Genomic DNA, 230,686 nt, shown 5'->3' with positions numbered 1-230,686 from the left:
GGCGATGGTGCGCCAGGTCTTGGCGTACTGCACCGGCAGCGGGCCGGCCACATACGGCAGGTCGTACTTGTCGCACACCGCGCGCACGCGCAGCGACGCCTCGGACAGTCGGTTGGACGGCATGTCCGGGTAGATGTGGTGCTCGATCTGGTACGAGAGGTTGCCGGACATGAAGTCCATGATCGGACCGCCGGTGATGTTCGCCGAGCCGAGCATCTGCCGCAGGTACCACTCGGCCTGCGTCTCCTCCTGCACGTTCTTCTTGGTGAACTTCTCCGCCCCGTCGGGGAAGTGCCCACAGAAGATCACCGCGTTGGTCCACACGTTGCGGATGCCGTTAGCGAGCAGGTTCGCGGTCGCGGTGGACTTCCACCCCTTACCCGACAGCGCCGGGTACAGGACGTAGTCCTTGAGCAGCTGGCCGGACGCCTTCTTGGCGAAGAGCTTGAGCTTGCGCTTGGTCTCCCCGCGGTCGTCACGTCCCATGGCGACCTTGCCCAGCTCGAGGTGCTGGATGCCCACACCCCACTGGAACAGCAGCGCCAGTGCCGCGTTGTAGGCGAGGTTGCCGTAGAAGAACGGGCTCCAGCGCTGGTCGCGGGTCACGCGCAGCAGGCCGAACCCCACGTCGTCGTCCATGCCCACGATGTTCGTGAACTTGTGGTGCAGGTAGTTGTGGGTCTGCTTCCAGTGCTCCGACGTGCCGACGATGTCCCACTCCCAGGTGGTGGAGTGGATCTCCGGGTCGTTCATCCAGTCCCACTGCCCGTGCATGATGTTGTGTCCGAGCTCCATGTTCTCGACGATCTTGGCGACGCCGAGCGCTCCCGCGCCGACCGCCCAGGCGGTACGGTTGCGCGAGCCCACGAGGAGCAACGCGCGCGCCGCGACCTCGAGGCCGCGCTGGAAGCGGATCGTGTTGTGGATGTAGGCGGCGTCCCGCTCGCCCAGGGAACCGATGATGTCCTGACGGATCTGCTCGAGCTCGGCGCCGAGTGCCTCGACGTCGTCCTCGGTGAGATGCGCGAACTCAGGGATGTCGGTGATTGCCATGGAAGCTACGGTACCGTAACTTACGGTCGCGTAGGTACGTTTGGTTGCGTCGGTCACAGAAGTGAGGTCGGTTGCACTGGTCTCGGTGACCCGTTATCTGCGGCGTCTCCGATCGCTTAGTGAGCCTCGGTAACGCCCCGGCCCGCGAGGGGAGACGACGATATCCCAGTTGATGTCACGGTTGTGTAACGTCGGTTGGGTTCGCGACGACATAGAAGTCGTCGCGTAGGGGTCACGGATACGACAGCGCCTACCGCGGTACGACCCAGTACGCACCAGCACGACAACCGAGGAGACACACCATGAGCAACGCCAACGACATCTTCCTGCGGGCCATCCAGCCGGTCGTCGACATCTTCTGGTCCCTGGTGTGGACCGCCACCGGCTCGACCGTCAGCGTGCCGCGTCCGACGGCTCCGGCGCCCGAAGCGGCCTGATTCGCCGGGCCGGGTGCTCTGCCCGGCCGCACACGAAGGCCCGCCCCTCCGGTCGAGGGGCGGGCCTTCGTGTGCTCTGGGATCGGTCGGGCTCAGAGTCCGAACTTTTCGCTGCCGCCCAGATCGACAGGGATCGAGGCGCCCGTGATGCCGGCGCCCATGTCGCTGCACAGGTAGAGGGCCATGGACGCGATCGCGGACGGCTCGACCCACGGCTGGGGCATCTGGGTCATGCTGCTGAAGGTCTCCGCGGTGTCTTCGAGCGTCGTGCCCTTGCCTCCCGACATCATCTCGATCATCGACGGGTTCTCGATCATCGGAGTACGGACGTTGCCCGGGTGGATGGAGTTGCAGCGGACGTTGGAGAAGCCCAGTTCCCCGGCGAGCACCTTGGCCAGGCCGCGAACGGCCCACTTCGAGGTCGCGTAGCTCCCGGTGAACGAGCCGCCGCGCAGACCCACCATCGAACTGATGAGCACCACCGAGCCGCCGCGGCCGGTGGCGAGGATGTGGGGGATCGCCACCTTGGTGGTGATCCAGGTGCCCTTGAGGTTGATGTCCATGGTGCTGTCCCACTCCTCCTCGGACCGCTCCCAGGTGGCGGTGGACTGCGGCGAGACGCCGGCGTTGGCCACCACGAAGTCGAGCCCGCCCAGCTCGGCGACCCCGGCGTCGACGGCCTCCTGCATCCCCGGTAGGTCGCGGACGTCGACGATGCCCGTCACGCAGCGCCTCCCCAGCGCCCGTACCGCCTCGGCTGTGGCCTCGAGGTCCGCCGGCTCGGCCATGGGGTAGGGGACCGTGTCGATGTCCCGGCACAGGTCCAGCGCGATGACGTCACAGCCCGCGGCGGCGAAGGCCTCGCAGTGGGCTCGTCCCTGGCCTCGTGCTGCGCCGGTCACCAGCACGACCCTTCCGGTCAGATCGGTTGAAGTGGTGGCGGGGTGCGACATGGTGAAGCTCCTGACGATGAACGGCGGCGGACCCTGCGGGGCCAGCCGACCTGCGGCATGCTTGAAGTCAACGTAAACAGACAGAACAGGTAGTGGTCATCATGCTTGAACGGACACTCGTCCTAGTGGATACGTCCTATCTACTGGCAAGTTTCTACAACTCCTGGGAGGAGGGTGCGCGAGGTCAGCTGGAGATATCACTCGCCACGGTCGTGCACCGTTTAGACCAGGTCGCCCATAGCCTCGTGGACCAGCCCGTACAGCGGCAGAACTGGTACGACGGCATCCCGGACTCCGGTCCGCACCGGTATCAACGCACCCTGCGCGTTATCGAAGGTGTCCAATTGCGCGCCGGTCAGCTGATCGAGTGGGGCGAACGCCGCACCCAGAAGGCCGTCGACACCCTGCTCGTCGCGGACATGATCCAGGCCGCGTACAAGGGGCATTGCTCGGACATGGTGCTGGTCACCGGCGACGCCGACATGATCCCGGGAGTCCGGGTGGCCGTGGACGCCGGCGTACGAATGCATCTGGTGGGGTTCGGCTGGGACTCCATCTCGTCGGCACTGCGTCACGCCTGCGACACGACGACGGTCCTCGACCCCCGCACCGACTTCCACGACGCCATGCAGATCCGTGTCCTCGAGGGGCCGATACCGCCCAAGGTGCGCACGCCGGCGGCCACGCCCGCCCATCCGGGCGAAGACGGGCATGACCCGGACACCCACGAGTCGGTGGACCTGATGGAGGTGGACCTGCGGGCCGACCGCGCCGCCGCGACCTCCGTCGCCGACGAGACCCGGTTGACGATCGCTGACGAGGAGTTCGCCGCCGACGCCGAGGAACTGGCCGCCGACGAGCAGGAATGCGCCGCCCGGATCGAGAGTGAAGACGACGGTCCGGAGGCGCAGGCCGGGCCGCCCGGGGAGGGGGCCGCGACGCCTGCCCCGCAGCCGGAGGAGTCGACCGTGGTCACGCCTGCGGACCTGGCCCCCAAGCCGGGCCCGACGCCGCAGACTTCGCCTTCGCCCGCCGATCACGCCGGGTCGGTCCAGAAGTCCTCGGCCGCGGGTGGGCCGGCGAACGGGTCCTCGAGGCCTAACCCGTCGATGATGGCCCCTCACCGTCGCCCGCTGCGGTCCAAGTTCGTGCCGCTGCCCGAGGAGGTGTGGACCTCCTCCGGTGAGCAGACCCCCTTCGACGTGGGTCAGCAGTACGCCACCTGGTGGTACGAGCAGGCCGCGACCGAGCAGCAGCGCGACGAGGCCCACCTGCTGTCCGGTGGGGTGCTCCCTCCGGCGATCGACCGTCCGCTGCTGCAGTTCGCCTGCCAGATGCTCAATGAGTTCACTCTGACCGAGGCGCAGCGCGTCCGCTTGCGCGACGGATTCCACGAGGGGATCCGCGCCGTTCTTCTCAAGCACCGCTGACGGCCGGCGCCGTCTAGAAGGGCGGTGGGTCGGTGTCGGTGGCGGGGTGGCCGGTTGTGGGTGGGGGTGTGGTGGTGTTGGCGGCGCGTTCGGCGGCCAGGCGTCGGGCGCGTCGGAGCCAGTGGGTGGCTTGTGGTCGAGGGTCGAGCCAGGGCCGGCGGGGTGGGGCGTCGTCCGTGGGGTCTGGGTCTGGGTCCGGGTTGAGGTCGCGTTGGCGCCAGCGGGCCAGGGGGCCGGTGGGGTGGGTGGTCAGGGTGTGGCCGGTGTCGGTGGTCACGGTCAGGGTGCCGTCGGGGGCGAGGTGGTAGTGCCAGCCGTGGAAGGTTTTGAACCGGTGGTGTTGGCGGCACATGCTGGCGAGGTTGGCTTCGATGGTCAGGCCGCCGCTGTCGGGGTCGGTGTGGTTGAAGGGGCGGATGTGGTCGACGTCGCAGTCCTGGGCGGGGACGGAGCAGCCGGGGTGGCGGCAGGTGCCGTCGCGTAGGCGGATGCGGTGGGCCAGTTCGGCGCTGATGCGGTAGCGGCGGGCCGCGTCCGGGGTATCGGCGGTGCCGGGTTCGGTGTGGGGCACGGTGATGGTGGCGCCGACGCAGCGGGCCAGTAGTTCGATGAGGGCCTCGATGGTGGCGGGGCCGCCGCGGGGGAGGTAGACCTCGGGTTCGCCGTCGGGGCCCGGGGGCGCGAGCACGGTGATGGTGGGGCGGACCTGGGTGGCCAAGGGGCGGGCCGCGGCCCGCTTCGGGTCCTGGGCGGCGTCGCCGCCTGTGCGGGTGGTGGCCGGGTCGTCTGGGTCGGTGGGGTCGAGGAAGGCGGCGACGAGGGCGTCGGCGCGCAGTTCGTCGATGCTGCGGATGTACTCGGCGTCGACGGTGTCGCCGCCTGCGCGGGCGGCCTGCAGGCGGGCCTTTTTGTCGCGGGTGGCCTGCTCGGTGGCGGCGCGGTGCAGGACCTCGTAGAGGGTGGAGGCTTCGGTGGCGGTGAGGTGGGCTGTCAGGTCGGCCATGCCGTCGGCGCCGCGGCGCAGGCGGATGTGGCGTTCGCGGGTGGCGGCGGCGCGGCGGGCGCGGACGCCGGCGGGGTCGTGGTCGGTGATGATGCGATCGAGGGTGCCCAGGATGGCGTCGCGGCCGGGGCGGGTGCCGGCGGCGATGGCGGCCATAAGCCAGTCGATGATCTCGCGCTGGACGGGGCCGCGGTGGGCGGAGTCCACGGTGCGCATGTGGCGGGCGAGCAGGTCGGCGGTGTCCTCGTCGAGGCGGCCGGTTTCCATGGCCTCGACCAGGGTGGGGAAGCGGGTGATCAGGGTGCGGGCCCGGGTGAGCAGGGTGCGGGCGCGGTTGTTGTGCACGCCGTAGGCGGCGACGATCTCGGCGCAGGCGATGTGGAAGGGGTCGATGACGGCGTGCTCGGGCCGCAGGTCGATCTCGGGGTCGTAGCCAGCGGCCAGGTCGCGCCGTTCCTGCTCGTCCTCGCACACGGTGTAAAGGTGGTAGCAGGCGCGCAGGCGGGCGGCGGCGGCGATGTTCTCGGCGTACAGGGCCTGCACGGCGGCGGCGCCGGCCGCGGCGATGGCGGGACAGTCGACGGAGCCGTCCGGGTGCGGCTGTGGTGCTCGCGTCATCGGTGACCGCCCCTTCGTGCGTGGGTGTGATCGCCGCCCGACCGGACGACTATCGCTCGTGTGTTCGATCAAGTGAACACTAGCAACCCACTACGACACGATGGGGTCCCAACTCGCCTGATCGCGGCGAGGGGCGACGGAGACGCGCGGACCGAGGCTAGCCGCCGAGAAGCGCCCGGTAGTGCGCGGCCAGGCCGGGGTGGTAGTCGGGGCTGAAGCTGAGCGCCTCAGGATCCCGGGCCGCCTCGGCCTCGACCACCCGGTCCATATAGAAATCCCACCCCGGGCCGATGTCGGACGCGGACCGGGCGTCTGCGATCTCCTGTTCCAGGGAGACGATGACCTCGTCGTCGTTGCCCTCGATCCGTACGGTGAGCACCCACCCGTCGGGGGAGGTGGTGACGACGACGAGGTGAGGCGCCTCGCACCGCACGATCCCCACCGGCACGACGGGCGCGCCGTCCTCGGCGATCATCGTCAGCTCCACGGTGCCCGTCGCCGGGTCGCCATACACGGCGCGGTGCGGGCCGGATCGGTGACCGCCGCCCACGCCTCCTCGACGGACAGCGGCAGCCGGCGAGGGAACACGACCGCCCCGGTGGGGGAGAGGTATCCGGAGGCCTTCGGCGTGGTGGGCATGGCGACTCCTCGCGGCGGTGGGGCGCCGCGGCGGTCAGCGCAGCGCCGGCATCAGCGTATCGCGCATCGGGGCCACGAAACGGCCGAAGTTGTCCCAGTTGTGCAGGCCGGTGGGCAGGTAGTCGATCCGCGCGTCGATGCCGAGCTCGTCGAGTCGCCGGTCCATCTCCACGGTGCACGCGTGGGTCGCCATCTCCAGGCCCGCGCCCTGGGTGAAGCGCAGGAGATCGCGGCCGTTGCGGTCCCACTCGGAGGCGTCGGGCATACCGGTGGCGGTGGCGAAGTACAGGGCCTTGCCCTCGAGCTCGTCGGCGTTGAGCAGGCCGTCGTTCTCGAGGTAGTCGGGGTCGGTGCGCGGGCCCCACATGTTGGCGATGTCGCCGCCGCGGGTCTCGGCGACGATCTTGGCGAGGATGAAGCCGAGGTCGTCGCGTGCGGTGTAGCAGCCGGCGATCGCGCCGACGGCCTCGTACAGGTCGGGTCGTCGCTCGGCGATGGTCACCGCGCTCGCCGCGCCCATCGACAGGCCGGCCATGCCGCGCTTGCCGGTGAAGGGTATGTCGCCCGCCTCGAGCAGCGGCGGCAGCTCCTCCGTGAGGAAGGTCTGCCACTTGTTGCGGCTGAGAACCGGGTCGTCCCGCTGCCAGTCGGCGTGGAGGGAACCGTCGGCGCGTGCGGGCATGACGAGCGTGACGTGCTCGCCTGCGAAGACCCGGTCGACGCCGCCCGGCAGGAGCCACCCGCTCGGCGAGGGCGAGTCCACGCCGTCGAGCAGATAGAGCATGGGTGCGGGCGCCTCCGAGGCCGGGCGCCAGATCTCCACCGGCAGCACGCGGTTCATGGACTCGGAGGCGACCCACCAGCGTTCGAATCGGGGGTCGCCGCCGGCGACCAGCGGGTCACCGATCACCACCCGCCGCACCTCAGAGACGGTGACGGGTTCGGACTCCATCCCGATGGGCGGGGTGGCCGACGTGTTCTGCGAGCCCGTGCCCAGCGGCGGGAGGGTGCCCGATCCCATGAGGGAGTCCGTGCCGGTGGAACCCGTGGAACCGACGGTCGCCGAGCCGGCGGCCGCGCTCGAGGGGTCGACACTGCCTCCGAGGGAGCCCATCACCGAGCCGATGTCCGGCGTCGAGCCGGCCGGCAGCGACTGCGCGGCGGCGGGCGCGACCGCGCCCCCGACGAGGATGGCGGCGAGGGCCGGGGCCAGGAACGGGAGGGCGTGGGAACGGCGGATTTTGCGCACCGATCAACGATAGATCGCCGATCCGGCCCGCGGGGCGTTACTCCCTGGTATCGCGGGGCAACGTCGGCCCCGAGAGGTCCTCGGGACCCGGCTGATCGGTGGCCTCGTCGGGGTTGCGCGGGGCCTCGGGGTCCGCCTGCTCGGCCGCCCCGGCCGGCTCGGCCTGGCTGGACTGCTCGGCCTGACCGGCCGAGGCGCCGGTCTGCCCGCCACCGTCCGTCAGCTGACGATCGGCGCCCGCATCGGACCCGGACGACAGGCCCATCGACGCGCGGATCTGCTCGAGCTTCGACTTGCCCTCCGACTCCCGGGTGAAGGCGGCGGCGTCGAGCTGGGCGGTGGACGGGGCGCCGGTGGCCTCGGCGAGCTCCTGCTTGCCGAGCGCGGTGGTGTAGCGGCCCTCGATCTTGGCGCGGATCTCGTCGAACGTCGGGGAGTTGCCGCCGCCGGCGCCCTGCAGTGAGGCCATGGACTCGGTGGAACGGTGCTGCATCTCGGCCTGGGTGGCCTGCAGCAGCAGCTGGTCCTCCTGCGCGAGCGTCTCGCGCAGCCGCTGCTCGGACTCCTTGACAGCCTGCTTGGCCTGCTCGGCGGCCTGTACCGCCTGGCCGTGGAGCTGACGGGTGTTCTCCAGGTCCTGCTCCAGCGCCACGAGGCGGCCGGCGAGCTGCTCGGCCTGGGCGTCGAACTGCTGGGCCCGGGCGGTGTCGCCCTCGGCGCGCGCCTGCTCGGCGACCTGCAGGGTCTGACGGACCTGGCCCTGCACCTCGTCGAGCTGGCGGGCCTTGGTGCCCATGGCGATCTCGAGCTGCTTGGCGTTGCCGATCACCGCGGCGGCCTGGTCGGCTACGGACTTGTGCTGCTGCCGGGCGTTGTTCATGGCCTGGTGGACGAGGACTTTGGGGTCCGCGTTGTCGTCGACCGACTTGTCCAGCGAGGCCTTGAGGTAGTTCCAGCCTTTGGAGAACGGGTTAGGCATGGCGGGGTCCTTTTGTCGGCGACGGCGAAGGTGCGTTTCTACCTCTTCACGGTACCGAGCAACGCGGCCACCGGCAGCGCGGTCCGCGGCAGGTACGGCTGGCGCCACAGCCCGCCGGACGCGGCGCCGGACGACTCGTGCTGCCACTGCACGTCGACCGTCGGCCGGCCCACGTTGAGGTCGTGGACCATGAGCGCGGCGAGCATCGCTGAGGAGGTGGCGGGGTCGAAGATCTCGATCCCGAACGCGCCGGCCCCCTTGTAGGTGTTGGCGAGGATCTTGTTCTTGGTCACCGAGTGGGTGTCGGTGGCGGGGGCGACATTGACGGAGACGGTGTGGCCGTCGGCGAACGCGGTGGTGGCGCGCCAGCGCTGGACGCGCTTGGCGAGCGTGTAGTTGGGGCCCTGCTGGGGGACCAGTGCGTCGTGGACCGCGGGGCCGGTGCCGGGCTCGTAGTTGCGGTGGAACACGCGGCCGCCGGTGAGGGTGCCGACGATCTTCTTGATGTCGATGGCCTTGCGGGCGGCCAGCGCGGCGTCGGAGGCCTCCCGGACGTCGGCGGGGACGACGAAGGTGTCCATCGGGGTGGCCAGGTAGGCCACCGCGTCGGCGGTGTTGTCGCCGAGGAGGTCGACGACGAGGGCGTCCGCCGCCGAGGACAGCTGCACGTGGGTCCCGCCGTCCGCGTAGAAGTAGCTGCCCACTGTGAGTGGGGCGGGGGCGGAGGCTCGGGCCCAGGCTGCGAGCTCGGGCAGCTCGGTGAGCAGGTTGATCCCGGCGCGGCCGTCGGCGTCGGTGGGGATGTGCAGGCGGCCGGCGAAGGTGGAGTCCTCGGCGCGGAAGCGGTCCCATGCGGGGCTCGAAGGCAGGTCGACGCCCAGCACGTCGGCGCCCCAGCGCAGGAGATTCCGCGCCGGCCCCATCTCGGATCCGAGGCCCAGGACGAGCATCGCGCGGCCGGGGAGCGAGAGCCACTCGGGGTTGTCCTGGACGAGTTTGAGGGCGTCGGCGCAGCTGGGCTCGATGACGCCGGCCGCGACCCAGGTGTCGAGGCGCGCGCGGAGGAGGTCGCCGGACAGTTCCTCGCCGCGGTAGGGGATGGAGAGTTCGTGGACGGGGGTCGCCGTGCCCTGGATCGTCTCGGTTCCGGGCGTCGGGGTGGGGGTGACGACGGCGAGGTAGTCCGTCATCGGGGTCTCCGCCAGTTGGCCGTCCTCCTCGTGGACGCCGACCATCCGGGACTGCAGTGAGTCGAGCGCCGCTCGGGCGACTCCGTCCCAGTTCGCCGGGTCGTCGACCCCGACCCGCACGAGCTCGGTGAAGGGTTCGATGTAGCCCTTGCGCCAGTCCTTGATGCGGTGGACGCGTTCGGCCGCGGCGGGGTCGACGGTGGCGAGTGCGTCGGCGACGACGTCCTTGGCCAGCCGTCCGGTGGAGCGGTTTCCGTCGGAATCGGTGGGGAAGAGGACTCCGGTCGTGCTCGGTGTCATGACGCTCCTGGTTCTCGGGGACAGCAATACGAGGTTAACCTCAACTTTGGACGTCGTGGGGCGCACGTGGCGGTTCCGAGTGACCGATCCGGCATTCAGGGGGTGAAGTAGTGAGGAAACTCACTGGGCGAGTTACACGTCAAATAAATAAGCGTCGTTTCACTCATTAGGTTAAGCGTAAGACGAGGTAGTCGGCCGATAACCGTTGTGCGACTTCGGGGACGCCGCCTACCTGCGTCCGCTGCCCCTTGCGTTACGTAGCCCCTCAAACTGTTCCAGCCAAGCATTCCCTGTAACACGACTTTGAAATGCCCCGATAGAGTGACGACACGATCCGAAGGCGGTGGCCAAGGCCACATGCCGGACCGGGTGGCGTGGGGGAGTCAATGCCCGTCGCCGGGTCGTCAACCACTAAGGAAGGCAATTCCTATGAAGAACCAGAAGCGGATGATCGCGGTCATCGCGGCCTCCGGGCTAGCGCTCGGCTCCATGCCGGGTGTTGCCAACGCGCAGAGCGTTGAGATCGGCATCGGTGTCAGCGCCGTAGTGGGCTCTGTCGCGCTCGGCGCTGCGCTCGGTTCGACCGGGGACGTGGACTCGTCCGGCGGTACCGGCTCCGATCAGTTGACGGGGTCGCTAGACAACATCGGTGGTTCGTCTGAGGGTGGTTCCAGCGAGGGCGGTTCGCTTGAGGGTGGTTCGCTTGGTGATCTGACCGGGTCGCTTGAGGGTGGTTCCAGCGAGGGCGGTTCGCTTGAGGGTGGTTCGCTTGGTGATCTGACCGGGTCGCTTGAGGGTGGTTCCAGCGAGGGCGGTTCGCTTGAGGGTGGTTCGCTTGGTGATCTGACCGGGTCGCTTGAGGGTGGTTCCAGCGAGGGCGGTTCGCTTGAGGGTGGTTCGCTTGGTGATCTGACCGGGTCGCTTGAGGGCGGCTCCGATGAGGGTGCTGGCTCGCTGGCCACGATTCTCGGCAGCCTGACCGGTTCGCTTGAGGGCGGTTCCGAGGGTGGCTCGCTCGACGACGTGACCGGGTCGCTTGAGGGCGGTTCCGAGGGTGGCTCGCTCGACGACGTGACCGGGTCGCTTGAGGGCGGTTCCGAGGGTGGCTCGCTCGACGACGTGACCGGTTCGCTTGAGGGCGGTTCGCTTGGTGATCTGACCGGGTCGCTTGAGGGCGGTTCCGAGGGTGGCTCGCTCGACGACGTGACCGGTTCGCTTGAGGGCGGTTCGCTTGGTGATCTGACCGGGTCGCTTGAGGGCGGCTCCGATGAGGGTGCTGGCTCGCTGGCCACGATTCTCGGCAGCCTGACCGGTTCGCTCGAGGGCGGTTCCGAGGGTGGCTCGCTCGACGACGTGACCGGCTCGCTTGAGGGCATCTTCGAATCGATCACCGCTGGTTCATCGAACCCCGGCTCGTCCGACAACACCATCGATCTCGGCTCCGTCACCGACATCGTTGGCTCCAGCGGTAGCAACTCGCTCGACGCCGGTGCCATCCTGGCCGTGGGCTCGCTCGCCGCGGGCAGCATCGGCCTCGGCCTGGCCATCTCCGGTGGCGTCAACCTGCCGCCGCTCCCGGCGATCAACGTCGGGGCGGTCTGCAACCTGCCGCAGGAGGCGATCGACTTCCTCAAGGACAACGGCTCCATGGAGCGGCACGAGTGCGAGCCCGAGCAGCAGCTGCCTTCCTGATTCGGGTTCGCATTTCGGTCTGACCGACCGATGAACTGATCCGACTCCACGCGATCCCCCGCTGACCATATGGTCCGCGGGGGATCGCCGCATCTCGGCGCCGCCGCCCGTGTCCTAGGGGGCCGATACCCTCTGGGCATGTCCATCCCCGACTTCGTGCTCGAACTCCGTAAACACGTCGGCACCGCCCCGCTGTGGCTCGCCGGGGCCACCGCCGTCATCCGCCATCCCGACCGTGAGCGGATCCTGCTCGTCCGACGCAGCGACAACGGATGGTGGACCCCCGTCACCGGCATCATCGACCCCGGTGAGCACCCGGCCCACACCGCAGTGCGCGAAGCGCGCGAAGAAGCTGCCGTGGACATCCGCGTCGACCGACTCGCCTCCCTCGGCGTCTCCCGAATGGTCACGTATGCCAACGGGGACCGGGCGCAGTACATCGACCACACCTTCGCCTGCACCTACCTCGGCGGCGAGCCGCACCCCGCGGACGGTGAGAACACCGACGCCCGCTGGTTCGCGATCGACGACCTGCCCGACATGAGCCCGCATATGCTCGCGCGCATAGAGGCGGGCCTTGCCGACGAGGAGCGCGCCCGCCTCGCGACCACCACCGAGGGCACGCGCGCAGAGGGCGCCGCCGTGGAGGACACCACCGCAGAAGGCGCAGCCGCCGGATAGGGGCCCTGTCGTAGGTCCAGCCTAGAATCGGGTCATGTCCGCCGACCGCTTGCGCGCCGAGGTCCCGCCCGTGGTGACCGCGGTCGTGGGAATCGTGGTCGCACTGGTCAGCGGCGTGTTCGGCATCAGCGCGCACGGGCTGGCCGCCGGTGCAGCGGCGGGTCCGCCCACTACGGGGCAGATCCTCATGGTCGCGGCCGCCAGCGCCGGTGTCGGCGTGGTCACCGCGGCCCTCGCCCGGCATCGGTCACCGATCCTCACCTCGGCGGCCGGACTCGTCGCCGGTCAGGGGGTCGTCCACCTGGTGCTGGCCTCCGGGCACTCGCACGGCGCGGCCGGCCCGCTCGGCCACCATGCGACGAACCCGGCGGCCGTTCGTGCCGCGATGGACGGCGTCAACCTGGACCCTGCGGCCTCGGCATCGGCGCTGTTCGCCCCGCCGATGCTGGGCGCCCACCTGGCCGCGATCGTCCTCACGCACGCGCTGGTGGCGATCCTGACAGGGACGCTGTCCTGGCTGGCGGCCCGGGTGTTGCCCACTCCCGTGACGGCTCACCTCGTCGTCGTCGCCCGACTCCTGGCCTCCTATGACGCCGACGCCCCGCGCGGACGGTACCTCCTGGCCCGCGGGGGAACCCGGGCGCCGCCCGTGACCGTGTGATCCCACCTGTTCACGCACCGGCGCGCAACCCGCGGCCGGACGATCACACATCACCAAGGACACACTCCCATGCGTACCCACACCCGTGCCGCCTTCGCGGCGGCCACCGCGCTCGCGCTCGCCCTCACCGCCGCCTGCGGCACCGACGACGCCGACACCGGTGACGCGGCCGCCGAGACCGGCGCCGCCACCACCCTGGTGACCTTCGACGACGGCTGGGCCAAAGCCACCGACACCGAGATGTCCGGCGTCTTCGGCACCATCCGCAATCCTGGTGACAGCGACCTGCACCTCACCGGCGTCGACGGCGACCTCGGCGGCAGCACCGAGCTCCACGAGACCGTCCCCGGAGCGAGCGGCATGATGATGAAGGAACGCGAGGACGGCTTCGTCATCCCCGCCGGCGGCGAGCTCGTCCTGGAGCCCGGCGGAAACCACATCATGCTCATGGACCTCGACGAGCCCATCACCACCGGCCAGGAGATCACGCTGACCCTCGAATTCGACGGCGCCGAACAGGACGTCACAGTCTTCGCGCGCGACTTCAAAGGCGGCGAGGAGGAGTATGTCGGCGGCTCGGGCCACGAGTCACACGGAGGCATGAATCACGATGGCTGACCAGGCCCGACGTGGTCTGATCGGGCGCGGTATGTCCCGCCGGTCCGTTCTCACCGGTGGCGTCGCCGCCGTCGTGGGCGGCGGCGTGGTCGGAGGCGCTGCGGGCTACGCGGGGCGGGGTGTCGTCGACGACGAGGCGATCGCCGACTGGAAGACGGTCGCCGACTCGCGGGTCGTGGGGACCACCACGGAACCGTTCCACGGCCCGCACCAGGCCGGCATCACCACGGCACCGCAATCACACGCGGCGTTCGTGGCGTTCGACATCGTCCCGGGAGCGACACGCACCGAGATCCAGGGCGTCCTGCGCGCCTGGTCCCAGGACGCCGCCCGCCTCACCCAGGGGCGGGGCGGCCTGGCCGATCTCGAGCCCGAGCTCGCCGAGGACCCGGCGCGTCTCACCGTGACGATCGGCCTCGGGCCGGGGTTCTTCGACGCCGCCGGGATACCGGAGAAACGGCCCTCGTGGCTCGCGCAACTGCCCGCGTTCCCGCAGATCGACCAGCTAGAGGACCGGTGGTCGGAGGGCGACCTGCTCCTGCAGATCTGCGCTGACGACCCGCTGATCGTCTCGCACGCCGCCCGGATCCTCGCATCAAGCGTGCGGGGCGTCGCGCGGCAGCGGTGGGCACAGCGGGGCTTTCGCAAGGCCGTCGGCACCGACCCCAGCGGGCGGACGCAACGCAATCTGTTCGGGCAGATCGACGGCACCGAGAACCCGCGGCCGGACGACGTGGACTTCGACCAGATCCTGTTCTCCGACGGCAGCGATCAACGCTGGATGCGGGGTGGATCGTCGCTGGTGCTGCGACGGATCCGGATGACGATGGACACCTGGGAGGAGATCGACCGCACCTCGCGCGAGCTGAGCGTGGGGCGGCGGCTCGACACCGGCGCTCCGCTGACCGGGACGGCCGAGCACGACCCGCCGGACTTCGACGCGATCGACGAGGTGGGCCTGCCCGTCATCCCCCCGGAATCGCACATCGCCCGGGCCCGGCAGCGGAACCGGGGCGAGGCCATGCTGCGGCGGCCGTACAACTACGACGACCCGCCGGAGGGTGGCGAGATCAGCAACTCCGGGCTGTTGTTCACTGCCTATCAGGCCGACCCGGTCCGCACCTTCGTGCCCGTCCAGCAGCGGCTCGCCGAACAGGACGCTCTCAACACGTGGACGATTCCCATCGGCTCCGCCGTGTTCGCGCTCCCGCCCGGCGCGCCCGAGGGAGGCTACGTGGGGCAGACGCTGTTCGAGGGCTGATGCCCGCGTTCTCTCCGCAGCCGCCGCTGCCGATGGCGTCTCGCCCGCCCCGCGGTGTGTGCGAGACGCCATCCCGAGGAGCGGCTGCGGTGCTGGCCGCGGCGGACCGGATCGGGGCAGACTGGATCAGAGCGCCGCGGCGATCGCGGCCGCCATCGCCTGCTGGCCGAGGGCGGTGGGGTGGAACGGCGCCGCATTGTTCTCGGAGCCATCGGCGAACACGACCCACCGCTCGTCCGCCGGAGCACAGCCACTGCGGTCCGTGTCATCGACGGGCAGCACCGAGACGTGGCCGTTGCGGCGGGCCGCCTCGTCGACCGCGTCGTTGATCTCCTGGGTGATCTCGCGGGCCCACTCCAGGTTCTCGTCCCCGACGAACTGGGTGAACGCACAGCCGTCCGCGTCATCGGCGGGCATCAGGGGCAGGTACTGGGTCGCGATCACCGTCGCATCGGGCGAGCGCTCGGCGATCTCGGCGTAGATGTCGGCGACCGCGCCGTCTTCGCCGTACACGTCAGCGATGAGACCGCTCACCGTAGTGCCCAGCTCACTCTCGCAGTCGCGGGGGGAGCCCGGCAGGCCACCGGTGATGCACTGGACGATCAAACCGAAACCCACGTCGTTACCGCCGATGGACAGCGTCACGAGATCGGTGTCCTCGTCGAGGGCTTCGAGCTGGGGGGCGACGCCTGGGTGCTGCGCCTCGAACAAGTCCTCGGTCACGGCCCCGCCGCAGGTGACATCGGTGAGCTCGCCGACAGCCGGGTTCGCATCGAGCAGGCCGGGGTAGTTGCTCGCACTCCTGCCGCAGGGCGCCGCCACGCCTGACTGATCGCCGAAGGCAGCATACGAGTCACCGAGTGCGACGTACTCGGGGTAGGCGGGCTCGGCGAGAGAGCCCAGAGACCCGGCGACGCTGCCCGGGATCTCGTTGGTCGCGCCCAGCGAGCTGACGGCGATCGCCCCGTCGGGCTGAGCTGTGGACTGGGCGGCAGCGGCGGGCGTCGCGACGAGAACGGCGGCAGCGGAGAGGGCGAGGGACGTGGTGAGAGGGCCGCGTCGGCGGCGATGAGGAGTCGACATGATCTCAGTGTCTCCTCATCACCACCGTTCCGATCGGCGATCGACGCAACTGGACAGTTGTCCTCAAGCGTGACCACTCGGCCCCTCAGCCGTCAGCGAGCGCCGCCAGCACGCGGTCGGCGACGTGGGCGTGGCCGGCCGAGGTCGGATGGACCGGGACCGCGCCGGTCTCGAGCCCGGTGAAGTCGACCCAGCGGGTGTCGGGCGAGGTGCACATCGAGTGACCGGGCTCATCCGGGATCACGACGGTGACGCCGTTGCGCTCGGCGGCGGCGCGGACCACGCGGTTGATGCTGTCCTGGAACCCGCGGACCTTGGCCCGCTCCTCGGCGCTGATCGCCATGAACGGCGCGCACGACGGCGACTGCTGGATGACCGCGTCATCCTCCGGGACGGCCGCGAGATACCCGATCGTCACGACGCGGGCCCGAGGCGCGCGCCGAGCGATCTCGGCGTACACGCCGTCCAAACGCTCATCGAGGTGCTCGAGCGCCTCGGCGGCCTGCCGGTCGATCACGTCCGAGCAGCCGGTGGTGGGGTCGAAGCCCTTCGACAGGTTCCCGGTCGCGCCGTCGACGAGCGGCAGAAGCTCGGGCGCGGTGTTGGGACGCAGTGCGCAGGCGACGATCACCGCACCGAATCCCACGTCGTTGCCGCCGATCGTCATCGACACCAGATCGGTGTCGGAGTCGAGCGCGTCGAACTGCGGCGGGGCACCGGTCCGTCCGGCGGTCCGGAAGTCGTCGACCACTGCGCCCCCGCAGGTGGCGTTGACGAACGTACCCACGCCGAGCGCGCGGGCCACCACGGTCGGGTACGCGTCGGAGGTGCGCACGCACGCGACCGGGCCTGCACCCCACGCGCCCGGCGCGATCCGGCCCACGGCGGCGTAGGAGTCCCCGAGCGCCACGTAGTTCGACGGGCCGGTGCCGGGGCCGGCGTGAACCGACGGGCCCATCCCGGCCCCGCTGACCTGCCCGGCGATGTTCGCGCCGAGGGTCTGCACCGAGCCGCTGGCCACCTCGAGCGGCGCCGTCTCCGGGGTGATCGGCGCCGGGATCGTGGGAGCGGGCGCGGCCCCGGCGGGAGCCGCGAGCAGCGGGGACAACAGGACGGCGGCAGCCGCTGCGGCACCGGACATCAGACGGCGCGCGGAGCGGCGGGGAAAGGACGTGTGCACGCCCTCAGCGTCCCATGAACACGTGTCTAGTTGGGCGCCCTCCCGGCCCGCCACGAGGCGTGTCGTGGGGCCGGGAGGGCGCGGGGTCAAGCGAGTCGGTGCGTCAGCTCGCGGGCGGCTTGGCCGGCAGCCGCAGGACCTGCCCCGCGTAGGACAGTCCCGCCCCGAAGCCGATGCACAGCGCGATCTGACCCGGCTCGGCCTCTCCCTCCCGCAGCATGGTCTCCATCGCCAGCGGGATCGAGGCGGCGGAGGTGTTGCCGGTCTGCTCGATGTCGTTGGCGATCGCCACCGAGTCCGGCAGCCCGAGGTGCTTGGCCATGGCCGAGTTGATGCGGCCGTTGGCCTGGTGGGGGATGAACGCCTGGATCTGCTCGGCCGTCACGCCCGCCGCCTCCAACGTCTGTGCACACACCTTGGACACCTGCACGGCGGCCCAGCGGAAAACCTTGGAACCGTCCATGACCAGGAAGGGCTGGAGCACGGCCTCCTCGCGCGCTGCGGCGGCGGAGGCGTCGACCTCGTCGACGTACTGCTTGAAATCCTTGGTCTGGCGGATGGCGCTGCCCTGCTCTCCGTCGGACCCCCACACGACCGGGCTGATGTCGTTGGTCTCCGACGGGCCCACCACCACGGCGCCGGCACCGTCACCGAAGATGAAGGCCGTGTTGCGGTCGGAGAAGTCGATGCCGTCAGTCATCTTCTCCACGCCCACGACCACCACGTAGCGGGCGCCGCCGCCGCGGATCATGTTGGTGGCTACGGCCAGGCCGTAGCCGAAGCCCGCGCAGCCGGCGGTGAGGTCGAACGCCGCGATGCCGTTGCGCCCGAGGGCGGTGGCGACCTGTGGGGCCGCGTGCGGCACCTGGGTCCAGTTGGTGGACGTGCACACGATCAGGGCATCGATCAGGTCGGCGTCGATGCCGGCCGAGGTGACGGCCGCGCGGGCCGCCTCGATCGACATGGAGACGATGCCCTCGTCCGGACCGGCGACGTGGCGGTTGAGGATGCCGGAGCGCTCGTAGATCCACTCGGAGGTGGAGTCGATCTTCTCGCAGATCTCCTCGTTGCTCACCACACGCTCGGGGCGGTACGCCCCGATGCCGAGGAGGGTCGTGCCTGTGGCGCCCTCGCCGGTCGCGATGGTCACGGTCTCGTTGGAATCCGCCATTGGCGATCTCGCTCCTCGTCGGTGGACGGCGCCTCCCGGCGCTCGTGTCGTACTCCCCGTCACCCTACTGCGGGCACAGGGTAGATCGGCTCACCGTACCGCCGTGTTTCCACCGTCACCCCCGGCCGACCCGAGCCGACCCGCCGACGCGCGTAACCGCAGGTCCACCGCTCGCGGATCAGTCCGCCAGCAGCCCTTCGAGCCATGCACGCCAGCGCGGTGCGTCCCAGGAGGGCGTGACGTCGACCGCCGCGGCACCCAGCGGGCGGCCGTCGCCGCCGGGCATGTCGACGTACTCGTAGACCCGCAACGCCAGGGCCGCCCGACCGGCCGCGTCCTCATGCGTCTCGCCCGCCGGGAAGGCGAACAGCTCGAGCATCCCGTCGACGGGGGCGGACAGGATGAGCGTGCGCGACGCCTCCGACTCGGTCGCGACGATGCCGCCGACCTCGCCCGAGCGCGCTACGACGCCGCTGTTCCCCGAGCCGCTCCCCGAGCCACCGGCCGGGTTGTGGCCGACCCCCGACGCAGGGGCGATCAGTCGCGACGTCACGCGGGCCCACAGTTCGGGCACCGTCTGCTGCACGGGGTCGGTGGCCGCGTCCACGGTCACCACCCCGCCGGCCGGGCGATGGGTCAGCCGGTGGGCAAGCACCGTCAGCGCCTGCGCCCACCCGTCGACACTGCCCGACACGGACTGTCCCGCCAGTTCCCCGCCGGAGCCGAACCCGGACCGCAGGGTGAGCACGCTGCCGCCCTCGTCGTCGTCGACCACCTCACACGACGTCTCCCACGGCGGCACGGGCACGCCCTCGCCCATCCAGTCACGTTCCACGTAGGCGAAGACGCCCGGCGCGTCGGCGGTGGGCGGCGAGTACTCGGTGATCTCCCCGACGGTCGCGGTGAGCATGGCCTCGGCCGCGGCCTCCGGGCCGGTCGTGGGGTCGGGCGCGCCCGGGTCGGCGAACTGCACGATCCGCCCGCCGATCCGCGGCTCCATCGCGCACGAGACGAACCACGACGCGATGCCCTCCGCCGTGGCGACCGCGTCCCACACGACCTCCGGCGCGACCGGCAGCGGCACGCTGCACACCACGCGGGTGCTGCCGTCGTCCGTCCGGACCTCCGCCGCCACGTCGTACATGTCCCGCTCCCGCCCGTCGGTCGACCGCTCCACGCGCACAACGCTACCGCCGCATCCCGGGCCGTACCCTGGCGGGCGTGACCTCGACGAGCGGGACCGGAACGGCCGGACACGCCGGCCCCACCGGCGACACGGCCCGTGCCCCCGGCGACACGGCCCGTGTCCGCGGCGTCCGGGGGCCCATCGCCGCGACCGCCCTGCTCTTCGCCGCCAACGGCGCGATCTTCGGCGCGATCGTGCCCCGCCTGCCCGACCTCAAGAGCGCCCTCGACCTGGGCGCGGGGGAGTTCGGGCTGGCGATGGCCTGCTACCCGGCCGGGGCGCTGGTCGGCGGGCTGCTCACGCCCGCCCTCATGAGGCATCGCTCAGACGGGGCCGTCGCCGTGGCCATGATGGTCGGCGCGTCCGTGACCGCCGCGCTCGTGGGGTTCTCGCCCGTCGTGGCCGTGTTCGCGGCGCTGCTGTTGGCGTTCGGCGTGTGCGACGCCATCACCGACGTGTCCATGAATGCCCACGGCATCCGCGTGCAGCTGCGCCACGGCCGGTCGCTGATCAACCGGTTCCACGCGCTGTGGTCTCTCGGGGCGGTGCTCGGCGCCGCGGGCGGGTCGGTGGCCGCCGGCGCGGGGGCGTCGGTCCGGGTCCAGATGATCGGGGCCGCCGTGGTGTGCGCGCTGGCCGCCGCGGCCGCGTACCCGATGCGGCTGGGCCCCGCCGCCGCCGAGGACGAGCGGGGCCGTGACCTCGACGCGGTGCCGGGAGAAGCAGTACCCGATGACACCGCCCCGGCCGCCCGCCGCCTCCCCGGCGGCCGCGCGCTCCTGCTGTTGATCGCGCTCGGCCTGTTCGCGTGCTGTGCCGAGCTCGTCGAGGACTTCGCCCAGACCTGGTCGGCGCTCTACCTGCGCGAGACCACCATCGCCGGGGCGGGACTCGCCGGGCTCGGCTTCATCGCCGTGCAGGGCGCGCAGCTGGCCGGCCGCGTCAGCGGCGACGCGCTGGTCGAACGGTTCGGCGCCGCCCGACTCGCCCGCGCGGGCGGATTGTTCGTGATGGTGGGCGCGAGCGCCGCGTTCGTCGCGTCGTTCACGCTCGACGGGTCGACCCTTCTGGTGGTCCTGCTCGCCGGGTTCGTGCTGGCGGGGTGGGGAATCGCGACCGTCATCCCGGGCGCGATGGTCGGCGCCGACTCCGTGCCCGGCCTGGCCCCCGGTGCCGGGCTCGCGGTGCTCAACTGGGTGATGCGCCTCGGTTTCCTCGCCTCGCCGCCGCTCGTCGGGTTCATCGCCGAGGTCGCGGGCCTGCGCTGGACCGTGACGCCGATGATCGTCGGCGGCGTCCTCATCGTCGCCCTGGCCGGGCCGCTGCTCGGCCGTGCCGATCGCACGCCCGCCGGCCGCGAGTCCGCCGACCCCGATCTCGCAGACCGAGCCCCCGCGCACGAGAAGGAGACCATGACGTGAGCGCCGATGTGTTCGTCAAACGCGGCTCGGACCACGGGCCCGACTTCTTCCGCCACGAGGCCGCCGGACTGGCGTGGCTCGCCGCGGCCCCCGGCGGGCCCCGCGTCGTGGAGGTGACGGGGGTCGACGACGACGAGATCACCCTGGAGAAGATCCCCGCGGGTCGCGCCACGGCGGACGCGGCTCTGCGGTTCGGGCGGTCGCTCGCGGCGATGCACGACGCGGGCGCGGCCGCCTGGGGCGCACCCGCCGACGGCTGGGCGGGCCGGTGCTTCATCGGCAACCGTCCCCAGGAGTGCAGGCCAACCGACTCGTGGGGCGAGTTCTACGCCGAGCAGCGGGTCCGGCCGTTCGTGCGCATCGCGGTGGACCTGGGTGTCCTCGACGGTGCCGACCTGGCCGCGGTCGAGCGGGCCTGCGACCGCGTGGCCGCCGGCGAGCTCGACCACCCCGGCGACACTCCCGCCCGTATTCACGGCGACCTGTGGACGGGAAACGTCCTGTGGACGGCCGGGGGCGGGGCCGGCGCGGCGGGCGACGGCGGCGTTGAGGCCGTGCTCATCGACCCCGCCGCGCACGGGGGCCACCGCGAGACCGACCTGGCGATGCTCGCCCTGTTCGGCGCGCCGCACCTCGATCACATCCTGCGTGGCTACGGCGAGGTCCGGCCGCTGCGGGAGGGCTGGCGGGAGCGGGTGCCGCTGCACCAGCTGCACCCGCTCGCCACCCACTCGGCCGGGCACGGCGCCGGCTACGCGGTCGCGTTGGCCGACGCCGCCCGGCGCGTGCTGGCGCTCTAGTCGCCCGGCGGCCGCCGTCAGGCTCCGGCGGGGCTGACCCGGAACACCGAGTCGCGACCGTCGCCGTCGGAGGTGGTCACCAGCAGTGAGCCGTCCGGCTCGGGGGCCAGGGACCGCAGCCGGCCGAACTCGCCCTCGAGCAGCACGGAGGCGTCGATCACCGAGCGGCCGTCGTCGCTCAGTCGGAGCAGCACCAGCTTCTGTGTCTTGAGGTTGGCCATCGCCAGCGCGCCGGCCCACTCGCCCCACTCGGGGCCGAGGAACTCGATGTCCGCGGGCGCCAGCGTCGGGGCGCCCGAGGACCAGACGGCCTCGATCGCGTCCGGGAACCTGGCGGTGTCGGTCATCGGCACGTTCTGGTCGTAGCGGCCGCCGACGTCGGGGTTCCAGCCGTAGTTCCCGCCGGGTTCGAGCAGGTTCACCTCGTCGTCGACGTCCGGGCCGTGCTCGGCGGAGTAGATCCGGCCGGTGTCGGGGTGGATCGCCAGACCCTGGATGTTGCGGTGGCCGATCGTGTGGACCACCGAGTCCCCCGTCGCGGGGTCGCCGTCCGGCGTGATGTGCAGGTTCTTGCCGGCCAGCGACTCGGGGTCCTGAGGGGCCGGGCCGGTGAAGGTGTCCCCGGTGCCGATGTAGATGGAACCGTCGGGGGCGGTGAGCAGGCGGCAGCCGCTGTGGAGGCCGGTCGCGCCGAGTGGGATCCCGGTGAGGGTGTCGCGGACCTTCGTCATGGCGGTCCAGTCCTCGTCGACGGCGAAGGTGGAGATCCGGTTGTCACGCTCGCCCCCGAGCGACCGCGACCAGCACACGTGGATCTCGCGGTTCTGAGCGAAGCCCGCGTCCACGGCCATGCCCATCAGACCGCTCTCGGACTGCCGGAACAGGCCCGGCAGGTCGATCCCGATCTCGCGCTGCTCCTCACCGGGGCGCTGCACGACCATCCGTCCGCCGCGCTCGCCGGTGAGGAGGGTCCCCTCCGGTGCGCGGACCACGTCCCACGGGATGGTCAGCCCGTCCATGACCGTCTCGGTCTCGACCGCCGGGCCCTCCACCACCGCGACGCCCTCGCCGGCGCCGATACCCGGGGTGGCGGGGAAGAGGCTGCCCGGCGGGATGAGGCTGGTGTCGATCGATCCGGACGAGCCGCCGGGCAGGCTGCTCTGCGCGCAGGCGGTGAGCGGTACGGCGACGGTGACCGCCGCCGCGGCGGCGAGCCCGGCGAGGGTGCGGGGGAAGGCGGGACTGGGCACGGCTGCTCCTGGGTCGGACGACTCGGGGAAGGGGTGAACCTCCGTCCGTCCGAACCTATTCGACCCCCGGCGCCGGCGGCACCGGAACGGCGGCGGGCCGGATTCGGAGCACCTCGTCACGGCCGCCGCCGTTCGAGGTGGTGGCCAGCAGCGTGCCGCCGGGCTCGGCGGTCAGGGAGCGGATGCGGCCGTGCTCGCCGGGGATGACGGCCCCGAGCTCGAGCACGCCGGTCCCGTCCTCGTCGAGCCTCATCAGCACGATCTGCTTGGTCTTGAGCATCGCGACCGCCAGCGCGCCGTCCCACTCGCCCCACGACGGATCGTCCAGGAACGCGATCCCGCTCGTCGCGAGCGTGGGATCGCCGGACGACCACGTCGCCTCGACCGCGTCGGGGAACTTCACCAGATCGGTCATGGGCGAGGCGTCGTCGTGGTCGCGCTCGTTGATCCCGGGCCGCAGCGGGTCCCACCCGTAGTTGCGGCCGGCCCGCAGCTGGTTGATCTCGTCGTCGCGGTGCGTGCCGTGCTCGGCCGAGAAGAGGCGTCCCGTCCCCGGCTGCAGGGCCAGGCCCTGGACGTTGCGGTGGCCGAAGGTGAAGATGCGTGGGTCCGCGTCCGGGATGCGGGCCGGGTCCTGGGTGGGGGAGCCGTCGCGGGTCACGTGCAGGACCTTGCCGCCGAGCGACCGCAGGTCCTGGGGGACCGCGCCGTGGAAGGTGTCACCGGTGCCGATGTAGAGCGTGCCGTCCGGGTGGGCGAGAATGCGGCACCCGGAGTGGTGGCCGATGTTCTGCCGGGCGATGCCGGGGACGATCACCTCGGGATCCTCGAGCGCCGACCAGTCGTCCGCCGCGCGCCAGGCGGTGACGCGGCTGTCACCGGGCGTGCCATCGGCGAAGTTCTCCGAGTGGCAGGTGTAGACCTCGCGGCTCTGGGCGAAGTCGGGCGCCAACGCCACACCCATCAGGCCGCTCTCGCCGCCGGTGAACAGGTCCCCGAAGTCGGCCGCGACGTCGGTGGTCGTCCCGTCGGGGTGGATCGCGACAACCCTGCCCGTCCCGCGCTCACCGGTCACCACCACGCCGTTCGGATCGCGGACCACGTCCCACGGGATGGTCAGGCCGCCGACCAGTGTCTCCACCTCGACCCCCGGCCCGGCGGGCAGGGGCTCGTCCGGATAGCGGTCCTCGGGTCGGGCGGCCGGCGCGCCCAACGAACCCGCGGACCCGGCGGACCCGACCGACCCGACCGACCCGGCTGAGCCCGACCCGGCCGAGCCCGACCCGGCCGAGCCCGATGAACCGGCGTCCAGCGACCCGGACAGTGAACCGGGCGCCGCACTCTGGGCGTTCGCGGTCAACGGAACCACCATCGCGGTGACGGCCGCGACCGTCACCGCACCGACGATCGATCCGGCATGCAGGCCGGCTCGAGCGCGGACGCGGGGACGCGAAGGGGACAAGCGGGACACGGGGCCTCCGGGGATAGGCAACGGGGTGACAGGAAACGGGTCACAGGAAACGGGTCGCGAGCAACGGGCCCCGGCGACGGATGTCACGAGGGCTCAGATGACGATATCCGACGCCTACGACACCCCCAGACGACAGGAGCGCCCCGCACGCCGCCTCTCGGGCGGTGCGTGCGGGACGCTCTCGTCGATGCGTGCGCCGCGGGGCCTAGAGTTCCTCGATCGTCGCCGTCGCGTGCACGGTCTCCAGCTTCTTGGGGTTGCGCACGGCCAGTGACCAGGCCGGGTCGCCGGCCCCTCCGCGCCGGGCGTAGATCCCCAGCTTGGCGGGCAGGATCACCGGCTTGCCGAACTCCACCGAGTAGCGGGCGCGCCGGGGGATCTCGCCCTCGACCACCCCGAGCAGCGTCGCGGCGGTCCACATGCCGTGGGCGATGACGTTCGGGAACCCGAACGCCTTGGCGCCCACGCCGGAGACGTGGATCGGGTTGCGGTCGCCGGACACGGCCGCGTACTCCGCGATCTGCGCCTCGGACACCGACTTCACCACTGTGGGGTCGCCGATCTCGGCCGCGGTGGGCGGCGCGGGCTTCGGCGGGCGCGGCGCGTCCTTCGGCGGGGTCAGGGAGGTCCTGCGCTTGGAGAGCAGGCCCGACCGCTGCACCCAGGCGGGCTCGTCGTCGTCGCCGGTCCTGATCTCGGTGACCACGTCCAACAGCAACCCCGCCGGATGCTCGCGCAGGTTCTCGGCGTGCGCGCGGATGTTGAGCTCGTCGCCGACCCGCAAGGGGCGACGCGATTCGATCTCGTTGGTCAGGTGTACCGAGCCCATGGCCGGCACCGGGTAGTCCGGGTCCAGCATGAGCTGCATGCTCAAGGGGAACGCCAGCGTGAACGGGTACGTCAGCGGCAGCTCGTCGGTCAGGCGCAGGCCGCACACGCGCGCGTAGGCGGCGAGGTTCGCCACGTCCACGCGCACGCCGGTGACCTCGACGCCCTTCGACGGCATCGACTTTCCGTCACGGGAGCCGCCGACGACAGGGAGGGCGCCGACCGCGGCCTTGCCGTACTGGCCGAGCAGGTTGGGGATGCCAGGGAGGCGGGTGTATTCCACGACCGATCACGCCCCCAGCAGCGACTGGCCGCACACGCGGATCACGTTGTTGGTGACCGAGGAGGAGGCGGGGTTGGCGAAGTAGGCGATCGTCTCGGCCACGTCGACCGGCAGGCCGCCCTGCTGCAGGGAGTTCATGCGGCGGCCGGCCTCGCGGGTGGCGAACGGGATGGCGGCGGTCATCTGGGTCTCGATGAAGCCCGGCGCCACGGCGTTGACGGTGATGCTCTTGGAGGCCAGCTCGGCGGACGCGCCGTTGACGAAGCCGATCACGCCGGCCTTCGAGGCGGCGTAGTTGGTCTGGCCGCGGTTGCCGGCGATGCCCGCGATGGAGGACACGCCCACCACGCGCGAGCCCTCGCCGAGGATGCCCTTCTCGGCGAGCTCGGCCGTGATCCGCTCGGGGGCGATGAGGTTGACGGCCATGACGGACTCCCAGCTCGCGGCGTCCATGCCGGCGAGGGTCTTGTCGCGGGTGATGCCGGCGTTGTGGACGAGGATGTCGAGGCGGCCGTCGTGACGCTCGGTGACGTGCTTGGCCAGCACCTCGGCGGCGTCGGCGGCGGTGACGTCGAGCGGCAGGGAGGTGCCGCCGACCTTGTTGGCGGTGGCCGAGAGCGACTCGCCCGCGGCGGGGATGTCACAGCAGATCACGTGTGCACCGTCGCGGGCGAGGACCGCCGCGATCTCCGCACCGATGCCGCGCGCGGCCCCGGTGACGACGGCGAGCTTGCCCTCGAGCGGTCGGTCCCACGACGACGGGGCGGTGGCGGAACCGGCGCCCACGCGGAACACCTGGGCGTCGACGTACGCCGACTTGGCCGACAGGACGAACCGCAGGGTCGACTCGAGCCCGGAGGCGCCCGCGTGGGCGTCGGGGGAGACGTACACGAGCTGGACGGTGGAGCCCCGCTTCATCTCCTTGCCGAGCGAGCGCGTGAAGCCCTCGAGCGCGCGCTGGGCGATGCGCTCCTCGACCGAGCCGGTCTCCTCGGGCGTCGTGCCCAGGACGACGATGCGGCCGCTGGCCATGACGCTGCGCACGACCGGGTTGAAGAACTCGTACAGCGCGACCAGGTCTTCGGGCCGCTTGAATGACGTGGCGTCAAAGACGAGGCCGGCGAACTTGTCCTCGGCGCCGGCGGCGGCCAGCTCGTAGTCCCCGGAGAGCATCTCGCGGACGGGCTCGACCAGGCGACCCTCCCCGCCGATGAGGACCGGACCGTGGAGGGCGGGCTGACCGGCCTCGTGACGGCGCAGCTGCTCCGGCTGCGGGAGGCCGACCTTGCCGGCGATGAATGACCCGGGGGCCGAGGTCACGAACTGCGAGTAGAGGTCGAGGTTGCCCTGCGCCATGGCGATCATCTCCTGGGAAAGGTGCGGTACTGCGGGTCGACAAGTAACTTACTGCTGAGTAACAATACTGCCAGGGCCGCGTTTCGGGCCACCGGACACCGAGAACAAACGGGAGTGACACACGTGACCACAAGCCCCCGCAAGGTCGCCATCGTCGGCGGCAACCGAATCCCCTTCGCCCGCTCGAACGGCAAGTACGCGGACGCCTCCAACCAGGACATGCTCACCGCGGCGATCGACGGGCTGGCCAGCCGCTACAACCTGCAGGGCGAGCGCCTCGGGTCCGTCGTCGCCGGCGCCGTGCTCAAGCACTCCCGCGACTTCAACCTCACCCGCGAGTCCGTCATCGGCTCCGTCCTCGACTCGTCGACCCCGGCCTACGACGTGCAGCAGGCCTGCGGTACCGGCCTGGCCGCCGCCATCCAGGTCGCCGACGCGATCGCGCTCGGCCGTATCGAGTCCGGCGTCGCCGGCGGCACCGACACCACCTCGGACGCCCCGTTGGCGGTCAACGACGACCTGCGCAAGACCCTCATCAAGCTCACCGCGGCCAAGAGCAACCTTGACCGACTCAAGCTGCTCGGCGAGATCCGCCCGCAGAGCCTCGTGCCCGAGCAGCCGCAGAACGCCGAGCCGCGCACCGGGCTGTCCATGGGCGAGCACGCCGCGATCACCGCCCGCGAGTTCGGCGTCTCGCGCGCCGACCAGGACGCCCTGGCCGCGGCCAGCCACCGCAACCTCGCCGCCTCCTACGAGTCGGGTTTCCAGGACGACCTGGTCACCCCGTACCTGGGCGTGGCCCGCGACGACAACATGCGGCCCGACTCCTCCGAGGAGAAGCTGGGCAAGCTCAAGCCCGTCTTCGGCAAGCGTGACGCCGAGGCCCACGGCACCGAGGCCACCATGACGGCCGGCAACTCCACCCCGCTCACCGACGGCGCCTCCGCGGTGCTGCTGGCCAGCGAGGAGTGGGCGGCCGAGCACAAGCTGCCCGTCCGCGCCTACCTCGTGGACTCCGAGACCGCCTCCGTGGACTTCATCCACGGCAAGGAAGGGCGCAACCCGGACGGCCTGCTCATGGCCCCCACCTACGCCGTGCCGCGGCTGCTGGCCCGCAACGGCCTCACCCTGCAGGACTTCGACTACTACGAGATCCACGAGGCGTTCGCCTCGCAGGTCCTGGCCACCCTGGCCGCGTGGGAGTCCGAGGAGTACTGCACCGAGCGGTTGGGGCTGGACAAGGCGCTGGGCTCGATCGACCGGTCCAAGCTCAACGTCAACGGCTCCTCGCTGGCGGCCGGCCACCCGTTCGCCGCGACCGGCGGCCGCATCCTGTCCGCCACCGCCAAGCTGCTCGAGCAGAACGGCGGAGGCCGCGCCCTCATCTCCATCTGCGCGGCCGGCGGCCAGGGCGTCACGGCGATCGTCGAGCGCTGACCCGGTCCCGGAACGCCTGACCTGCAGCCCCCGCGCCCGGCGCGGGGGCTGCACTCATCGCACCGGTCCGTCATAGTGGTGTGCACAGTGCTTAGTGCGGGAGTCTGACGACCGGCACCCTGCCGGGGACGCCGCCCCGCTTCGTGAGGAGACGTGACGAGTGGAGGAGTCCACCAGCACCGGCGGCGGCCCGGCCCGGCCCGTCGCCATCGAGGGGGCGGGGCCCCGGCCGACCGCGTCCGAGCGGCGCAGCTACCGCGTGCACTCGCGCTGGCTGCACACGGGCGTGGGCGTGTTCATGGCGCTCTCAGTGCTGTACGGATTCGACCTGGTCAACAGCATCGGGCGCGTACCGCGCGGCACCGAGGTCGCCGGGATCGAGGTCGGGGGGATGACCACGGCCGACGCCGAGCGGCGCCTGGTCGAGGAGTTGGGGCCACAGGTCGACGACGAGGTGGATCTCCGCGCCGGGGCCGTGTCCACGACGCTGGACCCGCAGGCGGTCGGACTGTCGGTGGACTGGCAGGGCACGCTCGACCGGGCCGGTGAGCAGCCCCTCAACCCGATCACCCGGCTGATCAGCCTGGTGTGGTCCACCGACGTCGGCATCGCCAGCGTCATCCCCGACGCCCGGCTCACCGACTTCCTCGAACGGCTCGCGCTGCAGGCCGACTTCGAACCCCGCGAGGGGGCCATCTGGTTCGACCGCGACCAGGTCCGGTCGGCCATCCCGCTCGACGGCCAGCGCCTGCAGATCGAGAACTCCCGCGACGCGGTGCTCGAGCACTGGCTCGACGACGACGGCGTGGACCTGCCCGTGGACTACACGCCCACTGAGACCGACGCCGAGCAGGTCCGCGCACTGATCCGGGACGTGGCCGAACCCGCCGCCACCCGCGACGTGACGCTGCTGGCCTCCCGGATCCGTGAGGACGGGACCGAGCCGCCGGTCACGACCATCACCACCCGGCTGCCGGCCCCACCGCCGCCCGCCGGCCGGGAGCGTCCCGAGTCCGCCGAGCGGGAGATCGAGATGATCGACCCGGACGACCCCGACGCCGTGCCCGTGGTCTTCCCCCGCGATCGGATCGGCGAGTACCTGACCTTCGTCCGCGAGGGCGACGTGCTCGAGCCGCGCTTCGACGCCGACGCCGCCAAGGGGATCCTCGAGCCGCTCCTGGAGCCGACCGAACAGGAGGGCAGGGACGCCGGCTTCGAGTTCAGCGGGACCACCGCCACGGTCGTGCCCGCGGTCCAGGGACGGACGGTCGAGTGGGGTCCGCTGCTCGGTGCTCTCCCCGGCCAGCTCACGGACACCGCGGGCCCGCGCGTGCTGCCGGTCAGCTACGTGGGCCGCGATCCCGAGCTCACCACCGAGGAGGCGGAACGGGCCGGCATCCGCGAGCCGGTCGGTCAGTTCACGGTGGCCGTCGGCGCGAACGGGCGGGCCCAGTCGATGATCGCCTCGCTCGCCGGGCACTTCATCCCCGCGGGGGAGAGCTTCTCGATGGCGGAGCTCGCCGGCACGGTCTCCGGGGACACCTCCGCCGACGCCGTGGCCACCGCACTGTTCAACGCCGCGTTCGAGGCCGGTGCCCAGGATCCGGTGCGCACGTCGCGTGGTGTCGACGGCGACGCGTTCCCCGCCGGACGGGATGCCACGGCCTCGGCCGACGTGGGGTTCCGCAACGCGCAGGACACCGGGCTCGTGATCGACGCCTCCGGCAGCGGGAACTCGGTGACGGTCCGACTGTGGGGCACTCGCGAATACATCGTCCGTATCTCCACGGCGCCCCGCACGGACGTCCGGCGGGCGCCGACCCGGGTGGTCACCACCGCCGGCTGTACCCCGAGCGCGGGACGGGACGGCTACACGGCACGGGTCACCCGGACCGTCCAGCGTGGCGACACCACCGTCAGCACCGACACCGTGTCGTCCACCTACCCCCCGCGGGAGCGGATCGAGTGCCGGGCCGAGCAGCCCGCCGCTGACGCCGACGCACCGCCACCTCCCCCGCCGCCGCCCGGCCCCGGCCCGATCCGCATCCCGGGCCTGCCGGAGATCCGCATCCCCGGCCTTCCCGGCAACTGACCGCCGCCCGCCGGCCCGCCCGCACGCACGGCGCCGCCCGCACGCACGGCGCCGCCCGGATGCACAAAATCCGCTACCCTCCGCCCGGATCCGCTACTCCTGTCGGGGTAGCGGATCCGGATTCCGGGTAGCGGATTTCGGTGGGGTGGCCCGGCCGGTGGGGGCCGGCCGGGCCGGTGCGCGGCTGTCAGCGCTCGACGACGACCCGCTCGTTGGGCACGCAGTGCGTCATCGTCAGGCCCTCCACGTCGCGGGGGCCGTTCTTGCCGAGATTGGCCATGCGCTCGCGCTCCTCGTCGGTCAGCTGCTGCTTGGGCAGCGGCTCGAGGTGGCGGACGTCGTCAGCCGAGATGCCCAGGCCGTCGCCGACCCGCTGGCCGAGCTCGTCCTCGCACATGAACAGGTGCCAGACCATGCGCTCCTGCACCTCGCGGGTGGCCTGCCCGATGTTGTCGATGAAGTTCTTCACCAGGTCGTCGCGCTCCCAGTCCTCCATGAGGCGGAAGCGTTGGCCCGCCTGCACGTAGTCGTTGGTGCGGTGGTACTCGCTGCGCGTGAGACGACCGCGCAGTTCGGGACCCACCTCCTCCTCGCCGGTCGGCTCGGACTCGCGCAGGCCGTTCATCGTGGACGGCTCGTAGTTCACGTGCGGGTTCTGCCCCTGCAGGTCCACGCCGTAGGACATCTGGCCGCCGCGCTGGTTCGTGGCGACCGTGGCGTTCTTGGCGCTGTTGACGGGCAGCTGCAGGTAGTTGGCGCCGACGCGGTAGCGCTGGGTGTCGCTGTAGGAGAACGTGCGACCGACCAGCATCTTGTCGTCGGAGAACTCCAGGCCGTCGACCAGGACGCCGGTACCGAACGAGATCTGCTCGTTCTCGTTGTGGTGGTCGGTGATGTTGCGGTTGAGCGTCATGGTGCCGACCAGCTTCGGCTCGAAGTCGTTCTCGGGCCATGTCTTGGTGTCGTCCAGCGGATCGAAGTCCAGCTCGGGATGGTCGTCGTCCGACATCATCTGCACGACCAGATCCCACTTGGGGTAGTCGCCGTTCTCGATGGCCTCGTACAGATCCTTGGAGGCGTGGCCCGTGTCATGGGCCTGGATGTTCGCCGCGTCCTCCTCGGTGAGGCTCTTGACGCCCTGGTGGGGCAGCCAGTGGTACTTCACCAGATGGCTCTCGCCCTCGGCGTTGACCCAGCGGTAGGTGTTCACGCCGAAGCCCTGCATGTGCCGGTAGTCGGCCGGGATGCCGCGGGGGCTGAAGAGGTTGACCAGCATGTGCATCGCCTCCGGCGACTGCGACATGAAGTCGTAGATCCGCGCGGGGTCCTGGCGGAACGTGATGGGGTCGGGCTTGAGGGAGTGGATGACGTCCGAGAACTTGATGGCGTCGCGGATGAAGAAGACGCCGAGGTTGTTGCCGACGAGGTCCCAGTTGCCGTCCTCCGTGTAGAACTTCACCGCGAAGCCGCGCGGGTCCCGCGCCACCTCGGAGGAGTCCCGGCCGCCGATCACGGTGGAGAAGCGGATGGCGACGTCGGTCTTCTTGCCCGCCTCCTGGAACAGCTTCGCCCGGGTGTACTTCGAGATGGGCTCGTCGCCCCACTTCCCGGTCGCCTCGAACTCGCCGTACGCGACGAAACCGCGCGCGTGCACGACCCGCTCCGGGATCCGCTCGCGGTCGAAGTGGCTGATCTTCTCCAGGAACTGGTAGTTCTCCAGCGTCGCCGGCCCGCGGGCCCCGACGGTGCGGGTGTTCTGGTTGTCGTGGACCGGGTGTCCCTGGCGGGTGGTCAGAATGGGGTCGTCGTGCCTGCGCTTTTCGGACAGCGATTCTCCTCGGGTAGAAGGCTTCGCCCGTCCGGTGGGGGCTGGTCGTGGCGCCGACCCTAGGACTCGGGCCTTCCCGATACCACCGTTCGCGCAAATACGAAATCCGCTACCCGGCCTCCGGATCCGCTACCCGTGGAGGGGGAGCGGATCCGGAGCCGGAGTAGCGGATTCGTCTAGCGGTCGGGGTGGGCCCGCCCGTCAGAGGTGCGTCAGAAGGCGGCCTCGTCCAGCTCCATGAGCTCGTTGCCGAGCCCCGAGACGATTCCCCGGGTGGCGGTGAGGAGGGGCAGTTCGTTCTTCGCGAACCACCGGGCGGCGGCGATCTTGCCGTTGTAGAAGGCCTTGTCGTCGTCAGACGCGCCGTCTACCTTGCCCAGGGCGACCTCGGCGCCGACGAGCAGACGCCAGCCCATCATGAGGTCACCGAACGCCATGAGCACGCGCACCGAGGCCAGCCCGATCGTGTACAGGCGCTTCGGCTCGTCCTGGGAGCCCATGAGGTGCTCGAAGCAGGTGCCGATCATGGCCTCGACGTCGGCCAGCGCGGTGGCCAGCAGCTCGCGCTCGGCGGCCAGCTTCCCGCCGCAGGCGTCGTTCTCCAAGAAGTGCTTGATCTGCGCCGAGATGTGGCCGACGGCGGTGCCGCGGTCCCGGGCGATCTTGCGGAAGAAGAAGTCCTGCGCCTGGATGGCCGTCGTGCCCTCGTAGAGGGAGTCGATCTTGGCGTCGCGGATGTACTGCTCGATCGGGTAGTCCTGCAGGAAGCCCGACCCGCCGAACGTCTGCAGCGACTCGGTCAGCAGCTCGTAGGCACGCTCGGAGCCCACGCCCTTGACGATCGGGAGCAGCAGGTCGTTGACGCGGTGGGCCAGCTCGGCGTCCGCGCCCGACGCGCGTACGGCCGTCTCGGGGTCCTGGTGGGCGGCGGTGTACATGTACACCGCGCGCAGGCCCTCGGCGAACGCCTTCTGGCGGATGAGGGCGCGACGCACGTCCGGGTGATGGGTGATCGTCACGCGGGGCGCGGTCTTGTCGGCCATCTCGGTCATGTCGCCGCCCTGGACGCGCTCCTTGGCGAACTCGAGGGCGTTGAGGTAACCGGTCGACAGGGTCGAGATGGCCTTGGTGCCGACCATCATGCGAGCGTGCTCGATGATGTCGAACATCTGACGGATGCCCTGGTTCAGCTCGTCGCCGCCGACCATCCAGCCCTTGGCGGGGACACCGTGGCCACCGAAGGTGAGCTCACAGGTGGTCGAGGCCTTGATGCCCATCTTGTGCTCGACGCCCGTGACGAACACGCCGTTGCGCTCACCCAGCTCGCCGGACTCGAAGTCGAAGTGGAACTTCGGCACGAAGAACAGGGACAGGCCCTTGGTGCCCGGCCCGGCGCCCTCGGGGCGCGCCAGGACCAGGTGGAAGATGTTCTCGAACATATCGTCCGAGTCGGCCGAGGTGATGAACCGCTTGACGCCCTCGATGTGCCAGGAGCCGTCGTCCTGCTTGACGGCCTTGGTCCGGCCGGCGCCGACGTCCGAACCGGCGTCGGGCTCGGTGAGCACCATGGTGGCACCCCAGCCGCGCTCGGCGCAGGTGGCGGCCCACTTCTTCTGTTCCTCGGTACCGTTCTCGTAGAGGACGGCGGCGAAGGCCGGGCCGGCCGAGTACATGAACGCGGGGGCGTTGGCACCGAGCATCATCTCGCCGACGGCCCACACCATGGCGCGGGGAGCCGGCATGCCGCCGATCTCGTCGGGCAGACCCATCGACCAGTAGCCGGCGTCGAACCACGCCTTGAACGACTTCTTGAAGTCCTCGGGGATGGAGACCGAGTGGGTCTCCGGGTCGAACACCGGCGGGTTGCGGTCGGCGGAGGCGAAAGACTCGGCGACCGGGCCCTCGGCCAGGGCGGAGACCTCGTCGAGGATGCCCTTGGCGGTCTCGGTGTCCATGTCGCCGAACTCGCCGGCGTCGAGTGCCTCGTTAATGCCAAGGACCTCGAACATGTTGAACTCGAGATCCCGGACGTTGCTCTTGTAGTGACCCATTACGGTCTTCTCCGATCGGAGTGCGTGTCATGGAATTGGTCGCGCCCGAAGAGTCGGTGCTGCTCGCCCACGGGGCCACTGGAACCTACTCGTCGGTAACAACGCCGATGCTAATGCGTTGTCCGCGAACAGTCCAAGGTGAGGGAAGGCTCTGATTCCGCAGGCCACGTCCCTCCGCGGGTTCCCGGGCGGGCTCTTCGGGGCGCCCACGGTGAGGGAGACGGTGGGGCAGAATCACCTCATGGCAGAGATCCAGCGGCGGGCGCCCTCCGCCGTCTCCGTGGTGGGGGCGGCGTTTCGTGTGGTCGAGTGGCAACTCGGGCTGGCCAGGGAGCTGATCCTCCTGCCCGCTCGGGTACTCGCGCTGCTCGACGACGTCGAGGTGGTGGTCGAGCGGATCCAGGACCTGCTCGACGAGGTGAACCGGACCGTGCGGGCGATCGACGGGATCGTCGCCTCCGCGACCAGCACTGTCGACGACGTCCGAACCGCCGTCGCCAGGGCCGACCGGATGATCGACCAGGTGGCCGGCACGGTGACCGACGCGGAGGGGGTGGTGCGTCGGGTGGACGGCACCATCGATTCGGCGGAGGGGGTGGTGCGTCGCGTGGACGTCACCATCGATTCGGCCGAGGGCGTGGTGCGTCGGGTCGATGCCACGATCGACTCCGCGGAGGGCGTGGTCGCGCGGGTCGGCGCGACCGTGGACACCGCGGACGAGCTGGTCCTCGACGCGGGCACGCTCATCGAGCGCGTCGTTCCGCTGCTCGACTTCGCGGACTCGGCGCTGGCCCCCGTCAAACCTGTCGTCGAGGCGCTGCTCGTCGACGCCGAGCTCGACCCCGAGGTCGCGCGCCGCGTCGCGACGCGCCTCACCGAGGTGCTCGTGTGGGCGGATAAGACCGTCTCGCTGCTGGAGCCGATCGCCGACGAGGTCCTCGAGTCGGTCGACCCGGAAGAGATCAAGGCGGTTGTGAAGTTCATCGACCACCTGCCCGCGCTGGGCGAGAGCCTGGAGACCGACATCATGCCGGTGCTCGCCTCGATGGACACGGTCGCGCCGGAGGTCCACCAGATCCTCGAGGTCGCCCAGCAGTGCCTCGAGGCCGTGGCCGGCATCCCGGGCTTCCAACTCCTGCGTCGCCGCGGGGGCGAGAACGGCAAGGCCTGATCGCGCGTCGTTCGAACTGCCTCGCTTGCGCCGCTGGGCCGGGGCCGGTGCAGGGGCCGGCGAAAGGTCACACCTGCTCACGTTATCCCAGGCCGGGCCGCGGAGACACCAGCGTTCGTGACCACTCGTCGAGGAGCAGGGTCTTCAAAGGCGGGGCGGCGGGCCTGGAAACGAACGATGCCCGGCGGTCATCGACGAGCGATGATCCGGGGCGCCCGGCCCGGGTGGGCCCGGAAACGACGAAGGCCCTCCCGGGTGGGAGGGCCTTGTCGGTGTGGAGCCGATGACGGGAATCGAACCCGCGCTGTCTGCTTGGGAAGCAGAAGTTCTACCATTGAACTACATCGGCGATGCCTGCTCGAGGCGGTGTTCAGACTAGCACGAGCCCTGCGTGGCGCAGGGCGCCCGGGTCACTTCTTCCGGGCGGCCTTCCGCTTCGCGCCGGGCGTCATGGGCCGCTTGGGCTGGGCGAGGGAGGCGCGGGGGACGAACCCGAACGCCACGCCGCCGATCACGGCCACCGCGATCGCGCCGATGATCCACGGGGTGACGGAGCCGCCGCTGGTGATCCCCATCAGCACGATGAGCACGCCCACGCCGACGCACACCCACGACCACTGGGTCCAGCGCCAGATGTACTTCGAGGGCTCTTCCCTGATCTCGTCCATGCGCCCATTTCACCACGTCAGCTGCGGTCGGCGCATATCCGCGACGGCTCGAGGGGGTCGTCGCGGTCGGGGTCGCCGCGCGATGTGGCAGGTCTCACGCCGATTCCGGGCGGATCCGGGAAGGAAGCGGCCCCGCCGGACGCTGAACTGGAGGATAGTCCGTTTTGTGCGGACGGTCGCCCGGCGGACGGGCACCGCTGACAGGAGGTGCGTGATGGACGACGTGACGGACCGACCCGTCGCGGAACGCGTGCGGACGGTGCTCGCGCGAGGCGCGTCGGGAACCGTGGGGACGGGGATGCTGCGGCGTCCACTTCGGTCGGCACGGGTCCGTGACGACGGCGTCGTGGTGCTCGTGGTCGACGTCGGCGGGGCGTCGCGCGAGACGGGGGACGCCGCCCGCGTCGCCGCCGCCGGCGCCTCCGCGACCGTCGAGATCGTCGACACCGTCTGTACGGGCCGGTGTCGTGGCTCCGCGCCGCGCCCCTCGTTCTCCGTCGACGGCCGTCCCGCGCCGTGTGGGGGACGTGGGCGGGGTTACGACGACGAGTGCGCGGTCGCCCGCGGCATCGTCACGCTCTCGGGAATCGTGACGGCCTCGTCGGCGGCACGACGGCGCAGGTTGGTCGCGGCGGACGGCGGCGGACCGGACGGGAACGGCGACGTCGGATCGCTCCGGTTGAGCGAGTTGCAGCCGCTGGAGATCAGCTACGTCACGGCGGACGGGGTGCACCTGGTGCCGCGGTCGGACCTCGCCGCGGCGAGCGTCGACCCGATCGCGGTCGACGAGCAGGCGTGGCTGCGCCGGTTGGCCGACGATACGGGTCTGGCCGCGCGCCTCGCGCTGCGCGCCGACCGGCAGATCGCCGGCACGCGACCGTGTCTCGACGGGCATCGACAGCTACGGGATCGACGTGAACATCGGGTCGGTGCACTCCGGCTTCCGCGAGTTCCTGCGGGTGCCGTTCCCGCAGGTCTGTGCCGATACGGACGACGTCCACCGGGCGCTCGCCGAGCTGGCACGGTGACCTGTCACACAAAAGTTTCCTGAAAACCCTTGCTTTTGAGGTAAGCCTTACCTAAGTTCATCGCTGCGGGTAGTCACGTCCCCGCACCCGCTTCCCGTTCCGGCGTCATTCCCTGAGGCGCCGGAACGGGAAACGGGAACCGCGACGACGAGAGGCGAGGGCATGCGATCACTGGTGGGACCCGTACCGGAGCCGGCCGAGCGGGCGAGTTCGGCGCTACGCCGGTGCCCGCGCGCCACCCTCACGTTCGGCTCCGCCACCCCGGCGGTCGCCCTCGTGCACCAGAGCCCCGGGACCGCCGACCTCAGCCTGGTGATCCCGATCGCCGACGCCGCGTCCATCGGGTTCGGTGGGGTCACCGCCCGACTCGAGGTACTCGACGAGATCATCGGGGGAGTGGCCCAGGGTCGCTGCCGCCGCATCGTCGTCGTCGAGGGACGCGTCGAACAGACGGGGACGCGCGCCCAACGGATCACCGCCGCCGACATCGCGCGCGACCTCCCCGACTCCGCCCTCCTGGGCGTCGGATCCGACTCCGCCCTCGTCCGGCTCCGTGCCGACAAGATCGTCCTCACCGACGACGACGGCGTCACCGACATCGCGCCCGACGACCTCGCCACCTCCGGCCCCGACCCGTTCACGGACCTCGAGGGCCACTGGCTCGACCACCTCAACGACCCCCGCTGCCAGGTCGTCCCGCGCATCGCGCTGCGCGTCTGCCGGTGCCTGCCCGCCGTGCGGCCCCTGCTCATCGGCATCGACCGCGCCGGCGTGGACATCGAGCTCGTCGACCGCGAGGGCCGGATCCGCCGCGAGCGACTGCCGTTCGCGGAGGCGTGCACGGGCGTCGCCGAGCTCGGCACCCAGCTCCGTCTGCTCGCGGGGGGCGCCCGGTACCCTCAGGACCGTGCTGCTCTCCGACCGTGACCTCCGCGCCGAGCTCGCCGACGGGCGACTGGGCATCGACCCCCTCGACCCCGCGCTGATCCAGCCGTCGAGCATCGATGTCCGTCTCGACCGGCTGTTCCGTGTCTTCAACAACTCGCGCTACACCCATATCGACCCGGCGCTGCAGCAGGACGAGCTGACCGAACTGGTCGAGGTCGCCGACGGCGATCCCTTCGTCCTGCACCCCGGCGAATTCGTCCTCGGCGCGACCCTCGAACGGCTCGCCCTGCCGGACGACCTCGCCGGCCGGCTCGAGGGCAAGTCCTCCCTCGGCCGCCTCGGCCTGCTCACCCATTCCACCGCCGGGTTCATCGATCCCGGCTTCGACGGGCACATCACCCTCGAGCTGTCGAACGTCGCGAACCTGCCCATCACCCTGTGGCCCGGGATGAAGATCGGCCAGCTGTGCCTGTTCCGGCTCTCCAGTCCCGCCGAGACCCCGTACGGAAGCGCGAGCGTGGGGTCCAAGTACCAGGGCCAGCGCGGACCGACCGCGTCGAAGGCGTACCTCAACTTCCGCTGAGCCGGGCTCTGCCGCGAGCCGTGCGGCGCGTACCACCCGGGGCGTGCGGCGCGCACTACTCCACCATCGTTCACCAGCGCGTTCCCACCGCGACGCGTTGACGCGGTAGAACGGCGCCATGCGTATGACCGTGTTCGGGACCGGATACCTCGGCGCCACCCACGCCGCCTGCATGGCCGAGCTGGGCCACGAGGTGCTGGGGGTGGACGTCGACGAGGCCAAGATCGAGCGGCTGCGCCGCGGTGAGGTGCCGTTCTACGAGCCGGGTCTGCCGGAAATCCTGCTGCGGCACGTCGAGTCGGGTCGGTTGCGGTTCACCACCGACTACGCCGAGGCCGCCGAGTTCGCGAACCTGCACTTCATCGGGGTGGGCACGCCCCAGCGCAAGGGCGAGTTCGCCGCCGACACCACCTATGTCGAGGACGTGGTGACCCGGCTGGTGCCGCTGCTCACCTCTGACGCGGTGCTGGTGGGCAAGTCGACGGTGCCGGTGGGTACGGCGGCGCGGTTGCAGGGGATCGCGGACTGGCACGCCCGGGACGGGGTGCGCGCGGAGGTGGTGTGGAACCCGGAGTTCCTGCGTGAGGGTTTCGCGGTGGCCGACACTCTGACACCGGACCGGATCGTGATCGGGTTGCCCGGCGGGCCGGACGAGCAGGGGTTCGCCCGTGAGCTGGTCGAGCAGGCCTACGCGCCGATCCTCGAGTCGGATCCGTGTCCGGTGATCGTGACGGACCTGGCGACCTCGGAACTGGTGAAGGTGAGCGCGAACGCGTTCCTGGCGACCAAGATCAGCTTCATCAACGCCGTGTCGGAGGTGTGTGAGGCCGCCGGCGCCGACGTGACGGTGCTGGCCGATGCGATCGGTATGGATCCGCGGATCGGGCGGCGGTTCCTCAACGCCGGGCTCGGGTTCGGCGGGGGCTGTCTGCCCAAGGACATCCGCGCGTTCATGGCGCGTGCCGGGGAGCTGGGCGCGGACGAGGCGATGACGTTCCTGCGGGAGGTCGACTCGATCAACATGCGGCGCCGGGAGCGGATGGTGGACCTGACCGTCGAGGCGTGCGGCGGCACGGTCATCGGCAAGACCGTCGCGGTGCTGGGTGCGGCGTTCAAGCCGAACTCCGACGACGTGCGTGATTCGCCGGCGTTGAATGTGGCGGGGATGCTGTCTCTGAAGGGCGCGAGCGCGGTGGTGTACGACCCGCAGGCGCTGGACAACGCCCGGGCCCTGTTCCCGACCCTGACTTACGCCGAGTCCGCCCTGGCGGCGTGCGAGGGCGCGGACGTGGTGTTGGTGGCCACCGAGTGGGCCGAGTTCGTGGAGCTGGACCCGGTCGCGGTCGCCGAGGTGGCGCGGGGCCGGATCCTGCTGGACGGGCGCAACTGCATGCCCGCCGAGCGTTGGCGCGAGGCCGGCTGGACCTACCGCGCACTGGGCCGCGGCGTCCCCACGGTCGTCGGTGCCGGATTCGGCGGGTCTGCGGGAGCCGCCGGGGCTGCGGGAGCCGGATATGCCGCTGGTGCGGGCCACGCTGCGGGCGCGGGTCCGGCCGGGGGCGCAGTCTCGCGCCCGGGAGGCACCGACGCCCTGCCGCCCGTCGGGCTCGCGGTCGACCCGGCCGCCGCACACCGCGCACCGACCGTCTGACCGACTGGCGGTGGTCCGGCGGTGAGGTCGCCCTGCGGGTTACTGGCGGTAGGACGCCAGGAAGTTGCCGATCCGCTCGATGGCCACGCCCAGATCCCGCGCCGCGGGCAGGGTGACCACCCGGAAGTGGTCCGGGTTCGGCCAGTTGAAGCCGGTGCCCTGCGTGACGAGGATCCGCTCCCGCTCGAGGAGGTCGAGGGCGAACAACCGGTCGTCGTGGATCTCGTGTACCTCGGGGTCCAGCCGCGGGAAGACGTAGAGCGCGCCCATCGGCCGGACGCAGCTCACACCGGGGATCGAGTTCAGCTTCTCCCACGCGATGCCGCGCTGCTCGTGCAGTCGCCCGCCGGGCTCGATCAGCTCGTTGATCGACTGGTAGCCGCCTAGCGCGACCTGAATGGCGTGCTGTGCGGGCACGTTCGGGCACAGTCGCGTCGAGGCCAGGAGTTCGAGACCCTCGAGGAACCCCGCGGCGTGGGCCTTGGGGCCGGTGATCGCGACCCAGCCGGCCCGGTACCCCGCCACGCGGTACGTCTTGGATAACCCGTTGAACGTGAGCACCAGCAGGTCGTGCGCCAGCGTCGCGATCGAGGTGTGCTGGGCCTCGTCGTAGACGATCCGGTCGTAGATCTCGTCGGCCAGGATGAGCAGGCTGTGCTCCCGCGCGAGGTCGACGATCCCCTGCAGGACCTCTCGCGAGTAGACCGCGCCGGTCGGGTTGTTGGGGTTGATCACCACGATGGCCTTGGTGCGGGGGGTGATCTTGGAGGCGATGTCCTCCAGCGACGGGTTCCAGTCGTTGTCCTCGTCCGCGAGGTAGTGGACCGGCTTGCCGCCCGCGAGCGAGGTCATCGCGGTCCACAGCGGGTAGTCCGGGGCCGGGATGAGGACCTCGTCGCCGTCGTCGAGAAGCGCCTGCATGGTCATCGTGATGAGCTCGGAGACCCCGTTGCCGAGGTAGATGTCCTCGACGTCCAGGTGGGGGAAGTCGGGGACGAGCTCGTAGCGCGTGAAGATCGCGCGGCGGGCCGAGAGGATGCCCTTGGACTCCGAGTAACCCTGCGCGTGCGGGAGTGCGGCGATCATGTCCCGCATGATCACGTCCGGCGCCTCGAACCCGAACGGCGCGGGGTTGCCGATGTTGAGCTTGAGGATGCGGTGCCCCTCCGCCTCGAGCTGGTTGGCCCGGGCGAGCACCGGCCCGCGGATCTCGTAGAGGACGTCCTTGAGCTTGGAAGACTGGTCGAGCGTGCGCGGCTGGCGGAGCGTGCGTCCCGTGGTCTCAGGAGTCATACCTGCTGATTGTGCCACCCGCCTCCTCGTGCCCGGCGCCACATGCCCTGTCGGAGGAGGAGTCGTCGGTCGTAGGCGGATCGCTGCGGTCAGATCCCGTACCGGAGGTCGATGATCGCCGGGATCTCGGAGTCCGGAAGAAGGTCGTCGGGATGTTCCACAGAGAGGAAGTCAACGCACTCGCGCTCGCGCGGACACAGTGAGTAAGGCTGCGAGTCGATCGACAGCCCGGTGAGTTGACGTAGCCGACGGACCTCGCCTCGTACCGTGGTGGTGGCGGTCGGATCCTCGTAGAGGGCTTCAGACAGCGCCCGCGCAGACCACGCCTCGCGGGAGGCCAACAGGGCCAAGAGTTCGGCCCGCCGGGGCGTGAGCGGAATCGAGGTCCCGTCCGCCCGGATCACGGCCGGTTTCCACCCGAGCAGCCGGATCGCGGTGACAGGGTTGGACCGGGCGGCCGGGTCGTGGCCGGGTTCGTGGGCGGCGTCGTCGTGCCCCGGGCCGGCGGCCGTGCCGGGGGACGACGGTAGCGCGGCGAGCAGAGACTCGGCGAGTCGCGCGCCGCAGCGCACCAGCGCGGCGGTCTCCATCGACGAGAACCGCAGTGGGTGGGACACGTCGAGGACCCCGATGATCCGTCCCCGCGGATCCCTGATCGGACTCGCGGTGCACGTCCAGCCGTGGTGGGCGCGGACGAAGTGCTCGCCCGCGGTGGCGTGGGTGAGGGCCCCGGATTCGAGAGCCAGCGAGATGCCGTTGGCGCCGATGCCCCTCTCGGACCAGTCCGCGCCCTCCGCGAACGCGATCGAGTCCGCGCGGCGCAACGTCTGTGCGCTGCCCGCGCGCCACAGCACGCGCCCCCGGGTGTCGGAGACGACGACGAGGTGGCGCCCGGCCGCCGAGGTGTCCGCCACCGATGCGACGACCTCCGCCGCGACCGGGTGCAGCGGCGTCATCTCGCGTGCGGTCGCGAGCTCGTCCTGCGACAGAAAGCTGCGGGGGGCCTGCTGGTCGGGGGAGATGCCCGCGTCCCCGCTGCGTTGCCAGGCGCGCAGCACGCGCGCGTCCAGGCCGGGCGGCTTTCCGCCGGACAGCGCGATCTCGTGGGCCTCGATCGACCGGGCCGCGAAGGTCTTCGGGTCGGAGAACCGCAACGTCGGGTGCAACGACATTGCCACCCCCTCGGGAACACAGTGTGATCTACGTCATGAAAAACGCTACAGCACACCGAAGGAGTGGTCATGACACAGACAGCGCAAGCACCCGCCCGAGCCGGCAGCGCCGATCGGGCCGTCGAGACGTGGCTGGCAAAGTTCGGCGAGGCGCTGCGTGCAGGCGACATCGAGCGTGCGGCCGACATGTTCGAGGCCGAGGGCTTCTGGCGTGACTTCGTGTCCTTCACCTGGAACCTGCGGACCCTCGAGGGGCGCGATGAGATCCGGGACATGCTCGAAACCCAACTGGCCGCCGTCGCGCCGGACGGATGGGCGCTGGCCGAGCCGGCGACCGAGGCCGACGGGGTGACCGAGGCGTGGATCACTTTCGAGACCGCGGCGGGCCGCGGCTGGGGTCATCTCCGGCTGCGCGACGGCCGCGCGTGGACCCTTCTCACCACGCTGCAGGAACTCAAGGGGCACGAAGAGAAGAAGGGCCGCGACCGTGACAAGGGCGTCGAGCACGTCATCCGCCGTGGACGCCGGACCTGGCTCGAGCAACAGACCGAGCGGAGGGAATCGCTCGGTTACACCGAGCAGCCCTACGCGGTGATCATCGGCGGCGGACAGGGCGGTATCGGCCTCGCGGCCCGGCTCAAGCGGCTCGGTGTGCCGACGATCGTGGTCGAGAAGAACGAGCGCGCCGGCGACTCGTGGCGCAAGCGCTACAAGTCGCTGCACCTGCACGACCCGGTCTGGTACGACCACCTGCCCTACATCCCGTTCCCGGACGACTGGCCGGTGTTCCCCGCCAAGGACAAGGTGGGCGACTGGCTGGAGCACTACACGGCGATCATGGACCTCGACTACTGGTCCGGTACGCAGTGCCTGGGCGCCGAGTTCGACGAGCAGGACGGGACCTGGCGCGTCCGGGTCGACCGGCGGGGCGAGGAGATCGAGCTCAGGCCGACCCAGCTGATCTTTGCGCTCGGGGTGTCCGGCTACCCCAACATCCCGCACTTCGCCGGCGCCGAGGAGTTCACCGGCGACCAGTGGCACTCGTCCGAGTTCACCGGCGAGGACGACGTCGAGGGCAAGCGGGCCGTGGTGATCGGCTCGAACAATTCCGCCCACGACATCTGCGCTGCCCTCTGGGATCACGGTGCGGACGTGACGATGGTCCAGCGCTCGTCCACCCACATCTCACGGAGCGAGTCCCTGATGTCGCTCGCGCTCGGGCCGCTCTACTCGGAGGAGGCGCTCGAGGCCGGCGTGACCACCGAGAAGGCGGACATGTTGTTCGCCTCCTGGCCCTACCGGCTGCTGCCGGACGCGCAGATCCCCGTCTACGACCAGATGGCGGAGAAGGACGCGGAGTTCTACGGCAAGCTCCGGGACATAGGGTTCGATCTCGACTTCGGCGAGGACGGGTCGGGCCTGTTCCTGAAGTACCTCCGGCGCGGCTCCGGGTACTACATCGACGTGGGTGCCAGCCAGCTCCTGATCGACGGGGAGGTGGCTCTCGAACGCGGGCAGGTGACGCGGATCCTTCCTGACGGCGTCGAGCTCGACGGCGAGCGCGTGCTGCCCGCCGACCTGATCGTCTACGCCACCGGGTACGGCTCGATGAACCAGTGGCTGGTGGACCTGGTGTCCCAGGAGGTCGCGGATCAGGTCGGAAAGGTGTGGGGCTACGGCTCCGACACCACGCGCGATCCGGGTCCGTGGGAGGGGGAGCTGCGCAACATGTGGAAGCCGACCAACGTGAAGCAGTTGTGGATCCATGGCGGGAATCTGCACCAGTCGCGCCACTACTCCAAGTACCTCGCGCTGCAGCTCAAGGCGCGGATGGAGGGCATCCCGACGCCGGTGTACCGGGTCCAGGAGACGCACCACACCTGCTGACCGGCAATTGGTCTCTTCCGCGCGAGGCGAAATAGACCGCGGCCCGTGATCAGCTCTGTGATCACGGGCCGCGAGGGCTTTCGGCGGGGGTCAGCCCAGGGACAGGCCGTAGCCGCCGGACTTCTTCGCCTTGGGGATGGCACCGCCCTTGGCGGGCGCCGACGCGTCGGCACCGGAATCGGTGCCCTGCCCCTCGGCCTTGTCGGTCGCCGACGGCTCGGTCGCGGACGCCTCAGTCGCCTCGGTGAGGGCGTCCTCGGCAGCCGTCTCCTCGGTGGCCGGCTTCTCGGCAGCGGGCTCCGCGTCAGTCGGTGCGGCGGCCGGGGCCTTCGCGGCGGCCTTCGGCGCGCCGGGCGCCTTGGGCGCACCCGGCGCCTTGGCGCCGCCCTTGAGCCCGAGGCCGACCGTCGGCTTGGCGGTAGCGGACGTCCCGGTTTCGGTCGGCGCGGACTCGGCGGGAGCGGCCTGCGCAGCCGCCGACTCGCCCGCGGACGGCTCAGCGGCCGCGGCCTTCGCACCACCGGGGGCCTTGGCCCCGCCCGGAGCCTTGGCGCCGCCGGGGGCCTTCGCCTTGCCTCCGCCGAGCGTGAGCCCGCCCGACCTGGGAGCGCCGGCGCTGGCCTTGGGCGCGCCCGAGGTGGCCGGAGCCGAACCCTGGGCGGCCTCGCGCGTCTCCTCGGTGCGCTCGGCGTCCTTCACCGCGGACTGCTCCTCGACCGCGGCGGCGCCGGCCGTCGCGGTACCGGGTGCCTTGGCTCCGCCCGGCGCCTTCGCCCCACCGGGGGCCTTCGCGCCGCCCGGGGCCTTGCCGCCACCAAGCTTGAGGCCACCCGACTTGGGCGCGCCCTTCGAGTCGGCGGCCGACGGCCCGGCCTCCGCGGCGCTGACCGTGCCACCGGAACCGGCGGCCGCGACCTCCGCGCCCTCGCCCTCGTCGATGACGGCGTTGTCGGGGGCGGCCTCGGCGGTCTTCGGCTCGGCGGGAGCAGCAGCCGACGCACGCTCGGCTTCGGCGGCGTCGCGCTCGGCCTGCTCGGCCTCCTTCTCCGCGGTCGTCTTCTCCCGCTTGGGCTGCTCGAGCCACTGGGGCTCGCGGGGATCGGGCAGACCGCCGTCACGGGAGATGGACTCCAGCAGCAGCTGGGAGACGTCCACGACCTCGACCTGGCCCTCGAGATCGGTGCCGTCGGTCTGGGCGGTGGCACCGTCGGAGAGCATCACGCGGCAGAACGGGCAGCCCGTGGCGATCTTCGAGGGCGAGGTCGACAGCGCCTCGTCGACGCGGTCGATGTTGATGCGCTTGCCGACCGTCTCCTCCATCCACATGCGCGCGCCACCGGCGCCACAGCACATGGAGCGCTGGCCGTGGCGCGGCATCTCCTTGAGGGTGACGCCCGAGCCGTCCATGAGCTCACGCGGGGCCTCGTACACCTGGTTGTGGCGGCCGAGGTAGCACGGGTCGTGGTAGGTCACGTTGCCGTCGATCGGTGCGACCGGGATGAGGCGCTTCTCCCGCACGAGGCGGTTGAGCAGCTGGGTGTGGTGGACCACCTGGTACTCGCCGCCGAGCGGTCCGTACTCGTTCTTCAGTGTGTTGAGGCAGTGCGCACAGGTCACGACGACCTTGCGGTGCGACGTGGGCACGCCGTCGAACGCGTTGTTCAGCGTCTCGATGTTCTGCTCGGCGAGCATCTGGAACAGGAACTCGTTGCCCGCGCGGCGGGCCGAGTCACCGTTGCAGGTCTCGCCCTGACCGAGCACCGCGAACTTCACACCGGCGGTGTGCAGCAGGGTGGCGACCGCCTGGGTGGTCTTCTTGGCGCGGTCCTCGAAGGCGCCGGCGCAGCCGACCCAGAACAGGTACTCGGTGTCGCCGAAGTCCTCGACGTCCTTGCCGATCACCGGGATGTCGAAGTCGAGGGCGTTCATCCACTCGTCACGACCGGAGTTGTTCTGGCCCCAGGGGTTGCCCTTGTTCTCGAGGTTCTTGAACAGGCCGGCGAGCTCGGTCGGGAACTCCGACTCGATGAGCACCTGGTAGCGGCGCATGTCGATGAAGTGGTCGACGTGCTCGATGTCCACCGGGCACTGCTCGACGCAGGCGCCACAGGTGGTGCAGGACCACAGTGCCTCGGGGTCGATGATGCCGGCGGCCGTCGGGTCGTCGGACACGTCGGCGGTGGTGTGGCCGACCAGGGGACGCTGGGCCTCGAGGCGGGCGGCCTCGGGGATCTTGGCCAGCTTGGCCTCGTCCGGGTTGCCGTCGGCGTCGACCAGGCCGGTCTCCTCGCCCATGGTGGTCTGACCACCGGCGAGCAGGTAGGGGGCCTTCGCCGTCGCGTGGTCGCGCAGCGACATGATCATGAGCTTCGGGCTCAGGGGCTTACCCGTGTTCCAGGCGGGGCACTGCTCCTGGCAGCGGCCACACTCAGTGCAGGTGGTGAAGTCCAGCCAGCCCTTCCACGAGAAGTCCTCGATGGCGCCCGCGCCGAGCTTGGGCTCGAAGTCCTCGTCCTCCTCGGTGAGCTCCTCGACCTTCTCCATGGTCAGCGGGACGCCGTCCATGGTCATGGGCTTGAGGGCGCCCAGCGCGGTGCGGCCGTCGGCCTCGCGCTTGAAGTAGATGTTGAAGAACGCGGAGAAGCGGTGCCAGGCGACGCCCCACGTGATGTTGCGGCCCACGACGTACAGCCAGATCATGCCGGTGAGCAGCTTGACCAGCGCGAAGATCGAGACCATCAGCTCGTTGGCGGGCAGGATGGTCGAGAGCGGGCCGGAGACCCAGTCGGTGGCCCAGTGGAAATCCTGGCCGTCGGCGCGGTAGAGCGCGAGCTTGCCGGCCTTGACGAAGATCATGCCCAGGCCCTCGAGGAGCACGACGGTCTCGACGAAGTAGGCGGCCTTGCGGTCGGAGCCGACGAAGCGGTTGAGACCGCGGCGCTGGTTGACCTGGCGGATGATGATCAGCGCAATGATGCCGATGACGGTGCCCAGGCCGAGGATCTCGTCGATGACGTGGTACCAGGACTGCTCGGACAGCCAGGGCCAGCCGCCGCGTGGGTTGAACGTCTGGATGTACGCCTCGAACCAGACGATCGATCCGAGCAGGAAGCCCACCATGACGAACCAGTGGAAGAAGCCCACCGAGCGCTTACGCGCCATCCGGGTGTGGGCGCCCACCTCGACGATGACATTCTTGAGCCGGGGCAGGATCGGCCGGAAACGGTCGAATCCGTCCTTCTGTCCCAGGAAGAGGCCGCGCACCATGCGGGTGACGCCGCCGATGAACGAGGCCCAGCAGAACAGACTGAGCAGGACGCCGATCGTCCCGAGTGTGATGGTCACGCCTGACATGGTTCGCGGCCTTTCGTCGCACTTCTCGACGCACGAGCACTCATAGACCCTGTGGGCGCCCGTCGACTGTGTCGAGGTCAAAGGTAAGCCACGCGGGCCCCGCATGCCGAGTTGAGGCTGCCCTAACCGGAGCAGGCTCCACTCGCAGGCGGGGCCCGCGTGGTTCGTATAGATGGTCAGCTGGTGCACACAGGTGGTCAGCGGGTGCGCAGCGTCAGCCCGGGATGTGCGGCCAGGACGTCGTCGATCGGGACCGCCGACAGCCGCGGGGTGAACCCGGCGGCGCGGGCGACGGTGTCCGCGTTGGCGCACGTGCCGGTGTCGGCGACGTTGGACGCGCTCGAGATGCCCAGGGCGCGGTCGCCGGAGAAGACGACTCCGCCGCTGTCGCCGGGCAGGGCGCACAGGTCGACGGTGAACGCGCCTTCGATGGTGCGGGTGCCGGCGACGTCGATCTGGGCCCCGACCTGGGAGATGGTGCCGCAGGAGAAGCCGGTGCGGAACCCGGTCTTGCAGGCCTTCTGGCCCACGACCGGCGCCGCCGTGCCGACGATCGCCTGGGTGCTGCCGTCCCCGGTGCCGACGAGATTGGTGCGGAACCGGTCCGCGGCGTCCTCGTCGACCGCGATCAGCGCGGTGTCGACGCCCTCGCGCTGCGTACCGGTCATCGTGCCGAACTCCTCGCCGTCGGCCAGGGCCGCGCGGGTGCCGTCGGCGCCGGCGCAGTGGGCGGCGGTGACGACGACGGGCTTGCCGTCGAGCTCCCCGTTGAAACCGGTGGAGCACTCGAGGACGCCGTCCGGGACGCGCACCTGGTACGCGGTACCGCCCACGACCGGACCCGCGGGGGCGGGCACGGACTGGATGGCGCGGCGTCGGTCCTCCGGCACCGGGGTGGCCTGCGCGGGCACGGTCTCGTTCATGCCGTCGATGATCGAGCCGGTTCCGGGGGTCAGTCCGGCGAGCAGGTCGACGACCGTGCGGAGCGGACCCTCGGGGATGAGGCCGGCCTCGTTGAGGAGGCCGAGGCTGCCGAGCGATCCCGATCCGCCGGCCCCGCTGCCCGGCGCCGACTGGGCGTCGAGCCGCTCGCCGGTGGCGGCGCCCGTGCGGGTGGTGGCCGGCTCGAGTCCGTCGACGGTGGGCGTCCCCTCGGACTGCCCGTCGCCCTCGCTGCCGAACGGCGCGGTGTCCCACCGGGGGTCGGGCGCCTCGATCATGTCGATCTCGGCGAGATCGCGGAGCCGGGCGTCGAGGTTGCCCAGCTCGGCCGCCTCGCCGCCACGAGTGGTGACGACGACGGCGTTGCGGGCGGGGTCGACGCGTATGGCGGTGACGAGCTCCTGCAGGTTCTCGGGCATGCCCTCGACGACCTTGCGCACCTGTCGTTCGCGGGCGTCGAGCTCGGCTGTGGTGAGCGCCACGTCCTGCACGGTGAACCCGGCCTCGGTGGCCTCCGACCGGAGGCGGTCGCCGGCCGGACCGGCGACGACGCCGACCAGGCCGGTGCCCTCGTCGTCCAGCCACACGCCGCCGAACGCGTCGCGGAACTGCTGCTCCCAGTGGGGCCGCGCCTCGGCGAGGCGCTCGCCGATGCCGGCCTGGGCCAGGAACTGCTCAGGGGTGAGGCCCAGGTCGCGACGCAGTGCCTCGACGAGCGAGGTCAGCTGCGGTGCGAGCGCGTCGGCCAGGACGGGGAGTGCCTGCGCCTCGGCGGGCTGCGCGGCGGCGGGTGCGGGTGCGGGGGGCGTGGCGGAGGGGATCGCGCCGGCGGGCGACGCGGTGACCGCCAGCGCCGCTGCGGCGGCGACGGCGGCGAGTGTCGAGGTGATGCGCATGATGGCCTTCCGTGATGCACAGATGGACGACCGCTGGTCGACCGATCGCGGCTCGGGATGTTGCCGGTGAGATTACGGATCTGTGATTAGTGAGTCCAGTGTGACACGTGTGATTAGTGAGAATCGTCTGGCGGTTTTCGCCAGGGGAGGGGAGTCGGAGGATCGCGGACCCTGCCGCTAGGCTGCCTCTTCGGCAACGACGCATGCGTCATCACCAAAGACTTATCGACCGGAGGTCCCATGTCCGACGCTGACGCCGCACTACATGACGCGCTGGAGACCGTGGTGCGACGCAATCCCGGACAGCACCTCTTCCGGCAGGCTGTCCACGAGGTGCTGGAGTCGCTCGCGCCCGTGGTCAAGCAGCACCCCGAGTACGTCGAGGGCGGGATCCTCAAGCGGATCATCGAGCCGGAGCGCGTGATCGCCTTCCGTGTCCCGTGGGTCGACGACAACGGGGTCGTCCAGGTCAACCGCGGTTTCCGTGTGCAGTTCAGCTCCGACCTCGGCCCGTACAAGGGCGGCCTGCGTTTCCACAGGTCCGTGGACGAGGACACCCTGAAGTTCCTCGGCTTCGAGCAGGTCTTCAAGAACGCCCTCACCGGCCTCGGCCTGGGCGGCGGCAAGGGTGGCTCCGACTTCGACCCGCACGACAAGAGCGACGCGGAGGTCATGCGCTTCTGCCAGTCGTTCATGGCCGAGCTCGCGCATCACATCGGCGCGGACCTCGACGTTCCCGCGGGCGACATCGGCGTCGGCGGCCGCGAGATCGGTTACCTGTACGGGCAGTACCGCAGGATCACCGGTCGCAACGAGGCGGGCGTTCTCACCGGCAAGGGTGTCGGGTACGGCGGGTCGTGGGCCCGCACCGAGGCGACCGGCTACGGGCTCGTCTACTTCGTGCGCGAGATGCTCCGCGACACCGAGTACAGCCTCGAGGGCTCGCGCGTGGTGGTCTCCGGTTCCGGCAACGTCGCGATCTATGCCGCCAAGAAGGCCGCCCAGCTCGGCGCGACCGTCGTGGCCTGCTCGGACAGCCAGGGCTACATCCTCGACGAGGACGGGCTGGACCTGGACCTGCTCTCCGACATCAAGGACGTGCGTCGCGCACGCCTCACGGCGTACGCCGAGGAGCGCGGCAACTGCACATACGTCGAGGGGCGGACGGTGTGGGAGGTCGAGTGCGACATCGCACTGCCCTGTGCCACCCAGAACGAGCTCGACGGCGACGCGGCCAGGCTGCTGGCGGACAACGGGTGCCGGGTGATCGCGGAGGGTGCCAACATGCCGTGCACCGAGGAGGCCGTGGAGGTCATCCACGAGCGGGGCATCCTGTTCGGGCCCGCCAAGGCCGCCAACGCGGGCGGTGTGGCCACCAGCGGTCTCGAGATGCGGCAGAACGCCGGGCGTCTGCAGTGGGATTTCGAGCGCGTGGACTCCGAGCTCGACCGGATCATGACCACCATCCACGCCACCGCGGCCGCGACCGCCGAGGAGTACGGCGCCCCGGGTGACCTCGTCGCCGGCGCCAACATCGCCGCGTTCCGCAAGGTCGCCGACGCCATGCTCGCCCAGGGCGTGATCTAGACCGGGGAGTGCGCCGGCGCAGGGGGCGATCGCCCGGTGCCGGCGGACGGTGCACCTCGTCGTTGTCGCTTCTTCTCTTCTCTTTTTCTTCTCTCCATGACCCGAGCGTTCCGGACGCCTCCGCCCACCGCGGGGTGCCGGGACGCTCTCGTCGTTGAGTTCGACCGACTCATCTTTCACTGTGAGTTGACTCACTCCGGGAATGGATGCTCCGGGCCGCGGGTTGTACGGGGCGACAAACCTCAGCGCACCAGACTCAAGTCGGGTTGACTCCGCCGGTGGCCGGAAGGCAGGCTGGAGTCGGGCGGCTCGGACCTTGAGTCGGGTCCACTAAAGACGAGTTCACACTCGCGAAGCAGAGAAGGAGATCACCATGGGACGTGCAGTCGGTATCGACCTCGGCACCACCAACTCGTGCGTCGCCGTCCTCGAGGGCGGCGAGGCCAACGTCATCGCCAACGCCGAGGGGTCGCGCACGACCCCCTCGGTGGTCGCGTTCGCCAAGAACGGCGAGGTCCTCGTGGGTCAGCCCGCGAAGAACCAGGCCGTCACCAACGTCGACCGCACCATCCGCTCGGTCAAGCGCCACATCGGCACCGAGTGGAAGTCCAGCGACATCGACGGCAAGAACTACACCCCGCAAGAGATCAGCGCCCGCATTCTTCAGAAGCTCAAGCGGGACGCCGAGTCCTACCTCGGTGAGGACGTCACCGACGCCGTCATCACCGTGCCGGCCTACTTCAACGACGCCCAGCGTCAGGCCACCAAGGACGCCGGCCAGATCGCCGGTCTCAACGTCCTGCGCATCGTCAACGAGCCCACCGCGGCCGCCCTGGCCTACGGCCTCGACAAGGGTGACAAGGAGCAGACCATCCTGGTCTTCGACCTCGGTGGCGGTACCTTCGACGTCTCCCTGCTCGACATCGGCGACGGCGTCGTCGAGGTCCGCGCGACCTCCGGCGACAACCACCTCGGTGGCGACGACTGGGACCAGCGGATCGTCGACTGGCTGGTCGACAAGTTCAAGGCGCAGAACGGCATCGACCTGACCAAGGACAAGATGGCGCTCCAGCGTCTGCGTGAGGCCGCCGAGAAGGCCAAGATCGAACTGTCCTCGAGCCAGTCCACCTCGATCAACCTGCCGTACATCACTGTGGACGCGGACAAGAACCCGCTGTTCCTCGACGAGACCCTCTCGCGCGCCGAGTTCCAGCGCATCACACAGGACCTGCTCGACCGCTGCCGCCAGCCGTTCCAGGCCGTCATCAAGGACGCCGGCATCTCGGTCTCGCAGATAGACCACGTCGTGCTCGTCGGCGGCTCGACCCGTATGCCGGCCGTGTCCGACCTGGTCAAGGAGCTCACCGGCGGCAAGGAGCCCAACAAGGGTGTCAACCCGGACGAGGTCGTCGCCGTGGGCGCCGCCCTCCAGGCCGGCGTGCTCCGCGGTGAGGTCAAGGACGTGCTCCTGCTCGACGTGACCCCGCTGTCGCTGGGCATCGAGACCAAGGGTGGCGTCATGACCAAGCTCATCGAGCGCAACACCACCATCCCGACCAAGCGGTCCGAGACCTTCACCACGGCCGACGACAACCAGCCGTCCGTGCAGATCCAGGTCTTCCAGGGTGAGCGCGAGATGGCCGCGCAGAACAAGCTGCTCGGCTCCTTCGAGCTCGCCGGCATCGCCCCGGCGCCGCGCGGCGTGCCGCAGATCGAGGTCACCTTCGACATCGACGCCAACGGCATCGTCCACGTCACCGCGAAGGACAAGGGCACCGGCAAGGAGAACACGATCATCATCCAGGAGGGCTCCGGCCTCTCCAAGGAGGAGATCGACCAGATGATCAAGGACGCCGAGGAGCACGCCGCCGAGGACGCCAAGCGTCGCGAGGAGGCGGACGCCCGCAACCAGGCGGAGTCCACGATCTACCAGACGGAGAAGTTCGTCTCGGAGAACGAGGACAAGATCCCGGCTGACAAGAAGGAGTCCCTCCAGGCCGCGATCGCCGACGCCAAGACCGCGCTCGAGGGCTCGGACGTCGACGCGATCAAGTCCGCGGTGGAGAAGGTCAACACCGAGGCCCAGGCCGTCGGACAGGCGATCTACGAGGCCTCCGCGGCCGAGGGTGCAGAGGCCGGCGACGCCACGACCGGTGACGCGGCCGACGACGACGTCGTCGACGCCGAGGTGGTCGACGAGGACGGGCCCGCCGGGCCGAATGCGGGTGAGTCCAAGTGAGCCGCCCCGAGGAGAGCGACGCCGCCGAGACCGCCGCGTGGGCCGGCGCTGACGACGAGGGGCAGCGCGCCACGGAGACCGTGGAGGCCGAGGTCGTCGACGAGGGCGCCGCTCCCGCCGACGGCCCGGCCGCGGCCGGCGCGGCCGCCCCCACCGACGGCACCGAGGCCGATGACGGCGGGGACGACGATCCGACGTCGGCGCTGCAGGCGCAGCTCGACGAGCGGACCGCGGACCTGCAGCGGGTGTCGGCGGAGTTCGCCAACTACCGCCGCCGCGTCGAGCGCGACCGCCAGTCGATCATCGACACCGCCAAGGGATCGGTGCTCACCGAACTGCTGGGGATCGTCGACGACCTCGACCGGGCCCGTGAGCACGGTGACCTGGAGGAGGGGCCGCTCAAGGTCTTCGCCGACAAGGTCCACGCGCTGCTGGCCTCCCAGGGTGTCGAGGCCTTCGGCGAGGAGGGCGACGCGTTTGACCCCGCCATCCACGAGGCCGTGCAGGACGAGTCCGACGGTTCCGAGCCGGTCCTCGGCACGATCCTGCGCAAGGGCTACCGCCACGGTGAGCGGACCCTGCGGACGGCGATGGTGATCGTCCGCTGAGCCACCCGGCTCACACCCGGCGTGCGGGCGCGGACCGACCACGGGTCGACAGGCCGCGCCCGCACGCCGACCCGGCCCCGGCCGCGCCGGGGAACCTGAGAGAATACGAGATCTGAGGAAAGGAGGCGTCTGGTGAGTCAGCGCGAATGGGTCGAGAAGGATTACTACGCCGAACTGGGCGTCTCCAAGACCGCCAGCCAGGACGACATCCGCAAGGCATACCGCAAGCTCGCCCGCGAGTATCACCCCGACTCCAACCCCGGCAACGCGGCCGCAGAGGACAAGTTCAAGCGGATCAGCGAGGCCAACGACGTCATCGGCGACCCCGCGAAGCGCAAGGAGTACGACGCGTTCCGCGCGCAGGTCTCCTCCGGCGGATTCAGCGGCTTCGCCCCCGGCGGCGGCAGCTACACCACCACGAGCGACTTCGACCTCGGTGACCTGTTCGGTGGGGGCGGGCCCGGCGGCGCCGGCGGATTCTCCGACCTCTTCGGCGGCCTGTTCAACCAGGCCCGAGGGGGCGGCAGCGCAGGCGGTGGGAGACGTGCGCAGCGCCCGCGCGGCGGCCAGGACGTCGAGACCGCCCTGACCCTGTCGTTCCGCGAGGCCGCTCTCGGCGAGACGGTCCAGATCAAGTTGTCCTCGCCCTCGCCATGTCTGACCTGCCACGGCAGCGGCGCGCGGCCCGGCACGAGCCCCAAGGTGTGCGGCACCTGCCACGGTGCGGGCGTCACCCAGCGCAACCAGGGGGCGTTCGGGTTCGCCGAGCCCTGCACCGACTGCGGCGGCACCGGCTCCAAGATCGACGACCCGTGTCCCGAGTGCTCGGGCAGCGGCGTCACCAACCGCACCCGCACCATCAACGTCAAGGTCCCGGCCGGTGTCCAGGACGGTCAACGCATCCGGCTCTCCGGCCAGGGCGAGGCCGGTTTCCGCGGCGCCCCGTCCGGCGACCTCTACGTCACCGTCACCGTCCAGAAGGACGCGGTGTTCGACCGCGACGGCTCCGACCTGCTGGTGGACCTGCCCGTCTCCTACCCAGAACTGGTCCTCGGCGCTCAGGTGTCCGTGCCCACGCTCACCGGGCGGGTGACCGTGAAGATCCCCGCCGGGTCGCGCGACGGTCAGATCCTGCGCGTGCGCGGCCGGGGCATCGCGAGCAAGTCCGGAACCGGTGACCTCAAGGTCACCCTCCGGGTGGCCACGCCCCCCGCCGGGATGGCCGAAGCCGAACTGGTCGCCTACGACGACGCGTTGCGTGCGGCGGGCTTCGATCCCCGGTCGGGCTGGGCCGGGGCGCCATGAGCCCCCGCCGGGACGTCGGGGAGCTGGGCCCCGACGACAGCGTCCTGGCGATCTCGGTGGCCGCCGAACTGTCCGGCCTGCACGCCCAGACCCTGCGCACCTACGACCGCCTGGGCATCGTCACGCCCGAACGCACCACCGGCGGCGGGCGACGCTACTCCCTGCGGGACGTGGCCATGCTCCGCGAGGTGCAGCGGCTGAGCCAGGAGGAGGGCGTCAACCTCGCCGGCATCAAACGCATCATGGAGTTGACCAACCAGGTCGACGCCCTGCGCAGCCGCGTGTCCGAGCTGGTCGAGGAGAAGGCCGAACTCCGCCGACGCGCGGGCACCGGCGGCCGGGCCGGCGGCGAGCTGGTCCACGTGCCGCGCTCGACCTCGGTCGTCGTGTGGCGCCCGCGGCACCAGCGCGGGGACCGTGAGGAGTAACCCGGAGCAGCCAGTGAGGCAAGCCTAACCACATGCTAGTGTCTCCGGACTATCGACTCTGATCTCCGAGAGGCCACCCGTGAACCTGCGCGCCCGAACTTCTCGCACCCGATCCCTCGCGGCGGCTCTCGTGTCCGCCATGGCGGTCTCGATGTCCGCATGCGGACTGAACAGTGGCGATGACGCGGTCGTCGTCTACAACGCACAGCACGAGTCGCTCACCCGCGAGCTGGCGGACGCGTTCACCCGCGAGACGGGCATCGAGGTCGAGCTGCGCAACGGCAGCGACTTCGACCTCGGTAACCAGCTCGTCGCGGAGGGCGACGCCTCCCGCGCGGACGTGTATCTGACGGAGAACTCGCCGGCGATCTCGATGGTGTCCCGCGAGGGCCTGCTCGCACCGGTGGCTGACGAGACCGTCGGACAGGTTCCGCCGGAGTACCGGCCGTCCACCGGGGACTGGGTCGGAATCGCCGCCCGGTCGACCGTGTTCGTCTACAACACCTCGGCGGTCAACGAGGACGAGTTGCCGACCTCGTTCGCGGACCTGTCGAACCCCCGCTGGACGGGCCGTTGGGGGGCCGCACCGGCGGGAGCGGACTTCCAGGCGATCGTGTCGGCAGCCCTCGAGATGTCGGGCGAGCAGGAGACTCGTCGGTGGCTCGAGTCCCTCCGGCGTCCGGACGGAGGCTTCTCGACGTACAAGGGGAACAAGCCCGTCCTCGCTGCGGTGAACAACGGCGAGATCGACGGCGGGGTGATCTATCACTACTACGTCTTCGGTGATCGAGCCGGGACCGGCGAGTCCTCGCAGAACGTGGGGCAGCACTACTTCCGGAACGGCGGCCCGGAATCGTTCGTCTCCCTGTCCGGTGGCGGCGTGCTCGCGAACGCCCCCCGCGCCGAGGACGCACAGCGCTTCCTCGCCTTCATCACGTCTGCGGCGGGGCAGGGGATCATCCGGGATTCCTCGTTCGAGTACCCGGTGGCCTCGGGTGTCGGGGCGAACGAGGACCTGGTTCCCCTCGCCGAACTCGGCGCACCCGTCGTGGACCCGGCTGGACTGAACGGGCCGGCGGTGACCGACCTGTTGACCTCGGTCGGACTGGTCTGAATCCGTGGACGTGATCGCGCCGCCCCGTGTCGTCACGGGCATCCCGCATGACGCGTCCGAGTCCGCGGCGGCCCGGACGAGGCCACCCGGGCCGGTCCCGCCCCGGCATCGCCGCCCACCGCTGCCGTTGATGCTCGTCGTGGGGGCGGTGACGCTGCTCCTGCTCCTCCCGGTGGGATATGTCGCGTGGCTCGCGGCCGACATCGCTCCGTCGCGCCTGGCTGAGCTGGTGTTTCGCGAACGCGTGGCCCGCCTCTTCTGGTCGACCGTCGCGCTCGTCGTGGTGACCGTCCCCCTCACGGTGGTGATCGGGGTCGCCGCGGCATGGGTCGTCGAACGTACGGACCTCCCGGGTCGTCGCGTGTGGGGTGTGCTCCTGGCCGCTCCGCTCGCGGTGCCCGCGTTCGTCACCAGCTACGCGTGGCTCGGGGTGGACCCTTCGCTCGGCGGCCTGGGAGGAGGCGTGCTCATCGCCGTCTCCGCGTATTTCCCGCTGGTCTACCTCCCGGCCGCGGCCACCCTGAGATGGATCGACCCGGCCGAGGAGGAGGTGGCGCGCTCGCTGGGCCTGTCCGGTGTGGCGGTGGCCCTGCGGGTGGTCGTTCCCCAGCTCAGACTGGCCGTGCTCGGGGGCGCGCTGCTGGTCGCGCTGCATCTGTTGGCCGAGTACGGCGCGTTCTCGATGATCCGGTTCGACACCTTCACCACCGCGATCATGGAGCAGTACCAGTCGACCTACGCCTCGGCCGCAGGGGGCGCCCTGGCCGGTGTCCTGGTAATCCTGTGCCTGTTCCTGCTGGCCGCGGAGGCGGGTGCCCGCGGCCGTGCCCGCTACGCCCGGGTCGGCGCGGGGGCGGCGAGGCGCCGGAACCGGGTCCGACTCGGGTGGTGGACGCCGCTGGCGCTCGCGGCGTGCGCGGGGGTGGTCGGCGCCTCCCTCGGCGTGCCGCTCGTCGTGGTGATGCGGTGGCTGCTCGTGGGCGGGGCCGAGGCCTGGGTCGACGCGGGACTGGGCGAGGCGCTCGCGCAGTCGGTCGGGTACGGGGTGTACGGCGCCGCCGGATGTGTCCTCCTCGCTCTGCCCGTGGCGTGGCTGACGGTACGTCACCCCGGCGCGTTCTCCCGTGTGGCGGACGCCGCGAACTACGTCGCCAGCTCGATACCCGGCATCGTCGTCGCGCTCGCGCTGACGACGGTCGTCATCCGTGTGCTGCCGCAGGTGTACCAGACGGTGGCCCTGGTGCTGGCGGCCTACGTCGTCCTGTTCATCCCGCGTGCGCTCGTGACACTGCGGGCGGGGCTCGCCCAGGCTCCGGAGCGACTCGAGGAGGCCGCCCGGGCTCTCGGTCGGCCGCCGCTGAACGCAGTGGTCACGATCACCCTGCGGCGCGCCGCGCCCTCGATGCTCGCCGCGTTCGCGTTGGTCTTCCTGGCCGTCGTCAACGAGTTGACCGCGACACTGTTGCTCTCGCCGGCGGGAACCGGCACCCTCGCGACCCGTTTCTGGAGTTTGAGCCTTGATCTTGACTATGCGGCGGCCGCGCCGTTCGCGGCGATCATGATCGTGATGTCGGCGCCCGTCACGTACCTCCTCCTGAGGCAGGCGACGGCGGGTGGGCGATGACCACGCAGGGGAGCCCGGGGGATCTCGCGGTGCGCGGTGTGGCGAAGTCGTTCGGCGGACGTCGGGTTCTCCGTGATCTGGACCTCGACGTCCCCGCAGGTGGTTCGGTGGCGGTGGTGGGGCCGTCCGGGTGCGGGAAGACGACCCTGTTGCGGGTGATCGCCGGCTTCGAACACCCGGACAGCGGGTCCGTCCGGTTGGGCGGACGTGAACTCGTAGGGCGGCGGTCGGTCCCCGCCCACCGGCGCCGCATCGGCTACGTGCCCCAGGACGGTGCGCTCTTCCCGCACCTCACGGTGGGCGCGAACATCGGGTTCGGGCTGAAGCGGCGTGAACGGACCGCGGAGCGGGTGTCCGGACTGATGAGACGGGTGTCCCTCGACCCCGGTATGGCGTCGTTGCGACCCGACCAGTTGTCGGGAGGTCAGCAGCAGCGCGTGGCGGTGGCCCGGGCTCTGGCGCAGTCCCCGGACGTCGTGCTGCTCGACGAGTCCTTCTCCGCGCTCGACGCCGGCCTGCGGTCCGCGATCCGGACCGGGGTGGCGGAGGTCCTCCGGGCGGGCGGGGTGACCACTCTGCTGGTGACGCACGACCATGAAGAGGCACTGTCCTTCGCCGACCGTGTCGCCGTGATGCGGGAGGGTACATTCGTCCAGGTCGACCGACCCCGTGAGGTCTACCTGCGCCCCGCCGACGACGCGACGGCCGAGTTCTTCGGGGAGGTCGTCCATCTGTCGGGTCACAGCCGGGAGGGCATCGTCTCCACGGAGCTGGGCGGGGTCCGTGTCCAGGACCGCACGGTGAACGGGCTCGTCTCGCTGACGGTCCGGACCGAGCAGGTCGCCCTGGGGCCGGTGGGGTCCGGTGGGGTCGAGGGGGTGGTCCGTGACGCACGATTCCTCGGGTCGGCGGTGCGGTGTGAGGTCGAGGTGCGCGGTGAGCGCCGGATCGTCGCTCGGTGCCGGCCTCAGGACGCTCCCGAGATCGGCGACGAGGTGAGTCTCGCCGTGGTCGGGGTGGGCCGGGTGTCCGGGGCCCCATCGTGACGGCCACACCGACGGAGCGGCGCCCGTCGCCGATCGGGGTGGTCTCCACGTTCACGCGGCGAGCGGGCGCGGTCGCCGTGGTGGCGGACGGGAACGAGATCACCTACTCGGCGCTGTCGCAGATGTGCGCAGCGCGTGCGGCCGACTACCCGCAAGTCTCCAGCGGGCGCAGGCTGATCGGCCTGGTGGCGGCGAACACGCTCGCCTTCCTCGTGGATTACCTCGCCGCCCACGAGGCCGGCCACGTGGTGATGCTCCTGCCCCCGGAGGGGCCCGCCGCCGACGCGATCCTCGCCGCGTGGCCGCCGGATCTCGTGGCGGGGGATGGCGCCCCGGTGCCGCGCGGCGTGCACACCGCGTCGCCGCGGTACGACCTCCACGACGACCTCGCACTGCTGATGAGCACCTCGGGGTCGACCGGCACTCCCAAGCTGGTACGCCAGTCCCGCGCGGCGGTGCTGGCCAATGCGGCATCGATCGTCGAGTACCTGCGTATCCGGCCGACGGACCGGGCCATCACGACCCTGCCACCGCACTACTGCTACGGCTTGTCCGTGCTGCACAGTCACCTGCTCGCCGGCGCCGGGGTGATCCTCAACACCGACTCGGTCTCGAGGCCGGCGTTCTGGGAGCGCGCGGCAGCCCACGGGGCGACGACGTTCGCGGCGGTCCCCCACACCGTGGAGCTCCTGGAGCGCGTGGGCCTGGAGCGACTGGACGGTCTCACCCGCCTGCGCTATCTCACCCAGGCCGGCGGTCGGCTGGCCCCAGACGCGGTGCGTCGGGTGGCCTCGTATCTGGAGGCCCGGGGCGCCGAGCTCGTGGTGATGTACGGCCAGACCGAGGCCACGGCACGGATGGGATACCTGCCCGCCCACCTCGCGCGCACGCGCCCGGGGGCGGTCGGCATCGCGATCCCCGGCGGTGAGTTCCGCGTGGACCGTCCGCGCGGAGCCGGGTTCGACGAGCCCGGCGAGCTCGTCTACCGCGGACCCAATGTGATGATGGGGTACGCCACGACGCCCGCCGATCTCGGCCGGGGCCCCGAGCTCGAGGAGCTCCGGACGGGGGACCTCGCCCGGATCACCGAGGACGGCCTCGTGGAGATCGTCGGGCGGATGGGTCGCGAGACCAAGGTCTTCGGTCACCGCATCGACCTGGGACGGGTCGAATCGAACCTCGCCGGCCGGGGGTTCGACGTCTCCTGCGTCGGTGAGCCGGACCGGTTGGTGGTGGTCACCCGCGAGCGGTCGGACTCCTCGGCGGTTGCGGCTGCGGCCGCGGACGCGTCGGGGCTTCCCCCGTCGGCGGTGGACGTCCTCGTGTTGGCCGACTACCCCCGCACGGCCGCCGGCAAGGTCGACCAGGTGGCCCTGCGCGCGCTCGTCGCGCAGCGGTCCCGAGAGCCCGGCGGGTCCGAGACCGCCCCTCCGAGTACGCTGGTGGCGGACGCTCTCGGGTTGGACGCGTGCCCTCCCGACGCGACGTTCGTGGACCTCGGGGGCGATTCTCTGACCTATGTGGTGCTCTCGGCGCGACTCGAGCAGCGCGTCCCCGGGCTACCGCGGGACTGGCATCTGCGTCCGCTCGCGGAACTCGACGGCATCACCGTCGCACGGATGCCGGCTCCGAGGTCGCGCCGGCGACCGTGGCGGTCGTGGGCGCGCATGGACACCTCGATCGTCCTCCGCGCGGTGTTCATCCTGACGATCGTCGGCGGGCACACGCGGGCGATGGAGGTCTACGGTGGCGCGCACGTCCTCATCGCGCTGGTCGGATACTCGCTGGCACGTTTCCGTCTGAACCCGGGGAGCGCGGGGGAGCGTGCCCGCGGCGTCCTCAGGACCGCGTCGAGGATCGCGCTGCCCGCCGTCGTGTGGCTGCTGATCGTCACCCCGTTCACCAGCCGCTACCACTGGTACTCGCCGCTGCTGGCGACGCACGTCCTGGGGCCACGGTCCTGGTCCGACGACCGGTGGTGGAATCCCTGGCAGATGTGGTTCGTCGAGGCCTCCGTCTACCTGCTGGTGCTCGTGGCCGCGGTCATGGCCGTGCCCGCGGTGAGTCGTCTCGACTCCCGCCTCCCCTTCGCCGTACCGGCTGCTCTGATCGCCCTCGGTCTGCTCGTGCGCTACGGCGTGGTCGACCTCGGTGGCGGTCCGCTCGTGTGGTACTCCGCGCCGGCGGTGCTCTGGTTGTTCGGGCTCGGGTGGGCCGTGGCGCGCGCCGAACACGCCGGTGTGGCCCGGGGGTCGCGCGGCGCGGCGGTGTGGGCGCGCCTGGCCTGCACGGCGGTGGCGGTGGTCTGCGTGCCGGGGTGGTTCGGGCATCCCGCCAGGGAACTGGTGATCATCGCGGGGATCCTCGCCCTGATCTGGATCCCCTCCGTCCGGTTGCCGCGGCCGGTGGCACGCATGGTAACGCCCCTCGCGGCGGCGTCGTTGTTCATCTATCTCACCCACTTCTTGGTGTACCCGCCGATCCGGGACGCAGGGCATCCGTGGTTGTCCTGGGCGGCGTCGCTCGCCGCGGGGCTGGCGGCGTGGTGGATGTGGGAGCGCGGGGCGACGGCCTGTCGCCGTCTCGGGCGAGGGGCACCGCGGGCCGCGGGTAGCGTCGGAGGTCACCGGTACCGTCGTGCTCGTGCCGCCAGCCCTTAGCCAGAGGAGGACCGCCGTGCGCATCGCCGCCGCCCAGATCCTGACCGGACGCGACCCGCAGGACAACCTCCGACTGGTCCGCGAGTCGGTGGCCGAGGCCGCGGCGCAGTCGGCTCGCATCGTGGTGTTCCCCGAAGCCACCATGCGCGCGTTCGGGGCCGGTCGACTCGACGAGATCGCCGAACCCCTCGAGGGCCCGTGGGCGAGTGCCGTGGCCGATTCCGCCCGTGAGCACGGTGTCCTCGTCGTCGTCGGTATGTTCACGCCCGGTCGGGGCGGCCGCGTCCGCAACACCCTCCTGGTCACGGGACCCACCGGCGGCGGCGAGGAGATCCACACGGGCTACGACAAGATCCACCTGTTCGACGCGTTCGGGTTCGCCGAGTCCGACACCGTCGAGCCCGGTGACGCGACGCGCGTGGTGACGGTCGACGGCGTGGGGGTCGGCCTGAGCGTCTGTTACGACATCCGGTTCCCCGGCCAGTACACCGCGCTCGCGTCCGCCGGCGCGCGCCTCACCCTGTGCAGCGCGTCATGGGGCGCCGGGCCGGGCAAGGTCGACCAGTGGCGGCTGCTCGCCCGGGCGCGCGCGCTCGACTCGACGACCTTCCTGCTCGCCGTGGGACAGGCCGACCCGGCCGTCGAGGGCGTCGAGGTCAAGCGCGGCGCACCCACCGGAGTCGGTCACTCGCTGCTCGTCGGGCCGGACGGGACCGTGCGCTCCGAGGCCGGTCCCGACGCGGGGCTGATGGTCGTGGAGGTCGACGACGACGAGGTCACCGATATCCGGAAGGTCATCCCCGTGCTCGCGAACGGGCGTGTCACGGAGGAGTCGCACGGGAAGATCCCGCGGTGAGCGGACCGGGCGGCCCACGCCGGGGCGACGATCCCGCAGATCCGGACCGCGCCGGCGACGCGCCCACCGAGCCGACCCCGGCGGCCGATCCCGCTGGCGCGGGAGCGGCCGATCTCGCGGACCCGCCGACGGAGCGACTGTCGCCCGGTGGCTCGGGTGCCGCGGACCCGCCCACCGAGCGGTTGCCGCCGGTCGACCCGCCGACGGAGCAGCTCCCGCCCGCGGACCCGGCCACCGAACACCTCCCGCCCGTCCCCGGCGGCACGTCGAGCGCGGCCTGGTCGCAGTACCCCGCGGGCCCCGGGCCGACGCCTCACCCCTACCCGACCGGGGACGTGCCCCCGCCCGGTGATGTCCCGCCCGACGACGGTGATCCCTGGGACGACGGGGACGGCGGCGGGCCGACGCCGTGGATGATCGCCGCCGTCCTGTTGGCGATCGCCCTGGTGGCGGCGCTGGTGGTCTGGCTGCTCACCGCGACCGGCGGTGACGAGGAGCCGGTCGCGGTGCCCACCACCTCGACCCAGACCACCACTCCGACGACGTCGCGGACGACGACGTCGACCACGCCCACCACCACGGGCCCGCCCAGCGCCACCGAGCGCTGCACTTCGGAGTTCATCGCCGGCGAGCTCGGCCGGGGCACGACCGTCCGCGAGTGCGACGAGCGCTTCCTGCTGGTCACCCGGGAGAGCGGTGAGCTGGAGCTGTTCTCGTGGCGGGACGACTCGTGGCAGTTCCTCGCCGAGCCGACGTCCGACGTGTGCCGTGAGCAACTGCAGCAGCTCGGAGTCCCCGACCGGTTCCGCCGCGTGTTCCAGCCGTGCGACGTCGCGACGAGTTCCACGACGTCGTCGACGAGCCCCACGAGCACGAGCAGGATGACCCGGACGACCACCACCGGCACCAAGACCACCGTCACCACGCCCACCACCGCGACGTCGACGGCGACGGCGACCACCGACCAGGCCGACGGCGGAGACGCGGCGGGCGGCGACACGTCCGGGGACGAGACGACCGACGCAGCCATGGCGGCCGGCTGACCCGGGCGACGGGCCTCTTCGGTCGCCCGCGCGGCTCTCAGGGCCGGTCGAAGCTGATGTTCTCCCGCGGGGTGCCCGCCGCGACCAGGCCGCGGACGGTTGCGCGCAGCATCTCCGGCGACCCCGACACGATCACCTGCCGGTCGGCCCACGATCCCCACTGCGTGACCGCCTCGACCAACGTCCCGGTCTGCCGACGGTGCAGCGTGCGGGGTAGTTCCTGGCGGGGCCCGGCCCACCAGGGGTCCTCGTCCTCCTCGGAGACGGGCTGGATGGTCAGCCACGGGGCGGTCGCGGCGAGGTCGACGAGCGTGGGCAGGTCGTAGAGGTCGCCGGGGAAGCGGGCCCCGTAGAACAGGTGCACGCGCGGGTTGTGGCCGTGGCGCATCATGTCGAGCAGCAGGCAGCGCAGCGGGGCGATGCCGGTGCCGCCGCCGATCATGAGCACGTCGCGGAACGGCTCGGAGCGGTCCACCTCGAGCAGGCCGAGCGGCCGGGCGAGCACCCAGCGGTCGCCCACGCCGACGCCGCGGACGAGCGAGCCGCTGAGGGCGCCGCCGGGCACGTCGCGGATGTGGAACTCGATCTGCCCGGCCGGGTTCGAGGGGATCGACGGGCTGAGCCGCCGCCACACGCCGGGGGAGTAGGGCGTGAGCACGCTGAGGTACTGGCCGGGGTGGTAGTCGACCATCACGTCGCTGATGAGCCGCACCACCACGACGTCGCGGGTGGGGCGCAGCACCTCCACGACGGTGGCGCCGACGCGCGCGGGCCCCTCGCCGGCGGCCGCGCCCTGTTGGAGGGCGGTCGACAGCACCCGGTACGCGGTGGCCAGCGTGGTCTCGAGCCGATCGTCCCAGCCGCGCCCGGCGAGGTGACGCAGTGTGTGGGTCAGCGCCTCGCCGAAGCGCTGGTGGTGTCGGGGCGCGAGGTCGAGTTTGCGGTGGTCGGCGCCGAGGTGCCGGGCGAACTCGACGACCTCCTCGACCTTCGACCGGTCACCGTGGGCGTACTCGGTGGTCTCGAACGCCCAGGTCATGGCGCGGACGAACTCGCGGAGCACAGGCGTGGCGTCTCGGGGGAACAGCTCGCGGAAGTCGGGGTCGGCGGCGCGGAGCGCGCGGGCGAACAGCTCGGGGAAGCGGTCGTCGGCGAGCAGGTCGCGCAGCGCGAGCAGCGGCGGCACCTGCGCGCCCACCTCGACGGGCTCGTCGAGCGGCTCGGCCAACGGGTCGTGTCGCCGACCGAGGAACGGGTCGAGGTCGATGTCCGAGACGAGGCGTTCCACGTCGTAGCCACCGAACGGCTCGTCGGCAGGCTCCGGTCCGGGGTCGTCGCTCACGTTCCGGGCACCTCCCGCCTCGTCGTCGTCACCGTCCCCACCCTATCCGCGCGGCGCCGCTCACCTGCCCAGGGTGATGTCGACGCCCGCGCGCAGCTCGTCCTCCGTGTAGGTCAGCTGGCCGCGGCCGGGCAGCTCCACCACGTAATAGGAGCCGCCGGCGGGGACGTCGGGGAACCCGAACGTGAACGTGCACGAGGCCAGGTCGCCGCCGGAGTAGACGAGCCGGGCGGTGCCGATGACGGACGTCGAGCCCTCGAGGAGCGTGATGGTGGTGCCCTCGCCGATGTCGGACAGGGAGACGGGCAGGTCGCAGCCGGTGTCGTCCCCGGAGACCGGGTCGGCGGGCGTCGAGACCACGGTGAAGGAGCCCTCGACCGGGAACGTCGCGGATCCGGGCGCCCGTTCGGGGGGCGGGAGGAGCTGGGGGATCGGTCCGCGCGCGGCGTCGGTGCCGCGGCCGGTGTCGGAACCGGTGCCCGACCACGGTCCGGGGATCACGCCGGAGAGGAGGACGCCCAGCACGACGACGACGAGCGCCGCCGCCCCGAACACGGCCGCGGTCGCGAGGCCACCGCGAGCGCGGGACCGCGGCGGGGTCGCGTCGGGCGGTGGGCCGGCGCCGGGACCGCCATCGGGGGCGGGGAACGGGGGCTGCGGTGGCGGGGAGTCGGCGTCCGGGCCGGGGACGGGTGAGGGCAGGGGCCGGGGCGGGTCGCCGTAGCGGTAGGTGCCGTCGGCGAGCGGCGGGTAGTGCATCGGCATGTCCCCCGCTCCTTCCCGCCCGGTGGTCGATCGGCCGGTACCCGGCGACTGCCCGGCGACCGCCCGGCATCCAGGGCGATTCTAGTGGCCGCGCGGGTGGCGGGTCGGTCACAGTGGGGACGCGGCCGGGCGTGTGGCTTGGTGCCGGGCGCCTTGGTCGGGGATGCTGGGAGAATGGCTGCCGATTCGTCGACTCCCGCTCACGCCCGCCGCGACCCGGTCGGATCCGGGCACGACCCGGTCGACGACGCCGATCTCGACCCGCGCTCGCCGGTGCCGACGCGGCCGGGTCCGCTCGGGATGGTCGGCAACGCCGTCCGCGGCGCGCTCATCGGCATGGCCGAGCTCGTCCCCGGCGTCTCGGGTGGCACGGTCGCCCTGGTGACCGGTGTCTACCCGCGGTTGCTGGACTCCGGCGCGCACGTGGTGGACGGCCTGCGCTCGGCGGCGCTGGGCCCGGACCGTCGGGCCCGCACGCGCGCCGCGTTTCGGCACGTCGACTGGTGGTTGCTGCTGCCGATGGCGGTCGGCATGCTCGCGGTGGTGTTCACCGTGGCCGGGGTGATGAAGGGGTTCGTCGAGGGCAGCCCGGAGATCGCCCGCGGCCTGTTCCTCGGCATGGTGGCCGCGAGCATCGCGGTCCCGCTGGGGATGGCGCGCGCGACCCCGGGCGGACGGAACTGGGTGCTGGGTCTGGTGTTCGTCCTGGGCGCGGTGTTCGCGTTCGTGCTCTCGGGGCTGCCGAGCGGGTCGATCAGCGATCCGTCCTATCTGTTGGTGTTCGTCGCGGCGGCCGTGGCGATCTGCGCCCTGGTCCTGCCGGGGGTCTCCGGGTCATACCTCCTACTGGCGATGGGTCTGTACGCCCCCACGCTCGGCGCGGTCGACGAGCGCAACTTCGCCTACCTGGGCGTCTTCGCGCTCGGCGCGTTGGTCGGCATCTCGCTGTTCGTCAAGGTCCTCGACCGGCTCCTCGAGGACTTCCGCAAGCCCACCCTCGTCGCCATGGCCGGGCTCATGCTGGGCTCGTTGCGTGCGCTGTGGCCGTGGCAGACGGAGGAGGCCGACGTGCTCGCGCCCGGGTCGGACTGGCCCGCCGTGCTGGCCGCGGTGGTGGCCGGCGTGGCGGTGGTGCTGATCGTGCTGGCCGTGGAGAGGGCCTTCGCGGGGAAGACCGCCACCACCGGACCGGCCGCCACGATCGATCAGGCCGCCGACAGCACCTCCGACTCCAACCGCCGGTAGCCGACCTCCATCCCGTCGACCATCCCGGTGTCGAGGATCATCTCGCGCAGCTCGGCGCTCGCGTAGGTGATGACGAGCGTGAGCAGCGTCCCGCCCTCCACGGCGGTGAGGGTCTGCTCGTTGCGGGTGGGCGGCGCGTCGGCGCCCTCCATCGTCTCGGTGAACACCTCGCGGTGCGGCGGGTCGGTCTCCAGCAGCTCACCCGTCAGCGCGAACAGCTCACCCTCGACGCCCTCCCCGGGCGCCCACTCGAAGCGCGTGGTCTCGCCGGGTTCCGACGCGACCCGGCACCCGACGAGCGCCCAGCCGTCCGGCCCGTGGAACCACCGGTCCAGGACCGCGGGGTCGTGGTGGGCGTCCCAGATTTGCTGCGGGGTCCCGCGCAGGACGCGGGTGAACCGGACCGTCCGGTCGTCGAGGTGCTGTGTCCGCGTGCCGGCGTCGGCCGCGAAGGTAGCGTCGTCGGCGACGACGGCGTCGATCTGACCCATCGCCTCGCGGGTGCCCTCCTCCATGCCCATCGCGATCAGCTGGTCGAGTTCGGAGAGGCTGCCGAAGTGGGAGGTGGTGGTCAGGCGGGAGCCTGCCTCCGTCGCCTCGAAGCTGAACACCATGCGGGTGGTGGGCAGGTCCGTGTCGGGCGTGCCGTCGTCGCGGGCGAACCCGTCGATCACCTCGAACGAGCGGCCCTCGTCGACCGCGAGGAACTCCCAGTAGCCGCGGGCGCGGGTGCCGTCGGGCCCGGTCATGTAGTAGTCCGTCCGGCCCCCGGGGAACACGTCGTGCCGGGTGAAGGTGGCGGGCCACGTCGGCGGCCCCCAGAACTTCTCGAGTTGCCGCGGGTCGACGTAGGCGTCCCGCAGGCGACGCACCGGCACCGTGAACTCGGCGACGATGGTCAGGGTCAGTTGGTCGAGATCTTTGTCCACCGATGTCACCGGCATGACGGACCTTCTTCCTCGCGGGTGGTGCTCGGGCGTGGTGCTAGGCGTGGTGCTGCTCCTCGGCGAGGAGGGCGTCGAGTCGGTCGATGCGTCCCCGCCAGATGTCCTCGAACCCGTCGAGCAGGCTCTGCGCTCGTCGGATCGCGTCGACATCGCCCCGGATCCGGCGCTCTCGGCCGATCCGGTGGTCACTGATCAGACCCGCCTCCTCCAGGACGTTGACGTGCTTACGGACGGCCGCGAACGACATGTCGTAGTGGTCCGCCAGTTCGGAGACGGTGGACTCGCCGGCGAGCGTCCGCCGGAGGATGTCCCGCCGCGTGGCGTCGGCCAGCGCGCGGAACAGTCGGTCCACCTCGTCGTCATCGAGGGCCACCTCATCCGTTCGATATGAAACCATATGGTATCACGTTAGGCCTGCCCGCGCCCGGGGTCAATACCCCGTGGCGGGCCGACACCGTCACCGCCGGAACGGGCGCCGGGATTCCACAGCCCGCTTCCGTCTCCACAGGGACGGGCGGGTGCCGCCCGGTGAGCGGCCGTCTAGTCGTCGTCGTCCTCTAGCCTGACGGCGTGCAGGCATCGCTCCCGAGGGTTCCCGAGACCGACGTCGCCTCCTTCGTGGGCGCGGCGGCGCTCGGCCGCGCCCGGCGCTACGTCGACGCCACGCGCATCCGGGAGCTGCGGTACGACGCCGCCACCCACCGCCTCGACGCGGACGTCGCGGGCAGTGGCGGCCGGGGCGGCCGCGCCTGGTACTCGACGACCGTCCACCTCACGGCGCCCGACGCGGACGGGTACTCCCGCCCGCGCCGCAGCCTGTGCACGTGCCCCGTCGCGCTGAACTGCAAGCACGCCGCCGCGGTCATGCTGTACGCGGCGACGCTCGCCGACCGGGACGCCGGCGTGCCCGACTGGCGGCGCCAGGCCGAGGAGGCCCTGCGCACGGTCGACGCGGGGCGGGCGTATCAGGAGGCGCCGATCGTCGGGCTGCAGCTGTCGGTGGTGCCCGACGAGCTCGCCCCGGACGGCGGCGCGGGCGGCCTGCAGCCGGGGCTGGGCAACCGGCTCAAGGCGCGGATCGTGGTGCCCGGCAGCGGCGGGCGCTGGAAGTCGGCGGGCGTCGAGTGGGACCGGCTGCGCTACGGCTGGGACGGCGGACTGTCGCTCGCCCAGGCCGCGTGGCTGCGGGCGGTCGACGCGCTCGCCCGCAGTCACCGCCAGGCGCGCGTGTGGCTCGACCTGTGCGACGCCGAGGTCCCCGCCCTGTGGCCGCTCATCGTCACGGCCGCGGAGGCCGAGATGGAGATCGTGCCCGGCGACGGCCTGCGCGAGGTCGTGCCCGGGCCGCCGCGCCGAGTCGGCCTCACCGCGTGGAGTCCGGACGGGTCGGCGCTGGTGGTGGTCGCCGCGGCGGAGGTGGAGCCGGGACCGGACGGCACCGCGGGCGGCGGCTACGGCGCCGGGGACGGCGAGGGCGACGACGGCGAGGGCGACGACGACGACGAGGGCCGCGACCGCCCCCTGCCCGGCGCCCTCGTGGGGGAGCACGGGGACATGGTCGCGCTGGTCCGTGACCGGGTGCTGGAGCTGTCCCCGGTCGGGCGGCTGGGGCCCGGCGTGGCCGGGCAGCTGCGGCAGTGGCGCGCCCTGACCGTCCCCGACGAGGCGGTGCCCGAGTTCTGTGCGGACTTCCTGCCCGACCTCGTCGACAGGTTCCCGGTGACCGACCGCGTCGGGCGGCTCGAGCTCCCCCGGTTCGATCGCGTGGAGCTCGAGCTGACGATCCGGCCGCCCGCCGGGGCGGGCCCGGGCGGTGCGACCCACGAGCTGGGACTGATGCTGCAGTGGCACCGCGTCGACGTGATGCGCATGTCCGACGACACCGAGGTGACGCGCCGTCGGCCCCTCAGCGTGGCCGAGATGGGGATCGGCACCCCGCTGCCCGGGGATCCCGCGCTCATCGCGCTGACCACGGCCGTCTCCGACGCCGGCTGGGGCTGGATCCTCGGCGAGGGCACCCTGCGGGTGACCGGCCGGGAGGCGGGGCTGGTGCTGACCGACGGGCTCGAGCAGCTCCGCGCACTCGACGGCGTCCACGTGGTGCTGGCCGACGAGGTGCCGAGTATCCGCCGGGCCACGGAGGGGCCGCGCATCCACGTGGCCACCGAGGACGACCGCTCGGGGATCGACTGGCTGGGACTGACGGTCACCGTCACCGTCGAAGGCCGCCCCGTCCCGTTCGCCGCCATCTTCCGGGCGGTGGTCACCGGGCAGGACGAGTTCCTCACCGAGGACGGGCTGCTCGTCCCGGTGGACCTCGAGCGGTTCGGCGAGCTGCGCGAGCTGCTCGACGAGGCGATGGCGGCCTCCGCCGAGCGGGTCGGCAGGGAGCCGGACGGGGCGGGAGTGAAGATCGGCCTCGGGCAGGCCGGGGTGCTCGCGGACCTCGCGGAGCTGGCTGACGATCTCGAGCCACCGTCCGGGCGGGCGCGCGCGCTGCTCGAACTGGCCGCCGACACCCCCGCGCCCGTCCCGGCCCCCGCCGCGCTCGAGGCGGACCTGCGGCCGTACCAGCAGCAGGGCCTGGACTGGCTGGCCATGCTGTGGCGGCACCGGATCGGCGGGATCCTCGCCGACGACATGGGCCTGGGCAAGACCATCCAGTCGCTCGCGCTCATCGCCCACGCGCACGAGACCGCCGGCGACCGCCCGCCGGGGCCGTTCCTCGTCGTGGCGCCCTCGTCGGTCGTGCCCAACTGGGAGGCCGAGGCGCGCCGGTTCGTCCCCTCGCTCCGGGTGTCGCGGCGGTCTGCGACCGAGGCCCGGTCCACGACGACGGTCGCCGAGGACGCGGCCGCGTCCGACATCGTGGTGACCTCCGCCGCGGTTCTGCGGCTGGACGCCGAGTCGTACGCGGGCGTCGAGTGGGCGGGCGTGATCCTCGACGAGGCCCAGCAGGCAAAGAACCCGGGGTCCAAGCTCTTCGCCGCGCTGGCCGGGCTGCGGGCGGACTTCCTGCTCGCCGTGACGGGCACGCCCATGGAGAACAACCTCACCGAACTGTGGGCGGTCGCGGCGCTGTCGTGCCGGGGCGTGCTGCCCGACGCCAAGGACTTCCGCACCCGCTTCCGCACGCCCATCGAGAAGGACGGGGACCGGGCCACGCTCGAGCGGCTGCGCAGGCGGTTGCGTCCGTTCCTGCTGCGGCGGCGCAAGGAGCTCGTGGCCGCCGACCTGCCCCCGCGCACGGACGCGGTGATGGAGATCGAGTTGTCGGCCACGCACCGCCGGATCTACGAACGGGAGCTCGCGAGGCAGCGGGCCTCGCTGCTGGCGCTGCTCGACGACTTCGAGTCCAACCGCATCAGCGTCCTCGCCGGGCTCACCGTGCTCCGGCGGCTGTGCCTGGACGCATCCCTGGTCGACCCGGACCATCTCGGCGTCGCGTCGGCGAAGACCGACGAGCTCATCGCCGCGCTGCGGGAGGTGGTGGCCGAGGGGCACCGCGCGCTCGTGTTCAGCCAGTTCACCACCTACCTCGACACCGTCGTGGATCGCTTGCGCGACGAGGGGATCACCGTGGCCCACCTCGACGGGAGCACGACGGATCGGGCCGGGGCCGTCGGCGAGTTCACCGAGGGCGGCGCGCAGGTGTTCTGCCTCAGCCTCAAGGCCGGCGGCGTGGGGCTCAACCTGGTCGGCGCCGACTACGTGTTCCTGCTGGACCCGTGGTGGAACCCGGCGACCGAGGCCCAGGCCGTGGACCGCGCGCACCGCATCGGCCAGACTCGCCCGGTGCTGGTCTACCGGATGGTCGCCCGCGACACGATCGAGGAGCGCGTGGTCGAGCTGCAGCAGCGCAAGGCCGAGCTGTTCGCCTCCGTCCTGGACAGCGGCGAGCATTTCTCCGCCGCGCTCACCGCCGACGACCTGCGCGGGCTGCTGGGGTAGGCGCGCGACTCAACGCATCTCCGGCAGCGCCAGCCCCGCTGCCACGGCCGCCCCGAACAGCGCCGTGTCCCGCGACGGCGAGTAGACCACGCGCGGGACGGGCACGGTGATCGGCAGGGACTGGAGCTGCTCGGCGACCGGCCCGTGCAGTGCCTCGCCCAGCCCCACGACGATGCCGCCGGTGAGTAGGACCGTCCGGGGGCGGAAGAGCTGGACGGCGTCCACGAGGAACGATCCGAGCCGGTAGGCGTAGATCTCGGCGGCGCCGTCGCCGTGCTCCCGCTCGAGGTCGTACAGGCCGTGCCCGCCCAGTCCCCACCACGCCTCGGTGTTGGTACCGTCGCCGACGATCCGCCAGTGCCCGAGGTCCCAGCCGGTGTGGCCGCACGGGTGGATGAGCGCGCCGTGGTGGTTGAGTGCGCCGAACGCCAGGGACGAGCCGAGGGAGATGGCGATACCGCCGAACTCGACGTCCGGGAGCCGCGTCAGCGCCAGGGCGTGGGCGTCACCGTCGCCGATGACCGAGACCGGCGCTTCGATCAGCGACACCAGCTCGGTGCGCAGGTCGCACTCCGCCCACGCGGCGGCGCGCGACATGACGACCCGCCCGCGGTCCGCGTCGACGTGGCCGTTCAGCGATACCCCGACCCCGGCGGGGGAGCGGTCGACGGCGAGGATCGCGGTGGCGAGATCCTCGGCGGTCGCGACCTCGGCACCGTGGACGCCCACCACGTTGCCGTCCACCACGGCACCGATCCGCGTCCCGCTGCCGCCGATGTCCACGACCACGCCGTTGCGCATCGCCGCACCTCCCTCTTTCGTGCCTACATTCTCACCACTTATTCGTAGCGGGTGCGCGGAGGGTTTGCCGCCGGTGACCGCGCGCCGGCCGGCACACAGGCCGCCGGCCGGGGTGTGGCCGAGATCATGCGGAGACCGGAGATCAGACGTCGCCGCGTGTCGTTAGTAGTAGACATGACCGCTACTTTCAACGCCCAGAACGCGCTCGCCCTCGACGAGCAGGCGCAGGACCTCCTATTCCGCGAGGCGCGCACGGCCAACGCCTTCACCGATGAGCCCGTCACCGACGAGCAGATCCGCGCGATCTTCGACCTGGTGAAGTGGGCGCCCACCTCCATGAACATCCAGCCTCTGCGCGCCATCGTCATCCGATCGGAGGAGGCCAAGGCCCGGCTGCTCCCGCTCCTCGCCGAGGGTAACCGCGCAAAGACCGCCGCGGCCCCGGCCGTCGCGCTGCTCGCGGCCGACATCGACTTCCACGACGAGCTGCCCACGCAGTTCCCGCACTTCCCCGGTGCGCGCGATCTGTTCGCCGATGACGAGGACGCCCGCGTGAGCACGGCCGAACTCAACGCCGGGCTGCAGATCGGCTACGCGATCATCGGGATCCGTGCCGCCGGCCTCGCGGCGGGTCCGATGACCGGCTTCGACGCCGAGGCGATCTCCCGCGAGTTCTTCCCCGACGGCCGCCACCGCGTGCTCATGGCCATCAACATCGGCAAGCCGGCCGAGGAGGGTGCCTGGTTCGACCGGCTCCCGCGGCTCGGGTACGACGAGGTCGTCGAGACCCTCTGACAGAGCTCTTCTCCACCTCTCCGACGGGCCGGGCGCTGCGGCGCCCGGCCCGTCGGCGTCATCCGGCGGTCGTCCAGGCGAGGACGTCGACGGCTCAGACGATGTCTCCGATGACCCCCGGCGGCGCGCCGATGGTCGACACGGGGATCTCACGCCCGCACGGCCAGTGGGCGATGTGTCCGCTTTCGGTGGTCATCACGGCGTAGTCGAGGTCGGCCCGGAGCCCGGCCGGCGGCGAGTGGTCCTCGGGCCGTCGCGGCGACCATTCCCCGCGCAGCGGCCGGGGCGCGCCCGGGATGGTGGTGTCCCGGTGCTCGGCGGGGACCTTTTCCAGCAGTGAGGGGGTCGTGCCGACCACGGCCAGCGCGATCGCGATCGGCACGACCATCGCGAGGACGTAGATGACGAACCTGGTGGCGCGGGCCACCGGACTGTAGTGGAGTCTATTCAGTTGTGGACATTCGTTCACATCAGTCCGCGGTCCTTGTGGCACGATCTCTGACTTGAGTGGAATAGACTCAACCTGACAGTCGTTGTAGGGAGTGTCCGGCGGTGAACAGCGCCGGTATTGATTCCAGTACGCTCAACACTACGCCTAGAAAGGACCGGTCGATGAGCCAGTTCAACCCCACGACCAAGACTCAGGCGGCTCTCTCGGCCGCCGTCCAATCCGCGTCCGCGGCGGGTAACCCGGATGTGCGACCCGGGCACCTGCTCGTCGCCCTGCTCGAACAGCAGGACGGGATCGCCACCCCCCTCCTCCAGGCCTGCGGGGTGGACCCGCAGCTCGCCCTGACCCAGGCCAAGGCCCTCGTCAGCGGATACCCCAAGGCGTCGGGCTCGGGGATGGCCGCCCCCAACTTGAATCGCGACGCCCTCGCCGTCGTCAACTACTCCCAGACCCTCGCGGCGGAGATGGGCGACGACTACGTCTCCACCGAACACGTCCTGGTCGGCATCGCCGCAGGTGGCGCTCCTGGCGCCACAAACGCAGACGCGGCCAAGCTCCTGAACGAGCTCGGCGCCACCGAGGACGCGCTCAAGCAGGCGTTCACCGCAGTCCGCGGCAACACCCGCGTGACCACGGAGAATCCCGAGGACCAGTACCAGGCGCTCGAGAAGTACGCCACGGACCTCACCGCCCGCGCGCGGGAGGGCAAGATCGACCCGGTCATCGGGCGCGACTCGGAAATCCGCCGCGTCGTTCAGGTCCTGTCCCGCCGCACCAAGAACAACCCCGTACTCATCGGTGAACCCGGCGTCGGCAAGACCGCCATCGTGGAGGGCCTGGCCCGCCGCATCGTCGCCGGGGACGTCCCCGAGTCCCTCAAGGGCAAGACCCTGCTCTCGCTGGACCTGGGCTCGATGGTCGCGGGCGCGAAGTACCGCGGCGAGTTCGAGGAGCGGCTCAAGGCCGTGCTCGACGAGATCACCGCGGCCGAGGGCCAGATCATCACGTTCATCGACGAGATCCACACGATCGTCGGCGCCGGCGCGACCGGCGAGGGCTCGATGGACGCCGGCAACATGATCAAGCCGATGCTCGCCCGCGGCGAGCTGCGACTGGTCGGCGCCACGACCCTCGACGAGTACCGCAAGTACATCGAGAAGGACGCGGCCCTCGAGCGCCGCTTCCAGCAGGTGTACGTGGGTGAGCCCAGCGTCGAGGACACCGTCGGCATCCTGCGCGGGCTCAAGGAGCGCTACGAGGTCCACCACGGCGTGCGCATCACCGACTCCGCACTGGTCTCGGCCGCCACGCTCTCGGACCGCTACATCACGCAGCGGTTCCTGCCCGACAAGGCGATCGACCTGGTCGACGAGGCCGCCAGCCGGCTCAAGATGGAGATCGACTCGCGCCCCGAGGAGATCGACGCCGCCGAGCGGATCGTCCGCCGCCTCGAGATCGAGGAGGTCGCCCTGCAGAAGGAGACCGACGCCGCGTCGAAGGACCGGCTGGTCGCCCTGCAGGCCGAGCTCGCCGACGCCAAGGAGAAGCTGTCCGAGCTGACGGCCCGGTGGCAGAACGAGAAGACCGCCATCGAGGGCGTGCAGCGGATCAAGGAGGAGCTCGACGCCTTGCGCACCGAGTCCGAGAAGGCCGAGCGCGACGGCGACTACGCCCGCGTGGCCGAGATCCGCTACGGACGGCTGCCCGAGCTGGAGAAGCAGCTCGCGCAGGCGGAGGAGAGCGAGGCCGCGGCCGGCGCGATGCTCAAGGAGGAGGTCGGTCCCGAGGACGTCGCCGAGGTCGTCTCCGCCTGGACCGGGATCCCCGTGGGCAAGATGCTCGAGGGCGAGACCGAGAAGCTGCTGCGGATGGAGGACGAGCTCGGCCGCCGGGTCGTCGGTCAGCACGAGGCCGTGCGGGCCGTGTCCGACGCGGTCCGCCGCGCCCGGGCCGGGGTCGCCGACCCCAACCGGCCCACCGGCTCGTTCCTGTTCCTCGGCCCGACGGGCGTCGGAAAGACGGAGCTGGCCAAATCACTGGCCCAGTTCCTGTTCGACGACGAGCGCGCCATGGTCCGGATCGACATGAGCGAGTACTCGGAGAAGCACTCGGTCGCGCGACTCGTCGGTGCCCCTCCGGGCTACGTCGGCTACGAGGCCGGCGGCCAGCTCACCGAGGCGGTGCGCCGCAGGCCGTACACGGTCGTCCTTCTCGACGAGGTGGAGAAGGCTCACCCGGACGTCTTCGACATCCTCCTGCAGGTCCTCGACGACGGTCGCCTGACCGATGGTCAGGGACGCACGGTCGACTTCCGCAACACCATCCTCATCCTCACCTCGAACCTGGGCGCGGGCGGCACGCGGGAGCAGATGATGGACGCGGTCAAGCGGGCGTTCAAGCCGGAGTTCATCAACCGACTGGATGACGTGGTGGTCTTCGACGCCCTCAGCGAGGAGCAGCTGGAGTCGATCGTCGACATCCAGATCGACCAGCTCGCCGAGCGGCTGAAGGCCCGGCGACTGGTGCTCGAGGTCGACGAGGCCGCCAAGGGCTGGCTGGCCCGGCGCGGCTACGACCCGGCCTACGGCGCGCGCCCGCTGCGTCGACTGGTGCAGAAGTCGATCGGCGACCGGCTGGCCCGGGCGCTGCTCGGCGGCGAGGTCCGCGACGGCGACACCGTGCGCGTCTCGCTGGCCGAGGACGGCGAGACGCTCCAGCTGAGCTGAGCCGATGCGGCGCCCGACGGGCCCGGTCACCGGAACGCGGTGACCGGGCCCGTCTCGTCGAGAAGCGCGTTCCGTACCCGCCGATCCCGGGCGATGTGCACGGAACGTACTTGTCGACGAGCCGCGCCGGATGGCGTGAAGCCTGTCACCGCAGCCGGATCGGGCCGCCCACCACGCCGCCGTACGAACTATCCTGGCCACGTGACCAGCGACACCGTCCTCTCGACCACTCGTCCCGACAGCCCCCTTCTCGTCACGGCGCGCGAGCTGATCAACGACGTCTCCAACCTGCCGGTCCCGCCCGTCATCCTCGACGTGCGCTGGCAGCTCGGTGACGCGCTCGGGCGCGAGCATTACTGGTCCGGCCACATCCCCGGCGCGCAGTATCTGGACCTGCCGGGCGACCTCGCGGGCCAGCGCAACGTCCGCGAGGGTCGGCACCCTTTGCCCTCGCCGGAGGACTTCGAGGACGCGATGCGCCGCGTCGGTATCGACAACGACAGTCGCGTGGTGATCTACGACGACCTCGGCAACACCTCGGCCGCCCGCGCCTGGTGGCTCATGCGGTGGGCCGGCAAGAAGGACGTGCACCTGCTCGACGGCGGTCTCAAGGCGTGGATCGCGGAGGGTGAGGACCTCGCCGTGGGGCCCGGCAACCCGGTCTCGCGCGGGAACTTCACGTTCGACCTGGATCACATGCAGACGGTCGGCATCGAGGAGGCCGCCCACTGGCCGGAGCGGGGCGTGCTCATCGACGCGCGCACGCCGGAGCGCTACGAGGGCCGCACCGAGCCGATGGACTCGCGCGCCGGACACATCCCGGGCGCGGTGAACCTGCCCACGATGAACTTCATCGACGACCGCGGCCGATTCCTGCCGTCGGAGAAGTTGCGGGAGATGTTCGCCGAGGTGGGCGTGTCCGAGGGCGACGACGCGGTCGTGTACTGCGGGTCCGGAATCCACGCGTGCCACACGTTGGCGGCGATGGAGGTCGCGGGTCTCGACGCGGGGCGTCTGTTCCCGGGTTCCTGGTCGGCGTGGTCGGCGGACCGCAAGCGCCCGGTCGCGATCGGCCCGGACCCCCGCTAGTCACCCCCTCCGGCCGGTCCGGGCGCGGTTCTCAGCCGCACACGGGACCGGGAGGGGCCCACGCGCCGCGCCACCTGGACGGGCGTGTCGGTCGCGCTGACTACCCTTCAGGGCATGGTCTGGATCTGGTTCCTCGTGGCCCTCGTGCTGCTCGTCGCGGCGATCGCCCTGCTGCGCCTGGATGCCAAGCAGCGCGGCGGCGGGCGCGGCGCGGCGCGCGGCGACGGGCGTTTACGGGCGCGTGCCCCCTTGGCCGGTCCGGAAGGCGACGCGGTCGCGGGGGGATCGGCCGGGGTCGACGACGACGAAGCCCCGCGCCCCGCCGAGCCGGCGGACGGGGCCGATCGGGAGCCCGGGTCGGCGGGACGGTCGGGTGAGCCGCTTCTCGCGCCGTTCCAGCGCTCGCGGAGTGCGGGCGTGGAGGTCCCGTCAGCCGGGGCCCGCGATGACTCGGGGGTCGACGCGTCGGCCGCTGACGAGCAGGCCACTGAGGATCGGATCGCTGTCGAGCCGACCGATGAGCCGGCCGCTGAGCCGGACGATGAGCCGGCCGCTGAGCCGGCCGACGAACCCGCGCCCCTCGACCCGACCGAGCCGACGGTCGACTCGTCGCCGCGGCTGCTCGACAAGGTGCGCGCGCTCCTGCCCGCCCGGCGGCAGCGGGGGACCGCCCCGACGCCGGCGGAGCAGGCGCCGGCCGACCCGCTGGCGGACTCGCCGGTGGTGCGCTGGCTCGAGGATCGCGAGTTCGAACCCACCCCGACGCCGGCCCCGGAGTTCCGGCACGGCGACTTCGCGGGCGGGCTGGCGCCGCTCGGCACGGTCTCGCACGGCGTGTTCCGCGGACGTCGGGCGATCATGGGCGTCACCGGCGGGCGCACGGTGCTGGCGCTGCGCCGCGACACGGCGTCCGACGTGGTGCTGGACCTCAGTCGCCCGGACGTCGACGCCGAGCCGGGCTTCCACGACGCCGGCGAGGTCGGTGCGCTGGAGGCGCGGACGTCGGATTACGGCCGGCTGGACCTCATCGACCGCGACCGCCTGACGGAGGCGGTCCGCGATGTGCCCGCCGACGTGCGCCGCGTCTGGGCGGAGGGCGAGTGGGCGGCCGCGACGATCGACGGCGTCGACGACCCCTCGACCTGGGACGACGTGGTCATGGCCCTGCACGGGGTGGCCGACGTGCTGGCGCCGTTCCCGCCGATCGGTGGCCGGGCCCGCGCGCTGCCCGCGGAGATCGATCCGGGTTCTCCCGCTGCCGCCGCCGGCCCCGAGGCCGACCCCACTGTCGGCATGGACGGCGAGGTCGGCACCGGCACTCACGGACTCCCCGCCGCCGCGGGGCTGCCGGGGTCGGAGAACCTCGTCGTCGTCGACAACGACCTCGGCGGTGACCGCGCCACCGACGGCGACGAGCCGGCGGACGACAAGCCGGCGGACGACGAGCCGGCGGACGACGAACCGGTCGCCCCGGTGCCCGAACCGCGTCGCGCCGGCCACCTCCGCCTGGTCCCGGACCGGTCGGGCGCGCGCGACCTGACCGACGTGCCCGTCGTGGCCGACCGCGGCGACACGATGCCCGACACCGACCCCGACATGCCCGCCGACGCAGCCGTGCCCGCCGACGCAGCCGAGCCGGCAGGGTCCGATACAGAGCCCGACGAGGCGCCCGCCCCCGAGCCCGACCCCTTCGCCGAGATCATGGACATCACCGGCCCGGTCCCCGCGCGCGGCGACGTCGCGGCCGACCACCTCGCGCCCCGGCCACCGCTCTCGCGGCCGAGCCGGGGCATCGGGCAGGCCTACCCGGAGGACGCCTCGGTGCCGCCGCTCGCCGCGGGGGCGTACAGCGGCGAGGCGGCCATCAAGCCGCTCGGCTCGGAGGACGACGAGGACGAGATCCGCGACGAGGTCGAGCGCTTCGACGCCGCCCGCATCGACGGCGGCTCGGACCTCGAGCGGACGCCGTCGGGCCGCCACGGTTCGGACCCGGCGGAGAGCGCGGAGGAGGAGACCGGCCGCCTGTCGGTCGCCGAGCTCGCGGCGAAGGTGGGCGCCACGCCGTCGCCGGGCAGACGCCGCCGGCGCCGCGCGGAGGACGACGAGCAACCCGCGCACGACGACGGTGACGAGGTCGGCGGCCGCGAGCGACCGGGCGTCGACCCCGACGTCGAGCAGACCGCCCGGCTCCACCTCCCGCCGGACATCAGGGACTGACGCCGGTCGCGGACAAACCGGTCGTGACGTGGTGCGATCCGCGGCCGACTAGAGTCGGGACCACCACCGGCGGCGCCTGGCCCGACCGCCGGGCCCACCGTGTCCGTGCAGCCTGCCCCCGCGAGGAGTCCCATGACCGAGCCCGCCCCCGTCGACGCCCAGTCCCGCGCGCGCCTGTCCGAGCTGGTCGCGGAGTTGGCCGTCGTCCACGGTCGCGTCACCCTGTCCTCGGGCCGCGAGGCCGACTACTACGTGGATCTGCGCCGCGCGACGCTGCACCACGAGGCGTCGCCGCTGATCGGCCGCCTGCTGCGCGAGCTCACCGCGGACTGGGACTTCGACGCCGTCGGCGGGCTCACCCTCGGCGCGGATCCGGTGGCCACGGCGATCATGCACGCGCCCGGCCGCCCGGTCGACGCGTTCGTCGTGCGCAAGGAGGCCAAGAAGCACGGCATGCAGCGCCGCATCGAGGGCCCCGACATCGTGGGCCGCCGCGTGCTGGTGGTGGAGGACACCACGACCACCGGCAACTCGCCGCTGACCGCCGTCGCCGCCCTGCGCGAGGCGGGCGCGGAGGTCGTGGGCGTGGCCACCGTCGTGGACCGCGCGACCGGCGCCGACGACGTGATCCGCGCGGAGGGCGTGGAGTACCGGGCGTTGCTCGGCCTGACCGACCTGGGATTGGAGTGACCTGAGGTGACGAACACGACGACCACGACGACGACGAGGTCCGCCTCCGAGCGCGTGCGGCAGGCGCTGACGGAGCGCGTGGGCGTGCTCACGGACACCTCTCGCCCGGAGGGACCGGCGTTCCTCGCGGCGGCCGCGGGGACGGAGATCGCCAAGGCCACCGGCGTCGGTGTGCCGGAGAAGCTGTGCAAGCCGCTCATCGTGCCGGCGGCGCTGGCGATCGCGCTGCGGGACGGCCGGCCCCTCTCGGCGGTCGACACCGCGCTGCTGTCGGCCACCGGGGCGGCGTACACGACGGGCGACGTCATCCTCATGCTCGGCGACGGGCACGCCAGCCGGGACGTGGGCCGGCTGGCCGCGGGGGCGGCGGCGTTCGCGACCGGCCACCTCGCGCTGGGCGCGCTCATGCTGCGCTCGGGCCTACGGTTCAAGCCTGTGCAGTCGGCCGTGCACGGCGTGGTCGCCGGGGCGGCCGCCGCGGTGCTCCTCGCGGAGGGCCGCGAGAACGCGCCGCTGGCCGCGTACGGCGGTCTGCTCGCGACGCTGTCGGCGCTCGCGACCTCGGTCGACCGCTCGCACGGCCCCGCCGCGTCGGTGCTGGCGGTGGCCGGGCCGGTCTTCCTGCTCAGCGACTCGCTCATCCTCGCGCGCCGCAAGGTCAAGGGCGGCACGGTGCCGGCGCGCGCCCTGGACGTCGGCGTGATCGACACGTACGCGACCGCCGCGCTGCTCCTGCTCACGGGCACCGCCGCCGCGGCCCGCCACGCCGGGAGCCGGGCGTGAGCGCGGCGGCCACCGTCCTCGTCACGGGCGCGGGGCGGGGGATCGGCGAGGCCACCGCCCGACGGTTCGCCGACGCCGGGTACCTCGTCGGCGCGTACGACCTGCAGCCGTGCGCGTGGGCCGAGGGCGACGACAGGTTCGTCACCGGCGCGCTCGACGTCACCGACCCCGCCGCGTGGGAGGCCGCGCTCGCCGAGCTCACCGCCCGCAGCGGCGGCGCGCTGGACGTGTTGGTCAACAACGCCGGGCTGCTGTACGGCACCCCGTTCATGGACGCGAGCTACGAGAAGGACTCGGCGCTGGTCGACGTCAACGTCAAGGGCGTGCTCTACGGCTGTCGCGCGGCGTTCCCGTACCTCCGGGCCGCGTCCGCGCCGACGGTGGTCAACCTCTGCTCGGCGTCGGCGATCTACGGCCAGGCGGAGATGGCCACCTACTCGGCCACCAAGTTCGCCGTCCGCGGCATCACGGAGGCGCTCGACCTCGAGTGGGCCGCGCACGGGATCCGCGTGTGCTCGGTGTGGCCGCTCTACGTGGGCACCGAGATGCTCTCGGGCGTGAACACCGCCGGCATGCGCAACATGGGCGTGCGCCTGACCGAGGGCGACGTCGCCGGCGAGATCCTCGACCTCGCCGAGCAGACCCGCCGCACGCCGCGCGGACTGCTCGGTCGGCTTCGCGGAGCGTTCGGCCGCGAGGTCCACCGCCCGGTCGGCGCCCAGGCCACGGCGATGTACCTCGCGTCGCAGGTCGCGCCGGGGCGCCTCACCCGGCTGACCAACAAGCGCCTCACCTCGTGACGGAGCCCGCGGCCGGGTCGGCGGAACCCGGCGAGCCCGCGCCCGGTCCGACCGAGTGGGGCGACGGCGCGGTCGGCGTGGGCCCGTGGGAGGTCGAGCACCCCGGCGAGCCCCGCCCGACGGGCGAGACCTGGGACCCCGAGCTGCTGGACGCGGGCGACCGCCGCAATGTCGTCGACCGCTACCGCTACTGGCGGCGCGAGGCGATCGTCGCCGACCTCGACACGCGCCGGCACCCGTTCCACGTGGCGATCGAGAACTTCGGCCACGACGCCAACATCGGCACGGTCGTCCGCACCGCCAACGCCTTTCTGGCGGCCGAGGTGCACATCGTGGGCCGCCGCCGCTGGAACCGCCGCGGCGCCATGGTCACCGACCGCTACCAGCACCTGCGGCACCACGACGACGTCAGCGCCCTCATGGAGTGGGCTGCGACCGAGGGGCTGCCGGTCGTCGCCGTCGACAATCTCCCCGGCGCCGAGCCGCTCGAGGCGGTGAGCCTGCCGCGCGAGTGCGTGCTGCTGTTCGGGCAGGAGGGCCCCGGCGTGAGCGACGACGCCCGCCTGCGGGCCGCGCGGACGGTGTCGATCGCGCAGTTCGGCTCGACCCGGTCGATCAACGCGGGCGTGGCCGCCGGCATCGCCATGCACGCGTGGATCCGGGAGCACGCCGCCTATTGATTTTCGATAGGTTTCAGTCCATAGTCGTTGCATGAACATCGAAAGACGGGCGGTTCTGCCGCTCCGCATCTGCCTCGTGGTGCTGTTCGCGGTCCTCGTGCTGCTCGAGGTGATGTCCCTGCCGGGGCAGTTCGCCCACATGGCCGAGACGAACCCCGATTCCGCGCACCTGCGGTGGCCGCTCACGGCGGTGTCGATCTTCCTGGTCGTCTGCATCCAGGTCGTGGTGGTGGCCACCTGGAAACTGCTCTCCCTCGTCGAATCCGACCGCATCTTCACCGAGGCCTCTCTGATCTGGGTGGACGTGATCCTCTGGGCGATCGTCGCCGCCTGGGTGGTGCTCGTGTCCGTGCTCGGCCTTGTCGGATTCACCGCGGACGATCCCGGGCTGCCGCTGCTGCTCTTCGTCGTCGTCGTCATCATCACCGTCGCCGCGCTGCTCATGGTGGTCATGCGCGCCCTCCTCCGGCAGGCCACCGGCCTGCGCTCGGAGATGGACACGGTGATCTGATGCCGATCGTCGTGCGGATCGACGTGGAACTCGCCAAGCGCAAGATGAGCGTCGGCGAGTTCGCGGAACGGGTGGGACTCACGCCGGCCAACGTGTCGGTGCTGAAGAACGGGCGCGCCAAGGCGGTGCGGTTCAGCACGCTCGAGGCCATGTGCCGGGTGCTCGAGTGTCAGCCCGGTGACCTGCTGGAATGGGTGGAGGACGAGGAATGAGGACCGTCGCGGGCATGACAGACGGCGCGGGCGTGAGGAGTGCGGCGGAGTTCGGGGTAGCCCTCGCCGCGGTGCTGATCGTGGTGGCGCTGGGCGGGATGGCCGTCGTGTACGGCGAGGCCGACGACTCCCCGGGGCTGCAGGGGATCGGCGTGCTGATGGTGATCGCCGCGGTCGTGTGGGCCCTGCGGTGGCGGACCTCAGGCGGCCGGGGTCGCCGGGCCGTTGCGGATGCGGGCGACGAGCTTCGGCCCCGCGGTGACGAGCATCGGTAGCACCGACACCAGCACGATCCCGATGAGGATCAGGTCGATGTGCTCCTTGATGAACGTGAACCGGCCCAGCCACGCGCCCAGCGCCGTCACGCCGGCCGCCCACAGCAGGGCGCCCACGACGTTGAACGAGACGAACACCCGGTAGCGCATCCCGGCCATGCCCGCGACGAGCGGCGCGTACGTGCGCACGATGGGCACGAACCGGCACAGGATGATCGTCGCCGGGCCCCACTTCTCGAAGAACTCGTGGGCCTCGTGGATGTAGGCCTGCCTGAAGATCCGCCCGTCGGGCCGCTCGCGCAGGTGATGGCCCCAGCGGTTGCCGATGAAGTAGCCCGCCTGATCGCCGAGGAACGCCGCGATCGGCGCGGTCACCAGCACCACCCACAGGGGCGCGAACGGGTCGGCCTGCTGGGTGAGCAGCCCGGCGGTGAACAGGAGCGAATCGCCGGGCAGGAACGGGAACAGCAGGCCGGACTCGATGAAGACCACCGCGAGGAGTGCCGGGAGGATCGCGTTCCCGAACGGCCCGGTTCCGGACAACCAGAACTCGGGATCCATGAATCCCGGGCCGATCGCCAGGACCTGGGGGGCCTGCTCGGCCAAGAGATGCACGTTCACCCGGGAAGCATAATCCCGGGCCGCCGGATCCGGTGTCACGCGCGACCGCCGCTGTGGCAGACGCCGCTACGGTGGGGTCGTGGCCCCCATCGCTCTGCCGGACCCGCTCCGACTGTCCCTGCTGGACAGGTCCCGGACCCGTGACGGCGAGTCCCACGCCGAGGCGATCGAGGCGACGCTACGCCGCGCCGAGCACGCCGACGAGCTGGGCCTGCACCGGTACTGGACCGCCGAACACCACGCCGTTCCCGGCATCGCGAGCGGCAGCCCGCCGCTGCTCATCGCGGCCGCCGCCGCCAGGACCGCGCGCATCCGGCTCGGCTCGGGCGGGGTGATGCTGCCAAATCACCGCCCGCTGGTCGTGGCCGAGCAGTTCGCCATGCTCGAGGCCATGCACCCGGGCCGCATCGACCTCGGCGTCGGCCGGTCGCTCGGCTTCACCGCCCCGGTCCGCGAGGCGCTCGGCGTGAGCGAGTATGACACCGACGCGTTCGACCGCGACATCACCGCCGTGCGTGACTTCCTCCACGGCCGCGGGCCCGTCACCGCGTTGCCGGTGGTGGACGACCCGCCGCCGATGTTCGTCCTGGCCACCGGCCGCGGCCTGGAGGTCGCCGCGCGCGCCGGCCTGCCGGTCGTCGTCGGCGGTCCGCGCCTGCTGGCCGACCCGACGCCGCTGGAGCGCTACCGCGAGGCGTTCCGGCCGGGCGGGGCCGACTCCGAGCCCTACGTCGTGGTGAGCCTCGAGGTGATGATCGCCGACTCGACCGAGGCTGCGCGGGAATTGTTGCTGCCGGAGGCGTGGGCGATGGCCGAGTCGCGCGAGACCGGCGCGTTCGGACCGCTGCGGCCGGTCGAGGAGGTCCTGGACCGGAGGTTCCGGCCCCAGCAGCTCCGGCGGATGGAGGAGTGGATGGGCACCGCTGTGCACGGCGACGCGGAGAAGGTGGCCGGGGAGATCGCCGCGCTCGTCGACCGCACGGGCGCCGACGAGATCATGGCGTCGACGTCCACGTACGATCGGGACGCGCTCGCGCGGGCCGACGAGGCGTTCGCCGCGCTGCTCGCCGGCTGACGTGCGGGGCGGCGCCGACGGCAGCCCCCGGGGGAACCCGCGGGGCGGCCGGGCTTCGCCCAGCCGAGGCCGGGCCCGCCTTGTCGAGGGCGTAGCCAGCCCTGTCGAGGGCGGTGCCGAGCGGCTCCCGGGTGCGCGGGGTGGGGCTGGCCTAGTCTGGTGGGGTGCGCCCGCCGTCACAACGGTGCCGGCGCCCCGGCCGAGGCCATCCGCACCAGAACTGAACCACCGGAGGAGACCCCATGCCCATCGCAACTCCCGAACAGTACAAGGACATGCTCGACCGAGCCCGCCGGGAGGGTTTCGCGTACCCCGCGATCAACTGCACCTCCTCGGAGACCATCAACGCGGCCATCAAGGGCTTCGCCGACGCGGGCTCCGACGGCATCATCCAGTTCTCCACCGGTGGCTCGGAGTTCGGCTCCGGCCTGAACGTCAAGGACATGGTCACCGGCGCGGTGGCCCTGGCCGAGTTCGCCCACGTGGTGGCGGCCAAGTACGACATCCTCGTGGCCCTGCACACCGACCACTGCCCCGAGGACAAGCTGGACACGTTCGTCCGCCCGCTCATCGAGATCTCGCAGGAGCGCGTCGACCGCGGTGAGAACCCGCTGTTCCAGTCGCACATGTGGGACGGCTCGGCCACCCCGCTCGACCGCAACCTCGAGATCGCCAAGGAGCTCCTCGAGAAGACGGCCAAGGCCAAGCAGATCCTCGAGATCGAGATCGGCGTCGTCGGCGGCGAGGAGGACGGCGTCGAGAACGAGATCAACGAGAAGCTCTACACCACGCGTGAGGACTTCGAGGCGACCATCGACGCGCTCGGCGCCGGCAACACCGGCCAGCGCTACCTGCTGGCCGCCACCTTCGGCAACGTCCACGGCGTCTACAAGCCGGGCAACGTCAAGCTCAAGCCCGAGGTCCTCAAGATGGGCCAGGAGGTCGCGGTCGAGAAGCTGGGTCTCAACGAGGGCGACCTGCCGTTCGACTTCGTCTTCCACGGTGGCTCGGGCTCGGCCAAGAGCGAGATCGAGGAGGCGCTGAGCTACGGCGTCATCAAGATGAACGTCGACACCGACACGCAGTACGCCTTCACCCGGCCCGTGGCCGCGCACATGTTCACCAACTACGACGGCGTGCTCAAGGTCGACGGCGACGTCGGCAACAAGAAGACCTACGACCCCCGCTCGTACCTCAAGAAGGCCGAGCAGGCCATGTCCGAGCGCGTGGTCGAGGCATGCAACGACCTGAAGTCGGCGGGCAAGTCCAAGGGCGCCTGACGCCCTGAGTCGGCCGGCTCACCGGCCCGGTTGGCCCGGTTGGCCCGGTAGGCCCGGTTGGCCCGGACAGCGGCGCTCCTCCCGTGTGGGAGGGGCGCCGCTGTCGTCTGCGGGCATGATGGGTGGCGCCTGTATCGAACTCTTGTGCTACGTGCGGCGCGCCGGTAGAATCGATCACAGGTTCGAGTGAACGTGCGACGCGGGCAGGGGGTGACCGGGGTGGATACGACGACGACGAGGGCGTTCGGTCTCGGGGCGCTGCGCGCGGTGGATGAGCCGTTGGAGTCGTTGGACGCCTCGGCGCTGAGCGAGGTGGCGCGGTCGGCGACGCTGGCGCAGAACCTGGCCGGGGCCACCCGGCTGCATGCCGCGTACCTGCTGGTGGAGAGTTTCAAGGCGCTGGACGAGGCCGCCCACGGCGAGCCCGGCACCGATACCCGTCCCGCGCACGCCCGCCTGGACCCGGCCGACCGGGCCCGCCACCACCTGGCCGCGGCGATGGCGATGACCCGCTGGCACGCCCGCCACCTGGTCACCGCCGGCGTGCAGATCCACACCCGCCTGCCGCGCCTGCGCGAGGCCGTCGAGCGGGGGCTGCTGCCCGAACAGTTGGCCATCGACGCCGCCTGCCGCCTGGCCGGCATTCCCGACGACATCATCAGTGGTGTCGAGTCCGATGTCGTGGCCCGGCTGACCCGCGACCTGGCCGGCGGTCACCGGCCCAGCCGCACCGCCCTGGACACCACCGTCGACGCCTCCCGCGAGCGCCACGACCCCCAGGGCGCCGGCGACGCGGTCGACGCGGCCGCCGACCAGCGCACCGTGCGGTTCCGGCCCGAACGCGACGGCATGACCAGCATGTGGGCCCACCTGCCCTCCGGCGATGCCGAGAAACTGCGCCGCCGCATCGACGCCGCCGCCCGCGCCGCCGCCGACACCGGGCATCCCCGCACCCGTAACCAACTGCGCGCCGACGCCCTGGTCGCCCTGGGCGATCCCAACACCACCGACATCGCCGACCCCCTGCCCGACCACCCCGCCGACGACAGCGCGGCGGGCCCGGCTGCCCCGGGCGCGACGGCCACCTCCGGCGGCGCCTCCTCCGCCAGTGGCGAGGCCGACGCCGCGGCGGGCCGTGCGCCGCTAGGCGCCTCGTGGGGCACCGACCAGCCGATCCGTATCTCGGTCATCAACAGCATCACCCAGGGCCTGCCCAACCGCGTGGAGTTCGTCACCGGCGCCTACGCCAGCTTCGACTGGCTGTGCGAGGAACTACTCTCCGGCGGCGACGCGAAGGTCCGGTTCGAACTGCTGGACCCGCAACCGGGCACCGAAGACACCCCCGAGGCCGCGCTGAAGTACCGCATCAGCCCCGCCCTGGCCGAACGCATCCGGCTGCGCGACGGCAGCTGCCGCCACCCGGGGTGCACGGTCGATGCCCATGACTGCGAGATCGACCACGTCATCGCCTTCGACCACCAGCGGCCCGAGCTGGGCGGGCCCACCGCCGAGTGGAACCTGGTGTGCCTGTGCCGCAAGCACCACCGGGAGAAAACCTTCGGGCACTGCGCCTACCGGCCAGGGCCGCTCGGTGAGCTGACCATCATCACCGAGACCGGACACGAACACCACACCAGACCCCACGGCCCCCTGGCCCAGGCCCGCGACCGCATTCTCGACCACCGCTGGCACCAACACCTCGGCCGACTCATCGCCGACGACGGCCACCTCACCAACCCACCCGGGGTCGAACGCACCCTGCGCGCCACGACACCCAGCGGCGGTACGGAGGAGCCGACGCCGCCGGGACGCCCGGGTCGGCCGGCGTGACCGGGCGGAGCCGATCAGCCCGGCTGCTGGCCCTCGGGCACCGAGCCCATCCCGACGCCGGGCTGGCACAGCTTCCAGGCGCCGTTCTCGTCGCGCATGCGCACCTGCTCCGGACCGGATCCGTCCGACTCGGACTCGACCGTCGCCATCGCTTCCGCGCCGCCATCGGCGATTTCGACCCCGGTCACCTCGAGGTCCTGCGGGAACGAGCCCGCGATCGACTCGCGGAACATCGAATCGAGATCCGGCCCCGTCGCCTCGCTCGACGCGGTGATCGTGTCCACCAACTCCTGCGGGACCCGGTTCTCCGCGCACATATGGCTGTTGAACTCGTCGAACGACTCCGCCGAGCTCATCTGCTCCAGCGTCTCGGCCACAGCCCGCTCGGCCCGCCCCGACGACGACAACGGCCCGGCCAGGAACGCCCACGCGACCGCGGCGACCACGACCAGCGCCACCACGGCCACCGCCGCGAGCACACCACCCCGGCCCGGGCGATCGCCGCGCCCGTCACCCGACAGACGTGCCCCACCCCCCGGGCCACCGCCCGGCTGCCCCCCGGGACCCGGATCTCCGGCGGGGGGCTGCTGGCTCGTCGTCGTCATCCACTACTCCAAAGACACCCGTCGCGGCCCCGGACGGGCCGCGTCGACCCGCCACGGTAGCCGACCGGCCTGAGATTCAGTGGGGACAGGGGCCCCGGCGCCCGCCGACTCTCAGGGCAAAAGTCCCGCCGGTTCCAGACGGTCCGAGCCGTGCGGCGAACGCCAACTGGCCAGCGGGTACGCGCCGCTCGCGGGGTCCTCGCGCGCGACGAGCGCCCAGAAGTCGGCGTGCGCGTAGCCGCTCGTGAACTCGACCACCGTGAAGCCGTGCCGGTCCAGATCGGCCCAGCGGACGTGGCGGTTCACGCCGGTCAGCGCGCCCTGCGCGGCCTGCGAGAGCGGATTACCCTCGGGCAGCCCCACCATGTCGTTGATGTTGTTACTCGTGATGGACGGGGTGACGAACTCGACCGCGCCCGCGCCCGCACCGGGGTAGTCGGCGGCGTCGAGCGGCACCTCGTTGGCCCACGACGTGTGGATGTCGCCGGTGAGGAAGACGTGATTGCGGTTGCCGGTCGCGCGGATCACCTCGAACAGGCGACGGCGCTCTCCGGCGTAGCCGTCCCACTGGTCGGAGTTATAGGTGATGCCCTCGCGCGGGATGCCGAGCAGTTCGGTGAGCGCCCCGGTCGTGCGGGCGTCCAGAGGCGGGATCAGCACAGGGGTGACCATGACCGAGTTCCCGATGACGTTCCAGCGGGCCGTCGACGACGCCAGCCCGCGGGCCAGCCAGTCGAACTGCTCAGCGCCGGTCATGGTGCCGGTCTGATCGGTCGCGCGCCCGTTGAAGCGGCCCGGATCCTCCGAGCGGTACGAGCGCAGGTCGAGCATGCTCAGCTCGGCCAGCGACCCCCACCGCAGGCGCCGGTAGAGGTGCCCGCCGTCGCGCAACGACTCCGGCCGCACGGGCATCCACTCGAAGTAGGCCTGCGCCGAGGCGGCCTTGCGGTCGGCGAACGGGCCCTCGTGCGGCTGGTGGTTCTCGGCGCCGTGCTCCCACGAGTTGTTGGCCACCTCGTGGTCGTCCCACGTGCAGATCCACGGCACGTGCGCGTGCAGGGACTGCAGGTCGGGGTCCGTGCGGTACTGCGCCAGGCGGATCCGGTAGTCGGCCAGGGTGACGATCTCGTGCGGTGGATCGTGCGGGCGGACCGCGCCGGCGGCGGCCGTGTACTCGCCGCGGCCGTACTCGTAGATGTAGTCGCCGAGCTCGATGATCGCGTCCAGGTCGCCGCGCGCCTCGAGGTGGCGGTAGCCGGCGAAGAACCCGGCCTCCCAGTTGGAGCACGACACCACGCCCACGCGCCAGCGGCCGGACGCGGGCATGGCGCCGTCGGCGGGGGCGGTGCGCGTGCGGCCGGTGCGTGAGGTCTGGCCGAGCGCGCGGAACCGGTAGTGGTACCAGCGGTCCGGCGCGAGGCCGACGCAGTCGAGCTTGACGGTGTGATCGCGGCCGGCGTCCGTGGTGACCGTGCCCGACCGGACGATGGTGGTGAAGCCGGGGTCGGTGGAGACCTCCCAGTCGACGACGACGAGATCCCCGATGCCCGAGCCCGGGGTCGCCTGCTCGGAGGGCGTGACACGCGTCCACAGGATGACGCGGTCCGCCATCGGGTCGCCGGACGCGACGCCGTGCCGGAACACCGCGGAAGCGGACCCGCCCGCGACGTCCCCGGAGGCGGGTCCGCCCGCCGCGGCGGCTGCAGACGCGGCGCGACCGGTGAGGGCTCCGGCGCCGACCGCCGCCCCGGCCAGCGCCCCCGCCCGCAGGAGGGAGCGCCGGCCGAGGCCCGCGCGGGACCGGGAGGGATCGGCAACAGAGTCGGTCATGCGACCAGCGTGACCGATCGTGCGCCCCCGCGCCCCGGTTATCGCTGAGGCGTCACCGGATGTTCATTCCCGGGTCCGGCGCTCAGCGCGCGGTGGACTCGGCGGGCGCGCCGTCCTCGACCATCTGCTCCAGCTCGCTGCGCGCGGGGGTCGACAGGTACCGCGCCATCGAGTCGTCCAGCTCGCGCAGCCACGGGGTGTGGTGCTCGGCGGCCATCGTGCCGGTCATGACCGAACGGTGCGGTTTGTCGCGGTAGGTGAGGATGTTGGCGGCCTTGTCGTCCTTCCACGCGAGGAAGATCCGGACGACCTCGTCGAGATCGAACTCCGAGTAGTCGGTCGCGTCGATGAGGTCGCGGATGTAGTCGGCCTGGAACCGCACCTGGTCGGCGTCACCGTCGAGCTGCTGGAAGCGGTCGCGCCAGGCGCGCATGTGCGCGGCGCGGTCCTGTGCCGACGGCAGCGGCGTGCGTCCGAGGATGAGGTCACGCACGTACCAGGCCTGCGCGTCGAACATGTTGAACGTGAACCACTGGTCCTGGGCGCCGAGGTAGTACACGCGCGGGTTCTTCTGCCACACCACGCCCCGGTACAGGCCGGAGGGGTAGATGTTGTTCGGCGACTGCAATGCCAGGTCGGCGGGCAGGAACGGGTACTTGTGCAGGTAGCCGGTGCACAGGATCACCGCGTCGAACTCCCGGGTCTCGCCGCCCGTGAAGTGGACCGTGCTGCCCTCGAAGCGGTCGATGAGCGGCAGCTCCTCCATGCCGTCCGGCCAGTCGTAGCCGATCGGCCGAGTGCGGTAGGACATCGTCACCGAGCGGGCGCCCATCTTGAACGCCTGCACGCCGATGTCCTCGGCGGAGTAGGAGGCGCCGACGAGCAGGACCCGCTTGTCCGCCAGGTTCTCGGCGCCGCGGAAGTCGTGGGCGTGCTGGACCGAGCCGGGGAAGGTGTGGATGCCCTCGAAGTCGGGCACGTTGGGGAAGCTGAAGTGGCCGGTCGCGACGATGATGCGGTCGAACTCGGAGGTGGTGGTGCGGCCGGAGCGGAGGTTCTCCACGGTCACGGTGAAGTTGTCCTGGTCGCGGTCGTAGTCCACCCAGCGCACGGCCGTGGAGAACTGCACCTTGTCCTTGACCTCGGACTTGCGCACGCGGCCGTCGATGTAGTCCCGCAGCACCTCGCGCGGCGGGTAGGAGGAGATGGGCCGGCCGAAGTGCTCGTCGAAGGTGTACTCGGCGAACTCCAGGGCCTCCTTCGGGCCGTTCGACCACAGGTTGCGGTACATCGAGGAGTGCACCGGCTCGCCGTACTTGTCGATCCCGCTGCGCCAGCTGTAGTTCCACTGGCCACCCCAGTCGTCCTGCTTCTCGTAGCAGACGATCTCGGGGATCGTGGCGCCCGCGCGTTGTGCGGACTCGAACGCCCGCCGGGCGGCGATGCCGCTGGGGCCGGCTCCGAAGATGGCGATTCGTTGATTAGACAACTACTTTCCTTCCGGCCGTCACCGGCCTCTCGTTCGTCTCGGGCAGAGACGCCGGTGGAGGCGGGGCGTCGGCGGAGGGGTCCCCGCGCGCTCAGGGCCTCGACACCGGACCATCGATTCCGCGTCGCGGCGGCGGTCAGTGCGGCCTGCGGCAACGCGACCGCGGCGCCCGTCGTGGGGCGCCGCAGGGCTCTCACCATAGCAAACGCTTGTCGTGCGCTCCCCGGACGGTCCGTTTGCCCCTCCCCCGGGAGCGGTTCCGGCAATTCGTGGACAATGGTCGGCATGACCCAGTTCGGAGATCTCCTCGGCCCCCCGCCCACCCGTCTGACCGGCGATCCGGAGGCGGAGGACGCCCTCGCCGCGGGCGAGGACCCCCGCACGGTCGCGGCCGACCATCCGGCGGCGTCGATCGCGTGGGCCGAGCTCGCCGAGCGCGCACTCGACGCCGGCGACGCGGTGACCGCGTACGCCTTCGCCCGCACCGGTTACCACCGCGGGTTGGACCAGCTGCGCCGCCACGGCTGGAAGGGCTTCGGCCCGGTGCCGTACGACCACGAGCCGAACCGCGGGTTCCTCCGCGCGGTCGCGGCGCTGGCCCGCGCCGCGCAGTCGATCGGCGAGGAGGACGAGTACATCCGTTGCCTGGACCTGATCAATGAGTCGGACCCGCACGCCGCCGCGCCTCTCGGCCTGGCGTGATCGTCTAGACGCCCGCGCGCTGGGCGTCTACGCCGCGCTGCCGGTTCCGCTGAGGACGCGGACCCGGCGTCTGGCGTACGCGTTCCTGCCGATCCTGCAGTGCGGCCTGGCCGCCGGGATCGCCTGGTTCATCGCGTTCGACCTGCTGGGGCACCCCGCGCCGTTCTTCGCGCCCATCGCGGCCGCCATCGCGCTGGGCACCGGGATGGGCCGGCGGGTCCGCCGCGGCATCGAGCTGGTGATCGGCGTCGTGGTGGGCGTCGGCCTGGGGGATCTGCTCATCGCGCAGATCGGCTCCGGCCCGTGGCAGATCGCCGCGGTGGTGGTGCTGGCGATGTCGGCGGCCGTGTTCCTCGACCGGGGCGCGCTCGTGGGGACGCAGGCGGCGTCATCAGCGATCCTCGTGGCCACGATCCTGCCGCCGGGTTCGGCGGGCGGCTATGAGCGGATGGTGGACGCCGCCGTCGGCGGTGTCGTCGCGCTGGTGGCGATGTCGCTCATCCCCGTGCACCCGCTGCGGCGCGCCCGACGCGAGGCGGCGTCACTGCTCGGGGTGGCCTCGTCGGTCCTGGCGGAGGTCGCCGAGGGGCTGGACCGACGGGATTCCGACCTCATCCGCGAGGCGCTGCAGGACGCCCGCGACACCCAGCCGGCGATCGACGCGGTGGAGGAGCAGCTCGCGGGGGCGCAGGAGTTGGTGCGGATCTCGCCGTTCTACCGTCGGCGCCGTCCGGAGGAGGTGGAGCTGAGCCGGATCCTCAACCCGCTCGACAACGGCATCCGCAACATCCGGGTGCTGGCGCGGCGGGCGATCGTGGCCGTCGACGACCAGGTCGACGTCCCGCCCGCGCTCAGTTCGCTGCTGGCCGCGCTCGCCGACGCGGTGGAGTTGCTCGCCCAGCGGGTGGCCGCCGACCCCGACGCGCCCAGCGCCGCGAAGGTGTTGCGGGAGCTGCGCGCGGTGTCCGCGCGGGCGAAGCGGGAGCTGGTGATCGGCTCCGGGATGACCGAGACGGTGATGCTCGCGCAGATCCGGTCGATCCTGGTGGACGTGATGCAGGTGGCGGGCCTGAGCAAGATCTCGGCGCTGGCCACGCTGCCGCCGACGGTGCGGACGCCGGCCGTGTCTCCGGAGCTGCTCAAGGAGGAGTGGCCGGACTCGCCCGACCGGCCCGCTCCGGAGATGCCGCCGTTCAGGGCGACACGAGCCTCCATGGCTCGGTATGACGGTAGAAAGTCGTCCTCTTGATGGCCCGCCGGCCGGTGACCCCGTCGCGGGTGAGCAGGCCGGCCTCGGTCCCCAGCTGGACCGCGCGCGCGGCGAGCCACGGCCGTCGTCGCAGCCGGCGGGGGCGGGCGGCCGTGGCGACGACGCCCGGGAGGTCCGGCGTCGGGCGGACGGTGAGGGCGTCGATCTCGCCGGAGAAGACCCGGTTGTCGTCGGCGTAGGCCTCGCCCACCAGATGGCCGCCTTCCGGGCCGCGGACGGTGGCCTCGCCCACGAGGGCGGTCCCGGTGTCGTCGCGCACGAGGGGCACCTCGCGGGCCTCGCCGCGGACGCCCAGCTTGGCGGCCTCCGAGCCGGTCGGCAGGCCGTACGCCTTGGTGGCCGGCGTGGGTTCGTCGGCGACGTAGGCGATCTCCACGTCGAGGTTCTCGGTGCGCATGAGGCGGGTGAGCAGCGCGGCCAGTCCGGCGTCGGTGCCGCACACGACCAGCCGTCGGCGGGTTCCGACCTCGGAGAGCGCGCGGGTGACCTCCTCCTTGGTGGGAACCGCACTGACCTCGACGCGTAGGTGTTCGCCGAGGACCGTCGGAACCGGCGCGGAGCCGCAGCGGATGACGATCATGACCTCCATCATGACCGCAGCGGCCGCAGGGGGCGAACCTGGGGCAGGATGGAGGTGTGCATGCACAGGCGCCCGACATCGATCGCGGCAGGATCGATCTCAACTGCGACCTCGGGGAGGCCCGCCGGGGCACTCCGAGGTGGTCGGCTTCGCTCGCGCCGCACGCCGGGCCCGACCCCGACGACGCCGCCCTGCTGGAGGTCGTGACCTCCGCGAACGTCGCGTGCGGCTTCCACGCCGGCAACCGCCCCACGATGAACGCGACGGTCGTGGCGGCCGCCGAGCGGGGCGTGGCCGTGGGCGCGCACCCCTCGTACCGCGACGCGGAGAACTTCGGGCGCGTCGAGCACGACCTCGACCGCGAGGAGGTCGCCCGCATCGTGGCGTTCCAGCTGATCGAGCTCGACATGGCCGCGCGGCGCCACGGCTCGCGGGTGCGGTACGTCAAGCCCCACGGGGCCCTCTACAACCGCATCGTCCATGATCGCGAGCAGGCCGCCGGTGTCGTCGACGCTGTCCTGGCCTACGCCGCGGTCGCCGACGAGGACCCGCTGCCGATCCTCGGCCTGCCCGGCGCGGTGGTCCTGGCGGAGGCCGAGAGGGCGGGCGTGCGGGCCGTGACCGAGGCGTTCGCCGACCGCGGCTACCGACCCGACGGCACGCTCGTGCCGCGTGGCGAGCCGGGAGCCGTCATCACCGACGCCGACGAGGTCGCCGCCCGCGTGGTGGCGATGGCCACGGGACGGGAGATCACGGCGTCGGACGGGTCGCCGATCGTGGTGGAGGCCGCGTCGATCTGCGTCCACGGGGACACGCCCGGTGCGGTGGACCTGGCGCGTCGGGTGCGGTCGGCGCTCGAGGCGGCCGGGGTGCGGCTGGCGCCGTTCGTGCCCGCGGGGGAGAGATGACGACGACGAGGATCCGCCGCTGCGGAGAGGCCGCGCTGCTGCTCGAGTGTGCGGGTCTGGCGGAGGCGGTGCAGCTCGCCGGGAGGGTCCGCGGGTTGCGGCCGGAGGCCGTCGACGTGGTCGCGGCGGCCCGCACCGTGCTGGTGACCGCGCGGGAGGCCTCCGCGTTGCCCGGGCTGCGGCAGAGGGTCGAGGCGCTGTTGGCCGAAGGGCCGCCGTCCACCCAGGATCCGCCGCCCACCCAGAATCCGCCGTCCACCCAGAATTCGCCGTCCACCCAGAATCCGCTACCCGGGGACCGGATCCGCTACCCCTATGCGGGTAGCGGATCCGGAGGGGGAGTAGCGGATCCTGGGGCCGCGGGCGGGGTCGGGGGTGCTGGCGGGGTCGGGGCCGCGGGTGGGGCGGCCGAGGTGATCCTCGACGTCCGCTACGACGGGCCCGACCTGCACGCCGTCGCCGACCTGGCCGGGCTGTCGACCGAGGCGTTCGTGCGGACCCACACGGCAATCGCCTGGCGGGCCGCGTTCGGCGGGTTCGCGCCCGGATTCGCCTACCTCGTGGACGCGCGGGAGCTCGATGCTCGCAACCCGGACGCGCGCGGAGGCGAGCAGCGCGTCCACGCCGAGCCGCGACCCCTGCCGACCGTGCCGCGGCTGCCGTCCCCGCGGGCGCGGGTGCCGGCCGGATCGGTGGGCCTGGCGGACCGGTTCTGCGCCGTCTACCCCGGCGCGTCGCCCGGCGGGTGGCAGCTCATCGGCACCACCGACGCCCGGCTGTGGGACGTCGACCGCCCCGACCCCGCCCTGCTGACGCCCGGGACGGTCGTGCGGTTCCGTGACGCTGGCGGCTCACGCGGCTCCGGCGGCCCGGGCGCGGACCGATGAGCCTGCTGGTGCTCCGGGCCGGGCCCGCCGTCCTCGTGCAGGACCTCGGCCGCCCCGGACACGCCGACCTCGGGGTGACCGCCTCCGGGGCCGCCGACCGCGCCGCCGCGGCCACCGCCCTCCGGGCCGTCGGCACCGACCCCGCCGCCGCGGTGCTCGAGGTGCTGCTCGGCGGGCTCACCGTCCTCACGGACGCCCCCGCGATCGTGGCGGTCACGGGGGCGGAGGCCCTCGTCGTCGTCGTCACCCCCGACGGCTCCCGCCGCACCGCCGCCACCGGCGACGTCCTCCGCCTGGACACCGGGTCGACGCTGGAGATCGGCCGGCCCGTCGCGGGGGTGCGCAGCTACGTGGGCGTGCGCGGGGGCATCGACGTGCCGCCGGTGCTGGGCAGCCGCTCCCGTGACACCCTGTCCGGGCTCGGCCCGCCGCCCGTCACCGTCGGGGACGTCATCGACGTCGGCGACGCGGTCGTGGGCCCGTGGGCGGACGGATGGCAGGCGGCCGTCGGCGGCACCGACGCCCGCCAACCCGTCGACCTCGACGTCATCCCCGGCCCGCGCGACGACCTCTTCCCACCCGAGGCGTGGGACGTCCTCGCGGCGACCGGCCACGTCAGCGGCCACGCCGACCGGGTGGGCGTGCGCATCGACCCCGCCCGGCCCGTCCCGCGGTTGTCCAGGGGCGAGATCCCCAGCGAGGGCATGGTGCGCGGCGCCGTCCAGATCCCCGCCGACGGCCGCCCCGTGGTGTTCGGCCCCGACCACCCCGTCACCGGTGGCTACCCGGTGATCGGGGTGCTCACCGCCCGCTCGGCGGACAGGATCTCGCAGCTCCTGCCCGGAACGCCCGTGCGACTGCGCAGGCTGCGGGGGGTCGGCGACTAGGGTGAGAGCGCGGATGCGACTATTCTGGAGCGCTGGTGTGCGCGGAATCACGACAATGTGCCCGTCCCTCACCGTGTAGACGACTCTTTTCGAGGTGAAAGCGAACCATGCCAGCGATCGTTCTGATCGGCGCCCAGTGGGGCGACGAGGGCAAGGGTAAGGCCACCGACATCCTGGGCGGCCGCGTCGAGTACGTGGTCAAGCCCAACGGCGGCAACAACGCCGGCCACACCGTCGTGGTGGGCGGCGAGAAGTACGAGCTCAAGCTCCTGCCCGCCGGCATCCTATCGCCCACGGCCACCCCGGTCATCGGCAACGGCGTGGTGGTGAACCTCGAGGCGCTGTTCGAGGAGATCGAAGGCCTGCAGGCCCGCGGCGCCGACACGTCCCGCCTGCGCATCTCGGCCGACGCCCACCTCGTCGCGCCGTACCACCAGGCGCTCGACAAGGTGACCGAGCGATTCCTGGGCAAGAAGGCCATCGGCACCACCGGGCGCGGCATCGGCCCCACCTACGCCGACAAGGTCTCCCGCGTGGGCATCCGCGTGCAGGACGTGTTCGACGAGTCGATCCTGCGACAGAAGATCGAGGGCGCGCTGCACCTCAAGAACCAGATCCTCGTGAAGATCTACAACCGTCGAGCGGTCGAGGTCGAGGAGATGGTCGAGTACTTCCTGTCCTACGCCGACCGCCTGCGGCCCATGGTCTGCGACACCACGCTCATGCTCAACGAGGCCCTCGACCGCGGCCAGTCCGTCCTCATGGAGGGTGGCCAGGCCACCATGCTCGACGTGGACCACGGCACCTACCCGTTCGTCACCTCGTCCAACCCCACCGCCGGCGGCGCGTGCGTCGGCTCCGGGATCGGGCCGACGCGGATCACGCACTCCCTGGGGATCGTCAAGGCGTACACCACCCGCGTGGGCGCCGGGCCGTTCCCCACCGAGCTGTTCGACAAGTGGGGCGAGTACCTGCAGGTCACCGGTGGTGAGGTGGGCGTGAACACCGGCCGCACCCGCCGCTGCGGCTGGTACGACGCCGTGATCGCCCGGTACGCCGCGCGCGTCAACGGCTTTACCGACTACTTCCTGACCAAGCTCGACGTGCTCACCGGAATCGGCGAGATCCCGATCTGCGTGGCCTACGACGTGGACGGCGTGCGGCACGACGAGATGCCCATGACGCAGACCGACTTCCACCACGCCACGCCGATCTACGAGACCATGCCGGGCTGGGACGAGGACATCACCGGGGCGCGCGAGTTCAGCGACCTGCCGCCCGAGGCCCGCGACTATGTCCTGCGGCTCGAGGAGTTGGCCGGCTGTCACATGTCGTACATCGGCGTGGGCCCGGGCCGGGACCAGAACGTGGTGCGGCGCGACATCCTGGCCTGAGCGGGTCCACTTTGCGCGGGGCGGATGTGGCACCAGTGGCTCGTGTGACTGGTGATCTGGATCATGATGTGAACGTATGACAGATGTCGTACGAACATGCGATACCTAAGTTCCGGCGACATTGGTGAACTTCCAGGGGCCGGCCAGATAGGCCGGGCTCGACCTGCGAGGAGTCCCCGATGCGTACCCCCATTCGATTCACGTCTCTGTCCGCGGCGGCATGCGCCGCGGTGCTCGTGCTTGCCGGCGCCCCGGCGGCCTCCGCGCAAGGGGCAGGGAGCCTGGCCGAATCTGGCAGTACCGCTCTCCCTGTCTTCGATTCTCGGAGCAAGGCGTCGCTCACCGACGAGGGCGAAGGAAAGTACGCGGTCTCGTATACGAACGGCTCCAGCCATGACCTCGCGTGCTTCGGTGCTGTGCTTCCCGAGGACCTCGCGCACGACTACTACGAGGAGTTGGCGGGCGCCGACTGGGAAGCGGCACTCGCCGGGGAAGAGGATCTCGCAGACCCCGAGCTGCAGGCTGAGATTGATGCTGCGGCCAGCGCGGGTCATATGGCTTTCATCACGGGAACCGATGGCGTCGGTTTTGTGGACTACCTTCGCGCGATGATCAAGAATGCGTATCCCGAGATGACAGATGCAGAGGTCGAGGAGATGGTCGATATGCTCCGGGAATCTGGCACCTATGGTGATCTGCTCAACGACGATGTCAAGTTGGTCAACTTCGTAGACAAGGGTACGACCAGCACCTGGGCCGCACAGATGGGTGTGGCACTCCCGGAGTCCGAGAAGGCGGGCGGGGTCATCATATGTTTCAACGGGTTCGGCAGTGACTTCACCGCCAGTGAGGTCACGTACGTCGAGATCGAGCATGCCGAAGAAGGGCAGGGATCGCTCCTGTCGAACGTGTTGGGCTCCCTCGACATCGGGGGCTCGCTGGGGAGCTGACCGTGGGCGGGAGCTGGCAGCGGCCCGGCTCGGCCGTCCCTGACAACACTCCGCCCCGGACGGCTTCCGCGTCGTCCGGGGCGGAGGTGACGGATGGTGACTAAAGAGATCATCCTGTCACGTAATTCGTGCGTTTGGGGGACAGCGGCGCCGACGCTCCCGCTGACATGGTCTTACCGGGAGGTCGGACGGCCTCCGAAGATGCGAGCCCCGTGGGCCACGAGACCTGGAGAGACCATTGCGATTGTCAACGAGAATCGGAGCGCTGGCTGCGTCGGCCGCGCTCGGGGTGGCCACACTAGTCGGCGGCGCGGGAGTGGCGTCCGCGCAGCCTTTCGACCCGGTCATCGATGGGCCGAGTTCAGTCGGGGTCGAGGTCGACGAGGCCGGCGAGTTGGTCGTCTCGTACGACAACCAATCAGAGCTGGATCTGACCTGCCTTGTCTTTGTGTCCACGTATGAAGTGGCCTACGAGATGTTCGAATTCCTGTCCGGCGGGGAGCCGAACGCCGAGCTACCCGACTACGCCCAGGAGATGGTTAACGAGGCGATGGCTGATGGTGTTCATGCCGCCAGCATTTTCACCGTATCCCAGGGTTCCAGCGGGCCGGTCGAGGCTGGTTTCCTGGCCGAGTACGACTTCTCGGACACCCAGCCGGTGGCAACCACCTGGTGCGCAGGCGACGGAGGCTACTACGAGCTCGAGATGTCCGACCTCGACCTACCGGGCTCTGGCGGAGTGGCCGTTCTGGACAGCCCCAGTGTGCTCACGGTGACCGGACGAGGGACGGAGACCCTGGTCGAGTATCGGAACGAGTCCGGTCGGGGCCTGTACTGCATTGCTCTGGTCGGCGAGCCCACGCTGATCGGCGATTTGTACGCCAGTGTCGAGAGTGATCCGGCGAATAGTAATGGGCCCGACCCGGTGTTCAGTGAGTTGTTGGCCACGGCCGCTGCTGCCGGCAAAGTCGGAACCTATGGTGGAGTGGTCGATCCGGGTTCCACCGTCGTGCTTGAGGGAGTCACGGAGAATGTCGAACCCGCAGGGATCCTCACCGACGATTCCTTCGACCCGGTGGGCGTCTCGTTCTGCTCTCTGTTCGCCGGCGAGGACACGTATACCGAGGTCGAGATCAGCCAGGCGGGACCCGGCGACGACGATGACGACGAGCAGGCAATCGTACTCCCCGCACCAGTGATCGATGGTCCGAGCGCACTGAGGATTCACCCCTCCACGCTCCCGGGTGAATACTTCCACTACTCCTACGACAACCGGTCAGGACGAGATCTCATCTGCACTGTGTTCCTCGGTTCCGCGGAGTACATCGAGGCGCAGCTGACCAGGGTCAATAAGGATGATCTGACAGTCGAGGAGGCACTCTGGCTACCCTCCTCCGCCGAGCAGGGGGAGGCGGGCTGGTTTGTCTCGCGGGCCGGCACCAACGGTCCGGTCAGCACGTTGCCGGTCGGGGGTCCGGGTACTACGGAGACGGAGCCTCATGCGGTGGCGTTCTGTGTGGACGCGGAACTCGACGGCGACACCCTGGTGGGGGCCATCGGCGACCACTTCGAGATCGAGACTGCCCACTACGTGCTCGACGACGATGGCGACGGCCCAGGTGACGACAGCCCTGGTGACGACGACGATGCCGATCCGCAGCCGATGAGCATCATCGAGCAGATCATCGACGCGATCGACGTGTTCGGTTCGCTCAAGTAGGTGCTCGACTGTTGCAACACATGAGACGGTCACAGCACATGAGACGGTCGACCTGACCGGCGGGGTCACGCTAGAGGATCGGTTCGGGCCGGTCTGGATCGGTTCGGACCGGTTCGGGCCGGTCCGAACCGATGTGCGTCAGAGCGGCAGGCCCGGGATCGGCGGGAGCTCAATCGCGCCGCCGGCGACACCCGCACCGATCGCCAGAGCGGCCGAGACGGCGAGGCCCGCGACGAGCACCAAGCCGGCCTGCGCGAACTCGCCCTCCAGCGAGCCCGAGGTCGAGCTGCCGGGGGTGTCGGCGTACTGGACGACGCCGGTCTCAGCCTGCGTCGAAGTGGGGGCGGCGTAGGCGGGGGCCACGGCGACGGTGGTGGCTGCGGTGAGCGCCACGGCGGCGGCGAGGGTTCCGGTGCGAGTGATGGTCATACCCGGAACATCGGCCTCGGTAGCGACGGCATTACGCGCGGTGTGGAATCTCACGGTGACCGGGCGTTCAGCGGTCGGTCGTTGCCGGTAGGCGGCTGAACGCAGCGCGGACCGCGGAGAGGGATTCTTCCAGCGTGAAGCCGGATCCCGCGGCGCGTTCGGCGAACTCCTCGGCGGCGCGAGTCAGCACCGCGGTGGTGAGATCGGGTGCGGTGACGAAGGTGCCGGCGCGGCCGCGACCCTCGAGCAGTCCGGCCTCCTCGAGCTCGCTGTAGACCTTGGCCGCTGTCCGGGCCGCGATACCGACGTCGGAGGCCAGAGCGCGGACCGGCGGCATGCGAGTGCCGGGTGTCAGCGTCCCGCGCCGGATCGCCTCCGTGATCTGCGCCTTGAGCTGACGAAACGGGGGCTCGGTCGAGTCTGGATCCAACGCCAGGACCACGCCGTCTTCCCGCGAGCCGGTCCCCGCCTCGCCCATGCTCAGACCCAGATCTGGTCGATCGCGGTCGCCTCACGCGGCGGCGCGGACGGGACCGGGGCGGCCGGGGTCCGTGAGAACCGCGGCGCCGGCGCCGGACCGAGATCCCCGGCGACCTCGACGAACGTCTCGCGGGCGGTGTTGTGCGGATGGTCCAGCGCCTCGGTGTAGGTGAGGACCGGCGTCGTGCACGCGTCGGTGCCGTAGAACACCTCGGCCCACTCGTCGCGGGTCTTCTCGGCGAACTTCCCGGCGATCAGCTCGCGTAGCTCGTCCCAGCGATCCATGTCGAACTGGCCGGGCATGCCCTCGCCGTCGACGCCGAGCAGCCGGGCGAACTCGGCGTAGAACTGCGGCTCGAGGCAGCCCACGGCCATGTATTTGCCGTCGGAACAGGTGTAGACGTCATAGAAGGGGTAGCCCGTGTCGAGCATGTTGGTCCCGGCGACGTCCGACCACTGACCGCGGGCACGCATCGCCCACTGGAACTGGCCGAGCACCGAGGCGCCGTCGGTCATGGCGGCGTCGATGACCTGACCCTCGCCCGAGGTGGAGCGCTCGATGATCGCGGCCAGGATGCCCTGGATGAGGAACATCGAACCGCCGCCGAAGTCGCCGACCAGGTTGAGCGGCGGCACCGGGCGCTCGCCCTTGCGGGCTGTGGCGTTGAGATGACCGGTCAGGGAGATGTAGTTGAGGTCGTGGCCGGCGGTGTGGGCGAGCGGGCCGTGCTGGCCCCAGCCGGTCATGCGGGCGTAGACCAGGCGCGGGTTGAGCTCCAGGCACTCGTCGGGTCCCAGGCCCATGCGCTCGGTGACCCCGGGGCGGTAGCCCTCGACCAGCACGTCCGCCTTGGCGATGAGTCCGCGCACCTGCGACAGGCCCTCGTCGCTCTTGAGATTGGCCTCCACCACGGTCCGGCCGCGGCGGGTGATGTGCGCCCAGCCGCCGACCTGGGTGGCGAGCTCTCCGGGGCGCATGACCGTGACGACGTCGGCGCCCAGGTCCGCCAGCATCATGCAAGCGTGGGGGCCGGGGCCGATGCCATTGAGTTCGACGACGCGGATGCCGGCGAGGGGGCCGGAAGAGGAACTGGTCACAGGTGTGCCCTTTCGTGTGGCTTTGGACACACATTATCGCCTAACCGTCGGGCGGGTTAGAGGCAGGTGGCCGGTACTGCTGTTGCGCCTGTGGCCAGTGATAATAAGAAAGTTAACATCTAGTTATAGAACCCTAAAGTTTGCGCCGCTTACGACCGCTGTAGGTGTGATCTATGCCACGCTCAGCGAAGGCGTTCACCGGAGCGTCCGCAAGTGTCACCGCGGTCCTCGATGTGGTGACTATCCCTCACTGCAAGGAGCATTCATGTTCACTCGAAATCGATTCGTTGCCGGAGCATCGGCCGTCGCTCTCGCCGCTGGGGCCACTCTCGCCGGAGCCGGTATGGCCGGCGCCCAGGGGTCGTCGGAGATCGCGGCGGATCTCGAGCTCGCCGCCACCGCACTCAACGGCCCGGTGACGGTGACCCCGAATGACGAGGGTGGCCCGACCGTCACCTACACCAACGAGGGTGACGCGTTGCAGCACTGCGTCGGGTTCACAATGCCGTATAGCTCGGTCGACGAGGTCGGACTTGACCCCTCGGCCGGCAACCCCATGGACCTACTGCCAAAGATCATCGAGATCCAGGCCATGGGCGGCGTGTCGATGCTCGGTGCTGCCGCTGACGGTGAACCGACTACCTATGACGCCACCGCAGACAACGGCATAACGCAGGCCGCGCTTCTTCTGATCGCTACAAAGGCGGGCGTAGCGCTTGACGAGGGGGAGTCCGTGACCTGGGAGGCCACCGCGCCCGAGGAGCCGGCTGCCGCGGCTGTTCTCTGCATTCCCGACGCCGTGGCGGGAAATGAGGCGCGTATCGCGGCGATCGAGACAAACTTCGGCATCGATCCGGAGGTAGTCGCGAATCAGATCAACGACCGGCTCGGGCCGCTGGGTTCGATTACCGCAGGCAGCGTGAGCGGCGGCAGCGTCGAGATGGGCGCTAACCTCGGTCTTTCACGGGGGCCGTGAGGTCTGGTCTTGGAAATGACGTGGGAAGTGCTCCGGAGCTGGGATGATGTGACTTATCTAAGGTCCACATCGGTTCAGTTCGAGGAGCACTTCCCAGATGAAGTCTAGCGGGTCGTTTCGGCGGTTGAAGGTCAGTGCGGACGGGTCGGGTGTTGTCTCGCACGCAGGGTTGGGGATGCTGCGGGAGCTCGCCGAGCGCACGGGCCTGGTCACCGCGCTCGAGGACGCTCTGGCGGACACCTACCGCGGGGCGTGGGTCCACTCCCCGGGCCAGGTGCTGACCGATCTGGCCGTCGCGGTCGCCGATGGCGCGGATGCGATCACCGGGATCGGGGTCCTCGGTGATCGCGAGGACGTATTTGGGTCGGTGGCCTCGATGCCCACCGCCTGGCGGGCGCTGGACCGCATCGACACTGACCACCTTCCGGCGGTGCGCGCCGCACGGGCCGCAGCCCGGCAAGCGGCGTGGGCCGCAGGTGCCGGCCCTGACCTGAGTCAGGAATTGTGCATCGATCTGGATGCCACGATCACGGTGGCTCATTCGGAGAAAGAGAACGCGGCCGCGACCTGGAAACGCACCTTCGGGTTCCACCCGTTGCTGGCGTTTTTGGATCGGCCCGACATCGCCGGTGGTGAAGCCCTCGGCGGGCTGCTCCGACCTGGCAATGCTGGTTCGAACACCGCTGCCGACCACATTCAGGTCCTGGACATGGCGCTGGCTTCGCTACCGGCGCATGCGCGTCCCACCCCGGGCGATCCCGGCGGCCCACGGGTACTGGCTCGTTCGGATTCAGCCGGCGCGACCCGAGCGTTTGCTGCCGCTTGCCGCGAGCGTGGGGTCGGGTTCTCCTTCGGGTTCCCGGTGGACTTTCGTATCAAGAACTTCGTCGATGGCATCCCCGACGGGTGTTGGTACCCGGCCATCGACACCGATGGCAACATCCGCGACGGTGCCTGGGTCACCGAGGCCACCGCCAACATCGACCTGTCAGCCTGGCCGGACGGGGCACGGCTGATCCTGCGCAAAGAGCGGCCGCACCCCGGGGCGCAGCTGACGTTCACCGATTCAGACGGCATGCGGATCACCGCGTTCCTCACCGACACCCCACCCGGAGTGATCGGCGGCAATATCGCCGGCTTGGAGCTACGTCACCGCCAGCACGCCCGGGTGGAGGACCGTATCCGGCAGGCCAAGGCCACCGGGCTTCGCAACCTGCCCTGCCGAGGGTTCACCGAGAACGCCGCCTGGCTCGAGGTCGTCATGATGGCCACCGACCTGATCGCCTGGACCAAACTCATCGCCTTCCAGGGCGACCCGGCGCTGGCTCGCTGCGAGATCGGGGCGTTCCGCTACCGCGTGCTCCACGTGGCCGCCCGCATCACCCGCAGTGCCCGACAGACCTGCCTGCGCATCGATAAGACCTGGCGTTGGGCGAGCGCCATCGCCGCAGGCTGGCACCGAATACGCACCGCATTCGGTTGACCACCGAACCTCTGCCCCGACGAGCCGAAGGACCCCCGGAACCCGCTGCCCCGGCGCGACAGCCGGGCCCCAACCATGCCCCGACATCGAAATCAGCCCGAAACGGCTCCGGCCACGCTTCAGCGGCGTGATGCAGCCGGCCCGTGAAAGACCGAGGCTAACGTCCTCGGCTCGCTCGCCGGAGCAAGCGCGGAGGACGAGCCCGTCGACGATGAGGGGACCGACGCCGGCAGCGCGGCCGCGAGCTCGGGCGTCAGCGAGGCCGGCAGCGGCGGGGACGAGCAGGAGAACGGCACGGTCGAAGCCACCACGGTCGGCTGATCCGATAACCATCCCCCATCATCCCGACCGGGCCCGGCACCTCACGGTGCCGGGCCCGGTCGTCTGTTCAGCCGCGCTCCGAGCGTCGCCGCAGGTCTACTAGCGTGGACGATATGACCGACCCCCATGATCCACTCGCCCCGCCCGCCGTGGACCGCTTCGGCACGCCGGGCACGCCGACCGCGACCCGCGTGATGCTGCTCGGCTCGGGGGAGCTGGGCAAGGAGGTGACCATCGCGCTGCAGCGGCTGGGGGTCGAGGTCATCGCGGTCGACCGCTACGACGGAGCCCCGGCCCACCAGGTCGCGCACCGGTCGCACACCATCGACATGACCGACGCCGACGAGGTGCGCAGGGTCGTCGAGCTGGAGAAGCCGGAGGTGATCCTGCCGGAGATCGAGGCCATCGCCACCGCCGCGCTCGCGCAGATCGAGCAGGACGGGCTGGCCCGGGTCGTGCCCACCGCGCGCGCGGTGCGGCTGACCATGGACCGGGAGGGCATCCGCCGCCTCGCGGCCGAGGAGCTGGGCCTGCCCACGAGCCGCTACGCGTTCGCCTCCTCCCTCGAAGAGCTTCAGGACGCGTGCGAGGCCATCGGGTTCCCGTGCCTGGTCAAGCCCACCATGTCGTCGTCGGGTAAAGGCCAGTCCACCCTGCACGGCCCCGAGGACATCGAGGGTGCGTGGCAGTACGCGCAGTCGGGTGCCCGCGTCGCGGGGGCGCGCGTGATCGTGGAGTCGTTCGTGGACTTCGAGTACGAGATCACCCTGCTCACCGTCCGCAGTGTGGACCCGGAGACGGGCCGGATCCGCACCGACTTCTGCGAGCCGATCGGGCACACGCAGGAGCGCGGCGACTACGTCGAGTCGTGGCAGCCGCAGCCTATGACGCAGGATGCCTACGACTCGGCGCGGTCGGTCGCGGCGCGCATCACCGGCGCGCTCGGCGGGGTGGGCGTGTTCGGAGTCGAGCTGTTCGTCAAGGGCGTCGACGTCTACTTCTCCGAGGTCAGCCCCCGCCCCCACGACACCGGCCTCGTCACGCTGCGCAGCCAGGTTCTCAGCGAGTTCGAGATGCACGCCCGCGCCGTCCTCGGCCTGCCCGTGGTCACGACCATGGCCAGCCCGGGCGCGTCGGCGGTGATCTACGGCGGCGACGGCGTGGGCGACGGCGCGGAGGGCGTCGGCTTCTCCGGCGTCGCCCGCGCCCTCGCGGTGCCCGAGTCCGACCTGCGGCTGTTCGGCAAGCCGTCGGCCACCGAGTTCCGCCGGATGGGCGTGGCCGTGGCCACCGCCGAGGACGTGGACGGCGCCCGCCAGCGGGCGCGCGAGGCCGCGTCGCGCGTGACGGTGGTGAGGTAGGTGCCGCCGGTCACCGCGAGTAGGTGGGAAGGCTCCGCTCGATGACGACGACGAGGTCCGCGGCAGACGACGCACGCGATCTGCCGCCCGAGCCGACGGCTCCGTGGATTCTCGTGCTGGCCGGGGGAGTGGTCCTGCTGTGGCTGGGAGTGCTGGCCTGGCAGGTGGCCGTCCTGCCCGAGCGGGTGCCGACGCACTTCGGCGCCGACGGGCGGGCCGACGGCTGGTCCAGTCGGACCGGGGCGCTCGCGTTCTCCGCGCTGATCCCGTTGCTCGTCGTGCTGCCGATGCCGCTGTTGTCCCGGCTGGTGCTGTGGGCCCCGGGCCAGATCAACGCGCCCAACAAGGAGTGGTGGACGGCCACCGGGCCGAGGCTGCGGCGGTTCGAGCGGTTGATGCGCGAGGACCTGTGGCTGATCACGACGGTCACACTGCTCCTGCTGGTGGCCGGGCAGGTGGGCATCGTGCTCGCCGCGCGGTCGGGCGGCGACGCGATGCCGACATGGATCCTCCCGGTCGCGCTGGTGGTCTTCCTCGTGGCGATCGGGGCGGTGATGGCCCGGATGTTCATCGGCGGCCGGTACGCCGCGCAGCCCGATCTCGAGTGAGTGATGCCCCTGTGGATGGTCGTCGACCCCGTCCACAGGCACCTGGCGGCGAGGGCTTCGTGTCGGTGCCGACCCCTAGCGTGACCTGACGAGCGGCGCGGAGTGCCGGGCCGGAGGGGAGCGGGGTCGATGGCAGGGCAGGACGGGGGAACAGGCGCGGTGGCCGTGGGGGATGCGGCGGCCGCGGCGGTGGTGGCGGGCACGACGGCCGCGGCGGCGCAGGGGCCGCTGGGGACGGCCGTGCTGGCGTTCGAGCAGGCGGCGGTGACGGCGGAGGCCACGCGAGTCCGCGAGGCCGGGCGGGAGCTGGCCGAGCGGGCGGTGTCGCTGAGCGCGGCGCTCGAGGAGGCGTCCGCGGTGGCGTCCGCAGCACAGGCAGGTGGCGTCGGTGGACTATTCAGCGGCGGCGCGCTCGCCGAGTGTGCGGCGCTGCTCGCCCGCCGGTCCCGCGCCCTCGCGGAGGAGACGGAGCGGTCGGCGGACGGGATGGCGCGGGCGGCGGGCCTGCTGACGGCGGCCGACGAGGAGGTGGCCGGTCGTGTCGCCGGCGCAGGGGGCTGACGGACTGGTCGCGGCGATCGACCTGGCGGCCGCGCGGGCGGCGGAGGTGGGCCGACGGATCGCGGATTCCGCCGAGGACCTGGATTCGGTGGCCCGCAGGCTCGGCGGGCGCGCGACAGGCGGGGAGTGGTCGGGCCGGGCGGGGGACCGGGCCCGCGGCGAGGTCGCCGACGCCGCCGGCGAGGCGCGGATGCTCTCCGGGAACTGCCTCTTCGTGGCCGATGTCCTCAGGGCCGAGGGGAGTCGGCTCGCCCGCGCCGTGACCGGGTGGGACGCCGCCGAGGCGGCCGAACCCGGAACCGGGGACGCGGTCGCGGTGCAGGACGCCGACCGGGTCCTCGCCATGAGGCTGCGGGAGGCGGCGGACGCGCTGGCCGGCCGGGTTGATCCCGCGACGAGGCCGTGCCTGGACCTGTCGGGATCGACCGACGACGACCCGCGCGAGGTCGCCCGACTGTGGCACGCGCTCGGGCCCGCCGACCGCGCCCGGCTGGCGCGCGACCACCCCGAGCTCGGCTCGGTGGACGGGCTGTCGTCGGCGACGCGCGACGCCCTCAACCGGACCCGGCTCCGGCGGCTGCTCGACGCGTCCGGGTCCGCGGCGGGGGCCGGATCCGGCGCCAGCGGGAGGCTGTCCGACGAGGCGGCTCGGGACCTGGCGACGTTGGCCGCGTATCTCGAGCAGGACCCCCGGAGGCACCTTCTCGACCTGCATCCCGACGGTCGGGCGGTGGTCGCCGGCGCCGACCCCGACTCCGCCGAGCGGGTGGTGACGCTGGTGCCCGGTACGGGTTCCTCTCTGGCCGACCTCGGGCGCACCGGGGAGCGGGCAGGTGCGGTGTGCGAGGCGGCGGACGCGGCCGGGGAGTGCGTGTCGGTGTCGTGGCAGGGCTACGACGCGCCGGACGGCATCGTCTCCGCCGGCTCCTCCGCGGGCCCGGCGTGGGCACACGCGGACGACCTCCGGACCTACGCGGCCGGGCTGGACGCGGTCGAGGGGCTGGACGGCGACGACGCGCCGCACGCGACCGTGGGCTACAGCTACGGCTCGGTGGTCCTGGGCGCGGCCGCCGCGGACCCCGAGGGGCTCGCTGCCGACCTGATGATCCACGTCGGCAGCCCCGGCGCGGGAGTCGAGTCGCTCGACCGGCAGTGGGTGGACGAGGCGGGCGTCAGCCGCCCGGCGGTCGACGACGACGTGGTGGCCGTGGCCTCACGCTGGGATCCCGTCCCGTGGTGGTCGATCACGGGCGTGCTCGGCGAGCGGCCGGGGGCCGACGAGTTCGGCGGCCGCTCCGTGGACGTCACCGAGCCCGGCGCGGGACCGGAATCGGTGCGCACCGCGCACTCGCGCTACCTCGACCCGGGGACGGTGTCGCTGACGGAGATCGGCCGGCTCGTCAGCGGGATCGAGTAGCCCGCGAGGAGCGGGCGATGTCGAGCATCTCCGCCCGGCCCGGCAACTTGGTGCGCTCGCGGCCGGCCGCCTCGCCGAGCTCACGCTCGTGGGCGTCGATCGCCAGCCAGGCGTCGCCGTCGACGACGTCCACGCCGCGGTCGGCGAGCAGGTCACGGACGGCGGACGGATCGGGGTCAGCGGGCTCGGGCAGCGTGCCGGACTCGAGCTCGGTGGTGAGATGACCGACCGTCTCCACCGCGCACGACCGGTTGGTCCCGATGACGCCGGAGGGACCGCGCTTGACCCACCCCGCCGTGAACAGCCCCGGCAGGTGATCGCCGCCCGGCGCGTCGAGCACCCGGCCGCCGTCGTTGGGGATGGTCGCCCGGGAGTCGTCGAACGGCACGCCCTCCAGGGCGGCGGAGCGGTACCCCACCGCGCGGTACACGGCCTCGACCGGCAGATCCTCGAAGCGGCCCGTGCCGCGCACCCGGCCGACGACCGACCCGGCGTCGGCCGGCGCGGGATCCGGCTCGGTGATCTCCAGTCGCAACCCGGTGACCCGGCCGTCGTCGCCCACGATCTCGACGGGGGACCGGTGGAAGCGGAACCGCACCACCTTCCCGCCGGCCGCGAGCGCGGAGGCCTCGGCCTCATCCGCCGTCTCGAGCCCGGCCTCACGCTGCGCCCCGACCCATTTCTCGAGTTGCGCGCACACCTGCCCCACCCGGCGATCGCCGTCGCGGAGGGCGCGCGCCTCGTCGTCGTACTCCAGGTCGTCGGGATCCACCACCACGGTGACGCCCTCCACCTTGGCCATCTCCCGCAGCTCCAGGGGCGTGAACTTGGCGTGCGCCGGACCACGGCGCCCTATCACCGACACCACGCGCGTGACGTTGGTGCCGAAGCCGTCCCGCACGTGGGCGGGGATGTCCGTCGGCTCGAGCTGCTCCGGACTACGCACCAACATGCGCGCCACGTCCAGGGCCACGTTCCCCACGCCGACCACGGCCGCCCGCTCGGCGGTGAGCGCCCACTCCGGGTGCGAATCGGGGTGACCGTCGTACCAGGTCACGAACTCGGCGGCCCCGTACGATCCCTCCAAGTCCTCGCCCGGGATCCCGAGTCGGCGGTCGGCCAACGCGCCGGTGGAGAACACGACCGCGTGGTAGAAGCGCCGCGCGTCGTCCACGGTCAGGTCGCGGCCGAACTCCACGTTGCCCAGGAACCGGATGCGCGGATCCGCGGCGATCCCCTCGAGCGTCCGCGCGATGCCCTTGATGCGGGGGTGATCCGGGGCCACGCCGTGACGCAGCAGCCCGTACGGCACGGGCAGGCGGTCGAGCAGGTCCACCACGATCCCGCGCCCCGACGGATCCCGCGAGTCGCTCCAGTCCAGAAGGGCTTCGCTCGCGTACACGCCCGCCGGGCCGGACCCGACGACGGCCACACGGAAGGGGTGATCTGTGAGCGGCGTCATATCCGGATCGTCGCACAGAACGGCCACCGGGGTACCTCGACCCCGCCGATCGGGCGTCGGGGGAGCATAATCGACACCCATGAGCGACTACGCCGGGGACCTACCGCCCCGCCAGGCCTGGGAACTGCTCGCCTCCGATCCCGACGCCGTGCTGGTGGACGTCCGCACCAGCGCCGAATGGCAGTGGGTCGGCGGCGCCGATCTGTCGGAGCTCGGCAAGCGCACGCTGGGCATCGAGTGGATGACCTCGGCGGGCCAGCCCAACGCCAGGTTCGTGGAACAGCTGGCCGAGGCGGGCGTCGAGCCCGACGCGCCCGTGCTGTTCCTGTGCCGCAGCGGACACCGGTCGGCGGCCGCGGCCCGGGTCGCCACCGCCGCCGGATACGGCGCCGCCTACAACGTGGCCGGCGGCTTCGAGGGCGACCCCGACGCCGAGGGGCACCGCGGCACGGTCAACGGCTGGAAGGTCGCGGGCCTGGCCTGGCGTCAGTCCTGACCCGTTCCGCCCCCACGCCCGGCCTGCCCACACACGGACCGCCCACACACGCACGCACACCCGAGTACACAGAAAGCAGCGGATGAAGAACAACGAGCTCCCCGACGGTCTCCACCCCGACACCCTGGGGGTCCGCGCCGGCCAGATGCGCACGGCCTTCGAGGAGACCACCGAGCCGATGTTCCTCAACTCCGGCTACGTGTACGAGTCCGCCGAGGCGGCCGAGGCGTCGTTCAACGGTGAGAAGCAGCGCTTCGTCTACTCCCGCTACGGCAATCCCACCGTGGCGATGTTCCAGGAGCGGCTGCGCCAGATCGAGGGCGCCGAGGCGTGCTTCGCCACCAGCTCCGGCATGTCCGCGGTGTTCGTGGCGCTGGCCGCGCTGTGCGGCAACGGATCCCGGCTCGTGGCCTCCCGCGCGCTGTTCGGCTCCTGCTACGTGATCTGCGCGGAGATCCTGCCGCGGTGGGGCGTGGAGACGGTGTTCGTCGACGGCGCCGACCTCGACCAGTGGCGTGAGGCGCTCAGCGAGCCCACCGACGCGGTCTTCTTCGAGACCCCCTCCAACCCCATGCAGGAGCTGGTCGACGTCCGCGCGGTGTGCGACCTGGCCCACGCGGCCGGCGCGCAGGTCGTGGTGGACAACGTCTTCGCCACCGTCCTGCACCAGAAGCCGCTCGAGCTGGGTGCGGACGTGGTGGTGTACTCCACGACCAAGCACATCGACGGCCAGGGCCGCGTCCTCGGCGGCGCCGTGTTGGGGACCGAGGAGTACATCTCCGGTCCGGTGCAGAACCTCATGCGCCACGCCGGGTTCGGCATGAGCGCGTTCAACGCGTGGGTGCTGGTCAAGGGCCTGGAGACCATGGGCCTGCGCGTGGAGCGGATGTCCGCCAACGCGCTCGAGGTGGCGCGGTTCCTCGAGTCCCACCCGGCGGTGGACTGGGTGACGTACCCGATGCTCGAGTCACACCCCCAGTACGAGCTGGCGCGCGCGCAGATGTCCGGCGGCGGGTCCGTGGTGACCTTCGGGTTGAAGTACGAGCAGGGCGACGACGGCGAGGGCGGCCACGGCAAGAAGGAGTGCTTCGCCCTGCTCAACGCGCTTCAGGTCATCGACATCTCCAACAACCTGGGCGACGCCAAGACCCTCGTGACCCATCCTGCGACGACGACCCACGCGTCCATGGAGCCCGAGGCCCGTGCCGCGGTGGGGATCGGCGACAACGTCATCCGCCTCTCGGTGGGCCTGGAGTATGTTGGAGATCTGATCGAGGACCTGCGCCGCGGTCTAGACTGACGCTATGAGCGTCCTGGGTGGCGGGTCGCGGACGAGGGTGGCGGTGCTACCCGCCGCACATCCGGCCGTGCGCCGCATCATCGGCCTGGACGGGGCCGAGCACGTGGAGCTCGTGCCCGTGCGGCCCGGCGTGGTCAACGGGCACACCCCGGCCGAGGCGGTGACCCCCGCCGAGCTCGACCCGGACTCGGACGCCTCCGGCGAGATCCACCGGGACGCCGACCCGCTGCGGGACGTCGATCTGGTGCACGTGCACTTCGGCTACGACTACCTCGAGCCCGAGAGCGTGGACGGCGTGGTCGAGCACCTCGAGACGGCCGGGGTGCCGTTCGTGCTGACCGTCCACGACATCGTCTACCCGACGCACGAGGACGAGCTGCCGCACCGGGATCACACCGGCACGCTGGTGGAGGCCGCGTCCGCGGTGATCACGCTGACCGAGGTGGCGGCCCACGAACTGTGGGTGCGGTGGGGCGTGGAGCCGGTCGTGGTGCCGCACCCGCGGCTGCTGGACGAGGCGGAGATCTCCGCCGCCGTGCGCGCGGGCAAGCACCTGCGCGGGCCGGACGACCCGCTCGTGGTGGGGGTCCTGCTCGAGCGGATGGGCGAGAACATCGAGGGCCCCGAGCTGTTGGACCAGCTCGCGCCGGTCGCACAGGGCCGCCGCGGCGCCCACCTGCGGATCGTGGTGGAGGCGCAGGCGTGGCGCGACGCGTGCGGCGAGGACCGCGAGGCCGGCGGGCACCACCTCGTCGCGGAGCTGGCGGCCGAGGGCGGCTGGGAGTCGGTGCGGTTGGTGCGTTACGAGTCGCTGGATCTGGGGCCCGTACTGCCGGAGTTCGCCGCGCTCGACGTGTGCGTCCTGCCGTACCGGTTCGCCACCCACTCGACGTGGCTGGAACTGTGCCGCGACCTCGGGGTCGCGCCGGTGTTCCCGTCGGTGGGGTTCCTGCGGGACCAGTGGTTCGACCGGTGCGACCCGGGCGAACACTCGGGAGAGGTGTACGACCCGCGTGATCCCTCCGCGGTGGCGGTGGCCGTGCGCGCGGCGTCGGAGGATCCGCGGGCCGTGCCGCCGCGGGTGGCGGGCGCCGATCCGGAGACCGTCGTGGCCACCCATGCGCGGATCTACCGTGAGGCCGCCGGCGGCTGAGAAGGCGACCGGGCGGACGGCACGGTCGGGTTATTAAGCGGGCGGCTCAGGCGGTGGCGTCGCTGCGGGCGATGTCGACGGGCCACGCCAGCGTGAGGACCGAGTCCGGCGCCGGGGAGTCGGCGTCCATGCTCAGTTCGAGGCACACGGTCACCGCCGCGCCGGGTGTGGTGCGGGTGGCGCCGGGCAGGATCAGCGGGACGTCGGAGGTGGGGGCGTCGACGGGCACCGGCTGCTCACCGTCCCCGGCGAGGACGTTGTCCGAGTCGAGGCGGAAGGCCGGCGCCGCACAGGCCCCGCCGCGGGAGGCGACCGCCCGGATCCGCACGTCGGCGGCGGCGGCCGGGTCGCCCTCCACGAGGACGCCCTCCCCGATCGCCACGTGGGCGTCGTCGCGCGAGTTGACGCTCGTGCGGAGGGTGAGCGGTTGGTAGGCCGAGCGGTCCCGCAGGCCGGCGGTGTCGACGCGGACGGGGAAGTGGCCACCGTAGGAGGAGATGGGCGCGGTCCAGGTGGTGCCGAAGTCGGTGGACGCCTGGACGGACCAGGCGGAGCTGCGGAGCTCGGACTCGCGGGCCTGCTCTTCGCGGTCCTGGAGAATCATCGTGGCGCCGAGGGCACAGGCGGAGGAGGCAGCGAGGGCCACCAGGGCGGTGGCCGCGTGCCTGATCCGCATGACTCCTCCGAAAATGCGCTCCCCCGGAGGTCGGTTCAGGGGAGGGGCCCTGGCCACGCGATGCGCGGTGACTTCCGGTTCACGAAGAATATTGCTGACGCGGCCGTACTCGTTACAGCAACCCGCGGCGTGTGGCCGATCTCATCAGATGTTCCGGCGGCCATGTCACGGCCGGGCCGCTGACGCGTCGGCTACCCGTGCACCTTCCGCGCCGAGGTGGGGACAGGGCGCTACGAGTGTCGCAGGCCACTGGCATACTCGGCGCAGTGGCCCGCGCGACGGAGTGCCGCCGCAACGAACGCCGCAACGAACGCCACTGCGAACGCCGCTGTGAACGCCCCAGTGAACAACGTCGACGTACACCCGGCCACACGCCTAGACGTAGGAGAAGCCGATGCCCGACACCCCCTCCCTCAAGCTCGGATACAAGGCCTCGGCCGAGCAGTTCGGGCCGCGCGATCTCGTGGAGTTCGCGGTGATGGCGGAGCAGGCGGGCATGGACTCGGCCACGGTCTCCGACCACTTCCAGCCCTGGCGCCACGACGGCGGCCACGCCCCGTTCTCCCTGGCCTGGCTCACGGCCGTAGGGGAGCGGACCAGCACCATCCAGCTGGGCACCTCCGTGCTCACCCCGACGTTCCGCTACAACCCCGCGGTACTGGCCCAGGCGTTCGCCACCATGGCGTGCCTCTATCCGGGGCGCGTCTTCCTCGGCGTGGGCACCGGTGAGGCGCTCAATGAAATCGCCACGGGCCACCAGGGCGAGTGGCCGGAGTTCAAGGAGCGCTTCGCTCGCCTGCGCGAGTCGGTGCGACTGATGCGCGCTCTGTGGACCGGAGAGACCACCAGCTTCGAGGGTGACTATTACTCGACCAAGGACGCCTTCCTCTACGACGTCCCGGCCGACGGCGTACCCGTGTATATCGCAGCCGGGGGTCCGGTGGTGGCCAAGTACGCCGGCCGCGTGGGCGACGGCTTCATCTGCACCTCCGGAAAGGGTATGGAGCTCTACACTGACAAGCTCCTGCCCGCCGTCGAGGAGGGCGCCGCGATCAACGAGCGCGATTCGGCGCAGATCGACCGCATGATCGAGATCAAGATCAGCTACGACCCCGACCCGGAGAAGGCCCTTGAGAACTGCCGCTTCTGGGCGCCGCTGAGCCTGACGCCGGAGCAGAAGCACTCGGTGGACTCGCCGCGCGAGATGGAGCGCCTGGCCGACGAGCTGCCGATCGAGCAGGTCGCCAAGCGCTGGATCGTCGCCTCGGACCCGGACGACGCCGTCGAGCAGGTCAAACAGTACGTCGACGCGGGCCTCAACCACCTGGTCTTCCACGCGCCCGGTCACGACCAGAAGCGCTTCCTCGATCTGTTCAAGGCCGACCTCGAACCACGTCTGCGAGCACTTGTATGAGCGACGAGAACACCCTTCCCGGCCCGGACACGGCCGATCTCTCCGGCCTCGAGGGCATCCTCGGCGGCAAGGACAAGGTCCGCGTCCTGCGATACCCGCACGAGACCGAGCCGGACGAGGAGGGGAAGACCACCGAATGGCATTGCGACATCGTCGTCGTCGACAACGTCCCCGCCGTCGGCTTCTCCACCTACGCCACCATCGGCGCGCGGGAGCTGCCCACCAACGTCACCACGCCCGAGGGGCGCCAGATCCGCAGTGAGTTCGTCACGGTCGGTCGCACCGGGCACCGCGCGATGGCCGACGTGCTCGACGCGTGCGCGCTGGCGGTGGCCACCGGCTCCATCCACGTCGCGCCCGGCGCGGTGATCCCCAACGCGGTCGGCTTGGTCGACCCCGGGCGCCGCTGCGAGCACCTCGTCCTCACACCGCCGTTCCTGTGGCCGGAACTGCAGGTCGTCGACGAGACCGGCGGCCCCGATGGCACCGGCCCCCTGCTCACGCGCCTGCAGGCCGTGCCCATCACCACCGCGGAGATGTCCGCGATCGGTCGCGACGGTGCCGACGCCCTGTTCGAGAAGCTCGACACCGCCGACGCCGACGTCACCAACCCGGACCGTCCGAGCGTGGTGTGAGCGTGCGCGCGGCCCGGACGCCCGGCGTCGCCGCGCGGCTGCTCGAGACCGCGGCCGGCCTCATGATCGTCGAGGCCACGGCCGTGGGAGTGTCACGTCTGCAGCAGGTCGACGAGAGCGAACTCCACGCCGCCGACGCGTGGTTCGACGTGACACACGGTGACGGCGGGGGAGAGGACGACGACGAGGACCTCGACCGCGGGCCCGGCGGCGCGGGTGGGCATCTGGACCGCCTCGCGGGTCAGGTGAGGGCCTACCTGGCCGGGGAGCTACGCGGCTTCGAGGTCCCGCTCGACTGGGCCGCCGCGGGGGTCCACGACGAGTTCTCGCGGGAGGTCTACCGCGAGATCCAGCGCATCCCGTACGGCGAGACGTCCACCTACGGGCAGATCAGCGTGGACGCCGGCCGACCCCGCAACGCCCGGCGGGTGGGTCGGCTGTGCAGCATCGTGCCGGTGTCGTTCGTCATCCCCGTGCACCGCGTGATCCGCGCCGACGGCGGTATGGGCAACTGCCCCGAGTACCGACTGCGGCTGCTGGAGCACGAGCGCCGCAACGTCGCCGCCGCGCGCCGAGACGCCGCCGCCGAACGCGGCGGGACGGCGGCCGGCATCCCGTTCGTCTAACGAATCGGTGGGCGGTGTCGGAGGCCGTGGCTAGGGTGGCGGAAACGCCGGGGGCCGACCGGTCCCCGTCCCAGACCGCCTGCCGTCGACCACGAACCACGGGGGATCCCATGACAGTCGGCTCCGTCAGCACCGCTCCGCGCACGGGGAGCACCGTCGAGAGATTCCTGCGGGTCCGAGGCCTCACGGATCTGCTCGCGTCCCGCCTCAGTGCCGAGGACCAGATCCCCCAGTCCATGACCGCCGCCAGCCCCGCGGCGTGGCACCGCGCGCACACCACGTGGTTCTTCGAAGAGTTCGTGCTGGGTCGGGTGCCCGGGTACTCCTCGCCGGAGCCGGTGTTCCGCTTCCTGTTCAACTCCTACTACGAGGCGGTCGGTCCCCGGCAGCCGCGCCCCGAGCGCGGACTCATCACGCGGCCGTCGGTCGCGGAGATCGCCGACTTCCGGGCGCGGGTCGACGAGGCCGTGGTCGCGGCGCTCGAGGCGGGCGACGTCGACGAGCGCGGCCTCGAACTGCTCGAGCTGGGCTGCCACCACGAGCAGCAGCACCAGGAACTGCTGCTCATGGACATCAAGCACCTGTTCTCCCACAACCCGACCGATCCCGTGTACGTCGACAGGCCCGCCGACCCGGCCGTGGCGACGCCGGGGGAGACGGACTGGCTCGCCGTCGTCGAGGGGGTCGCGCAGATCGGCGCGCCCGATCCCGCGGGCAGCGACGGACCCGACGGCCACGCACTCGACGGCCACGCACCGCCCGGGGGGTTCTCCTACGACAACGAGCGGCCCCGCCACCGCGTGTGGATCCCGGGCGGCGAGGTCGCCACTCGCCAGGTCACCGTCGGCGAGTGGAAGCGGTTCATGGCCGACGGCGGTTACTCACGTCCCGAGTTCTGGCTGTCGGACGGGTGGGCGACCGTGCAGGCCGAGGGCTGGGACGCGCCCGGGTACTGGCGGCGCGAAGACGGGACGGGTGACGCGCGCGCCGACGCCGCCAGCGCCGTCGACGGCGAATGGACCACCTTCACGCTCAGCGGGCGGCGCCCGGTCGTCGACGCCGAACCGGTCATCCACGTCTCCTTCTACGAGGCCGACGCCTACGCGCGCTGGGCCGGGGCGCGGCTGCCCACCGAGTTCGAGTGGGAGGTCGCCACCACCGGCTGGGAGATCCGCGACGAACTCGACCCCGACCGGTGCCACCCGCGGACCGTCGCCGACCGCACGATCGGCGGCGTGTGGGAGTGGACCTCGAGCGCCTACCTGCCGTACCCCGGCTTCGTCACCGAGGAGGGCGCGGCCGGCGAGTACAACGGCAAGTTCATGTCCGACCAACACGTCCTGCGCGGCGGCAGCGCCCTCACGCCCGCCGGCCACACGCGGCACACGTACCGCAACTTCTTCCCGGCCGCGTCGCGGTGGGCGGCCGCCGGCCTGAGGCTCGCGCGGTGACCGGCGCGCGCCGGGATCCCGCACCCGTGGCCGCCGCGCGTGGGGAGGCCGGTGGCGAGGCCGCCGCGCGTGAAGACGTGGCGGCGCCGACCGACGTCGCGGGGGCCCCGGGTTCGACGGCGACGACGAGCCCCGCCGATCCCGATACCGCCGCCCTCGAATCGGACCTGCGCGAGGGGTTCTTCTCGGACCCGCCGACGGTGCCTCCGCGGTGGTTCTATGACGAGAAGGGCAGCCTGCTGTTCGACCGGATCACCCGGCTGGCCGAGTACTACCCCACGCGTGCGGAGGCCGAGATCCTGCGGTCGCGGGCCGTGGACATCGTCGGCGACGCGACCACCATGGTGGAGCTCGGGGCCGGCACCTGTGAGAAGACGCGGGTGCTGCTCGACGTCTTCGCCGCGAGGCCGGGCGGCGGCGCGGCCTCCGTCGGCGCGGCCGGGGCGCGCGCCGACGCGGCGCCGGTCTACGTTCCCGTCGACATCTCCACCGAGATGCTCTTCGACTCCGCCCGCGCCCTCACCGCCGAGTACCCGGGCCTGCGGGTCGAGCCCGTCGTCGCCGACCTCACCGCCCTCGACGGACCCCTGCCCGGCGAGCCCGGCGGCCGGCTCGTGCTGTTCCTCGGCGGGACTGTCGGCAACTTCGACGAGACCCAGCGCGCGGACTTCTTCGCCATGCTGCGCGGCGTCATGGACCCCGGCGACCGCCTGGTGCTGGGCTTCGACCTGGTCAAGGACCCGGCGCGCCTGGTCGCGGCCTACGACGACGCCGACGGTGTCACGGCGAAGTTCAATCTCAACATGCTCGACGTCATCGCCCGCACCGTCGAGTGCACCGGCCTGGATCGTGTCGACTTCCGCCACGAGGCCGTGTGGAACGCCGACGAGAGCAGGATCGAGATGTGGCTGCGGGCCATCCGCGACGTGCGTATCGACTTCCCGACGCTCGGGCGTTCCCGGACCCTCGACGCCGGGGCGGGAATCCGCACCGAGATCGCGCGGAAGTTCGAGCCGGACGCCCTCATGGACGAGCTCGCGGAGCACGGGTTCCTCCGCGGGCCCGTGTGGACCGACGAAGCGGGTGACTTCGGGCTGGCCCTCGTCGTCGTCGACTGACAGGCGCCTCACCATGGCCACGCCGGACGGCCCCGACCTCGCCGCGCGCGCCCGCGACCTGCTCGACGACGCGCGCGTCACCGAGGCGGCCGTCGACACGGCCGCGGCGACGCTGTTCCGGCTCGGCGGGGACGTGGCCCGCGCCGGCACGCGGCGCGAGGCCGCCCGCAGCGGTGCTCGCGTCGCCGCCGAACGCGACAGGGTCAGCGGCCTGCTCGACGAACTCGCCGTGCTCTCCGCCGCCGCGGACCGGCTCGACGCCGAACTCGGCGGCCCGGCCCGTGAGGACGCCGTGGCCGACGGTGCGCCGCGCGGTGAGGCCCGGCGCGGTGAGGCCCGGCGCGGTGAGGCCCGGCGCGGTGAGGTCCGGCGCGGCGAGGCGAGAGCGGTCCTCGAGTCGGTCCGACGCGTCCTCGAGGCGGCCGGCGAGCGCGGCCGGGAGTGCGTGTGGATCGGCGAGCTCGCGCGCGACCGTGTGCACGACTTCGCCGAGTTCGACCTGCTCTACACGCGCGCGTCACGACACCTCGACCACAGTGACCCAGACGCGGCCTCAGCAGACCTTGCCAGGCTCATCACGCTCGAGCGTGCGCTGGTGAGCACCGAGGTCGCCGCCATGCTCGACGAGCTCAGATTCCGGCTGCTGACCGAGCGCGACTGACGAGATCCGCGGTCGGGAGGCCGCCGGAAGCATCCCCACGGTGTCGTACACCTGTTCTATACTCAAGGGCATGGAGCAGGGAGTATCGGACGCGGAGGGCGACGGCGGCGGCACCGCTGACGCGCCCGCGTTGGCCGATGTTCTCGTGTTCCTCGAGGCGTCCGTCGAAGCGCTGTGCGCGGTGGACTGGACCGCTTACGATGCTGACGCGCTCGCGGACGCGGTGGGTCGCGTCGAGGTCCTGGCGCGCCGGCTCGAGGCCAGCGGCTGCCGAGCGACCGCCGAGCTGGCGGCGCTGCACGGTCGGAAGGGGCGCACGCCCGGAGGCGTGGCCGCCATGCTCGCCGAGAGGCTGGGCCTCGCCAAGGGGGCCGTCCACGGCCGGATCGACGCGGGCGGACGTCAGGCCACCCCGGCCGGCCGCGCGGCCGCGAGCGGAGAGATCACCGGCGAGCACGAGCGGATCATCGCCAAGGCCGTCTCGGCGCTACCCGGGACGATGGGCGGCCCGGACAAGACCCGGTTCGCCGAGGAACTCACACGGTTCGCCCGGTCGGCCGCGCCCGCGGACCTGCGCGCGGAGGCCGCGCGACGGCTCGCGGAACTGTGCCCCGCCCGCGGCCGGGAGCGCGAGGAACATCAGGAGCGTCAACGCTCCGCCCGGCTCGGTGCCGTGCGCGCCGACGGGACGAGCACGCTGACCATGACCCTCACCCCTCGCGGTCGCGCGCTGGTGGAGCGGGCGCTGTGCGACTTCGGCGGCCCGGGCGGGGCCGTGCCGTGCGAACCCGGATCGGACGACCGCACTCCGGAGCAGCGCGCCCACGACGCCCTGGTCCACCAGTGGGCGCTCGGCTCGACCGTCGATCCGGCACGGCCCAAGGGGATCGCGACCATCGTGGTCCGGCTGACCCCCGAGCAGCTCGAGGACCCCCACGCGCTCGTCCGCACCGACTCCGGCACCCAGCTCAGCGTCAGGCAGGCCGTCTCGATGGCCGGAGCCATGCCGTGGTTCGTCTCGCTGCTCCGCGACGGGCGCGAGGAGTTGCACAGGATCGACGTGGACGCCCACCCCGAACGGCGCATCGCCTCGGCGATCCAGCGGCTGGTCCTCTACGCCGCCCACGGAGGGTGCACCTTCCCCGGATGCACCGCTCCGGCCCGACGAAGTCAGTTCCACCACGTCCGGGAATGGTCCAGAGGCGGACCCACGACCGTCGCGAACGGCGCACTCGGTTGTCCCGTCCATCACGGGTTCGTCGGAGACGGGCCGGCGGGCTGGACGACCATCGTGAACCCCGCCTCGCCCGGGCTGTGCACGTGGCTGCCACCCGGCGTCGACAGGCTCACCGATGCCTGACAATCGGCCCCCTACCGGGGTGAGGGACGCGCCCGGCAGGGGTGTACCAGATGTGCCGCGCCTTCCGCGCTGTCACAATGCTCCCGTGCCCGATTCCCTTCCGCCCGATTCCGTCACGCCCGCGTCGTCCGAGTCGTCCGGGGCCGAGCCGCCCGAAGCCGACCTCGCCGCGCTGACCATCCCGGCCCAGAGCGGGAACGAGCCGCTCTCCTCGTCAGCCGTCTACGTGGCGGCCCCCGAGGGCGACACCGGGAAGTCGACCGTCGCGCTGGGCCTGCTGCGGATCCTCGCCGGGACCGTTCAGCGGGTCGGCGTGTTCCGGCCCGTCACCGTCGCCCCGCGGCCGGTCCCCGGTGTGGCCCCCGGCGCGGCTAACGGCGCGGCTACCGGCGACGAGCCGGCCCGCGACCGCATCCTGGAGATGCTGCTGCAGCACACGACCGTGGACCTCGACTACGAGGACTGCATCGGCGTAACGAACCTGCGAGTCCACGAGGACCGCGACGCCGCCCTCGGCGAGATCGTCGACCGGTACCAGGTGGTCGCGCGCCAGTGCGACGTCGTGGTGATACTCGGGACCGACTACACCGGGGTCCCCAGCCCCACGGAATACGACTTCAACGCCACGCTCGCGGTGAACCTGGGCGCCCCGGTGCTCCTGGTGCTCCGCGGTACTGACCGGTCCCCGGCGGAGATCGGCACCAACGCCCGGCTCACGCTGGACGAGCTGCGCGCTGAGCACGCCCACCCCGTGGGGGTCGTCGCCAACCGCTGCGATCCCGACGCACTGGAGGCGATCCAGGCGGAGCTCGACACGCTCGACGTTCCGGCCTGGACCCTCCCCACGCAGGCGTTGCTCACCGCGCCCACGATGGGTGAGCTCATGGAGGCGGTCGACGGCACCCTGTACTCCGGCGACCCGGCGCTGCTCGACCGCGAGGCGATGGCCGTGATGGTCGGCGGCATGACCGGCGACCGGATCCTCGAGCGGCTCGTCGACGGCATGGTGGTCATCGTGCCCGCCGACCGCACCGACGCGGTGTTGGCGGTCCTCGCCGCGCACGCCGCCGAGGGCTTCCCGTCGCTGGCCGGGATGATCTGGAACGGTGGGGTGACGCCGAACCCGGCCCTGGACAAGCTCGTCCGCGGGATGCGGTCCACCCTGCCGATCGTCTGCACCCGGCACGGCACCTACGACACCGCGCGGCTCGCCGCCGAGACCCGCGGTCGTGTCTACTCCGGCTCCGGACGCAAGGTCGAGACCGCGCTGAGTCTCATGGAGAAGCACGTCGACACCGAGGAACTGCTCGCCCGGCTGCGTGTCGACACGCCCGACGTGATGACGCCGCAGATGTTCGAGCACCAGCTCCTCGAACGCGCTCGCGCCGACAAGCGGCACATCGTGCTGCCCGAGGGCGACGACGACCGCATCCTCCACGCCGCCGGCCGCCTGTTGCGTCGTGACGTCGCCGACCTGACGATCCTCGGCGATCCCGAGGCGATCCGACGCCGGGCCGACGAGCTGGGCATCGACCTCAGCGGGGCGCAGCTGCTCGACCCGCGGGAGAGCGAACACGCCGACAGGTTCGCCGAGGAGTACGCCGAGCTGCGCAAGCACAAGGGCATGACCCTGGACGTGGCGCGCGACCGCATCCTCGACATCTCCTACTTCGCCACGATGATGGTGCACACGGGCCTCGCCGACGGCATGGTCTCCGGCGCCGCCCACACCACCGCGCACACCATCCGTCCGGCCCTGGAGATCATCCGCACCCGCCCGGACGTCGAGACGGTCTCGAGCGTGTTCCTCATGTGCCTGGCCGACCACGTGCTCGCGTTCGGCGACTGCGCGGTGGTGCCCGATCCCACCGCGGAGCAGCTCGCTGACATCGCCCTGTCGTCCGCCGAGACCGCCGCGCGCTTCGGCATCGATCCGCGGGTGGCGCTGCTGTCGTACTCCACCGGTGACTCCGGGACGGGCGCGGACGTCGACAAGGTGCGCGAGGCCACCGCGCTCGTGCGCTCGCGCATCGCCGACGCCGCCGCGTCCGCCGCGGGTCCCGCCTCGCGCGCCGCCGACCCGGTGGCCGGCCTCGTCGTGGACGGGCCCCTGCAGTTCGACGCGGCCGTAGACCCCACGGTCGCCGGGAAGAAGATGCCCGAGTCCGAGGTCGCCGGACGTGCCACCGTGCTGGTGTTCCCCGACCTCAACACCGGCAACAACACGTACAAGGCCGTCCAGCGGACCGCGGGCGCTGTCGCGATCGGGCCGGTCCTGCAGGGCCTGCGCAAGCCGATCAACGACTTGTCGCGCGGCGCGCTGGTCGAGGACATCGTCAACACCGTCGCCATCACGGCCGTCCAGGCGCAGGGCACCGGCGACTCCCAGGGAAGCGATTCATGACCCGCGTACTCGTCATCAACTCCGGCTCGTCCTCCCTCAAGCTGCAGATCCTCGACACCGCCGAAGAGGCCGAGCTGGCCTGGGCGCTGGTCGAGCGGATCGGGGAGCCCGTCGGCACCATGACCGTGCGCCGCGGCGAGCTCACGGGAGCGCCCGCCGCGGAGCGGACCGCGGAGGCCGGATTCCCCGACCACACCGCCGCGCTGGCCCGCGTACTGGAGCTGGCCGAGGAACTGCGCGTGCACCCCACCGATTTGGGCGTCGAGGCGATCGGCCACCGGGTCGTCCACGGTGGGCCGGCCTTCCACGAGCCGGTCGAGGTCACCGCCGAGGTGGAGGCCGACATCGAGAAGCTCGAACTACTCGCCCCGCTGCACAATCCGGCCAACCTGCGCGGCATCCGGGTCGCCCGCGAGCTGCTGCCCGGGCTGCCGCACGTCGCGGTGTTCGATACGGGCTTCTTCCACACGCTGCCCGCCGCGGCCCACACGTACGCGATCGACAGGGAGACCGCGCGTGAATGGGACCTGCGTCGGTACGGCTTCCACGGCACCAGTCATGAGTTCGTCTCCCACCGTGTCGCCGACGTCCTCGGCCGGTCCTACGACGAGATCAACCAGATCGTCCTGCATCTGGGGAACGGGGCGTCGGCGTCGGCGATCGCGGGCGGCAGGCCGATGGACACCTCCATGGGATTGACCCCGCTCGAGGGTCTCGTCATGGGCACGCGCCCCGGGGACCTCGACCCGGGGCTGATCATCCACCTCATCCGCGACCGCGGGATGTCGCCGGAGGACGTGTCCACGCTGCTCAACCGCCGGTCGGGGCTCGAGGGTCTGTCGGGCGCACGGGATTTCCGCGAGCTGCTGACCCGGGTGGACGACGACGAGGACGCGCGACTCGCCTACGAGGTGGTGATCCATCGCCTGCGCCGCTACATCGGCGGCTACTGGGCGGTCCTCGGCCGGGTCGACGCGATCACGTTCACCGCCGGGGTGGGGGAGAACGTCGCCCGCCTGCGGGCCGACGCGCTGTCCACGATGAGCGACTGGGGGGTCGACATCGATCGCGACGCCAACGAGAACGGCACGGGCGAGCGGGTCATCTCGACGCCGGACAGCCGGGTCGCGGTGCTCGTGGTGCCGACGGACGAGGAGTTGGCGATCGCGCGGGCGTGCGACACCGTGCTGGGCCTGGGACGGTAGTGCCCTGACCGCCCCCGCGGCGCTAGAACAACGTGCGCGGGCGGATGCTGTTGGCCTGGTCGACCAGGCGGAACCGCTGGGCCCGCGTCTCGGTGGACCGGGCGAGCGTCCGCAGGACTGTCTCGGCGCCGGAGCGCAGGCCGAACTCGGTGAACGGCACGCCCCGCATCAGCGGAGACGGCGAGGGCTCGTTGCCGGGCAGCTGGATCCAGGCCAGCGCCGTGGTGAGGACGGTGAGCCGGATCTGGAAGGCCCGGTGCTCGCCGGCGGACAGGTTGGTCACCCGGCGTGCGGCTTCCCGCAGGTGGGACTCCTCGGTCTCCTCCAGGGGGCGCCCCTGGCACAGGAGGAGGATCGCGGTGAGGTTGGCCAGCGAGGAGTAGCGCGAGTTGGGTGGGACGCGGTCGAGTTCCTCGATGGCGGCCGCGACCTCACCGCGCCGTTGGAGCTGGCGGGCCAGGCCGAACGCCGAGCTGATGACCGAGCGGTCGACCGACCACACGGTGCGGTAGAAGTGCTCGCTCGAGCGGGCCCAGCGGGCGCGGTCCCGTTCGGGGCAGACGTCGAGGATGAGCTCGGCGGTGGCGGCGAGGGCCAGCTTGGGCCCGTTCTCGCCGGGCATCGCGGAGAGTACCTGCTGGAACTTCGGGTAGGCGCCGACCGGGTCGCCCTTGAGCAGTGCGACGATGCCGTCGTACCAGACGAGCCGCCACTCGGCGCGCCGTCGGTGGGCGTTCTCCTCCAGGAGTGCCTCGGCGGCCGCGAGGTCCCCGCTCTCCAGGTAGGCGCGCGCGAGCGACATGATGACGCCGATGCTCTCGTGGGCCTCGGACTCGGTGTCGGAGTACAGCTCCTTGAGGGTGTCGATCCGCTGTTCGACCGAGGTGTACGAGGTCGCGGCGAGGATGCGGCTGGCCGGGTCGGACGACTCCATGAGGGGCACGGGGAGCGCGTCGACGAGCTCGGCGCCGGTGAGCGTGGTGTCGCGGGCGCGGCCGTCGACGAGGAAGTCCGTCGGCTCGACGGTGAACAGGGTGCCGAACGTCGACCGTTGGGGGGAGAACACGGACGAGAACGCGGGGTGCGGCACCCCGGTCCGCAGTGCCAGCACCTCCCGCAGGACTCCCATGAGCTGGTTGGCCATGCCGGTGGCGCTGCGGAACCGCATGTCGGGGTCCTCGTGCGTGGAGCGCAGCAGGAACCGGTACAGGGAGTCGTACCGGCTGAAGACCGGCTCCTCCATGGGGGAGGGGATCCCGTCGGCGTAGCGACCGTCGACGACGGGCAGGCGGACGATGAGCGAGGCCAGCGTCCGGCCGACGGTGTACAGGTCGGAGACGATGGTCGGTCCGGTCTCGGGGATCTCGGGTGCCTGGAAGCCGGGGGTGCCGTAGATGTGCCCGTAGTCGCCGACGCCCGACACGGCGCCCATGTCGATCAGCTTGACGTGGTCCTCGGTGAGCATGATGTTCTCGGGCTTGAGGTCGTTGTAGACCAGTCCCACGGAGTGCAGGTAGGACAGCGCCTGGAGGACCTCGAGGACGTAGGCGATGGCCTTCTCCACCGGCAGGACCCGTCCGGGGGCGGCGCGCCGGACGTCGCGGAGGCTGGGGCCGCCGACGTATTCCATGACGATGTACCCGCCGTGGGTGGGCGAGGTGGCCCAGTCGTCGTGGATGAAGTTGTAGATACGCACGATCGACGGGTGCGACAGCTCGGCGAGGATCTCCCGCTCGGCGACCGCGACCTCCTGCGCTTCGGCCTGGTCGGCGTGGAGCAGGCCTTTGAGCACGACCCAGCGGTCGGAGACGTTGTGGTCCACGGCGAGGTAGATCCAGCCCATCCCGCCGTGGGCGAGCGCACCGCGGACCTCGTACTGGTCGGCGACGATGTCGCCGGGCCGCAGTTCGGGCCTGGGCAGCTTGCCGTTCGAGGCCTCGCACTCGGCCTCGATGTCCTCCGGCGCGAGCATCGCGGACGTGGGGTCGACGGGGATGATGTACGGCAGATCGACGAGGCCCTCGGCGGCCTGGCTCGGCCGGTCCTCGGGCTTGTCGGGGTGGCGCATGCGGAACGGCGCCGAGGTGGCGCGGTCACCGGTGACCGCGTCGGTCCGGCCGGACGGACGCGCGCCGGGGACGGACTCGGTGCGCGACTCCGGATCCTGACCCGGCCGGCCGGCGGCGCGGGGGGTGGTCCCGGCGTCGGGGTCGGTGTCGGACAGGAGGCCGGTCATGGACACCGCGCCGGTGACGTCGACGGCGCCGGTCTCGGTCATCCCGCCGGTCGACGCGGAGCCACCCGTCTCCGCCATCGCGCCCGTGGCCTCCATCGCGCCGGTGGCCTCCATCGCGCCGGTGGCCTCGGTTGCGCCGGTCGCCGCCGCGGCGCCCGTCTCGGCCATCGCGCCCGTGGCCGCCGCGGCCTGGGTGACGGCGACGGCCTCGGTCCGCACGGTGGCCTGGGTGCCGACGGTGGGTTCTCCGTCCTCCGGCGGGTCGTCCCACTTCCGGTAACTCATCGCGACTCCTCGATGTACCGCGGCTCAGGCATGCCGGGGTTCGGTCCCAGCCCGGACAGCCACGTGGAGTACATGCGGTTCCACGTGCCGTCCGCGCGGATCCGCTCGAGCGTCGAGTTCACCTGCCGGACCAGCCCGTCGGTGTTGTTCTCCGGGGTGGACTTGGCGATGCCCACGCCGTACGGCGCGGCGTCGAGCTGCGGACCGACGATCTGCAGGTACGGGTCCTGCGCGGTGATGCCCACCAGGATGGCGTCGTCGGTGGTGATGGCGTCGACCTGATTCTGCTGGATGGCGACCAGGCAGTCCGCCCACGTGTTGACCGACAGCACGGTGATCCGCTCCAACTCCGCCCACAGTCGCGACGCCGAGGTGGTTCCCGCCGCCACGCACACGCGCTTTCCCTCGAGGTGCTCGATCTCCGTGATACCCGAACCCCGCACGGTGAGCACTCGTTGGTAGGCCTGGTAGTACGGCACCGAGAACGTCACCCGCTCGCGCCGGGCGCACGTGATGGACATCGACCGGATCACCACGTCCACCTGGTCGTTCTCCAGCGCCTCCAGCCGGTTCGCCGATGTCAACGACCGGAACTCCACCTGCCGCGGGTCACCGAAGATGTCCGCGGCGATCTCGCGGGCGAGGTCCACGTCGAAGCCGGTGAGCTGGCCGCTGGCGGGGTCGCGGAAGGAGAACAGGTTGGAGCCCTGGTCCAGGCCGACGATCAGCCGGCCGCGCTGCAGGATCCGCGGCACGCGTTCCTCGGGCGGGGCGTCGTCTGGCCGCAGGCTGGGCAGGGGGTCGCAGTTCTCCTCGTCCTCGCGCGGCAGGTTGTCGGGGATGTCGGTGCTGACCACCGCGCCGGCGGGCAGCGGCATGACGGCCTCCACCTCCGGTATCCCCGCGCCGACGATGTCCGCGGACTCGGCCGCCGCGCCCTGGTCCGGCCCGCCGACGCCGGGGCGGACCTCGTCGTCGCCGACCCCACACGCGGCGCCGAACGCCAGGGCTGCCACCAGCACGCCACCTAGCGCGACCCGCGTCGCCCCGCCGGCCCGCGTCGCCCCGCCGGCCCGCGCCGCCCCGCCGACCCGCGCCGCCCGCGCCCTCACAGGTACTCCCTGATCCGGGGCGCGATTCCCACGACCACGCCGAACGCGGCCAGCGTGGACAGCGCGATGATGAGATCTGGGCCGCTCGAGGAGGTGCGGCGGGCGTTGTCGATGCGGGTGCGCAGGGTGTCGCGGGCCTCCTCGATGGCGGCCTGCATGGACTCGTCGAACTCGTCGAACGCCGCCCCCGAGTCGCCGGCGTCCTGGCCGGAGGAGATCTCGATGGCGCCCTGGTAGTCGCCCTGCTGGTAGCGGGAGTCGGCGCGGTTCTGGGCGGCCATCCACTCGTCGAGCGCCTCGATCGCGTCCGTCACCGCGCCGTGCGAGTCGAGGCTGATGTCGTTGCCGGTGTTCTCCTCGTCGTCGAGATACACGGTCAAGGTGTCGCGGACGCCACCGAGGACGGCCGCGCGCTCGGCCGCCGACCCCTCGGGGTCGGTGCGCCGCACGAGGTTGAGCGTCTCCTGCGCGCGCACCTTCTGGGCGTTGATGCGCTGGCGGGTCAGTTCGTTCATCGGCGCCGCGCCCTCGGACAGGCCCTTGGCGTTGTCGTTGGCGGCGAGGAACCCGGCGATCATGGTGAGCAGGAACGTCGCCACCATGAGCAGGGACGCCACACCGAGCGCGGGGTTGATGCGCCGTCCGGTGAGCCGCCACAGCCACTGCTGCAGCAGCACCAGCACCGCGATCGCCAGGCCGAGGAGGAAGAACGAGCCCCACGGCGGCGACGACCACTCGCGGTCCGACTGGCCCACGGACGTGGACTGTCGGTCGTACAGGTCGGCGGCCGCGGGCAGGATGGTGTCCTGCATCAGCGCCGACGCCGAGGCGAGATACGCCGAGCCGACCGGATTGGCGACGCGGTTGTTGGTGCGCGCGGTCTCCACGAGGCCGGTGTAGGTGGCCAGCTGCGCGTTGATGTGGGCGAGCTGGTCGATGGACTCGGTGTCGTTGCGGTCGAGGCCCTGGGCGGCGGCGATGATTGACGACGACGAGTCCGCGATCGCCTGGAGGTAGCGTTCGCGCAGTTCCGCAGGTTCTATCCCGCCGGTGATGAAGGCGGTGTTCGCGGCGGAGTCCGCGATCGTCAGGGAGCTGTAGAGCGTCTGCGAGGCGTTGGCGACGGGCTCGACCTCGGCGAGCAGGGTCTCCTGGTAGCTCTGTCGCTGGGTGATGGTGGACGAGGCGACGATCCCGCCCGCGAGCACGGTGATGATCGCCAGGAGGGCGAACACCGACATGCGGCCCGGCGTGGTGAGCACGTCGCTCCAGAAGCGGGCGGCGCGGCGGCGCACGGGATGGCGGGGCTGGGCGGTGGTGCCGGACTCGCCGCTGCGGCCGCCGGTTCCGGGCCCGGAGCCCGGCGTGGGTGTGGAACCGCTGCCGGTCCCTTCGGAGGATCCGGGAGTGCCGCGTCGTGCGAGGGTTCGTGCGCGCATCGCGTCGCTCACCTCCCCGGTCCTCGCCCGCCGAGCCGACGTCGCGACGGGAGTGTGTCCCAGGTTAGTGAAGTGGCGGCGCGGAGTCGGGCAGACTGGTCGAGGAGGACTCGAGGTTCCGCCCGATCCGGGGGTGGACGGAGCCCGTGGAGGTGGAGGTCCGGTGACGGCGAGCGAGGGCGACGGCAACGGTTGGGTGGTGTCCGCGGGCGGCGATCGCCGGTGGGGCCGGTTCGGCGCCGCCGGACTGTTGCTGCGCGCCGCCGATCCCACCGACCCCGACACGCCGCTGGTGTTGCTGCAGCACCGCGCGGTGTGGACCGCGTCCGGCGACACGTGGGCCCTGCCCGGCGGCGCGCGCGACTCGTACGAGGACGCACCCCGGGCCGCGCTGCGTGAGACGGAGGAGGAGGCGGAGATCCGGCCCGCCGACGTCGTGGTCCGCGCCGAGGTCGTGACCTCCCGCATGCCCGGCACCGTCTGGCACCGACCCGGCCTCGACATGCGCCACGCCGCGGAGATGCTGCGTCGGCTGCGCCCCGACCAGAAGCACGACGAGGAACTCGACGAGTCCGGCGCCGACGCGGCCCACGGCGCCGACGCGGCGGCCGGGGCGGCCGGGGCGGTCCGCCGCCCCCGCACGTTCCCGCCGCTGGTGCAGGAGTCCACCGACTCGGTCGAGTGGACGTACACGACCGTGATCGCCGACGCGCCCCACGCGTTGGAGACGGTGCCGAACAACGAGAGCCTCGAGCTGCGCTGGGTGCCGGAGACGCGGGTGGCGGAGCTGCCCCTCATGCCGGCGTTCGCCCAGGCGTGGGCCAACGGGTTGCGGTCCGAGCCGGTCGAGCTGGTGGTGGACGTGGCCAACGTGCTCGGCTCGCGCCCCGACGGCTGGTGGCGGGACCGGGCCGGCGCCACCGGGCGTCTGCTCGACGAACTGGGCGCCGGGATGCCCCGCACCCTCGAACTGCCCGCGTCGACCGGACGACCCTCCCAGACCGGACGACCGGCCCCGGCCGAGCCGCCCGCCCCGGCGGCCGCCTTCGGCTGGGTCGCCCGCGCGCACGCCGTGATCGAGGGTGCCGCCCGCGCCGCCGAGCACTCGGGCCCGTTCGTGGTGCACCGCGCGCCGGGTTCCGGTGACGACGCGATCGTCGATCTGGCCACCGAGCTGGATGGCGGGCCCCGACGGGTCGTGGTGGTCACGGCCGATCGGGGACTGCGGGACAGGCTGCCGGGGAACGTCCTCGTCGTCGGGCCCCGGACCCTCCTCGGATGACGCGCCGCGCGCTCCTCGGGTGACACGCCCCGTTCCACTCAACGGACCGGTCCCGTCCGCGCGCCGCGCGGGTGCACACTGGTGCGCATGACCGCATCCGCCCGCACGCCCGAGCTCGTCCTGGGCCCGCTGCTCCGGTACGTCGACAGCACCGACGCGACGGTGTGGGTCGAGGTCTCCGCCCCGTGCGAGGTGACGATCCGCGCGGGGGACGAGGTGGCCACCGAACGGACCTGGGGCGTGCACGGCCACCACTTCGCGGTGCTGCACCTGTGCCACCTGCGTGAGGGGGAGGAGACGCCGTACACGGTGGAGCTCGACGGCGAGCAGGTCTGGCCGCTCGACCCGGGAAGGCCCAGCGTGATCTGCACGCCCCGCGCGGACGACACCGTGCGGCTGGCGTTCGGCTCGTGCCGGCGCGGTGAGAGCCAGACGCCGGAGGCGCTGCGGGAGATCGGCGCCGACGCGCTGGTGGGGCTGGCGCACCGGATGGCGCACACGCCGCGCCGCGAATGGCCGGACGCGATGCTGCTCCTCGGCGACCAGGTGTACGCGGACATCCCCAGCCGCGAGATCACCGAGCGCCTCGCCGAGCGCCGCGACGCCGGTCTGGGGCCGCAGTCGGTGCGGGACTCGGCGGGCGCGGGCGGCGACCGCGACGTCTCGGACGAGATCTGCGACTTCGAGGAGTACTCCTGGCTCTACCACGAGTCGTGGCGGGACCCGGACGTGCGCTGGCTGCTGTCGACCGTGCCGAGCTGCATGATCCTCGACGACCACGACCTGCGCGACGACTGGAACTCGTCGTTCGCGTGGCGCCGCGAGATGACCGCCCAGCCGTGGTGGCGCGACCGCGTGATCGGGGCGTTCTCCAGCTACTTCGTCTACCAGCACCTCGGCAACCTCGCGCCGGACGAGCTCGAGGCGAACGAGACGTACCAGGCCCTGCGGGGCGCCGCCTCCGACGCGGAGCGCGTGCGCCTGCTGGAGGACTTCGCCGTGGCCGCGGACTCCGAGCGCGGCACGGTCCAGTGGAGCTACAAGCGCGACTTCGGTCGGGTGCGGGTGGTGATGCTCGACGTGCGGGCGTCGCGGCACCTGGATCCGGAGGACCGGCGGGTGATGGACGCCGACGAGTGGGCGTGGACGCGGGACGCGTGCCTGGACGCGGACGTGGACCACCTGGTGATCGGTTCGTCGTTGCCCGCGTTCATGCTGCCGGCGCTGCATCACGTGGAGGGGTGGAACGAGGCGGTGGCGCGCCATCGCCCGGAGATGCCGGTGTCCGCGAGGTTCGGGGAGTGGGCCCGGCGCGCGGTGGACCTCGAGCACTGGGGCGCGTTCCGCAACAGCTTCGACGACCTCGTGGGACTGCTCACCGAGGTCGCCGCGGGGGAGGGGCGTCCGGCACCCGCGTCGATCCTGCTGCTCGGCGGCGACGTGCACTGTTCGTACCTCGAGGAGGTGGAGCTCACCGCGCCGCGGGTGGCGGACTCGCCGACGCGCGTACACCAGCTGGTGATGTCGCCGTTCCGCAACCCGCTGCAGAAATCGATCCGCGCGGTGAACCGGCTGTCGGTGCGCGAGCCCCTGCCGGCGTTGACGCGTCGCCTCGCGCGGGCGGTGGGCGTGCGCGACCCCGAGGTGCGGTGGCGGGTGTCCGACGGCGTGTGGTTCGACAACGGCGTGATGACCCTCGTGCTGCGCGGCCGCCGCGCGAGGGTGCAGGTCGACCACGCGCGCGTCGAGTGGCCGGCGTGGGGGCTGGGTAAGGCCCTCACCCTGGTGCCGGGGCTGGCGCCCGACTCGTGGGGACGCAAGCCGGGAGACGACCCGACCGGGCAGGCCGGGCGCACCGGCCAGGCCGGGGGAGGGGGACGACGACGAGGTGGGGATTCGCTCGACCGCAAGCCCCGGCAGGTTCTGCGCAGGACGCTGACCAAGGAGTTGACCGCGGCGGACCCGCTCGCCGAGGGTTTTGCCGCCGGGGCCGGAAGCGGGGCCCCGCAGGCGGCGACGCCTTAGCCGGGTCGCCGGGCGGGGTGGGGCGGGGCGGGGCGCTCAGGCCAGGGCGGCCCGGAGTTCGCGGGCTGCGGCGGTGGGGTCCGGGGCCGCGGTGATCGCGCGGACGACGACCACGCGGCTCGCCCCGGCGGCCAGCACCTCGGGCAGGGTCTCCGGGTCGATCCCGCCGATGGCGAACCACGGTTTGGGCGCCGCGGCCGGCCCGCCGCCCAGCCCGGCCGCGTGCCGCACGAGCTCGAGCCCCGGGGCGTGGCGGCCCGGCTTGGTCGGGGTCGGCCACACGGGGCCGGTGCAGAAGTAGTCCACCACCGGGTCCGCCGCCGCGGCGTCGACCTCGTCCGTCGCGTGGCACGACAGGCCGATCACCACGTCGTCGCCGACGATCCGTCGCGCCCACTCCACGGGTAGGTCGTCCTGCCCGACGTGCAGCACGTCGGCGCCGGCGGCCACGGCGACGTCCGCCCGGTCGTTCACCGCGAGCAGCGCACCGTGGGCGTCGCAGACCTCACGCATCACCGCGAGCGCGCGCAGCTCGTGCCCCGCCTCCAGCGGCCCGAGGTCGCGGTCGCCGGCCGAGTTCTTGTCCCGCAGTTGCACGATGTCGACGCCGCCTGTCAACGCGGCCGTGACGTCGCGGCGCAGGGCGGGGAAGTCGCCCGTCCAGCCCTGCGCGCGGGCGTCGTCGTCGAGGTGCCGGCGGGCGTCGATGCAGAGGTAGAGGCGGGCGTCGGCGAGGCGGGCACGGAGGCGGTCGGCGCGGGCGGTCATGGGTTCAACGGTAGGTGATGGCCCCTACTAGGCTGGCCGCCATGACCGTCGACCCCGCCCCGCCCGCCGCCCGTATCGGTGCGGGGCGGGTCGTGGTGGTCGGCGGCTCGGTGATCGGCCTGGCCTGCGCCTGGGCGATCGCCCGGTCCGGGGCCGCCGATGAGGTCGTCGTCCACGAGCCCGACGATTCCGGGCCCGGCGGCGTCCCCACCTCGGGCGCCGCGTGGGTCGCGGGCGGCATGCTCGCCCCGTTCAGCGAGGCGTGGCCGGGGGAGGAGGCGGTGTTCGCGCTCGGCGTGGACTCGCTCCGGAGGTGGCCGGGCTTCCTCGACGCGCTCGCCCCCCACGTCCCACCCGGTCCGCCCGTCCGCACGGCCGGGTACACGCACATGCTGGCGGTCGACGAGGCAGACGCCCGGGACCTCGACATGGCCATGGAGTGGGCGGCCAGCCAGCCCGACCCGACACGGGGCACCGACCCGGCCGGCACCAACGGCGGCGTCACCGAGGCCGATCTGCGTCGCGTGACCCGCCGCGAGCTCCGGGAGGCCGAGCCGTCCCTGGCCCGGGTCGCCCGCGCCGCCTACCGGATGGACTCCGAGGGCGCCGTCGACAACCGGGTCCTGCTCGCCGCCCTCACCCGTGCCTGTCGCGCCGAGGGAGTGACGTGGGTGCGCGGCGCCGTCGCCTCTCTCGACGACCTCGACGCGGACCGCGTCGTCCTCGCCGCGGGCACCGGTTCCGCCGACCTGGCGGGCCTGCCCGTGCGCCCGGTCAAGGGCGAGGTCCTCCGCTTGCGGTCCCGCCCCGGGTGTGAGGATCCGCCCCGCGGCGTCGTGCGGGCCTTCGTCCGGGGCCGGCCGCTGTACCTGGTGCCGCGCGCCGGCGGTCTCGTCGTGGGCGCCACCCAGTACGAGCACGGGGACGACCGGCAGGTCACCGTCGCCGGGGTCCGCGACCTGCTCGCCGACGCCGAGACGATCTTCCCCGGCATAGGCGAGTACGAGCTGGCCGAGACGATCGCCGGGCTGCGGCCGATGTCGCCGGACAATCTGCCGATCCTCGGGGCCGACCCCCGCGACCCGCGGATCGTCCACGCCACCGGGCACGGCCGCAACGGGATCGCGTTGACGCCGGTCACCGCTGCGACCGTCGTCGCGACGCTGCTGGGGCGGGCCGTCCCGGGGGCGGCGGGCGCGGCGGTACCCGACCGCTTCGCCCGGGTCTGACCCTCGCGGATGGGTCGGGCCCGGCGGGCCGGGGGGCGCCCACGGTGACTACGGTGACCGCTCATGGGCAGAAGGATCCTCATCGGCGGTGCGGTCAGCGTCCTCGTTCTGGGCCTGGCGATCGTCTCCGCGCTATACGTGTGGGGACCGCGATACGGCGCGTCGATCGTCGGTCGGCCGATCTTCGTCGTCCCGCCGTCGCCGGAGCGCTATGCCGGGGCGGTTCTCGACATCGCCCAGCAGCGCGGCCTCCACGCGTCCTCGCCGGAGTTCGCCCACGCACGCACGGTCGCCATGGCGGCGGCCGAACAGACCGACGACGTGTCCGACATCCACGACGAGCTCGATGAGGCACTCAGGGCCGCCGGTGGGAAGCACTCGCGAATGATCACGCCCGAACAGCGGCGGGCCGATCTCGCCGGGCCGGTGGAGCGACCCGACGTGACGCTCGAGGGGCGGGTCGTCACCGCGACGGTCCGGGCGCACCACGCCGACAACGACGCGCAGGCGTACGCCGACACTCTCTCCCACGGCCTCCACAACGCCATCTACGACGGAGCCTGTGGCGTCGTGGTCGACCTACGCGGTAACGGCGGCGGCGACATGGGGCCGATGGTCGCGGGGCTGTCCACTCTCCTGCCCGACGGCCCCGCGATGCACTTCGTCACCGGCCACGACGAGCGGCCGGTGACGATCGACGGGAACGGCGTGAGGGGCGGCGGTAGCCCGGTCGGCGTCGAGGGCGTCAGTAAGCACCGACTCCCGGTCGCGGTCCTCGTGGACGGCGCCACCGCGAGCTCCGGCGAGATGACGATGGTGGCGTTCCGGGGCGTCGGGGACACCCGGAGCTTCGGCGCGCCGACCGCGGGCTACACGACCGCCAACACCGTGGTGGACATGCCGGACGGGGCGCAGATGGTCCTCACCGTGGCGAAGGTGCGGGACCGGACCGGCCAGCTCTTCGATGACACCTCTATCCAGCCCGACGAGCCCACCACCGGCGACGCGGCCGTCGCGGCGGAGCGCTGGCTCGCCACGAGACACGACTGCGCCTGAGCCCCGGTCGGCGGGTGACGACTACGGTGGGGGCGTAAGTCGCAGTAGTGAAGCAGGAGGCCCCCATGATCGTCACCGTGAACGGTGAGGACCGTACTCTGGCCGATGGCGCGACCGTCCGCGCGCTCGTCACCGAGCTGGACCTGCCCGACGAGGGCGTCGCGATCGCCGTCGACGGCATGGTGGTGCCCGGCTCGAGCTGGGATGACACCCCGCTCGGCGCCGGCGCGGAAGTGGACGTCCTCACGGCGGTCCAGGGTGGCTGAGGCCGCCCCCGGCCCCGTCGACGCGCCCGCCGCCCCCGACCACGGGGCGCGCGTCGCCGAGGTGCTGGACTCGCCGCTGGTCATCGCCGGTGAGGAGATCGGCTCCCGGCTCATCACCGGCACCGGCGGTGCCGGCAACCAGGAGGTCCTGCGCGAGGCGTTGATCGCCTCGGGCACCGCCCTGACCACCGTGTCGATCCGCAAGGTCGACCTGCGCCTCGGCTCGGACGGCCTCGGACTACTCGGGCTGCTGCGCGAGCTCGGCATCCGCCCGCTGCCCAACACCGCCGGGTGCCGGAGTGCCTCAGAGGCGGTCAAGACGGCCCGCCTGGCCCGCGAGGCGCTCGGCACCAACTGGGTCAAGTTGGAGGTGATCGCCGACGAGCGCACGCTCCTGCCCGACGGACTGGAACTCGTCGAGGCGGCCGAGGACCTGGTCGACGACGGATTCGTCGTCCTCCCCTACACCACCGATGATCCCGTCCTGGCCCGCCGACTGGAGGATGTGGGCTGCGCGGCCGTGATGCCCCTGGGCGCGCCGATCGGCACCGGCCTGGGGATCTGTAACCCGCACAACCTGGAGATGATCGTCGAGCGCGCCGGGGTGCCGGTGATCTGCGACGCCGGGATCGGTACCGCCTCCGACGCCGCCCTGGCCATGGAGCTCGGCTGCGACGGCGTCCTGCTCGCCACCGCCGTCACCCGCGCCGAGAACCCGCCGCTCATGGCCGCCGCGATGCGCGAGGCGGTCCGCGCCGGGTACGCCGCCCGCGTCGCCGGGCGCATCCCCAAGCGCTTCTGGGCGCAGGCCTCCAGCCCGCCGATCGACTGAGACGCCCGGGGCTCCGCCCGCCGGATCACTGCTCGACGCGTGGTACTCGGCGTACCTCGACCCCGCCCATCAGCGCGAGACCCGTGATCCTCAGGACAGGAGCGCCGGGCGGCGCTTGACGGACCGGCCGGGGATCGGGCTTCCATCGGCCCGACTCCTCCGCGAAACCGCCCATGAAGCCGATCCCGTCGACTTCCACGTGGACGTCGTCCGGGACGTTGATCTCGATACCGCCCATGATCGCGAACGCCCGGATCACGGTCTCGCGGGACTGCAGCGACGCGCGCCTGAGGTCGATCTCGATACCGCCCATCAGCGCGACCGCGGTGTGTTCGGCCGGCAGGGTCCACGACCCGGTGCGCTCCACGCCGCCCATGACCGCGATGGAGGTGGCGGGCCCGCTGCCGCCCGTGACCCGCCGTTCGGGTGCGCGGTGCGGCCGCTCCGCCAACGTCGACTCGAGCTGATGGTGCGCGACCGGCAGGTCGTGGGTCAGCTCCAGCAGTTCGGACCGGAACCGGGCGCCGTACGCCGCGGCGGTCCGCTCGTCGAACTCGGCGAGGGTCAACCGGCCCTCCGAGTACGACTCCTGTAGTAGCTGAGCGGTCGCCTCCCGCTCGGCGTCCGAGGCGCGGACCGCCGGCAGCCGGCGGTCCGGTTCGGGCGTGACATCGTCCATGGTCACGAGCCTAGACCTGCTCTTGCTGTACGCGGGCTGAGTAGGTGGACACACGACGCCGGGTCTGCGGCAGGCACACTGGTGGCCATGATCGAGGTACGGAATCTCACCAAACGCTACGGCGGCTCCCTCGCCGTCGACGACCTCAGCTTCACCGTCCGCCCCGGCGTCGTCACCGGCTTCCTCGGCCCGAACGGTGCCGGTAAGTCCACGACGATGCGCATGATCGTCGGTCTGGACAATCCGACGTCAGGGGAGGCGCTCGTCAACGGCAGGCCGTACCGCGAACTCGAGCAGCCCGCGCACACGGTCGGGTGTCTGCTGGACGCCTCCTGGACGCACGCCAACCGTTCCGCGTCCGCGCACCTGAAGATGATCGCCGCAGCGGCCGGCCTGCCCGCGACCCGCGTCGACGAGGTGCTCGCCCTGGTGGGCCTGAGCGACGTCGCCGGCCGCAAGGTGGGCGGGTACTCGCTCGGCATGCGTCAGCGACTGGGCCTCGCCACCGCCATGCTCGGTGACCCCGAGGTGCTGCTGTTCGACGAGCCCGTCAACGGGCTCGATCCGGAGGGCATCCTGTGGATCCGGCGTTTCATGCACGCTCGCGCCGCCGAGGGCCGCACGGTGCTCGTGTCCTCCCACCTGCTGTCGGAGATGGCGCAGACCGCCCAGGACCTCGTGGTGATCGGTCGCGGCAAGCTGCGCGCGCAGACCTCGGTCGAGGAGTTCCTTTCGGCCGCCAAGTCCTCGGTCATCCTGCGCACGCCGCACGTCGACGAGTTCACCCAGGCCGCGCGTTCCGAGAACGTCCAGGCCACGTTCGACCCCCAGCAGGGCGTGTTCCTGATCGACGGCCTGCGGGCCCCCCAGGTGGGCGACCTCGCCGCCAGCCTGGGCATCACCGTCCACGAGCTGCACGAGAAGCGGGCGTCGCTGGAGGAGGCCTTCATGGCCCTCACCGACCAGGACGTCGAGTACCACGGTCAGGAGTCCACCCGATGAACCTGCTGAAGTCCGAGTGGATCAAGGTCACCACCACCAAAAGCGCCTACTGGCTGTACGCGATCGGTATCGCGTTGGCCGTCCTGCTGGCCGTGATCATCGGCCAGTTCGACCAGTCCGCCACCGACCCGATCGCCGGTGAGGCCGGCGGCGGCAGCGACCCGCTGTTCGCCATCCTCGGGGTCAGCGCGTTCACGGTACTGCTGGTGTGGATCGCCGCGATCGTCGGCGTCACCGGCGAGTACCGCTACCACACCGCCAAGGCGACCTACCTGACGACGCCGTCGCGCTGGCCCGCGATCGTCGCCAAGACCGTGCTGTTCACGATCCTGTCGATCGTCGTCACCGCCGTCTCGGTGATCGTCGCGCTGCTGGTGGCGGGGGCGCTGTCCGGCAACGAGTCGTGGACGCCGTTCTCCGGTGACGGACTCACCTACCTCTGGCGTTTCCCCGTCTACGCGGCACTCGGCACTCTCGCGGTCATGGGACTGGCGTACATCATGCGCAACGCCGCCGGGACGATCTCCCTGTTCCTCGTCTGGATTCTGGCGCTGGAGGGGATGGTGTCGCTCATTCCGAGGGTGGGTGAGGACCTCGCGGGATGGATGCCGTTCGCTAACGGTGATTACTGGACCCAGGGTGAGGCGGCCAAGGGCTACATCACCTGGGGTGAATGGCCGGCGTTCGCGCTCTACGCCGCGGTGTGCGTCGTCCTGTGGGCCGTGGGCCTGGTGATGACCCTGCGCCGCGACGCCTGACCCGCGCCGCGACGCCTGACCCGCGCCGCGACCTCTGACCCGCGCCGGGGCGCCCGCGGATTCACGCTCGCGATGCGCCGGACTGGGCCGCCCTTCAGGGGTAGGGTCGGAATCGATACTCGGTCGGCCCTAAGGAGTCGAGATGACCGGCGGAACTTCGCTCAAGCTCGTCCACAACACCGATAGAGACCGTTTCGAGCTGTGGGACGGCGAGACCTTCATGGGACTGGTCGGGTACGAGAAGGACGGCGACGTCTACATCCTCCTGCACACCGTGATCGAGGAGCGGTTCGGTCAGCAGGGCATCGCCCGACTGCTGGTGAGCCTGGTCCTCACCCGCCTGCGGCTCGACGGGTTGAAGATCCGCCCGGTGTGCAGCTACGTGCGCCGCTTCCTCGTGCGGTTCCCCGAGTACCAGTTGCTCGTCGCCCCCAACTGACACGCCGCGTCACGCCGCGCGCACCACGGCCGGCTTCGCCACGGCGGGGAGGATGCTCGCCACGACGGGGGAGGATGTCCGACCCGATCCGTAGTGTGGGCGGCGGAAGACCGGCCAGCGAACAGGACCCTCATGACTTACCCGCCGCAGGGCGACAACGCCGACAACGCCGACAACACCGCCTCGTCCGGGTACACGGACTACTCCGCACAATCCGGATACGGCGGCCAGTCCGGTGCGGGGCAGGGCTCGTACGGGACAGGCGGCTACGGCCAGGAGGCGTACGGGCAGCAGGCGTACGGGCAGGGCTCCTACGGGCAGGGTGGCTACGGCTCGCAGACGCCCGCGTACTCCGGTTCGGGCGGCTTCGCCGCGGCTCCCGGTGCCCGCCCCGGGCCGCCGTCGAACGTGGGGTGGGCGGTCGCCTCGATCCTGTTCTTCTGGCCCCTGTCGTTCATCGCGATGACGCGGGCGCTGGAGGTCTACCCGCTCTGGGCCGCCGGGCGGTACGCCGAGGCCGAGGCCGCCAGTGCGACCGCCAAGCGGCTCGGGATGATCTCGCTCGCGATCGTGGCGGTCCTCATCATCCTGTACCTGATCTTCATCTTCGCGATGGTCGGCCTGGCCTCGAGCGGCTACTAACGCTCAGCCCGAGCACGCGCGCCGCCCACCCGGTGCCGGGTCGGCGGCGCGCCCGTACGCCTCAGGACAGGCCCAGGCGCGGTGCCTCGATCGCCGGGCAGGCGTCCATCACCACGTCGAGGCCCGCCTCCTCGGCCCGCTGCGCGGCGGCCTCGTCGATCACGCCCAGCTGCAGCCAGACGGCCTTCGCCCCCTTGGCGATGGCGTCGTCGACCACGCCCCCGGCGAGCTCGGAGTTGACGAACACGTCCACGACGTCGATCTCGCCGGGGACCGACGCCAGGTCCGGATACCCCTGCTGACCGTGGACCGTCTCGGCCTTCGGATGGACGGGCACGATCTCGTGACCGAGGTCCCGGACGAACGCGGCGATCCGGTACGCGGTGCGCGAGGTGTTCGAGGACAGACCGACGACGGCCCACCGCCCCCTCTGGGACAGCAGACGCTCGATGACGGCCGGATCATTGGAATGGCTCATACCCCGTGCAAGGCCCCGCGGCGCCCAGACATTCCCGCGCGAGCAATCAGTCCCCGACGGCGTCTGCGCGCGGAGACATCGCTTCGTGCGCTGGCGCTCACTCCGCTAGTCCCCGACGGCGTCCTTGCCGCGCTGGACGATCCGCGGGTCCGGCTCGAACACCACCTGGTGGTCCTTCTCCGGGTAGTCGAACTGGTTGAGGAAGTAGCGCATCGCGTTGATGCGGGCCCGCTTCTTGTCGTTGGACTTGATGGTCGTCCACGGCGCCCAATCGGTGTCCGTGCGCCGGAACATCTCCTCTTTGGCCTCGGTGTATTCGTCCCACTTCCCGAGCGACTCCAGGTCCATGGGGGAGAGCTTCCACCGGCGCACGGGGTCCAGCTGCCGGATCGCGAACCGGGTCTTCTGCTCCTCGCGGGTCACGGAGAACCACAGCTTGGTGAGCCCGATCCCCGACTCGACCAGCATCTTCTCGAACATCGGCGCCTGCTGCATGAACGTCTCGTACTGTTCGTCGGTGCAGAACCCCATCACCCGCTCGACGCCGGCGCGGTTGTACCAGGAGCGGTCGAACAGGACCAGCTCACCGCGGCTGGGCAGGTGGGTGACGTAGCGCTGGAAGTACCACTGGTGCAGCTCGGTCTCGGTGGGCTTGATGAGCGCCACGACGCGGGCCTGACGGACGTTGATGTACTCGGTGAACCGCTTGATCGTCCCGCCCTTGCCGGCGGCGTCGCGGCCCTCGAACACGATCACCTGCCGGTGCCCGGACTCGGCCTGCCAGCGCTGGAACTTCAGCAGTTCGATCTGCAGGAGGTACTTCTCGACCTCGTACTGGTTGCGGTCCATCCGCTCGTCGTACGGGTAGTTCTCCCGCCACGTGTCGACCGCGCGGCCGTTGATGTCGATGAGGTCGGGGTCCTCGCCGTGATCGTCACGGACGGTGAAGCCCTCGGCGCGCAGCCGGTCGATGTAGTGCCGCAGCTGGAACGTCGACATCTCAGTCGAGTTCCACCACGACGGGTGCGTGGTCGGAGGCGCCCTTGCCCTTGCGTTCCTCGCGGTCGATGAAGGCGCCGGTGACGCGGGCGGCCAGCGCGGGGGAGTGCAGTTGGAAGTCGATGCGCATGCCCTTGCGCTTGGGGAAGCTGAGCCCGGTGTAGTCCCAGTACGTGTAGACCCCCGGCCCTGGGGTGTACTCGCGGGTGACCTCGCGGAACCCGGCGCCGTCGAAGGCGGCGAAGGCGAGCCGCTCGGGGCCGGAGACGTGGGTCTTGCCCTCGAAGACCTCCATGTCCCACACGTCCTCGTCGAGCGGCGCGACGTTCCAGTCGCCCACGAGCGCGACCTGCGCGTCGGGGTCGGCGACCAGTTCGGCGGCGGCGTGGTCACGCAGGCGGGCGAGCCACTCGAGTTTGTAGGTGTAGTGCGGGTCGGACAGCTCGCGGCCGTTGGGCACGTAGAGGCTGTAGACGCGGACGCCGTCGCACACCGCGGAGATCGCGCGCGCCTCCGGGTCCTGGGACTGCTCGGGGTCCTTGTGGAAGCCGGGCATGCCGTCGAAGCCCAGCCGCACGTCCTCGAGCCCGACGCGGGAGGCCACGGCGACGCCGTTCCACTGGCTCAGGCCGTGGTGGGCGACCTCGTAGCCCAGTTCGCGGAAGTCCTCCTCGGGGAACTGCTCGTCTTTGCACTTGGTCTCCTGCATCGCCAGGACGTCGACGTCGGACCGGTCGAGCCAGGCGAGCACGCGGTCCTTGCGGGCTCGGATCGAGTTCACATTCCAGGTGGCCAGGCGCATGGCTGCGAGTCTATTGCGCGCCGCGTGGCGGCGTCACCGTGGGAGGTGGGGATTAGTCGACGACGACGAGGTGCCGCAGCGAATGGTGCGGTTCGAGACCGAGCTTGGCCCACAGGCCGCGCCCGGCGGTGTTGTCCGCGAAGACGTGCAGGTGACACTCCCGCGCGCCCAGGCGGAGTCCCCAGTCGACGAGCGCGCCGGTGACGATCTCGGCGAGGCCGCGGCGGCGGTGGGCGTCGGCGGTCTGCACGCAGGACACCGCGACGCGCGCCTGCCCGTCGGGGCCGGCGGTGACGGCGCCGCGGGCGATGGCGGCCAGCTCGCCGCCGGACTCGAGGCGGGCGAACACGACGTGGCCGCCGGGGCCGGGATCGCCGCTGTCCGGTCCGTCGGTGCGGATGCCGGCCGTGGCGAGCATCGCCGGCCGCACGCGCTCGGGGTCCAGGCCCGCGGTGGCGTGGTAGAGGGCCAGCCAGTCGTCGTCGGGGCGGTCGGCCAGCGTCACGCCCGGCCGGGTGTCGGCGGGGAAGGCGGAGTCGACCACGGCGAGCAGCGCCTCGCTGTCGGCCGTGCAGAGGAACAGGTCGCGGTCGGCGTGAATGCGCGCGGGGTCCACGGGCGCGCCGTCGAGCATCATGCGCTCGACCTTCACGAGCCGGTCGACGTCGACCAGCCGCAGCGGCAGGTCGCGGGCGGCGTACCAGTCGCGCACCCCGTCGAGGTCCTCGCAACTGGCCCACGGCAGGACGGGCACGGCCGAGTTCCCGCGATACGACCAGTCGTCGCCGGCGCGGCAGAACCAGCCGTCGACCAGCTCGTACTCGGGGCACGGCCACGCCAGCGCACCCGCGTACTCGTGCGCCCGGACGTCGCGGGCCCGCACCGGCCGCGGCGGCAGGACCTTGAGCACGGCGACGTCCGCGTCGGGGATCCGCAGCTCCTCGCCGGATTCCCGGCGGACGATCAGCTCCGGCTCGAGCGCCACCACGTGACCGATGACGTCCGTGTACAGGTGCGAGGCCTCACCGGGAGCCAGATGGCGACGCACGACCACGCGTTCGCCCACCGCCACCCGGCGGCCGGAGTTCCACCGGGACCGACCCGACAGACCCCGGTCCTGCTCAGCCATGGTCGGTGACGACCTCGTCGTCGTCGCCGTCCCAGTCCTCCTCGTCGGCGAACGGGTCCGGGTCGGTGGCCGGATCCCAGCTCAGGCCCGGCACACCCCAGCCCGCGTCGCGGATGTGGCGCTTGGCGGCCTTGCGGTTCCGCCCGATGAGATGGTCGGTGTAGACGAAGCCGTCCAGGTGGCCGACCTCGTGCTGCAGGCAGCGGGCGAACAGGCCGTACCCCTCCACGGACACCGGCTCGCCGTGCTCGTCGGTGCCGGTCACGCGCGCCCACCACGCACGCCCGCGCGGGAAGTTGACGCCCGGGACGGACAGGCAGCCCTCGAGGTCGTCCTCGGGGTCCGGCATGGTCTCGGGGATCTCGGACGTCTCCAGGACCGGGTTGATCACGCAGCCGCGCCGGTTGAGCCAGCCGCCGCGCGCCTCGACCTCCTCGCGCGAGACGCCCTCGCCGTCCTCGGTGTCCAGGTCGGGGCAGTCGTAGACGAACACGCGCTTGCGGACGCCGATCTGGTTGGCGGCCAGGCCCACCCCGTTGGCGGCGTCCATGGTGTCGTAGAGGTCCCGGACGAGGTCCGCGATCTCCTCGGGGGACTCGGTGACGGGTTCGGTGGGCGCGTGGAGCGCGGGATCGCCGAGGATGACGATGGGACGGACGGCCATGGTGGCCGATTCTAGTGCGCCGGCGTGTGGTTCACTACGGGGGAATCACAACAGTGTGATCCGCGCAGGGTCACTCAGTTCGGCGAGGCTGGTACGCGAGGAGGCGAGCACATGGGTCGATCGGCTGCCGCGACGCGTGAGGCGTCCACCGGGGGCGACCGGGAGGACGAGCTGCACGCCGCCGACCCGGCCCTGTCCGAGCGGGATCAGAAGATGCTCGAGTTCGAGCGGCAGTGGTGGAAGTTCGCCGGCTCCAAGGAGGAGGCGATCCGACAGCAGTTCGACATGTCGGGCACCCGCTACTTCCAGATCCTCAACGACCTCATCGACCGCCCCGAGGCCCTGGCCGCCGATCCCCTGCTCGTCAAACGCCTGCGCCGCATGCGTTCGAGCCGCCAGAAGGCACGCGCGGCGCGCAACCTGGGAATGCGCCTCGACTGACCTAGACTCGGGCGCGTGAGCTCCCAGTCCGAGAACCCGCAGTACGCCCCGCAGCCCGGCGATCCCGACCACGGCGATCCCCGGTACGACGACGCACAGTACGGCGACCCCCGGGACGGCGGCCCGTACGACGCCGACGACCCCTACGGCCCGGGCGCTGGCGACCCCGACGAGCCCAGCGGCCCGCCGTACCGCGCCATCGCGATGGTGCTGCTGTCGGCGGTCGTGCTCGCCGTGGGCATCGGGCTGGTGCAGCTGTTCGGGGGCGACGACGACGAGGCGGCCCCCACCGCCGACGAGGGCACCTCCCAGGTCGAGCAGGACGGCTCGACCGGTCAGGGCGCCGACGGCCAACCCGCGCAGGGTGAGGCCGGCGGGGCTGAGGGTGCACCCGCCCAGGGCGGCGCCCCCGGTGGTCAGGACGGCGCGGTGGGAGCCCCCGGCGAGGCCGGCGGCGAGGCCCAGCCCGGCGATCCCGCCGCCCCGGCCGACCCGCCCGCGGCCGGGCAGCCTCCCGCCCAGCCCGGCGCGCCCGGACCGGACGTGACCAGCGTGCCGGTGCAGATCTTCAACAACAGCACCGTCACCGGCCTGGCAGCCCGCACGGGCGAGGCGCTGCGCGAGAGCGGCTTCGCGGTGGGCGACGTGGCCAACATGCCGTCCAACCGCGGCGTGGTGGCGGAGTCCACCGCCTTCTACGGCACCGGGCCCGGTGAGCAGCAGGCCGCGCAGGCGATCGCCGCCCAGCTGGGGATCACCGCCAAGCCGCGTCCGGCGGATCTGGCGGGGGAGGCTCCCGGGGTGATCGTGATCGTCACCCAGGATCTCGACCGCTGACCCCTGAGGATATGATGAGCCCACGCGTCCGGCCCGCCCGCGGGACGCATGCTCAGTAGCGACTTGCAGCCTCCCGAGATCGAAGGAGCCCCCATGGCCCCGCGTCAGACCGCCCGCCGCATCCTGGTCGCGGCTCCCGCACTCGCGCTCGCCTTCGCGGTGGCCGCGTGCAGCCCCAACCAGGAGCCGGCCGATCCCGACGCGCCGTACACGCTGCCCACGTACTCCGAGGAGTCCGCGCCGGCGCCCCACTCGTCCATCCCGGAGACGCAGGAGACCGACGACCCGGACACGATCGAGGACTTCGAGGCCGGCACCACCGCGACCGGCATCCCCGGTGAGGGTGGCGACGAGGGCGGCGGCCAGGCCACCACCGACGACGGACTCCCGGTGCCGGGCGCCGGGCAGCAGGCCGGCAGCGCGGTCCCGACGCAGCCCGCTCCCTGATCTGAGGTCCGGCCACCGGACCCGCGAGCCCCGCACCCCGAGCAGACGGGTGCGGGGCTCGCGTCGTGTGTGGCCGCAGGCGGCGCCAGGCCCGGCGCTCAAGCCCCGGCTCTGCGGCCCGCGGTGCGGCTCAGAGGGGTCCGCGGCCGTCGAGACGGGGGCCGGTGTACTTCTCCAGCACGGGCGCCTCGTGGGTGATGGTCCCGTCCTCCACACTCTCGCGGTAGGCGAGATTGCCCACCCGGTTGGCGATCACGGGTGCGGCGCACACGGCCACGATCGCGGTGAGGACGAGCATGCCCAGGTCGATGCCCGGGAAAACCCGGATCCCCGCGCCGATGAGGACGAGGACCAGCCCGAGCACCTGAGGTTTGGCCGCCGGGTGCATTCGGCTGAGGGTGTCGCGGAACCGCACGAGGCCGATCGCGCTGCACAAGGTCAGTAGCGCGCCGGCGAGAACGAACAGCGCGGCGATGATCTCGATGAGGTCGTCGCTCATGAAATGGCCTCCTCGGGGGTGCCGATGTTGTCGCTGACGCGGAACCGGGCCACGGACACCGAACCCAGGAACGCGACCAGCGCCAGCGCGACGAGCGCCGCTGCGGGGGTGGTGTCCTTCGTCCACGCGATGTAGACGGCGATGCCCCCTTGAGCGACGGCGACCATCATGTCGAGGGAGATGAGCCGGTCGAGGGTGTTGGGTCCGCCGACCAGACGGATCATCGTCACGAACAGCGCGGCAGTCAGCGCGATGATCGCCAGGATCCAGAGGACGAGTGCGACGCTCACCAGGGTCCCTCCTCTTCCGTCGTGGGATCGAACGGCTTCTTCTCGTCGCCGTCGGGGCCTGCGGGGTTGTCGGGGCCGGCGGCCCGGTCGGCGTCGGGATCTGCCGGGTCCGTGTCGCCGGCGGGATCCACCGGCTCCGCGGGCGCCACGGTGCTCGCGGCGCTCGGGGCGCTGTCTGCGGGGGCCGAGTAGTGCTCGGGGCTCGGCTTCCAGTCCTCGTCCCGCTCGAAGGCGCGGAGGTAGAGCTTCTCCACGTGCGCGGTCTGGCGGCGGAACTGCTCCACGGCCTCGTCGGTGCCGGCGTCCAGGACGTGGACGTACACGTAGCGGGCCACGGGGTCGACGCGGACCACGATGCCGCCGGGCAGCAGGTTGAGGGTGTTCACCGCGAGGGCGAGGGTGAAATCGGACTTCAGCCGCATCGGCGCCCGCAGCACCGCGGACCGGGGCGGCGGCTTCGGCCGGATCGAGAGCCATGCGACGACCAACGACGAGCGGATCAGGTAGAAGGCCACGACCAGCACGAGCCACGCGGTGGACAGTGGCCGCAGCAGGCCCTCGACGGGGACGCGGGGGAGGGGCAGGACGACCATCACCAGGGTCGCCACGAGCAGGCCGGAGACGATGGTCCCGATCTCCACGGTGCCCCACAGCAGTACCCAGGCGAAGGTGAGCCACAACGTCATGAAGACGCGGGCGCCGAGCACCCGCAGGTCGGGAGAAGGCTTGCGTCCCATGTCAGCGCACCCCCGTCACGGAGTCGACGTACCGGTCGGGTGAGGTGTCGGTGGGGACCGTGTAGAGGTACTCGGCGCGCTCGCGCAGGGTGGCGGCGGCGCCGTCTGCCACCCGGAGCAGCGGTCCGGCGAAGATCGTCATGAGCAGCGAGACCACGATGAGCGCCCACGTCGGGGCGAGCATGCTCCAGGGCATCTTGCCGACCTCCTCGCGCTCGTCGAACTCGACGTACTCGTCGGAGGGGAGGAGGGACAGCGGCCGGGCCAGCGCGAGGGCACCCTCCGGGGCGTCGGCCCGCGGCCGCCAGAAGGCCTTGGACCACACGCGCGCGACCACGTAGAGCGTCAGCAGGCTGGTGACCATGGCGCCCGCGATGAGCACCCACAGCAGGGCTCCGCCCTTCTCCGCGCCGGCCTGGACGACCGCGAGCTTGCCGATGAACCCGGAGAACGGGGGGATGCCTCCGAGGTTGAGCGCGGGGACGAGGAACGTGACCGCGAGGACGGGACTGGCGACGCCGAGGGATCCGAGCCGACGCAGGGACGACGACCCCGCCTGGCGTTCGATCAGACCGACCACGAGGAAGAGGGTCGTCTGGACGATGATGTGGTGCCCGACGTAGTAGATCGCCGCGCTGAGCCCGGCTTCGCTGGACAGCGCGATGCCGAAGATCATGTAGCCGATGTGACTCACCAGCGTGAACGACAGTATTCGCTTGATGTCGGACTGGGCGATCGCGCCGAGGATGCCCACGACCATCGTGAGAAGACCGGCGACGAGCAGTACCCCGTCCATCCCGCCCCCGGGGAACACGAGGGTGTGGAAGCGGATGATCGCGTACACGCCGACTTTAGTGAGCAGGCCGGCGAACACGGCGGTGACCGGGGCGGGAGCGGTCGGGTAGGAGTCGGGCAGCCAGGTGGAGAGCGGGAAGACCGCGGCCTTGATACCGAACGCCACGAGGAACACTGCGAAGATCGTGTTGCGCAGGCCTTCCGGCACCTCTGCCATCCGCGTGGCCAGCTGAGCCAGGTTGAGCGTGCCGACGGCCGAGTACGTCAGCGCGATCCCCAGCAGGAAGACCATGGACGAGACCATCGACACGACGGTGTACGACACCCCCGCGCGGACGCGTTCCTGGCTGGCCCCGAGCGTGAGCAGGACGTAGGACGCGGCCAGGAGCATCTCGAACCCGACGAACAGGTTGAACAGGTCGCCCGCGATGAAGGCGGCGTTGAGTCCCGCCGCCAGCGCGAGGTAGGTGGGCAGGAAGATCGAGGTGGGCTGGTCGCCGTCGCCGTCGCGGACACCCTGCCCGACGGCATAGATGATGACCGTCAGCAGCACGATGGCGGCCACACACAGCATCAGGGCGCTGAGCCGGTCGGCGACCAGGGTGATGCCGACCGGGGCGTCCCACCCGCCCACCTGCACCGTGTGCATGCCGTGCGAGTCCGTGAGCACCAGCAGGAGCCCGGAGATGACGAGCAGAGCGGACAGGGTCGTGATGGTGATGATGTTCTGGACCCGCGGCCGGCGGGAGACCACCAGGCACAGCGCGGCCGCGAGCAGCGGCAGGAGGACGACGGAGGGGATGAGGTACCCGAAGAGGTCGGGAGAGATCACAGTTCCTCCTCCTTACCGGCCTTCTTGTACCGCCGCTCTCGTCTGTCGACCTCCCGCGCCTCGGCCGCGGCTTTCGCCCTGGCCTCTGCGCGGGCCTCCGCCCGGGCTTCGGCTTCGGCCTCGGCTTCCTCGAGGTCCTCGTCGTCGTAATCCACGTGGTCGCCGAGTTCGGTGGGCTGGCCCGTGGTCTGGTCGTCCGAGGCGTCGCGGTCCGGAGCGGACCAGGCGTCGGTGGGGGAGCGTTGGGCGATCTTGGTGTCCTCGGCGTCGTCCGCGACCTCGTCCACAGTGGTGAACTGATAGGAGCGGTAGGCCAGGGCCAGGATGAACGCACCCACGCCGGCGGTGATGACGATCGCGGTGAGGATCATCGCCTGGGACAACGGATCCGAGTCGACGGTGTTGTCGCCCCATGACCGGCCGCGGATGGGCGGGTTCCCCGGGGCTCCACCGGCCGCGAGGATGAGCAGGTTGACGCCGTTGGACAGGATCATGATGCCGAGCAGGATCTTGATGATCGCGCGCTCGAGAAGCAGGTAGACACCGGTGGCGCTGAGGACACCGGCCATGAGTAGGAGTGCGAAGTCGGCGGTCATGGCATCCCCTGGGGTGTGGTGCCCTGGTTCTCGGCGGCCTCGAGACGCGCGGCGCGGCGCGCGGCCAGGTCGGACCGTGGAGCTTCGCTGTCGACGCCGGGGACGCGGCGCAGGGCGGCGGTGGAGGGCGAGTCGGTGGCGTCGACGTAGACGGCCCTGAGCTCCTCGAGGTCCTCGGCGTCGAGGTCGAGCCGCGCTCCCAGGCTGCGGAGGATGTCGAGGACCAGGCCGACGACGATGAGGTACACGCCCGCGTCGAAGAACAGCGCGGTGACGAGCTTGACCTCACCGAACACGGGCAGCGTCCACTCGAAGGTGGCGCTGGACAGCGGCGGCGCACCGAGGGCCATCGAGGCGGCGGCGGTACCGGCGGCCAGCAGGAGGCCGGCGCCGAGGATCCGTCCGGCATCGATCGGGACGGCCTCGCCGAGTTCGTAACGGCCACCCGCGAGGTAGCGCAGAACGAGCGCGAGACCCGCGACCAGCCCCCCGGCGAAACCGCCGCCGGGGTTGTTGTGGCCGGCGAAGAAGAAGAACAGGCTCAGGATCATCATCGTGGGGAAGATGAGACGGGTGGTGACCTCGAGGACGAGCGAGCGGGCGCGGGGGTCGCGCACGGTCGCGCCGACCAGCCACCGGCCGGGCGAAGCCCCCGGTGCCTCGATGACGATCCGGGCCGCCTCCATCCCGCGCCGTCCGGAGCGGGTCTTGTCGGCGTCAGCGATGCGTGGCCCGGAGCCGTAGCGACGATTGCGGAAGACGAGGCTGGCCACACCGGTCGCGGCGACCAGCAGCACGGTGATCTCGCCGAGGGTGTCCCAGGCGCGGATGTCGACGAGGGTGACGTTGACGGCGTTGGCGCCGTTGCCGATCCGGTAGGCGATGTCCGGGAAGACCGTGGACACGGCCGGGTCCTGGCGGGCGTTGATGGCGTACGCGCCGACGATGACGACGAGGAGTCCCACGCCGATGCCGAGCCAGGCGCGCAGGCGGCGGAAGCCGTCGGACAGGGGCACCTCGGCGGGCATCGTGCGCAGGACCAGCACGAACGTGACCATCATCAGCGTCTCGACCAGCACCTGGGTGAGCGCGAGGTCGGGAGCACCGTGGAAGGCGAAGATCACGGCGACGCCGTAGCCGGTCACGGACATGCTGACGACGGCGGCGAGGCGGTTGCGCAGGACGGTGGCGGCCACCGCGGCGACGGTCATGGGGATCATGACGAACAGCACGACCGGATTAGCGGACAGTTCCATCCGCAGGCCCTCGCGGGTGCCGACCAGCAGGGACACGAAGGGGAACACCACGAGCGTGAACAGGATGATGCCCAGGGTCAGCGGGAGGGAGCCGCGCTGGATGCTGGCGGTCAGGCGCAGCGACAGGATGTCGAAGAAGCGCAGGACGGCGTCGTAGATGCGGTCCGCGTTACCCAGGGCGGGCGTCTCGAACTGCATCCGCTCCACGGTCCGCTGCGCGACGTAGAGCATGGTGCCGAGTACGTATACGACCGCGGTGAGCGCGAGCGGGACACCGAACCCGTGCCACAGCCCGAGGTGGTAGGGCTCCTCGCCCGCCCACGGGCTGCCTGGCGGGAACGCGACGTCGACGAACCGGGTGAGCAGCGCCTCGACGGGGGCCGACCACACACCGAGCACGAGGCCGGCGACGGAGAGGAGCGCGGGCACGGAGAGGAAGAGCGGGGTGGCCGGATTCGACTCGGCGACCGCGGGGCTGGTCCCGTCCGGGAAGAACGGCTTGGAGCGGAACGCGCCCATGACGAGGCGGGCGGTGTAGGAGAAGGTGAGGACCGAGCCGACGACCAGGCCGGCGGTGACGACGAGCGCCGGCATGCCGTGGAGCCGCTCCTCGGTCAGCGTGGTGGCGAACGCGGACTCTTTGCCGACGAATCCGAGGAAGGGCGGCAGACCGGCCATCGACGCGGCGGCGAGGGTGAAGAAGACGGCGAGAGCGGGGCTCTTGCGTCCCAGACCGGACAGTTCGCGGATCTCCCGGGTGCCGGTGGTCCTGTCGATGACGCCGACGGCCATGAACAGCGCGGACTTGAACAGCGAGTGCGCCAGCAGCATCGTGAGTCCGGCGAGCATCGTGTCGCGCGATCCGATGCCGACCAGGACCAGCAGGAACCCCAGCTGGGACACGGTTCCGAAGGCGAGCACCAGCTTGAGGTCGGTTTCCCGCAGGGCGCGCCAGCCGGCCATGAGCAGGGACACCAGGCCGAGAACGATGAGCGCCAGCTGCCACGTCGACGATCCGGACAGGCCCGGGCTGAAGGCGGCGACGAGGAAGACCCCGGCCTTGACCATCGCCGCGGAGTGCAGGTAGGCGCTCACCGGCGTGGGTGCGGACATGGCTCCGGGGAGCCAGAAATGCAGGGGGGCGATGGCGGATTTACTCGTCGCGCCGACGATCACCAGGCCGAGAGCCCAGTGGACGAGAGAGCCGGACGGCGGAGAGGCGACGATCTCGCTGAGCAGGTAGGTCCCGGCCTCCTGGGCCAGGATGATCATGCCGACCAGCATCGCCAGGCCGCCGAGTGTGGTGACGAGCAGGGCTTGTGTGGCGGCGCGGCGGGATGTCGCCCGCTCCGCGTAGTGGCCGACGAGCAGGAAGCTCAGGACGGAGGTGATCTCCCAGAAGGTGTAGAGCAGCACCATGTTGTCGGCCACGACCAGGCCGAACATGACTCCGGCGAACGCGACCATCTCGGCCGCGAACAGGTGCAGACGTGGCTCGGTGTCGTCGAAGTACCAGGTGCAGTAGAACAGGACGAGCGCGCCGACGCCCAGTGCGATGAGGGACATCAGTGCGGACAGCGCGTCCATCCGCAGGTCCAGCGTCAGGTGGATGCCGGGCGCCCACTGGAGGGTCTCCGTGGGCACACGGTCGAGATTGGCGGCCACCCATACCGCGCCGCCGGCGGGGACGAGCGCCAGCAGCGGGAAAGCGCGGCGTCCGAGCCTCAGCACCAGTGGGATCGCGATCAGGGCGGCCACGGCATGGGCCACGAGGATCACGATCACCGGCGGCTCCTCTCCTTGCGTCGATCGGACGACGACATGCGGATGGACCCGCCGGGAGGGGGCGGGCGACCGGTGTCGACCGGGGCGTGGTTACTGCGCTTACTTTACAGAACAGCGTTTCGAGCCGCTTTCACCGCAGGTGAAGACGGGTCGCTGCGCTGAGCAGCGCGGAGATGGACGCCTCCGCCGCGGTCTGGCCGAAGCCGAGTGCCCACGTCTCGCGCCTGCCGCTCGTCGCTCGCAGGATGGTGCACCACGACGACGTCGCCTCGTCGAACCCGCGCCCCTCGTACTGGTGGAACCGCTCGATCTCGGCGGGCGCGCCGACCCGGCTCAGCATCTCCGACATCGCCGTGAGGTCGCCACAGGACTCGGTGGTGAGACGGTGAGCGCGGAAGTCTCCGGGCGCGTCGTCGGCGGTGCGGGTGGCCAGGATCGCCTCGTAGGCGGTGATCCCACGACCGAGCGGGCGCCGCGAGAAATCGGCCAGGTGGAAGTGGTCGGACGAGGGGGCGTAGGTGTCGACGAGGGCCCGCCAGTCCATCCCGGCCGCCTCCTCGGCGAATCCGCGGGGCATGCGCCGCCCGAAGCGTTCGGCGAAGGGGCAGGGAGTGGCGGTGGCACCGCGGGAGTCGGTGTCGCGGGCGATGCTGCCGTGGGGGGTGCGGCCGTTGATGCCGGTGGGGAGGTGGTGCGTGGCGGCGTTCATGGTGTTCTCGCTTCTCGACGTCGGTGACGATGACCGACGGAGAAAGAGCAACCACGCAACGGGGGTGCCGGTCTGTCAGGCCCCGTTACGTCCGGTTACTACGAGAATCTTCCGCATGGTCCCCACCATAGGCTGCCGTCCGCGGACCCGGCAAGCCCGTGTGGTCGACGCCTCGAGCTCCCGGGCCGGCTCAGTCGGCGCGTCGCTCCGCGTAGAGCCGCAGGTTCTCGACCTGGTCGGGGTCGAGCGACGGCCGCACGGCGAGGCGCGCGCGGGCCACGTCGTCGGCGGTGACCTCGGCCGCGTCGATGTCCCGGCGCATCGCGGTCAACGCCGATTCACGCAGCAGGGCCGCGCAGTCGGCGGCGGAGTAGCCGTCGAGGTCGGCGGCGAGCTCGTCCAGGTCGACGTCGTCGGCCAGCGGGACGTCACGGCCGGCCGCGCGCAGGATGTCGGCGCGGGCCTCCGCGTCCGGCGGCGGGACGAACACCAGTCGCTCGAGCCGCCCGGGGCGGAGCAACGCGGGATCGATGAGCTCGGGCCGGTTGGTGGCGCCGAGGATGACGACGTCGCCCAGCGGTTCGGCGCCGTCGAGCTCGGTGAGCAGCGCGGCAACGACGCGGTCGCCCACCCCGGAGTCGCCGGTCTGGCCGCGACGTGGGGCGAGGGCGTCGATCTCGTCGAGGAACACCAGGGACGGCGCCGAGTCGCGGGCCTTGCGGAACAGGTCGCGGACAGCCTTCTCCGACGACCCGACCCACTTGTCCATGAGCTCGGCGCCCTTGACCATGTGCACGGTCAGTCGCCCACTCGCCGCGAGTGCACGGACCACGAACGTCTTGCCGCAGCCGGGCGGGCCGTACAGCAGGACACCCCGCGGTGGCTGCACGCCCAGGCGCTCGAAGGACTCGCGGTGCTGCAGCGGCCACAGCACCGTCTCGGTGAGCGCCTGGCGCACCTCCTCCATGTCACCGACGTCGTCGAGCGTGATCGAGCCCAGGCTCAGCTCCTCCGTCCCCGAGCGGGAGAGCGGCCGGATCACGCTGATGGCGCCGACGAGGTCCTCCTGCTCGAGGCGGGCGCCGGAGAGGGCGTCGTCCGCGGCTCCCGTGCCGTCGGTGCCGCCGTCGGTGCCGCCGGTGGCGCGGGCGGCTGCGCGCAGTGCCGCCTCGCGGGTCAGCGCCCGCATGTCGCCCGCCACGTAGCCGGGCGTGCGATCGGCGACGGCGGACAGGTCGAGGTCCGCGGTGGGCACGTCCCGCAGCATGACGGCCAGCAGGGCGGCGCGGTCGGCGGCGTCGGGCAGCGGTAGGTCCAGGACGCGGTCGCACACGTCGGGCTCGCGCAGTCGGGGGTCGGCGTCCTCCGGCCGGACGCACGTCGCGACCAGCGCCGCACCCGGGGCCGCGACCACCGACCTCAACCGGTCCAGGACGAGGGTGGAGACCGGCTCGGGCTCGGCCGGCAGCAGCGCGTCGACGTCGGTCACCAGCAGGATCCCGCCGTGTTCACGCGTGCGCTCGGCGGCCGCCCGCACCGCCTCCAACCGTGACGCCGGGTCGAGGGAGCCGACCGACGGCCCGTCGATCACCTCGAGACGCCGGTCGCCCGCGACCGACCGCACGAGCGTCGCCTTGCCGACCCCCGGCGGCCCCGCCACCAGCACCCCGAGGTGCGGCGACGCGCCCAGCGTCCGCAGCAGGTCCGACCGGTCCAGCGCGAGCGAGAGCCACTGCTCCAGCACCTCGGCCTGGTCGCCCACCCCCACGAGATCCTCGCGCGCGACGGCCGAGATGGCCGAACCGTCGGCCCCACCCGCGCTCCCGGCACCCGCGGTCGGCCCGGCGGCCGCGGTCCCGGACGACCCCGGAGCGTGGACGCCGCCCGCGGCGGGACCGGCGGGGGAGAGGGAACTCGTCGTCGTCGCCGTCGTTCCCGTCGCCCCTGCGGTGCCCGCCGTTCCCACCGATCCCGCCGCGCCCGTCACCACCGCGGTGGTGGGCTGCACGGACACGATGCCGTCGGGAACGGTCGCGGTCACGGTGAGCAGCTCCGTGCTCCACTGCGCGCCCATCGTGTTGCGTAGGGTGCGGGTGGTGTCCCCGGTGGGGAAGTCGGGCCCGAGGTCGCGGGGCAGCAGCGTCACCGAATCGCCGACGCGCACCACCTTGCCCAGCAGCGCCGACCGCAGCACCCGCTCGGCGACCCCCCGCCCCGCCGGCGGGAGCCCCTGCACCTCGATCGACTGCGCACCCGTGACCTGCGCGGCCCGCACGGTGACGCGTGCGTCCTCGCCGAGACCACAGTTGGCGGCCACGACTTCGTCCACCACGAGGATCCCGCTCGGCGAACCCGGCTTCGCGGCGGCCACCACCGCCCCCGTGGTCCGGGCGCCGACGATCTCGATCGCGTCCCACTCCCGCATCCCCAGCGCGAGGATCACCTCGGGGTGCGCGCGCACGATGCCCCGGCGGGAGTCGGCCGCGGAGGCGGACAGTCGCAGGGTCAGGTCCAGATCCGGGCGCGCGTTCACGCCGCCGAGCCTATCGGCGCGCCGTCACGGCCCGGCGGTCAGAGGCCGACGCTGTGCTTGATGGCGTTCCACGCGACGGGGATCTGGCGCGAGTAGTAGGACCAGTTGTGCATGCCCGTGGGGAGGTGGTCGATGCGCGCCGGGATCCCCAGCTGCCGCAGGCGGCGGTCGGCGTCCCACGTGCACCGGTCCGTGGCCTGCTCGAGCGCCATGCCGGCGACGAAGTTGGCCGCGTCGTTGTTGTACGCCTCCCAGTCACCGGGGTTGGCCACGCCGGTGCTGGACGAGAGATAGATCGCCTTGCCGCGCAGGTTCTCCGCGTTGATGAGGGCGTCGTGGGCGGCCCACTGCTCGTTGCCCGGCTCGCCCCACATGTTGGTGAGCGTCGCGCCGCGGCTCTCGACCGTGTAGCGGGTGAGGATCTGGCCGAGCGCGTCGGTGGAGTAGCAGCCGGAGACGCCGAACACGCCGTTGTACAGGTCCGGGTGCCGGGTCGCGATGGTCACGGCCGCGCCGGCGCCCATCGAGATGCCGCCGATCGCGCGGTTGGTGTTGGCGCTGAGGCGGGGCTCGGCGATCCGCGGGAGGTCGCGGGTGATGAACGTTTCCCACTTGCTGATGCCCAGCACGGGGTCGGGCGCGTTCCAGTCGGACCACATGGAGCCCTGGCCACCCGTGGGGATGATGAGGTTGACGTTCTGATCGGCGAACTGCTCGGCCGCGCCCCACTGCATGAAGCCGCTGGGCAGCTCGGAGCCCACGCCGTCGAGCAGGTAGAGGAACGGCGCGCCGGCGCCGCCGCCCGGTGCGCGGAAGACCTCGACGGTGATGCCGCGCTGCATGTCCGCGGAGTCGATGAGCCAGCGCTCGTAGCGGCCGTTCTTCTCCAAGACCTCGACGAACCTCGTCTCGCGGATGTTCGGGTTGGGCTGCGGCGACGGCGGCGGCGGGCCGGCGAACATGTTGGGCGAGAAGCCGAGCCGGTGAGCGATGTTCATCATCGACGACCCCGAGGAGCCGGGGAGGTTGCCGAAGTAGAGGAGTTGGCTGAGGCTCTCGGGCGAGATGGTGCCGAGGGCGTCGTTGGCGATCTGCTCGGGACTGATCGAGCCGGGCAGGCCCTGTGCCTGCGCCGATGCCGGGACGAGGCCGACGCTCAGGGCCGCGGCCGTGGCGGTGGCGAGCAGGGCGCGTCCCGCTCGGCGGGCGGCGGATGCCCGCCGGGTGCTCGGCACGGCGGCGACGGGTGCGGGGACGGTCATGGCGGCTCCTTGCTCCGGGCAGCCGGGACTGGACAGCCGCCACTGCATCCACTATCGCACTGTTCCGTCACACTGTTACCGAGATGTGCCAGGTGGGTTCAGCGTCCAGCCGGTTCAGCTCCCCGCCCCCGGTCAGCGGTAGTGCTGGAGGAACGCCGCTTCGGCGAGTGCGATGCGCTCGATCTCCCGGGGATCGACGCTCTCGTCGGGGGAGTGGATGGCGGCCGCCGGGTCCTCGACGCCGAACAGGGCGATGCTCGCGTCCGGGTGCGCGCGCTGCAGCGCCGTGCACAGCGGGATCGACCCGCCCGAGCCGACCTCCGCGACCCCCTCGGCGCCGTAGGCCTGCGCGAGGCACCGCGAGAGCAGGTCGTGCACCGGGTCCGACCCACCCTCGGGCACGGAGCGGAACGGGTGACCGACGGCCTCGGGCTCGATCGTGACCCGGGCGTTCCAGGGGTGCCGGCGCTCGATGTGCGCGGTGAGCAGTCCCTGCGCCTCGACCGGATCCATCCCCGGTGGGACGCGCAGGTTGATGAGGGCACGGGCGTGGGGTTGCACGGCCGCGATCGAGCCCTCGACCGGCGGGCAGTCGATGCCCAGCACCGTCACCGCGGGACGGGCCCATACGAGGTCGGCCACCGGCGCGGCCGTGGAGACCTCGACGCCGTCGAGGACGCCGGCGTCGGCGCGGAACGTCTCCTCGGGGTAGGCCTGTCCGTCCCACCGCCCCGAGAAGTCGAGGCCGTCGACGGTGGTCGCGCCGGTCTGCGGGTCGCGCATGGAGGCGAGGATCGAGAGGAGGGCGGCCAGCGCGTCGGGCGCCGCGCCGCCGAACTGGCCGGAGTGGACCCCGGCCTCGAGGGTGTCGACGGCGACGACGACGTTCGCGATCCCCCGGAGGCTGGTCGTCAGCGTGGGGGTGCCCACCGAGACGTTCCCGGAATCGGCGATGAGTATCGCGTCCGCCGCCACCAGGTCCGGCCGATCGGCCACGAGATCGTCCAACCCGCCGCCACCGGTCTCCTCGGAGCCCTCCACGACGATCCGGATCCCCAGGCCGTCCAGCGGGTCCGCCCCGGGCGCGCCGCCCTCGTCGTCGTCGCCCTCTCCCCGTCCTCCCACGGCGGCGAGGGCGCGCAGGGCGGTGAGGTGCACGACGAGGTTGCCCTTACAGTCGGCCGCGCCGCGGCCGTACCACCGGCCGTCCCGCTCGGTGAGCTCCCACGGCGAGGAGGTCCACGCCCCCTCGTCGCCCGCCGGCTGCACGTCGTAATGGCTGTACAGCAGCACCGTGGGCCGACCCGGTGCGGCCGGGCGGTGGGCGAACACGGCCCGCGACCCGTCGGACGTCTCGACCACCTCCACCGCCTCCGGTCCCAGGCCGGGCACCGGCAGTTCGGTGAGCAGATCGCGGACCATCTCGCACGCCCGCTCGCAGGCCTCCGGCTCGGCCCCGTGTACCGACGGCACGGAGACGAGCGCGGCCAGGTCCGAGCGGGCGCGGTCGAGTTGCGCACCCACCGCGGCGGCCAGCGGCGCGAGCTCGGCGTGGGGATCGGCGAACGCGGAGGAGTCGGTCATGGGCAACAGGATAGAGGCCGGGTCCGACACGGCTGCGCAAGATGAACGGCAAGTGAACGCGGAATGAAGTATGTTTGGAGTCATGAGCAGCTTTGTGATCGTCGTCACTCCGGCGGAAGAGGAATTCCGTGAGCTCGCGCACGTCGACGAGCTCCCCCCGCGCCTCCGCGCCGACCTCGAGGCCCTGCGCGACGAGGTTGCCGAGCGTTTCCCCGAGGCGGACGCCATCGGCGAGACCGGCGCGCTGTGTGCGCGGCCGGAGATCGAGGGCGTCGGCGTCGTCATCCGTCCGGAGGTCATCACCCGGCCCCTCGTGGTCAACGCGGTCATGCGGCTGGCCGCGCCCCGCCAGCTCCGCGTCACCGCCCCCGAGCTCGGACTCGCCGCCGATCCGCGCGAGCGCATCGACATCGACGTGAACCGGCGACCCACCATGGTCGGGGCGGGGATCGCCGACCACACGGTCCGCGGTCGGCCGCGTGGCACGCTGCCGTGGGTCACCCGCGAACTGCTCGGTCAGCTCGTGGAGCATCTCGAGATCGACGGGGACCGGCTGGAGCTGGAGGTCGACGACGAGCGGTGGTTCCGGTACGAGCGCTCCGGCGGCGCGCTGGTCGTCGAGACCGCCGACGGCCCGGACGTGCCGGTCCGACGCGTCATGGTCCCCGTCGACGTGGCGGCCGCCGCGGCCGACGCCGGCTGGGCGTGGGCGCGGTGTGGCGCGGACTGGGCCCGGTTCCTCGAGGCGGGCACCGGCTCCGGGGAGGCGTCGGCCGACGTCGATTCCGCCGCCGCGCGCGTGACTGAACCGAGCAGCCCCGCATCGGCGGCCTGAGTCCTCGCCGATCCCGCGCGGCTACACCGAGTTGTCGTAGCGCAGCGAGGCCACGACGGCGTCGATCGTCTCCGTCGGCTGAACCCCGGGCTCGCCCTCGTCGGACATGAGCACGAAGACGGTGGACGCCGGTGCGCCGTCCGGGGTGCGGGTGGAGACCGCGATCGTGTCGAAGCGGATGACCGGCGGCGTGCACGCGTTGCGCGGCGGGCGCACCTGACCGCGCAGTGACACGTACCAGGCGGGCACCCCGGAGACCGCGATGCTGCGCGCCTCCGGAACCGGGACGTCCGCTCCCGCCTCGGTGAAGCGCCGGTCGATGGAATCTGCCATCGCCCGCGACGCCGACTCGGCCTGCTCGCGCGCCTCGCCCGGCAGCGTCGTCGCACTGATGCCGACCAGCGTCCGGAAGCTCAGACCCCCGAGCGCGCAGTAGTCCCTGTCCGCGATGGCGTTGGCGGTGGTCACGTAGCCCGAACCCCAGTCAGTCCCCGGGTCGTGGCCGTCCTCGTCGACACCGAACGGGTCACCGACCTCCCAGTCCGGCGGAACCGAGTACACGAGGCCGGTGGGGCTGCGCACGTCCTGCCAGTCCGCCGGCGGTGGCGCGGCGGCCAGAGTGGGCCCGGGCTCCTCCCGGGTGGGCTCGTACGGCTCGTCCTCGCCGCCGGGCCACAGTGTGCACCCCGTGAGCGTCGCGACGAGCGCGCCGGCGAGCAGCGCCGCGGCGGGGCGGGGCATCTCGCCCTCAGCCCCGCTCGGCGAGAGCCTTGATGCGCTGGAGCGAGGTGGACACGCCCCGGTCCATCTCGGCGGTGAACGACTTCTGTCCGCCGAAGAGCTTGTCGGTGAGGAACCGGGAGATGAAGGTGAGCCCGTCCGGCACCTCGCGGCGCTCGGTCAGTCGCGTGCCACCGGACGGCGTGGGCTCGAGCTCGAACACCCACACGGTGGTGTTCTCGTTGATCCGGTTGGCGAACCGGCGACCGGGCTCGAACTCCACCACCCGGCTCGTGGTGGGCCAGACGATAGGGCCGCGCTTGTTGAGGTTGATCGCCCACGTGCCCTTCGTGGTGCGGCCGCCGGGGGAGAAGATCTTCCACGCCTGGCTGCTCCACTCCGTGGCGTTGCGGACCTCGGAGACGACCTCCCAGACCCGGGCCGGAGGGGCGTCGATCTCGATGGAGCTCTCGATGGCGCCTGCGGCGGCGGGTTCGGTGGGCATTCGGCGGGCCTTTCGACACGGGCGGGTGGGACGGCGTCTCGATGGTAGGGCAGGGCCCGGGTCGGTGAGGGACGTTCGTGTCAGGCGTTCGCCGGTCGCGGACCCGGACATCGATCCTTTGCACTCGTCGGGGGCGAGTGCTAGAAAAGCGATTGGCACTCGGTTACCCTGAGTGCCAGCAAGATCTGAAACTGAGGTCGCAAGGTGAGGGGCGGATCCGACACGGTCCGCACCGTCCGTCGCGGGCACCGACGCTGACCACACGCGTGTCACCCCATACCCGGAGGATGATTCACCCCATGGCAAAGATGATCGCGTTCGACGAAGAGGCCCGGCGCGGCCTGGAGAGCGGGCTCAATCAGCTCGCCGACGCCGTCAAGGTCACCCTCGGCCCCAAGGGTCGCAACGTCGTGCTGGAGAAGAAGTGGGGCGCCCCCACCATCACCAACGACGGTGTCTCCATCGCCAAGGAGATCGAGCTCGAGGACCCGTACGAGAAGATCGGGGCCGAGCTGGTCAAGGAGGTCGCCAAGAAGACCGACGACGTCGCCGGCGACGGAACCACCACCGCCACCGTCCTCGCCCAGGCGCTCGTGCGCGAGGGCCTGCGCAACGTCGCCGCCGGTGCCAACCCCATGGGCATCAAGCGCGGCATCGAGAAGGCCGTCGAGGCCGTCACCAAGCACCTCATCGACTCCGCCAAGGAGATCGAGACCAAGGAGCAGATCGCCGCGACCGCCGGCATCTCCGCCGCCGACCCGGCCATCGGTGAGCTCATCGCCCAGGCCATGGACAAGGTCGGCAAGGAGGGCGTGATCACGGTCGAGGAGTCCCAGACCTTCGGGCTGGACCTCGAGCTGACCGAGGGTATGCGCTTCGACAAGGGCTACATCTCGCAGTACTTCATGACGGACCCGGAGCGCCAGGAGGCGGTCATGGAGGATCCGTACATCCTCCTCGTCTCGGGCAAGGTCTCCACCGTCAAGGACCTGCTCCCGCTGCTGGAGAAGGTCATCGGCGAGAACAAGTCGCTGCTGATCATCGCCGAGGACGTCGAGGGCGAGGCCCTGTCGACCCTGGTCGTGAACAAGATCCGCGGCACCTTCAAGTCCGTCGCCGTCAAGGCCCCGGGCTTCGGCGACCGCCGCAAGGCCATGCTGCAGGACATCGCCATCCTCACCGGTGGCCAGGTCATCTCCGAGGAGGTCGGCCTCTCGCTCGAGACCGCCGACATCTCGATGCTCGGTAAGGCCCGCAAGGTCGTCGTGACCAAGGACGAGACCACCATCGTCGAGGGCGCCGGCGACCAGGGCCAGATCGAGGGCCGGGTCAACCAGATCCGTGCCGAGATCGAGAACTCCGACTCGGACTACGACCGCGAGAAGCTCCAGGAGCGCCTCGCGAAGCTCGCCGGCGGCGTGGCCGTCATCAAGGCGGGCGCGGCCACCGAGGTCGAGCTCAAGGAGCGCAAGCACCGCATCGAGGACGCCGTGCGTAACGCCAAGGCGGCCGTCGAGGAGGGCATCGTCGCCGGCGGTGGCGTCGCCCTGGTGAAGTCCGAGGCCGCGATCGAGGGCCTGTCCCTCGAGGGCGAGGAGGCCACCGGCGCGAACATCGTCAAGTTCGCCCTGAGCGCCCCGCTCAAGCAGATCGCCCTCAACGCCGGCCTCGAGCCGGGCGTCGTGGCCGAGAAGGTCCGCAACCTCCCCGGTTCCGAGGGCCTCAATGCGGCCACCGGCGAATACCAGGACCTCCTGGAGGCCGGCGTCAACGACCCGGTCAAGGTGACCCGCTCGGCGCTGCAGAACGCCGCGTCGATCGCCGCGCTGTTCCTCACCACCGAGGCCGTCGTGGCCGACAAGCCCGAGCCCGCCGCGCCCGCCATGCCGGGTGGCGACGAGATGGGCGGCATGGGCTTCTAAGGGATCTGCCTGGAACAGAGGCAGGCGCAGAAGCCCCACGGAGTGGCTTCTGGAGGTAGCCCTGGCACCACGCCTGTCGCGGCCGTGGCCCGCACCGATCCCCCGGTGCGGGCCACGGCCCATTTGTGGTGGGGGAGAGGGTGACGACGACGAGGCGGGCCGCACGTGAAGACGGGGTCACTCCCGGAGCCGGGCCGGAACGCCTCGGGCGGCGGTGGGCGTACTCCAGCGTGCCGAATCGGTGAATTCCCGGGAAACTCAGAGGGAAATTCCCTTTATTGGAAACCGTCTGTCCGGGGCCGGGCGGGGCGCGGATTTCCCCGGGGGTGGGGCGATGTTCGCGTTCGTCAACCGGTCGGGCCGGTGGCAAGGGGGTGTCTCCGGGCAGCCGCGAGGGTAACTAAGGGTAGCCTGACCTGCGATTGGGTCGGTCGACCTGCGGCGACGGTGGCGGTCGGGGGGAAGGCGGATTGCTTGGACGTCATTGTAATGTGGGTCACGGTGGGCTAGGTTCGGTGTGACGGGCCCCTTTGTCGCGGTACTTCACATGGTGCAGATCACAATTGACATAGGGGGGTGCCCCGTTACCCTAATTTCTGCCTCAGCATTCCGGGGTTCACTTCTCAACAAGGGAGACTTTCATGCCTGACTTTGGTGCACTGGCCGACCTCATCGGTGGCATCACCGACATCCTCGGTGCCGCGGAGTTCTTCACCGGCTCGCTCGGCGGCGGCGAGGGCAAGGGTCTCGGCGGCTTCATCGAAGCCATCGACTCCATCAGCGCTGGCACCGGCGACGCGTGATGACCCGGGCCGCCGCTGACGGGGCGGCCCACCGGCTCGGGACGCGGCCGGACCCCAATGCCTCCCACCTGACCCCCGGGCCGGTCCGGCCCGCATCTCACCGAGGCCCCGCGCGGAGCGGGGCCCATCCCCAAAGGAGACAATCATGGAGTTCGGTTCCCTCACGGGCGTGTCCGACACCCTCGGCTTCGTCAACGACTTCCTGGGCGCCTTCGGCGACCTCTTCTCGGGCCTCGACTACTTCACCGGCGATGACTTCAAGGAGGCCCTCGCCGGCGGCTTCATGAAGTGATCTGACCTTCGGTCTCGATAAGGGGCGTCGGGAGTGCTTCCCGGCGCCCTTCTTCGTGTCCGCGGCCGGGTTTCGGCGTAGGGTCTCGGCGGCATGGTCACGGGGTTGAGGTCCCCAGGTAACAGTGTGGCCGGTACCGTCGATAAGGAACATGTGAGCCGCCACCGCGTCTCGTGAGCTTTACATGGCTTCCGGCCAGGGAATCCACAGGAGTCGCGGAGGGCGGACGCGTGACTCGCCCCCGAAGTCCCACGCCTGCACGGTGTGTGACCTGTGGGGCTTGTGTGACCGATACGGATTGGGTTTACTCTCCCCTGAGGGTCTGCCCAGGCCGTCGGCGAAAAGAGGTGTCCGGCCCCGCTCCCGCGGGACCGGTGAACTACGAGAACGTAAAGGCGTCGGAATTATGCGATCAGTCAAGAGCCGCCGGCTCGGCACGAAGGTGACTGCGGCGGCCCTGGCCGCGGCCATGGTCCCCGTCGTCGCCACCGGCACGGCTCAGGCCCAGGGCGGCACGATCCAGTACACCAAGGCCACGGCCACTAACAAGGTCGCCGAGACCGAGCTCCCGGACGGTCGACTGATCGTGTCGGTGTGGTCGGACAAGATGGCCGTCGAGGTGCCGAACATCGTCCAGCGGCCGCGCGACGGCAACCCGCACGCGCCGGTCCTCTACCTGGTCAACGGTGCCGGTGGCGGCGAGGACTCGGCCACCTGGCAGGCACAGTCCGACGTCAAGCAGTTCATGTCCGACAAGGACGCCTGGACCGTCACCCCGATCGGCGGCGCCTTCTCGTACTACACGGACTGGCAGAAGCACGATCCCAATGTCCAGACCCGCTTCGCGCGTGACACCGACCGTCCGATGGCGTTCGAGACCTACCTCGCCAAGGAACTGCCGGATCTCTTCGAGGGTCGCTACGGGGGGAACACCGGCGACGCCCGCGGCCGTGGTCTCGCCGCGATCTCCATGACCGCGACCTCGGTCCTGACCATCGCCCAGAAGTACCCGGGCCGGTTCGACGCCATCGGCTCCTACTCCGGTTGTGCCGAGACGTCCACCCCGATCGGCCACGAGTTCATCAACATCGTCACCGGCATGCGGGGCGGGGCCGACCTCAACAACATGTGGGGGCCCTTCCCGGGCGAGCCCCGCGCGGGTACCAACAGCTGGTTCGACAACGACCCGGTCTGGGGCGCCTGGCGCTTCAAGGAGCAGATGGACCGCGGCCAGCTGCCCGCCATGTTCATCTCGACCGGAAACGGTCTGCCCGGACCGCACGAGTCGCTCGAGAACTGGCGCCTGCGCAACAGCATCCCGGCGCTGGCCAACCAGGCGATCGTCGGCGGTGTCATCGAGGCGGCCACCCAGTACTGCACGGCCAATCTGGCCCGCCGCTTCGGTGAGCTCGGCATCCCCGCCCACTTCGACTTCGCGCCCAACGGCACGCACTCGTGGGGCTACTGGGAGGACGACCTCAAGCAGTCCTGGCCCATGATGGCGAACGCCATGGGTGCCCGTTGGGGCGCTCTCTGATCGACCGGCGCCACGGCGGCTCACCCGCGCCCGGAGCCCACGGACCCCGCTCACCTCACATCAGGTGGGCGGGGTCCGTTCTCGTATGCGGCCCCGCCGCGGGCCGGCTGCGGCGAACGGAGCGTAGTCCGGCATCCTGTACCCATGACCACGATCGAAGACCCCGCCCGGGTCGAACTGCACCACCCGGACGGCAGCACCAGCCCGCTGCTGATCGTGGAGGCCGACCAGCGGGACGAGCGCCGGCCGTCGGTCCTGGTGCTGCCGGGCATCGCCGTCGGCGCCCGTTACTACCTCCCGCTCGCCCGCGCGCTGGCGGCCGAGGGCGTCGACGTCGCGATCACCGAGCTGCGCGGCCAGGGAGACAGCACCTACCGCATCGGTCGGCGTAGCGCCCCGGCCGGCTACCACGAGAGCGCCGCCGAGGACGTCCCGCTCGCGCTCGACGCGATGGAGCGGCGCCTCGGCCGCCGACCCGTGATCCTCCTGGGGCACAGCATGGGCGCGCAGATCGGTGTGTACCACCTCGCGCGCCACGACCCGCGCGTCGCCGGGCTCGTCGCGGTCGCCGCCCAGTCACCGTTCCACCGCGGCTTCCCGGGGCCCGTCGGTCGCAAGCTGCGCGCGGGCTCGGTGATCCTGCCGGCGCTGGGCTGGCTCTCCGGGCACGTGCCGGGACAGTTCTTCGGCGCGAAGGGACGGATCCCCGCCGACCGCATCCGGGACTGGGCCCGGCTCGCCGCGGCGGGCGTCATGCAGCCGGCCCGCGCCGATCTCGACTACCCGGCGGGCCTGTCGCGCGTCACCGTGCCGGCGCTGGCGGTGGTGATCGCCGACGACCCGCTCGCCCCCCGCGAGTGCCGCACGCAACCTCCTGGCCATGCTGCCCTCCGCGCGCACGACCCTCGAGCTCGAACCCGAGGCGCTGGGGCACAACTCGTGGGCGCGCCGACCCGCCGAGGTGGTCGCCCGGGTGCTCGCGTGGACGGACCGGGAGGTCGTCAGGCCCGAGCGGGACGACGACGAGGTAGTCGACGCCTGAAGAACTCGTACGTGAGGACCGCTTTCCGGGCCTCCTGCGTGTTGTCCGCCGCACCGGCGTGGCCGCCCTCGACGTTCTCGTAGTAGGCGACCTCGTGGCCCGCGGCCTCCAGGGCGGCGGTCATCTTCCGCGCGTGGCCCGGGTGCACGCGGTCATCCCGTGTCGAGGTGGTCATGAGCACGGGCGGGTAGCGGACCTCCGAGGCGGGCCGGATGTTCTGGTACGGGGAGTACGCGCCGAGGAAATCGTCCCAGTCGGACGAGTCGGGGTCGCCGTACTCGGCCATCCACGACGCGCCGGCCAGCAGCAGGTGGTAGCGCTTCATGTCCAGCAGCGGCACGGCGATCGCCAGCGCTCCGAAGAGCTCCGGGTACCGGGTGAGCATGACGCCCATGAGCAGCCCGCCGTTGGATCCGCCGGTCGCGCCCAGCTGGTCGCGGGTGGTCACCCCCGTCTCGACGAGGGCGCGCGCCACGGCAGCGAAGTCCTCGTAGGCGCGCGGCCGCTTCTCGCGCAGGGCGGCCCGGTGCCACGACGGCCCGTACTCGCCGCCGCCGCGGATCCCCGCCACGACGTAGACTCCGCCCTCCTCGAGCCACAGCGCGCCGCGCAGGGCCGCGTACGCGGGCCGCATCGACACCTCGAACCCGCCGTAGCCGTACAGGATGGTCGGCCGGGGGCCGTCCGGGCCGGGCCCGCGCATGACGGTGTACGGGACCTCGGTGCCGTCATCGCTCACGGCGGTGTGGCGGGTGACCTCGATGCCGGCCGTGTCGAACCGGTGCGGGGTCGAGCCGAGGGTGGTGGTGCTGCCGTCGGCGCGCAGGAGCACGAGCGACGGTGGCACGACCGGCCCGGAGACCGCGAGCACGGCGTCGTCGGGGTGCGGCCGCTCGCCGTCCGACTGCCCTCCTCCCGCCGGCCCGGAATCCTCCTGCTCGCCGTCCCGCATCCCGGACAGCCGGTCGCAGGACAGCACGTCGATCGACACGTGCTCGGGCAGGCCCTCCACCGGCAGCGGCGTCCAGTCGCCGTCGGCGGTCCCGGGGATGGTGTAGGCCTCGATCCGCGACTCGGTGTCGTCGAGAACCGTCAGCAGGATCCGACCCCGGCCCCAGGTGATGTCCTCGACGGTCGTGGACGGGGTGGGGGAGAACAGGACGACGGGCTCGGGCAGGCGCCCGGGGTCGGCGTCGACGGCGGACCACGGCACCACGAGCACCGACCCGCCGGGATGGGTCCGGCCCGCGATCTCGAGATCGGTGCGGGGCCGCAGGAGGAGCCAGTCGCCGCATGAGGTGACGTCGCAGTCCTCGGGCACGGGCACGGCGCGCGGCCCGGTCGTGGCGGGGTCGGTACCGGGGGTCCAGAAGACCTCCTGCGAGGTGTGGAAGTCCGGCGCCCTGCTGGCGAGGAATCTCCCCGTCGTGGGGTCGTGGGAGGCGCTCACCGCGACGTCGTCGGCCCGGCCCTCGAAGATCACGGGTGCCCGCACGGGGTCGGTGCCGCGCCGCCACAGTCGTACGACGCGCGCGTAGCCTGAGTCGGTGGCGTCCGACCCCTCCGGGTCGAGCGGCGCGGTGAGGAGCACCGTGTCGCGGTCGACCCACGACACCGAGCACTTGGCCTCGGTCAGCCGGAATCCGTCCTCCGAGGCGGGGACGAAGCGTCGCGCGAGGAGGTCGAACTCGCGGATCTCGACGGCGTCCGCGCCGCCGCGGGACAACCGCAGCAGTGCGCGGTCGTCGGCGGGCCGGCGGACGACCGTCCCCGAGTACACCCAGTTGACGCCTTCCTCGTCGGCGAGCGCGTCGACGTCGACGAGCGTCTCCCACGCCGGGTGGTCGACACCTGGCGCGCCCTCTGCGAGGACCGACCACGGCACGCGGCGCCACAGTCCGCGTCGGTGGTCGCCGTCCTTCCACAGCGTGTAGGCGTGGGGGCCGCGCAGGACGGGCCAGGCGATACGGTCCGTGGCGTCGAGGATCTCCAGCGCCCGGGTGTAGGAGGCCTCGGCGTGCTCGCCGGTCGCGAGATCGGCCACCGTCCGGTCGCTGCGCATCCGCACCCACTCCAGGGCGTGGGGCGCGTCCACGTCCTCCAGGTGGAGGTACGGATCTGAGCTCGGAGAAACCGTCATGACCTCGATGATGCCGTGGTCGTGTCGGAGTGACCGAGCCGACATGTCGGATGGGGGTCCAGATCTTCACAGACTCTTGTTATGAGTCCGTGCCGTAAGTAGCATCATCCCTGCGCGCGGGTCGCCTGACCCGGCCATTCTCGGGAACCCGGGAATGCACCCTCGATAAACGGAGACACATAATGGGTTCTCTCAATCTCGGCTCGGTCACGGAGTCCCTCGGCGCCGGCACCGGCAGCTCCACCAAGGCCATCACCGACCAGATCGCCGAGACCATCGGCGAGCTCGTCGAGACCGCGCTTCGTCAGGTTCTGGGCAACCTGTCCTGACGTCGCCCGCAGGCATCCCGACGCCGCCCCTTCCACCGGGAGGGGGCGGCGTCGGGCATTTCGGGTGCGATTAGGGGCGGCTGGGCGTGCCTGCGACACGTGTTGCGCATACTCTGTGTGTCGTGGCTGACACTCATTTCGACCTGATCGTCCTCGGCGCGGGCCCCGGTGGCTACGTCGCCGCAATCCGTGCCTCGCAGCTCGGCCTCAAGGTGGCCGTCGTCGAGGAGAAGTACTGGGGCGGCGTGTGCCTCAACGTGGGCTGTATCCCCTCCAAGGCGCTGCTGCGTAACGCGGAGCTGGCCAACACGGTTCAGCGTGACGGCAAGCTGTTCGGTATCTCCGGCGACGTCTCCTTCGACTTCGGCGCCGCGTACGACCGCAGTCGCAAGGTCTCGGACGGCATCGTCAAGGGCGTCCACTTCCTCATGAAGAAGAACAAGATCACCGAGATCAACGGCTACGGGACGTTCACCGACGCCAAGACCATCGAGGTCGACGGCACGGAGTACACGTTCGACAACTGCATCATCGCCACCGGCTCCGTGGTCAAGACCCTCCCGGGCGTCGAGCTGAGCGAGAACGTGGTGAGCTACGAGGAGCAGATCCTCTCCCGCGACCTGCCCGACTCGATCGTCGTGGTGGGTGCCGGCGCGATCGGCATGGAGTTCGCCTACGTGATGAACGCCTACGGCGTCGAGGTCACGATCGTCGAGTTCATGGACCGCCTCCTGCCCAACGAGGACGAGGAGGTGTCCAAGGAGATGGTCAAGCACTACAAGAAGCTCGGCATCAAGCTCCTCACCGGGCACAAGACCACCAAGATCACCGACAACGGTGACTCGGTGGAGGTGGAGATCGAGAAGAAGGACGGCGGGGACACCCAGACGGTCACCGTGGACAAGGTCCTCATGGCCGTCGGCTTCGGCCCCCGCGTCGAGGGCTTCGGCCTGGAGAACACCGGCGTCCAGCTCACCGACCGCGGCGCGATCGACATCGACGACCACATGCGCACCAACGTCGACGGCATCTACGCCATCGGCGACGTCACCGGCAAGCTGCAGCTCGCCCACGTGGCCGAGGCTCAGGGCGTCGTGGCCGCCGAGACGATGGCCGGCGCGGAGACCCAGACCCTGGGCGACTACCGCATGATGCCGCGCGCCACGTTCTGCCAGCCGCAGGTCGCGTCGTTCGGGCTCACCGAGGCCCAGGCGAGGGACGAGGGCTACGACGTCAAGGTGGCCAAGTTCCCGTACTCCGCCAACGGCAAGGCGCATGGCCTCGGCCACGCGGTCGGCTTCGTGAAGATCGTCGCGGACGCCACCCACGGAGAGCTGCTCGGCGGTCACCTCATCGGTCCCGATGTCTCCGAGCTCCTGCCGGAGCTGACCCTCGCGCAGATGTGGGACCTCACCGCCGCCGACGTCGCCCGCAATGTGCACACGCACCCGACGCTGTCCGAGGCCATGAAGGAGGCCGTCGAGGGCATCGCCGGCCACATGATCAACCTCTGAGGCCGCGCACCTGCGCACCTGCGCACCCGCGCACCCGACCCTCTACGGCCGCGCGTCCGGCCTCATCGTTCCGCCCCGCCGCTCCCCGGTCCGTCCGGGCGGGCGGCGGGGCGGAGTGCTTTCCGGCGTGTGCCCGGCGCGGGGACCAACCCGTCCGCAGCTAAGGGAATGATCGGGCCCGGCCGACGACAAGACCGTTCCGCACGGACCCACTCGGGCGACGTGTGCGAAACGGTCTTCTCGATGGCGCGGACCCGCCGGCCGCGGGATCACTCGGCGTTGACGAGCTTCTCCATCTGCGCCGTGTAGATCGCGTCGAGGGCGCCGGCGGCGGTCGGCAGGACCGGGTCGGCCGCGGGATCGTCACCGCGGGCCGCGTACTCCACGCTCACCGTGGTGTCGCGGGCGTACCCGTGGATCGCGATGGCCCGGCTCAGGGTCTTCGTGCCGTCCGGCTGCGTGGTGATGAAGTCGCTGGTGACGCGGAAGCCCTCGGCGCCCGGGATCTCCGGCGCGTCCTGCACCGACATGACGAGCTCGACGTCGGGGTTCGAGGTGCTGCGCGCGGTGTCGCACGCCTCGTAGAGGGAGCGGTCCATGAAGTCGTCGAGCCGGCCGCTCACCATGCCGATGCCGAACCGGTGCTCCGTCTCGTCCGTCTCGGACTGCTTGTAGCGCACCGCCGCGGTCACGCCGTCCGTGGTGGCGTGGTTGGAGACGGTCTCGAGGCGCGAGACCTTGTCGCAGGCCGGGTCGTCCATGAGCTGGCGCTGCTGGTCGGCGACGAGCTTGTCGACGGCCTCCTGGAGCATCGGCCGGTCGAGCACCTGGACGACGCCACCCCCCGGGGCCTCGCCCTCGGCCAGCACGAGCTCCTCGACGGGCGCCTGCGGGGCCGAGTCGTCGACGGTCGGCGAGGCCGGCGCCGAGGTCGACGTGTCGCCCGACTGCTCGGCCTCGGTGCCGGAGTCGTCCGACGAACAGGCCGTGAGAGCTGCCGCGGTGACCAGCGCGAGGCCGGCGGTCGCGACGCGGCGGGGGGTGCGGGTGCGGGTGCGGAGGCGCATCTCTCTCCTTTGTCTTCGGTTACCCACATAGTGCCACCGTCGTACCGCTATCTGTGCATCGTGCCCTGCGTGCGGCGCGCTGCGGAAAAGTCCGCGGGCACGCCCGTGGAACGCCGGAGACATCAAAAGCGACCGCGGGGGCCCGAAGTCGGGGGCACCGCCCGCAGAGGTGAAAGCGGTGGAAGTGCCCCGGTGTGACTACCCTTGGTGCCGCACGCGCGGAGCCTCTCGGCGCCGATGACCCCTGATATAGGACAGACGATATGGACCATGACGGTGTGGACGCCGTGCTCTTCGACCTCGACGGGGTGATCACCCCGACGGCGGAGAAGCACATGGAGGCGTGGAACCGGATGTTCAGCGCGTACTTCGACGCCCGCGGGATCGACCCGTACTCGGATGAGGACTACTTCCGCTTCATCGACGGCAAGCCGCGCCTCGAGGGCATCGCGTCGATGCTCGCCGCGCGGGGCCTCACCCTGCCCGAGGGGAGTGACGACGACGAGGCGGGCCCGGACGCGGACACCGTGCACGGGCTCGGTATCCGCAAGAACGTGATCTTCCGTGAACTGCTCGACGAGGGGATCGAGGCATACCCCGGCTCGGTCGCCTACCTCGACGCGCTCGACGCCGCCGGCATCGCCTCGTGCGTCGTCTCGAGCTCGAAGAACGCGGAGGCCGTGCTCACCGCGGCCGGGCTGCGCGACCGGTTCGACGTGATCGTCGACGGCGTGGTCGCCGCCGCCGAGGGCATCCCCGGAAAGCCGAAGCCCGACACGTACCTGCGGGGTGCCGAGCTGCTCGGCGTCCCCGCGGAGCGCTGCGTCGTGATCGAGGACGCCGTCTCGGGGGTGCAGGCCGGCGCTGCCGGCGGGTTCGCGCGAGTGGTCGGCGTGGACCGCGGGGCCGGGCGCGAGACCCTGCTCGCGGAGGGGGCCGACCTCGTCGTCGTCGACCTGGCCGAGCTCATCCCCGGACTCACGGAGGCACGCCGGTGACCCGCGTCCCCATCTCCCGTGGCCCGGTGCACGACACCGTCGGCCAGTCGGTGCCCGGCAACATCCGCACCACCTACGGTGTGAACCTCCGCAGCCACCTCGAGGTGCCGGAGATCAACCGCTCCACCCACCCCGCCGACCCGTGGCGCTGGGTCGAGACCAGCCCCAAGGCCTCGCCGCGGGGCGTGTCCGAGACCCAGTTCGCGGTGGCCAACGGGTACCTCGGCATGCGCGGCAACCCCGAGGAGGGGCGCGACTCCGCCCAGCACGGCACGTTCGTCAACGGCTTCCACGAGACGTGGCACATCCAGCACGCCGAGGACGCGTACGGCCTCGCGCGCGAGGGCCAGACGATGATCCAGGCCCCCGACACCAAGACGATCCGCGTCTACGTCGACGACGAGCCCCTGCGGCTGGGCGTGGCCGACCTCGAGCACTACGAGCGCAGCATCGACTTCCGCGACGGGATCCTGCGCCGCGAACTCGTGTGGCGCACGCCGGCCGGCAAGAAGGTCGTCATCCGCACCACCCGCATGGTGTCGATGGTCGAGAAGCACCTCGCCGTGATGACCTACGAGATCGAGCTCCCCGAGGAGCCCGCGCCCGTGGTGATCTCCTCGCAGGTCCTCAACCGGCAGGACGGCGAGGACGAGTACGGCTCCACCGACGACGTCCCCGACGAGGGCTTCGACCCGCGCCGCGCCGAGGGACTGGACCACCGCGTCCTCGAGTCCCAGCTCTGCGAGGGCCAGCGCGGTTACCAGGTGCACGGCTACCGCTGCGCCAACTCCGGAATGACCATCGCCGTGGCCGTCGACCACCTCCTCGAGACCGAGGACGACGTGGCCCTGAGCCACGAGATCGACGACGACTCGTCGAAGGTCGTCTACCACGCGCACGTCACGCCGGGGCGCGTGCTCAAGCTGACCAAGCTCGCCGCGTACCACACGTCCGAGGTCGTGCCCGCGGGCGAACTCGCCGACCGGTGCTCACGCACCCTCGGCCGGGCCCGCGAGCGCGGCGTGGACGACCTGCACCGCACCCAGCGGGACTGGTACGACCACTTCTGGGACCGCGCGGACGTCGAGGTGGACGGCCCCGCGGAGACGCAGCAGGCCATCCGGTTCAACCTCTTCCAGCTGGCCCAGGCCTCGGCGCGCGCCGAGTACAACGGCATCGCCGCCAAGGGCGTCACCGGCAGCGGCTACTCCGGCCACTACTTCTGGGACACCGAGACGTATGTCCTGCCGTTCCTGACCTACACGATGCCGCGGTTCGCCCGGAACGCCCTCCGCTTCCGCTACAACATGCTCGACAAGGCGCGGAACCGGGCCAAGTACCTCTCCGTCAAGGGCGCCCTCTACCCCTGGCGGACCATCAACGGTGAGGAGGCGTCGGCCTACTACGAGGCCGGCACCGCCCAGTACCACATCAACGCCGACATCGCGCACGCCATGGTCAAGTACATGTGGGCCACCGAGGACCAGGACTTCATGATCCGCGAGGGCGTGGACGTGCTGGTCGAGACCGCGCGGATGTGGGTCTCGCTCGGTTTCTTCGACGGCGACGGCATGTTCCACATCCACGGCGTGACCGGGCCGGACGAGTACACGACCGTCGTGGACAACAACCTGTTCACCAACGCGATGGCGCGGTTCAACCTCGTGGCCGCGGCTATCGCCTGCAAGCGGATCGCCGAGCTGGAGGACGGTAAGTGGGAGGCGATCTGCCGGCGCCTGAAGATCCGCGACGAGGAGATCGCCGAGTGGAAGCGCGCCGCCGAGAACATGGTGATCGCGTTCGACGAGGAACTGGGCGTCCACCCGCAGGACCAGGACTTCCTCGCCAAGGAGGTCTGGGACCAGGACCTCGAGGAACCCCGCCGGCCGCTCCTGCTGCACTTCCATCCGCTGGTCATCTACCGGCATCAGGTGCTCAAGCAGGCCGATGTCGTGCTGGCCATGTTCCTGCGCGGTGACGAGTTCAGCGAGGAGCAGAAGCGGGCGAACTTCGAGTACTACGACCCGTTGACCACCGGCGACTCCACCCTGTCGGCCGTGGTGCAGGCGATCATCGCCGCTGAGATCGGCTACTGCGACGAGGCGTTCGAGCACTTCCAGAAGGCCCTGGTTGTGGACCTGGCCGACGTGCACGGCAACGCTTCCGACGGCATCCACGTGGCCTCCACCGGCGGGGTCTGGTCGGCGCTGGTCAGCGGCTTCGGCGGGATGCGCGACTACCGTGGCGAGATCTCGTTCGACCCGCGGGTGCCCGCGCAGTGGGGGTCGCTGACGTTCCGGATGACGGTGCGGGGCACACACGTGCGGGTCCGCTGCGACCACCACGAGATCACGATCGCCAACCTGAACGGCGTCGATTTCGACTGCACGGTGCAGGGCCGCGAGGTGCACGTGCCGGCGGGGCAGACGGTGACCGTCGGCCTCGACGACCGCGCCCGCGTCTGCCTGTCCTGCGCGGAAACGGTCTGACCCGCGGCTCGCCGGGTCGGTCCGTTCCGGCCCGGCGGGTTCGTCGCCCGGGCCCGGCTGGGCAGCCGACTGGGCGGGCCGCGCGCTGTCGGCGTTCCGGCACGCGGCGCGCGGCGGGCGATCTGCCCCTCGGATCTCGTTTCGCTCTTCGTATCGCGATTCGCTCGCGGAGTTCCTAGGGCAGATCGCTTTCGGAGGGGCAGATCGCGATCCGAGGGGCAGATCAGCTGGGGTAGTCGGCGTCGGCGAAAGCCGGGCGACTGAACCGTCGGTCGGCTGCGTCCGAGGCGGGGCTAGCGGGGTGGTCCGGGGCGCTGGTGGCACGGGCGGCTGGGCTTCGGGCCCGAATCTCTGAGGTCGTCCGATCGGTGAGTCAGCTGCCGGGGCGGGTCGGTCGCTGCGGGGCCGGCGATCCGGAGCGCGGCGGGCGATCTGCCCCTCGGATCTCGTTTCGCTCGTCGCATTGCGATTCGCTCGCGGAGTTCCTGGGGCAGATCGATTTCGGAGGAGCGAAGTGTAATCCGGGGGGGCGGATCGTGGAGGCGGGCGGCGTCAGCGGGGGCGGTCCGGCTGGATGCGCAGCGCCCGCAGGGAGGTGGCCAGGCCGTCGTACTGTGCGACCAACTGCACCAGCGCGACCAGCTCACCCGGGTTCAGGTACTCGGCGAGCGCGGACCACGTCTCGTCGGACACGTCCTTCGTCCGCACCAGCTCGTCGACGGCCGTGAGCAGCACCTCCAGCCGGTCCGGCCAACCCGCGGAGGCGGGATCGCGGGTGGTGCGGGCGATCTCGTCGTCGTCCAGTCCCACCCGCGCGCCGATGCGCTCGTGGTGCGCCCGCTCGTACACGCTGCCCCGCAGGTGGGCCACGCGCAGGATCACGAGCTCGGTGGTGCGGCGGTCGAGGATCCCGAACGGCATCATCATCCCCGAGTAGGCGAGCCAGGCGGGGAAGAGGCGGCGGGCGCGGCCGAGCGTGGCGAACAGGTGGACGTCGCGTGAGTCGGTGACGCGCGCGCCGATGCGGTTGACCGCCCAGCCGAACGGGCCGAGCTCGCGGAACCCGCCCGGACGGATACGCGCGGATCCGCCGGTGGCGGCGGGGGCGCTGTCGCTGCGTACGCTGTCGCTGCGTGCGCTGCTGTCGTCGCTGCTCGACTGGGTCATGGCCGTCAGGGTAGGTCAGGCGCGGACCCGGCGGAGGCGGGTTCGCCGAGGAGGTACGGCGAGAGCGACGAGCGGTGGGCGTCCACGCGCAGCTCGTGATTGAGCGGCGGGAAGGCGCGCTGCGGGCAGGCGGGACGGTCGCACATGCGGCAGCCGGAGCCGATCTTGGTGGCGGCGTCGACGTCGTCGAGGTCCAGCCCCTGCGCGTAGACGGTGCGGTGCGCGTGGCGGGCCTCGCAGCCCAGCCCGATCGCGAACGTCTTGCGAGGCTGCCCGAACCGCATCGGACGGGTGGTGGCGGTGCGCGAGACCCACAGGTGCAGCCGGCCGTCGGGCATCTGCGCGACCTGCCGCATGATCTTGCCGGGGAACGAGAACGACTCGTAGATGTTCCACAGCGGGCACGTGCCGCCCGAGGTGGTGAAGTGGAACCCGGAAGCGGACTGGCGCTTGGACATGTTGCCGGCGCGGTCGACACGCACGAAGCTGAACGGCACGCCCGCCGCGCCCGGCCGCTGCAGGGTCGACAGCCGGTGGCAGACGGTCTCGTAGCCGGTGGCGTGGAAGGCCATGAGGCGCTCGATGTCGTAGCGAAAGTCCTCGGCGGTGTCGAGGAAGCGCTGGTAGGGCATGAGCACGGCGGCGGCGAAGTAGCTGGCCAGGCCGCGCAGCGCGAGCGCGACGGCGGCGGGGGAGCTGAACGAACCCTCCTCGACGAGGCTGTCGAGCAGGTCGCGGTGCTCGAGGAAGGCCAGCTCGGAGGCCACGCGGAACGCCTGCTGGCCCGGAGTCATGTGGGCGGACAGCTCGAGGCGCCGCTCGTCGGTGAGGTAGCGGTGCCACAGCCCGTCGGGCAGGTCGACGCGGCGGGAGATGCGCACGCCGTGGGCCTCGGCGAGGCGGTTCTCGAGCTCGACGCGCACGTCGCCGCGGTTGAGCCGGATGCGGGTGGTGAGGTCCTCGGCCGCGGTGTCGAGGGAGTCGATGTAGTTCTGCCGTTGGTAGAAGTAGTCGCGCACCTCCTCGTGCGGCATGGACAGCACGGATCGGTCGACCGTGGACTCGGGCACGTTACGGGTCTCGGTGAGCGCGGCCAGCAGGTCGGCGGAGTTGCGGTAGCGCTGGTGCAGGAGCATGAAGGCGCGGGCGAGTGCGGGGTGCGCCCGGACGAGGTCGACGACCTCGTCGGCGGGGACCTCGGTGGACAACTGGGTGTCGGTGAGGGCCTCGGTCACCGCGGCGATGAGCCGGGTGTCCGAGTCGGAGGCGAAGAACGTGGAGTCGACGCCGTAGACTTCGGAGATCTTGACTAGGACCCGGGAGGTGACGGGGCGGGTGTCCTTCTCGAGTTGATTGAGGTACGACGACGACAAGCCGAGCGATTGCGCGAACGCCGCCTGGGTCAGGCCGTTCTCCTCGCGCAGTCGACGCAGTCGCGCCCCCATATGTGAGGCCGTCATCGGCTTCCCCCTCTCCGTCCGTGGCGCACCACACAATCTTCGCAAACTTTGCAAAGAAGGCAAAGAAACTCGCCACATTCGCACTTGCCGCAGGTAGACGCGCCGTAGCGAGTGTGGCATTGTGTCTGTCGTAAGGGGCCGTAACTCGCAAGAGTGCGAATACGGACCCGTCCCCGAGACAGAAAAGAGTCGCGATGTCGAACGTCGGCAAGGCACGTACCGCTGAAGAGATCCAGAAGGACTGGGACACCAATCCCCGCTGGAAGGGCATCACCCGCAACTACACGGCCGAGCAGGTCGCCGAGCTGCAGGGCACCGTCGTCGAGGAGCACACCCTCGCCCGTCGTGGCGCGGAGATCCTCTGGGAGAAGGTCAACACCAAGGACTTCGTCAACTCCCTCGGTGCGCTGACCGGTAACCAGGCCGTGCAGCAGATCCGCGCGGGCCTCGAGGCCGTCTACCTCTCCGGCTGGCAGGTCGCCGGCGACGCGAACCTCTCGGGCCACACCTACCCGGACCAGTCGCTGTACCCGGCCAACTCGGTCCCGACCGTCGTCCGTCGCATCAACAACGCCCTGCTGCGCGCCGACGAGATCGCCCGCATCGAGGGTGACACCTCGGTCGAGAACTGGCTCGCCCCGATCGTCGCGGACGCCGAGGCCGGCTTCGGTGGCGCCCTGAACGCCTACGAGCTGCAGAAGGCCATGATCGCGGCCGGCGCCGCCGGTGTGCACTGGGAGGACCAGCTCGCGTCGGAGAAGAAGTGCGGCCACCTCGGTGGCAAGGTGCTCATCCCGACCAAACAGCACATCCGCACCCTGACCTCGGCCCGCCTGGCGTCGGACGTCGCGAACGTCCCGTCGGTCATCATCGCCCGCACCGATGCCGAGGCCGCCACCCTCATCACCTCGGACGTCGACGAGCGCGACCGCCCGTTCATCACCGGTGAGCGCACCGCCGAGGGCTTCTACCACGTCAAGAACGGCATCGAGCCCTGCATCGAGCGCGCGAAGGCCTACGCCCCGTACGCCGACATGATCTGGATGGAGACCGGCACCCCGGATCTCGAGTACGCCAAGAAGTTCGCCGAGGGCGTCAAGTCCGAGTTCCCGGACCAGCTGCTGGCCTACAACTGCTCGCCCTCCTTCAACTGGAAGGCGAACCTGGACGACGACACCATCGCCAAGTTCCAGAAGGAGCTCGGCGCGATGGGCTTCAAGTTCCAGTTCATCACCCTGGCGGGCTTCCACTCGCTCAACTACGGCATGTTCGACCTGGCCTACGGCTACGCCCGCAACCAGATGACCGCGTTCGTCGACCTGCAGGAGCGCGAGTTCGCGGCCGCCAAGGAGCGTGGCTTCACCGCGGTCAAGCACCAGCGCGAGGTCGGCGCCGGCTACTTCGACCTCATCGCCACCACGGTCGACCCCAACACGTCCACCGCGGCGCTGAAGGGCTCCACCGAGGAGGGCCAGTTCCACTGAGACGTGGATCCGGCCGGTGACCCGAGCTGATCCGAGATCGGCTCGCTGACATGACGTGACAACCGGGGGCCGTGGCCGTCTCGACGAGGCGGCCCGGCCCTCGGTCGTCTCTGGCGCTCACCCCGCCGCGGACCGGCGGACGGGCCGGCGCGCCCCTTCACGACCCTCCTCATCGAAGGACCCAGGACACCATGAGCAGCAGCCGCGACGCCGCGACGGACGCGGGACGGATCACCCGCGTCGGCGTGGTGGGGGCCGGGCAGATGGGCTCCGGCATCGCCGAGGTCTGCGCGCGTGCCCACGTGGACGTCCTCGTGTGGGAGTCCACCCGCGAGCTCACCACCGCCGGCCGCACCCGGATCCTGCAGTCCCTCGACCGTGGCGTCTCCTCGGGGAAGATCACCGAACGTGAGCGCGAACAGGCCGCCCTGCGCCTGCGCTTCACCACCGACCCGGGTGACTTCTGCGACCGCCAGCTCGTGATCGAGGCGGTCGTCGAGGACTCCGCCGCCAAGTCGGCCGTCTTCCGGCAGCTCGACGAGATCGTCACCGACCCGGGGGCCGTGTTGGCCACCAACACCTCCGCCGTCCCCGTCGCCACCCTCGCCGGGTGCACCGCCCGCCCCGAGCGTGTGCTCGGCATGCACTTCTTCAACCCCGTCCCCGTGCTCCCGCTGGTCGAGCTGGTGAGCACCCCCGAGACCGGCGCCGCCGTCCGCGACCGTGCCGAGGCGTTCGCCGAACAGGTCCTCGGCAAGCAGGTCGTGCACTCCGCCGACCGCGCCGGGGCCGTGGTCAACGCGCTGCTCGTGCCGTACCTGCTCTCCGCGATCCGGATGGCGGAGTCCGGCCACGCCACCGCCGAGGACATCGACCGGGCCATGGTCCTCGGCTGCGCCCACCCCATGGGGCCGCTCGCCCTGGCCGACCACGTGGGGCTCGACACGGTCAAGGTGATCGCCGAGGCGATGCACGCCGAATTCGGCGAGCCGCTGTACTCACCGCCACCGCTGCTCGTGAGCATGGTCGAGTCGGGCCGGCTGGGTCGGAAGACGGGCCAGGGGTTCCACAGCTATCCCGTGCCCCGGGCGATGGCCCGCGCCGCGCGCTGAGATGACCTCGTCGTCGTCGCCCCCGTCGGCCCGGTCACCCTCGGCGGTGGCCCCGTCGCCGCCGCACCTCGAGCCCACGCGCGCCTCGTCGGTCCTGGGCTACCCGCGTATCGGGCCGCGCCGCGAGCTCAAACGCGCGCTCGAACGGTACTGGCACGGCGACGGCACGCGCACCGAGCTGCTCGCCACCGGCCGTCGCCTCCGCGAGGCCACCTGGCACGACCTGGTCGCCAAGGGCCTCACGCAGATCCCCGGCAACACCTTCAGCTTCTACGACCACATCCTCGACGACGCCCTGCTCGTCGGCGGGATCCCCGCCCGCTTCCGCGAACTCACCCGCGACCTCACACCCGTCGACACGGTCTTCGCCCTGGCCCGCGGCCGCGCCGACGTCCCCCCGCTGGAACTGGTCCCGCTGCAGGGGACCTCCTACCTGTACCGCCAGCCCGAGTTCGACGAGGCCTCCGAGTTGGGGTTGCGGCCGGGCGAGCTGCTCGCTGAGGTCGTCCGCGCGCGGGAGCTGGGGCTCGAGATCCGGCCTGTCGTGACCGGTCCGGTCTCGCTGCTGCTGCTCGGCAAGGCCTCGCCCGACGCCGCGCCGGGGTTCGCGCCGCTCGACCTGCTCGACCGGATGCTCGAGCAGTACGAGGCGCTGCTCGGCGTGCTGGACGAGGCGGGTGTGACGTGCGTGCAGTTCGACGAGCCCTGCATGACCATGGAGCGCACGCCGGACGAGATCGCCGCGTTGCGCGGGGCTTTCGACCGGCTCGCCGCGGTGCCGGCGAGGCCGCGGATCCTCGTCACCGGCGAGTACGGCGACCTGGGCGACGCGCTGCCCGCGCTGGCGGCCACGGGGATCGAGGCGATCGGCCTGGACCTGGTCCACGGGCGGCGGACGGCCGCCGAGCTCGCCGTCGTGCCGGGCCTGGCCGCCAAGCGCCTCTACGCCGGCGTGGTGGACGGCCAGAACGTGTGGCGCACGGACAAGTTCGCGACGCTCGACTACCTGCGCGAGCTGCGTGCGGTGTTCGTCGACGTGGTGGTGTCGACCTCGTGCACGCTGCTGCACGTGCCGTACGACGTACACGCCGAGACCGACCTGCCGGCCGAGCTCGTGGACTCGCTGGCCTTCGCCGAACAGAAGGTCGCCGAGGTGGTGTCGCTGGCGCACGCCCTCGAGGACGGCCCCACGCCGCGCTGGCGCCGGTTGCCGGTACTGCCCAGCGCGCGCCGCGAGGATGTGCGCGCGAGGACCGCCCGGGTCGACGACGACGACAAGGTCCGCGTCCCCTACGCCGAGCGGGCCCCCCGGCAGGCCGGCAGGCTGGGTCTGCCGACGCTCCCGACCGCCACCCTCGGCTCGTTCCCGCAGACCGTGCAGATCCGGCGGGCCCGCCGCGACCTGGCGGAGGGGCGGATCGACTACGCCCGGTACTGCGACTACCTGCGGGCGGAGATCGCCTCGGTGATCCGGCTGCAGGAGGACATCGGGCTGGACGTGCTCGTCCACGGCGAGGTCGAGCGGAACGACATGGTGCAGTACTTCGCCGAACTGCTCGACGGGTTCGCCGCCACCCGCCACGGCTGGGTGCAGTCCTACGGCTCGCGCTGCGTGCGGCCGCCCATTCTCTACGGGGACGTGGCGCGGCCCGCCCCGATGACCGTCGAGTGGACGGGCTACGCGCAGTCGCTCACTGACCGGCCGGTCAAGGGGATGATCACCGGGCCCGTGACGATGCTCGCGCGGTCGTTCTGCCGCACCGACCTCGCGCTGCCCGAGGTCGCCACGCAGCTCGCGCTGGCGGTGCGCGACGAGGTGGCCGATCTCGAGGCGACCGGCACGGCCATCATCCAGATCGACGAGCCGGCCATCCGCGAACTGCTGCCGCGGCGCGGTGCCGACCGGCGCGCCTACCTCGACTGGGCGGTGGGCACCTTCCGCCTCGCCTCCGCCGGCGCGCGACCCGACACGCAGATCCACACCCACATGACGTACTCGTCGCTGCAGGTGATGACCGAGGCGATCGAGGAGCTCGACGCCGACGTCACCAACATCGTGGCCACCCGCTCGATCGAGTGGGTGCTGGACGCCCTGACCGACCACACCCTGACCCGACAGGTCGCGCCCGGCGTGTACGAGTCGCGCTCGGGGTTCGTGCCGGACATCGACCTGCTGCACGAGCGGCTGCTGCGCGCGGTGGACGCCGTGGGGGTCGAGAGGCTGTGGGCGGTGCCCGACGGCGGGCTCAAGAGCCGCTACACCTGGCAGTTGGAGCCCAGCCTGCGGAACCTGGTGACCGCGGCCCGTCGGATCCGACGGGCGGTTGCCCGGCAGGAGCCGGGGTCTAATAAGATCGGGGCAGAGCAAGTCCCGGGACACGCGCCCGGGATCGGTAGTTGACGAAAGAGGACGACATCATGGCCGGTCAGACGCTCGAGCACACTGGTGCCGCCATCGTCGAGGAGTACTACCCGGAGTACGCGACGAAGGTCGCCCCCATCTACCCGCTGTACTCGACCGAGATCTACGTCGGGTCCGCCATCATCCTGCTGAGCATGAGCATGCTGGGCCTGCCCATCACCGCGATCGGCTACTACACGCAGGATGCCGGCGTCTCGCTGGGCATGGCGGTCGCCGCGGTCGTGGCCACCACCGTCGTGTTCCTCATCGGCCTGTTCGTGTGCATGTACGGCTTCCGTAAGCACGGCCGCGAGGACTCCCACTGACGCTCGACCCGGTGGTCGCCGCCGGGGGACCCGCGCTCAAGGCGGGTGACCCGGCGACCGACGCCGAGCGGAGGTCCGCCCTCCGTCGCATGAAAATGGTCGCGACGGGGTTCCTCGTCGTGGCCGGGGTGATCTACCTCGTCGCCGAATACGCACTGCACAACGGCGCGTCCTCCTGGGTGGGTTACGTCCGCGCCGCCGCCGAGGCCGGGATGGTCGGCGGCCTGGCCGACTGGTTCGCCGTCACCGCCCTGTTCCGCCACCCCCTGGGCATCCCCATCCCGCACACGGCACTCATCCGCCGCAAGAAGGACCAGCTGGGAACCTCGCTCGGCGGGTTCGTGGGGGAGAACTTCCTCGATCCCGAGATGGTCAGCGAGAAGGTCCGCGGCGCCCGCATCCCCGAGCGCGCCGGCGAGTGGCTCGCCGAGACCGACAATCGCGCCCTCGCCTCCGATCAGGCCGCCAAGGCCATCCGGTCCGTCCTGGCGGTGCTGCGCGACGAGGACGCGGTCGCGATCATCGAACGCACCATCGTGGCCCGGATCGCCGAGCCCGAGTGGGGTCCGCCCGCCGGCCGCATCCTCGCCGAACTCCTCGACGAGGGCCGCCACCTGCCGCTGCTCGACCTCATGGCCGACCGGGCCCACGAATGGGTCGAGGCGCACCCCGAGACGATCGACCGCTGGGTCCGCGAGAAGGCGCCCACCTGGGCCCCCCAGTTCGTCAACGAACTGCTCTCCGACCGCGCCTACCGCGAGCTGCGCGAGTGGACGTGGCAGATCAAGGTCGACAAGCAGCACGCCGTGCGCCTGGCGCTGATCGGGTTCGTCGAGGACTTCGCCCGCGACCTGCAGCACGACCCGTCCACCATGGCCAAGCTCGAGTCGTTCAAGCACGAGGTCATGAACCGCGAGGAGGTGCGCCGCGCCGCCGGGTCGGCGTGGTCGGCCGCCAAGCGGATGATCGTCGAGGCCACCGAGGACACCTCCTCGACGTTGCGGGTCAAGATCGACGACCTCCTGCGCCGCCTCGCCGAGATGCTCGTCGGTGACGAGAAGATGCGCTCGCGGCTCGACGACTACATGACCCGCACGGCGCGCTACGTCGCGGAGAACTACGCCGGCGAGGTCACCTCGATCATCTCCGACACCGTCGAACGCTGGGACGCCGACGAGGCCTCCGACAAGATCGAGCTGCTCGCCGGCAAGGACCTGCAGTTCATCCGCATCAACGGCACGGTCGTCGGGGCCCTGGCCGGGTTCGCGATCCACGCGGCCACCGAGCTGCTCTTCTGAGACCTTCTGTGACCCATCCCACGGGATCGTCGTACACATGGCGCTTGCTGGAGTTAGCACTAGTTGCTAGCGTTGGGGGCAGCCGAGGAGAGACGAACGGTTTGGCCGCAACGGCGGAGGGAGGTGACTCCATGGCCGCACACGATGGTGCTGAACGCGGCGGACCCCCGCGCGAGGTCACGGGATCCGGCGTACCGGCAGACGAGCCGACAGCAGCCACCCTCGCACGCCGTAACAAGCCGACGGGTGAGGTGCCGCGCCACACGGATGTCACCGCGCTCGTCGACGGCGACCGCCGTTCGTCCGACTCGCAGGACATCGGATCGTTCATCCGCGCCCAGCGGGAGGCCGCCCAGGTGTCCATCCGGCAGCTCGCGGAGCGTGCCGGCGTCTCCAACCCGTATCTGAGCCAGATCGAACGCGGGCTGCGGAAGCCGTCCGCCGAGGTCCTGGGTCAGATCGCCCGAGGTCTGAGGCTGTCCGCGGAGGTGCTCTACGCCCGCGCCGGGATCCTCGAGCTCAAGCAGGGGAGCCCGGTGAGGGACGCGATCCTCACCGCCCCGGACCTCACAGAGCGACAGAGGGAGGTGCTCGTGGAGATCTACGAGTCGTTCCTGGCGAACAATGCGACCGCAGCCGACCAGGTCGTCGACGTCCCCTGATCCGGGACCTGCCGACGGCGGCCCGCCGGGCCACGTGACACCGCAGATGAGAACACCGCACGACACGAACGAGGAGTCGACATGAGCAAGAAGACCACCGGTAAGAAGTCCACGTCCAAGGCCGAAGAGACCCGCGCCGACGCCTCCCGGGATGCCGCCGTCGGCGGCCCGCTCGGCCAGGCGATCGCCGCCGTGCGGACCCCGGTCTACGCCTACGTCGGGGCCAATGACCTCGCGATCCAGGCGGTCTCCGGGCTCGTGAACGACCTGCGCCGCCGCGCCGAGGACGCCGTCTCCGACGCCCAGTCCAGGGTCACCGAGCGCGTCTCCGACGTGCAGAACCGCATCACCGAGCGCGTGACCGGCGCCCAGGAGCGCGTCAGCGAGGTGCCCGAGCGCGTCCAGTCGCTGCCCGCGGAGGTCGAGGAGCTGGTCAACCGCTTCCGCCCCGAGGAACTGCGCAAGGTCGCCGACGCGTACGTGCAGGTGGCCGCCGGCATCTACGGCGGACTCGCCGCCCGCGGCGAGGACGTCGTGAGCCGACTCCGTGAGGAGAACCCGCAGCTCGAGGCCGGACTCGCCCGCGTCAACGAGCAGGTCGCCCGCGCCGCCGGCGCGGTCGAGGAGCAGCGCGAGCTGGGCGAGGAGGTCCTCGGCACGGTCGCGCGCCAGACCCGGTCGATCGGCGTGAAGGCCGCCGGACGCGTCTCCAAGGCCGCCCGCCAGGCCGCCGAGTCCGCCGGCGACGCCGCCGACACGGCCGCCGAGCGCGTCGACGAGGTGGCCGATCGGGTCGACCGGACCGCCGACAAGGCCGCCGACCGCGTCGACGAGGCCGCTTCCACGGTCTCCGCCGAGGTCGCCCGCAGCACCGCGGAGGTCGAGGCCCGCACGACCCCGGCCAAGAAGGCGCCGGCGAAGAAGGCCCCGGCCAAGAAGGCGGCGGCCAAGAAGGCGCCCGCGAAGAAGGCCCCGGCCAAGAAGGCGGCGGCCACGACCACCGACAAGCCGGTGGCCGCCAAGCCCACGGCCGATGAGGCCGCGGCCGCGAAGGCGGCGGCCAAGACCACCGCCAAGAAGTCGACGGCGACCAAGTCCACCGCCAAGTCCACCGCCAAGCCCACCGGCGGCAAGCCCACCGCCACCACGCCGACCGGGGCCAAGGCGAGCGACTCGAAGCCGGCCGGTTCGGACTCGGACGCGCCCTCGCCGGTCGAGCTCGCCGACAACGACCCGGCGCTGACCACCGCGGACACGCCGTTGCCGCCCGCCGGCACCGATCGCCCCTGACGCGATAGGCACCCGCGCCCGGTCGCGCTAGGCACCGCCCGCCCCGGCCCGCTCCCTCTCCGAGCCGGCCGGGGCGCCTCGCGTCTCGGACGGGTGTGAACATCGCCGCGCGGTCGTGTCCGACCCGGCCACTACACTGGGACCCGTGATTGACACGCTTACCGGCACGTGGGGAATTGTCCAGCTCATCATCCAGGGCGCGCTCGTCGTATGGGCGCTGGCCGGGCTCGTGCTGGCCGCGCTGCCGCCCGCCTCGGCGTACTCCGTCGAGGGGAAGTGGCCCAAGCCGGCCTGGATCGCCATCTGCGCTGTCGCCGCCCTGCTCTTCGCCATCCGGCCGCTCGGTTTCCTCAGCATCATCGCGATGGTGGCCGTGGGCGTGTTCTTCGCCGACGTGCGTCCCGCGGTCGGCGGTCGACGCAGGTGAAGACGCCGGAGGCCGGGCCGCTGCAGCGGATCGAGGAACTGGCCGAGGACTCCGGCACCACCGTGCGAAACATTCGCGTCTACCAGGAGCGCGGTCTGCTGCCCCCGCCCGTCCGGCGTGGACGCACCGCCTTCTACGGGCCGGACCACAAGCGGCGCCTCGCGCAGATCCTGCGTCTCCTCGACCGCGGCTACACGTTCGCCACTATCGAGGAGTTGTTCATCGCCGAACGGCACGGCTTCACACTTACGGAGCTCCTCGAGCTGGAAGCGGTCCGGCCGACTCGCCGCTCCAACGGCGGGCGCCGGCGACTGCCGCGAGGGGGAGTGGACGCGGTCGCCGGGTTCGAGCTACCGGAGCACCTGCTCGACCGGGGCGAGTCGATCGGCCTCGTCAGCGATTCGGCCGCCGCGGACCACTTCTTCGCCGACCGCTACATGCTGGAGATGTTCCGTGAGCTGATCGTGCTCGGGGTCGGCGAGGAGGGGATCGACAAGATCGGCCACCTGTTCATGGAGGGGCAGAGCACCGCGGCCGAGGCGATCGACGTCCTCGTGCAGACCATGAAGGACGCCGGGATGGACCAGTCGACCATCGTCAGACGGGTGACCGGCATCCTGCCGCGCGCCGGCGCGGCCGCCCGGCTCATCTTCCTGTCCGCCGCCCAGACCCTGCTCACCGACAGGCACGGCTTCCCCAAGAGCTGAGCGACGTGAGCGCCGTCGGACGGCCGCTCATCGATCGGCCTAGGTGAACACCACGGTCCGGGCGCCGTGCACCAGGACCCGGTCCTCGAGGTGCCAGCGCAGGCCGCGGGCCAGCACCAGCTTCTCCGCGTCGCGGCCCTGGCGCACCATGTCCTTCACCGTCGCCGTGTGGTCCACGCGGATGACGTCCTGCTCGATGATGGGCCCCTCGTCGAGGTCGGCCGTCACGTAGTGGCACGTCGCGCCGATGAGCTTCACACCACGGACGTGCGCCTGGTGGTACGGGCGGGCGCCGACGAAGCTGGGCAGGAAGCTGTGGTGGATGTTGATCGCGCGACCGGCCCACCGGGTGCACAGGTCGTCCGGCAGGACCTGCATGAAGCGGGCCAGGACGATCGCGTGCGGGTCGATGTCGTCGACGAGCGCCGCGACCTGCTCGAACGCCGGGCCCCGCTCGGCGGGGTCGGCCGCGAACGGCACGTGGTGGAACGGAACGCCGTGCGCCTCGGCCATTCCCCGCAGGTTGTCGTGGTTGCCGATCACCGCACGGATGCGGGCGGGGTAGTCACCGCTCTCGACCCGGCCCAGCAGGTCGTGGAGGCAGTGGCCCTCCTTGGACACCAGGATGACGACGTCCTTCGGCTCGGACGAGTCGGAGATCTGCCAGTCGGCCTCGGGTCCCAGCTCGCTGGCCACCCGTTCGAAGCGACGGCGGAGTTCGTCGATCTCCATGCCGATCGATTCGGCGTCGACGGACTGGCGGGTGAAGAACCAGCCGGTGTCCTCGTCCGCGTGGTACGCCGCCTCCATGATGGTCCCGCCCAGTTCGGCGAGGAAGGTGGCGATCCGGGCGACGATACCGATGCGGTCGGGGCAGCCCAGCGTGAGGACGAAGCGTCGTGACATGGGTGTCCATTGTGCCACCAGGCGCATCGGCGGCTCCCGCTAGGCTGGCCCGCATGGACGCCACTCCGACCGCTCAGCTCACCCGCGCCCGCGTCGCCTCGATGATCGACCACACCCTGCTCTCGCCTGACGCGTCCCGCGAGGACGTGCAGGCCTGCCTCGACGAGGCCCGCGAGCTGGGCGTCAAGGCCGTGTGCGTGAGCCCGGCGATGCTGCCGGTGCGGCCCGGCCAGCAGGTCGTCGCCACGGTCGCGGGGTTCCCGTCAGGCAAGCACCACTCGCTGGTCAAGGCGATGGAGGGCCGGCTCGCGGTGGACCAGGGCGCCGCCGAGGTGGACATGGTGATCGATGTGGGCGCCGCCATCGCGGGCCTCGTCGACGAGGTGATGGCCGACGTGCTGGCGATGCGCGACGCCGTGCCGCCTCCGGTGGTGATCAAGGTGATCCTCGAGACCGCCGCCATCCACAAGGCGCTGGGGGACGAGGCGGGCGACGAGCGGATCGAGGCCCTGTGCCACGCCGTCGCGCGCGCGGGCGCCGACTTCGTCAAGACCTCCACCGGCTTCCACCCCGCCGGCGGCGCGAGCGTGCGCGCGGTCGAGGCGATGCACCGCGCGGTGGGCGGGAAGTTGGGCATCAAGGCGTCCGGCGGGATCCGCGACGCCGACACCGCCCGCGTGATGATCGCCGCGGGCGCCACCCGGCTCGGACTGAGCGGCAGCCGGGCGGTGCTCGACGGCTTCCCCGAGTAGTCCTGCCGTCCGGCCGCTGCTGGTCCTACGCAGGCCTTCACCCGGGGCCCCCGGCGGGTGTCAGTACCGGCCGGTGGTGAGCACCATCTTCCCGGTGGTGCGACCGGTCTCGCCCCGGCGGTGCGCCTCGGCGGCCTGCTCGAGCGGGAAGACCTCCGAGATCGTCGCCCGCAGCGACCCCTGCTCGACGAGCTCGGTGATCGAGATCAGGTCGTGGCGTGAGGCGTCGACCAGCATCCGGACGGCCCGCACCCCGAGCCGCTCGGCCTCGCGGTAGAGGTCGTCCGAGCCGACGGGCAGGATCGACACGACGATCCCGCCGGGCCGCAGCGTGCGCAGCGACGCCAGCGAGGTGTCGCCGCCGATGGTGTCGAGCACGGCGTCGACGTCCGAGACGGCCTCCGCGATGTCCACCTCGCGGTAGTCGATCGGCTCGTCCACGCCGATCTCCCGCAGGAAGTCGTGCTTCTCCGAGCTGGCGGTGCCGATCACGTGGGCGCCGCGGGCCTTGGCGATCTGCACGGCCACGTGCCCGACCCCGCCGGCGGCCGCGTGGATGAGGACGCGCTGGCCGGGCTGGATCCGGGCGTTCTCGACGAGCGCCTGCCACGCGGTGAGCGAGACCAGCGGCAGCGCGGCGGCCTGGACGTGGTCGAGCGAGGCCGACTTGGGTGCGAACCAGGCGGCGGGGGCGGCGACGTACTCGGCGTGGGCGCCGTGGCCGAACGGGTACGAGAGCATGCCGAACACCTCGTCGCCGGGGGAGAACCGCGCGACGCCGATGCCGACCTCCTCGACCACGCCCGACAGGTCCCAGCCCAGGACGAACGGCGGCTCGCCGATGAATCCGCCGGTGGCGCGGTGCTTCCAGTCGGTGGGGTTGACGCTGGCGGCCTCGACGCGGATGAGGACCTCGTTGGTGCGGGGAGTGGGACGGGGGAGGTCGACGACGGCGAGGACGTCCGGCTCACCGAGGGTCTGCTGTTGCACGGCACGCATGGAGGCTTCGTTGGTCATGGCTCCAGGGTGGCAGACTCCCGGGCCCGCCGCCCGGCTCGTCCCGCCCGCCGCCCGGCCCGCGGGTGTGGGTCAGCGCCGTGGCGGCAGCCGGTGCAGTTCCACGTCGCGGAGCTCGCCTCCGGTGATGGCCGCCGTCATGTACGTGTGGTGCGGCTGGCGTCGACGGTCGGTGGGCGAGCCCGGGTTGAGCAGACGCAGGGCGCCCTCACCGGACCCGCTCTCACCGGACCCGCTCTCCTCGGACACTCGCGGCGCGGTGGTGTCCCACGGGATGTGCGAGTGCCCGAAGACCAGGACGTCAGTGTCGGGGAAGGCCCTGGCCATGCGCTTCTCCCGTCCCGCGGACGCGCCGGCCTCGTGGGTGACGGCAAGTCGCACGCCGTCGAGCGTCGCGCGGGCCACTTCGGGCAGACGCTCGCGCAGCTCCGGGCCGTCGTTGTTGCCCCAGCAGGCGATGAGCCGTGCGGAGCGTTCCTCCAGTGCGTCGAGGAGGGCGACGTCCATCCAGTCCCCGGCGTGGATCACGACGTCGGCCGCGTCGACCTCGTCCCAGATCCGGGCCGGCAGGTCGCGGGCGCGGGTCGGGACGTGGGTGTCGGAGATGATGAGCAGGCGCATGGGCCCAGTGTGCCGCGCGCGGGGGCCAGGGGCGGGGCGGACGGGTCCTGGCAGGGTGGACGGCACGGCGGACGAGTCCCGGCAGGTCGACTCCTAGCGGGTCGACTCCAGCACCACGTCGCGGCCGGCCAGGTCCACGGTCATCCCGCCGTCGACCACGCGGACGCCGGTGAGCTCGATGCCCTCGGGCAGGTCGGCGAGCGCGGAATCCATCATCGAGACGGTCCCGCCGAGGATCTCCGAGGGCAGCTGGAAGCCGAGGACCGAGGCCTGCTGGGGATCCATCTCGAGGTTGCCGTCGATGAGCCGCGGCGTCACCACGGCCTCGGCGAGCCCGCTGATCGAGACGCGCAGGGTGCCCGCCGCGGGATCGGAGACGATGTCCTGCACCTGGATCAGCCCGCCCAGCAGGCTGTCGCCCACGCCGCCCGCGCCCTCGGACTGGGCGGCCGCGGTCATGGTCTCGTCGGACACGAACGCGGTGCCGGTGAGCGAGTCGATGCGTGAGGTCTCACCCTCGGACCGCACGCCCTCGGCGGTGATGTCGATCGCCGGGACCGGGCCGGTCGCGCCCTCGGCCGGGGCCCCGTCGGTGGTGATGCGGATCGTGCCGAGCGTGCCGGTGACGTACGACAGCAGGACCGGCTGGGGTCCCAGCTCCACCTCGGGGGTCGAGCCGAGCGTGGCACTGATCTCCTGACGGAGGTTGTCCTTGATGGCGCCGCGCATCCCGAGCTCCAGGCCCACGGCACCGGCCACCAGCAGCACGATGACCAGCACGGCGCCGATGACGATCCGACGGCCCGTGCGGCTCCCGCCCCGGGTGCCGCTGGTCCCGCCCCGCGCACCGGTCGTCCCGCCGCCGCCCGGAGGGGGCGCGCCCGCGTCGGCGGGCCGGGCGGCGAACTGCTCGGTGGGAGCGTTCTGCACGCCCGGGTGATCGAAGGCGGGAAGTCGCTGGGTGTCTCTCGGCGGCTGCATCGCTTTCGATTGTCACCGAAAAGGCGTCGGCGTGGAGCACCCACCTCGCCGGGCGGGGGCGTGCGGGCGGTGGGTCAGCGGGCGGCGGTCCAGCGGTTGAGGTGGCGGTACTCGGCCTCGAACAGTCGGTCCAGGTGCGAGATCACCATCTTCTCGAGCTTGCCGCCGAGCAGCGGTACCGACACCTTGACCTGCCCGGACACCGACTCCTCGGCGGCGCCGTCCAGGTCCACTGCGGTCGCGTCGCCGCTGATGAGCCCCAGCCCACCCGCAGCCTCGGCGCGCGCGGTCCCGGTGAACGTCTGGCCGTCGAAGCCGGAGTAGGTGCTGGTGCGCACGATGGTCAGCTGGCCCGGCACGAACTTGCGGGCGGAGTCGGGGATGTCGTCCTCCGGGATGTGCTGCGTGATGGTCACGCGGACGCCGTCCGTGGTGGAGGAGAAGTCGTCGAGGCTGTCCTTGTCGGTTCCCACCGCCAGGAGTCGCTCGCGCCAGTACTCCTCGCTGCCGTAGGCCGTGTACACGGCCTCGATGGGGGCGTCGATGCGGGCGTTGTGGGAGAAGTGGGTCGCCATGGGGTCTGACACTACAAGCGCCGGTTACCCTCGGGCGTGTGAACCCGCCCCCGTCCGACCCCACGGCCGCGCCGCACCCCGCCGGAACCTCCGCGCCGCACCCCGCCGACCCGGTCGTCGCCGAGCTGACCCGCATCGCCGGCGTCACCGCGACCCCCGGCATGCGGCTGGCCGACCTGACGACCCTGCGCATCGGGGGCCGTCCGCGTGCGCTGCTCGAGTGCGGGACGCCCGAGGCGGTGGTCGCCGCCGTGCGCGCCCTCGACGTCGCCGAGGTCCCGGTGCTGGTGCTGGGCGGCGGGTCCAACCTGGTGGTCGCCGGTGGCGACCTGGACCTGGTGGTGGTGGCCGTGCGCAACCGGGAGGTCGAGTACCTCACCGGCGCCGACGAGGGCCGTCTCGTCGTGCGCGCCGGCGCCGGGCTGACCTGGGACGACCTCGTCGCCGACACCGTCGGGCGCGGGTACGGGGGCCTGGAGTGCCTGTCCGGCATCCCCGGGTCCGTCGGTGCGACGCCCGTGCAGAACGTCGGTGCGTACGGCGTGGAGGTCGCCCAGATCCTGCACCGCGTGCGGTGGTACGACCGCGCGACCGGCGTCGACGAGTGGGTCACCCCGGAGGCCCTGGGGCTGGCCTACCGCACCTCCGTGCTCAAGAACACCGACCGCGCCGTGGTGCTCGAGGTGGAGTTCCGACTCGACCCCGCGGGGCGCAGCGAGCCGATCCGGTACGCCGAGCTCGCCGGCCGCCTCGGCGTGACGCCGGGCGAGCGGACCGACCCTGCCGTCGTACGGCGTACCGTGTTGGAGCTGCGGCGCGGCAAGGGGATGGTGCTCGACGACGACGACGAGGACACCTGGTCCGCGGGGTCCTTCTTCACCAACCCGGTGATTCGCGAGGACGAACTCCCCACGGTGCGGTCCCGGGTGGCCGCCCGTCTGGGGTCCGGCCCGGCCGAGCAGATGCCCGCCTTCTCCGCGCCCGGCGGGGTCAAGCTCTCCGCGGGCTGGCTCATAGAGCGGGCCGGATTCGGCAAGGGACACCCTTCGTCGTCGTCCCCCGCCCGCCTGTCCACCAAGCACACGCTCGCGCTGACCAACAGGGGCGCGGCGACGTCCGACGACATCATCGCGCTGGCGCGCGAGGTGCGCGACGGCGTGCGGGAGGCGTTCGGAGTGGAGCTGCACCCCGAGCCCGTGTGGGTGGGCTGCCACATCTGACAGGCTGACCCCGCCGCCCGCCCCGAGGGTCGTCCCTGGCACGCTGGTCCCAGGCCTTCTAAGCTCGTCACGCCCCCGTGCGCCCGCCCGGCGCCGCCGTTTTCCCTGGAGAATCGCCCGTGGACCTGTTCGCGTATCCGGTGTCGCTCGTCATGAAGTTCTGGCACTGGGCGCTGAGCTTCGTGGTGGACCCCGACTCGGGCGTCGCCTGGGTGGGCTCCGTGCTCCTGCTGGTGGTGACCGTGCGCCTGCTGCTCCTGCGGTCCATGTGGCGGCAGCAGTACTCCATGCGCAAGATGGCGCAGCTCGCTCCCAAGATGAAGGAGCTGCAGAACAAGTACAAGGACCGCAAGTCTCCCGAGGACCGCCAGGAGCAGGCCAAGGAGATGCAGGCCCTGTACGCCGACGCCGGCGTGAACCCCCTTGCCGGCTGCCTGCCGCTGCTCGTGCAGATCCCCGTGTTCCTGGGCCTGTACTACGTGCTGCTCAACTTCTCGCGTCCCGGAAAGTCCATCGAGGAGGCCTCGCAGATGACCAACGGGGCGTTCGGCCCCGAGCAGGTGTCGTCGTTCCTCAACGCCGAGATCTTCGGCGTGCCGCTGGCGTCCTACATCCGCATGCCGCAGGAGGTCATGGACTCCCTGCACCCCGGGCTGGTGCGCGAGGACATCCTCATGCTGGCCGTGCCGCTGTTCGTGCTGGCCGGCATCGCGACGTTCATCAACATGTGGAACTCCTTCCGCCGGCAGAAGGCCGCCAAGGCCGCCGAGCAGGCCGCCCTGGCCCGCGTGGACGCCGAGGAGCGCGCCGGCGGCCCGGTCGTCGACGGCGAGGTGCTCGAGGTCGACGGCGAGAAGCCCGCCGCACCCGCTCCCGCGACCACCGGGGCCGCTGGCGCGGCCGCCGGCGCCGGGCCGGACGGCAAGCCGCAGGACTTCCAGTCCATGGCCGAGCAGATGACCGAGTCGATGAACCAGTCGATGAAGATCATGATGTACCTGTTCCCGTTCTTCCCGATCGTGGGCGCGTACTTCTTCAACTTCCCCATCGCGATCGGCCTCTACTGGCTCACCAACAACATCTGGACCGCCGTGCAGTCGCACATCTTCATGGAGAAGCTGGAGAAGGAGCTGCCCATGAGCAGCCGCGAGGGCCTTCCCCCCAGCGCCTTCATGTAGTCCGGCTCGAGGCTTCGCCTCTCGCGCCTCCCGCGCCGCACGCACCCCCGCGCCGCCCGCATTCCACGCCACCCCGCACCCCGCGGCTCCCCGCACCCCGCACCCCGCGCTTCCCGCGCCGCCCGCACCCCGCGATTGGATGTACTCAGAGCGGAAATGGACGTAACCATCCAGGCGATTTCGCCGAAACCCCACGATGGTTACGACCAAAATCCGCGAAGGCGAGGGCGCCCGCCCTGGCGATGCCGAGCGCAGCGCGCCGAAGCCGAGCCGACGGCGCCAGGCCACAGAGCCGCTCGTGTCGAGCCGCTGGATTTTGGTGTAGCTACTGCGAAAATCCGGCCCAGATTTCGCAGTAGCTACACCACAACCGTGGGATCGATACCTCGACTCGTTGTCGCACGGCCCGTTGCCCCTTCCGCGCGCCGGGCGTAGTCTGCTCGGCGTACGTCGGCAGCTGCACGGCGCGGCCCCGGGAGACCGGCGCCGCGAGGGGCACAGCCGAGAACTCGAGACGAGGAGACCCGAGGACAGTGCTCGACCCCAGGTGAGACCCGGCCCATCCGCCACCTCCCTGGAGCATGCATGTCATCCCTCGTCCTGTCGGACGTCGAGTACGCGTTTCCCGACGACACCCCACTCTTCGACGGCCTCGACCTGACCCTCGGTCCCGGCCTCACCACACTCGTCGGCCGCAACGGCGCGGGCAAGAGCACCCTGCTGCGCCTCATCGCCGGCGAGCTGCGTCCGACGCGCGGGTCGATCAGCATCGGAGGCGAGCCCGCCCTGCCGCCCACCGTCGCCTACCTCCAGCAGTTGCTCGCCGACGCGCCCGCGGAGCGCACCCTCGCCGACGAGCTCGGCGTGGGCGGGAAGCTGGCGGCGTTGGCGCGGATCGAGGCGGGGGAGGGGGACGACGACGACTTCGCCCGCCTCGCCGACGACTGGTCGATCGCCGAGCGGACGGGCGCGCTGCTCGCCGAGTTGGGCCTGCCCACGGACCTGGGCAGGTCGGTGCTCGCGCTGTCCGGCGGGGAACGCACGCTCGCCGCGCTGGCAGGTCGGCTCCTCGGGCAGCCGCGGGTGCTCCTGCTCGACGAGCCCACCAACAATCTGGACTCGCGGGCGCGAGCGCGGTTGTTCGCGTCGATCGACCGGTTCGTCGCCGGCGGGCAACGCATCGCGCTGGTGGTGAGCCACGACCTGGGCCTGCTCGAGCGGGCCGGGACGACCGTCGAGATGCGGGCCGGCCGATGCCGGGTGTTCGGCGGGCCGTACTCGCACTACCGCGAGGTGATCGAGTCCGAGCAGGCCGCCGCGCTGCAGAGTCTGACCGGGGCGCGCAACGAACTACGCGCACAGAAGCGGGACAAGGTCGAGGCGCAGGTCGTGCTGGCGCGGCGCGAGCGGTACGGCCGGAAGATGGAGGCGAACAAGCGCGAGCCCAAGGTCGTCATGGGGATGCGCAAGCGGCAGGCCCAGGAGTCGGCGGCACGCTACAGGGCCACGCACGCGAAGGGCGTGGAGCAGGCGCAGGAGCGGATGCGCGAGGCCGACGCCGCCGTGCGACGCGAGGAGTTGTTGCGCTTCGACCTGCCCGATCCCGGGCTCCCCGCGGACCGGGTCGTGCTGGACGCCGACGATCCGGTCGCCGGCCGGATCCACCTCGTCGGCCCGGCGCGGGTACGACTGGCCGGTCCGAACGGCAGTGGAAAGACCACTCTGCTGCGGCGCCTGTTCGGCGAGGGCGTCGCGGGGCCGGGGTCGCGCGGGACCGGCCGCACGCGGGGAGCGGAGGTGGCGAGCGGAGCCAACCGGGGCGACGACGACAACGCCGCCCTCGTCCCGTGGGCCCTGCTGCCGCAGGATCTTCGCGTCGAGCATCCGGAGTGGTCGGTCGTCGACGCGATCCGTGCCGTCCGCCCCGAGGCGCCGGCGGAGGAGGCGCATGCCCACGCGGCGCAGCTGCTCTTCATCGGCGACGCGGGCCTGCGCGGACTCGGTGAACTCTCCGGAGGCGAGCGTCTTCGAGCGGCGCTCGCGGCGAGGTTGTTCGCCCGGCCGGTCCCGCAGCTGCTGGTGCTGGACGAGCCGACCAACAACCTCGACCTGGAGGGGGTGCAGGTGCTCGCCGATGCCCTCTCTGGCTGGCGGGGCGCGTTGCTGCTGGTCAGCCACGACGACGGCTTCTGCGACCGCGTGGGGGTGGACGACGTGATCACCCCGCGGTGAGCCCCGCCCCACCGCGGTGAGCCCCGGCCCACCGCGGTGGGGCGTGCGTCAGACCGCGCCGCCGGCCACCGACGGCGGGGTGCCGGTGTTGGTGGAGGCGTCGTTCTCGCGGGCGAGGTACTCCTCGATGCGGAACCAGTCGTCGGCCGCACGCTCGGCGATCGTGACGAGCGTGTTCATGTTGGCGACCTCCTCGACCTGCTCGCGCAGGAACCACAGCATGAACTGCTCGCCGAGAGGGTCGGACTCGGCGCGGGCGGCCTGGAACATGTTCTCGATCTGCCGCGTCACCTGCTTCTCCTGCTCGAGCGCGAGGCGCAGAGCGTCGGCGGGGCCGCTGAACCGGGCCTCCGGGGCGGGGACGGCGGGGATCGTGACGGGGATGTCGCGGTCGAGCATGTACTGGACCATCATCATCGCGTGGTTCCGCTCGCCGAGGCTGTGCGAGTAGAAGCGACCGGCGAGCTGCGGCAGGTCCTGCGCGTCCGCCCACACGGCGATCGCGACGTACTGCTGGCTGGCGGCGAACTCGTGACCGACCTGAGCGGAGAGGAGATCGACGAAGGTGTTCTTGTTCCTGGTCATGGCGGGCCCCTTTCAGTAGGGGGCCAGACTATGGCGATCGCCGGCGTTTTGCCAGGTCAGATAGCCTAACCTGCCTTTCGGTTGGGCAGGCTCACCTACCGAAGTCAGCTCCGGTGCGCGCGCGTCGCGGAGTGCTGATCGCGGGGCTTCACCACGATCTGGTCCAGGTTGACGTGCGAGGGTCTGCTGGCCACGAAGCCGACGATCTCCGCCACATCCTGCGCGACCATCGGGGTCAGCCCACGGTAGACGGCGGCCGCCTTGTCGTCGTCGCCGTCGAACCGCACGCGCGAGAACTCGGTCTCGACCATGCCGGGCGCGATCTCGGTGAACCGCACCGGCTGGCCCAGGTGCTCGCCGCGGAGGGTGCGGTGCAGAACGGCCTGCGCGTGCTTGGCGGACGTGTAGCCGGAGCCGTTGTCGTAGGACTCGATCGCGGCGATCGAGGTGATGGTGACGACCAGCCCGTCGCCCGCTTCGACGAGCACCGGCATGAGCCCGCGCACCATCCGCAGGGTGCCGAGGACGTTGGTCTCCCACATCCAACGCCACTGGTCCTCGTCGGCGTCCATCACGCTGGTCGTGCCCTTGGCGCCGCCGGCATTGTTGACCAGCACGTGCAGCCGGGGAACGGCCGCGCAGAACGCCTCGCACGACTCGGCATCGGTCACGTCGAGCGGCATGGCCGTGCCCCCGATCTCCTCCGCCAGCGTCTGCAGACGGTCGACGCGCCGCGCGCCGATCACCACGTGGAAGCCCATCCTCGCCAGCTCACGTGCGGTCGCCTCGCCGATCCCGGACGACGCCCCGGTCACCACGGCGACGCGGGTCTCGGCGGGCAGGTCGGACAGGCGGTCGCGGGCGGCGGAGTGCTCGGTGCTCATGGCGACAAGAGTAGGCGGCGGGTCCGACACCGACCGCGACATGCGTTCGTCGTGGGTGAAAAACGTGCGACGACGACGAGGTCTAACGCCCCCGGCCGGTGACCATCTCGACGAGCCCGCGCACCGCGCCCTTGGCCATGTCGGCCTTGGAGAAGTAGTCCTGCCAGCCGCACACCCGGCCATCGCGGACCTCGAGGCGCCCGCACACCCAGAACCCGACGCGCAGTGGCCCGACGCCCAGGTAGTCGGTGCGGTCGGTGAGCACCACCACCGGGGCCTGCGGGTTGGTGGGGTCCGCGGGCGCCGACACGGCGAGGTGATGGATGTCGACGCCGAAGTCGATGCTGCGGTGCATCGCGGCGATCGCGCTGACGACGGCCCGCTTTCCCCGCATCGTCGGCAGGCCGACGTTGGCCCACCAGACGTCGTCGGTGAGCAGGTCCGCGGCGGTCGCGGTGGAGCCGGCCATGAGGGCATCGAAAAACGTCCGGACCACCACGTCGGGGTCGGTCCTGGTGCTGGTGACTGCCATCTCCACACGGTAACCGCCGCGGGCGCGGAACGGGGCCGATCGTGTGGGTGGATGGCGGTGAACGGGCGTGCTGCGTGATCCGGGTGCCGGGGCCGGGGGAGGGCCGCGCAGGAGCACACCGCCGCCGGGCCGTGGCTGGCACGATGTGCCGTATGAGCTCCGACGCGACCCCCGCCACCACCGACGCCCTCTCCGGCCAGCCCGCGCACGGGCAACCCGCCCCGGGCCGGGCGTACGCCACCGACCGGCCCGGCACCTCGCACGGCGTCGAGTCGGCGGTGTCGTCCGACGGCACGACCATCGCCTACCGCGTGCTCGGTGACCCGTCCTCCCGGCCCCTCGTCCTGATCCACGGCTGGGCCCAGTCGAGCTCGAGCTGGGGAGCCGAGCTGCTGGGCGAGCTCGCGCAGCGGTTCCGCGTGGTGGCGATCGACCTGCGCGGTCACGGCCACTCCGACGTCCCCGCCGGCGGCTACGACTCGCCGCAGCAGTGGGCCGACGACGTCGAGACGGTCCTCGACTCGGTCGGCATCGGCGAGGACGCGGGCGCGATCCTGCTGGGCTGGTCCTACGGCGGGGTCGTCGTGGCCGACTACCTGGCCGCCCGCGGGGAGGCGCGCGTGGCCGGGGTCGTGCTGTGTGGGGCCGTGACGTCGCTGTCGCGCTCGGCCGGCGGCGCGATCGGCCCGGCCATGAAGGAGGTCACCTCCGGCGGCGCGTTCGAGGAGAAGCCGGCGCGCGCCCTGGAGGCGTTCACGACCTTCGGTAAGGCGATGATGGTCAACGGCGCCGGCGCCGACGGGCAGCGGATCCTGGGACTGTCGCTGTCCACGCCGCCGGCGGTTCGGCAGGCGCTGCTCACGCGCCGCGTCGACAACGACGACACCCTGCGCGGCCTGTCGATCCCCGCCCTGGTCATCCACGGCGCCCACGACGGGGTGGTGCTGCCCTCGGCCGGTCAGGCCAACGCCGAGATGATCGCCGGCGGCCGCTACGTCGAGTTCGCCGAGTCCGCGCACGCGCCGTTCCTCGAGGAGACGCCGCGCTTCCTCGCCGAGCTCGGCGCCTTCGCCGCCAGTCTGTAGGCCCGACCCGCCCACCCGCCGGGCACCCGGCCGACGTGCACGCCCGCGCGGGCGGGGGCACAATCGAGCGGGTGACCGTCTCCGAGCTCGACCGCGGCGTCGCGCACCCGCTGCCCCGACGCATCGCGGTGTTGTCCTTCCACACCTCCCCGCTCGCCCAACCGGGCACGGGCGACGCCGGCGGCCTCAACGTGTACGTCCTGCAGACCGCCCGCCGGCTGGCCCGCCGCGGCGTGGAGGTCGAGATCTTCACCCGCGCCACGCACTCGTCGCAGCCGCCCGTTGAGGAGGCCGGCGACGGCGTCCTGGTCCGCAACATCGTGGCCGGGCCGTTCGAGGGCCTGCGCAAGGAGGACCTGCCCACGCAGCTGTGCCCGTTCGTCGCGGGCGTCATGCGCGCGGAGGCCGGGCACGCGCCGGGGCACTACGACCTCATCCACTCGCACTACTGGCTGTCCGGTCAGGCCGGGCTGGTGGCGTCCGAGCACTGGGGCGTGCCGCTCGTGCACACCGCCCACACGCTCGCCGAGGTCAAGAACTCCGTGCTCGCCGCCGGTGACACGCCGGAGCCCGAGTCGCGGCGGATAGGGGAGCAGCAGATCGTCGACGCCGCGCACCGCCTGGTCGTCAACACCGTCGGCGAGCGCGACGAACTCGTCCGCTTCTACGACGCCGACCCGGCCGACATCGACGTCGTCTCGCCCGGCGCCGACCTCGACCAGTACACGCCCGGCACGCAGCGCGGCACCGAGCGGGCCCGCCGCGCGCTGGGGCTGGCGCAGAAGTCCGAGGTCATCGCCTTCGTCGGCCGCATTCAGCCGCTCAAGGCCCCCGACGTGATCGTCCGCGCGCTCGCCGAGATCGTCCGCACTCAGCCGCACCGCGACGTCCGCCTGCTGGTCGTGGGCGGGCCCAGCGGGTCCGGGCTCGAGCGGCCGCGGTCGCTCATGGAGCTCGCCGACGAGCTGGGCGTGGGCGACCGCGTGAGCTTCCTCGCGCCGCGCCCGCCGTCGGAGCTGGTGGACGTGTACCGCGCCGCGGACATCGTGGCGGTGCCGTCGTACTCGGAGTCGTTCGGGCTCGTCGCGCTCGAGGCGCAGGCGTGCGGGACGCCCGTGGTCGCCGCCGCGGTGGGCGGGCTGCCGACGGCCGTCGCCGACGGCCGCACCGGGCTCACCGTGGACGGGCACGACCCGCGTCGGTGGGCGGACGTGTTGGCGGGACTGCTCGACGACGACGAGCTGCGCCTGTCCATGTCGCGGGCCGCCCCGGTGCACGCCTCCGGGTTCAGCTGGGACTCCACGGCCGACGGTCTGCTGGAGTCGTATGCGGGCACGATGGCCGCCTACCGGGCCCGGCGTGCGGAGGCGGCGGCGTCCTGACCGCGCCCGGCGTGCGGAGGCGGCGTCCTGACCGCGCCCGGCCGCCCGGACCATCCGCCGGAGCGCGGGCGCCGAACCCCTGTGGGCGCCACTCGCGTAGACAGAAGTTCGAGTAGACACGAGGGACGACGCGCCCCACCGCCGAAGGAGCCCCACCATGAGCGACGAGACCCGCGAGCCCGACTTCGACCAGCCCACCGTGGACCGGATCCACGACTTCCTCGTGGAGCGGGAGATCGAGTCCACGCTGGCCGACGGCCACACCTTCGTCGTGCAGCTGCCGGGGGAGAAGCGGCTCAAGACCGCCTGCCATCTCACGGTGAACAAGGAGAGCGTGCGCGTCGAGGCGTTCGTGTGCCGTAACCCGGACGAGGACTTCGAGAAGGTCTACAAGTACCTCCTGCGCCGCAATCGTCGGCTGTACCAGGTGGCGTACACGCTGGACAACAACGGCGACATCTACCTCGTCGGCCGCCTGCCGCTCATCGCGGTGACCGAGGAGGAGCTCGACCGGGTGCTGGGTCAGGTGCTCGAGGCGGCCGATCACGACTTCAACATCATCCTCGAGACCGGCTTCCACACGTCGATCCGCCGCGAATGGGAGTGGCGGGTCTCGCGCGGTGAGCCGCTGCGCAACCTCGACGCGTTCCGCCACCTCACCGAGGACCTGCCCCAGCCGGAGTAGGCGGCCGGCTTTGCCTTTTTGTCTGATCGCTGGCCTACGATTCGCAATGTGTACTCCGAGCTTTACGTCGCCGCCCTCGACAACTTCGTAACTGAATGCTCGGCGAACGACCATGCATTGTGTGGCGGACACGGGGCGTGCGAATCAATCCGCAACGACGCCGTCGAGCAACGTCGGATTGAATGGGAATGGGCTGACGTCGACTTGGGTCGAGACGTCTTGCAACGGGTCGGCGCTCCTCCGGACGGGTCTTGGCCGACGGCCACCTTGCTTCGTTTGGTGCGCGACAAGGTCCTCACCCCTCCGTGGCGGGACCCACTGAGGCGCCGTTTATGTGACATCGGCGCTCGGGTTGTTGGGCGAGCGGGGTATCGGTCCAGATATGGTCCTGAGGGGATTTCTAGCACCATCAGTCGCGACACAGCTGCTCTACGACCTCAGCCTGGCGGTGTGGGCCAGGGAAGCCGGTTCGGACGAGCCTCTTCCCTCCGCTCCGACGATGCAGCCGTGGCTCAGATACGTTGAGGACTGCCTTTCTAGCTGCCGCGGAGCGGACGGAGAGATCACGCTCGATCACCTCTTGCACGAAACTCGAAGGGGCGCCAGACGCCATCACATCGATCGATGGATAGAGGAGGCGGCCGCGGCACATCTGATTGCTTGGAAGCTAGAAGGATACGAACGTACGGAGGCAGTGCTCGACCACAGAGTTTCGGCCGGCGGGCAGTCCGTCTCTAGGTGGGTTTACGAGCGGTTCACTAGGACTTCGCCGCAGGAGTGGTGCACGCGGTCGGTGGAACTCGAGATTGCCTGGACCAGCGATCCTCAGGGCATTTCAGGTCTGACCGGTATCAGCGTTGACGTGTTGGCCGAGCGGCGATTCCCGAAGCCCGTGTTGTGGAATGCGCTCGGGCTGTCCGTAGTGAGTGAACTTCAGAGGGGAGATTCGGAATCAGTTGACGCGGAGCAAGTCTTAGAGGACATCTTGCTCGCGATACAAGTGGGGGACAGATTTGCGGCGGTGCACCGCGCGCGAAAGGCGTGGCTTAATGACCCGCAGAACGCCGTATGGGGCAATGCGTTAGCGTTTTGCTCGATTCCAGATGACCCAGAACTGGCCATACGGTTACTTAAGACCGTGCCAAACGAGGTCGAGAATGTCAGTAAGTCAGTCAATTTAGCGGCGGCTTATATCGTTTTGGGGGATCTCGAACGGGCTGGTAGGCAGTTCGATTCCATCGGAGGGAGAGTCGCTGCCTGGTATTGGGACCCCGCCTCTCTGTGGACGGGAAACCCGGTCGCGGTAGAGATTGAGCCGACTCGGTGGCTCGATTCCGCTAGAGAGATGCTGCGAGCCGCGAGCGGTGAGTAGGCGTCAGGTTGAAAGAAACTCCCTGCGGACATCCTTCATAGGCAAGAACAAATGCAACGGATCGGTCGGGGAATTCAGAAAGTTGCCATGGTGAAGATAGAATTTCCTAGCCTCTTCGTCGCGAGCGTGAATGAGGAATGCGGCCGCCCCGATGGACTCGCTAATGACCGCAGCTCGCTTGAGTGAGTCCTGCAGTAGGCCAACGCCCAGTCCGCGCCCGCTAGCTGACTCGTCCACGGCCAGCCGTGCGAGCAGAATGCACGGAAGCTCGGCCGGTCGACCGCCCTTGGTTAGCCGATCGGGTACGTGAGCAAGTTCGACTGCAGCGACGACGATCGAGTAGTAGCCCACTACTCGATCGCCGTCGGTGCTTACGTAAGTGACCGCATTGTTGGCTCGCTGGTTGACGAATGCGTACCGGTCCAACCACGAATCGAGTTCAGCCGCTCCGCTACAGAATCCCTCAGTGATATCGCTGCGAAGTAGCTTGCGGGGAGGAGAGTACGACATCCTGGGCGGTCACTCGCTCTCGGGATCGGTAAACGGCGACGGGCGGGCGGCCAGTCGCCGGAGCTTGGAGGCGTCCTCTAGAGGGGCATCAAGCAGGCGATTAAACTCGTCCCACTGGTCCTGGGAAACCGTGAACCATCTGCGATCAGCGAGTACCTTTTCGGCTTGATCGACGGCGCTGCCCAGAATGAACTCGGTCATGGAAGTGTCGGTCGCAGACGCCGCGCGACGTAAGATTTCTTCTTGTCGTTCGCTCGCTCGTAGATTGATACGCTGCGACTTCGACGAACGAGTCGCGGCTTCTGATGACTGGCTCATGGCGAACCCCTTCCTTTGTGAGTACACAGTACGTACGGGCTGGATGGGGTGTCAACCTATACGTTTACGGCGAAGGTCACGTCGTTTAGCTAGTCGATCGACAGCAGTCGTTGATCTGCTCGGCGACCTTCTTGCGCAGGACCTTGCCCATCGGGTTGCGGACCAGGTCGTCGACCTCGACGAACTCCCGCGGCACCTTGTACCCGGCCAGCGACGTCCGGCAGTGCGCGCGGACCGCGTCGACGTCGAGCGTCGCCCCCGGCTCGAGGACCACCGCGGCCACGACCTGCTCGCCCCCGTCGGCGGCGGGACGGCCCACCACCGCGCAGTCCGCGATCCCCGGGGCGGTGCGCAGCACCGCCTCCACCTCGGAGGGGTAGACGTTGAACCCGCCGGTGACGATCATCTCCTTGATCCGGTCCACCACGTGCAGGAAGCCGTCGTCGTCCTGGACCACGACGTCACCGGTGCGGATCCAGCCGTCGTGGAAGGTCTCGGCGGTCGCCTTCTCGTTGCGCCAGTAGCCCGGGAAGACCTGCGGTCCCTTGACCAGGAGCTCACCGGGCTCGCCGGTCGGGACGTCGAGCGAGGGATCGTCCTTGTCGGCCACGCGGATGTCGGTGTCCGGGAACGGGACGCCGATGGAGCCGGCCCGCCTCGCCGTCGACATGGGGTTGCCGACGGTGATGGGGGAGGTCTCGGTCATCCCGTAGCCCTCCACGAGCAGACCACCGGTGGCGGACTCCCACTTCTCGATGAGTTCGGCGGGCAAACTCATGGCGCCGGACAGCGAGTGCCGGATGCCGTGCAGCGGGATCTTCCGCTTCTCGGCCTCCTCCAGGATTCTGGTGTAGATCGGCGGGACGGCCGGGATGAAGGTCGGCAGGTCCTTCTTCAGGATCGGCATGATGAGGTCCATGTCCGGGGTCGGGACCAGCTGGAGCCGCGCGCCCTCGGCGATCCCGAACACCACGCACAGCGTGACGCCGTAGGCGTGGAACATCGGCAGGGAGGCGAGGAACTTCTCCTCGCCCGGCGTGAGTTCGGGAACCCAGGCGCGACCCATCTTCGCGTTGGCCACCAGGTTGGCGTGGGTGAGCACGGCGCCCTTGGGGGTCCCGGTGGTGCCGGAGGTGTAGAGGATGAGCGCGGCGTCCTCGGCGGCGGGCCGCGGGTGCGAGAAGTCGAGCTCGGGGCCGGTCTCGAGCTCGCCCCAGTCGAGGGTGCCGGGCGCGGGCCGGGTGAGCTTGGCGCGGGAGGCGCGCAGCGCGGGCACGGGGAGATGTCGCAGCGCGAGTCGCTTGGCGGTGGGGAAGGCGTCGAGGAGGTCGACGGCGAGGACGTGCTCGATCCGGGTGCCCGGGCGGTCCGCGAGGTCGCGCACGACGTTGGCGACGACGTTCCACGTCACGACGACCTTCGCCCCGTGGTCGGTGAACGGGCCCTCGAGCTCGTCGGCCGTGTAGAGGGGGTTGTGCTCGACGACGATCGCCCCGATGCGCAGGGCCGCGTAGAAGACGGCCACGCCCTGGGGGCAGTTCGGCAGCAGCACCGCCACGCGGTCGCCGGGCCGGACGCCGAGTCGGCGCAGGCCCTCGGCGGCGCGGCGGACCCGGCGGCCGAGCTCGGAGTAGCTGGTCAGGCGGCCGAAGAACTCGGTGGCGGGCCGGTCGGCGTGGGCGGTGACGGCGGCGTCGAACTGGTCGATGAGGGTGGTGGCGCCGTAGTCGAGGTCGTGCGTCGTGCCCGGGGTGTAGTGCACGGTCCACGGCCGGTCGGGGTGTGCGGGGGTGTCGGCTCCGGCGTGTGTGGTCATGTCTGCACCGTAGTCCTCGGAGCGCGGGTCATAATGGCCGTATGGCTTATGGAACACTCGTCCTCCTGCGTCACGGGCAGTCCACGTGGAACGCATCCAACCAGTTCACGGGCTGGGTCGACGTCGACCTCACCGATCTGGGGCGAGAGGAGGCGGTCCGCGGCGGCGAGCTCCTCGCGGAGGCGGGGATCCTGCCCGATGTGCTCTACACGTCGCTGCTGCGTCGTGCGATCACCACGGCGAACATCGCGCTGGACGCGTGCGACCGCCACTGGGTGCCGGTCATCCGCCACTGGAAGCTCAACGAGCGGCACTACGGCAAGCTCCAGGGGCTGAACAAGGCGGAGATCAAGGAGGAGTTCGGCGATGAGCAGTTCATGCTGTGGCGCCGCAGCTACGACACGCCGCCGCCGCCGATCGACGCGGACAACCAGTACTCGCAGACGAGCGACGTCCGGTACGCCGATCTGCCGGAGGTGCCGCTGACCGAGTGCCTCAAGGACGTCGTGGAGCGGTTCATCCCGTACTACGCCGCCGAGATCGCCCCGAAGCTCGCGGAGGGCAAGACGGTGATGGTCGCCGCGCACGGTAACTCGCTGCGAGCACTGGTCAAGCACCTCGACGGCATCTCGGACGACGACATCGCGGGCCTGAACATCCCCACCGGCATCCCGCTGGTGTACCGGTTCGACGAGGCCGGTCTGGTCGCCAACCCGGGCGGCACCTACCTCGACCCGGAGGCCGCCGCCGCGGGTGCGGCGGCGGTCGCCAACCAGGGCGGCAAGTAGCGCGCGCGGCGGCGTCCCCGCCCCGGTGCGGTCGGACGGCCCGTCGCAGGTGAAGGCCCGGTGAACGGGCCGTGAACCCCCGTCCACCTGCGGACTTCCCGCCGGTGGACGGAGGTTCGTCGATTCGGGCGCGCGGGCGGGGCACCGTAGGATCGGGGCCGTGCAGGTCAGTCTGGGGATCTTCCTCGCGATCGTCGCCGGGGTCATCGGCTTCATCGTGGGCGGCTTCGTCGTCCCGCTTATCAACCGGCGCAACGAGCGTCGCCGTGCCGAGCAGGCCGGGCCGAGCCGGCTGGAGGTGCTGCAGGGGGTCTACCTGCAGGCGCCATATGCGCTGGCCGTGGTGGACCGGCATCAGGACGTGGTCCTCTACAACCGTCGCGCGGCGGAGCTGGGGATCGTCGACGACCGCCTCCTCGTGGAGCCGGTGTGGCTGGCCGCCCAGGCGACGTTCACGACCGGGGAGCCCACGCGCTTCGACCTGCCCGCCAAGTTGCTCACCGGCCGCCGGCGCATCCCCTCGGTGAGCGGGCGCAGCGAGATCCTCGGCGAGTACAACGAGCAGTTCGTGGTGGTGTTCGCCGACGACGACTCGGAACACCGCCGCATGGAGGCCGCCCGCCGCGACTTCGTCGCCAACGTCTCCCACGAGCTCAAGACGCCGGTCGGGGCGATGGCCGTGCTCGCGGAGGCGCTCCTGGAGTCCAAGGACGACCCGGACTCGGTCGAGTACTTCGGCGGACGCGTGGTGAGCGAGGCCCAGCGGCTGGGCAAGATGGTCTCCGAGCTGATCGAGCTCTCGCGGCTGCAGGGCGCCGAGCGGATCCGAGACCCCGAGCCGGTGGACGTGGACGACGTGGTGGACGAGGCACTGCGCCGGTCCGCGTCGACGGCGGAGGCGGCGGGGATCGAGCTCATCACCGACGCTCCGTCCGGCCTCGAGGTGAAGGGCGACCGGACCCTGCTGGTCACGGCGCTGACCAACCTCGTCTCCAACGCGGTCAACTACTCGCCCGAGCGCACTCCGGTGTCGATCACCCGGGGTATCGACGGGGACACCGTGATGCTGCGCGTCACCGACCGCGGCATCGGGATCGCCCCCGAGCACCAGGCCCGCGTCTTCGAGCGGTTCTTCCGTGTGGACAAGGCGCGTTCGCGGGCGACCGGCGGGACGGGCTTGGGGCTCGCGATCGTCAAGCACGTCGCGCAGAACCACAACGGAGCTGTCAGCCTGTGGAGCCGCCCCGGCACGGGGTCGACCTTCACACTCGAACTCCCGGCCCACGTGGAGCCGGGTGGCGACGGGACGACCCCCGCCGCCGAGCACGTCTCACAAGGAGAGGACCAGGTGCCGTGACCAGGGTGCTGATCGTGGAGGACGAGGATTCGTTGGCGGATCCGCTGGCGTTCCTTCTCCGCAAGGAGGGCTTCGAGGTCGACGTGGCGGGGGACGGCCCGACCGCGCTGGAGAGCTTCGAGTCCGAGGGTGCGGACATCGTGCTGCTCGACCTCATGCTGCCCGGCATGTCCGGCACCGACGTGTGCAAGCGCCTGCGGATGACGTCGAGCGTGCCGGTGATCATGGTGACCGCTCGGGACAGTGAGATCGACAAGGTCGTGGGCCTGGAGCTGGGTGCCGACGACTACGTGACCAAGCCCTACTCGGCCCGCGAACTCATCGCCCGCATCAGGGCCGTGCTGCGGCGCGGCGCGGAGTCCGAGGCCGAGCCGGTCGAGGAGATCGGCGTCCTGGAGTCCGGGCCGGTGCGGATGGACATCGAGCGGCACACGGTGATGGTCCGCGGCGCGGCGGTCACGCTGCCGCTCAAGGAGTTCGACCTGCTCGAGTACCTGCTGCGCAACTCGGGCCGGGTGCTCACGCGCGGTCAGCTCATCGACCGGGTGTGGGGTTCGGACTACGTCGGCGACACCAAGACCCTCGACGTGCATGTCAAGCGGCTGCGCTCGAAGATCGAGACGGACCCGCGCAAGCCCGTGCACCTGGTCACCGTCCGCGGGCTGGGCTACAAGTTCGAGGCCTGACCGCCCCGCCCGCCGGCGGCCTGATCGCCCCGCCCGCCGTCGGCGCGCGGCGCCGCCGCCGGCGTCACCCGTCGGCGCCCCCGCCAGCCGCGCGCTCGGTCGCCGGGTGCACGGCCACGATGCCCAGCTGCCGCCGGCGCCCGCACGCCGCGGCGAGCACCTCGTAGGCCTCGGCGCCGAGGAGTTCGACCAGCTCGTCGCGCAGGGAGACGTACACGGGCTCGGTGCCGACGTGCGCCTCGGGCGAGCCGGTGCAGTACCAGTCCAGATCGAGCCCGCCCGGGCCCCAGCCGCGGCGGTCGTACTCGCCGACACGGGTGTGGAGGATCTCCACCTCGTCGGCGCGGGTCTCGGTGTCCTGCGTGAGTCGTATCGGCAGCTGCCAACACACGTCGGGTTTGGATTCGGGGAGGCTACGCCCCGTCCGCGCGGCGAGGTGGTGCAGGGCGCAGCCCGACCCGGTCGGCCATCCGACGTCGTTGAAGAACACGCATCGGCCGCCTAGGCGGCGTGTCCTGAGCGCGGGCTCCATCTCGCCGTCGTCGCCGGTCAGTTCGTCCTCCTCGAGCCACGACTCGAGGACGGTTCCCTCCTCGGACGCGGCGCGCTCGGCGGCCTCGCGGTGCTGCCACTCCTCGGGCCGGAGCAGGGCGACGTTGGCCCGCAGGCGGCGCCGGTCGGAGTCGTCGGCGAGGAACGCACCGTGCGTGCAGCACCCGGAGTCGGGCTGGCCCGCCTCGATACCGTGGCAGGCGGGGGTGCCGAAGACGCACGTCCACGAGGACAGCAGCCAGGTCATGTCGGCGGAGATGAGGTGTTCGTCGTTCGCCGGGTCGGGGAAGGTGTACCACTCGCGGGGGAAGTCCAGGGCGACCTCGGGCAGAGGGGTACCCGGGTTCGAGGGGCGGTCGGTGGCGGTCACAACCTGCGACCGTAGACCGTTTAGGGTGGTCGTGTGAGATTAGGTGTCCTGGACGTGGGCAGTAACACGGTCCACTTCGTGGTGGTCGATGCCCACCGGGGTGGTCACCCGACCCCGATGAACGACTCCAAGACCCGGTTGCGGCTGATCGAGTACCTGGACGAGGACAACAACATCTCCCGCACCGGCATCGCCCGGCTGATCGACGCGGTCAACGAGGCCGCCGAACTCGCGCGCGCCACCAAGTGCCGTGAGGTCATGGCGCTGGCCACCTCGGCCGTGCGCGACGCGGCCAACTCCGACGAGGTGCTGGAGAAGGTCGCCAGGGAGACCGGGATCGAGCTGCGCGTCCTGTCCGGCGAGGACGAGGCGCGGATGACGTTCCTCGCCGCCCGCCGCTGGTACGGGTGGAGCGCGGGGCGGATCGTCAACCTCGACATCGGTGGAGGCTCGTTGGAGATGACCAGCGGGGAGGACGAGCTGCCGGAGCAGGCGTACAGCCTGCAGCTCGGCGCGGGCCGCCTCACGCACGACTGGTTCAAGACCGATCCGCCCGAGCGCAAGCGCATCAACCAGCTGCGCGACTACATCGACGCCGAGCTCGACGGCCCCGCGCGGGCCATCCGCGCCGCGGGCGAGCCCGATCTGGCGTGCGCCACCTCCAAGACGTTCCGGATGCTGGCCCGGCTCACGGGTGCGGCGCCGTCGTCGGAGGGGCCGCGCGTGGAGCGGATCCTCACGGCGGCGGGTCTGCGGCAGGTGATCGCGTTCATCTCCCGCATGACGGCCGCGGACAGGGCAGAGTTGGAAGGGATCAGCTCCGACCGCTCGCATCAGGTGGTGGCGGGCGCGCTGGTGGCGGAGGCCGCCATGCGTGCGTTGGGGTTGGAAAGTGTGAAAATCTGTCCGTGGGCCCTGCGAGAGGGGCTGATCCTGCAGCGTCTCGACCGGGACGTGGGCGGCGACGGGAAGGGGAGCTGACGATGGCCGAGGATGCTGAGGGCCAGCAGATCACCGTGGCGGAGCTGCTCAAGCGCATGGGCGCAGAGCAGCAGGCCGCGCCGGGCGGGCGTCGACGTCGCCGTGCCGAGGAGGGGGGCGTCAGCGTCTCCGAGCTCACCGGTGAGATCCCGCGCATCACCGACGACACCGTACTGAGCAGCCGCGCCGCCCGCCGACGGGCCCGCGAGGCCGAGGAGGCCGCCGGTGGTGGCGAGTCGAGTGCCGGTCAGGTCGTAGCCGGGTCTGGTGCCGGGTCGGGGGCCGGGGAGACCGGCTCGGACGGTCCGGCCGGCGCACCGGAGGGTGCGGGCGGTTCGGCCGGCGCACCGGAGGGCGCGCGCGGTCCGGCGGGCGGTTCGGCGGGCGCGGGGAAGACCCCGGGGACGACGACGAGCCCCACCTCGTCCCCATCCCCGCGGTCCGCGGCGCCCGCGTCAGGGCCGTCCTCGGCGAGCGGCGGGTCCACGACGTCCACGCCCGCCGGGTCGGCTGGTCAGGCTGAGCGGGCCGGGCAGGGGCAGGCCGCGTCGTCGGCGTCGCAGCAGCCCACCTCGCAGATGCCGGCCGCGCCGCGGTCGCAGGGAGCGCAGACCCCGGGCACCCAGGCTCCGTCGGCGCAGACCCCGGCCGCCCCGACCCCGTCGGCGCAGGCTCCGGCCGGGCAGACCCCGCCTCCGTCTGCCGTCGCCGCCGCCGGCGAGCCCCAGAAGAAGGGCGGCCTGCGCGGGTTGTTCGGCCGCAAGCGCAAGGATCCGCAGCAGTCCGAGTTCGACGCCCCGGCCGGCCGTCCGGCCCCCGCCGGCCGTTCCGATCACGATCAGGCCGCCGAGTCCGCGGAGCCCGCCGTTCCCGCCGCCGGCCCGCTCGCCGACTCCGCCCCCGGCGGCACGGTCGGTAGCGCGGGCGTCACGGCGGTGGGCGCCGCCGGCGCGGCCGCTGCTCGGGCCGGGTCCGGCTCGACCGGTGCCGACGCGAACGCGGCCACCACGCCGCAGCCCGCGGTGCCCGCCGCCGGCCCGTCCGTGGCCGACAAGGCCACTGCTCCCGGTTCCACCGCGGCCGGCAAGACCTCGACCGGCGGGGCTCCTGCCACCGCGAAGTCTGCCGCCGGGGCTCCGGCTGCTGCTGCCGCCGCGGCCGCAGCCGGCAAGCGCGGCGAGAACGACGCCGCCGAGGCGGATGCGTCGGCGACCGCTCCGGGGGAGGGCCCCGAGTGGGGAGTGCCGTCGGGCAGCGGCTCGACCGCCCACCGCGCACCCGAGGCTCCCGGTGAGCAGACCGGCGACACCGCCGCGACCGACTCCGGGACGACCGACTCCGACGGGCGTGACGGCGTTCTTGGCGCGGCGACCACTGCCGCCGCCGGCGGTGCGGGCGTGGCCGGGATGGCCGCCGCTGTCATCGGCGCCGGGACCGCCGACGCCCGGCCCGGGACCGACGAGCCGGCTGACGAGCACTCGACCGCCCGGCAGCAGACAGCGCAGTCGGCCGAGCAGCCGGCGGGACAGCCCACCGCCGACGAGCGCGCGGCCGACCAGACGGACCCGGGGTACCGCGACTTCGAGTACGCCCCGGGCGGCGTCGGCGCGGAGCGGTCGTCGGCGTCGCAGTGGCTGATCCTCATCGCGCAGGTGCTGGCCTCGGCGGTCGCCGGTGCGGCCCTGTTCATCGGCTTCCAGCTGCTGTGGAACAACCTCACGTGGGTGGCGCTCGCGCTGGCGATCGTGGTGATCGTGGGACTCGTCGCCATGGTCCGCGTGCTGCGCCGGTCAAACGACACGGTGAGCATCGCGCTGGCGGTGATCGTCGGCCTAGGAGTGACCTGCGGCCCGCTACTGCTGAGGCTGGTCACCTAGGCTCTCCGCCCACCCGGCCGCCCGCCCACTCGACTCCGCCCGCACCTGCACCAGGTGCGGGCGGAGTCGTTTCTCGGCGCGTGCCCCTGCGGGCCTCCGGCGGCGCCGCGACTCAGCTATCGGTTTGCGCGCCGCCTATCGGATCACGCGCCGCCTATCGGATCACGCGCCACCTATGGGGCCCCACGGGTGCAGCGGGATCAGATAGGTGGCGCGGGGGCTGGGCGGGCCCGGCGCGGTCGGTCCGCCCCTCAGGCCGCGAGATGCCCCGCGGATTGCGATGCGCCCCTCGATCGGAGGCGAGGGTCCGCCCGGATGGCGTCGACATGCACCTCGGATCGCGATACGCGCTTCCGATTGCGATGTGCGCTGCGGGTTCCTGGGGCGGATCGCAATCCGAGGGGCGGATCGAGTGCGGAGGGTGCGCGAGGCCCGCCCGCGCGCGAGCCGCGCGTAGGCCCGGTCGGCGCGCTGCCGGTCGACGGAGCACGCAGCCAGCAGCCGGGAGCGGGCGGCCGAGTGTGGCACTGTAATGAGCATGACGAGAATCGCAGTGGTCGGCGGCGGACGCATCGGAGAGGCCCTCATCGCGGGGCTTCGCGAGTCGGGGACCGAGTCGTCGGACATCGTGGTGGTCGAGGCCGTGCAGGCCCGCGCCGACGAGCTGGCCAAGAAGTACAACATCCTCGCCACCAGCCTCGACATCGGGTGTGAGGGCGCCGATGTGATCGTCGTGGCCGTCAAGCCTCAGGACGTGCCCGCGGTGGTCGACCGGATCGGCGACGCCATCTCCGACAGCGTCCACGAGTCGATCGTCGTCTCGCTCGCGGCGGGCGTACCCACGAAGGTGCTCGAGAACAAGCTCAGCGCCGGCTCGCCCGTCCTGCGGGTCATGCCCAATACGGCCATGCTCGTGGGGCACGGCGTCTCCGCGGTCTGCAAGGGCCGCTACGCGCGCGACGAGCACCTCGAGCAGGTGGTCACGATCATGGAGAGCGTGGGCCTCGTCGTCGTCGTCTCCGAAGCCCAGATGGACGCCGTCACCGCCATCTCCGGCTCCGGCCCCGCCTACTTCTTCCTCCTCGCCGAGGCGATGATCGACGCCGGCGTCGAACGGGGGCTGCCGCGTGACGTGGCGGTCAAGCTCGCCACCGGCACGGCACTCGGCGCGGGCGCGATGCTCACCGGCGGCGGCGAGGGGCCCGCCGAGCTGCGCTACAACGTGAGCTCCCCGGGCGGCACCACCGCGGCGGCGATCCGCACGCTCGAGGCCCGCGGACTGCGCGCGGCCGTGGCGGACGCGGTCGAGGCGGCGGCGTCCCGGTCGCGGTCCCTGGCGCAGGCGGCCACCTCCGACGACGACGAGAACGACTGACCCCGCGCGGCCCCGCCCGTCGCCGATGCGGCAGGACGGGCCGCGTGTGCGCCCACCGAACCGACCCGCCGGAGCTGAGATCTCAGCCACCCGGCGGGTCGCTTATTTAGCACAACCCCAGCTCAGAACGGGTGAGGGCGGGATCTGGCGGCGTGTCGTAGAAGTAATTCGCCCACTCCCGTCGCATTGATCACACCATTCACGCTAGGCTCATACCCAGCACGTGCGTGTCCGTACCGCAGGAGGGGAAGCCTGCGGCACGACGCGTGCCACGAAGGGTTGTGAGATGGCGACTTCCGACAAGACCGATGGCGGCTCGCAGGCGGCGGGGGGTTCCCAGTTCCTCACCGTTGCCGAGGTCGCCGCGCTGATGCGCGTGTCCAAGATGACGGTCTACCGACTCGTCCACTCGGGCGAGCTCCCCGCGGTGCGGGTGGGTCGGTCGTTCCGCGTTCACTCCAAGGCCGTGCACGAGTACCTCGACACCTCGTACTTCTCCGCGGGCTGACGCGCGGGGCGGGGGCTGCCGCTTGTGGTGGCCCGGCCGGGCGGGAGTGCTGGCCCGGCGCACGGCCCGTTTTTTCCGGGGCGGGGCGGGCAGGTAGTCTGGACGGGTTCCGTCCCGGCTCCCGAGCCCCGATCGGACGCCGGAGCGTAGTAAGACCCGTGGCAGTACGGCCCGTGACAACGGCCCCAGACCAGTAGTCGACAGGTAGGTGACCCCCGATATGGGTTCTGTGATCAAGAAGCGCCGCAAGCGTATGTCCAAGAAGAAGCACCGCAAGATGCTCCGGCGGACCCGCGTGCAGCGTCGCAAGCTCGGTAAGTGAGTCTCGCGGCGCCCCGATAGCGCCCGGACTCACGCCTGTAGCGGATGCCCGTCACCAGCAGCGGTGGCGGGCATCGGTGTATTTCGGGGGAGCGGTCGGCAGGCGCTGTCGGTTCTGCGGGCCGGGTCGCGCGTCAACCGCAGCCGCTCCTCGCCATGGCGTCTCGCTCGCGCGGCTGCACGCGATTCCCGCAGCCGCTCCTCGCCACGGCGTCTCGCCCTCCCCGCGGGGCGCGCCAGACGCCATCGTCGCGCGCGGCTGTCACTGCGGGAATCGAACCCGGCGGCGTGGCGACTGCGCACATGGGAGACCGGACCCGCGGCTAGACTCAGCCGGGTGAACACCGAAGCGCCAACCAGTCGATCGGCCCGCGCCGTCGCGGTCGTCGGCGGCAGTCGGTATCTCGGCGCGCACCTGGTGGGCATGCTGTTGCGCAACGACTCCGTCGAACGCGTGCTGGCGATCGACTCGGTCAAACCGTCGCCGCAACACCGCAGGCGCATGCGCGACGCCGAGTTCGTGCGCCTCGACCCCCAGTCGCCGCGTCTGCAGGGGATCCTGCGCGAGGCGGACATCGACACGGTCGTCCACGCCGGCCTGCACCACACCGACTTCGCCCCCGGTGGTCGCGCAGCCGTCAAGGAGTCCAACATCATGGGCTCGATGCACGTGATCGCCGCCTGTCGCCGGGCCGCCACGGTCAAGCGGTTCGTGCTCATCTCCTCGACGTCCGTATACGGCTCCTCGGGGGTCGACCCGGCGATGTTCAGTGAGGACATGGCCGCGCGCCGTCACGCCGGCGGCGGCATCCCGGTCGACCACCTGTCGGTGGAGGGCTACGTGCGGGGCATGTCCCGTAAGCGCCCGGACATCGACGTCACCATCCTGCGCATCCCCGCGATCCTCGGCCTGCCCGAGCCCACCGTGGTCGGCGAGCTGCTGCTGCCGTCGGTGGCGCCCGTGTTGGCCGGGTATGACCCGCGCATCCAGCTGCTGCACCCGCAGGACGCCCTCGACGCGCTGCTGCACGCCACGCTCGGCGCGACGCCCGGCACGTACAACATCGCCGCGGACGGGGTGCTCACCCTGACCCAGGCCATCCGGCGCGCCGGGCACATCCCGCTTCCGGTGATGCCGGCGACGTTCAAACTCGCCGCGAGGCTGCTGTCGAGCCAGGGGCTGCAGGACATCGGCACGTCGCAGCTGCGCTACCTGCGGTACGGCCGGACGATGGACACCACACGCATGCGCACCGAGTTCGGTTTCACCCCGCGCTACTCCACCGAGGAGGCGCTGCACGCATACCTGGTGGACTCCGGCGCCGAGCCCCTGGTCACCCGCGAGTCGGTCGAGCGCAAGGTCGCCAAGGTCGCCTCTCTGCTCCCGGGGCCGGTGGCGACACGGCTGCGCGCGGGAGTGGACACCACCCTCGACGAGCTCGAGGCGATCGGCGCTCTGTCAGAACCGCTCGAGCCCGATCGCATCGAGGAGGAGGCGCCGTGAAGGGCCCGGAATTCGACCTGAGCCAACCCCTCGGCGGGCCCCGCTGGGGCGAGGGCCGCCGAGACGCCCGCAGTGGCCGGATGGTGGGGGAGGGCTTCCTCGGGGACACCACCGGCAGCGACGCCGCCGCCACGGAGATCGGCCGGATCATCGACCGCTTCCTGACCTCCATGCGGTCCTCGATCGGGCAGGTCGTGGACGTCCTGCCGATCGACGCCGAGGTGCTGGCGCCCGTGCGGGACCTCGCCCGCACCGTCGACACGATGCTCGCGACCGGGGACGTGAGCGCGCTGACCGGCCTGGCCGACGCCGTCAACGCCGCCGGCGAACTGCTCGCCACCCGCATCACCGGCGGGTACGAGGTCGACGAGTTCGGGTTCGACGAGCATTTCCACACCCACGTCTGGCTGCCCCTGTGGCGACCGTTGTTCGAGCACTGGTTCCGCGTCGAGGTGATCGGCGCGGAGAACATCCCCGCCGAGGGGGCCGGGCTGATCGTGTCCAATCACGCGGGAGTCCTGCCGATCGACGGGATGATGACCACGGTCGCCGTCCACGATCACGCCGGCCGCGCCCTGCGCCTGCTGGCCGCCGACCTGGCGATGACCCTGCCGGTGTCCGCGCCGCTCGCCCGGCGGGCCGGCGCGACCCTCGCCTGCACCGCCGACGCCGAACGGCTGCTCGAGGCCGGCCACGTCGTGGCGGTGTGGCCCGAGGGGTTCAAGGGCCTCGGCAAGCCGTTCGCCGACCGGTACCGCCTGCAGCGTTTCGGCCGCGGCGGGTTCGTCGCGACCGCGCTGGCCGCCGGGGCGCCGATCATCCCCTGCTCGGTGGTCGGCTCCGAGGAGATCTACCCCAAGATCGGCGAGATCCCCGCGCTCGCCCGACTACTGGGCCTGCCGTACATGCCGGTCACGCCCGCGTTCCCGTTGCTGGGCGCGCTCGGCGGGATCCCGCTGCCCACCAAGTGGACGATGGAGTTCGGCGAGCCCATCGAGACCTCCCACCTGGGGCCCGACGCCGCCGACGACCCGATGGTGGTCTTCGAGATCACCGACCAGGTGCGCGAGACCATCCAGAACACGCTGTTCCGCAACCTCGCGCGGCGAGGGAGCGTGTTCTTCGGCTGAGGCGCGGGCTCAGAACATCCGGCGCAGCGAGCCCGCCGCGCGCACGCCGTACGACGACCGCGCCGCCGCCCGCGCACCCGCCAGCCCGCCGACCGCCAGCACGCCCGGCATCGCCTTCTTGGCCGCCTTGCGCACGGTGCGGAAGTCCTTGACGTCCCAGCCGTTCTCCGAGGCGTACTTACGCAGCCGCGAATCCGGGTTGATGGCCACCGGGTTGCCGACCATCGTCAGCATGGGCATGTCGTTGAAGCTGTCCGAGTACGCGTAGCAGCGGGACAGGTCGAAGCCCTCGGCCTCGGCGAGCTTGGCGATCGCATGCGCCTTGCCGGGCCCGTGCAGGATGTCGCCCACCAGGCGGCCCGTGTAGACGCCGTCGTGCTCCTCGGCGACCGTCCCCAGCGCGCCCGACAGTCCCAGCCGCGTCGCGATCACGCGCGCCAGCATCACGGGCGTCGCGGTGACCAGCCAGACCTGCTGCCCGGCGTCGAGGTGCATCTGCACGAGCGAGCGGGTGCCGGGCCAGACCCGGTCGAGCATCGACGTGTCCACCACTTCTTCGCTCAGCGCGGTGAGCTCGGCGACGGTGCGGCCCTTGACGAAGCTCAGCGCCTTGTCGCGCCCGGCGGCGACGTCGTCGGCGTTCTCCTCGCCGGAGATCCGGAACTTGGCCTGCGACCAGGCGAGTCCGGCGATGTCGCGCGCGGTGAAGAACCGGTGCTTGGCCAACCCGCGGGCCAGCAGGATGATCGAGGCGCCCTGGATGAGGGTGTTGTCGACGTCGAAGAACGCGGCGACACGCGGGTCCGCCACGAACGGCCCGGTGTCCGCGGTCTCCTCGACGGTGCCGGCGGCTGGCGGGGCGGTGGGAGCGACAGCGGCACCGTCGGCGCCGGCGAGCGGGGGCCCGGGCTCGGCACCCGGCTCGAGCTTGACGGCGTGCTCGGCGGAGGCCTCGCCGGCGACCCGCTGGACCCGCGCGTCGCGGCGTCTCCAGACGAGCCTTCCCAGCGCCGAGATCACGTCGGCACGACCGGGCAGTCGCCGGCGGCGCGGGGAGTCGGCGTGCTCGTCGCTGGCGTGGTCGTTCTCCGGATGGGAGTCGTTCACCGGGCGGGACCTCCTCGGGGGCTGCGACCCCATCCTAGGGGAGCCCGGGAGGGGTGGTGCACTATCGAGGCATGGTGCACACGGTGACCCTGTTGACCCGCGAGGGCTGCGGCAGCTGCGTCCGCGTCCACGGCCAGCTGCTGCCCCTGTGCGAGGGTGCCGGCGCGCGCCTCGAGGTCACCGACGTGGACCGTGCCGACGACCCCGACCTCGCCGCCGAGTACGGGGACCGCCTGCCGGTCGTGTTGGTCGACGGTGCGGAGCATTCGTGTTGGGAGGTCGACGACGACGAGCTGCTCGCCACGCTCGCCGGGCCCGACCCGTTCGCGGGATGGGACTAGAGCCGGACGGGCACGGTGGGCGACCGGTGACGAGCCCCGCCGGGGCTCAGGCGTCGTCGGTGCGCAGGGCCTGCAGGATGGTCGCGTGCCGGAGCAGGAACGCGCCCTCGTCGAGCTTCTTGCGCCGCAGCCACCCGGTGACCTCGCTGCCCGCGCTTACTCGCGTTGCAGGACGCGCAGGCCGGGACCACGTTCTCCAGCGTGTAGCGCCCGCCTCGGGAGATCGGCATGACGCAGTCCCGCTGCAGGGCCGGCCCGACGGCGTGGCAGTAGGCGCAACCGCCCCACGCGTCGAGGATCCGCGCCCACTGCGGGTCGGTAAGGTCGTTGTCGACCCGGGCGAGGCGCCGCTGTCGACGCTTCGCGTACCGGGCGCGGGTGGCGGCGGACATCGTGGCGGAGGACCTGCGACGCGGGGGCACGCTGTCACCGTACTCGGGCGGTCGGCCTCCGGTCCGCGCTGTTCACGGGCGGTGTGAGGCGCTGCACGGACATAGCATCCGGTGCGGTGACGGTTTTGTCCCGGGGTGTCATGCGGGTTACGGTGGATCCCGTTACGGGTCGTACGCAGGCTTGAGGGCCACGGCCGTCCCGGCAGAGTATTCCCGATCCGGGAGTGCCCTGTGCACAGCCGTGAACACCGACAGGAGACGACCGACTGTGGACCAGCGTTCCGCGAGTTCGTCCGGCGGGCCTGCGTTCTTCTCCCGAGTGGTTTCTCCCCGAGTTGACGAGCTGGCATCCATTCTGGCATGGGCCCGTCAGGCCCTGACGTCCGGGGGTCGGTTGTGAGCATCCTCCTGGTGGGTGTGTCCCACCACAGTGCGCCGGTGGCGCTGCTCGAGGCCGTGGCCGTGTCCGAGGTCGACCGCGACGCGCTCACCGAGGAACTCATCGCCGGCGAGAACGTCGACGAGGCGATGATCGTCACCACCTGCAACCGCGTCGAGGTGTACTCGGCCGTGGAGGCGTTCCACCCGGCGCTCGACGACGTCGTCAACCTCCTGTCGCGCCACTCGGGCCTGTCCGTCGACGAGCTCAGCCGGCACCTGTACATCCGGTACTCCGAGTCCGCCGCCGAGCACCTGTTCTCCGTGGCCTCGGGCCTGGACTCGATGGTGGTGGGCGAGCAGCAGATCATCGGCCAGATCCGCACCGCGTACCAGTCCGCCTCCGACATCGGCGCGGCCGGCAGCACGCTGCACCGCCTCGCCCAGCAGGCCCTGCACGTGGGCAAGCGCGTCCACACCGAGACCGGCATCGACTCCGCCGGCGCGTCCGTCGTCTCCGTGGCGCTCGACCGGGCCGCGGAGATCCTCAACGCGAGCGACGACGCCGACGCCCCCGACGCCCCGGCCTCGCGCCGCCTCGACGGTCGGCAGGCCGTCGTGCTCGGCGCCGGCGCCATGGGCGGACTGGCCGTCGCACACCTCGGCCGCGGCGGGATCTCCCACATCGAGATCACCAACCGCACCCCCGAGCGCGCCGACCGGCTGTCCGAGATCGCCCGCGACTCGGGAACGCCCGCCACCGCGTTCCCGCTCGACGAGCTCGCCACCGCCGTCGCCCGCGCCGACATCCTCTTCACCTGCACCGGGGCCGTCGGCTCGGTCGTCACGCTCGGCGAGATCCACACCGCGCTGGCCCGTCGCGGCGACCGCGGGCCCCTGGTCATCTGCGACCTCGGTATGCCGCGCGACGTCGACCCCGCCGTCGCCGGCCTGCCCGGCGTGACCCTGCTGGGCATCGAGGCGCTCAAGGCCGACCCCGCCACGTCGTCCGCCGCGGCCGAAGCGGACGCCGCCCGCACGATCGTGGACGCCGAGCTCACCGCGTACACGCAGGCCGAGCGCATGGCCGGCGTCGGTCCGCTCATCGGCCAGCTGCGGGGCCGCGGCGGACAGGTCGTTGCCGCCGAGATGCGCCGACTCGAGTCGCGACTGCCCGACATGGACGACAAGGTCCGCGACGAGGTGGCCAACACCGTCCGCCGCGTGGTCGACAAGCTCCTGCACCCGCCCACCGTGCGGTTCAAGGAACTCGCCGCCCAACCGGACGGGGAGAACTACGCGGCGGTCGTGCGCACCCTGTTCGACCTGGACCGCGACGTGGACGAGGAGGCGTCATGAGCAGCAGGACCCTGAAGGTGGGAACCCGCGGCAGCACCCTGGCCACCACCCAGGCCGGGCACGTCCGCGACGCCCTCATCGCCGCCGGATACCCGGCCGAGCTGGTGATCGTGCGCACCCGCGGCGACGTGGTGATGGCCCCCGTCGAGCGCATCGGCGTGGGCGTGTTCACCCTCGAGCTGCGCGCCGCCCTCGAGCGCGGTGACTGCGACATCGCCGTCCACTCGTACAAGGACCTGCCGACCGCGCGCGACGACCGGTTCGCCCCGATCGCCGTGCCCCCGCGCGTCGACCCGTCGGACGTGCTCATCGCCCGCGACGGGCTCACGATGGAGACGCTCCCGCAGGGCGCCCGCGTCGGCACCTCCGCCCCGCGTCGGCGCTCCCAGCTCGCGGCCCTGCGCCCCGACCTGGACCTGCACCCCCTGCGCGGGAACATCGACACGCGGATGGGATACGTCACCAGCGGCGATCTCGACGCGGTCGTCCTCGCGGCCGCCGGACTCGACCGCACCGGGGCAGGAGAGCGCGCCACCCACCGGTTCGGTATCGACGAGATGCTGCCCGCCCCCGCCCAGGGCGCTCTCGCCGTCGAGGCCCGCGCCGACGACACCGAGGCGATCGCGGCCCTCGCCGTCGTCGACCACCTCCCCTCCCGCGTCCGCATCGCCGCCGAGCGCACCCTCCTGCGCGACCTCGAGGCCGGGTGCACGGCGCCTGTCGGCGCGCGCGCCGAGCTCAGCGGCACCGACTCCGCCCGGTCCGATTTCGCCGGCACCGACCCGGGCGCCGACGCCCCGGCCGCCGACGCCGTGCTCACGCTGCACGCGGTGGTCGCCGCCCACGACGGCACCACGGTCCTGCGGACCTCCGGCACGACCGTCCCCGCCGAGCATCCCGACGGGCCGGTCGCCGCCGCCGAGGAACTGGGACGCCGCCTCGCGGCCGAACTGCTCGACCGCGGCGCCAGCGACCTCATGTCCGCCGAATCCCCCGAGCAACGACCCCCGCTCGTACCCAGGGAATCCACGACGGCCCCACCGACCGTCACCGACCCCTGACCCCCGAACTCCCACCTCGCGCGCAGCCAGTGCGCGACACCCACCCGACGGAGAGACGAACAATGACTCGAGCACGCACCACCCGCCCCGGAACCGTCCGCTTCGTCGGCGGCGGTCCAGGCAACGCGGGGATGCTCACCTGCCGGGCCCGCGAGGTCCTCGCCGGCAACGCGCTGGTCTTTGCCGACGCCGACGTGTCGGCCGACGTACTGGCACTGGTCGCCACCGAGGTCCCCGTCCCGCAGGAGCTGCTCGACGCGCGTCAGGCCGAGATGGACGCCGCCGTGGCCGCCGAGGACAAGGCCGAGGTCAAGCGCCTCAAGGCACTCCCGGCGCCCACCGCCGCCGACGTCCGGCCCGTGCTCGGTGAGCCCGCCGCCGTGGCCAAGCAGCTCGTCGCCGAGGCCAAGAAGGGCCGTGACGTGGTCCGCCTCGTCACCGGCGACCCCATGACCACCGACGCGACCGTCACCGAGATCGCCGCCGTCGGCCGCACCGTCGTGCCGTTCGAGGTCGTCCCCGGTGTCGCCGAGGCCACCGCCGTGCCCGCCTTCGCCGGCATCGCGCTCGGCTCCGGCTACGTCTTCGCCGACGGCCGCGGCAAGGTCGACTGGGAGGCCCTCGTCGGCTCGCCCGGGCCCATCGTCCTGCGCACCACGACCCGCCACCTCGCCGAGGCCGCCTCCAACCTCGCCGAGCAGGGCCTCGCCGCGGGCACGCCGGTCACCGTGACCTGCTCCGGTTCGCTCTGTGCCCAGAAGTCCGCCGACGGTACCCTCGCGACCATGGCCGAGGTCGGGCGTGACATGGAGGGCGACCTGGTGGTGACCATCGGCAAGTCCGCCGGTGAGCGGCACCGCTACCAGTGGTGGGAGTCGCGTGCCATGTTCGGCTGGAACGTGCTCGTGCCCCGCACCAAGGCCCAGTCCGCCGAGATGAGCGAGCGCATCGCCGAGCACGGCGCCGTGCCCGTCGAGGTGCCGACCATCGCCGTCGAGCCGCCCCGCAGCCCCGCCCAGATGGAGCGCGCCGTCAAGGGCCTCGTCGACGGCCGCTACCAGTGGGTCGTGTTCACCTCCTCCAACGCGGTGCGCGCCGTGTGGGAGAAGTTCGTCGAGTTCGGCCTCGACGCCCGCGCCTTCTCCGGCGTGAAGATCGCCTGCGTCGGCGAAGGCACCGCCGCCCGCGTCCGCGAGCTGGGCATCCAGCCCGAACTGCTGCCCAGCGGCGAGCAGTCCAGCCTCGGCCTGCTCGAGGTGTTCCCGCCGTACGACGACGTCCTGGACCCCGTCAATCGCGTCCTGCTGCCGCGCGCCGACATCGCCACCGAGACCCTCGCCGAGGGCCTGACCGCCCGCGGCTGGGAGATCGAAGACGTCACCGCCTACCGCACCGTCCGCGCCGCCCCGCCGGCCGCCGAGATCCGCGAGATGATCAAGACCGGCGGGTTCGACGCGGTGTGCTTCACCAGCTCCTCGACCGTGCGCAACCTCGTCGGCATCGCCGGCAAGCCGCACGCCCGCACGCTCATCGCCTGCATCGGGCCGCGCACCGCCGAGACCGCCGCCGAGTTCGGCCTGCGCGTGGACGTGCAGCCCGAGAACGCGTCGGTGCTGGAACTGGTCGACGCGCTCGCCGCGCACGCCGACCACCTGCGCGCGGCCGGCGAACTGCCGCCCCCGCGTCGCCGCGCCCGCCGGCGCTGACCCGGGACGCGTCCCCGGCGCGCGGGTGCCCCTCGGAGCGCACCCGGCGCCGGTGACGGCGACTTTCGTACAGTGGGACACGTGATGACACCGCACGACGACACCGCCTCCGTCCCCGCGCCGCTGGTGCGACCGCGGCGACTGCGCTCGACTCCGGCCATGCGTCGGCTCGTCGCCGAGACCACGCTGGCGCCGCGTCAGCTGGTGTTGCCGGCGTTCGTCGCCGACGGGATCGACGCGCCGCGCGACATCTCGTCGCTGCCCGGGGTCGTCCAGCACACCGTCGACTCGCTGCGCCGCGAGGCCGTCGCCGCCGCCGAGGCCGGGCTCGGCGGCATCATGCTGTTCGGCGTCCCGCTCGACGCCGACAAGGACGCCACCGGAAGCTGTGGCGCCGACCCCGAGGGCATCCTCAACCGCGGCCTCGCGGCCGTCCGCGCCGAGGTGGGCGACGACCTCGTGATCATGGCCGACACCTGCCTCGACGAGTTCACCGACCACGGGCACTGCGGCGTCCTCGGCACCGACCCGCGCGGCGAGCAGATCGTCGACAACGACGCCACCCTCGTCGCCTACAACGACCTCGCCGTGTCGCAGGCCGCCGCCGGCGCCCACGTCGTGGCGCCCAGCGGGATGATGGACGGCCAGATCGCCGCGATCCGCGAGGCCCTCGACCGGGAGGGATACCAGGACGTGGCCGTCCTGGCCTACAGCGCCAAGTACGCCAGCGCCTTTTACGGCCCGTTCCGCGAGGCCGTCGGCTCGTCGCTGCGCGGCGACCGCCGCACCTACCAGCAGGATCCCGCCAACAGGCGCGAGTCGCTGCGCGAGGTCCAGCTCGACCTGGACGAGGGTGCCGACATGGTGATGGTCAAGCCCGCCATGTCCTACCTCGACATCCTGCGCCAGACGGCCGAGATCTCCGACGTGCCCGTGGCGGCGTACCAGGTCTCCGGCGAGTACGCGATGATCTCCGCCGCCGCCGAGCGTGGCTGGATCGACCACGACCCGGCCGTCATGGAGTCCCTGACCTCCATCCGACGCGCTGGCGCCGACATCGTCCTGACCTACTGGGCCCTTCACGCCGCCCGCCTGCTCTCCGAGGGCTGGGGCGCGCGGTGACACGCGCCAGCGGTCCCTGGCGACCGCCCGCCCGGCCCGAGCAGTCGGGCGCGCCGGCCGAGCCCGGCTCGCCCACCGACCCCGCGGCGCCGCCGCCGGAGGAGATCCACACGGCGTGGGTGCTCTGGCTGGCCGCCGCCGCGTTCGGGCTCGTCGGCATGCTCCTCAACGCCGCGACCGCGAGCTTCAGCGATCTGCCCGCCGCCACCCGGGACGCGTTCCGCGACGCCGTAGCCGACACCGGAGCCGTCGACATCTCGGTCGAGGACATGTTCTCCATCTCCCTGGCGGTCGGTGCCGTGGTGGCGCTGCTCGCCGCCGCGGTCACCGTGTGGCTGGCGTTCCGCCTGCGGGCCGGGAAGGGCTGGGCCCGCACGATGCTCGACATCGTGGCCGTCTTCCTGATCGTCGACGCGGTGTCCGTGATCGTCGGCGTGTTCGGCGGGGTGGCGGTCGCGGGGGATCGGGGTGACGTGGTCAGCTTCATCGTCATCGCTCTGCAGATCCTCGCCGGGCTGTGTGCCGCCACCGCCGTGTGGCGCCAGCACACGGCCGAGGCCATGAAGTTCACCACCCCGGGCGGTGGCGCGCGTGCCGGCAAGTGACGCGGCCGCCACACGGCCGGGCATCGAGCCCGACGGTCCCATCCTGTACGCCGAGGACGGCTGGAGCTGGGCGTGGATCCTCGCCGCCCCGGTCTTCTGCGCGGCCGCCGCGGCGTTCGAGGTGATCACCGGTGCCCCCGTGCACTGGATGATGCTGACCGTCTGTGCTGTCGCGTCCGCGCTCTGCCACGGCGTGATGATCGCCGCCACCCGCGTCCACGGTCGCGTCCGGCTCACCCCGCAGGTGTACATCCAGGGTACCGAGGAGCTCGGTGTGGACCGGATCGACGCGGTGCTGCCGCTGCCGGCCGCCGGCGCCCCCGAGGCGTCGTGGGAAACGGCCCGCACGCTCGGCGAGTTGCGGGAGGTCCCGCGCCGCCGCGGCGCGGTGGGACTGCGCCTGGACTCCGGCGCCGAGGTCCGCGCCTGGGCCCGCGACCGCTCGGCCCTGCACGCCGCCCTCAGCAGTGCGGTCGAGGCGGCCGACGGCGGGGCGGGGCGCGGCGGGCCGGACCCCGCGTGAGTTCGCGTCGCCTCGCGGTGGCCGCCGTCGTCACCGCCGCACTCGCCGTGCTGCTGTGGTGGCTGTCCCGCGACGTCGTCTCCGTCCTCCCGCCGGTGGTCGACCCGCCGGTCGAAGGGCCCATCGAGCGGGTGTTGACCGACACCCGGCTCCTGCTCGCCGCCACCGTCCTGGCCGGCCTGACCCTGGTTCTGACCACGCTCGCCATCCTCCGACGCTCCCCCCGTCGCGGGGCGTGACATATCTACTTCTAGCTGGGGTTTTCCGCGCGTTCCGCAAGCCCCGGTAACGATCGTGTGACGGTTCGCTGAGTCCGCACGGGACTCCACCGCGTGGCGGGTGTCACGGGCTACATTTGTCGCGGTTCGGACGCATGTGACGCTCGTGAAATCGAGCAGTCGCTGCGTCCGATTCGCCGGAGAGACACCTACAGCACATGGAATCGGGGATCGGTGCAGCCGTCTAGCACTTTTGTTGGCACCACGGCGGTCGTCGGGGCGATCGCACTTCTGGGAACCGGAGTGGCCTCGGCCACGCAGGTCGAATGGCAGGACTGCACCGAGATGCTCGGGATCGAGGCCGAGTACGTGCCCGCCGGCCTCGAGTGCGGGACCGTCGAGGTCCCTGTCGACTACAACGCCCCCGACGCCGCGAAGACCAAGGTCGCGCTCACGCGCATCAAGGCCTCCTCCGGGCAGGCGCGCTCCACCGTGTTCGGCAACCCCGGTGGGCCCGGCACCTACGCGCTGAACTTCTGGAACCCGGCCCCCGACGGCAGCGGGCCCGAGGGGCTCTACGAGAACCACGACCTCGTGGCCGTCCAGCCGCGTGGCCTGTTCGGCTCGAACCCGATGGTCTGCAACGTCGACTTCGTCGGTCCGAACGCCGTCAACGCGCTCCACGACGCCTGCTACGGCACCGACCCCGAGTACATGGCGTCCATGACCACCGAGAACGCCGCCCGCGACATGAACGCGGTCCGCGAGGCGCTCGAGCTGGCCGAGATCGACTACGTGGGCGTTTCGTACGGCACCGCTATCGGCACCGACTTCGCCACCCTGTTCCCCGAGCACACCGGGCGGATGGTGCTGGACTCCAACACACACCCCGACTGGCGCTGGTCGAAGCAGGCCGAGCAGGGCGCACTGGCCCAGGAGCGGCGGATCAACGACATCTTCGCCTGGATCGCCGAGCGTGACGACTACTACGGCCTCGGCGACACCCCGCTGAAGGTGTTCCACTCCTGGAAGTGGGTCACCGATCAGGAGGTGGGCGGCCCCGCCAACCTCACCCCGCCGCCCGCCGAGGCGCGCGACCTGCCCGTCGAACTGCGCGGCACCCCGGTCGAGCGCCCCGCACTGGACGTCATCAACGGCACCGCCCCCGCCCGCGCCCGCGTCGAGGGCTTCGCCCGCGCCGCCGCCCTGCAGGGGCTGACCAACAACGCCACCACCGGGCTCTACGACGCCACGGTCGGCGCCACCTACTCCGAG

At 71.5% G+C, this 230,686-nt stretch carries 205 protein-coding genes, 1 tRNA gene and 3 pseudogenes (2 of these 209 only partly in view); 129 read left to right on the top strand and 80 right to left on the bottom strand.

The features are described 5' to 3' along the window. Positions 1-1,053 carry the 5' portion of a fatty acid desaturase family protein gene (locus VYL96_RS14315; protein ID WP_131886663.1) on the bottom strand. The gene continues 189 nt to the left of window position 1, outside the view, so only the first 1,053 of its 1,242 coding nucleotides appear in the window; the start codon lies at positions 1,051-1,053; its stop codon lies off the left edge, out of view. A gap of 302 nt (positions 1,054-1,355) precedes the next feature. Here VYL96_RS14315 and VYL96_RS14310 point away from each other — a divergent pair, with 302 nt between their 5' ends. After that, positions 1,356-1,490: a hypothetical protein gene (locus tag VYL96_RS14310; protein ID WP_256386769.1), complete on the top strand. Its 135-nt coding sequence runs from the start codon at positions 1,356-1,358 to the stop codon at positions 1,488-1,490. Positions 1,491-1,582: 92 nt separating this feature from the next. On the opposite strand, the gene VYL96_RS14305 is transcribed toward VYL96_RS14310, so the two are convergent. Next, positions 1,583-2,443 (bottom strand): mycofactocin-coupled SDR family oxidoreductase, encoded by an 861-nt coding sequence (locus tag VYL96_RS14305; RefSeq protein ID WP_131886664.1) that lies wholly within the window; start codon positions 2,441-2,443, stop codon positions 1,583-1,585. A gap of 101 nt (positions 2,444-2,544) precedes the next feature. Between VYL96_RS14305 and VYL96_RS14300 the strand changes: the two genes are divergently transcribed. Next, positions 2,545-3,873, top strand: a complete 1,329-nt coding sequence (locus VYL96_RS14300; protein WP_063972373.1) for an NYN domain-containing protein — start codon at positions 2,545-2,547, stop codon at positions 3,871-3,873. Between the two features lie 13 nt (positions 3,874-3,886). Here VYL96_RS14300 and VYL96_RS14295 read toward each other — a convergent pair whose 3' ends face one another. The 6 genes from VYL96_RS14295 to VYL96_RS14270 form a co-directional block, all read right to left on the bottom strand. Then, complete coding sequence (locus tag VYL96_RS14295; protein ID WP_329437810.1) at positions 3,887-5,494, bottom strand: HNH endonuclease; 1,608 nt, start codon at positions 5,492-5,494, stop codon at positions 3,887-3,889. 157 nt (positions 5,495-5,651) lie between these two features. Next, positions 5,652-5,969, bottom strand: coding sequence for an SRPBCC family protein (locus tag VYL96_RS14290; RefSeq protein ID WP_243699838.1), 318 nt, complete (start codon positions 5,967-5,969; stop codon positions 5,652-5,654). Between the two features lie 2 nt (positions 5,970-5,971). Continuing rightward, a complete protein-coding gene (locus VYL96_RS14285; RefSeq protein ID WP_243699837.1) occupies positions 5,972-6,133 on the bottom strand; it encodes a hypothetical protein in 162 nt (53 codons plus the stop codon). A gap of 34 nt (positions 6,134-6,167) precedes the next feature. Then, entirely contained in the window at positions 6,168-7,382 is a 1,215-nt protein-coding gene (locus tag VYL96_RS14280; protein WP_131886676.1) for an alpha/beta hydrolase, read from the bottom strand. Between the two features lie 37 nt (positions 7,383-7,419). Further along, positions 7,420-8,361: a PspA/IM30 family protein gene (locus VYL96_RS14275; RefSeq protein ID WP_131886675.1), complete on the bottom strand. Its 942-nt coding sequence runs from the start codon at positions 8,359-8,361 to the stop codon at positions 7,420-7,422. 38 nt (positions 8,362-8,399) lie between these two features. Beyond that, positions 8,400-9,851: a hypothetical protein gene (locus VYL96_RS14270; protein WP_131886674.1), complete on the bottom strand. Its 1,452-nt coding sequence runs from the start codon at positions 9,849-9,851 to the stop codon at positions 8,400-8,402. 429 nt (positions 9,852-10,280) lie between these two features. Between VYL96_RS14270 and VYL96_RS14265 the strand changes: the two genes are divergently transcribed. From VYL96_RS14265 to VYL96_RS14245, 5 genes are all read left to right on the top strand, one after another. After that, positions 10,281-11,543: a hypothetical protein gene (locus tag VYL96_RS14265; protein ID WP_329437803.1), complete on the top strand. Its 1,263-nt coding sequence runs from the start codon at positions 10,281-10,283 to the stop codon at positions 11,541-11,543. A 138-nt stretch (positions 11,544-11,681) separates the two neighbouring features. Next, positions 11,682-12,224 carry an NUDIX hydrolase gene (locus tag VYL96_RS14260; protein WP_131885845.1) on the top strand — a complete coding sequence of 181 codons (543 nt, stop codon included), beginning with the start codon at positions 11,682-11,684 and terminating at the stop codon, positions 12,222-12,224. Positions 12,225-12,258: 34 nt separating this feature from the next. Beyond that, positions 12,259-12,885, top strand: coding sequence for a hypothetical protein (locus VYL96_RS14255; RefSeq protein WP_131885846.1), 627 nt, complete (start codon positions 12,259-12,261; stop codon positions 12,883-12,885). 69 nt (positions 12,886-12,954) lie between these two features. Next, entirely contained in the window at positions 12,955-13,503 is a 549-nt protein-coding gene (locus VYL96_RS14250) for a copper chaperone PCu(A)C (protein WP_131885847.1), read from the top strand. Beyond that, the gene (locus VYL96_RS14245; RefSeq protein WP_131885848.1) at positions 13,496-14,764 is read left to right on the top strand and encodes a Dyp-type peroxidase; all 1,269 of its coding nucleotides are present in this window, start codon (positions 13,496-13,498) and stop codon (positions 14,762-14,764) included. Before VYL96_RS14250 ends, VYL96_RS14245 begins: the two co-directional genes overlap by 8 nt. 126 nt (positions 14,765-14,890) lie before the next feature. On the opposite strand, the gene VYL96_RS14240 is transcribed toward VYL96_RS14245, so the two are convergent. The 4 genes from VYL96_RS14240 to VYL96_RS14225 all read right to left on the bottom strand — a co-directional run bounded on the left by VYL96_RS14240 (position 14,891) and on the right by VYL96_RS14225 (position 19,375). Further along, a complete protein-coding gene (locus VYL96_RS14240) occupies positions 14,891-15,847 on the bottom strand; it encodes an SGNH/GDSL hydrolase family protein (protein WP_061229746.1) in 957 nt (318 codons plus the stop codon). Between the two features lie 85 nt (positions 15,848-15,932). Then, on the bottom strand, positions 15,933-16,988 hold the full coding sequence (locus VYL96_RS14235; protein WP_239550335.1) for an SGNH/GDSL hydrolase family protein: 1,056 nt from the start codon (positions 16,986-16,988) through the stop codon (positions 15,933-15,935). 142 nt (positions 16,989-17,130) lie between these two features. Beyond that, positions 17,131-18,198, bottom strand: coding sequence for a beta-ketoacyl-ACP synthase III (locus VYL96_RS14230; protein WP_061914587.1), 1,068 nt, complete (start codon positions 18,196-18,198; stop codon positions 17,131-17,133). Between the two features lie 178 nt (positions 18,199-18,376). Next, the gene (locus VYL96_RS14225) at positions 18,377-19,375 is read right to left on the bottom strand and encodes an SRPBCC family protein (protein ID WP_232303036.1); all 999 of its coding nucleotides are present in this window, start codon (positions 19,373-19,375) and stop codon (positions 18,377-18,379) included. 44 nt (positions 19,376-19,419) lie between these two features. Here VYL96_RS14225 and VYL96_RS14220 point away from each other — a divergent pair, with 44 nt between their 5' ends. After that, on the top strand, positions 19,420-20,805 hold the full coding sequence (locus VYL96_RS14220) for an MFS transporter (RefSeq protein WP_232303037.1): 1,386 nt from the start codon (positions 19,420-19,422) through the stop codon (positions 20,803-20,805). Further along, entirely contained in the window at positions 20,802-21,605 is an 804-nt protein-coding gene (locus VYL96_RS14215; protein ID WP_109148524.1) for a fructosamine kinase family protein, read from the top strand. The genes VYL96_RS14220 and VYL96_RS14215 overlap by 4 nt, the downstream gene beginning before the upstream one ends. Before the next feature lie 17 nt (positions 21,606-21,622). Here VYL96_RS14215 and VYL96_RS14210 read toward each other — a convergent pair whose 3' ends face one another. From VYL96_RS14210 to VYL96_RS14195, 4 genes are all read right to left on the bottom strand, one after another. After that, on the bottom strand, positions 21,623-22,855 hold the full coding sequence (locus VYL96_RS14210) for a PQQ-dependent sugar dehydrogenase (protein WP_061914590.1): 1,233 nt from the start codon (positions 22,853-22,855) through the stop codon (positions 21,623-21,625). A gap of 55 nt (positions 22,856-22,910) precedes the next feature. Next, on the bottom strand, positions 22,911-24,251 hold the full coding sequence (locus VYL96_RS14205; protein ID WP_232303038.1) for a PQQ-dependent sugar dehydrogenase: 1,341 nt from the start codon (positions 24,249-24,251) through the stop codon (positions 22,911-22,913). 280 nt (positions 24,252-24,531) lie between these two features. Further along, positions 24,532-25,437, bottom strand: coding sequence for a MaoC/PaaZ C-terminal domain-containing protein (locus VYL96_RS14200; RefSeq protein WP_131885849.1), 906 nt, complete (start codon positions 25,435-25,437; stop codon positions 24,532-24,534). A gap of 6 nt (positions 25,438-25,443) precedes the next feature. Then, positions 25,444-26,793, bottom strand: a complete 1,350-nt coding sequence (locus VYL96_RS14195) for a 3-oxoacyl-ACP reductase (RefSeq protein ID WP_131885895.1) — start codon at positions 26,791-26,793, stop codon at positions 25,444-25,446. 123 nt (positions 26,794-26,916) lie between these two features. Here VYL96_RS14195 and VYL96_RS14190 point away from each other — a divergent pair, with 123 nt between their 5' ends. Together VYL96_RS14190 and VYL96_RS14185 are read left to right on the top strand one after the other, a co-directional pair. Continuing rightward, positions 26,917-28,230 carry an acetyl-CoA C-acetyltransferase gene (locus VYL96_RS14190; protein ID WP_131885850.1) on the top strand — a complete coding sequence of 438 codons (1,314 nt, stop codon included), beginning with the start codon at positions 26,917-26,919 and terminating at the stop codon, positions 28,228-28,230. A 160-nt stretch (positions 28,231-28,390) separates the two neighbouring features. Further along, positions 28,391-30,322 (top strand): VanW family protein, encoded by a 1,932-nt coding sequence (locus tag VYL96_RS14185; RefSeq protein WP_131885851.1) that lies wholly within the window; start codon positions 28,391-28,393, stop codon positions 30,320-30,322. A gap of 187 nt (positions 30,323-30,509) precedes the next feature. Here the strand turns inward: VYL96_RS14185 and VYL96_RS14180 are convergent, their stop codons facing one another. Both VYL96_RS14180 and VYL96_RS14175 read right to left on the bottom strand, forming a co-directional pair. Continuing rightward, the gene (locus VYL96_RS14180) at positions 30,510-32,150 is read right to left on the bottom strand and encodes a catalase (protein WP_131885852.1); all 1,641 of its coding nucleotides are present in this window, start codon (positions 32,148-32,150) and stop codon (positions 30,510-30,512) included. A 212-nt stretch (positions 32,151-32,362) separates the two neighbouring features. Next, positions 32,363-34,201: an acyl-CoA dehydrogenase gene (locus VYL96_RS14175; protein ID WP_131885853.1), complete on the bottom strand. Its 1,839-nt coding sequence runs from the start codon at positions 34,199-34,201 to the stop codon at positions 32,363-32,365. Positions 34,202-34,442: 241 nt separating this feature from the next. Between VYL96_RS14175 and VYL96_RS14170 the strand changes: the two genes are divergently transcribed. Next, on the top strand, positions 34,443-35,372 hold the full coding sequence (locus tag VYL96_RS14170; RefSeq protein WP_131885854.1) for a methyl-accepting chemotaxis protein: 930 nt from the start codon (positions 34,443-34,445) through the stop codon (positions 35,370-35,372). A gap of 275 nt (positions 35,373-35,647) precedes the next feature. Here the strand turns inward: VYL96_RS14170 and VYL96_RS14165 are convergent. Continuing rightward, positions 35,648-35,721: transfer RNA gene (locus VYL96_RS14165), tRNA-Gly, on the bottom strand. A gap of 61 nt (positions 35,722-35,782) precedes the next feature. Then, the gene (locus VYL96_RS14160; RefSeq protein ID WP_131885855.1) at positions 35,783-36,040 is read right to left on the bottom strand and encodes a hypothetical protein; all 258 of its coding nucleotides are present in this window, start codon (positions 36,038-36,040) and stop codon (positions 35,783-35,785) included. A gap of 214 nt (positions 36,041-36,254) precedes the next feature. On the opposite strand from VYL96_RS14160, the gene VYL96_RS14155 reads away from it, so the two are divergent. The 4 genes and pseudogenes from VYL96_RS14155 to VYL96_RS14140 all read left to right on the top strand — a co-directional run. Further along, a complete protein-coding gene (locus VYL96_RS14155; RefSeq protein WP_243699708.1) occupies positions 36,255-37,091 on the top strand; it encodes a hypothetical protein in 837 nt (278 codons plus the stop codon). A gap of 139 nt (positions 37,092-37,230) precedes the next feature. Continuing rightward, positions 37,231-37,995 carry a hypothetical protein gene (locus VYL96_RS14150; RefSeq protein ID WP_131885856.1) on the top strand — a complete coding sequence of 255 codons (765 nt, stop codon included), beginning with the start codon at positions 37,231-37,233 and terminating at the stop codon, positions 37,993-37,995. Continuing rightward, positions 37,976-38,539, top strand: coding sequence for a dCTP deaminase (gene dcd, locus VYL96_RS14145; RefSeq protein WP_007633742.1), 564 nt, complete (start codon positions 37,976-37,978; stop codon positions 38,537-38,539). The genes VYL96_RS14150 and dcd overlap by 20 nt, the downstream gene beginning before the upstream one ends. A 118-nt stretch (positions 38,540-38,657) precedes the next feature. Further along, positions 38,658-40,007 (top strand): annotated as a pseudogene (locus VYL96_RS14140) (UDP-glucose dehydrogenase family protein); the annotation flags it as partial. A 222-nt stretch (positions 40,008-40,229) separates the two neighbouring features. Here the strand turns inward: VYL96_RS14140 and VYL96_RS14135 are convergent. Next, entirely contained in the window at positions 40,230-41,483 is a 1,254-nt protein-coding gene (locus VYL96_RS14135) for a pyridoxal phosphate-dependent aminotransferase (protein ID WP_063973834.1), read from the bottom strand. An 89-nt stretch (positions 41,484-41,572) separates the two neighbouring features. Continuing rightward, a complete protein-coding gene (locus tag VYL96_RS14130; RefSeq protein WP_131885857.1) occupies positions 41,573-42,655 on the bottom strand; it encodes a helix-turn-helix domain-containing protein in 1,083 nt (360 codons plus the stop codon). A gap of 69 nt (positions 42,656-42,724) precedes the next feature. On the opposite strand from VYL96_RS14130, the gene VYL96_RS14125 reads away from it, so the two are divergent. Next, positions 42,725-44,542, top strand: a complete 1,818-nt coding sequence (locus VYL96_RS14125) for an NAD(P)/FAD-dependent oxidoreductase (RefSeq protein WP_131885858.1) — start codon at positions 42,725-42,727, stop codon at positions 44,540-44,542. Positions 44,543-44,632: 90 nt separating this feature from the next. Here VYL96_RS14125 and VYL96_RS14120 read toward each other — a convergent pair whose 3' ends face one another. After that, complete coding sequence (locus VYL96_RS14120) at positions 44,633-47,896, bottom strand: (Fe-S)-binding protein (RefSeq protein ID WP_131885859.1); 3,264 nt, start codon at positions 47,894-47,896, stop codon at positions 44,633-44,635. A 197-nt stretch (positions 47,897-48,093) separates the two neighbouring features. Continuing rightward, positions 48,094-49,734: a S1 family peptidase gene (locus VYL96_RS14115; protein WP_131885860.1), complete on the bottom strand. Its 1,641-nt coding sequence runs from the start codon at positions 49,732-49,734 to the stop codon at positions 48,094-48,096. Between the two features lie 240 nt (positions 49,735-49,974). Between VYL96_RS14115 and gdhA the strand changes: the two genes are divergently transcribed. The 11 genes from gdhA to VYL96_RS14060 all read left to right on the top strand — a co-directional run bounded on the left by gdhA (position 49,975) and on the right by VYL96_RS14060 (position 64,244). Further along, complete coding sequence (gdhA, locus tag VYL96_RS14110; protein ID WP_061914645.1) at positions 49,975-51,321, top strand: NADP-specific glutamate dehydrogenase; 1,347 nt, start codon at positions 49,975-49,977, stop codon at positions 51,319-51,321. Positions 51,322-51,694: 373 nt separating this feature from the next. After that, complete coding sequence (dnaK, locus tag VYL96_RS14105) at positions 51,695-53,560, top strand: molecular chaperone DnaK (protein ID WP_061228966.1); 1,866 nt, start codon at positions 51,695-51,697, stop codon at positions 53,558-53,560. After that, positions 53,557-54,168 carry a nucleotide exchange factor GrpE gene (grpE, locus tag VYL96_RS14100; RefSeq protein ID WP_131885861.1) on the top strand — a complete coding sequence of 204 codons (612 nt, stop codon included), beginning with the start codon at positions 53,557-53,559 and terminating at the stop codon, positions 54,166-54,168. Before dnaK ends, grpE begins: the two co-directional genes overlap by 4 nt. A gap of 132 nt (positions 54,169-54,300) precedes the next feature. Further along, positions 54,301-55,473 (top strand): molecular chaperone DnaJ, encoded by a 1,173-nt coding sequence (dnaJ, locus tag VYL96_RS14095; protein WP_131885862.1) that lies wholly within the window; start codon positions 54,301-54,303, stop codon positions 55,471-55,473. Continuing rightward, complete coding sequence (locus VYL96_RS14090) at positions 55,470-55,901, top strand: heat shock protein transcriptional repressor HspR (RefSeq protein ID WP_131885863.1); 432 nt, start codon at positions 55,470-55,472, stop codon at positions 55,899-55,901. The genes dnaJ and VYL96_RS14090 overlap by 4 nt, the downstream gene beginning before the upstream one ends. 139 nt (positions 55,902-56,040) lie before the next feature. Continuing rightward, a complete protein-coding gene (locus VYL96_RS14085) occupies positions 56,041-57,015 on the top strand; it encodes an iron ABC transporter substrate-binding protein (RefSeq protein WP_061914657.1) in 975 nt (324 codons plus the stop codon). 130 nt (positions 57,016-57,145) lie between these two features. Further along, positions 57,146-58,639, top strand: coding sequence for an ABC transporter permease (locus VYL96_RS14080; protein ID WP_165928491.1), 1,494 nt, complete (start codon positions 57,146-57,148; stop codon positions 58,637-58,639). After that, a complete protein-coding gene (locus tag VYL96_RS14075; RefSeq protein WP_131885864.1) occupies positions 58,636-59,685 on the top strand; it encodes an ABC transporter ATP-binding protein in 1,050 nt (349 codons plus the stop codon). Before VYL96_RS14080 ends, VYL96_RS14075 begins: the two co-directional genes overlap by 4 nt. Further along, on the top strand, positions 59,682-62,345 hold the full coding sequence (locus VYL96_RS14070; RefSeq protein ID WP_131885865.1) for an AMP-binding protein: 2,664 nt from the start codon (positions 59,682-59,684) through the stop codon (positions 62,343-62,345). Before VYL96_RS14075 ends, VYL96_RS14070 begins: the two co-directional genes overlap by 4 nt. Before the next feature lie 16 nt (positions 62,346-62,361). Beyond that, positions 62,362-63,201, top strand: coding sequence for a carbon-nitrogen hydrolase family protein (locus VYL96_RS14065; RefSeq protein WP_061914666.1), 840 nt, complete (start codon positions 62,362-62,364; stop codon positions 63,199-63,201). Beyond that, on the top strand, positions 63,198-64,244 hold the full coding sequence (locus tag VYL96_RS14060) for a hypothetical protein (protein ID WP_131885866.1): 1,047 nt from the start codon (positions 63,198-63,200) through the stop codon (positions 64,242-64,244). Before VYL96_RS14065 ends, VYL96_RS14060 begins: the two co-directional genes overlap by 4 nt. Before the next feature lie 37 nt (positions 64,245-64,281). Here the strand turns inward: VYL96_RS14060 and VYL96_RS14055 are convergent, their stop codons facing one another. Together VYL96_RS14055 and VYL96_RS14050 are read right to left on the bottom strand one after the other, a co-directional pair. Next, entirely contained in the window at positions 64,282-65,586 is a 1,305-nt protein-coding gene (locus VYL96_RS14055) for an FAD-binding oxidoreductase (RefSeq protein WP_131885867.1), read from the bottom strand. Positions 65,587-65,646: 60 nt separating this feature from the next. Further along, positions 65,647-66,351 (bottom strand): hypothetical protein, encoded by a 705-nt coding sequence (locus tag VYL96_RS14050; RefSeq protein WP_131885868.1) that lies wholly within the window; start codon positions 66,349-66,351, stop codon positions 65,647-65,649. A 174-nt stretch (positions 66,352-66,525) separates the two neighbouring features. On the opposite strand from VYL96_RS14050, the gene VYL96_RS14045 reads away from it, so the two are divergent. Beyond that, positions 66,526-67,596 carry a DUF368 domain-containing protein gene (locus VYL96_RS14045; protein WP_131885869.1) on the top strand — a complete coding sequence of 357 codons (1,071 nt, stop codon included), beginning with the start codon at positions 66,526-66,528 and terminating at the stop codon, positions 67,594-67,596. Here the strand turns inward: VYL96_RS14045 and VYL96_RS14040 are convergent. Both VYL96_RS14040 and VYL96_RS14035 read right to left on the bottom strand, forming a co-directional pair. Next, complete coding sequence (locus tag VYL96_RS14040; protein WP_131885870.1) at positions 67,557-68,540, bottom strand: SRPBCC family protein; 984 nt, start codon at positions 68,538-68,540, stop codon at positions 67,557-67,559. The genes VYL96_RS14045 and VYL96_RS14040 overlap by 40 nt on opposite strands. A gap of 40 nt (positions 68,541-68,580) precedes the next feature. Beyond that, on the bottom strand, positions 68,581-68,940 hold the full coding sequence (locus tag VYL96_RS14035; protein WP_131885871.1) for an ArsR/SmtB family transcription factor: 360 nt from the start codon (positions 68,938-68,940) through the stop codon (positions 68,581-68,583). A 173-nt stretch (positions 68,941-69,113) separates the two neighbouring features. On the opposite strand from VYL96_RS14035, the gene VYL96_RS14030 reads away from it, so the two are divergent. Beyond that, positions 69,114-72,494, top strand: a complete 3,381-nt coding sequence (locus tag VYL96_RS14030) for a DEAD/DEAH box helicase (protein WP_061228955.1) — start codon at positions 69,114-69,116, stop codon at positions 72,492-72,494. Positions 72,495-72,503: 9 nt separating this feature from the next. On the opposite strand, the gene VYL96_RS14025 is transcribed toward VYL96_RS14030, so the two are convergent. Continuing rightward, a complete protein-coding gene (locus VYL96_RS14025) occupies positions 72,504-73,295 on the bottom strand; it encodes an ROK family protein (RefSeq protein WP_063935267.1) in 792 nt (263 codons plus the stop codon). 174 nt (positions 73,296-73,469) lie between these two features. Between VYL96_RS14025 and VYL96_RS14020 the strand changes: the two genes are divergently transcribed. Further along, complete coding sequence (locus VYL96_RS14020; RefSeq protein ID WP_109148501.1) at positions 73,470-74,090, top strand: malonic semialdehyde reductase; 621 nt, start codon at positions 73,470-73,472, stop codon at positions 74,088-74,090. A gap of 94 nt (positions 74,091-74,184) precedes the next feature. Here VYL96_RS14020 and VYL96_RS14015 read toward each other — a convergent pair whose 3' ends face one another. Continuing rightward, entirely contained in the window at positions 74,185-74,517 is a 333-nt protein-coding gene (locus VYL96_RS14015) for a hypothetical protein (protein WP_207913571.1), read from the bottom strand. A 185-nt stretch (positions 74,518-74,702) separates the two neighbouring features. Between VYL96_RS14015 and clpB the strand changes: the two genes are divergently transcribed. From clpB to VYL96_RS13965, 10 genes are all read left to right on the top strand, one after another. Then, complete coding sequence (gene clpB, locus VYL96_RS14010; protein WP_131885872.1) at positions 74,703-77,267, top strand: ATP-dependent chaperone ClpB; 2,565 nt, start codon at positions 74,703-74,705, stop codon at positions 77,265-77,267. 201 nt (positions 77,268-77,468) lie between these two features. Next, positions 77,469-78,356 (top strand): sulfurtransferase, encoded by an 888-nt coding sequence (locus VYL96_RS14005; RefSeq protein ID WP_082767722.1) that lies wholly within the window; start codon positions 77,469-77,471, stop codon positions 78,354-78,356. Between the two features lie 114 nt (positions 78,357-78,470). Beyond that, on the top strand, positions 78,471-80,573 hold the full coding sequence (locus tag VYL96_RS14000; protein WP_165928490.1) for a hypothetical protein: 2,103 nt from the start codon (positions 78,471-78,473) through the stop codon (positions 80,571-80,573). Between the two features lie 132 nt (positions 80,574-80,705). After that, positions 80,706-81,263 (top strand): orotate phosphoribosyltransferase, encoded by a 558-nt coding sequence (gene pyrE, locus VYL96_RS13995; RefSeq protein ID WP_007629136.1) that lies wholly within the window; start codon positions 80,706-80,708, stop codon positions 81,261-81,263. Positions 81,264-81,269: 6 nt separating this feature from the next. After that, positions 81,270-82,046, top strand: coding sequence for a lysoplasmalogenase family protein (locus VYL96_RS13990; RefSeq protein ID WP_243699709.1), 777 nt, complete (start codon positions 81,270-81,272; stop codon positions 82,044-82,046). Then, complete coding sequence (locus VYL96_RS13985) at positions 82,043-82,846, top strand: SDR family oxidoreductase (RefSeq protein ID WP_063935270.1); 804 nt, start codon at positions 82,043-82,045, stop codon at positions 82,844-82,846. The genes VYL96_RS13990 and VYL96_RS13985 overlap by 4 nt, the downstream gene beginning before the upstream one ends. Further along, positions 82,843-83,526, top strand: coding sequence for a TrmH family RNA methyltransferase (locus tag VYL96_RS13980; RefSeq protein ID WP_131885874.1), 684 nt, complete (start codon positions 82,843-82,845; stop codon positions 83,524-83,526). Before VYL96_RS13985 ends, VYL96_RS13980 begins: the two co-directional genes overlap by 4 nt. Before the next feature lie 31 nt (positions 83,527-83,557). Next, a complete protein-coding gene (locus VYL96_RS13975) occupies positions 83,558-84,037 on the top strand; it encodes a DUF2975 domain-containing protein (RefSeq protein WP_063973794.1) in 480 nt (159 codons plus the stop codon). Continuing rightward, positions 84,037-84,249 carry a helix-turn-helix domain-containing protein gene (locus VYL96_RS13970; protein WP_131885875.1) on the top strand — a complete coding sequence of 71 codons (213 nt, stop codon included), beginning with the start codon at positions 84,037-84,039 and terminating at the stop codon, positions 84,247-84,249. Before VYL96_RS13975 ends, VYL96_RS13970 begins: the two co-directional genes overlap by 1 nt. After that, a complete protein-coding gene (locus VYL96_RS13965) occupies positions 84,246-84,524 on the top strand; it encodes a hypothetical protein (RefSeq protein WP_131885876.1) in 279 nt (92 codons plus the stop codon). The genes VYL96_RS13970 and VYL96_RS13965 overlap by 4 nt, the downstream gene beginning before the upstream one ends. Here VYL96_RS13965 and VYL96_RS13960 read toward each other — a convergent pair. Beyond that, positions 84,450-85,085, bottom strand: coding sequence for a DedA family protein (locus VYL96_RS13960; protein ID WP_243699711.1), 636 nt, complete (start codon positions 85,083-85,085; stop codon positions 84,450-84,452). The genes VYL96_RS13965 and VYL96_RS13960 overlap by 75 nt on opposite strands. A 139-nt stretch (positions 85,086-85,224) precedes the next feature. On the opposite strand from VYL96_RS13960, the gene VYL96_RS13955 reads away from it, so the two are divergent. The 3 genes from VYL96_RS13955 to VYL96_RS13945 all read left to right on the top strand — a co-directional run bounded on the left by VYL96_RS13955 (position 85,225) and on the right by VYL96_RS13945 (position 89,330). Continuing rightward, complete coding sequence (locus VYL96_RS13955; RefSeq protein WP_131885878.1) at positions 85,225-86,220, top strand: MsnO8 family LLM class oxidoreductase; 996 nt, start codon at positions 85,225-85,227, stop codon at positions 86,218-86,220. A 242-nt stretch (positions 86,221-86,462) separates the two neighbouring features. After that, positions 86,463-87,500 carry a class II fructose-bisphosphate aldolase gene (gene fbaA / locus VYL96_RS13950; RefSeq protein ID WP_061228946.1) on the top strand — a complete coding sequence of 346 codons (1,038 nt, stop codon included), beginning with the start codon at positions 86,463-86,465 and terminating at the stop codon, positions 87,498-87,500. Positions 87,501-87,686: 186 nt separating this feature from the next. Further along, positions 87,687-89,330, top strand: a complete 1,644-nt coding sequence (locus tag VYL96_RS13945; protein WP_243699710.1) for an HNH endonuclease signature motif containing protein — start codon at positions 87,687-87,689, stop codon at positions 89,328-89,330. Between the two features lie 14 nt (positions 89,331-89,344). Here VYL96_RS13945 and VYL96_RS13940 read toward each other — a convergent pair whose 3' ends face one another. From VYL96_RS13940 to VYL96_RS13930, 3 genes are all read right to left on the bottom strand, one after another. Then, on the bottom strand, positions 89,345-89,809 hold the full coding sequence (locus tag VYL96_RS13940; RefSeq protein ID WP_131885880.1) for an Rv0361 family membrane protein: 465 nt from the start codon (positions 89,807-89,809) through the stop codon (positions 89,345-89,347). Between the two features lie 237 nt (positions 89,810-90,046). Continuing rightward, positions 90,047-91,765, bottom strand: a complete 1,719-nt coding sequence (locus tag VYL96_RS13935; RefSeq protein ID WP_131885881.1) for an alkaline phosphatase D family protein — start codon at positions 91,763-91,765, stop codon at positions 90,047-90,049. Positions 91,766-91,847: 82 nt separating this feature from the next. Next, complete coding sequence (locus VYL96_RS13930; protein ID WP_131885882.1) at positions 91,848-93,254, bottom strand: trimethylamine monooxygenase; 1,407 nt, start codon at positions 93,252-93,254, stop codon at positions 91,848-91,850. A gap of 285 nt (positions 93,255-93,539) precedes the next feature. Here VYL96_RS13930 and VYL96_RS13925 point away from each other — a divergent pair, with 285 nt between their 5' ends. Both VYL96_RS13925 and VYL96_RS13920 read left to right on the top strand, forming a co-directional pair. Further along, on the top strand, positions 93,540-93,956 hold the full coding sequence (locus VYL96_RS13925; protein ID WP_043567286.1) for a DUF3151 domain-containing protein: 417 nt from the start codon (positions 93,540-93,542) through the stop codon (positions 93,954-93,956). Next, the gene (locus VYL96_RS13920) at positions 93,913-95,205 is read left to right on the top strand and encodes an FUSC family protein (protein WP_131885883.1); all 1,293 of its coding nucleotides are present in this window, start codon (positions 93,913-93,915) and stop codon (positions 95,203-95,205) included. The genes VYL96_RS13925 and VYL96_RS13920 overlap by 44 nt, the downstream gene beginning before the upstream one ends. On the opposite strand, the gene VYL96_RS13915 is transcribed toward VYL96_RS13920, so the two are convergent. Next, the gene (locus tag VYL96_RS13915) at positions 95,150-95,806 is read right to left on the bottom strand and encodes a hypothetical protein (protein WP_131885884.1); all 657 of its coding nucleotides are present in this window, start codon (positions 95,804-95,806) and stop codon (positions 95,150-95,152) included. The two genes, VYL96_RS13920 and VYL96_RS13915, sit on opposite strands and share 56 nt — an antisense overlap. 56 nt (positions 95,807-95,862) lie before the next feature. Between VYL96_RS13915 and VYL96_RS13910 the strand changes: the two genes are divergently transcribed. The 6 genes from VYL96_RS13910 to VYL96_RS13885 all read left to right on the top strand — a co-directional run bounded on the left by VYL96_RS13910 (position 95,863) and on the right by VYL96_RS13885 (position 102,552). Then, complete coding sequence (locus VYL96_RS13910) at positions 95,863-96,714, top strand: LamB/YcsF family protein (RefSeq protein ID WP_131885885.1); 852 nt, start codon at positions 95,863-95,865, stop codon at positions 96,712-96,714. After that, on the top strand, positions 96,711-97,601 hold the full coding sequence (locus VYL96_RS13905; protein ID WP_131885886.1) for a 5-oxoprolinase subunit B family protein: 891 nt from the start codon (positions 96,711-96,713) through the stop codon (positions 97,599-97,601). Before VYL96_RS13910 ends, VYL96_RS13905 begins: the two co-directional genes overlap by 4 nt. After that, complete coding sequence (locus VYL96_RS13900) at positions 97,598-98,488, top strand: 5-oxoprolinase subunit C family protein (RefSeq protein ID WP_131885887.1); 891 nt, start codon at positions 97,598-97,600, stop codon at positions 98,486-98,488. The genes VYL96_RS13905 and VYL96_RS13900 overlap by 4 nt, the downstream gene beginning before the upstream one ends. Before the next feature lie 107 nt (positions 98,489-98,595). After that, on the top strand, positions 98,596-99,882 hold the full coding sequence (locus tag VYL96_RS13895; protein WP_131885888.1) for an adenylosuccinate synthase: 1,287 nt from the start codon (positions 98,596-98,598) through the stop codon (positions 99,880-99,882). 179 nt (positions 99,883-100,061) lie between these two features. Then, positions 100,062-100,832 (top strand): hypothetical protein, encoded by a 771-nt coding sequence (locus VYL96_RS13890; protein WP_131885889.1) that lies wholly within the window; start codon positions 100,062-100,064, stop codon positions 100,830-100,832. A 316-nt stretch (positions 100,833-101,148) separates the two neighbouring features. Further along, positions 101,149-102,552: a hypothetical protein gene (locus VYL96_RS13885; protein WP_131885890.1), complete on the top strand. Its 1,404-nt coding sequence runs from the start codon at positions 101,149-101,151 to the stop codon at positions 102,550-102,552. 138 nt (positions 102,553-102,690) lie between these two features. Here VYL96_RS13885 and VYL96_RS13880 read toward each other — a convergent pair whose 3' ends face one another. The 3 genes from VYL96_RS13880 to VYL96_RS13870 all read right to left on the bottom strand — a co-directional run bounded on the left by VYL96_RS13880 (position 102,691) and on the right by VYL96_RS13870 (position 104,559). Continuing rightward, the gene (locus VYL96_RS13880; protein ID WP_131885891.1) at positions 102,691-102,981 is read right to left on the bottom strand and encodes a hypothetical protein; all 291 of its coding nucleotides are present in this window, start codon (positions 102,979-102,981) and stop codon (positions 102,691-102,693) included. A 67-nt stretch (positions 102,982-103,048) separates the two neighbouring features. Continuing rightward, complete coding sequence (locus VYL96_RS13875; protein ID WP_131885892.1) at positions 103,049-103,459, bottom strand: GntR family transcriptional regulator; 411 nt, start codon at positions 103,457-103,459, stop codon at positions 103,049-103,051. Between the two features lie 2 nt (positions 103,460-103,461). Then, entirely contained in the window at positions 103,462-104,559 is a 1,098-nt protein-coding gene (locus VYL96_RS13870; RefSeq protein ID WP_131885893.1) for a CaiB/BaiF CoA transferase family protein, read from the bottom strand. A 265-nt stretch (positions 104,560-104,824) separates the two neighbouring features. On the opposite strand from VYL96_RS13870, the gene VYL96_RS13865 reads away from it, so the two are divergent. The 6 genes from VYL96_RS13865 (at position 104,825) to VYL96_RS13840 (ending at position 111,286) form a co-directional block, all read left to right on the top strand. Then, positions 104,825-105,535 (top strand): hypothetical protein, encoded by a 711-nt coding sequence (locus VYL96_RS13865; protein WP_131885894.1) that lies wholly within the window; start codon positions 104,825-104,827, stop codon positions 105,533-105,535. Positions 105,536-105,632: 97 nt separating this feature from the next. Beyond that, positions 105,633-107,018, top strand: a complete 1,386-nt coding sequence (locus VYL96_RS13860; RefSeq protein WP_131886714.1) for an IS1380 family transposase — start codon at positions 105,633-105,635, stop codon at positions 107,016-107,018. 434 nt (positions 107,019-107,452) lie between these two features. Continuing rightward, the gene (purT, locus tag VYL96_RS13855; protein ID WP_131885449.1) at positions 107,453-108,700 is read left to right on the top strand and encodes a formate-dependent phosphoribosylglycinamide formyltransferase; all 1,248 of its coding nucleotides are present in this window, start codon (positions 107,453-107,455) and stop codon (positions 108,698-108,700) included. Positions 108,701-108,741: 41 nt separating this feature from the next. Continuing rightward, positions 108,742-109,308, top strand: a complete 567-nt coding sequence (locus VYL96_RS13850; RefSeq protein ID WP_131885447.1) for a DUF1648 domain-containing protein — start codon at positions 108,742-108,744, stop codon at positions 109,306-109,308. Between the two features lie 129 nt (positions 109,309-109,437). Next, entirely contained in the window at positions 109,438-109,869 is a 432-nt protein-coding gene (locus VYL96_RS13845) for a hypothetical protein (protein WP_131885445.1), read from the top strand. After that, complete coding sequence (locus VYL96_RS13840; protein WP_243699633.1) at positions 109,847-111,286, top strand: alpha/beta hydrolase; 1,440 nt, start codon at positions 109,847-109,849, stop codon at positions 111,284-111,286. Before VYL96_RS13845 ends, VYL96_RS13840 begins: the two co-directional genes overlap by 23 nt. Here the strand turns inward: VYL96_RS13840 and VYL96_RS13835 are convergent. Continuing rightward, positions 111,270-112,748, bottom strand: a complete 1,479-nt coding sequence (locus tag VYL96_RS13835; RefSeq protein ID WP_063973775.1) for an FAD-dependent oxidoreductase — start codon at positions 112,746-112,748, stop codon at positions 111,270-111,272. The genes VYL96_RS13840 and VYL96_RS13835 overlap by 17 nt on opposite strands. A 79-nt stretch (positions 112,749-112,827) precedes the next feature. On the opposite strand from VYL96_RS13835, the gene VYL96_RS13830 reads away from it, so the two are divergent. The 3 genes from VYL96_RS13830 (at position 112,828) to VYL96_RS13820 (ending at position 115,697) form a co-directional block, all read left to right on the top strand. After that, positions 112,828-113,244 carry a rhodanese-like domain-containing protein gene (locus tag VYL96_RS13830; protein ID WP_063973774.1) on the top strand — a complete coding sequence of 139 codons (417 nt, stop codon included), beginning with the start codon at positions 112,828-112,830 and terminating at the stop codon, positions 113,242-113,244. Positions 113,245-113,326: 82 nt separating this feature from the next. After that, positions 113,327-114,544: an O-succinylhomoserine sulfhydrylase gene (locus tag VYL96_RS13825; protein WP_131885444.1), complete on the top strand. Its 1,218-nt coding sequence runs from the start codon at positions 113,327-113,329 to the stop codon at positions 114,542-114,544. A gap of 4 nt (positions 114,545-114,548) precedes the next feature. After that, positions 114,549-115,697 (top strand): glycosyltransferase family protein, encoded by a 1,149-nt coding sequence (locus VYL96_RS13820; RefSeq protein ID WP_187701516.1) that lies wholly within the window; start codon positions 114,549-114,551, stop codon positions 115,695-115,697. 46 nt (positions 115,698-115,743) lie between these two features. Here VYL96_RS13820 and VYL96_RS13815 read toward each other — a convergent pair whose 3' ends face one another. Continuing rightward, positions 115,744-116,373, bottom strand: a complete 630-nt coding sequence (locus VYL96_RS13815) for a hypothetical protein (RefSeq protein ID WP_131885443.1) — start codon at positions 116,371-116,373, stop codon at positions 115,744-115,746. 394 nt (positions 116,374-116,767) lie between these two features. Here VYL96_RS13815 and fgd point away from each other — a divergent pair, with 394 nt between their 5' ends. The 9 genes from fgd to VYL96_RS13770 all read left to right on the top strand — a co-directional run bounded on the left by fgd (position 116,768) and on the right by VYL96_RS13770 (position 127,247). Next, a complete protein-coding gene (fgd, locus tag VYL96_RS13810; RefSeq protein ID WP_131885441.1) occupies positions 116,768-117,787 on the top strand; it encodes a glucose-6-phosphate dehydrogenase (coenzyme-F420) in 1,020 nt (339 codons plus the stop codon). Continuing rightward, positions 117,784-118,422, top strand: coding sequence for a suppressor of fused domain protein (locus VYL96_RS13805; protein ID WP_131885440.1), 639 nt, complete (start codon positions 117,784-117,786; stop codon positions 118,420-118,422). Before fgd ends, VYL96_RS13805 begins: the two co-directional genes overlap by 4 nt. Next, positions 118,419-119,048: a methylated-DNA--[protein]-cysteine S-methyltransferase gene (locus VYL96_RS13800; protein ID WP_131885438.1), complete on the top strand. Its 630-nt coding sequence runs from the start codon at positions 118,419-118,421 to the stop codon at positions 119,046-119,048. The genes VYL96_RS13805 and VYL96_RS13800 overlap by 4 nt, the downstream gene beginning before the upstream one ends. A gap of 110 nt (positions 119,049-119,158) precedes the next feature. Then, a complete protein-coding gene (gene egtB / locus VYL96_RS13795; protein WP_131885437.1) occupies positions 119,159-120,499 on the top strand; it encodes an ergothioneine biosynthesis protein EgtB in 1,341 nt (446 codons plus the stop codon). Between the two features lie 167 nt (positions 120,500-120,666). Next, complete coding sequence (gene egtD, locus VYL96_RS13790) at positions 120,667-121,617, top strand: L-histidine N(alpha)-methyltransferase (RefSeq protein WP_165928455.1); 951 nt, start codon at positions 120,667-120,669, stop codon at positions 121,615-121,617. A 13-nt stretch (positions 121,618-121,630) separates the two neighbouring features. Next, positions 121,631-122,278 carry a hypothetical protein gene (locus VYL96_RS13785; RefSeq protein WP_131885435.1) on the top strand — a complete coding sequence of 216 codons (648 nt, stop codon included), beginning with the start codon at positions 121,631-121,633 and terminating at the stop codon, positions 122,276-122,278. Between the two features lie 70 nt (positions 122,279-122,348). Then, a complete protein-coding gene (locus VYL96_RS13780; protein ID WP_063973763.1) occupies positions 122,349-123,638 on the top strand; it encodes an HNH endonuclease signature motif containing protein in 1,290 nt (429 codons plus the stop codon). A gap of 85 nt (positions 123,639-123,723) precedes the next feature. Next, complete coding sequence (gene pta / locus VYL96_RS13775) at positions 123,724-126,042, top strand: phosphate acetyltransferase (protein ID WP_243699630.1); 2,319 nt, start codon at positions 123,724-123,726, stop codon at positions 126,040-126,042. Continuing rightward, positions 126,039-127,247, top strand: a complete 1,209-nt coding sequence (locus VYL96_RS13770) for an acetate/propionate family kinase (protein ID WP_131885434.1) — start codon at positions 126,039-126,041, stop codon at positions 127,245-127,247. The genes pta and VYL96_RS13770 overlap by 4 nt, the downstream gene beginning before the upstream one ends. Before the next feature lie 22 nt (positions 127,248-127,269). Here VYL96_RS13770 and VYL96_RS13765 read toward each other — a convergent pair whose 3' ends face one another. The 3 genes from VYL96_RS13765 to VYL96_RS13755 are packed head-to-tail and all read right to left on the bottom strand — an operon-like array spanning position 127,270 to position 132,331. After that, positions 127,270-129,768, bottom strand: a complete 2,499-nt coding sequence (locus tag VYL96_RS13765) for a serine/threonine protein kinase (protein ID WP_131885432.1) — start codon at positions 129,766-129,768, stop codon at positions 127,270-127,272. Next, positions 129,765-130,880, bottom strand: coding sequence for a glutamate ABC transporter substrate-binding protein (locus VYL96_RS13760; protein ID WP_131885431.1), 1,116 nt, complete (start codon positions 130,878-130,880; stop codon positions 129,765-129,767). Before VYL96_RS13760 ends, VYL96_RS13765 begins: the two co-directional genes overlap by 4 nt. Then, entirely contained in the window at positions 130,877-132,331 is a 1,455-nt protein-coding gene (locus tag VYL96_RS13755) for a GlnX family signal transduction membrane protein (protein WP_329437721.1), read from the bottom strand. Before VYL96_RS13755 ends, VYL96_RS13760 begins: the two co-directional genes overlap by 4 nt. A 151-nt stretch (positions 132,332-132,482) precedes the next feature. Between VYL96_RS13755 and VYL96_RS13750 the strand changes: the two genes are divergently transcribed. Together VYL96_RS13750 and VYL96_RS13745 are read left to right on the top strand one after the other, a co-directional pair. Further along, positions 132,483-133,601: an NUDIX domain-containing protein gene (locus tag VYL96_RS13750; protein WP_131885429.1), complete on the top strand. Its 1,119-nt coding sequence runs from the start codon at positions 132,483-132,485 to the stop codon at positions 133,599-133,601. Positions 133,602-133,688: 87 nt separating this feature from the next. Beyond that, positions 133,689-135,626, top strand: a complete 1,938-nt coding sequence (locus VYL96_RS13745; protein WP_131885427.1) for an alkaline phosphatase D family protein — start codon at positions 133,689-133,691, stop codon at positions 135,624-135,626. A 36-nt stretch (positions 135,627-135,662) separates the two neighbouring features. Here VYL96_RS13745 and thiE read toward each other — a convergent pair whose 3' ends face one another. Continuing rightward, a complete protein-coding gene (thiE, locus tag VYL96_RS13740; RefSeq protein ID WP_131885425.1) occupies positions 135,663-136,394 on the bottom strand; it encodes a thiamine phosphate synthase in 732 nt (243 codons plus the stop codon). 41 nt (positions 136,395-136,435) lie between these two features. Here thiE and thiO point away from each other — a divergent pair, with 41 nt between their 5' ends. The 4 genes from thiO (at position 136,436) to thiG (ending at position 139,777) form a co-directional block, all read left to right on the top strand. Further along, positions 136,436-137,623 (top strand): glycine oxidase ThiO, encoded by a 1,188-nt coding sequence (thiO, locus tag VYL96_RS13735; protein WP_131885424.1) that lies wholly within the window; start codon positions 136,436-136,438, stop codon positions 137,621-137,623. A 63-nt stretch (positions 137,624-137,686) separates the two neighbouring features. Further along, the gene (locus VYL96_RS13730; RefSeq protein ID WP_131885423.1) at positions 137,687-138,679 is read left to right on the top strand and encodes a S41 family peptidase; all 993 of its coding nucleotides are present in this window, start codon (positions 137,687-137,689) and stop codon (positions 138,677-138,679) included. 65 nt (positions 138,680-138,744) lie between these two features. Further along, positions 138,745-138,945, top strand: coding sequence for a sulfur carrier protein ThiS (gene thiS / locus VYL96_RS13725; RefSeq protein ID WP_131885422.1), 201 nt, complete (start codon positions 138,745-138,747; stop codon positions 138,943-138,945). A 61-nt stretch (positions 138,946-139,006) separates the two neighbouring features. Continuing rightward, complete coding sequence (gene thiG / locus VYL96_RS13720) at positions 139,007-139,777, top strand: thiazole synthase (RefSeq protein ID WP_063973891.1); 771 nt, start codon at positions 139,007-139,009, stop codon at positions 139,775-139,777. Positions 139,778-139,802: 25 nt separating this feature from the next. Here the strand turns inward: thiG and VYL96_RS13715 are convergent, their stop codons facing one another. Next, positions 139,803-140,456 (bottom strand): DUF1707 SHOCT-like domain-containing protein, encoded by a 654-nt coding sequence (locus tag VYL96_RS13715; protein WP_063973889.1) that lies wholly within the window; start codon positions 140,454-140,456, stop codon positions 139,803-139,805. 87 nt (positions 140,457-140,543) lie between these two features. Between VYL96_RS13715 and VYL96_RS13710 the strand changes: the two genes are divergently transcribed. The 4 genes from VYL96_RS13710 (at position 140,544) to VYL96_RS13695 (ending at position 143,297) form a co-directional block, all read left to right on the top strand. Continuing rightward, positions 140,544-141,458: an ABC transporter ATP-binding protein gene (locus tag VYL96_RS13710; protein WP_063973888.1), complete on the top strand. Its 915-nt coding sequence runs from the start codon at positions 140,544-140,546 to the stop codon at positions 141,456-141,458. After that, the gene (locus VYL96_RS13705; RefSeq protein WP_007627314.1) at positions 141,455-142,216 is read left to right on the top strand and encodes an ABC transporter permease; all 762 of its coding nucleotides are present in this window, start codon (positions 141,455-141,457) and stop codon (positions 142,214-142,216) included. Before VYL96_RS13710 ends, VYL96_RS13705 begins: the two co-directional genes overlap by 4 nt. A 142-nt stretch (positions 142,217-142,358) precedes the next feature. Further along, entirely contained in the window at positions 142,359-142,655 is a 297-nt protein-coding gene (locus VYL96_RS13700; RefSeq protein WP_007627316.1) for a GNAT family N-acetyltransferase, read from the top strand. Positions 142,656-142,787: 132 nt separating this feature from the next. After that, positions 142,788-143,297, top strand: a complete 510-nt coding sequence (locus VYL96_RS13695) for a CD225/dispanin family protein (protein WP_061915306.1) — start codon at positions 142,788-142,790, stop codon at positions 143,295-143,297. A gap of 61 nt (positions 143,298-143,358) precedes the next feature. Here the strand turns inward: VYL96_RS13695 and VYL96_RS13690 are convergent, their stop codons facing one another. The 5 genes from VYL96_RS13690 to VYL96_RS13670 all read right to left on the bottom strand — a co-directional run bounded on the left by VYL96_RS13690 (position 143,359) and on the right by VYL96_RS13670 (position 147,369). Continuing rightward, the gene (locus VYL96_RS13690) at positions 143,359-143,775 is read right to left on the bottom strand and encodes a CoA-binding protein (RefSeq protein ID WP_131885421.1); all 417 of its coding nucleotides are present in this window, start codon (positions 143,773-143,775) and stop codon (positions 143,359-143,361) included. Positions 143,776-143,880: 105 nt separating this feature from the next. Beyond that, on the bottom strand, positions 143,881-144,774 hold the full coding sequence (gene ppk2 / locus VYL96_RS13685; RefSeq protein WP_131885420.1) for a polyphosphate kinase 2: 894 nt from the start codon (positions 144,772-144,774) through the stop codon (positions 143,881-143,883). Position 144,775: 1 nt separating this feature from the next. Next, a complete protein-coding gene (locus tag VYL96_RS13680; RefSeq protein WP_063973757.1) occupies positions 144,776-145,576 on the bottom strand; it encodes an exodeoxyribonuclease III in 801 nt (266 codons plus the stop codon). A 52-nt stretch (positions 145,577-145,628) separates the two neighbouring features. Then, positions 145,629-146,705 (bottom strand): GNAT family N-acetyltransferase, encoded by a 1,077-nt coding sequence (locus VYL96_RS13675; RefSeq protein ID WP_109148789.1) that lies wholly within the window; start codon positions 146,703-146,705, stop codon positions 145,629-145,631. Then, positions 146,698-147,369 (bottom strand): peptide deformylase, encoded by a 672-nt coding sequence (locus VYL96_RS13670; protein ID WP_131885418.1) that lies wholly within the window; start codon positions 147,367-147,369, stop codon positions 146,698-146,700. Before VYL96_RS13670 ends, VYL96_RS13675 begins: the two co-directional genes overlap by 8 nt. Positions 147,370-147,480: 111 nt before the next feature. Here VYL96_RS13670 and VYL96_RS13665 point away from each other — a divergent pair, with 111 nt between their 5' ends. The 3 genes from VYL96_RS13665 to VYL96_RS13655 all read left to right on the top strand — a co-directional run bounded on the left by VYL96_RS13665 (position 147,481) and on the right by VYL96_RS13655 (position 149,094). Continuing rightward, entirely contained in the window at positions 147,481-147,810 is a 330-nt protein-coding gene (locus VYL96_RS13665; protein ID WP_131885416.1) for a nucleoid-associated protein NapA, read from the top strand. A gap of 15 nt (positions 147,811-147,825) precedes the next feature. After that, the gene (locus tag VYL96_RS13660) at positions 147,826-148,647 is read left to right on the top strand and encodes a LytR C-terminal domain-containing protein (protein WP_131885415.1); all 822 of its coding nucleotides are present in this window, start codon (positions 147,826-147,828) and stop codon (positions 148,645-148,647) included. A 93-nt stretch (positions 148,648-148,740) separates the two neighbouring features. Continuing rightward, entirely contained in the window at positions 148,741-149,094 is a 354-nt protein-coding gene (locus tag VYL96_RS13655) for a hypothetical protein (RefSeq protein WP_131885414.1), read from the top strand. A gap of 130 nt (positions 149,095-149,224) precedes the next feature. Here the strand turns inward: VYL96_RS13655 and VYL96_RS13650 are convergent, their stop codons facing one another. The 10 genes from VYL96_RS13650 to VYL96_RS13605 all read right to left on the bottom strand — a co-directional run bounded on the left by VYL96_RS13650 (position 149,225) and on the right by VYL96_RS13605 (position 161,972). Next, positions 149,225-149,593, bottom strand: coding sequence for a cation:proton antiporter (locus VYL96_RS13650; protein ID WP_109148793.1), 369 nt, complete (start codon positions 149,591-149,593; stop codon positions 149,225-149,227). Further along, positions 149,590-149,883, bottom strand: coding sequence for a monovalent cation/H+ antiporter complex subunit F (locus tag VYL96_RS13645; protein WP_061227939.1), 294 nt, complete (start codon positions 149,881-149,883; stop codon positions 149,590-149,592). Before VYL96_RS13645 ends, VYL96_RS13650 begins: the two co-directional genes overlap by 4 nt. Continuing rightward, entirely contained in the window at positions 149,880-150,620 is a 741-nt protein-coding gene (locus tag VYL96_RS13640) for a Na+/H+ antiporter subunit E (RefSeq protein WP_131885413.1), read from the bottom strand. The genes VYL96_RS13645 and VYL96_RS13640 overlap by 4 nt, the downstream gene beginning before the upstream one ends. Position 150,621: 1 nt before the next feature. Next, entirely contained in the window at positions 150,622-152,247 is a 1,626-nt protein-coding gene (locus VYL96_RS13635; RefSeq protein ID WP_061227941.1) for a Na+/H+ antiporter subunit D, read from the bottom strand. Beyond that, the gene (locus VYL96_RS13630; RefSeq protein WP_131885412.1) at positions 152,244-152,843 is read right to left on the bottom strand and encodes a Na(+)/H(+) antiporter subunit C; all 600 of its coding nucleotides are present in this window, start codon (positions 152,841-152,843) and stop codon (positions 152,244-152,246) included. Before VYL96_RS13630 ends, VYL96_RS13635 begins: the two co-directional genes overlap by 4 nt. Further along, a complete protein-coding gene (locus VYL96_RS13625; RefSeq protein ID WP_131885411.1) occupies positions 152,840-155,884 on the bottom strand; it encodes a Na+/H+ antiporter subunit A in 3,045 nt (1,014 codons plus the stop codon). The genes VYL96_RS13630 and VYL96_RS13625 overlap by 4 nt, the downstream gene beginning before the upstream one ends. A 130-nt stretch (positions 155,885-156,014) precedes the next feature. Next, positions 156,015-156,593 (bottom strand): hypothetical protein, encoded by a 579-nt coding sequence (locus tag VYL96_RS13620; protein ID WP_061227944.1) that lies wholly within the window; start codon positions 156,591-156,593, stop codon positions 156,015-156,017. 190 nt (positions 156,594-156,783) lie between these two features. Next, complete coding sequence (locus VYL96_RS13615; RefSeq protein ID WP_131885410.1) at positions 156,784-159,126, bottom strand: AAA family ATPase; 2,343 nt, start codon at positions 159,124-159,126, stop codon at positions 156,784-156,786. A 38-nt stretch (positions 159,127-159,164) separates the two neighbouring features. Next, positions 159,165-160,388 (bottom strand): alpha/beta hydrolase, encoded by a 1,224-nt coding sequence (locus VYL96_RS13610; RefSeq protein ID WP_131885409.1) that lies wholly within the window; start codon positions 160,386-160,388, stop codon positions 159,165-159,167. Positions 160,389-160,520: 132 nt separating this feature from the next. Beyond that, positions 160,521-161,972, bottom strand: a complete 1,452-nt coding sequence (locus VYL96_RS13605; protein WP_207913544.1) for a M20/M25/M40 family metallo-hydrolase — start codon at positions 161,970-161,972, stop codon at positions 160,521-160,523. Between the two features lie 82 nt (positions 161,973-162,054). Here VYL96_RS13605 and VYL96_RS13600 point away from each other — a divergent pair, with 82 nt between their 5' ends. Beyond that, positions 162,055-162,807 (top strand): hypothetical protein, encoded by a 753-nt coding sequence (locus tag VYL96_RS13600; protein ID WP_243699629.1) that lies wholly within the window; start codon positions 162,055-162,057, stop codon positions 162,805-162,807. A gap of 21 nt (positions 162,808-162,828) precedes the next feature. On the opposite strand, the gene VYL96_RS13595 is transcribed toward VYL96_RS13600, so the two are convergent. Together VYL96_RS13595 and VYL96_RS13590 are read right to left on the bottom strand one after the other, a co-directional pair. Then, entirely contained in the window at positions 162,829-163,548 is a 720-nt protein-coding gene (locus VYL96_RS13595; protein ID WP_131885408.1) for a DUF8017 domain-containing protein, read from the bottom strand. Positions 163,549-163,555: 7 nt separating this feature from the next. Further along, complete coding sequence (locus VYL96_RS13590) at positions 163,556-164,032, bottom strand: SRPBCC family protein (RefSeq protein ID WP_131885407.1); 477 nt, start codon at positions 164,030-164,032, stop codon at positions 163,556-163,558. Positions 164,033-164,331: 299 nt separating this feature from the next. Here VYL96_RS13590 and groL point away from each other — a divergent pair, with 299 nt between their 5' ends. The 5 genes and pseudogenes from groL to VYL96_RS13565 form a co-directional block, all read left to right on the top strand. Further along, positions 164,332-165,954 carry a chaperonin GroEL gene (gene groL / locus VYL96_RS13585; protein WP_106385087.1) on the top strand — a complete coding sequence of 541 codons (1,623 nt, stop codon included), beginning with the start codon at positions 164,332-164,334 and terminating at the stop codon, positions 165,952-165,954. Between the two features lie 641 nt (positions 165,955-166,595). Beyond that, positions 166,596-166,757: a hypothetical protein gene (locus tag VYL96_RS13580; RefSeq protein WP_165928452.1), complete on the top strand. Its 162-nt coding sequence runs from the start codon at positions 166,596-166,598 to the stop codon at positions 166,755-166,757. A gap of 145 nt (positions 166,758-166,902) precedes the next feature. Further along, positions 166,903-167,049, top strand: a complete 147-nt coding sequence (locus tag VYL96_RS13575) for a hypothetical protein (protein WP_165928451.1) — start codon at positions 166,903-166,905, stop codon at positions 167,047-167,049. Between the two features lie 406 nt (positions 167,050-167,455). Continuing rightward, a complete protein-coding gene (locus tag VYL96_RS13570) occupies positions 167,456-168,586 on the top strand; it encodes an alpha/beta hydrolase (protein ID WP_131885406.1) in 1,131 nt (376 codons plus the stop codon). A gap of 144 nt (positions 168,587-168,730) precedes the next feature. Further along, positions 168,731-169,393: pseudogene (locus tag VYL96_RS13565) on the top strand (alpha/beta fold hydrolase); the annotation flags it as partial. Positions 169,394-169,587: 194 nt separating this feature from the next. On the opposite strand, the gene VYL96_RS13560 reads toward VYL96_RS13565, so the two are convergent. Further along, complete coding sequence (locus tag VYL96_RS13560; protein ID WP_109149003.1) at positions 169,588-171,768, bottom strand: prolyl oligopeptidase family serine peptidase; 2,181 nt, start codon at positions 171,766-171,768, stop codon at positions 169,588-169,590. Between the two features lie 182 nt (positions 171,769-171,950). Here VYL96_RS13560 and VYL96_RS13555 point away from each other — a divergent pair, with 182 nt between their 5' ends. Next, positions 171,951-172,097, top strand: a complete 147-nt coding sequence (locus tag VYL96_RS13555; RefSeq protein ID WP_165928450.1) for a hypothetical protein — start codon at positions 171,951-171,953, stop codon at positions 172,095-172,097. Positions 172,098-172,219: 122 nt separating this feature from the next. After that, entirely contained in the window at positions 172,220-173,611 is a 1,392-nt protein-coding gene (gene lpdA, locus VYL96_RS13550; protein WP_131885405.1) for a dihydrolipoyl dehydrogenase, read from the top strand. A 269-nt stretch (positions 173,612-173,880) separates the two neighbouring features. Here the strand turns inward: lpdA and VYL96_RS13545 are convergent, their stop codons facing one another. After that, positions 173,881-174,678: a hypothetical protein gene (locus tag VYL96_RS13545; protein ID WP_131885404.1), complete on the bottom strand. Its 798-nt coding sequence runs from the start codon at positions 174,676-174,678 to the stop codon at positions 173,881-173,883. A gap of 263 nt (positions 174,679-174,941) precedes the next feature. On the opposite strand from VYL96_RS13545, the gene VYL96_RS13540 reads away from it, so the two are divergent. Both VYL96_RS13540 and VYL96_RS13535 read left to right on the top strand, forming a co-directional pair. Continuing rightward, entirely contained in the window at positions 174,942-175,676 is a 735-nt protein-coding gene (locus tag VYL96_RS13540; RefSeq protein WP_131885403.1) for an HAD family hydrolase, read from the top strand. Further along, the gene (locus tag VYL96_RS13535; RefSeq protein ID WP_131885402.1) at positions 175,673-178,165 is read left to right on the top strand and encodes a glycoside hydrolase family 65 protein; all 2,493 of its coding nucleotides are present in this window, start codon (positions 175,673-175,675) and stop codon (positions 178,163-178,165) included. The genes VYL96_RS13540 and VYL96_RS13535 overlap by 4 nt, the downstream gene beginning before the upstream one ends. A 552-nt stretch (positions 178,166-178,717) precedes the next feature. Here the strand turns inward: VYL96_RS13535 and VYL96_RS13530 are convergent. Together VYL96_RS13530 and ramB are read right to left on the bottom strand one after the other, a co-directional pair. After that, positions 178,718-179,332 (bottom strand): carboxymuconolactone decarboxylase family protein, encoded by a 615-nt coding sequence (locus tag VYL96_RS13530; protein WP_243699628.1) that lies wholly within the window; start codon positions 179,330-179,332, stop codon positions 178,718-178,720. 5 nt (positions 179,333-179,337) lie between these two features. Further along, positions 179,338-180,792, bottom strand: coding sequence for an acetate metabolism transcriptional regulator RamB (gene ramB / locus VYL96_RS13525; RefSeq protein WP_131885401.1), 1,455 nt, complete (start codon positions 180,790-180,792; stop codon positions 179,338-179,340). 194 nt (positions 180,793-180,986) lie between these two features. On the opposite strand from ramB, the gene aceA reads away from it, so the two are divergent. The 9 genes from aceA (at position 180,987) to VYL96_RS13480 (ending at position 190,499) form a co-directional block, all read left to right on the top strand. After that, positions 180,987-182,276 carry an isocitrate lyase gene (gene aceA, locus VYL96_RS13520; protein WP_131885400.1) on the top strand — a complete coding sequence of 430 codons (1,290 nt, stop codon included), beginning with the start codon at positions 180,987-180,989 and terminating at the stop codon, positions 182,274-182,276. 191 nt (positions 182,277-182,467) lie between these two features. After that, positions 182,468-183,388, top strand: a complete 921-nt coding sequence (locus VYL96_RS13515) for a 3-hydroxybutyryl-CoA dehydrogenase (protein ID WP_131885399.1) — start codon at positions 182,468-182,470, stop codon at positions 183,386-183,388. 1 nt (position 183,389) lies between these two features. Next, on the top strand, positions 183,390-185,789 hold the full coding sequence (gene metE, locus VYL96_RS13510; protein ID WP_243699627.1) for a 5-methyltetrahydropteroyltriglutamate--homocysteine S-methyltransferase: 2,400 nt from the start codon (positions 183,390-183,392) through the stop codon (positions 185,787-185,789). Then, positions 185,786-186,115, top strand: a complete 330-nt coding sequence (locus tag VYL96_RS13505) for a hypothetical protein (RefSeq protein ID WP_329437687.1) — start codon at positions 185,786-185,788, stop codon at positions 186,113-186,115. The genes metE and VYL96_RS13505 overlap by 4 nt, the downstream gene beginning before the upstream one ends. Positions 186,116-186,126: 11 nt before the next feature. Next, entirely contained in the window at positions 186,127-187,413 is a 1,287-nt protein-coding gene (locus VYL96_RS13500; RefSeq protein WP_207913542.1) for a DUF445 domain-containing protein, read from the top strand. A gap of 251 nt (positions 187,414-187,664) precedes the next feature. After that, entirely contained in the window at positions 187,665-188,075 is a 411-nt protein-coding gene (locus VYL96_RS13495) for a helix-turn-helix domain-containing protein (protein ID WP_061915358.1), read from the top strand. An 81-nt stretch (positions 188,076-188,156) separates the two neighbouring features. Next, positions 188,157-189,365 carry a hypothetical protein gene (locus VYL96_RS13490; RefSeq protein WP_131885396.1) on the top strand — a complete coding sequence of 403 codons (1,209 nt, stop codon included), beginning with the start codon at positions 188,157-188,159 and terminating at the stop codon, positions 189,363-189,365. Positions 189,366-189,510: 145 nt separating this feature from the next. Next, positions 189,511-189,792: a DUF2516 family protein gene (locus tag VYL96_RS13485; protein ID WP_131885395.1), complete on the top strand. Its 282-nt coding sequence runs from the start codon at positions 189,511-189,513 to the stop codon at positions 189,790-189,792. Then, the gene (locus VYL96_RS13480; RefSeq protein WP_007628019.1) at positions 189,789-190,499 is read left to right on the top strand and encodes a MerR family transcriptional regulator; all 711 of its coding nucleotides are present in this window, start codon (positions 189,789-189,791) and stop codon (positions 190,497-190,499) included. Before VYL96_RS13485 ends, VYL96_RS13480 begins: the two co-directional genes overlap by 4 nt. A gap of 39 nt (positions 190,500-190,538) precedes the next feature. Here VYL96_RS13480 and purU read toward each other — a convergent pair whose 3' ends face one another. After that, a complete protein-coding gene (purU, locus tag VYL96_RS13475) occupies positions 190,539-191,405 on the bottom strand; it encodes a formyltetrahydrofolate deformylase (RefSeq protein ID WP_007628017.1) in 867 nt (288 codons plus the stop codon). 53 nt (positions 191,406-191,458) lie between these two features. Here purU and deoC point away from each other — a divergent pair, with 53 nt between their 5' ends. Continuing rightward, on the top strand, positions 191,459-192,157 hold the full coding sequence (gene deoC / locus VYL96_RS13470; protein WP_131885394.1) for a deoxyribose-phosphate aldolase: 699 nt from the start codon (positions 191,459-191,461) through the stop codon (positions 192,155-192,157). Between the two features lie 60 nt (positions 192,158-192,217). On the opposite strand, the gene VYL96_RS13465 is transcribed toward deoC, so the two are convergent. The 4 genes from VYL96_RS13465 to VYL96_RS13450 form a co-directional block, all read right to left on the bottom strand. Then, positions 192,218-193,174, bottom strand: coding sequence for an NADP-dependent oxidoreductase (locus VYL96_RS13465; protein ID WP_131885393.1), 957 nt, complete (start codon positions 193,172-193,174; stop codon positions 192,218-192,220). Positions 193,175-193,246: 72 nt separating this feature from the next. After that, positions 193,247-193,795, bottom strand: coding sequence for a metallophosphoesterase family protein (locus VYL96_RS13460; protein ID WP_131885392.1), 549 nt, complete (start codon positions 193,793-193,795; stop codon positions 193,247-193,249). A gap of 93 nt (positions 193,796-193,888) precedes the next feature. Continuing rightward, positions 193,889-194,776, bottom strand: a complete 888-nt coding sequence (locus VYL96_RS13455; RefSeq protein WP_131885391.1) for an LmeA family phospholipid-binding protein — start codon at positions 194,774-194,776, stop codon at positions 193,889-193,891. Between the two features lie 74 nt (positions 194,777-194,850). Continuing rightward, positions 194,851-195,351, bottom strand: a complete 501-nt coding sequence (locus VYL96_RS13450) for a DUF2505 domain-containing protein (RefSeq protein WP_131885390.1) — start codon at positions 195,349-195,351, stop codon at positions 194,851-194,853. A 134-nt stretch (positions 195,352-195,485) separates the two neighbouring features. On the opposite strand from VYL96_RS13450, the gene VYL96_RS13445 reads away from it, so the two are divergent. The 3 genes from VYL96_RS13445 to VYL96_RS13435 all read left to right on the top strand — a co-directional run bounded on the left by VYL96_RS13445 (position 195,486) and on the right by VYL96_RS13435 (position 199,981). Beyond that, positions 195,486-196,571 carry a UDP-N-acetylmuramate dehydrogenase gene (locus tag VYL96_RS13445; RefSeq protein ID WP_279432742.1) on the top strand — a complete coding sequence of 362 codons (1,086 nt, stop codon included), beginning with the start codon at positions 195,486-195,488 and terminating at the stop codon, positions 196,569-196,571. A 119-nt stretch (positions 196,572-196,690) separates the two neighbouring features. Then, positions 196,691-197,749: a membrane protein insertase YidC gene (gene yidC / locus VYL96_RS13440; RefSeq protein WP_131885388.1), complete on the top strand. Its 1,059-nt coding sequence runs from the start codon at positions 196,691-196,693 to the stop codon at positions 197,747-197,749. A gap of 585 nt (positions 197,750-198,334) precedes the next feature. After that, complete coding sequence (locus tag VYL96_RS13435) at positions 198,335-199,981, top strand: ATP-binding cassette domain-containing protein (protein WP_131885387.1); 1,647 nt, start codon at positions 198,335-198,337, stop codon at positions 199,979-199,981. 48 nt (positions 199,982-200,029) lie between these two features. On the opposite strand, the gene VYL96_RS13430 is transcribed toward VYL96_RS13435, so the two are convergent. From VYL96_RS13430 to VYL96_RS13420, 3 genes are all read right to left on the bottom strand, one after another. Further along, positions 200,030-200,566, bottom strand: a complete 537-nt coding sequence (locus tag VYL96_RS13430) for a ferritin (protein ID WP_131885386.1) — start codon at positions 200,564-200,566, stop codon at positions 200,030-200,032. 104 nt (positions 200,567-200,670) lie between these two features. Continuing rightward, positions 200,671-201,450 (bottom strand): SDR family NAD(P)-dependent oxidoreductase, encoded by a 780-nt coding sequence (locus VYL96_RS13425; RefSeq protein WP_131885385.1) that lies wholly within the window; start codon positions 201,448-201,450, stop codon positions 200,671-200,673. An 82-nt stretch (positions 201,451-201,532) separates the two neighbouring features. Continuing rightward, positions 201,533-201,982, bottom strand: coding sequence for a limonene-1,2-epoxide hydrolase family protein (locus VYL96_RS13420; RefSeq protein WP_131885384.1), 450 nt, complete (start codon positions 201,980-201,982; stop codon positions 201,533-201,535). A gap of 152 nt (positions 201,983-202,134) precedes the next feature. Between VYL96_RS13420 and VYL96_RS13415 the strand changes: the two genes are divergently transcribed. The 4 genes from VYL96_RS13415 (at position 202,135) to VYL96_RS13400 (ending at position 206,506) form a co-directional block, all read left to right on the top strand. After that, complete coding sequence (locus VYL96_RS13415; RefSeq protein WP_131885383.1) at positions 202,135-203,067, top strand: alpha/beta fold hydrolase; 933 nt, start codon at positions 202,135-202,137, stop codon at positions 203,065-203,067. A 71-nt stretch (positions 203,068-203,138) separates the two neighbouring features. Next, positions 203,139-204,449, top strand: a complete 1,311-nt coding sequence (gene mshA, locus VYL96_RS13410; RefSeq protein ID WP_131885382.1) for a D-inositol-3-phosphate glycosyltransferase — start codon at positions 203,139-203,141, stop codon at positions 204,447-204,449. A 157-nt stretch (positions 204,450-204,606) separates the two neighbouring features. Further along, positions 204,607-205,134, top strand: a complete 528-nt coding sequence (locus VYL96_RS13405) for a type III secretion system chaperone family protein (protein WP_187701775.1) — start codon at positions 204,607-204,609, stop codon at positions 205,132-205,134. Between the two features lie 334 nt (positions 205,135-205,468). Further along, entirely contained in the window at positions 205,469-206,506 is a 1,038-nt protein-coding gene (locus VYL96_RS13400) for a tetratricopeptide repeat protein (RefSeq protein ID WP_131885381.1), read from the top strand. 3 nt (positions 206,507-206,509) lie between these two features. Here the strand turns inward: VYL96_RS13400 and VYL96_RS13395 are convergent, their stop codons facing one another. From VYL96_RS13395 to VYL96_RS13385, 3 genes are all read right to left on the bottom strand, one after another. Next, complete coding sequence (locus VYL96_RS13395; protein ID WP_131885380.1) at positions 206,510-207,016, bottom strand: GNAT family N-acetyltransferase; 507 nt, start codon at positions 207,014-207,016, stop codon at positions 206,510-206,512. Between the two features lie 9 nt (positions 207,017-207,025). Next, on the bottom strand, positions 207,026-207,334 hold the full coding sequence (locus VYL96_RS13390) for a type II toxin-antitoxin system TacA family antitoxin (protein ID WP_043567502.1): 309 nt from the start codon (positions 207,332-207,334) through the stop codon (positions 207,026-207,028). Between the two features lie 85 nt (positions 207,335-207,419). After that, on the bottom strand, positions 207,420-209,150 hold the full coding sequence (locus tag VYL96_RS13385; RefSeq protein WP_131885379.1) for a long-chain-fatty-acid--CoA ligase: 1,731 nt from the start codon (positions 209,148-209,150) through the stop codon (positions 207,420-207,422). Between the two features lie 41 nt (positions 209,151-209,191). On the opposite strand from VYL96_RS13385, the gene VYL96_RS13380 reads away from it, so the two are divergent. The 3 genes from VYL96_RS13380 (at position 209,192) to VYL96_RS13370 (ending at position 211,981) form a co-directional block, all read left to right on the top strand. Next, positions 209,192-209,938, top strand: a complete 747-nt coding sequence (locus tag VYL96_RS13380) for a phosphoglyceromutase (protein WP_131885378.1) — start codon at positions 209,192-209,194, stop codon at positions 209,936-209,938. Positions 209,939-210,098: 160 nt separating this feature from the next. Further along, positions 210,099-211,295: a sensor histidine kinase gene (locus tag VYL96_RS13375; protein ID WP_106385069.1), complete on the top strand. Its 1,197-nt coding sequence runs from the start codon at positions 210,099-210,101 to the stop codon at positions 211,293-211,295. Next, positions 211,292-211,981, top strand: a complete 690-nt coding sequence (locus VYL96_RS13370; RefSeq protein ID WP_131885377.1) for a response regulator — start codon at positions 211,292-211,294, stop codon at positions 211,979-211,981. The genes VYL96_RS13375 and VYL96_RS13370 overlap by 4 nt, the downstream gene beginning before the upstream one ends. Positions 211,982-212,045: 64 nt before the next feature. Here the strand turns inward: VYL96_RS13370 and VYL96_RS13365 are convergent, their stop codons facing one another. Next, positions 212,046-212,903, bottom strand: a complete 858-nt coding sequence (locus VYL96_RS13365) for a DUF3109 family protein (RefSeq protein WP_131885376.1) — start codon at positions 212,901-212,903, stop codon at positions 212,046-212,048. 33 nt (positions 212,904-212,936) lie between these two features. Between VYL96_RS13365 and VYL96_RS13360 the strand changes: the two genes are divergently transcribed. From VYL96_RS13360 to VYL96_RS13330, 7 genes are all read left to right on the top strand, one after another. After that, entirely contained in the window at positions 212,937-213,884 is a 948-nt protein-coding gene (locus tag VYL96_RS13360; RefSeq protein ID WP_207913541.1) for a Ppx/GppA family phosphatase, read from the top strand. Between the two features lie 2 nt (positions 213,885-213,886). Beyond that, a complete protein-coding gene (locus VYL96_RS13355) occupies positions 213,887-215,761 on the top strand; it encodes an Rv0497 family membrane protein (protein WP_131885375.1) in 1,875 nt (624 codons plus the stop codon). A gap of 538 nt (positions 215,762-216,299) precedes the next feature. Then, positions 216,300-217,136, top strand: a complete 837-nt coding sequence (gene proC, locus VYL96_RS13350) for a pyrroline-5-carboxylate reductase (protein ID WP_131885374.1) — start codon at positions 216,300-216,302, stop codon at positions 217,134-217,136. Positions 217,137-217,422: 286 nt separating this feature from the next. Continuing rightward, entirely contained in the window at positions 217,423-217,644 is a 222-nt protein-coding gene (locus VYL96_RS13345) for a helix-turn-helix domain-containing protein (RefSeq protein WP_007630344.1), read from the top strand. A gap of 220 nt (positions 217,645-217,864) precedes the next feature. Then, positions 217,865-217,966, top strand: a complete 102-nt coding sequence (locus VYL96_RS13340) for a 30S ribosomal protein bS22 (RefSeq protein ID WP_003855542.1) — start codon at positions 217,865-217,867, stop codon at positions 217,964-217,966. A gap of 336 nt (positions 217,967-218,302) precedes the next feature. After that, the gene (locus tag VYL96_RS13335) at positions 218,303-219,469 is read left to right on the top strand and encodes an NAD-dependent epimerase/dehydratase family protein (protein ID WP_131885373.1); all 1,167 of its coding nucleotides are present in this window, start codon (positions 218,303-218,305) and stop codon (positions 219,467-219,469) included. Next, positions 219,466-220,599: a lysophospholipid acyltransferase family protein gene (locus VYL96_RS13330; protein ID WP_131885372.1), complete on the top strand. Its 1,134-nt coding sequence runs from the start codon at positions 219,466-219,468 to the stop codon at positions 220,597-220,599. The genes VYL96_RS13335 and VYL96_RS13330 overlap by 4 nt, the downstream gene beginning before the upstream one ends. Positions 220,600-220,608: 9 nt before the next feature. On the opposite strand, the gene VYL96_RS13325 is transcribed toward VYL96_RS13330, so the two are convergent. Next, positions 220,609-221,706 carry an HAD family hydrolase gene (locus VYL96_RS13325; RefSeq protein WP_131885371.1) on the bottom strand — a complete coding sequence of 366 codons (1,098 nt, stop codon included), beginning with the start codon at positions 221,704-221,706 and terminating at the stop codon, positions 220,609-220,611. Between the two features lie 71 nt (positions 221,707-221,777). On the opposite strand from VYL96_RS13325, the gene VYL96_RS13320 reads away from it, so the two are divergent. After that, complete coding sequence (locus VYL96_RS13320) at positions 221,778-222,047, top strand: glutaredoxin family protein (RefSeq protein ID WP_007630314.1); 270 nt, start codon at positions 221,778-221,780, stop codon at positions 222,045-222,047. 46 nt (positions 222,048-222,093) lie between these two features. Here VYL96_RS13320 and VYL96_RS13315 read toward each other — a convergent pair. Then, a pseudogene (locus VYL96_RS13315) lies at positions 222,094-222,439 on the bottom strand (HNH endonuclease). A gap of 396 nt (positions 222,440-222,835) precedes the next feature. On the opposite strand from VYL96_RS13315, the gene VYL96_RS13310 reads away from it, so the two are divergent. The 8 genes from VYL96_RS13310 to VYL96_RS13275 form a co-directional block, all read left to right on the top strand. Then, positions 222,836-224,176, top strand: a complete 1,341-nt coding sequence (locus VYL96_RS13310) for a glutamyl-tRNA reductase (RefSeq protein WP_007630311.1) — start codon at positions 222,836-222,838, stop codon at positions 224,174-224,176. Next, positions 224,173-225,237: a hydroxymethylbilane synthase gene (gene hemC / locus VYL96_RS13305; protein ID WP_007630310.1), complete on the top strand. Its 1,065-nt coding sequence runs from the start codon at positions 224,173-224,175 to the stop codon at positions 225,235-225,237. The genes VYL96_RS13310 and hemC overlap by 4 nt, the downstream gene beginning before the upstream one ends. Positions 225,238-225,299: 62 nt before the next feature. Further along, on the top strand, positions 225,300-226,943 hold the full coding sequence (locus VYL96_RS13300; protein WP_131885370.1) for a bifunctional uroporphyrinogen-III C-methyltransferase/uroporphyrinogen-III synthase: 1,644 nt from the start codon (positions 225,300-225,302) through the stop codon (positions 226,941-226,943). An 84-nt stretch (positions 226,944-227,027) separates the two neighbouring features. Continuing rightward, on the top strand, positions 227,028-228,065 hold the full coding sequence (hemB, locus tag VYL96_RS13295) for a porphobilinogen synthase (RefSeq protein WP_007630606.1): 1,038 nt from the start codon (positions 227,028-227,030) through the stop codon (positions 228,063-228,065). Next, entirely contained in the window at positions 228,062-228,670 is a 609-nt protein-coding gene (locus tag VYL96_RS13290; protein ID WP_131885369.1) for a hypothetical protein, read from the top strand. Before hemB ends, VYL96_RS13290 begins: the two co-directional genes overlap by 4 nt. Continuing rightward, positions 228,657-229,193 carry a transport-regulating membrane protein Mce1N gene (locus VYL96_RS13285; RefSeq protein ID WP_131885368.1) on the top strand — a complete coding sequence of 179 codons (537 nt, stop codon included), beginning with the start codon at positions 228,657-228,659 and terminating at the stop codon, positions 229,191-229,193. The genes VYL96_RS13290 and VYL96_RS13285 overlap by 14 nt, the downstream gene beginning before the upstream one ends. Then, positions 229,190-229,432, top strand: coding sequence for a hypothetical protein (locus tag VYL96_RS13280; protein WP_007630138.1), 243 nt, complete (start codon positions 229,190-229,192; stop codon positions 229,430-229,432). The genes VYL96_RS13285 and VYL96_RS13280 overlap by 4 nt, the downstream gene beginning before the upstream one ends. Positions 229,433-229,714: 282 nt before the next feature. Continuing rightward, on the top strand, positions 229,715-230,686 hold the 5' portion of the coding sequence (locus VYL96_RS13275; RefSeq protein ID WP_243699626.1) for an alpha/beta fold hydrolase. Its footprint extends 963 nt past the window's final position; 972 of the gene's 1,935 nt are visible here — the first part of the coding sequence; the start codon lies at positions 229,715-229,717; the stop codon falls past the right edge of the window.

Source organism: Dietzia maris (assembly GCF_036287335.1).
GTDB lineage: Bacteria > Actinomycetota > Actinomycetes > Mycobacteriales > Mycobacteriaceae > Dietzia > Dietzia cinnamea.
The sequence above is the reverse complement of the archived record's forward strand: the minus strand, read 5'-3'. Positions and strand labels throughout refer to the sequence as shown.

Bases quoted from the DNA above. Each gene is read 5' to 3' on its own strand.
- VYL96_RS14235 (WP_239550335.1), bottom strand. From the start codon at position 16,988: ATGTCCGGTGCCGCAGCGGCTGCCGCCGTCCTGTTGTCCCCGCTGCTC.
- VYL96_RS13435 (WP_131885387.1), top strand. From the start codon at position 198,335: ATGTCATCCCTCGTCCTGTCGGACGTCGAGTACGCGTTTCCCGACGAC.
- ppk2 (WP_131885420.1), bottom strand. From the start codon at position 144,774: ATGTCGACGTTCCAGCTGCGGCACTACATCGACCGGCTGCGCGCCGAG.
- VYL96_RS14040 (WP_131885870.1), bottom strand. From the start codon at position 68,540: ATGCCGGTGACATCGGTGGACAAAGATCTCGACCAACTGACCCTGACC.
- VYL96_RS13715 (WP_063973889.1), bottom strand. From the start codon at position 140,456: ATGGACGATGTCACGCCCGAACCGGACCGCCGGCTGCCGGCGGTCCGC.
- VYL96_RS14285 (WP_243699837.1), bottom strand. From the start codon at position 6,133: ATGCCCACCACGCCGAAGGCCTCCGGATACCTCTCCCCCACCGGGGCG.
- VYL96_RS14195 (WP_131885895.1), bottom strand. From the start codon at position 26,793: ATGGCGCAGGGCAACCTCGACCTCTACTCGCAGTTCGTGACCTCGGCC.
- VYL96_RS13935 (WP_131885881.1), bottom strand. From the start codon at position 91,765: ATGACCGACTCTGTTGCCGATCCCTCCCGGTCCCGCGCGGGCCTCGGC.
- VYL96_RS13965 (WP_131885876.1), top strand. From the start codon at position 84,246: ATGAGGACCGTCGCGGGCATGACAGACGGCGCGGGCGTGAGGAGTGCG.
- VYL96_RS14150 (WP_131885856.1), top strand. From the start codon at position 37,231: ATGCGATCACTGGTGGGACCCGTACCGGAGCCGGCCGAGCGGGCGAGT.
- thiS (WP_131885422.1), top strand. From the start codon at position 138,745: ATGATCGTCACCGTGAACGGTGAGGACCGTACTCTGGCCGATGGCGCG.
- VYL96_RS14035 (WP_131885871.1), bottom strand. From the start codon at position 68,940: ATGGTTTCATATCGAACGGATGAGGTGGCCCTCGATGACGACGAGGTG.
- VYL96_RS14085 (WP_061914657.1), top strand. From the start codon at position 56,041: ATGGCGGTCTCGATGTCCGCATGCGGACTGAACAGTGGCGATGACGCG.
- VYL96_RS14255 (WP_131885846.1), top strand. From the start codon at position 12,259: ATGTCCGCCGACCGCTTGCGCGCCGAGGTCCCGCCCGTGGTGACCGCG.
- VYL96_RS14130 (WP_131885857.1), bottom strand. From the start codon at position 42,655: ATGTCGTTGCACCCGACGTTGCGGTTCTCCGACCCGAAGACCTTCGCG.
- VYL96_RS14290 (WP_243699838.1), bottom strand. From the start codon at position 5,969: ATGATCGCCGAGGACGGCGCGCCCGTCGTGCCGGTGGGGATCGTGCGG.
- VYL96_RS13450 (WP_131885390.1), bottom strand. From the start codon at position 195,351: ATGGCGACCCACTTCTCCCACAACGCCCGCATCGACGCCCCCATCGAG.
- VYL96_RS13455 (WP_131885391.1), bottom strand. From the start codon at position 194,776: ATGCAGCCGCCGAGAGACACCCAGCGACTTCCCGCCTTCGATCACCCG.
- VYL96_RS13670 (WP_131885418.1), bottom strand. From the start codon at position 147,369: ATGGCCGTCCGTCCCATCGTCATCCTCGGCGATCCCGCGCTCCACGCG.
- VYL96_RS14125 (WP_131885858.1), top strand. From the start codon at position 42,725: ATGACACAGACAGCGCAAGCACCCGCCCGAGCCGGCAGCGCCGATCGG.
- VYL96_RS13905 (WP_131885886.1), top strand. From the start codon at position 96,711: ATGACGACGACGAGGATCCGCCGCTGCGGAGAGGCCGCGCTGCTGCTC.
- VYL96_RS13730 (WP_131885423.1), top strand. From the start codon at position 137,687: ATGGGCAGAAGGATCCTCATCGGCGGTGCGGTCAGCGTCCTCGTTCTG.
- deoC (WP_131885394.1), top strand. From the start codon at position 191,459: ATGGACGCCACTCCGACCGCTCAGCTCACCCGCGCCCGCGTCGCCTCG.
- VYL96_RS14230 (WP_061914587.1), bottom strand. From the start codon at position 18,198: ATGGCGGATTCCAACGAGACCGTGACCATCGCGACCGGCGAGGGCGCC.
- VYL96_RS13555 (WP_165928450.1), top strand. From the start codon at position 171,951: ATGGGTTCTCTCAATCTCGGCTCGGTCACGGAGTCCCTCGGCGCCGGC.
- VYL96_RS13665 (WP_131885416.1), top strand. From the start codon at position 147,481: ATGGGTCGATCGGCTGCCGCGACGCGTGAGGCGTCCACCGGGGGCGAC.
- VYL96_RS13430 (WP_131885386.1), bottom strand. From the start codon at position 200,566: ATGACCAGGAACAAGAACACCTTCGTCGATCTCCTCTCCGCTCAGGTC.
- VYL96_RS13655 (WP_131885414.1), top strand. From the start codon at position 148,741: ATGGCCCCGCGTCAGACCGCCCGCCGCATCCTGGTCGCGGCTCCCGCA.
- VYL96_RS14020 (WP_109148501.1), top strand. From the start codon at position 73,470: ATGACCGCTACTTTCAACGCCCAGAACGCGCTCGCCCTCGACGAGCAG.
- VYL96_RS13890 (WP_131885889.1), top strand. From the start codon at position 100,062: ATGCGTACCCCCATTCGATTCACGTCTCTGTCCGCGGCGGCATGCGCC.
- VYL96_RS13700 (WP_007627316.1), top strand. From the start codon at position 142,359: ATGACCGGCGGAACTTCGCTCAAGCTCGTCCACAACACCGATAGAGAC.
- VYL96_RS13420 (WP_131885384.1), bottom strand. From the start codon at position 201,982: ATGGCAGTCACCAGCACCAGGACCGACCCCGACGTGGTGGTCCGGACG.
- VYL96_RS13490 (WP_131885396.1), top strand. From the start codon at position 188,157: ATGAGCAAGAAGACCACCGGTAAGAAGTCCACGTCCAAGGCCGAAGAG.
- VYL96_RS13860 (WP_131886714.1), top strand. From the start codon at position 105,633: ATGAAGTCTAGCGGGTCGTTTCGGCGGTTGAAGGTCAGTGCGGACGGG.
- VYL96_RS14260 (WP_131885845.1), top strand. From the start codon at position 11,682: ATGTCCATCCCCGACTTCGTGCTCGAACTCCGTAAACACGTCGGCACC.
- VYL96_RS13530 (WP_243699628.1), bottom strand. From the start codon at position 179,332: ATGACCCAGTCGAGCAGCGACGACAGCAGCGCACGCAGCGACAGCGTA.
- VYL96_RS13770 (WP_131885434.1), top strand. From the start codon at position 126,039: ATGACCCGCGTACTCGTCATCAACTCCGGCTCGTCCTCCCTCAAGCTG.
- VYL96_RS13895 (WP_131885888.1), top strand. From the start codon at position 98,596: ATGCCAGCGATCGTTCTGATCGGCGCCCAGTGGGGCGACGAGGGCAAG.
- VYL96_RS14075 (WP_131885864.1), top strand. From the start codon at position 58,636: ATGACCACGCAGGGGAGCCCGGGGGATCTCGCGGTGCGCGGTGTGGCG.
- fbaA (WP_061228946.1), top strand. From the start codon at position 86,463: ATGCCCATCGCAACTCCCGAACAGTACAAGGACATGCTCGACCGAGCC.
- fgd (WP_131885441.1), top strand. From the start codon at position 116,768: ATGCCCGACACCCCCTCCCTCAAGCTCGGATACAAGGCCTCGGCCGAG.
- VYL96_RS14305 (WP_131886664.1), bottom strand. From the start codon at position 2,443: ATGTCGCACCCCGCCACCACTTCAACCGATCTGACCGGAAGGGTCGTG.
- pyrE (WP_007629136.1), top strand. From the start codon at position 80,706: ATGACCGAGCCCGCCCCCGTCGACGCCCAGTCCCGCGCGCGCCTGTCC.
- VYL96_RS14270 (WP_131886674.1), bottom strand. From the start codon at position 9,851: ATGACACCGAGCACGACCGGAGTCCTCTTCCCCACCGATTCCGACGGA.
- VYL96_RS13850 (WP_131885447.1), top strand. From the start codon at position 108,742: ATGACGACGACGAGGTCCGCGGCAGACGACGCACGCGATCTGCCGCCC.
- VYL96_RS13590 (WP_131885407.1), bottom strand. From the start codon at position 164,032: ATGCCCACCGAACCCGCCGCCGCAGGCGCCATCGAGAGCTCCATCGAG.
- thiO (WP_131885424.1), top strand. From the start codon at position 136,436: ATGACCGTCGACCCCGCCCCGCCCGCCGCCCGTATCGGTGCGGGGCGG.
- VYL96_RS13390 (WP_043567502.1), bottom strand. From the start codon at position 207,334: ATGAGCCAGTCATCAGAAGCCGCGACTCGTTCGTCGAAGTCGCAGCGT.
- VYL96_RS14265 (WP_329437803.1), top strand. From the start codon at position 10,281: ATGAAGAACCAGAAGCGGATGATCGCGGTCATCGCGGCCTCCGGGCTA.
- VYL96_RS13570 (WP_131885406.1), top strand. From the start codon at position 167,456: ATGCGATCAGTCAAGAGCCGCCGGCTCGGCACGAAGGTGACTGCGGCG.
- VYL96_RS13925 (WP_043567286.1), top strand. From the start codon at position 93,540: ATGACCCAGTTCGGAGATCTCCTCGGCCCCCCGCCCACCCGTCTGACC.
- VYL96_RS14115 (WP_131885860.1), bottom strand. From the start codon at position 49,734: ATGCGCATCACCTCGACACTCGCCGCCGTCGCCGCCGCAGCGGCGCTG.
- aceA (WP_131885400.1), top strand. From the start codon at position 180,987: ATGTCGAACGTCGGCAAGGCACGTACCGCTGAAGAGATCCAGAAGGAC.
- VYL96_RS13300 (WP_131885370.1), top strand. From the start codon at position 225,300: ATGACTCGAGCACGCACCACCCGCCCCGGAACCGTCCGCTTCGTCGGC.
- VYL96_RS13540 (WP_131885403.1), top strand. From the start codon at position 174,942: ATGGACCATGACGGTGTGGACGCCGTGCTCTTCGACCTCGACGGGGTG.
- VYL96_RS13340 (WP_003855542.1), top strand. From the start codon at position 217,865: ATGGGTTCTGTGATCAAGAAGCGCCGCAAGCGTATGTCCAAGAAGAAG.
- VYL96_RS14300 (WP_063972373.1), top strand. From the start codon at position 2,545: ATGCTTGAACGGACACTCGTCCTAGTGGATACGTCCTATCTACTGGCA.
- VYL96_RS13680 (WP_063973757.1), bottom strand. From the start codon at position 145,576: ATGCGCCTGGCCACCTGGAATGTGAACTCGATCCGAGCCCGCAAGGAC.
- VYL96_RS13460 (WP_131885392.1), bottom strand. From the start codon at position 193,795: ATGCGCCTGCTCATCATCTCCGACACCCACGTCCCGACCCGCGCCCGC.
- dnaK (WP_061228966.1), top strand. From the start codon at position 51,695: ATGGGACGTGCAGTCGGTATCGACCTCGGCACCACCAACTCGTGCGTC.
- VYL96_RS13695 (WP_061915306.1), top strand. From the start codon at position 142,788: ATGACTTACCCGCCGCAGGGCGACAACGCCGACAACGCCGACAACACC.
- VYL96_RS13815 (WP_131885443.1), bottom strand. From the start codon at position 116,373: ATGCGGATCAGGCACGCGGCCACCGCCCTGGTGGCCCTCGCTGCCTCC.
- VYL96_RS13425 (WP_131885385.1), bottom strand. From the start codon at position 201,450: ATGAGCACCGAGCACTCCGCCGCCCGCGACCGCCTGTCCGACCTGCCC.
- VYL96_RS14175 (WP_131885853.1), bottom strand. From the start codon at position 34,201: ATGGGTCACTACAAGAGCAACGTCCGGGATCTCGAGTTCAACATGTTC.
- VYL96_RS13805 (WP_131885440.1), top strand. From the start codon at position 117,784: ATGAGCGACGAGAACACCCTTCCCGGCCCGGACACGGCCGATCTCTCC.
- VYL96_RS14050 (WP_131885868.1), bottom strand. From the start codon at position 66,351: ATGCCGATGCACTACCCGCCGCTCGCCGACGGCACCTACCGCTACGGC.
- VYL96_RS14240 (WP_061229746.1), bottom strand. From the start codon at position 15,847: ATGTCGACTCCTCATCGCCGCCGACGCGGCCCTCTCACCACGTCCCTC.
- VYL96_RS13545 (WP_131885404.1), bottom strand. From the start codon at position 174,678: ATGCGCCTCCGCACCCGCACCCGCACCCCCCGCCGCGTCGCGACCGCC.
- VYL96_RS14080 (WP_165928491.1), top strand. From the start codon at position 57,146: ATGCTCGTCGTGGGGGCGGTGACGCTGCTCCTGCTCCTCCCGGTGGGA.
- thiE (WP_131885425.1), bottom strand. From the start codon at position 136,394: ATGACCGCCCGCGCCGACCGCCTCCGTGCCCGCCTCGCCGACGCCCGC.
- VYL96_RS13745 (WP_131885427.1), top strand. From the start codon at position 133,689: ATGACCGCATCCGCCCGCACGCCCGAGCTCGTCCTGGGCCCGCTGCTC.
- VYL96_RS13320 (WP_007630314.1), top strand. From the start codon at position 221,778: ATGGTGCACACGGTGACCCTGTTGACCCGCGAGGGCTGCGGCAGCTGC.
- VYL96_RS13345 (WP_007630344.1), top strand. From the start codon at position 217,423: ATGGCGACTTCCGACAAGACCGATGGCGGCTCGCAGGCGGCGGGGGGT.
- VYL96_RS13395 (WP_131885380.1), bottom strand. From the start codon at position 207,016: ATGTCGTACTCTCCTCCCCGCAAGCTACTTCGCAGCGATATCACTGAG.
- egtB (WP_131885437.1), top strand. From the start codon at position 119,159: ATGACAGTCGGCTCCGTCAGCACCGCTCCGCGCACGGGGAGCACCGTC.
- VYL96_RS14310 (WP_256386769.1), top strand. From the start codon at position 1,356: ATGAGCAACGCCAACGACATCTTCCTGCGGGCCATCCAGCCGGTCGTC.
- metE (WP_243699627.1), top strand. From the start codon at position 183,390: ATGACCTCGTCGTCGTCGCCCCCGTCGGCCCGGTCACCCTCGGCGGTG.
- VYL96_RS13835 (WP_063973775.1), bottom strand. From the start codon at position 112,748: ATGACGCCGCTCACAGATCACCCCTTCCGTGTGGCCGTCGTCGGGTCC.
- VYL96_RS13465 (WP_131885393.1), bottom strand. From the start codon at position 193,174: ATGACCAACGAAGCCTCCATGCGTGCCGTGCAACAGCAGACCCTCGGT.
- VYL96_RS13690 (WP_131885421.1), bottom strand. From the start codon at position 143,775: ATGAGCCATTCCAATGATCCGGCCGTCATCGAGCGTCTGCTGTCCCAG.
- purU (WP_007628017.1), bottom strand. From the start codon at position 191,405: ATGTCACGACGCTTCGTCCTCACGCTGGGCTGCCCCGACCGCATCGGT.
- VYL96_RS13875 (WP_131885892.1), bottom strand. From the start codon at position 103,459: ATGGGCGAGGCGGGGACCGGCTCGCGGGAAGACGGCGTGGTCCTGGCG.
- VYL96_RS13600 (WP_243699629.1), top strand. From the start codon at position 162,055: ATGAGCAGCTTTGTGATCGTCGTCACTCCGGCGGAAGAGGAATTCCGT.
- hemB (WP_007630606.1), top strand. From the start codon at position 227,028: ATGACACCGCACGACGACACCGCCTCCGTCCCCGCGCCGCTGGTGCGA.
- hemC (WP_007630310.1), top strand. From the start codon at position 224,173: ATGAGCAGCAGGACCCTGAAGGTGGGAACCCGCGGCAGCACCCTGGCC.
- VYL96_RS13595 (WP_131885408.1), bottom strand. From the start codon at position 163,548: ATGCCCCGCCCCGCCGCGGCGCTGCTCGCCGGCGCGCTCGTCGCGACG.
- VYL96_RS13415 (WP_131885383.1), top strand. From the start codon at position 202,135: ATGAGCTCCGACGCGACCCCCGCCACCACCGACGCCCTCTCCGGCCAG.
- proC (WP_131885374.1), top strand. From the start codon at position 216,300: ATGACGAGAATCGCAGTGGTCGGCGGCGGACGCATCGGAGAGGCCCTC.
- VYL96_RS13675 (WP_109148789.1), bottom strand. From the start codon at position 146,705: ATGGCTGAGCAGGACCGGGGTCTGTCGGGTCGGTCCCGGTGGAACTCC.
- VYL96_RS14135 (WP_063973834.1), bottom strand. From the start codon at position 41,483: ATGACTCCTGAGACCACGGGACGCACGCTCCGCCAGCCGCGCACGCTC.
- VYL96_RS14170 (WP_131885854.1), top strand. From the start codon at position 34,443: ATGGCAGAGATCCAGCGGCGGGCGCCCTCCGCCGTCTCCGTGGTGGGG.
- VYL96_RS13620 (WP_061227944.1), bottom strand. From the start codon at position 156,593: ATGAACGCCGCCACGCACCACCTCCCCACCGGCATCAACGGCCGCACC.
- VYL96_RS14245 (WP_131885848.1), top strand. From the start codon at position 13,496: ATGGCTGACCAGGCCCGACGTGGTCTGATCGGGCGCGGTATGTCCCGC.
- VYL96_RS14160 (WP_131885855.1), bottom strand. From the start codon at position 36,040: ATGGACGAGATCAGGGAAGAGCCCTCGAAGTACATCTGGCGCTGGACC.
- VYL96_RS13705 (WP_007627314.1), top strand. From the start codon at position 141,455: ATGAACCTGCTGAAGTCCGAGTGGATCAAGGTCACCACCACCAAAAGC.
- ramB (WP_131885401.1), bottom strand. From the start codon at position 180,792: ATGACGGCCTCACATATGGGGGCGCGACTGCGTCGACTGCGCGAGGAG.
- VYL96_RS14250 (WP_131885847.1), top strand. From the start codon at position 12,955: ATGCGTACCCACACCCGTGCCGCCTTCGCGGCGGCCACCGCGCTCGCG.
- VYL96_RS13405 (WP_187701775.1), top strand. From the start codon at position 204,607: ATGAGCGACGAGACCCGCGAGCCCGACTTCGACCAGCCCACCGTGGAC.
- VYL96_RS13880 (WP_131885891.1), bottom strand. From the start codon at position 102,981: ATGACCATCACTCGCACCGGAACCCTCGCCGCCGCCGTGGCGCTCACC.
- VYL96_RS13515 (WP_131885399.1), top strand. From the start codon at position 182,468: ATGAGCAGCAGCCGCGACGCCGCGACGGACGCGGGACGGATCACCCGC.
- VYL96_RS13710 (WP_063973888.1), top strand. From the start codon at position 140,544: ATGATCGAGGTACGGAATCTCACCAAACGCTACGGCGGCTCCCTCGCC.
- VYL96_RS13780 (WP_063973763.1), top strand. From the start codon at position 122,349: ATGGAGCAGGGAGTATCGGACGCGGAGGGCGACGGCGGCGGCACCGCT.
- purT (WP_131885449.1), top strand. From the start codon at position 107,453: ATGACCGACCCCCATGATCCACTCGCCCCGCCCGCCGTGGACCGCTTC.
- VYL96_RS13785 (WP_131885435.1), top strand. From the start codon at position 121,631: ATGGCCACGCCGGACGGCCCCGACCTCGCCGCGCGCGCCCGCGACCTG.
- VYL96_RS14295 (WP_329437810.1), bottom strand. From the start codon at position 5,494: ATGACGCGAGCACCACAGCCGCACCCGGACGGCTCCGTCGACTGTCCC.
- VYL96_RS13830 (WP_063973774.1), top strand. From the start codon at position 112,828: ATGAGCGACTACGCCGGGGACCTACCGCCCCGCCAGGCCTGGGAACTG.
- VYL96_RS13865 (WP_131885894.1), top strand. From the start codon at position 104,825: ATGTTCACTCGAAATCGATTCGTTGCCGGAGCATCGGCCGTCGCTCTC.
- VYL96_RS13380 (WP_131885378.1), top strand. From the start codon at position 209,192: ATGGCTTATGGAACACTCGTCCTCCTGCGTCACGGGCAGTCCACGTGG.
- VYL96_RS14120 (WP_131885859.1), bottom strand. From the start codon at position 47,896: ATGTCAGGCGTGACCATCACACTCGGGACGATCGGCGTCCTGCTCAGT.
- groL (WP_106385087.1), top strand. From the start codon at position 164,332: ATGGCAAAGATGATCGCGTTCGACGAAGAGGCCCGGCGCGGCCTGGAG.
- VYL96_RS14045 (WP_131885869.1), top strand. From the start codon at position 66,526: ATGGCTGCCGATTCGTCGACTCCCGCTCACGCCCGCCGCGACCCGGTC.
- gdhA (WP_061914645.1), top strand. From the start codon at position 49,975: ATGTCCGACGCTGACGCCGCACTACATGACGCGCTGGAGACCGTGGTG.
- VYL96_RS13975 (WP_063973794.1), top strand. From the start codon at position 83,558: ATGAACATCGAAAGACGGGCGGTTCTGCCGCTCCGCATCTGCCTCGTG.
- VYL96_RS13580 (WP_165928452.1), top strand. From the start codon at position 166,596: ATGCCTGACTTTGGTGCACTGGCCGACCTCATCGGTGGCATCACCGAC.
- VYL96_RS13355 (WP_131885375.1), top strand. From the start codon at position 213,887: ATGGCCGAGGATGCTGAGGGCCAGCAGATCACCGTGGCGGAGCTGCTC.
- VYL96_RS13575 (WP_165928451.1), top strand. From the start codon at position 166,903: ATGGAGTTCGGTTCCCTCACGGGCGTGTCCGACACCCTCGGCTTCGTC.
- clpB (WP_131885872.1), top strand. From the start codon at position 74,703: ATGAGCCAGTTCAACCCCACGACCAAGACTCAGGCGGCTCTCTCGGCC.
- VYL96_RS13765 (WP_131885432.1), bottom strand. From the start codon at position 129,768: ATGAGTTACCGGAAGTGGGACGACCCGCCGGAGGACGGAGAACCCACC.
- VYL96_RS13605 (WP_207913544.1), bottom strand. From the start codon at position 161,972: ATGACCGACTCCTCCGCGTTCGCCGATCCCCACGCCGAGCTCGCGCCG.
- VYL96_RS14025 (WP_063935267.1), bottom strand. From the start codon at position 73,295: ATGCGCAACGGCGTGGTCGTGGACATCGGCGGCAGCGGGACGCGGATC.
- VYL96_RS14155 (WP_243699708.1), top strand. From the start codon at position 36,255: ATGGACGACGTGACGGACCGACCCGTCGCGGAACGCGTGCGGACGGTG.
- VYL96_RS13845 (WP_131885445.1), top strand. From the start codon at position 109,438: ATGGCAGGGCAGGACGGGGGAACAGGCGCGGTGGCCGTGGGGGATGCG.
- VYL96_RS13560 (WP_109149003.1), bottom strand. From the start codon at position 171,768: ATGACGGTTTCTCCGAGCTCAGATCCGTACCTCCACCTGGAGGACGTG.
- VYL96_RS13610 (WP_131885409.1), bottom strand. From the start codon at position 160,388: ATGACCGTCCCCGCACCCGTCGCCGCCGTGCCGAGCACCCGGCGGGCA.
- VYL96_RS13650 (WP_109148793.1), bottom strand. From the start codon at position 149,593: ATGAGCGACGACCTCATCGAGATCATCGCCGCGCTGTTCGTTCTCGCC.
- VYL96_RS13970 (WP_131885875.1), top strand. From the start codon at position 84,037: ATGCCGATCGTCGTGCGGATCGACGTGGAACTCGCCAAGCGCAAGATG.
- VYL96_RS13630 (WP_131885412.1), bottom strand. From the start codon at position 152,843: ATGACCGCCGACTTCGCACTCCTACTCATGGCCGGTGTCCTCAGCGCC.
- VYL96_RS13385 (WP_131885379.1), bottom strand. From the start codon at position 209,150: ATGACCACACACGCCGGAGCCGACACCCCCGCACACCCCGACCGGCCG.
- VYL96_RS13640 (WP_131885413.1), bottom strand. From the start codon at position 150,620: ATGGGACGCAAGCCTTCTCCCGACCTGCGGGTGCTCGGCGCCCGCGTC.
- VYL96_RS13900 (WP_131885887.1), top strand. From the start codon at position 97,598: ATGAGCCTGCTGGTGCTCCGGGCCGGGCCCGCCGTCCTCGTGCAGGAC.
- VYL96_RS13960 (WP_243699711.1), bottom strand. From the start codon at position 85,085: ATGGATCCCGAGTTCTGGTTGTCCGGAACCGGGCCGTTCGGGAACGCG.
- VYL96_RS14090 (WP_131885863.1), top strand. From the start codon at position 55,470: ATGAGCCCCCGCCGGGACGTCGGGGAGCTGGGCCCCGACGACAGCGTC.
- VYL96_RS14000 (WP_165928490.1), top strand. From the start codon at position 78,471: ATGGTCTGGATCTGGTTCCTCGTGGCCCTCGTGCTGCTCGTCGCGGCG.
- VYL96_RS13915 (WP_131885884.1), bottom strand. From the start codon at position 95,806: ATGATCGTCATCCGCTGCGGCTCCGCGCCGGTTCCGACGGTCCTCGGC.
- VYL96_RS13920 (WP_131885883.1), top strand. From the start codon at position 93,913: ATGAGTCGGACCCGCACGCCGCCGCGCCTCTCGGCCTGGCGTGATCGT.
- VYL96_RS13825 (WP_131885444.1), top strand. From the start codon at position 113,327: ATGAAGAACAACGAGCTCCCCGACGGTCTCCACCCCGACACCCTGGGG.
- VYL96_RS13820 (WP_187701516.1), top strand. From the start codon at position 114,549: ATGAGCGTCCTGGGTGGCGGGTCGCGGACGAGGGTGGCGGTGCTACCC.
- VYL96_RS14275 (WP_131886675.1), bottom strand. From the start codon at position 8,361: ATGCCTAACCCGTTCTCCAAAGGCTGGAACTACCTCAAGGCCTCGCTG.